General features: G+C 41.4%; 218 protein-coding genes, 5 tRNA genes and 3 pseudogenes (2 of these 226 cut by a window edge). 99 read left to right on the top strand and 127 right to left on the bottom strand.

Annotated features, from left to right (window positions below):
• Window positions 1-1,112, bottom strand: partial view of a DUF3336 domain-containing protein gene (locus tag FTU66_RS02240; RefSeq protein WP_096902519.1) — the 5' portion only. The gene continues 418 nt to the left of window position 1, outside the view; only the first 1,112 of its 1,530 coding nucleotides appear in the window; the start codon lies at window positions 1,110-1,112; its stop codon lies beyond the left edge, outside the window.
• Between the two features lie 185 nt (window positions 1,113-1,297).
• Between FTU66_RS02240 and FTU66_RS02235 the strand changes: the two genes are divergently transcribed.
• The gene (locus tag FTU66_RS02235; protein WP_096902520.1) at window positions 1,298-2,170 is read left to right on the top strand and encodes an ATP-binding protein; all 873 of its coding nucleotides are present in this window, start codon (window positions 1,298-1,300) and stop codon (window positions 2,168-2,170) included.
• 76 nt (window positions 2,171-2,246) lie between these two features.
• Here the strand turns inward: FTU66_RS02235 and FTU66_RS02230 are convergent, their stop codons facing one another.
• Entirely contained in the window at window positions 2,247-2,558 is a 312-nt protein-coding gene (locus tag FTU66_RS02230) for a hypothetical protein (protein ID WP_179988428.1), read from the bottom strand.
• A 358-nt stretch (window positions 2,559-2,916) separates the two neighbouring features.
• On the opposite strand from FTU66_RS02230, the gene FTU66_RS02225 reads away from it, so the two are divergent.
• Window positions 2,917-3,174: an EexN family lipoprotein gene (locus tag FTU66_RS02225; RefSeq protein WP_004971457.1), complete on the top strand. Its 258-nt coding sequence runs from the start codon at window positions 2,917-2,919 to the stop codon at window positions 3,172-3,174.
• A gap of 95 nt (window positions 3,175-3,269) precedes the next feature.
• On the opposite strand, the gene tsaD is transcribed toward FTU66_RS02225, so the two are convergent.
• A complete protein-coding gene (tsaD, locus tag FTU66_RS02220) occupies window positions 3,270-4,286 on the bottom strand; it encodes a tRNA (adenosine(37)-N6)-threonylcarbamoyltransferase complex transferase subunit TsaD (protein WP_004971458.1) in 1,017 nt (338 codons plus the stop codon).
• 146 nt (window positions 4,287-4,432) lie between these two features.
• On the opposite strand from tsaD, the gene rpsU reads away from it, so the two are divergent.
• Together rpsU and FTU66_RS02210 are read left to right on the top strand one after the other, a co-directional pair.
• Window positions 4,433-4,648, top strand: a complete 216-nt coding sequence (gene rpsU, locus FTU66_RS02215; protein WP_001136722.1) for a 30S ribosomal protein S21 — start codon at window positions 4,433-4,435, stop codon at window positions 4,646-4,648.
• 31 nt (window positions 4,649-4,679) lie between these two features.
• Window positions 4,680-5,126, top strand: coding sequence for a GatB/YqeY domain-containing protein (locus tag FTU66_RS02210; RefSeq protein ID WP_096902523.1), 447 nt, complete (start codon window positions 4,680-4,682; stop codon window positions 5,124-5,126).
• A 153-nt stretch (window positions 5,127-5,279) separates the two neighbouring features.
• Here the strand turns inward: FTU66_RS02210 and FTU66_RS02205 are convergent, their stop codons facing one another.
• The 14 genes from FTU66_RS02205 to FTU66_RS02140 form a co-directional block, all read right to left on the bottom strand.
• Window positions 5,280-5,642, bottom strand: coding sequence for a hypothetical protein (locus FTU66_RS02205; protein WP_004971462.1), 363 nt, complete (start codon window positions 5,640-5,642; stop codon window positions 5,280-5,282).
• A gap of 60 nt (window positions 5,643-5,702) precedes the next feature.
• A complete protein-coding gene (locus FTU66_RS02200) occupies window positions 5,703-6,077 on the bottom strand; it encodes a GFA family protein (protein WP_096902524.1) in 375 nt (124 codons plus the stop codon).
• Between the two features lie 48 nt (window positions 6,078-6,125).
• On the bottom strand, window positions 6,126-7,562 hold the full coding sequence (locus tag FTU66_RS02195; RefSeq protein WP_171324990.1) for a M48 family metalloprotease: 1,437 nt from the start codon (window positions 7,560-7,562) through the stop codon (window positions 6,126-6,128).
• Between the two features lie 105 nt (window positions 7,563-7,667).
• A complete protein-coding gene (locus FTU66_RS02190; RefSeq protein WP_179988427.1) occupies window positions 7,668-8,642 on the bottom strand; it encodes a D-glycerate dehydrogenase in 975 nt (324 codons plus the stop codon).
• A 63-nt stretch (window positions 8,643-8,705) separates the two neighbouring features.
• The gene (locus FTU66_RS02185; protein ID WP_225530187.1) at window positions 8,706-9,296 is read right to left on the bottom strand and encodes a hypothetical protein; all 591 of its coding nucleotides are present in this window, start codon (window positions 9,294-9,296) and stop codon (window positions 8,706-8,708) included.
• A gap of 230 nt (window positions 9,297-9,526) precedes the next feature.
• Window positions 9,527-11,416: a M48 family metalloprotease gene (locus FTU66_RS02180; RefSeq protein ID WP_179995362.1), complete on the bottom strand. Its 1,890-nt coding sequence runs from the start codon at window positions 11,414-11,416 to the stop codon at window positions 9,527-9,529.
• Between the two features lie 95 nt (window positions 11,417-11,511).
• Window positions 11,512-13,050 carry an amidophosphoribosyltransferase gene (gene purF, locus FTU66_RS02175; RefSeq protein WP_096902526.1) on the bottom strand — a complete coding sequence of 513 codons (1,539 nt, stop codon included), beginning with the start codon at window positions 13,048-13,050 and terminating at the stop codon, window positions 11,512-11,514.
• 25 nt (window positions 13,051-13,075) lie between these two features.
• A complete protein-coding gene (locus FTU66_RS02170) occupies window positions 13,076-13,657 on the bottom strand; it encodes a CvpA family protein (RefSeq protein ID WP_004971476.1) in 582 nt (193 codons plus the stop codon).
• 3 nt (window positions 13,658-13,660) lie between these two features.
• Window positions 13,661-14,662: a quinone-dependent dihydroorotate dehydrogenase gene (locus tag FTU66_RS02165; RefSeq protein ID WP_179989335.1), complete on the bottom strand. Its 1,002-nt coding sequence runs from the start codon at window positions 14,660-14,662 to the stop codon at window positions 13,661-13,663.
• Window positions 14,663-14,773: 111 nt separating this feature from the next.
• Window positions 14,774-15,253, bottom strand: coding sequence for a type II secretion system protein GspM (gene gspM / locus FTU66_RS02160; RefSeq protein ID WP_180112226.1), 480 nt, complete (start codon window positions 15,251-15,253; stop codon window positions 14,774-14,776).
• Window positions 15,253-16,392 carry a type II secretion system protein GspL gene (gene gspL, locus FTU66_RS02155; protein ID WP_179989334.1) on the bottom strand — a complete coding sequence of 380 codons (1,140 nt, stop codon included), beginning with the start codon at window positions 16,390-16,392 and terminating at the stop codon, window positions 15,253-15,255. The genes gspM and gspL overlap by 1 nt, the downstream gene beginning before the upstream one ends.
• A 46-nt stretch (window positions 16,393-16,438) precedes the next feature.
• Complete coding sequence (locus tag FTU66_RS02150) at window positions 16,439-16,894, bottom strand: histidine phosphatase family protein (RefSeq protein ID WP_179989753.1); 456 nt, start codon at window positions 16,892-16,894, stop codon at window positions 16,439-16,441.
• 154 nt (window positions 16,895-17,048) lie between these two features.
• Entirely contained in the window at window positions 17,049-18,122 is a 1,074-nt protein-coding gene (locus FTU66_RS02145) for an NAD(P)H-dependent glycerol-3-phosphate dehydrogenase (protein ID WP_180112225.1), read from the bottom strand.
• Window positions 18,123-18,148: 26 nt separating this feature from the next.
• On the bottom strand, window positions 18,149-18,724 hold the full coding sequence (locus tag FTU66_RS02140) for a nitroreductase (protein WP_131261340.1): 576 nt from the start codon (window positions 18,722-18,724) through the stop codon (window positions 18,149-18,151).
• Between the two features lie 380 nt (window positions 18,725-19,104).
• Here FTU66_RS02140 and FTU66_RS02135 point away from each other — a divergent pair, with 380 nt between their 5' ends.
• Window positions 19,105-19,482 carry a hypothetical protein gene (locus tag FTU66_RS02135; protein ID WP_004971490.1) on the top strand — a complete coding sequence of 126 codons (378 nt, stop codon included), beginning with the start codon at window positions 19,105-19,107 and terminating at the stop codon, window positions 19,480-19,482.
• A 109-nt stretch (window positions 19,483-19,591) separates the two neighbouring features.
• Here the strand turns inward: FTU66_RS02135 and rhlB are convergent, their stop codons facing one another.
• Both rhlB and FTU66_RS02125 read right to left on the bottom strand, forming a co-directional pair.
• Complete coding sequence (gene rhlB / locus FTU66_RS02130; protein ID WP_004971493.1) at window positions 19,592-20,743, bottom strand: ATP-dependent RNA helicase RhlB; 1,152 nt, start codon at window positions 20,741-20,743, stop codon at window positions 19,592-19,594.
• Between the two features lie 111 nt (window positions 20,744-20,854).
• A complete protein-coding gene (locus tag FTU66_RS02125) occupies window positions 20,855-21,067 on the bottom strand; it encodes a cold-shock protein (RefSeq protein ID WP_004648643.1) in 213 nt (70 codons plus the stop codon).
• 477 nt (window positions 21,068-21,544) lie between these two features.
• Here FTU66_RS02125 and FTU66_RS02120 point away from each other — a divergent pair, with 477 nt between their 5' ends.
• The 5 genes from FTU66_RS02120 (at window position 21,545) to FTU66_RS02100 (ending at window position 24,406) form a co-directional block, all read left to right on the top strand.
• A complete protein-coding gene (locus tag FTU66_RS02120; protein WP_154320852.1) occupies window positions 21,545-21,799 on the top strand; it encodes a sulfurtransferase TusA family protein in 255 nt (84 codons plus the stop codon).
• Between the two features lie 165 nt (window positions 21,800-21,964).
• On the top strand, window positions 21,965-22,834 hold the full coding sequence (rpoH, locus tag FTU66_RS02115) for an RNA polymerase sigma factor RpoH (RefSeq protein ID WP_004971496.1): 870 nt from the start codon (window positions 21,965-21,967) through the stop codon (window positions 22,832-22,834).
• A gap of 170 nt (window positions 22,835-23,004) precedes the next feature.
• On the top strand, window positions 23,005-23,370 hold the full coding sequence (locus FTU66_RS02110) for a DUF423 domain-containing protein (protein WP_131261341.1): 366 nt from the start codon (window positions 23,005-23,007) through the stop codon (window positions 23,368-23,370).
• A 42-nt stretch (window positions 23,371-23,412) separates the two neighbouring features.
• The gene (gene thiS / locus FTU66_RS02105) at window positions 23,413-23,610 is read left to right on the top strand and encodes a sulfur carrier protein ThiS (protein ID WP_004971499.1); all 198 of its coding nucleotides are present in this window, start codon (window positions 23,413-23,415) and stop codon (window positions 23,608-23,610) included.
• Window positions 23,611-23,623: 13 nt separating this feature from the next.
• Window positions 23,624-24,406, top strand: coding sequence for a thiazole synthase (locus FTU66_RS02100; protein ID WP_004971502.1), 783 nt, complete (start codon window positions 23,624-23,626; stop codon window positions 24,404-24,406).
• 99 nt (window positions 24,407-24,505) lie between these two features.
• On the opposite strand, the gene FTU66_RS02095 is transcribed toward FTU66_RS02100, so the two are convergent.
• Window positions 24,506-25,117: a glutathione binding-like protein gene (locus FTU66_RS02095; RefSeq protein ID WP_131261343.1), complete on the bottom strand. Its 612-nt coding sequence runs from the start codon at window positions 25,115-25,117 to the stop codon at window positions 24,506-24,508.
• A gap of 218 nt (window positions 25,118-25,335) precedes the next feature.
• Here FTU66_RS02095 and FTU66_RS02090 point away from each other — a divergent pair, with 218 nt between their 5' ends.
• Window positions 25,336-26,787: a SulP family inorganic anion transporter gene (locus FTU66_RS02090; protein ID WP_180112224.1), complete on the top strand. Its 1,452-nt coding sequence runs from the start codon at window positions 25,336-25,338 to the stop codon at window positions 26,785-26,787.
• Window positions 26,788-26,972: 185 nt separating this feature from the next.
• On the top strand, window positions 26,973-27,689 hold the full coding sequence (gene trmB / locus FTU66_RS02085; protein ID WP_004971514.1) for a tRNA (guanosine(46)-N7)-methyltransferase TrmB: 717 nt from the start codon (window positions 26,973-26,975) through the stop codon (window positions 27,687-27,689).
• Window positions 27,690-27,759: 70 nt separating this feature from the next.
• On the opposite strand, the gene FTU66_RS02080 is transcribed toward trmB, so the two are convergent.
• From FTU66_RS02080 to FTU66_RS02055, 6 genes are all read right to left on the bottom strand, one after another.
• Window positions 27,760-28,536, bottom strand: a complete 777-nt coding sequence (locus FTU66_RS02080; RefSeq protein WP_180112223.1) for a Rossmann-like and DUF2520 domain-containing protein — start codon at window positions 28,534-28,536, stop codon at window positions 27,760-27,762.
• A gap of 104 nt (window positions 28,537-28,640) precedes the next feature.
• Window positions 28,641-29,438, bottom strand: coding sequence for a thioesterase family protein (locus tag FTU66_RS02075; RefSeq protein ID WP_104851802.1), 798 nt, complete (start codon window positions 29,436-29,438; stop codon window positions 28,641-28,643).
• 82 nt (window positions 29,439-29,520) lie between these two features.
• On the bottom strand, window positions 29,521-30,207 hold the full coding sequence (locus FTU66_RS02070; RefSeq protein ID WP_004971520.1) for a class I SAM-dependent methyltransferase: 687 nt from the start codon (window positions 30,205-30,207) through the stop codon (window positions 29,521-29,523).
• A 60-nt stretch (window positions 30,208-30,267) separates the two neighbouring features.
• Window positions 30,268-31,260: a biotin synthase BioB gene (gene bioB, locus FTU66_RS02065; RefSeq protein WP_180112222.1), complete on the bottom strand. Its 993-nt coding sequence runs from the start codon at window positions 31,258-31,260 to the stop codon at window positions 30,268-30,270.
• Between the two features lie 191 nt (window positions 31,261-31,451).
• The gene (locus FTU66_RS02060) at window positions 31,452-33,140 is read right to left on the bottom strand and encodes an AMP-binding protein (protein WP_096901051.1); all 1,689 of its coding nucleotides are present in this window, start codon (window positions 33,138-33,140) and stop codon (window positions 31,452-31,454) included.
• A gap of 83 nt (window positions 33,141-33,223) precedes the next feature.
• On the bottom strand, window positions 33,224-33,850 hold the full coding sequence (locus FTU66_RS02055) for a TetR/AcrR family transcriptional regulator (protein ID WP_004971526.1): 627 nt from the start codon (window positions 33,848-33,850) through the stop codon (window positions 33,224-33,226).
• 148 nt (window positions 33,851-33,998) lie between these two features.
• Between FTU66_RS02055 and FTU66_RS02050 the strand changes: the two genes are divergently transcribed.
• The 7 genes from FTU66_RS02050 to FTU66_RS02020 all read left to right on the top strand — a co-directional run bounded on the left by FTU66_RS02050 (window position 33,999) and on the right by FTU66_RS02020 (window position 41,970).
• On the top strand, window positions 33,999-35,171 hold the full coding sequence (locus FTU66_RS02050; RefSeq protein ID WP_004971528.1) for an isovaleryl-CoA dehydrogenase: 1,173 nt from the start codon (window positions 33,999-34,001) through the stop codon (window positions 35,169-35,171).
• Window positions 35,172-35,204: 33 nt separating this feature from the next.
• Window positions 35,205-36,806: a carboxyl transferase domain-containing protein gene (locus tag FTU66_RS02045; protein WP_131261348.1), complete on the top strand. Its 1,602-nt coding sequence runs from the start codon at window positions 35,205-35,207 to the stop codon at window positions 36,804-36,806.
• Window positions 36,807-36,817: 11 nt separating this feature from the next.
• The gene (locus FTU66_RS02040) at window positions 36,818-37,615 is read left to right on the top strand and encodes an enoyl-CoA hydratase/isomerase family protein (RefSeq protein ID WP_131261349.1); all 798 of its coding nucleotides are present in this window, start codon (window positions 36,818-36,820) and stop codon (window positions 37,613-37,615) included.
• Between the two features lie 15 nt (window positions 37,616-37,630).
• A complete protein-coding gene (locus FTU66_RS02035; protein WP_180112221.1) occupies window positions 37,631-39,625 on the top strand; it encodes an acetyl/propionyl/methylcrotonyl-CoA carboxylase subunit alpha in 1,995 nt (664 codons plus the stop codon).
• A complete protein-coding gene (locus tag FTU66_RS02030; RefSeq protein ID WP_178318497.1) occupies window positions 39,622-40,524 on the top strand; it encodes a hydroxymethylglutaryl-CoA lyase in 903 nt (300 codons plus the stop codon). The genes FTU66_RS02035 and FTU66_RS02030 overlap by 4 nt, the downstream gene beginning before the upstream one ends.
• A gap of 99 nt (window positions 40,525-40,623) precedes the next feature.
• Window positions 40,624-41,328, top strand: coding sequence for a CoA transferase subunit A (locus FTU66_RS02025; protein ID WP_004971542.1), 705 nt, complete (start codon window positions 40,624-40,626; stop codon window positions 41,326-41,328).
• A gap of 3 nt (window positions 41,329-41,331) precedes the next feature.
• Complete coding sequence (locus FTU66_RS02020) at window positions 41,332-41,970, top strand: CoA transferase subunit B (protein WP_004971544.1); 639 nt, start codon at window positions 41,332-41,334, stop codon at window positions 41,968-41,970.
• A 277-nt stretch (window positions 41,971-42,247) separates the two neighbouring features.
• On the opposite strand, the gene FTU66_RS02015 is transcribed toward FTU66_RS02020, so the two are convergent.
• The 4 genes from FTU66_RS02015 to FTU66_RS02000 all read right to left on the bottom strand — a co-directional run bounded on the left by FTU66_RS02015 (window position 42,248) and on the right by FTU66_RS02000 (window position 46,912).
• Window positions 42,248-43,732: an OmpA family protein gene (locus FTU66_RS02015; protein ID WP_178318494.1), complete on the bottom strand. Its 1,485-nt coding sequence runs from the start codon at window positions 43,730-43,732 to the stop codon at window positions 42,248-42,250.
• Between the two features lie 231 nt (window positions 43,733-43,963).
• Window positions 43,964-45,199: a dihydroorotase gene (locus FTU66_RS02010; RefSeq protein ID WP_004971548.1), complete on the bottom strand. Its 1,236-nt coding sequence runs from the start codon at window positions 45,197-45,199 to the stop codon at window positions 43,964-43,966.
• A 10-nt stretch (window positions 45,200-45,209) separates the two neighbouring features.
• A complete protein-coding gene (locus tag FTU66_RS02005; protein ID WP_004971550.1) occupies window positions 45,210-46,226 on the bottom strand; it encodes an aspartate carbamoyltransferase catalytic subunit in 1,017 nt (338 codons plus the stop codon).
• A 305-nt stretch (window positions 46,227-46,531) separates the two neighbouring features.
• Entirely contained in the window at window positions 46,532-46,912 is a 381-nt protein-coding gene (locus tag FTU66_RS02000) for a hypothetical protein (RefSeq protein ID WP_179991197.1), read from the bottom strand.
• Window positions 46,913-47,239: 327 nt separating this feature from the next.
• Between FTU66_RS02000 and rlmKL the strand changes: the two genes are divergently transcribed.
• Window positions 47,240-49,444: a bifunctional 23S rRNA (guanine(2069)-N(7))-methyltransferase RlmK/23S rRNA (guanine(2445)-N(2))-methyltransferase RlmL gene (rlmKL, locus tag FTU66_RS01995; protein WP_004971555.1), complete on the top strand. Its 2,205-nt coding sequence runs from the start codon at window positions 47,240-47,242 to the stop codon at window positions 49,442-49,444.
• A 73-nt stretch (window positions 49,445-49,517) separates the two neighbouring features.
• Here rlmKL and FTU66_RS01990 read toward each other — a convergent pair whose 3' ends face one another.
• The 3 genes from FTU66_RS01990 to FTU66_RS01980 form a co-directional block, all read right to left on the bottom strand.
• Window positions 49,518-50,801, bottom strand: coding sequence for a DUF945 family protein (locus tag FTU66_RS01990; protein WP_180112220.1), 1,284 nt, complete (start codon window positions 50,799-50,801; stop codon window positions 49,518-49,520).
• A gap of 227 nt (window positions 50,802-51,028) precedes the next feature.
• Entirely contained in the window at window positions 51,029-53,608 is a 2,580-nt protein-coding gene (gene clpB / locus FTU66_RS01985; protein WP_004971561.1) for an ATP-dependent chaperone ClpB, read from the bottom strand.
• Window positions 53,609-53,919: 311 nt separating this feature from the next.
• Window positions 53,920-54,342, bottom strand: a complete 423-nt coding sequence (locus FTU66_RS01980) for an OsmC family protein (RefSeq protein WP_004971563.1) — start codon at window positions 54,340-54,342, stop codon at window positions 53,920-53,922.
• 148 nt (window positions 54,343-54,490) lie between these two features.
• Between FTU66_RS01980 and crp the strand changes: the two genes are divergently transcribed.
• Window positions 54,491-55,195, top strand: coding sequence for a cAMP-activated global transcriptional regulator CRP (gene crp, locus FTU66_RS01975; RefSeq protein WP_004971566.1), 705 nt, complete (start codon window positions 54,491-54,493; stop codon window positions 55,193-55,195).
• 204 nt (window positions 55,196-55,399) lie between these two features.
• Window positions 55,400-56,449 carry an NADP(H)-dependent aldo-keto reductase gene (locus FTU66_RS01970; protein ID WP_179989325.1) on the top strand — a complete coding sequence of 350 codons (1,050 nt, stop codon included), beginning with the start codon at window positions 55,400-55,402 and terminating at the stop codon, window positions 56,447-56,449.
• Between the two features lie 169 nt (window positions 56,450-56,618).
• Here FTU66_RS01970 and FTU66_RS01965 read toward each other — a convergent pair whose 3' ends face one another.
• From FTU66_RS01965 to FTU66_RS01940, 6 genes are all read right to left on the bottom strand, one after another.
• The gene (locus tag FTU66_RS01965) at window positions 56,619-57,401 is read right to left on the bottom strand and encodes a M48 family metallopeptidase (protein ID WP_004971571.1); all 783 of its coding nucleotides are present in this window, start codon (window positions 57,399-57,401) and stop codon (window positions 56,619-56,621) included.
• A 156-nt stretch (window positions 57,402-57,557) separates the two neighbouring features.
• Entirely contained in the window at window positions 57,558-57,866 is a 309-nt protein-coding gene (locus FTU66_RS01960) for a hypothetical protein (protein WP_004971573.1), read from the bottom strand.
• Window positions 57,867-58,100: 234 nt separating this feature from the next.
• Window positions 58,101-59,420 (bottom strand): adenylosuccinate synthase, encoded by a 1,320-nt coding sequence (locus FTU66_RS01955; RefSeq protein WP_004971574.1) that lies wholly within the window; start codon window positions 59,418-59,420, stop codon window positions 58,101-58,103.
• Window positions 59,421-59,489: 69 nt separating this feature from the next.
• On the bottom strand, window positions 59,490-60,656 hold the full coding sequence (locus FTU66_RS01950; RefSeq protein WP_180112219.1) for an ATP phosphoribosyltransferase regulatory subunit: 1,167 nt from the start codon (window positions 60,654-60,656) through the stop codon (window positions 59,490-59,492).
• 165 nt (window positions 60,657-60,821) lie between these two features.
• Window positions 60,822-61,136 carry a hypothetical protein gene (locus tag FTU66_RS01945; RefSeq protein ID WP_004971580.1) on the bottom strand — a complete coding sequence of 105 codons (315 nt, stop codon included), beginning with the start codon at window positions 61,134-61,136 and terminating at the stop codon, window positions 60,822-60,824.
• 135 nt (window positions 61,137-61,271) lie between these two features.
• Complete coding sequence (locus FTU66_RS01940) at window positions 61,272-62,306, bottom strand: type I glyceraldehyde-3-phosphate dehydrogenase (RefSeq protein ID WP_096901062.1); 1,035 nt, start codon at window positions 62,304-62,306, stop codon at window positions 61,272-61,274.
• Between the two features lie 450 nt (window positions 62,307-62,756).
• Here FTU66_RS01940 and alaS point away from each other — a divergent pair, with 450 nt between their 5' ends.
• The 3 genes from alaS to csrA all read left to right on the top strand — a co-directional run bounded on the left by alaS (window position 62,757) and on the right by csrA (window position 67,301).
• Entirely contained in the window at window positions 62,757-65,450 is a 2,694-nt protein-coding gene (gene alaS, locus FTU66_RS01935; RefSeq protein ID WP_179995345.1) for an alanine--tRNA ligase, read from the top strand.
• 65 nt (window positions 65,451-65,515) lie between these two features.
• Window positions 65,516-66,796 carry an aspartate kinase gene (locus FTU66_RS01930; protein WP_004971586.1) on the top strand — a complete coding sequence of 427 codons (1,281 nt, stop codon included), beginning with the start codon at window positions 65,516-65,518 and terminating at the stop codon, window positions 66,794-66,796.
• Window positions 66,797-67,046: 250 nt separating this feature from the next.
• Window positions 67,047-67,301 (top strand): carbon storage regulator CsrA, encoded by a 255-nt coding sequence (gene csrA / locus FTU66_RS01925; protein WP_004971589.1) that lies wholly within the window; start codon window positions 67,047-67,049, stop codon window positions 67,299-67,301.
• A 138-nt stretch (window positions 67,302-67,439) separates the two neighbouring features.
• Here the strand turns inward: csrA and rnhB are convergent, their stop codons facing one another.
• Together rnhB and FTU66_RS01915 are read right to left on the bottom strand one after the other, a co-directional pair.
• Window positions 67,440-68,024 (bottom strand): ribonuclease HII, encoded by a 585-nt coding sequence (rnhB, locus tag FTU66_RS01920; RefSeq protein ID WP_306669747.1) that lies wholly within the window; start codon window positions 68,022-68,024, stop codon window positions 67,440-67,442.
• An 89-nt stretch (window positions 68,025-68,113) separates the two neighbouring features.
• Window positions 68,114-68,500: a hypothetical protein gene (locus FTU66_RS01915; protein ID WP_004971594.1), complete on the bottom strand. Its 387-nt coding sequence runs from the start codon at window positions 68,498-68,500 to the stop codon at window positions 68,114-68,116.
• 382 nt (window positions 68,501-68,882) lie between these two features.
• Between FTU66_RS01915 and FTU66_RS01910 the strand changes: the two are divergent.
• Window positions 68,883-69,318 (top strand): annotated as a pseudogene (locus FTU66_RS01910) (cytochrome b).
• A gap of 105 nt (window positions 69,319-69,423) precedes the next feature.
• Here FTU66_RS01910 and FTU66_RS01905 read toward each other — a convergent pair.
• The 11 genes and pseudogenes from FTU66_RS01905 to efp all read right to left on the bottom strand — a co-directional run bounded on the left by FTU66_RS01905 (window position 69,424) and on the right by efp (window position 80,750).
• A complete protein-coding gene (locus tag FTU66_RS01905) occupies window positions 69,424-70,425 on the bottom strand; it encodes an adenosine deaminase (protein WP_180112218.1) in 1,002 nt (333 codons plus the stop codon).
• A gap of 99 nt (window positions 70,426-70,524) precedes the next feature.
• On the bottom strand, window positions 70,525-71,847 hold the full coding sequence (locus tag FTU66_RS01900; RefSeq protein WP_096901065.1) for an NCS2 family permease: 1,323 nt from the start codon (window positions 71,845-71,847) through the stop codon (window positions 70,525-70,527).
• 418 nt (window positions 71,848-72,265) lie between these two features.
• A complete protein-coding gene (locus tag FTU66_RS01895) occupies window positions 72,266-72,445 on the bottom strand; it encodes a hypothetical protein (protein WP_004971601.1) in 180 nt (59 codons plus the stop codon).
• A gap of 116 nt (window positions 72,446-72,561) precedes the next feature.
• Window positions 72,562-73,098 (bottom strand): annotated as a pseudogene (locus FTU66_RS01890) (ABC transporter permease); the annotation flags it as partial.
• A 225-nt stretch (window positions 73,099-73,323) separates the two neighbouring features.
• Window positions 73,324-73,400: transfer RNA gene (locus FTU66_RS01885), tRNA-Val, on the bottom strand.
• Window positions 73,401-73,432: 32 nt separating this feature from the next.
• Complete coding sequence (locus FTU66_RS01880) at window positions 73,433-75,460, bottom strand: DUF3488 and transglutaminase-like domain-containing protein (protein WP_179989321.1); 2,028 nt, start codon at window positions 75,458-75,460, stop codon at window positions 73,433-73,435.
• A 5-nt stretch (window positions 75,461-75,465) separates the two neighbouring features.
• Window positions 75,466-76,374, bottom strand: a complete 909-nt coding sequence (locus FTU66_RS01875) for a DUF58 domain-containing protein (RefSeq protein WP_154320866.1) — start codon at window positions 76,372-76,374, stop codon at window positions 75,466-75,468.
• Between the two features lie 7 nt (window positions 76,375-76,381).
• Window positions 76,382-77,341, bottom strand: coding sequence for an AAA family ATPase (locus FTU66_RS01870; protein ID WP_180112254.1), 960 nt, complete (start codon window positions 77,339-77,341; stop codon window positions 76,382-76,384).
• Window positions 77,342-77,498: 157 nt separating this feature from the next.
• Window positions 77,499-77,804, bottom strand: a complete 306-nt coding sequence (locus FTU66_RS01865) for a YbdD/YjiX family protein (protein WP_004971610.1) — start codon at window positions 77,802-77,804, stop codon at window positions 77,499-77,501.
• Window positions 77,805-77,814: 10 nt separating this feature from the next.
• A complete protein-coding gene (locus FTU66_RS01860; protein WP_004971612.1) occupies window positions 77,815-79,914 on the bottom strand; it encodes a carbon starvation CstA family protein in 2,100 nt (699 codons plus the stop codon).
• Between the two features lie 266 nt (window positions 79,915-80,180).
• Entirely contained in the window at window positions 80,181-80,750 is a 570-nt protein-coding gene (gene efp, locus FTU66_RS01855; RefSeq protein ID WP_004971615.1) for an elongation factor P, read from the bottom strand.
• 312 nt (window positions 80,751-81,062) lie between these two features.
• Here efp and epmB point away from each other — a divergent pair, with 312 nt between their 5' ends.
• From epmB to FTU66_RS01840, 3 genes are read left to right on the top strand one after another with little or no spacing between them, the layout of a single operon-like run.
• Window positions 81,063-82,079 carry an EF-P beta-lysylation protein EpmB gene (gene epmB / locus FTU66_RS01850; RefSeq protein WP_180059827.1) on the top strand — a complete coding sequence of 339 codons (1,017 nt, stop codon included), beginning with the start codon at window positions 81,063-81,065 and terminating at the stop codon, window positions 82,077-82,079.
• Window positions 82,080-82,093: 14 nt separating this feature from the next.
• Window positions 82,094-83,839 carry a GTPase gene (locus FTU66_RS01845; RefSeq protein WP_180112217.1) on the top strand — a complete coding sequence of 582 codons (1,746 nt, stop codon included), beginning with the start codon at window positions 82,094-82,096 and terminating at the stop codon, window positions 83,837-83,839.
• A complete protein-coding gene (locus FTU66_RS01840) occupies window positions 83,821-85,944 on the top strand; it encodes an EAL domain-containing protein (RefSeq protein ID WP_180112216.1) in 2,124 nt (707 codons plus the stop codon). Before FTU66_RS01845 ends, FTU66_RS01840 begins: the two co-directional genes overlap by 19 nt.
• Window positions 85,945-86,030: 86 nt before the next feature.
• Here the strand turns inward: FTU66_RS01840 and rpmE are convergent, their stop codons facing one another.
• The 4 genes from rpmE to FTU66_RS01820 form a co-directional block, all read right to left on the bottom strand.
• A complete protein-coding gene (gene rpmE, locus FTU66_RS01835) occupies window positions 86,031-86,255 on the bottom strand; it encodes a 50S ribosomal protein L31 (protein ID WP_004971624.1) in 225 nt (74 codons plus the stop codon).
• A 203-nt stretch (window positions 86,256-86,458) separates the two neighbouring features.
• Window positions 86,459-87,457: a bile acid:sodium symporter family protein gene (locus FTU66_RS01830; RefSeq protein WP_171062555.1), complete on the bottom strand. Its 999-nt coding sequence runs from the start codon at window positions 87,455-87,457 to the stop codon at window positions 86,459-86,461.
• Between the two features lie 190 nt (window positions 87,458-87,647).
• Window positions 87,648-88,049, bottom strand: a complete 402-nt coding sequence (gloA, locus tag FTU66_RS01825; RefSeq protein WP_004971627.1) for a lactoylglutathione lyase — start codon at window positions 88,047-88,049, stop codon at window positions 87,648-87,650.
• Window position 88,050: 1 nt separating this feature from the next.
• The gene (locus tag FTU66_RS01820) at window positions 88,051-90,249 is read right to left on the bottom strand and encodes an MFS transporter (protein ID WP_004971628.1); all 2,199 of its coding nucleotides are present in this window, start codon (window positions 90,247-90,249) and stop codon (window positions 88,051-88,053) included.
• 194 nt (window positions 90,250-90,443) lie between these two features.
• Here FTU66_RS01820 and FTU66_RS01815 point away from each other — a divergent pair, with 194 nt between their 5' ends.
• A complete protein-coding gene (locus FTU66_RS01815) occupies window positions 90,444-93,137 on the top strand; it encodes an ATP-binding protein (protein ID WP_180112215.1) in 2,694 nt (897 codons plus the stop codon).
• Window positions 93,138-93,260: 123 nt separating this feature from the next.
• Here FTU66_RS01815 and grxD read toward each other — a convergent pair whose 3' ends face one another.
• Window positions 93,261-93,602 (bottom strand): Grx4 family monothiol glutaredoxin, encoded by a 342-nt coding sequence (gene grxD / locus FTU66_RS01810; protein ID WP_019837647.1) that lies wholly within the window; start codon window positions 93,600-93,602, stop codon window positions 93,261-93,263.
• 161 nt (window positions 93,603-93,763) lie between these two features.
• Here grxD and FTU66_RS01805 point away from each other — a divergent pair, with 161 nt between their 5' ends.
• Window positions 93,764-94,975 carry an aspartate aminotransferase family protein gene (locus FTU66_RS01805; RefSeq protein WP_131261143.1) on the top strand — a complete coding sequence of 404 codons (1,212 nt, stop codon included), beginning with the start codon at window positions 93,764-93,766 and terminating at the stop codon, window positions 94,973-94,975.
• Between the two features lie 82 nt (window positions 94,976-95,057).
• On the opposite strand, the gene FTU66_RS01800 is transcribed toward FTU66_RS01805, so the two are convergent.
• From FTU66_RS01800 to surE, 3 genes are all read right to left on the bottom strand, one after another.
• Window positions 95,058-95,987: a LysR family transcriptional regulator gene (locus FTU66_RS01800; RefSeq protein ID WP_131261144.1), complete on the bottom strand. Its 930-nt coding sequence runs from the start codon at window positions 95,985-95,987 to the stop codon at window positions 95,058-95,060.
• A 95-nt stretch (window positions 95,988-96,082) separates the two neighbouring features.
• Window positions 96,083-96,910, bottom strand: coding sequence for a peptidoglycan DD-metalloendopeptidase family protein (locus FTU66_RS01795; RefSeq protein WP_096901076.1), 828 nt, complete (start codon window positions 96,908-96,910; stop codon window positions 96,083-96,085).
• 106 nt (window positions 96,911-97,016) lie between these two features.
• Complete coding sequence (gene surE, locus FTU66_RS01790) at window positions 97,017-97,793, bottom strand: 5'/3'-nucleotidase SurE (protein ID WP_096901077.1); 777 nt, start codon at window positions 97,791-97,793, stop codon at window positions 97,017-97,019.
• Between the two features lie 211 nt (window positions 97,794-98,004).
• On the opposite strand from surE, the gene FTU66_RS01785 reads away from it, so the two are divergent.
• The 4 genes from FTU66_RS01785 to FTU66_RS01770 all read left to right on the top strand — a co-directional run bounded on the left by FTU66_RS01785 (window position 98,005) and on the right by FTU66_RS01770 (window position 100,989).
• Window positions 98,005-98,376 carry an MCR_0457 family protein gene (locus tag FTU66_RS01785; protein ID WP_026438310.1) on the top strand — a complete coding sequence of 124 codons (372 nt, stop codon included), beginning with the start codon at window positions 98,005-98,007 and terminating at the stop codon, window positions 98,374-98,376.
• Between the two features lie 317 nt (window positions 98,377-98,693).
• Window positions 98,694-99,086 (top strand): MCR_0457 family protein, encoded by a 393-nt coding sequence (locus tag FTU66_RS01780; RefSeq protein ID WP_004971644.1) that lies wholly within the window; start codon window positions 98,694-98,696, stop codon window positions 99,084-99,086.
• A gap of 117 nt (window positions 99,087-99,203) precedes the next feature.
• Entirely contained in the window at window positions 99,204-100,352 is a 1,149-nt protein-coding gene (dacC, locus tag FTU66_RS01775; RefSeq protein WP_004971646.1) for a D-alanyl-D-alanine carboxypeptidase PBP5/6, read from the top strand.
• 106 nt (window positions 100,353-100,458) lie between these two features.
• Entirely contained in the window at window positions 100,459-100,989 is a 531-nt protein-coding gene (locus FTU66_RS01770; protein ID WP_004971648.1) for a gamma carbonic anhydrase family protein, read from the top strand.
• 42 nt (window positions 100,990-101,031) lie between these two features.
• Here the strand turns inward: FTU66_RS01770 and FTU66_RS01765 are convergent, their stop codons facing one another.
• Window positions 101,032-101,238 carry a DNA-binding protein gene (locus FTU66_RS01765; protein ID WP_104851773.1) on the bottom strand — a complete coding sequence of 69 codons (207 nt, stop codon included), beginning with the start codon at window positions 101,236-101,238 and terminating at the stop codon, window positions 101,032-101,034.
• Between the two features lie 133 nt (window positions 101,239-101,371).
• Here FTU66_RS01765 and FTU66_RS01760 point away from each other — a divergent pair, with 133 nt between their 5' ends.
• From FTU66_RS01760 to FTU66_RS01740, 5 genes are all read left to right on the top strand, one after another.
• The gene (locus tag FTU66_RS01760; protein ID WP_180072263.1) at window positions 101,372-101,857 is read left to right on the top strand and encodes an NUDIX hydrolase; all 486 of its coding nucleotides are present in this window, start codon (window positions 101,372-101,374) and stop codon (window positions 101,855-101,857) included.
• Window positions 101,858-101,861: 4 nt separating this feature from the next.
• Entirely contained in the window at window positions 101,862-102,995 is a 1,134-nt protein-coding gene (gene mnmA, locus FTU66_RS01755; RefSeq protein WP_104851771.1) for a tRNA 2-thiouridine(34) synthase MnmA, read from the top strand.
• 12 nt (window positions 102,996-103,007) lie between these two features.
• On the top strand, window positions 103,008-103,739 hold the full coding sequence (gene hflD, locus FTU66_RS01750) for a high frequency lysogenization protein HflD (protein WP_004971659.1): 732 nt from the start codon (window positions 103,008-103,010) through the stop codon (window positions 103,737-103,739).
• Between the two features lie 55 nt (window positions 103,740-103,794).
• A complete protein-coding gene (purB, locus tag FTU66_RS01745) occupies window positions 103,795-105,183 on the top strand; it encodes an adenylosuccinate lyase (protein WP_019837658.1) in 1,389 nt (462 codons plus the stop codon).
• Between the two features lie 91 nt (window positions 105,184-105,274).
• The gene (locus FTU66_RS01740) at window positions 105,275-105,895 is read left to right on the top strand and encodes a DUF2238 domain-containing protein (protein ID WP_004971662.1); all 621 of its coding nucleotides are present in this window, start codon (window positions 105,275-105,277) and stop codon (window positions 105,893-105,895) included.
• Window positions 105,896-105,925: 30 nt separating this feature from the next.
• Here the strand turns inward: FTU66_RS01740 and FTU66_RS01735 are convergent, their stop codons facing one another.
• The 8 genes from FTU66_RS01735 to FTU66_RS01700 form a co-directional block, all read right to left on the bottom strand.
• The gene (locus FTU66_RS01735; RefSeq protein WP_004971665.1) at window positions 105,926-106,552 is read right to left on the bottom strand and encodes a cytochrome b/b6 domain-containing protein; all 627 of its coding nucleotides are present in this window, start codon (window positions 106,550-106,552) and stop codon (window positions 105,926-105,928) included.
• A 172-nt stretch (window positions 106,553-106,724) separates the two neighbouring features.
• Window positions 106,725-107,687, bottom strand: coding sequence for a protease SohB (sohB, locus tag FTU66_RS01730; RefSeq protein WP_180112214.1), 963 nt, complete (start codon window positions 107,685-107,687; stop codon window positions 106,725-106,727).
• Between the two features lie 217 nt (window positions 107,688-107,904).
• Window positions 107,905-108,831, bottom strand: coding sequence for a phosphate ABC transporter ATP-binding protein PstB (gene pstB / locus FTU66_RS01725; protein ID WP_096901086.1), 927 nt, complete (start codon window positions 108,829-108,831; stop codon window positions 107,905-107,907).
• Window positions 108,832-108,844: 13 nt separating this feature from the next.
• Window positions 108,845-110,233 (bottom strand): phosphate ABC transporter permease PstA, encoded by a 1,389-nt coding sequence (gene pstA / locus FTU66_RS01720; RefSeq protein ID WP_168418179.1) that lies wholly within the window; start codon window positions 110,231-110,233, stop codon window positions 108,845-108,847.
• Window positions 110,233-111,612 (bottom strand): phosphate ABC transporter permease subunit PstC, encoded by a 1,380-nt coding sequence (gene pstC / locus FTU66_RS01715; protein WP_019837665.1) that lies wholly within the window; start codon window positions 111,610-111,612, stop codon window positions 110,233-110,235. Before pstC ends, pstA begins: the two co-directional genes overlap by 1 nt.
• A gap of 99 nt (window positions 111,613-111,711) precedes the next feature.
• Window positions 111,712-112,737 (bottom strand): substrate-binding domain-containing protein, encoded by a 1,026-nt coding sequence (locus tag FTU66_RS01710; protein ID WP_168418178.1) that lies wholly within the window; start codon window positions 112,735-112,737, stop codon window positions 111,712-111,714.
• A gap of 483 nt (window positions 112,738-113,220) precedes the next feature.
• Complete coding sequence (locus FTU66_RS01705) at window positions 113,221-114,753, bottom strand: aspartate aminotransferase family protein (protein WP_168418177.1); 1,533 nt, start codon at window positions 114,751-114,753, stop codon at window positions 113,221-113,223.
• Window positions 114,754-114,757: 4 nt separating this feature from the next.
• Complete coding sequence (locus tag FTU66_RS01700) at window positions 114,758-116,131, bottom strand: diaminobutyrate--2-oxoglutarate transaminase (protein WP_180112213.1); 1,374 nt, start codon at window positions 116,129-116,131, stop codon at window positions 114,758-114,760.
• Window positions 116,132-116,625: 494 nt separating this feature from the next.
• Here FTU66_RS01700 and FTU66_RS01695 point away from each other — a divergent pair, with 494 nt between their 5' ends.
• The gene (locus tag FTU66_RS01695; RefSeq protein ID WP_096901090.1) at window positions 116,626-117,330 is read left to right on the top strand and encodes an SIMPL domain-containing protein; all 705 of its coding nucleotides are present in this window, start codon (window positions 116,626-116,628) and stop codon (window positions 117,328-117,330) included.
• Window positions 117,331-117,431: 101 nt separating this feature from the next.
• On the opposite strand, the gene proB is transcribed toward FTU66_RS01695, so the two are convergent.
• Together proB and cgtA are read right to left on the bottom strand one after the other, a co-directional pair.
• Window positions 117,432-118,565, bottom strand: a complete 1,134-nt coding sequence (gene proB / locus FTU66_RS01690) for a glutamate 5-kinase (RefSeq protein WP_096901091.1) — start codon at window positions 118,563-118,565, stop codon at window positions 117,432-117,434.
• A 27-nt stretch (window positions 118,566-118,592) separates the two neighbouring features.
• Window positions 118,593-119,807 carry an Obg family GTPase CgtA gene (gene cgtA / locus FTU66_RS01685; RefSeq protein WP_168418173.1) on the bottom strand — a complete coding sequence of 405 codons (1,215 nt, stop codon included), beginning with the start codon at window positions 119,805-119,807 and terminating at the stop codon, window positions 118,593-118,595.
• A gap of 217 nt (window positions 119,808-120,024) precedes the next feature.
• Here cgtA and FTU66_RS01680 point away from each other — a divergent pair, with 217 nt between their 5' ends.
• A complete protein-coding gene (locus FTU66_RS01680; RefSeq protein WP_180112212.1) occupies window positions 120,025-121,215 on the top strand; it encodes an MFS transporter in 1,191 nt (396 codons plus the stop codon).
• Window positions 121,216-121,279: 64 nt separating this feature from the next.
• Here the strand turns inward: FTU66_RS01680 and FTU66_RS01675 are convergent, their stop codons facing one another.
• The 5 genes from FTU66_RS01675 to uvrB form a co-directional block, all read right to left on the bottom strand.
• Window positions 121,280-121,642 carry a helix-turn-helix domain-containing protein gene (locus FTU66_RS01675; protein ID WP_004971692.1) on the bottom strand — a complete coding sequence of 121 codons (363 nt, stop codon included), beginning with the start codon at window positions 121,640-121,642 and terminating at the stop codon, window positions 121,280-121,282.
• Window positions 121,643-121,859: 217 nt separating this feature from the next.
• A complete protein-coding gene (locus FTU66_RS01670; RefSeq protein WP_180112211.1) occupies window positions 121,860-123,317 on the bottom strand; it encodes a glyceraldehyde-3-phosphate dehydrogenase in 1,458 nt (485 codons plus the stop codon).
• A gap of 348 nt (window positions 123,318-123,665) precedes the next feature.
• The gene (gene rarD, locus FTU66_RS01665; protein ID WP_180112210.1) at window positions 123,666-124,589 is read right to left on the bottom strand and encodes an EamA family transporter RarD; all 924 of its coding nucleotides are present in this window, start codon (window positions 124,587-124,589) and stop codon (window positions 123,666-123,668) included.
• Between the two features lie 261 nt (window positions 124,590-124,850).
• A complete protein-coding gene (locus tag FTU66_RS01660) occupies window positions 124,851-125,459 on the bottom strand; it encodes a lipocalin family protein (RefSeq protein ID WP_168525707.1) in 609 nt (202 codons plus the stop codon).
• A 165-nt stretch (window positions 125,460-125,624) separates the two neighbouring features.
• On the bottom strand, window positions 125,625-127,652 hold the full coding sequence (gene uvrB, locus FTU66_RS01655; protein WP_180112209.1) for an excinuclease ABC subunit UvrB: 2,028 nt from the start codon (window positions 127,650-127,652) through the stop codon (window positions 125,625-125,627).
• 252 nt (window positions 127,653-127,904) lie between these two features.
• Between uvrB and FTU66_RS01650 the strand changes: the two genes are divergently transcribed.
• Entirely contained in the window at window positions 127,905-128,693 is a 789-nt protein-coding gene (locus FTU66_RS01650; protein ID WP_004971705.1) for a hypothetical protein, read from the top strand.
• Between the two features lie 57 nt (window positions 128,694-128,750).
• Here the strand turns inward: FTU66_RS01650 and FTU66_RS01645 are convergent, their stop codons facing one another.
• Window positions 128,751-128,930 carry a hypothetical protein gene (locus tag FTU66_RS01645; RefSeq protein ID WP_004971707.1) on the bottom strand — a complete coding sequence of 60 codons (180 nt, stop codon included), beginning with the start codon at window positions 128,928-128,930 and terminating at the stop codon, window positions 128,751-128,753.
• A gap of 218 nt (window positions 128,931-129,148) precedes the next feature.
• On the opposite strand from FTU66_RS01645, the gene FTU66_RS01640 reads away from it, so the two are divergent.
• Window positions 129,149-130,384 (top strand): pyridoxal phosphate-dependent aminotransferase, encoded by a 1,236-nt coding sequence (locus FTU66_RS01640; protein WP_004971708.1) that lies wholly within the window; start codon window positions 129,149-129,151, stop codon window positions 130,382-130,384.
• A 196-nt stretch (window positions 130,385-130,580) separates the two neighbouring features.
• Here the strand turns inward: FTU66_RS01640 and FTU66_RS01635 are convergent, their stop codons facing one another.
• Together FTU66_RS01635 and FTU66_RS01630 are read right to left on the bottom strand one after the other, a co-directional pair.
• Window positions 130,581-131,408, bottom strand: coding sequence for a DMT family transporter (locus FTU66_RS01635; protein WP_180112208.1), 828 nt, complete (start codon window positions 131,406-131,408; stop codon window positions 130,581-130,583).
• A 139-nt stretch (window positions 131,409-131,547) separates the two neighbouring features.
• The gene (locus tag FTU66_RS01630) at window positions 131,548-132,006 is read right to left on the bottom strand and encodes a hypothetical protein (protein WP_180112207.1); all 459 of its coding nucleotides are present in this window, start codon (window positions 132,004-132,006) and stop codon (window positions 131,548-131,550) included.
• A 250-nt stretch (window positions 132,007-132,256) separates the two neighbouring features.
• Here FTU66_RS01630 and FTU66_RS01625 point away from each other — a divergent pair.
• Window positions 132,257-132,332: transfer RNA gene (locus tag FTU66_RS01625), tRNA-Asn, on the top strand.
• A 282-nt stretch (window positions 132,333-132,614) separates the two neighbouring features.
• On the opposite strand, the gene FTU66_RS01620 is transcribed toward FTU66_RS01625, so the two are convergent.
• The 11 genes from FTU66_RS01620 to FTU66_RS01570 form a co-directional block, all read right to left on the bottom strand.
• Window positions 132,615-133,268, bottom strand: a complete 654-nt coding sequence (locus tag FTU66_RS01620; RefSeq protein WP_004971715.1) for a tRNA-(ms[2]io[6]A)-hydroxylase — start codon at window positions 133,266-133,268, stop codon at window positions 132,615-132,617.
• Between the two features lie 39 nt (window positions 133,269-133,307).
• On the bottom strand, window positions 133,308-134,033 hold the full coding sequence (gene pdxJ / locus FTU66_RS01615) for a pyridoxine 5'-phosphate synthase (protein WP_179993901.1): 726 nt from the start codon (window positions 134,031-134,033) through the stop codon (window positions 133,308-133,310).
• Between the two features lie 11 nt (window positions 134,034-134,044).
• Window positions 134,045-134,758 carry a DNA repair protein RecO gene (gene recO, locus FTU66_RS01610; RefSeq protein WP_178865723.1) on the bottom strand — a complete coding sequence of 238 codons (714 nt, stop codon included), beginning with the start codon at window positions 134,756-134,758 and terminating at the stop codon, window positions 134,045-134,047.
• An 8-nt stretch (window positions 134,759-134,766) separates the two neighbouring features.
• On the bottom strand, window positions 134,767-134,967 hold the full coding sequence (locus FTU66_RS01605; protein ID WP_019837686.1) for an NF038104 family lipoprotein: 201 nt from the start codon (window positions 134,965-134,967) through the stop codon (window positions 134,767-134,769).
• Window positions 134,968-134,989: 22 nt separating this feature from the next.
• A complete protein-coding gene (gene era / locus FTU66_RS01600) occupies window positions 134,990-136,018 on the bottom strand; it encodes a GTPase Era (RefSeq protein ID WP_004971721.1) in 1,029 nt (342 codons plus the stop codon).
• Entirely contained in the window at window positions 136,015-136,716 is a 702-nt protein-coding gene (gene rnc / locus FTU66_RS01595) for a ribonuclease III (RefSeq protein WP_004971722.1), read from the bottom strand. Before rnc ends, era begins: the two co-directional genes overlap by 4 nt.
• The gene (locus FTU66_RS01590) at window positions 136,688-137,059 is read right to left on the bottom strand and encodes a DUF4845 domain-containing protein (RefSeq protein WP_004971723.1); all 372 of its coding nucleotides are present in this window, start codon (window positions 137,057-137,059) and stop codon (window positions 136,688-136,690) included. The genes rnc and FTU66_RS01590 overlap by 29 nt, the downstream gene beginning before the upstream one ends.
• A gap of 24 nt (window positions 137,060-137,083) precedes the next feature.
• Window positions 137,084-137,911 carry a signal peptidase I gene (gene lepB, locus FTU66_RS01585; RefSeq protein ID WP_004971724.1) on the bottom strand — a complete coding sequence of 276 codons (828 nt, stop codon included), beginning with the start codon at window positions 137,909-137,911 and terminating at the stop codon, window positions 137,084-137,086.
• A 21-nt stretch (window positions 137,912-137,932) separates the two neighbouring features.
• A complete protein-coding gene (lepA, locus tag FTU66_RS01580) occupies window positions 137,933-139,750 on the bottom strand; it encodes a translation elongation factor 4 (protein WP_180112206.1) in 1,818 nt (605 codons plus the stop codon).
• A gap of 309 nt (window positions 139,751-140,059) precedes the next feature.
• A complete protein-coding gene (locus tag FTU66_RS01575) occupies window positions 140,060-140,515 on the bottom strand; it encodes a thioesterase family protein (RefSeq protein WP_004971726.1) in 456 nt (151 codons plus the stop codon).
• 167 nt (window positions 140,516-140,682) lie between these two features.
• Window positions 140,683-142,065, bottom strand: a complete 1,383-nt coding sequence (locus FTU66_RS01570; protein WP_180112205.1) for a Do family serine endopeptidase — start codon at window positions 142,063-142,065, stop codon at window positions 140,683-140,685.
• Window positions 142,066-142,396: 331 nt separating this feature from the next.
• On the opposite strand from FTU66_RS01570, the gene nadB reads away from it, so the two are divergent.
• A complete protein-coding gene (nadB, locus tag FTU66_RS01565) occupies window positions 142,397-144,031 on the top strand; it encodes an L-aspartate oxidase (protein WP_180112204.1) in 1,635 nt (544 codons plus the stop codon).
• A gap of 178 nt (window positions 144,032-144,209) precedes the next feature.
• Here the strand turns inward: nadB and mtlD are convergent, their stop codons facing one another.
• From mtlD to pabC, 5 genes are all read right to left on the bottom strand, one after another.
• Window positions 144,210-146,339 carry a bifunctional mannitol-1-phosphate dehydrogenase/phosphatase gene (gene mtlD, locus FTU66_RS01560; protein WP_180112203.1) on the bottom strand — a complete coding sequence of 710 codons (2,130 nt, stop codon included), beginning with the start codon at window positions 146,337-146,339 and terminating at the stop codon, window positions 144,210-144,212.
• A gap of 194 nt (window positions 146,340-146,533) precedes the next feature.
• Entirely contained in the window at window positions 146,534-146,944 is a 411-nt protein-coding gene (locus FTU66_RS01555; RefSeq protein ID WP_004971730.1) for a PaaI family thioesterase, read from the bottom strand.
• A 114-nt stretch (window positions 146,945-147,058) separates the two neighbouring features.
• Window positions 147,059-147,667 carry a dTMP kinase gene (gene tmk, locus FTU66_RS01550; RefSeq protein ID WP_180112202.1) on the bottom strand — a complete coding sequence of 203 codons (609 nt, stop codon included), beginning with the start codon at window positions 147,665-147,667 and terminating at the stop codon, window positions 147,059-147,061.
• 2 nt (window positions 147,668-147,669) lie between these two features.
• The gene (gene mltG / locus FTU66_RS01545) at window positions 147,670-148,734 is read right to left on the bottom strand and encodes an endolytic transglycosylase MltG (RefSeq protein ID WP_004971735.1); all 1,065 of its coding nucleotides are present in this window, start codon (window positions 148,732-148,734) and stop codon (window positions 147,670-147,672) included.
• Entirely contained in the window at window positions 148,727-149,560 is an 834-nt protein-coding gene (pabC, locus tag FTU66_RS01540) for an aminodeoxychorismate lyase (RefSeq protein ID WP_019837698.1), read from the bottom strand. Before pabC ends, mltG begins: the two co-directional genes overlap by 8 nt.
• A 160-nt stretch (window positions 149,561-149,720) precedes the next feature.
• Between pabC and FTU66_RS01535 the strand changes: the two genes are divergently transcribed.
• The 7 genes from FTU66_RS01535 (at window position 149,721) to FTU66_RS01505 (ending at window position 156,897) form a co-directional block, all read left to right on the top strand.
• Window positions 149,721-150,728: a sulfate ABC transporter substrate-binding protein gene (locus FTU66_RS01535; protein WP_180096189.1), complete on the top strand. Its 1,008-nt coding sequence runs from the start codon at window positions 149,721-149,723 to the stop codon at window positions 150,726-150,728.
• Window positions 150,729-151,047: 319 nt separating this feature from the next.
• Window positions 151,048-151,653, top strand: a complete 606-nt coding sequence (locus tag FTU66_RS01530) for an alpha/beta hydrolase (protein ID WP_178865643.1) — start codon at window positions 151,048-151,050, stop codon at window positions 151,651-151,653.
• Between the two features lie 87 nt (window positions 151,654-151,740).
• Window positions 151,741-152,574: a sulfate ABC transporter permease subunit CysT gene (gene cysT / locus FTU66_RS01525; protein WP_004971748.1), complete on the top strand. Its 834-nt coding sequence runs from the start codon at window positions 151,741-151,743 to the stop codon at window positions 152,572-152,574.
• The gene (gene cysW, locus FTU66_RS01520; RefSeq protein ID WP_104851751.1) at window positions 152,571-153,464 is read left to right on the top strand and encodes a sulfate ABC transporter permease subunit CysW; all 894 of its coding nucleotides are present in this window, start codon (window positions 152,571-152,573) and stop codon (window positions 153,462-153,464) included. The genes cysT and cysW overlap by 4 nt, the downstream gene beginning before the upstream one ends.
• Window positions 153,465-153,475: 11 nt before the next feature.
• Window positions 153,476-154,537 carry a sulfate/molybdate ABC transporter ATP-binding protein gene (locus tag FTU66_RS01515; RefSeq protein ID WP_180112201.1) on the top strand — a complete coding sequence of 354 codons (1,062 nt, stop codon included), beginning with the start codon at window positions 153,476-153,478 and terminating at the stop codon, window positions 154,535-154,537.
• Between the two features lie 52 nt (window positions 154,538-154,589).
• Window positions 154,590-155,513, top strand: coding sequence for a CysB family HTH-type transcriptional regulator (locus FTU66_RS01510; protein ID WP_096901109.1), 924 nt, complete (start codon window positions 154,590-154,592; stop codon window positions 155,511-155,513).
• A gap of 187 nt (window positions 155,514-155,700) precedes the next feature.
• Window positions 155,701-156,897: an outer membrane protein transport protein gene (locus FTU66_RS01505; RefSeq protein ID WP_179989037.1), complete on the top strand. Its 1,197-nt coding sequence runs from the start codon at window positions 155,701-155,703 to the stop codon at window positions 156,895-156,897.
• A 55-nt stretch (window positions 156,898-156,952) separates the two neighbouring features.
• On the opposite strand, the gene carO is transcribed toward FTU66_RS01505, so the two are convergent.
• Window positions 156,953-157,699: an ornithine uptake porin CarO gene (carO, locus tag FTU66_RS01500; protein ID WP_179989038.1), complete on the bottom strand. Its 747-nt coding sequence runs from the start codon at window positions 157,697-157,699 to the stop codon at window positions 156,953-156,955.
• 299 nt (window positions 157,700-157,998) lie between these two features.
• On the opposite strand from carO, the gene dapD reads away from it, so the two are divergent.
• From dapD to FTU66_RS01475, 5 genes are all read left to right on the top strand, one after another.
• Window positions 157,999-158,820 (top strand): 2,3,4,5-tetrahydropyridine-2,6-dicarboxylate N-succinyltransferase, encoded by an 822-nt coding sequence (gene dapD / locus FTU66_RS01495; RefSeq protein WP_004971762.1) that lies wholly within the window; start codon window positions 157,999-158,001, stop codon window positions 158,818-158,820.
• Between the two features lie 80 nt (window positions 158,821-158,900).
• Window positions 158,901-159,611 (top strand): 7-carboxy-7-deazaguanine synthase QueE, encoded by a 711-nt coding sequence (gene queE, locus FTU66_RS01490; RefSeq protein ID WP_136144777.1) that lies wholly within the window; start codon window positions 158,901-158,903, stop codon window positions 159,609-159,611.
• An 89-nt stretch (window positions 159,612-159,700) separates the two neighbouring features.
• Window positions 159,701-160,372: a 7-cyano-7-deazaguanine synthase QueC gene (gene queC, locus FTU66_RS01485; RefSeq protein ID WP_136144778.1), complete on the top strand. Its 672-nt coding sequence runs from the start codon at window positions 159,701-159,703 to the stop codon at window positions 160,370-160,372.
• A 13-nt stretch (window positions 160,373-160,385) separates the two neighbouring features.
• Window positions 160,386-160,790, top strand: a complete 405-nt coding sequence (locus FTU66_RS01480; protein ID WP_004971768.1) for a hypothetical protein — start codon at window positions 160,386-160,388, stop codon at window positions 160,788-160,790.
• A gap of 70 nt (window positions 160,791-160,860) precedes the next feature.
• Window positions 160,861-161,319, top strand: a complete 459-nt coding sequence (locus tag FTU66_RS01475) for a peroxiredoxin (protein WP_096901114.1) — start codon at window positions 160,861-160,863, stop codon at window positions 161,317-161,319.
• A 67-nt stretch (window positions 161,320-161,386) separates the two neighbouring features.
• Here the strand turns inward: FTU66_RS01475 and FTU66_RS01470 are convergent, their stop codons facing one another.
• Window positions 161,387-161,959: a nicotinate-nicotinamide nucleotide adenylyltransferase gene (locus tag FTU66_RS01470; protein ID WP_180112200.1), complete on the bottom strand. Its 573-nt coding sequence runs from the start codon at window positions 161,957-161,959 to the stop codon at window positions 161,387-161,389.
• Between the two features lie 411 nt (window positions 161,960-162,370).
• On the opposite strand from FTU66_RS01470, the gene FTU66_RS01465 reads away from it, so the two are divergent.
• Window positions 162,371-163,171 (top strand): enoyl-CoA hydratase-related protein, encoded by an 801-nt coding sequence (locus FTU66_RS01465; protein ID WP_096901116.1) that lies wholly within the window; start codon window positions 162,371-162,373, stop codon window positions 163,169-163,171.
• A gap of 150 nt (window positions 163,172-163,321) precedes the next feature.
• A complete protein-coding gene (locus FTU66_RS01460; RefSeq protein ID WP_179996171.1) occupies window positions 163,322-164,098 on the top strand; it encodes a nitroreductase family protein in 777 nt (258 codons plus the stop codon).
• 540 nt (window positions 164,099-164,638) lie between these two features.
• Here FTU66_RS01460 and FTU66_RS01455 read toward each other — a convergent pair.
• On the bottom strand, window positions 164,639-164,956 hold the full coding sequence (locus FTU66_RS01455; protein WP_104851742.1) for a YqfO family protein: 318 nt from the start codon (window positions 164,954-164,956) through the stop codon (window positions 164,639-164,641).
• 261 nt (window positions 164,957-165,217) lie between these two features.
• On the opposite strand from FTU66_RS01455, the gene FTU66_RS01450 reads away from it, so the two are divergent.
• The 3 genes from FTU66_RS01450 (at window position 165,218) to ruvB (ending at window position 168,540) form a co-directional block, all read left to right on the top strand.
• The gene (locus FTU66_RS01450) at window positions 165,218-166,558 is read left to right on the top strand and encodes a deoxyguanosinetriphosphate triphosphohydrolase (protein ID WP_167845892.1); all 1,341 of its coding nucleotides are present in this window, start codon (window positions 165,218-165,220) and stop codon (window positions 166,556-166,558) included.
• 129 nt (window positions 166,559-166,687) lie between these two features.
• Window positions 166,688-167,290, top strand: a complete 603-nt coding sequence (gene ruvA, locus FTU66_RS01445; protein WP_178865673.1) for a Holliday junction branch migration protein RuvA — start codon at window positions 166,688-166,690, stop codon at window positions 167,288-167,290.
• A gap of 242 nt (window positions 167,291-167,532) precedes the next feature.
• Window positions 167,533-168,540: a Holliday junction branch migration DNA helicase RuvB gene (gene ruvB / locus FTU66_RS01440; protein WP_004971787.1), complete on the top strand. Its 1,008-nt coding sequence runs from the start codon at window positions 167,533-167,535 to the stop codon at window positions 168,538-168,540.
• Window positions 168,541-168,622: 82 nt separating this feature from the next.
• Here ruvB and FTU66_RS01435 read toward each other — a convergent pair whose 3' ends face one another.
• Window positions 168,623-169,201 carry a hypothetical protein gene (locus tag FTU66_RS01435; RefSeq protein ID WP_180112199.1) on the bottom strand — a complete coding sequence of 193 codons (579 nt, stop codon included), beginning with the start codon at window positions 169,199-169,201 and terminating at the stop codon, window positions 168,623-168,625.
• Between the two features lie 228 nt (window positions 169,202-169,429).
• On the opposite strand from FTU66_RS01435, the gene ybgC reads away from it, so the two are divergent.
• From ybgC to pal, 6 genes are all read left to right on the top strand, one after another.
• Window positions 169,430-169,837 (top strand): tol-pal system-associated acyl-CoA thioesterase, encoded by a 408-nt coding sequence (gene ybgC / locus FTU66_RS01430; RefSeq protein ID WP_004971791.1) that lies wholly within the window; start codon window positions 169,430-169,432, stop codon window positions 169,835-169,837.
• Window positions 169,838-169,864: 27 nt separating this feature from the next.
• Window positions 169,865-170,563 (top strand): protein TolQ, encoded by a 699-nt coding sequence (gene tolQ / locus FTU66_RS01425; RefSeq protein WP_179989288.1) that lies wholly within the window; start codon window positions 169,865-169,867, stop codon window positions 170,561-170,563.
• Window positions 170,563-171,012: a protein TolR gene (tolR, locus tag FTU66_RS01420; RefSeq protein ID WP_070154130.1), complete on the top strand. Its 450-nt coding sequence runs from the start codon at window positions 170,563-170,565 to the stop codon at window positions 171,010-171,012. The genes tolQ and tolR overlap by 1 nt, the downstream gene beginning before the upstream one ends.
• A 3-nt stretch (window positions 171,013-171,015) precedes the next feature.
• The gene (gene tolA, locus FTU66_RS01415; protein WP_104851738.1) at window positions 171,016-172,245 is read left to right on the top strand and encodes a cell envelope integrity protein TolA; all 1,230 of its coding nucleotides are present in this window, start codon (window positions 171,016-171,018) and stop codon (window positions 172,243-172,245) included.
• Window positions 172,246-172,438: 193 nt separating this feature from the next.
• Window positions 172,439-173,722, top strand: a complete 1,284-nt coding sequence (gene tolB, locus FTU66_RS01410; RefSeq protein ID WP_026438303.1) for a Tol-Pal system beta propeller repeat protein TolB — start codon at window positions 172,439-172,441, stop codon at window positions 173,720-173,722.
• Window positions 173,723-173,793: 71 nt separating this feature from the next.
• Window positions 173,794-174,363: a peptidoglycan-associated lipoprotein Pal gene (gene pal, locus FTU66_RS01405; protein WP_131261174.1), complete on the top strand. Its 570-nt coding sequence runs from the start codon at window positions 173,794-173,796 to the stop codon at window positions 174,361-174,363.
• A gap of 156 nt (window positions 174,364-174,519) precedes the next feature.
• Here the strand turns inward: pal and FTU66_RS01400 are convergent, their stop codons facing one another.
• Window positions 174,520-174,705: an NF038105 family protein gene (locus FTU66_RS01400; protein ID WP_004971800.1), complete on the bottom strand. Its 186-nt coding sequence runs from the start codon at window positions 174,703-174,705 to the stop codon at window positions 174,520-174,522.
• Window positions 174,706-174,882: 177 nt separating this feature from the next.
• On the opposite strand from FTU66_RS01400, the gene FTU66_RS01395 reads away from it, so the two are divergent.
• From FTU66_RS01395 to FTU66_RS01375, 5 genes are all read left to right on the top strand, one after another.
• Window positions 174,883-175,857 (top strand): class 1 fructose-bisphosphatase, encoded by a 975-nt coding sequence (locus tag FTU66_RS01395; RefSeq protein WP_004971801.1) that lies wholly within the window; start codon window positions 174,883-174,885, stop codon window positions 175,855-175,857.
• Between the two features lie 50 nt (window positions 175,858-175,907).
• Window positions 175,908-176,684 carry an RNA methyltransferase gene (locus FTU66_RS01390; RefSeq protein WP_004971802.1) on the top strand — a complete coding sequence of 259 codons (777 nt, stop codon included), beginning with the start codon at window positions 175,908-175,910 and terminating at the stop codon, window positions 176,682-176,684.
• Between the two features lie 156 nt (window positions 176,685-176,840).
• Complete coding sequence (locus FTU66_RS01385) at window positions 176,841-177,455, top strand: RNA polymerase sigma factor (RefSeq protein ID WP_004971803.1); 615 nt, start codon at window positions 176,841-176,843, stop codon at window positions 177,453-177,455.
• Window positions 177,452-177,772 carry a hypothetical protein gene (locus FTU66_RS01380; RefSeq protein WP_180112198.1) on the top strand — a complete coding sequence of 107 codons (321 nt, stop codon included), beginning with the start codon at window positions 177,452-177,454 and terminating at the stop codon, window positions 177,770-177,772. The genes FTU66_RS01385 and FTU66_RS01380 overlap by 4 nt, the downstream gene beginning before the upstream one ends.
• The gene (locus tag FTU66_RS01375) at window positions 177,762-178,163 is read left to right on the top strand and encodes a DUF3106 domain-containing protein (RefSeq protein ID WP_004971806.1); all 402 of its coding nucleotides are present in this window, start codon (window positions 177,762-177,764) and stop codon (window positions 178,161-178,163) included. Before FTU66_RS01380 ends, FTU66_RS01375 begins: the two co-directional genes overlap by 11 nt.
• 100 nt (window positions 178,164-178,263) lie before the next feature.
• Here FTU66_RS01375 and FTU66_RS01370 read toward each other — a convergent pair whose 3' ends face one another.
• The 4 genes from FTU66_RS01370 to cxpE all read right to left on the bottom strand — a co-directional run bounded on the left by FTU66_RS01370 (window position 178,264) and on the right by cxpE (window position 184,615).
• Complete coding sequence (locus FTU66_RS01370; RefSeq protein ID WP_225530188.1) at window positions 178,264-180,678, bottom strand: CSLREA domain-containing protein; 2,415 nt, start codon at window positions 180,676-180,678, stop codon at window positions 178,264-178,266.
• A 57-nt stretch (window positions 180,679-180,735) separates the two neighbouring features.
• Window positions 180,736-182,553 (bottom strand): rhombotarget A, encoded by a 1,818-nt coding sequence (rbtA, locus tag FTU66_RS01365; RefSeq protein WP_180112197.1) that lies wholly within the window; start codon window positions 182,551-182,553, stop codon window positions 180,736-180,738.
• A 122-nt stretch (window positions 182,554-182,675) separates the two neighbouring features.
• Complete coding sequence (gene hda, locus FTU66_RS01360; RefSeq protein WP_004971812.1) at window positions 182,676-183,380, bottom strand: DnaA regulatory inactivator Hda; 705 nt, start codon at window positions 183,378-183,380, stop codon at window positions 182,676-182,678.
• Window positions 183,381-183,394: 14 nt separating this feature from the next.
• Entirely contained in the window at window positions 183,395-184,615 is a 1,221-nt protein-coding gene (gene cxpE / locus FTU66_RS01355; RefSeq protein WP_104851731.1) for a chloramphenicol efflux transporter CxpE, read from the bottom strand.
• 134 nt (window positions 184,616-184,749) lie between these two features.
• Between cxpE and purM the strand changes: the two genes are divergently transcribed.
• Window positions 184,750-185,820 (top strand): phosphoribosylformylglycinamidine cyclo-ligase, encoded by a 1,071-nt coding sequence (gene purM / locus FTU66_RS01350; protein ID WP_104853216.1) that lies wholly within the window; start codon window positions 184,750-184,752, stop codon window positions 185,818-185,820.
• 10 nt (window positions 185,821-185,830) lie between these two features.
• Window positions 185,831-186,460, top strand: a complete 630-nt coding sequence (purN, locus tag FTU66_RS01345; RefSeq protein ID WP_104853305.1) for a phosphoribosylglycinamide formyltransferase — start codon at window positions 185,831-185,833, stop codon at window positions 186,458-186,460.
• A gap of 89 nt (window positions 186,461-186,549) precedes the next feature.
• Here the strand turns inward: purN and FTU66_RS01340 are convergent, their stop codons facing one another.
• Window positions 186,550-187,368 (bottom strand): alpha/beta fold hydrolase, encoded by an 819-nt coding sequence (locus FTU66_RS01340; protein ID WP_004971819.1) that lies wholly within the window; start codon window positions 187,366-187,368, stop codon window positions 186,550-186,552.
• Complete coding sequence (gene sppA / locus FTU66_RS01335; protein WP_004971820.1) at window positions 187,365-188,387, bottom strand: signal peptide peptidase SppA; 1,023 nt, start codon at window positions 188,385-188,387, stop codon at window positions 187,365-187,367. Before sppA ends, FTU66_RS01340 begins: the two co-directional genes overlap by 4 nt.
• A gap of 127 nt (window positions 188,388-188,514) precedes the next feature.
• Between sppA and FTU66_RS01330 the strand changes: the two genes are divergently transcribed.
• The gene (locus tag FTU66_RS01330; RefSeq protein WP_180112196.1) at window positions 188,515-189,504 is read left to right on the top strand and encodes a lysophospholipid acyltransferase family protein; all 990 of its coding nucleotides are present in this window, start codon (window positions 188,515-188,517) and stop codon (window positions 189,502-189,504) included.
• Here the strand turns inward: FTU66_RS01330 and FTU66_RS01325 are convergent.
• Window positions 189,461-191,896, bottom strand: a complete 2,436-nt coding sequence (locus FTU66_RS01325) for a DNA internalization-related competence protein ComEC/Rec2 (RefSeq protein ID WP_180112195.1) — start codon at window positions 191,894-191,896, stop codon at window positions 189,461-189,463. The genes FTU66_RS01330 and FTU66_RS01325 overlap by 44 nt on opposite strands.
• Between FTU66_RS01325 and FTU66_RS01320 the strand changes: the two genes are divergently transcribed.
• On the top strand, window positions 191,805-192,032 hold the full coding sequence (locus tag FTU66_RS01320; RefSeq protein ID WP_180112130.1) for a hypothetical protein: 228 nt from the start codon (window positions 191,805-191,807) through the stop codon (window positions 192,030-192,032). The two genes, FTU66_RS01325 and FTU66_RS01320, sit on opposite strands and share 92 nt — an antisense overlap.
• On the opposite strand, the gene lolD is transcribed toward FTU66_RS01320, so the two are convergent.
• Window positions 192,029-192,712, bottom strand: coding sequence for a lipoprotein-releasing ABC transporter ATP-binding protein LolD (lolD, locus tag FTU66_RS01315; protein WP_104853214.1), 684 nt, complete (start codon window positions 192,710-192,712; stop codon window positions 192,029-192,031). The genes FTU66_RS01320 and lolD overlap by 4 nt on opposite strands.
• Window positions 192,705-193,940, bottom strand: a complete 1,236-nt coding sequence (locus FTU66_RS01310; protein ID WP_004971828.1) for a lipoprotein-releasing ABC transporter permease subunit — start codon at window positions 193,938-193,940, stop codon at window positions 192,705-192,707. The genes lolD and FTU66_RS01310 overlap by 8 nt, the downstream gene beginning before the upstream one ends.
• A gap of 25 nt (window positions 193,941-193,965) precedes the next feature.
• On the opposite strand from FTU66_RS01310, the gene FTU66_RS01305 reads away from it, so the two are divergent.
• Window positions 193,966-194,529 carry a PilZ domain-containing protein gene (locus FTU66_RS01305; RefSeq protein WP_004971830.1) on the top strand — a complete coding sequence of 188 codons (564 nt, stop codon included), beginning with the start codon at window positions 193,966-193,968 and terminating at the stop codon, window positions 194,527-194,529.
• 76 nt (window positions 194,530-194,605) lie between these two features.
• Here FTU66_RS01305 and FTU66_RS01300 read toward each other — a convergent pair whose 3' ends face one another.
• Together FTU66_RS01300 and FTU66_RS01295 are read right to left on the bottom strand one after the other, a co-directional pair.
• Complete coding sequence (locus tag FTU66_RS01300; RefSeq protein WP_104853213.1) at window positions 194,606-195,517, bottom strand: DMT family transporter; 912 nt, start codon at window positions 195,515-195,517, stop codon at window positions 194,606-194,608.
• 12 nt (window positions 195,518-195,529) lie between these two features.
• A complete protein-coding gene (locus tag FTU66_RS01295) occupies window positions 195,530-195,997 on the bottom strand; it encodes a YaiI/YqxD family protein (RefSeq protein ID WP_004971836.1) in 468 nt (155 codons plus the stop codon).
• A gap of 239 nt (window positions 195,998-196,236) precedes the next feature.
• Between FTU66_RS01295 and FTU66_RS01290 the strand changes: the two genes are divergently transcribed.
• Together FTU66_RS01290 and FTU66_RS01285 are read left to right on the top strand one after the other, a co-directional pair.
• Complete coding sequence (locus FTU66_RS01290; protein WP_019837949.1) at window positions 196,237-197,169, top strand: hypothetical protein; 933 nt, start codon at window positions 196,237-196,239, stop codon at window positions 197,167-197,169.
• A gap of 489 nt (window positions 197,170-197,658) precedes the next feature.
• Complete coding sequence (locus FTU66_RS01285; RefSeq protein ID WP_004971840.1) at window positions 197,659-197,799, top strand: hypothetical protein; 141 nt, start codon at window positions 197,659-197,661, stop codon at window positions 197,797-197,799.
• Between the two features lie 95 nt (window positions 197,800-197,894).
• Here FTU66_RS01285 and serC read toward each other — a convergent pair whose 3' ends face one another.
• Window positions 197,895-198,974 (bottom strand): 3-phosphoserine/phosphohydroxythreonine transaminase, encoded by a 1,080-nt coding sequence (serC, locus tag FTU66_RS01280; RefSeq protein WP_180112194.1) that lies wholly within the window; start codon window positions 198,972-198,974, stop codon window positions 197,895-197,897.
• A gap of 255 nt (window positions 198,975-199,229) precedes the next feature.
• Here serC and FTU66_RS01275 point away from each other — a divergent pair, with 255 nt between their 5' ends.
• The 7 genes from FTU66_RS01275 (at window position 199,230) to FTU66_RS01245 (ending at window position 206,296) form a co-directional block, all read left to right on the top strand.
• Complete coding sequence (locus FTU66_RS01275; RefSeq protein WP_180008359.1) at window positions 199,230-199,673, top strand: hypothetical protein; 444 nt, start codon at window positions 199,230-199,232, stop codon at window positions 199,671-199,673.
• Between the two features lie 255 nt (window positions 199,674-199,928).
• The gene (locus tag FTU66_RS01270) at window positions 199,929-200,243 is read left to right on the top strand and encodes a hypothetical protein (RefSeq protein ID WP_180112193.1); all 315 of its coding nucleotides are present in this window, start codon (window positions 199,929-199,931) and stop codon (window positions 200,241-200,243) included.
• A protein-coding gene (locus tag FTU66_RS01265) for an IS5 family transposase (protein ID WP_180112192.1) occupies window positions 200,233-201,046 on the top strand; the annotation gives its coding sequence in 2 pieces (ribosomal slippage) (window positions 200,233-200,619 and window positions 200,621-201,046; 813 coding nt in all). Before FTU66_RS01270 ends, FTU66_RS01265 begins: the two co-directional genes overlap by 11 nt.
• Window positions 201,047-201,445: 399 nt before the next feature.
• Window positions 201,446-202,927 carry a TolC family protein gene (locus FTU66_RS01260; protein WP_168370507.1) on the top strand — a complete coding sequence of 494 codons (1,482 nt, stop codon included), beginning with the start codon at window positions 201,446-201,448 and terminating at the stop codon, window positions 202,925-202,927.
• Window positions 202,928-202,938: 11 nt separating this feature from the next.
• Window positions 202,939-204,069, top strand: coding sequence for an HlyD family secretion protein (locus FTU66_RS01255; protein WP_180064437.1), 1,131 nt, complete (start codon window positions 202,939-202,941; stop codon window positions 204,067-204,069).
• Window positions 204,069-205,199 carry an ABC transporter permease gene (locus tag FTU66_RS01250; protein ID WP_004971855.1) on the top strand — a complete coding sequence of 377 codons (1,131 nt, stop codon included), beginning with the start codon at window positions 204,069-204,071 and terminating at the stop codon, window positions 205,197-205,199. Before FTU66_RS01255 ends, FTU66_RS01250 begins: the two co-directional genes overlap by 1 nt.
• Window positions 205,196-206,296 carry an ABC transporter permease gene (locus tag FTU66_RS01245; protein ID WP_096901141.1) on the top strand — a complete coding sequence of 367 codons (1,101 nt, stop codon included), beginning with the start codon at window positions 205,196-205,198 and terminating at the stop codon, window positions 206,294-206,296. The genes FTU66_RS01250 and FTU66_RS01245 overlap by 4 nt, the downstream gene beginning before the upstream one ends.
• Window positions 206,297-206,323: 27 nt before the next feature.
• Here FTU66_RS01245 and FTU66_RS01240 read toward each other — a convergent pair whose 3' ends face one another.
• The 10 genes from FTU66_RS01240 to FTU66_RS01195 all read right to left on the bottom strand — a co-directional run bounded on the left by FTU66_RS01240 (window position 206,324) and on the right by FTU66_RS01195 (window position 217,136).
• Window positions 206,324-206,749, bottom strand: a complete 426-nt coding sequence (locus tag FTU66_RS01240; RefSeq protein WP_096901142.1) for a DUF3887 domain-containing protein — start codon at window positions 206,747-206,749, stop codon at window positions 206,324-206,326.
• Between the two features lie 68 nt (window positions 206,750-206,817).
• Window positions 206,818-209,793, bottom strand: coding sequence for a DNA gyrase subunit A (gyrA, locus tag FTU66_RS01235; protein ID WP_180112191.1), 2,976 nt, complete (start codon window positions 209,791-209,793; stop codon window positions 206,818-206,820).
• Window positions 209,794-210,196: 403 nt separating this feature from the next.
• A complete protein-coding gene (locus FTU66_RS01230; RefSeq protein ID WP_131261593.1) occupies window positions 210,197-211,129 on the bottom strand; it encodes an electron transfer flavoprotein subunit alpha/FixB family protein in 933 nt (310 codons plus the stop codon).
• A gap of 18 nt (window positions 211,130-211,147) precedes the next feature.
• The gene (locus tag FTU66_RS01225; protein ID WP_096901145.1) at window positions 211,148-211,897 is read right to left on the bottom strand and encodes an electron transfer flavoprotein subunit beta/FixA family protein; all 750 of its coding nucleotides are present in this window, start codon (window positions 211,895-211,897) and stop codon (window positions 211,148-211,150) included.
• Window positions 211,898-212,443: 546 nt separating this feature from the next.
• Window positions 212,444-212,815: a hypothetical protein gene (locus tag FTU66_RS01220; protein ID WP_180112190.1), complete on the bottom strand. Its 372-nt coding sequence runs from the start codon at window positions 212,813-212,815 to the stop codon at window positions 212,444-212,446.
• A gap of 282 nt (window positions 212,816-213,097) precedes the next feature.
• Window positions 213,098-214,012: a site-specific tyrosine recombinase/integron integrase gene (gene xerA / locus FTU66_RS01215; RefSeq protein WP_004971874.1), complete on the bottom strand. Its 915-nt coding sequence runs from the start codon at window positions 214,010-214,012 to the stop codon at window positions 213,098-213,100.
• Window positions 214,012-214,638 (bottom strand): alpha/beta fold hydrolase, encoded by a 627-nt coding sequence (locus FTU66_RS01210; RefSeq protein WP_180112189.1) that lies wholly within the window; start codon window positions 214,636-214,638, stop codon window positions 214,012-214,014. Before FTU66_RS01210 ends, xerA begins: the two co-directional genes overlap by 1 nt.
• Before the next feature lie 131 nt (window positions 214,639-214,769).
• Window positions 214,770-215,615, bottom strand: a complete 846-nt coding sequence (dapF, locus tag FTU66_RS01205) for a diaminopimelate epimerase (protein ID WP_168417746.1) — start codon at window positions 215,613-215,615, stop codon at window positions 214,770-214,772.
• A gap of 12 nt (window positions 215,616-215,627) precedes the next feature.
• Window positions 215,628-216,872, bottom strand: a complete 1,245-nt coding sequence (gene lysA, locus FTU66_RS01200; RefSeq protein WP_180112188.1) for a diaminopimelate decarboxylase — start codon at window positions 216,870-216,872, stop codon at window positions 215,628-215,630.
• Between the two features lie 24 nt (window positions 216,873-216,896).
• Window positions 216,897-217,136, bottom strand: a complete 240-nt coding sequence (locus FTU66_RS01195; protein WP_180112187.1) for a lipoprotein — start codon at window positions 217,134-217,136, stop codon at window positions 216,897-216,899.
• Between the two features lie 363 nt (window positions 217,137-217,499).
• Here FTU66_RS01195 and FTU66_RS01190 point away from each other — a divergent pair, with 363 nt between their 5' ends.
• The 3 genes from FTU66_RS01190 to FTU66_RS01180 all read left to right on the top strand — a co-directional run bounded on the left by FTU66_RS01190 (window position 217,500) and on the right by FTU66_RS01180 (window position 221,505).
• Window positions 217,500-218,855 carry a sodium:alanine symporter family protein gene (locus tag FTU66_RS01190; protein WP_180112186.1) on the top strand — a complete coding sequence of 452 codons (1,356 nt, stop codon included), beginning with the start codon at window positions 217,500-217,502 and terminating at the stop codon, window positions 218,853-218,855.
• 156 nt (window positions 218,856-219,011) lie between these two features.
• Entirely contained in the window at window positions 219,012-220,403 is a 1,392-nt protein-coding gene (gene radA / locus FTU66_RS01185) for a DNA repair protein RadA (protein WP_104853204.1), read from the top strand.
• Window positions 220,404-220,518: 115 nt separating this feature from the next.
• Complete coding sequence (locus tag FTU66_RS01180) at window positions 220,519-221,505, top strand: Tim44 domain-containing protein (RefSeq protein ID WP_180112185.1); 987 nt, start codon at window positions 220,519-220,521, stop codon at window positions 221,503-221,505.
• Between the two features lie 392 nt (window positions 221,506-221,897).
• Here the strand turns inward: FTU66_RS01180 and FTU66_RS01175 are convergent, their stop codons facing one another.
• Window positions 221,898-223,076, bottom strand: coding sequence for a trypsin-like peptidase domain-containing protein (locus tag FTU66_RS01175; protein ID WP_180112184.1), 1,179 nt, complete (start codon window positions 223,074-223,076; stop codon window positions 221,898-221,900).
• A 167-nt stretch (window positions 223,077-223,243) separates the two neighbouring features.
• Here FTU66_RS01175 and FTU66_RS01170 point away from each other — a divergent pair, with 167 nt between their 5' ends.
• The 7 genes from FTU66_RS01170 to FTU66_RS01140 all read left to right on the top strand — a co-directional run bounded on the left by FTU66_RS01170 (window position 223,244) and on the right by FTU66_RS01140 (window position 226,349).
• A complete protein-coding gene (locus FTU66_RS01170; RefSeq protein ID WP_004971895.1) occupies window positions 223,244-224,002 on the top strand; it encodes a Nif3-like dinuclear metal center hexameric protein in 759 nt (252 codons plus the stop codon).
• A 181-nt stretch (window positions 224,003-224,183) separates the two neighbouring features.
• Complete coding sequence (locus tag FTU66_RS01165; RefSeq protein ID WP_026438302.1) at window positions 224,184-224,810, top strand: superoxide dismutase; 627 nt, start codon at window positions 224,184-224,186, stop codon at window positions 224,808-224,810.
• Window positions 224,811-224,956: 146 nt separating this feature from the next.
• Window positions 224,957-225,032 (top strand) — tRNA-Asn (locus FTU66_RS01160).
• Between the two features lie 6 nt (window positions 225,033-225,038).
• A tRNA-Asn gene (locus tag FTU66_RS01155) sits at window positions 225,039-225,114 on the top strand.
• A 217-nt stretch (window positions 225,115-225,331) separates the two neighbouring features.
• Window positions 225,332-225,634 (top strand): hypothetical protein, encoded by a 303-nt coding sequence (locus tag FTU66_RS01150; RefSeq protein WP_180112183.1) that lies wholly within the window; start codon window positions 225,332-225,334, stop codon window positions 225,632-225,634.
• A 117-nt stretch (window positions 225,635-225,751) separates the two neighbouring features.
• Window positions 225,752-225,827: transfer RNA gene (locus FTU66_RS01145), tRNA-Asn, on the top strand.
• A gap of 78 nt (window positions 225,828-225,905) precedes the next feature.
• Window positions 225,906-226,349 carry a DUF2726 domain-containing protein gene (locus tag FTU66_RS01140; protein WP_180112182.1) on the top strand — a complete coding sequence of 148 codons (444 nt, stop codon included), beginning with the start codon at window positions 225,906-225,908 and terminating at the stop codon, window positions 226,347-226,349.
• Between the two features lie 16 nt (window positions 226,350-226,365).
• On the opposite strand, the gene FTU66_RS01135 is transcribed toward FTU66_RS01140, so the two are convergent.
• Together FTU66_RS01135 and FTU66_RS01130 are read right to left on the bottom strand one after the other, a co-directional pair.
• Window positions 226,366-226,623 carry a hypothetical protein gene (locus FTU66_RS01135; protein WP_096900950.1) on the bottom strand — a complete coding sequence of 86 codons (258 nt, stop codon included), beginning with the start codon at window positions 226,621-226,623 and terminating at the stop codon, window positions 226,366-226,368.
• 196 nt (window positions 226,624-226,819) lie between these two features.
• Window positions 226,820-228,538, bottom strand: a complete 1,719-nt coding sequence (locus tag FTU66_RS01130; protein ID WP_180112181.1) for an FAD-dependent monooxygenase — start codon at window positions 228,536-228,538, stop codon at window positions 226,820-226,822.
• Window positions 228,539-228,789: 251 nt separating this feature from the next.
• Here FTU66_RS01130 and FTU66_RS01125 point away from each other — a divergent pair.
• A pseudogene (locus FTU66_RS01125) lies at window positions 228,790-229,661 on the top strand (LysR family transcriptional regulator).
• A gap of 107 nt (window positions 229,662-229,768) precedes the next feature.
• Here the strand turns inward: FTU66_RS01125 and ubiA are convergent.
• The gene (ubiA, locus tag FTU66_RS01120; protein ID WP_178318581.1) at window positions 229,769-230,647 is read right to left on the bottom strand and encodes a 4-hydroxybenzoate octaprenyltransferase; all 879 of its coding nucleotides are present in this window, start codon (window positions 230,645-230,647) and stop codon (window positions 229,769-229,771) included.
• A 14-nt stretch (window positions 230,648-230,661) separates the two neighbouring features.
• Window positions 230,662-230,686, bottom strand: the end of a protein-coding gene (locus tag FTU66_RS01115) for a chorismate lyase (protein WP_131261596.1). The gene runs 464 nt beyond the window's last position; 25 of the gene's 489 nt are visible here — the last part of the coding sequence; its start codon lies off the right edge, out of view — the gene reads right to left on this strand; the stop codon is at window positions 230,662-230,664.

Below are 230,686 nucleotides of genomic sequence, written 5' to 3'. Positions count from 1 at the left end.
TTAATATCATCCTGCATAAAAGGCACTACATGTGGATTGACCTGACTGGCGATGGTGTAGTTAATATTATACAAACGTGCCATTTTTTCCTGTGGGAAATCGCTACGCACACTGCCATCCACCCAACGGGTTTTACCCATATATGGAGTGTGTTCGCCATCATAACGCTTGTTGGTTAAACGTACTGGTGGAAATAAAATTGGCACAGCACACGAGGCCAACACCGCACTCCAAACCAACAAATCTGGCGCAGTGAAGCTGTTCATAATGCGTGAGTCTTGCGATGCATCATAAGGCGCAACCGCCACATTAATATGCAAACCTGATTTTTGAAAAGCTTCTTCAAACGTGGTATCGCCCAAGTTTTTGATCAGGAATTTTTTTAAATAATGCACATCGGCAATTCCACCATTGCCTTTAAGAATTTCGCGCATTTGTCTAAACTGAAATGCTTCGTGGAAAAATGACTCACCACCCAAAATATGCTGTACTTCTTCAGGTTTTGCGATGCCTAGCATTGCAGTCATTATTGCACCCGCGCTCGAACCCGACAGCACTTTAGGCATTAAATCCTGTTCAAGTAAGGCCTTACAAACACCAGTATGAAACAAACCTAGCGTTGCCCCACCAGAGAACATCAAGGCAGGTTGTCCGTATGCAGTTTGGCATTGCTGAAAAAACTCTATTTTTTCTACTTTGGTTAAAGCCTGACATTCATCTGAAGCGACAAAAGCCAAACTTTTACTGACTTCATCCACATAATCTTCAATAATTTTTTTAGTACCCACATAGGTTGCAGTAAACAACATCGGATGGGCAATATTGGCGATGTCAAAAGTTAAACCTTCACGCAAAATATAAATTAAATCGTGACTGCGTTCGGTGGTGCGATAACGGCGTAATAAATTTAAACGATGCGAGATAATTTCCGCATCAAAATATGGCGAACTGTTGTCATATTTCCATTCTTGCGCACCAGTTTCTTCATCTATACGAATGGCAATACTTTTCCATTCTTCATACGATTCGGCATTTTGAATTTGGCGCTTGAGTTTTTTTATGCGATAGGCTTGATGCGGATTAACATCTTCGGTGAAATCTTTAAATAACATAGCATTCCTCAATCCGTTGGTTTATTCGCAGCACTACGCTTGCCTATGCCTACTATACACAACAATATCTAAAAAATTGTAATACGCGTCAATGACTCGATTCACACTTTGATTGTCAAATCTAGGTCAATTGCGCTAGTCTTAAAGTGTAGCAATCTGATCTGCATTTTTTAAGCTGAATTATCATGGCAAACCTAGATTTACCCGACAACATCTTATTATCACTTTCTCATGTACTCCAACAACTACAGCAAAGTTTACCTGCTTTAAAACAAGAAACCGACTTTTCCGCCATCGCATTCAAATGGCAAGATCGACAATTGATAGCGATTCAACAACCAAGAAAAATTGATTTAGATGATTTAAAAGGCATCGAAAAGCAAAAAGAAAAAGTCATTCAAAACACCTTGCAGTTTTTAAATGGCTTACCTGCCAATGATGTGTTACTTACAGGCTCACGCGGTACGGGAAAATCATCTATTGTACGTGCCCTATTGACCGAGTATGCCAATCAAGGATTACGTTTAATTGAAATTGAACGCGATGATTTGTCTGAATTGCCAGAAATTCAAAAAATCATTCAGCATCGTCCTGAAAAATTTATTGTCTACTGTGATGATTTAGCTTTTAACGCAGAAGATGAAAATTATCGTAGTTTAAAAAGTGTTTTAGATGGTTCATTACAATCAGGTTCCAGTAATTTTATTATTTATGCAACCAGTAACAGACGTCATCTATTACCTGAATTTATGCATGAAAATACACCTGTCACTCGTGTAGATGTACCGCAATATACTGAGTTGCATCCTCAAGAAGCAATTGAAGAGAAAATTTCACTGTCTGATCGCTTTGGTCTATGGCTGTCGTTTTATCCAATGGATCAAAATCTATATTTAGAAATTGTGGAGCATTATTTACACAAAGCCGAAATGCCAATGACTGCCGAAGTACGTGCAGAAGCATTAAGATGGTGTCAGGCACGTGGACAGCGTTCAGGGCGTGCTGCCTATCAATTTTCTAAACACTGGATTGGCTCGCAGCAACTTAAAGCACTTTAAATATTTTAATGGGTTGTTTGCATATAGAAGATAGTCAGCAACCCACTCTATTTAAACGCGCTAAATGACTGAGCGACTACTGACCTTGTTCTGCAGCAATCCGTGCCAATGTGTCTTTATAAAATTCTTCGCCATGCGCCTGCATTTCTGCCACAGTCGGCTCTCCTACATATACTTCTTGCGGTACTCTCGCTTCAGGTGTGATAGCCGAAGGATGAGTTGCTACAGTAGTCAAACGAGTCGGTACTTCGACCTGTTGGGCTGTCACTGAACTCGGCTGATTTTCTGTACTATTTATATTTTGCTGTATTGACTCAGCCCCTTCGCAAGCGGTCAATACCATCATCCCCATCACACAAATAATGCAAAATGTATTTTTAAATCGCATGTTTATCTCAATTGGTTTTATATTAAATATCTACCAAAAATCATAGTTTAAAGTTGAAAACACAACAATTGGACAGGATTCACAGATTTAAATACTGCTGTCAGCTACTTTATGGATTTCTATAAATTGTAGGATGAGTGCACAAAAAAAATAAAGAAGTTCTATTTGAAACCAATACGTGAAATAAAGTTTGGGATAGAATATGACTATAAAATTTCAGAAAAATTATTAAAAAATATTTATATTGCAATTATTTAATTTTACTTAATAAGATCAACTTTAGTCCATTGTATTATTTTATGAACCCATTATTCGCTTAAGATGCAATCTCTTTAAAACAAACAACGGTTAAAAAATAATGTTTAAATTTAAAAATTTGTTAATTACAGTAAGTTTAATTACAACGCTTACAGCATGTACACAAGTGAAAACGCAAGAGTATTATGCCGAGAACTTAGATGAAGCTAAAAAAGTTTTGCAGAAGTGCGAAGAAATGGCCAATCAAGGTAAATCACTAGAAGGTAAAAAATTAGAAAACTGTACAAATGCAGGGAATGCTGTGATGCAAGGCATGATGAAAGATCTTACCAAAGGTTTAATGGACGCAGTTCGCTAAGTCTTAAGTATTCGTTTCTAATATTAATGTAAAAATTTAGCATATAAAGTCAGAGGCAGATTATTGCCTCTGATTGATTTTATGCTACGAACAACTTAACCCGCAGTTGGATTGGTAAGCTCCGTCATTGGCCAACGTGGTGTAGTCGTAACCGATAAACCATCTTGCTGCCCTGCTTTTAAACGCTGATAGCCCGCAAAAGCAATCATTGCACCATTGTCGGTGCACAATGCAGGTTCTGCATAATAAACCGTTGCACGAATTTTAGCTAAATCTGCTTCTAAACGCTCACGTAACCGAGTATTTGCACTCACCCCACCCGCGATCACCAAGCGTTTTAAACCTGTTTGTTTTAAAGCTTTTACCGATTTTTTCACCAAAGTATCAACAATCGCTTCTTGGAAACTTGCCGCAATATCGGCATCACGGTTTTCATCACCTAACTTTTTCATTTGTACTGAAACCGCAGTTTTTAAACCGCTAAATGAAAATTCTAAGCCTTGGTGCAACATTGGACGTGGAAATTCAAAAGCTTTGGCATCGCCTTGTTCAGCTAGTTTGGCGATATTTGGCCCACCCGGATACGGTAAACCCATCATTTTGGCAACTTTGTCAAAAGCCTCGCCTGCAGCATCATCAATCGACTCGCCTAACAATTCATATTGGCCAATGCCATAAGCTGCCATGAGCTGTGTATGTCCACCCGAAACCAATAAAGCGACAAACGGAAATTCTGGCGGTGTCGCAGACAATAATGGTGCAAGCATGTGCCCTTCCATGTGATGCACCCCAATTGCAGGTTTATTTAAGGCAAAAGCTAAAGTTCGTCCAAATAATGCGCCTGTCATGAGTGCGCCCATTAGCCCCGGCCCACGGGTATAAGCCACTGCATCAATTTCAGATTTTTTGACTTGGCTCTGCTCAAGCAATTGATTGATTAAAGGAATAAGTTTGCGCACATGGTCACGTGAAGCCAGTTCGGGTACCACACCACCATACTCTGCATGCAATTTAATTTGGCTATACAGTACTTGCCCGCGCAAACCTAACTCGCTGTCATACAGTGCAAGTCCTGTTTCATCACAAGATGTTTCTAAGCCTAAAACGATCATTAAATTGCCTATAACCTGTATCAATTCTATTGCGAAACCTATTATAGACTTGTGATATGAGATGTAAATGAGTAAAATACTGACCTTCACTTGTGATCGTGGGCAATTTCGCCCAGATCTTATCCATAACTTAATGAGGATTCTTCATGCCACAAGTTAAATTGAAAGAAGGCGAACCAGTAGACGTAGCTATCCGTCGTTTCAAACGTTCTTGCGAAAAAGCAGGTGTTTTAGCTGACGTACGTAAGCGTGAATTCTACGAAAAACCAACTCAAGAACGTAAGCGCAAAAAAGCTGCTGCTGTTAAACGCTACCAAAAGAAATTGGCGCGTGAATCAGTACGTACTACTCGCCTTTACTAATTAATTTGTGATTGCCTGTCTGGATTAAATGATGACGACTTTGAAAAACCAAATTACTGACGTTTTGAAAGCGACAATGCGCGCCAAAGAAATGGATAAGTTAACGGTAATTCGTAGTCTACAGGCGGCAATTAAGCAAATCGAAGTCGATGAGCGCAAAGAGCTTGACGATGCTCAGGTTCTTGCGGTCATTGAAAAGCAAATTAAACAACGTAAAGAATCGGTTAAAGCCTTTGAAGGCGCTGGCCGAGAAGATTTAGCTAGTAAGGAACAAGCCGAAATTGAGGTGTTATCTCAGTTTCTACCAGAAGCTATGACTGAGGAAGAACTTGATTCCATGATTGCGCAAACCATTGAAGCGCAACAAGCTACTAGCATGAAAGATATGGGTAAGGTGATGAACTCTCTGCGTCCGCTCATAGCCGGGCGCGCCGATCCTGCTCAAGTATCTGCCAAAATTAAAGCCAAATTAAGCTAATTAGCTCACCCCAAATTTGTTCTTCTCCGAACACTGATTTAAATGTCAGATTAAGCCCGCTTTAATCTTTCTATCTAATGCTATTAAGTAAAATGCTAAACCTAGGATGAGATAGATTATCTATTCACCCTTAGACACTTCTGCTTTAACTTTTTACTTTAAATCGCAGTTCACTTGATATTTTTTCAGTAATTGCATTTCTTTAGATGTGCTGACCTGCTGAATCACGTCCTGTTTATTAATATTCTGATAACGACGATCCAAATAGGCACGGTTTTCATCTGCTGCCTGATATAAACGATCAACATAACGACTAACAATGCCGCAAAACTGCTGCTGTTGCTGCGGATTAAAACCCTGCTGTTGTGGGTTTAAGCCTCGTAAAAACTGTCGGGTATCTTGTTTATATTGCGCATTAATTTCTTCAACAGCCAACACATACTGCTCTGCACTCGCAGCATAGACATTTTGCAAGGTCATCCCCAAAGTAAGGCATAAATAAATATATTTTTTCATTTTCAAGTCAGGGTCGTTTCAACTCAAGTTCTATTTTAGCATTGTATATTCGGTGAATAACTATTCACACGACTCAATTGCCAAAAAGTTGGGTTTGTATTGCGCAAATGCTTGCTCACATGGTTCGGGAACTTTGCCTTGAGTCACTGTCCCTAAGCGTAAGCGAATAATATCGGGTAAATCTAGCCGATAAGAATAAATCGGGCTGCCACACTCCTGACAAAATACCCGTGCTTTATTGGGACTATGAAAATATTCTTTTAGATATTTTAAGCCACGCACCACTTCAAAATGTTCGCGTGCCACTGGACTATTCCATCCCATAATACCGCCTTGCGCACGACGGCAATGCTGGCAAAAACATAATATTGTTTTTTCAATTTCGGCATGGTAACGGTAATACACCGCACCACATAAACATTGTCCCTCAATCATTCTTAAACTCCTTTTCTTTATTGTTATGCCACCGTATGTACGCCCGACTTATATTTTTAACTGTCGTTCTCTTTGCATTTCAGTCACACGGTTTTTTATATTTGCCGACATCGCCTGATTGTCTTTGGCTAAACGCTGCGCGTGCAGTAATGATTTAATTGCCTCTTCTTCCCAACCTGACCAATACTGTACTTCTGCACGATACCGTAACACATTTACCGTGCGTAATGCAGAGCTTCGGTCTATATTTGCCGCTTGCTGCATTAAATTCCATGCCGATAAATCACGTGGATTTTTTTGCAAGAAATCCTTCAAAATACTTTCTGCTTGCGTAGTTTGATTTTGACGAATCAAAACCTCGGCCCATTTATAATTCAGCGCACGATTTTCAGGCATAATTCGCGCAGGTGAACCAATTGTTTTGAGCGCTAAATCAATTTTATTTTGCCCTAAATAAATGTCAGTTTGAATAAGTGTCAATAAATTATGTAAACGATTGTGACTTTTGGCCTGATCTATACTTTGTTGCGCCAAAACAAAATCGCCTTGCTGGCTATAAAAATAAGCCAAAGCCAAATTCGCCGCAAAATGGTTACGGGTTGCAAATGCTTTAAGCTGCTGTTCTGTCGCCTGCTGCGAAACCACCAAACTATATAACTTTAAAATCTCAAAGTCTTCATCACGCAGCGAGGTTGGCACTGGTGGCAATTGATTGGCACGTAAACGCGCCTCACTCATCCGCTCTGTGGTTAAGGGATGGGTAAACCAAAAGTCAGGTAAGAAGCTCACTCGACTCGTAGTACGGTGCATCACCTCAAAAAAGTCTGCCATGCTTTGTGGGTTATAGCCTGCGCTATACATATATTGCATGCCAATACGGTCTGCTTCACGTTCCTGATTACGGCTATAAGTCAATTGCTGATCCATTAAAGCGGCTTGAGAACCCATCATCACCGCTGCGCCTGCATCACCATCGGCTTGTGAGGCAACCAATGCCCCAACCACAACCCCAGCGAGTGCCAACAAACCCTGTCCTTTAAATGCCTCTTGAGAGCGACTGTAATGACGTTGCGACACATGCGCAATTTCATGCGCCATCACGCCCGCAACTTCATCCATATTACGGGCAGAATTAATAAGACCTGTGTTTAACGCAAATAAACCACCCGGCACAGCAAAAGCATTAATTTGTGGATCATTGATAATGAGTAGCCCAATGGGTTGCCCCAATTGAGTTTGGCTGAGTAGATGCGAAAACGTATTGATTAATTGATCTTCCAGCCACGGGTTTTGCGTGACAGGCATTTTACGCTGCACTTCCCGATAGACTTTTTCACCAATACTGCGTTCTTTTTGCTGATCAATTAATCCCACACCACTGCCTATTTCAGGCACATTAAATTGTGGTGTGGTGGTTAGATTGGCACTTTGGGTTGTCGCAATACTGGCAAAACTCAAACCGCAGATCAGTAATAGATGTTTCAATGGATGATCTCAAATACATATTTTGCATAATGATTCACTATAACATTGAAAAATGAACGCATTTGCAATGATGTGTTATCAATTTTTACCAAATCATCTTTAACTTTAAGACGTATAACAAGCAGGATTAACAACATATTGCGGGCGACGTCCTTCCAGCGCATCAACTAAATTTTTATAGGCTAAGTTTGCCATTTGTCGACGAGTTGCTGCAGTTGCTGAACCAATGTGCGGCAAAGTCACGACATTATCTAACTCAAATAATGGTGATTCTTGCAGTGGTTCTTTGTCATAGACATCCAAAGCTGCGGCAAAAATTTTGCCTGCTTCTAAGGTCTGAATAAGTGCCTGCTCATCAATGACTGAACCACGCGAAATATTGACCAAAATTGCATGAGACGGCATTAAATCAAGTTCACGCTGACCAATTAAGGCTTTAGAGTCTGCATTTAAATCGACTGCCAGTACCACAAAATCAGACTGTTGCAGCAATTCATCCAGACTTAAATATTCTGCATTAAATGCCTTCGCCACTTCCATTTTTTCACGACGATTGTGGTACACCACATTCATATTAAAACCATGAAATGCACGCCGTGCGATAGCCGCACCAATATGCCCCAAACCTACAATACCAATGGTTTTACCATAAATATCCTGTCCAAACTGTGCTGCACCCACGGTACGTTTCCATTGCCCTTGTTTAGTCCACCGATCTAAATATGGCACTTGTCGTGCTGCACTCATCAATAAAGTAAAGGCTAAATCTGCTGTGGTTTCAGTCAAGACATGCGGTGTATGGCAAAGACTAATCTTTTGTTGAGTTAAATAATCTACATCATAGTTGTCGTAACCGACACTTACACTCGAAATCACTTTGAGTTTAGTCGCAGTATGCAAGTTGCTTTGATTAAGCAAGCGCCCTGCACCAATCATGCCATCCGCATCTTGCACATGCTCAAGCAACTGTTGATTCACGTCACCCAACTTCGGGCTGACCTGCACCACCTGATAATCTTGCTCTAGCTTACTTAAAATTTCTGCATCAATTTGACTAAACACTACCACTTTTTTACGCATGATTATCCCTGTTTCGTGTCTACAATTGCTTGTATATGTAGAGTTTTAAATATCTGAATTGACTTAGGCTTTAGGCTGTAACGATGTGATTTGTATCGCATCCCACAGACTTTTTTTCAACAGCGGTTGATCTAACATCTCTTGCAAGCTGGCTAAATGCAAACATTGTTCAGATTTAAAATGTGGTAATTGACCTAAAATCAGCATGTTTTTATCTGTGCTCAAGACATCAACAAAACCTTGCACATAATTTTCTACCCCGATGCCGTCTTGTAATACTTCTAAAGCAAAAGGCCATTGCAATACGTGATATTCGGCCTGTAGCGCATGTTGAATATTACGCCACAATTGTTGCTGTTCCTGACTCAAGGTAGTGCTTTCTACCAAAATGACACAATGTGGCAACTGCAAAGCTTCAATACTAAATGCTTCAATTTGCAGCATGACACGCGCTTCAGGAACAACTTCTGGCGCGGCCGCTTCAACTGTCGTATGTTGCGGAGATGGTTCTTGCTTAGGCTTTTCGTGAATAATCGGCTGTTGTTGTTTTAATTGTTGAGGTACTGCAGCAGGAACAATAATTTCGCTGTGTATTTCAGGTGCAGCTTGGTCGCGCCAAACCGATGATTGTGGCAAAGTTTGAGACACAGCCATTCTGGAAACCCAAATATCGATTCCCAAACTGGCTAAAATGTCACGCTGATGCCCCATCATGTTTATCATCACCCATCTAACTTTTCGCTGCACGTATTTATCACAGAACAACATGCAAGATAGCACCTATTCTACCTAGAAAGGCTGCACAATGCTGTGCTTTCTTTCACCCAATCTGACCTATTCGTATTTTTTCAAAATCTGCTTTAAACACACCTAGTCAATCAGTGTCACACAATCATCAAACTGTTTTGTTTTTGCATTTGCTCGACAATTTCTTCGGTTTTAAAACCTAAACGCCAATAGAGCAACTCCAAAACATCCAATTCATCTTGGGTGATAATACGGTCATTCCACAAACAAATTTCAGCAATGCCTAACACCATCAGTCGATCACGCAGCAGCAAACCTGCCATATCATTTAAAATTTCTGATAAATCAATCGGTTCATCTGAAATTTCTTCATAATCAATCAATTCATCTGCAGTTAAAACACGTTCTAAAATACGTTCACGTACATCTAACTGATTAACACTATTAATTTGCTGCACATGCAATAAAGCATCGATTAAACGTACAATTTGCGGTTTAACTTCGTGTAACGCTGCAGGTGTATGTAAAGGCAGTAAGTTTAATTCAAACTTGATTCGTTCAAGCAGCAAAGCATCTAACAAACCAATTTCACCATCTTCCTGAATGATTTTTGCCAATTTGGTTAAAAACTGCCGTGCGATACTCAGCGGCATACCACCAATATTTTTACATGCTTCATGGAAAATCGAGATATGTACTCGCCCATCCAAATTTAATAAAGCATCTACAATTGCACGGCTGACTTCTGCTTCAGCAGGAATAAATTCACGATATTGGCGAATCATTAAAATAGCAACAATCACCTCACGCGAACCCGTTGCCGTTTGTAAGGCACGCTGAATCAACTCTGGGCGCGGCATGTTATTACGAATTTCAGGCTTGAGGGGCTTAATTGCATCATTAATTGCAAAGCTAATTGGCGATAAGCGCAGCAAAGGCAAAGGTTGTGGTGAACTCCACGGCGCATAATATTCAGCATTCATTTCTTCTAACGAGCGAAATAGGCTAAACAAAGGCTGATTGCGTAAACGCTTCAAATTTTCTAGCTGTAAGTCTTGTACCAAGGTTGGATCAAGCTCAAAAATACGGGCTTCAATACTTGGATGAATATTCATCCAGCTTTGCGGACTGAGCGAGTTAGCAAAGCACATGTGGGAAATAGATTCTGAATATTCACTATGAATTTGCGACCCTGCATGATGCACATAAATTCGCAGCAAAGTTTGAATATTGGCATTATTTTGAATCAAACGTTTGGTTTTTAAATCATTTTTAAAGGTACGTCCGCTTAGACTAATATATTTAATTAAGCGGGTAATCAACACGCCCAAGCTACCAAACAACCAGATACCACCACCTACAGCAACAAAAAAAGTCGCTAACTTATGTGGCGGTGCATCACGATGTTGTCCAAAGCCAAGTTTGGCGATGCTACTGCCCCACTTACTAAACGTGGTTAGGCTACTGTAGAGGATTTTAAGCTTGGTATTATCAATGGTTTCACCACTTAAAATATGGTTAAACTCATGGCTGAGTAGTCCATAAAGCTCTTGCTCATCCAAGTTTTGCAAAGCACCCCAAGTCAAAATAATCACAATATCTTTATGACTAAAGCCTGCAGTGAGGGCATTTACCCCAATTTCATCGGGCAATACATATACAGTAGGCGCTGGGATTTGAAAGGTATCGGCCAATTGTTCGGTCAGTTTAAGTGCGGTACTTTCTTCTGGGGTACTTTCGAACTGGGTTAAACGACGCGCACCCAATTGTTTTGCCAAAGAATGACCACCTGAGCGAAAAACGTAAAATTCCAAAATGACGGATACTGTCATAATCAGCACCAAGACCGTAATCCAGTATGGGCTTAGACTGTGCCAATAGATGGATTGGCTTGAATCGACATAATAGACCAACAGACCCAAAACTGTGTTTAAGATAAACAGGGTCAAAGCGACTGCAACCAAACATAAAATTGCAGACCAAATCATATTTTTGTTTTTAATCAAGTAACTACTCACAGACCTCAATGTAAACATCCTGAATTACATTGTATTTGAGCCACCATCATAAATGAAAAAAGCGGGAATTTCCCGCTTTTCTCACTGAGCTGATCAGAAAAAAATTAACTCTCTTTTACACCAGTTAAGTCTACTGACGCGGCATCAATATTGACATCAATATAACCATCTTTGCCTTTTTTAGCCAAGTCGTTGCGCTTTTGCTCAAGATCATTCAGATAAGCTTCGTCAATTCCGCCAGCTACATACACGCCATCAAATACTGAACAATCGAATTCAGTTAAATGCGGTACTTTATGGGTACGAACGGCTTGTTTTAAATCTTCTAAATCTTGGAAAATTAAACGGTCTGCACCAATAATTTCACGAATTTCTTCGACATTACGGTTAGACGCGATTAATTCATCTTTGGCTGGCATATCAATACCATACACGTTTGGATATTTCACCATTGGCGCTGCAGAAGCAAAGAATACTTTTTTCGCCCCAGCATCACGTGCCATTTGAATAATTTCGTTACAGGTCGTACCACGGACAATCGAGTCATCCACCAACAGTACATTTTTGCCTTTAAACTCAAGCTCTACAGGGTTCAGTTTTTGGCGCACTGATTTTTTACGCAATTGCTGACCTGGCATAATAAAGGTACGTCCGATATAGCGGTTTTTCATAAAACCTTCACGGAATTTAACCCCTAAAGTATTTGCCAATTCTAAAGCTGATGTACGTGATGTATCTGGAATTGGAATAACGACATCAATATCGTGTTGCTCGCCCCACTCTTGGGTAATTTTATGCGCCAGTTTTTCACCCATTTTCAAACGCGCTTTATACACTGAAATACCATCAATGGTCGCATCTGGACGAGCAAAATATACATATTCAAAAATACATGGGCGATATTCAGGTTTAGCGGCACATTGCTGGGTAAATAATTCACCTGCGTCATTAATAAAGATCGCTTCACCCGGCGCAATATCACGTTCAACTTTAAAGCCAAGTGCAGTAATTGCCACAGATTCTGATGCAATAATATATTCCATGCCCTGTTCAGTTTCACGTGAACCGTAAATCAATGGACGGATACCATTTGGATCACGGAAGCCAACCAAGCCTTGACCTGTAATCATAGCAACAACGCCATAAGCACCCTTACAACGCTCATGCACACGGCTGATCACATGAAAAATATCTTCTGAAGTTGGGTTTAATTTGCCACGTTTTTGCAATTCATGTGCAAATACGTTCAATAACACTTCTGAGTCAGAATCGGTGTTCATGTGACGTAAATCTGTTTTAAACAGATCTTCGTGAATTTCTTCGGCATTGGTCAAATTACCATTGTGTGCCAAAGTAATCCCGTACGGCGAGTTCACATAAAATGGCTGCGCTTCAGCACTGCTTGATGAACCTGCAGTTGGATAACGCACATGCCCAATACCATAATTACCTTGCAACGCACGCATGTGACGCGTATGGAATACATCACGCACCATACCGTTATCTTTACGCAAGAACAAACGCCCATTGTGGCAAGTTACGATCCCAGCTGCATCCTGTCCACGATGTTGTAACATCGTTAATGCATCAAACAACATTTGGTTAACAGGTGATTTACCAGCTATACCAACAACTCCACACATAGCAACCTCGCAGACCAGCTAGGGATTAATAAAAAGGATTATTCGTTGAGCCATCTGCGCCAGAGCGATTTTCTTTTGCGTCAGATGCGATGTCGGAAGATGGCGCGGCATCTTTCGACTTGATGTGCTGTAAAGCCTCATTGGCAGCGTCTTTGGAGAGTTCTGTTGCCCACGGTGCATACGGCAATAAAGTTTGTACAAATTTAGACTGTTTCCAATAAGGCGAGCTTTCGACCCAAGGACCAATGCCTTGAATGGTAATAAGGACAATGAGTAAGCCTTTCAAGGTACCAAATGCACCGCCTGCCAAACGATTTAATGGGCCAAGCTTCAAGCTCTTTAAAACACCATTTAAAACAGCGGTTACAATCCAGGTCAGTACCACAATTACCAAGACAATAAATGCAAAGGCTGCAATTTTTTGTACCACAGGATCGCTACTGAGTGCTGTCATCGAAGGTGCTAGGACAACTGCATATTTTGCCGCAACAATTAGGGCAAAAATCCATCCTACCAAGTTCGCAAAGGCTTTAATAAATCCTTGTCGCAAACCGTTCAACCCTCCAATAAGCAAGAGAATCAGAATAACGATATCAATGGTATTCATAAGTTATAAGGCGTTCACACAATCTTGAACCAGCTCAGGACCTGCATAGATTAAACCACTATACACCTGAACCAAGCTTGCACCTGCATTTTTTTTGGCAACCGCTTGTTCGCCCGACAAAATGCCACCGACACCAATTAAAGGAATTTCACCTTTCAGTGCTGCTGAAAATGCTGCCAAACATGCAGTACTTTTTTCAAACACAGGCGCGCCCGATAAACCACCAGCTTCATCGCCATGCGGCAAGTTTTCTACGCCTTCACGCGACAAAGTGGTATTGGTCACAATCAGGCCATCAATTTTGAATTGCAATAATTGTTTGGCAATAAACTGAATATCTTCAGGGTCTAGATCTGGAGCAACTTTTAATACCAACGGCACATAATGTTGATGTTCTTCGGCTAACTCCAACTGACGCTGTTTGAGGGTTTGCAATAACTCAGTCAGCGCATCACCACTTTGCAAACTGCGCAAGTTTTTGGTATTCGGTGATGAAATGTTTACGGTGATATAAGAGGCATAGTTATAGACTTTTTCTAAACAAATCAGATAATCATCTACTGCATTTTCAACTGGCGTATCGGCATTTTTACCAATATTAATCCCCAAAATGCCTTTAAATTTTGCCGCTTTGACGTTTTCAATCAGCTGATCGACCCCATCATTATTAAAACCCATACGGTTAATAATGGCTTTGGCCTGCGGAATGCGGAATAAACGTGGATGCGGATTGCCCACTTGAGGACGTGGCGTAATGGTACCAATTTCAATAAACCCAAAGCCTAAACCAGCCAAGGCATCAATATACGCACCATTTTTGTCTAGACCTGCTGCCAAACCTACTGGATTAGGGAATTCAATTCCCATACACGTCACAGGTTTCGCTACAGTCTTTTGACGCATCAAGCCCATTTTATGGCTCGATTTCAATAGTGATAGTGTCAGCTCATGTGCACGCTCTGGTGCTAAAGAAAATAACAACGGGCGGGCTAGAGAATACAACATATCTGCAAAAGTCTACTGCTTTCTAAGTCGCCATATTATAGGCTTAGCCCAGTCAAAACGCTATGCTTGACATGGGTTTATTTTCCGAGTTTCGGACTTTATTTTTAACCTTTACTGGACTGTCGCTGTTAATTTAATCTGCCCTGCTTCAGAAATTAATTCCATTTTTTCGATACTTAAACCCATTTGCGCCAATTGGGTTAAAAAATTTGCCAACACAGCATAATTGGCATGACTCGCCACAAGTTGCATCTTGTCACCACTTTGCTGCGAAGCAACCGATAAACCCTGTTGCTGAGCCACACGCTGAATTTTATCGGCTGCACTGAGTTGTGCATCATTGGCAGGTTTCATGGTGACTGCATGACTTTGCATCACCACCACCAAATCTTTAAGGTCATTTACCCGTTTTTGCTGTTTTTCGGCTGCGGCATGCATATACCACAACGCAGAACCCACAGCAGCAACGATCACAAAGATTGTGGTAAATACCACCAAAACACGTTCACGTGTATTTAAACGATCTAGATAATCTTGTATCAGTTCAATACGTTGATCGAACCAAGTTGACATTTTTTCCATGGCTTTCATTATTGTATTTTCACCAATCCTACTGCACCTGACGCGCTCGGCTGAATATTACCCAGCTCGACCTTAAAACCCTGCTGATTCAATTGCTGAGTGAGCGCTTGTAAGGTCGCTGCCGAGTTGGCATTCAATTCCATGTTCAACATATTGGCATCAAAACTCACACGATTGGCCACAATTTGATTTTGCATCAACACAGGGCCAACACGACTGAGCAATTGCAGCGCTTGAGTATCTGCATTTTTACTCATGCGTACCTGACTTTCAAACTGGCTTTGAATATTTTGTTCGGTAATACGACTATTTGCACCAAACCAATATTGATATTGTTCTATGGCTTGAACCGCTGTTTGATCTGCTACTTTTTTAAGTTTGCTCCAACGCAGTGCATCATAGCTAAACTGTACAATTAAAATCCCAAGAAATACTGCTGCACAGGCTTTCCAATAACCTGAAACACCCGTGTCTTGCTTGGATTTTGGCAGCATATTGAATGGATGCTGTTTGGCTTTCACTAATGCAGGTACTACATAATGAAAGCTTTCTAATTGTTCTTGTGTTGCAAATGCTTCAATACTTTGCATTTGTTCTGCACTAAAGTTGGTGATTTTATAGTTTCGTTCTGCAGTTTGATAATCTAGATAAAGTGCCAGATCATCAACTGAATAACCTAAAAATTCACTTTCACGTACCAACAAGCGTCCGCAAATATTTCCAATCACCGTTTGCCCTGGTTCAGGTTGCGGCAAAATTAAAAAATCAGGTAACAATGCACTGATTTTAACTGGCAACAAACTTAATACATGCAAATAGGTTTCAATACTATGCTTGGCAACTCCCAGCACGGTTATTTGCTCAGGTGGCTGAAAATGATGAACCACCTGCATCGCATCAATTGGCAATACGGTATATTCTTCTAATAAATACTTCACGCCATCGGTACCCAATTGTTTATATTGAGCTTTAGGCAAAGTTTGTTGCATGATTTGCACATCACGGCTTGGGAAAAACACCACAGCATCTTTTCCTTGAAAAGCCTGCAATGCCTGAATCAAGGCATCAAGACTATCTGCCTCTGTCCAGTATTCCCCATTTGACCATTGCCAAACCCCATTGGCTTCTGGCATCCATAAATACAGCATTATTATCGTTCTACCGTTGAATTATATTTAACTTTATACATTTATTTTATGCGTTTGGAATAAAACTTTTGATTTGGGTTGAAAGCCCCGCAGCAATTACTGCCTGCTCATAAATCCGTGCTTCTGCCAAATGATAGGGATGGAATGATTCTGAAGTCAAAATCTCTGCCATGTGCGCCACTACATTCATGTGACACACCACTGCAATTGACTCATACGGCAATTGTGACAACCATTCCACAGCAACTTTTGCATCATCTTCAGGTTTAATGGTATTGCAGACCACCACAGGCACATCTTTAAAATATTGCTGCAAATGTGCCAAAGTTTCTTGTGCACGCAGTAAAGGACTGACTACAAACACATCGGGCTGAATGATATTTTTTACATAATCTGCCGTTTCTTGTGCTTGTATATGACCACGCTCAGTCAATGGACGCTGATGATCATTGCCCATAATCGCAGGAGCGGCTTCACCATGACGAACAAGAGTCAGTTGCATAGAATTTCCTTATAGGATGATACACATTAAGTTGTGTCAATTTAACTCAAATTATGCGCTCAGTATAACCTGAGAATATGACAATTCAGTTCACCAAACTGTCATATTCCACGCAAGTTTTTACCTACTGTGGCGCAGTTTTATGGATGTAAAACTAAACTTGATGATGCGGCAAGACAAATTCCACATCACTGCGATGTCCATTTTTCATTAAAGACAGTGCAATATTCATAGGCGGCGCACCTTCAAAAATCACTTCATAAAGCGCACAAGTGATTGGCATATACACATCTAATTCATTCGAGCGCGCCCGCACTTGTACAATGGTATTAATGCCTTCGGCTGTTTGCCCCAATTCTTCTGTGGCTTGTTCCAAAGTTTTACCTTTACCCAGTGCATAACCCACTTGATAGTTACGACTCAATGGACTGCTACATGTTGCAAACAAGTCACCGACACCAGACAACCCTAAGAAGGTCAATGGATTTGCACCAAGCTTAACCGCAAAACGACTCATTTCTGCCAATGCACGGGTTAAAATCATACTCTTGGTATTTTCACCCACGTTATAAGCGGCTGCCATGCCCATCGCCACAGCATAAATATTTTTTAGCGCACCGCCTAATTCCACACCATTCACATCATCGCTGGCAAAAACACGGAATAACGCACTGTGTAAAGCTTGCTGCACCGCATAACGCACCAATTCAGAATGACTGGCAATAACCGTACCTGCAGGCTGCCCCGCCACAATTTCTTTGGCAAGGTTCGGGCCAGACAATACACCATACGGCACTTCTAGCAATTCTTCACGGATAATATCGCTCATAAAACTAAAGGTTTTGGCTTCAATACCCTTGGTTAAAGACACCACTGCTTGTGCGCTAATAAAAGGTTTAATTTGGCGCAACACATCACGGAAAGAATGACTTGGAATAGCCACTAAAATAATGTCACGGTCACGAACTGCAGTTTCCAAATCTGAAACGGCTCTTAAACCCTGCTCCAACTGAAAATCTGGCAAATAACGTCGATTAATATGCGTTTCATTAATTTCTTTGGCAGTCGCTTCATCACGAATCCAAATCATCGTGTCGCAGCCATTACGCACTGCTGTATTGGCCATTGCTGTACCAAAACTGCCACCACCTAGCACTGTAATGCGTAACGCAGTTTTTCGATCTATTGCAACAGGTTCAACCAAATCGGCAAAATTTAACTCTGACATTATTGTTATATCCTAAAAATAAAGACTTATGCGTTCCAATAACGAACATAAGCTTGCGTATTCAACTCAGCGCGTGCAGGAATGGCTTTAGCCGCTGTTCCCACATAAATAATGCCTGAAATTAAATCATCTGCATTTAAGTTTAAAGCTTGTTTCAGCAAGTTCGACTCAACGACTGCCCCACTACGCCACATACTGGCAAAGCCCTGCGCCTGCAAAGACAGTAAAAAGTTCTGTACCGCAGCGCCTGTACTTAAAGTCTGCTCAAAACGTGGCACTTTTGGATGATCCTGAAATTGCGTTAACGCCAACACTAAAAGTGGCGCACGAAATGGATGCTGTTTCACTCGCTCCAACTGAACCGCATCGGTTTCGCCCATGTCTGCCAAGGCTTGAGAAAGTAACTCACCAAATGCTGCACGTTGCTCGGCAGTAATCACCACAAAGCGCGTAGGTTTTAAACGATGATGATCTGGTGCGGTTAAAGCTGCCTGAAAAGCCATTTCTAGCTGCTCAGTATTTGGTGCAGGTTCAACTAACTGCCCCGTAGACTGACGTTGATGAATATTTTGATGAACGATTTCTACCGCTGTATCCGTCATTGACTTATATAACTATTTCAAAAAGCTCGGTTAAGATTAGCATAAACTCAAAAAATTGCGCTATTTCCGTATGCTTATTTGCAAGATTCTGATTAGGGTCTATATGTCTGCACTTTTAAGATGAACCTGCTCAGCACATCTAAACAATGATGCTTTGACGCATTCATCTATAGTTTAAGAGCATGAAAATACATTATGGATTGGGTTTGATGTGTATAAATGAATGACGAATTATCAACACAGCCTATACAGTGTCTACATCTAAAACCATCCAGATTATGTTCAACTAGATCAAATTGTTATTTTCAATCTCTACACATTTGAATTGAAATATCATCAACAAACAATACGCGCTACAGCGTTTTAGCCCCGAGGTAGATATGAAAAAAATAGTCGCCTTTTCTAGCCTTGCCGTTTTTGCACTTTTAACCGCATGTGCCACCACGCCAAATAATTCTCTTGCCATTCAAAAAGAAAACAACCTATATGAAGTCACAGGTTTAGGTAAAAGTAATATTATTGCCAAAAATAATGCAATTACAGCTGCCAATAAAACCTGTGGTACTCGTGCCGCTCCAGTCTTGGTTGATGAAAAAACATCTTATAACGGCGCACTCAAAGGTGTAGTCGATGAGCAAACGGGACAAATGATTCAGGCGGCAGCAACTGTTTTAGGTACAATTGCGGGACGTAATACTGATATTGCCCGTGATGATGATTATCAAACTGTGCTGACCTTTAGATGTCAGGCAAAGTAAATTATTACAGCACGACATAAGAAGCAAATACAAAAAAGTCGCTCCACTGAGAGCGACTTTTAAACTAAGAACAGCAGGATTTAAACTAAAAAATAGCTTAAATGAGTAATTAGCAATAACCATCTAAACGTGTTAATGGCAATTTTTGACCAATGGCTTTTTCAATTTCTGGTAAATAGAACGCATCATCTTCCGACAAGAAGCTAATACTCACACCACGTGTACCTGCACGACCTGTACGACCAATACGGTGCACATAATCATCTGACTGTTCAGGCAAAGTGAAATTCACCACATGCGAAACACCATCGACATGAATACCACGCCCTGCAACGTCTGTTGCAATCATGATGTTATGTTTGCCATTTTTAAACTGATCCAGCATTTTTAAGCGTTTGTCTTGGGCAATTTCACCTGACAACATCACCACTTTATAGCCATCACGCTTTAAATGATCATAAAGCTTACGCACCTGATCACGCCGATTGGCAAAAATCATGACTTTTTCAATCGGCTCATCACGTAAAATTTCTTCAAGCAATTTGTATTTATCGGTTTTGGCAACCATATATACCCGTTGCTCAACATCGGCATTGGTTTTCTTTTCAGGTTCAATTTCGACTGTAACAGGTTCAAATAACCACTGTTGAGCCAAGTTCAACACATCATAACTAAAAGTTGCCGAGAACATTAACGTCTGACGCTGTTCCTTACGCGGTGAATAACGCACAATACGTTTTACCGATGGAATAAAGCCCATATCCAGCAAGCGGTCTGCTTCATCAATCACTAAAAACTCAATCTGATCTAGCCAAACTTCTTTTTGTTCTACAAAATCAATCAAGCGCCCTGGTGTCGCAACAATAATATCGACAAAGTTTTTATTGAGTTGTGACTTTTGCTTATCAAAGTCTACACCACCCAACAAAGTCACCACATTTAAGTCGGTAAATTTGGTTAAGTCTTTTGCATCACTTTCGATTTGCAAAGCCAATTCACGCGTAGGCGCTAAAACCAATGCACGTGGTTCACCACGATAACGCTGCCCTTGAATTGGGTTATTCAATAAATCGTTGATCACACTAATTAAAAAGGCAGCAGTTTTTCCTGTACCTGTTTGCGCACGACCAATGGCATCATGTCCAGCCAAAGTAAATTTTAAAACCTTTTGCTGAATTGGCGTCATTTCCTTGAAACCCAAAGCATCAATAGCCTGTTTCAATTGCGGATGTAAATTTAAGGTTTCAAAACCAGATGACATAAATATGTGCTCGAACTTATACAGACAAAAAACTGACCTATTATAAACAGAAATACAAATAAAAAACGCCCCAATCAGGATTGGAGCGTTTTTTTTAGAATAATCGAGTGATTAGTCTAATGGCTGTACTTCTTCAGCTTGGAAGCCTTTTTGGCCTTTTACTACGCTGAATTCAACACGTTGGCCGTCACGAAGTGAACGGTGGCCGTCACCTTGGATCGCACGGAAGTGAACGAATACATCGTCGCCGCCATTGCGTTGGATAAAGCCAAAGCCTTTAGTGTCGTTGAACCATTTAACTACGCCTTGTTCACGAGCTGTCATAAGTTAATCCTCATTGATTAAAAAGAAGGACCACCCGGTGTTGCAAACAGCAGAGCAAACAAAGTTTAAAAATATTTTTATTTCTAAGCTTGTAATCATTCTGTATAACTATTAACAAAATCCCGGTTACATCCATTTGTAATAGGGCGACAAACAACGATTGTCTATCTAAAATCCTAAATACGCATCGAGCTTAACACGGCTTTATGACAATTAATAGATTTTTTTTGATTTATCTTGTTCAGTTTGAAACGAGTTGAACAAATAGAAAATTTTTATTTCTGTTAAGTGACTTAGCACAATTTTGATCTATAAATTTTATTGCAAATATCTCGCAAAATAAGCCAATTCTCTTGCCCTTATGCGCAGTAAGCCGCGCAATGAATAGCCCCGATGCTTCAGATGAAATTTATTTGGGATTTGTGAGCGAATTTGCTAGTATGATCATTCTGTTTTTTAAGGCGAATTTTTACTTCAATGCTGTGTGATGCTGAACAACCTATCATAGTGATTGATGCCATGGGACAACCTTGTCCTATGCCTTTATTGATGCTGAAACGTGCCCTTAAACATTCAGATTCTGCACGGTTTTTATTGAAGTCATCTGATCCGCACAGCCAGCAAGATGTGGCGCGTTATTGTCAGTTACATCAATATAGCTGTGAAGCAAGTCAGATTTCGGCAACAGAGTTTCATTATGTGATTGATGTTGCCAAGCCAAAAGCATCGTAATAAGCGTATCTGTTTGATTGTTCATTTGTTTTAATGACTTAATATTCGCCGCTTATTGCTATAAAGATTTACATATCTACACCAATTTTACTTATTTAAGTAGAATATTGGCATTAAGATAAAGACATCGGTTATTTTACCTACCTAATCCTATAAGGAGATCTCATGAGTGACAGCAGCAATCAGTTGATGCCCCTGTCATTATCTGCACCAGGGGTAAACCTCGGGGCTTATATTAGTACTGTTAACCAAATTCCTATTTTAACGGCTGAACAAGAAAAAGAGTTAGCCGAGCGTTATTATTACGATCAAGATTTAGACGCGGCCAAAATGTTGGTCATGTCGCATTTACGTTTTGTGGTGCATATTGCACGAAGTTATGCGGGCTATGGTTTACCGCAGGGCGATTTAATTCAGGAAGGCAACTTGGGCTTAATGAAAGCCGTGAAACGCTTTGACCCGAATATGGGCGTGCGTTTGGTGTCATTTGCCGTGCACTGGATTAAAGCTGAAATTCACGAATATGTGATTCGTAACTGGCGTATTGTTAAAATTGCCACCACCAAGGCGCAGCGTAAATTGTTCTTTAATTTGCGTAGCCTCAAAAAATCTAGCAAAAAACTGACGCTCGAAGAAGCACAATCTATTGCCAATGACTTAAATGTGACTGCAGAACAAGTCTTGGAAATGGAAGGTCGTTTAACCGCTTATGATGCGGCTTTTGAAGCACAAGGCGATGATGACGATGAAGGTTCAACTTATGTTGCACCTGCATTGTATTTGGAAGATAACCGTTACGACCCTGCACGTTTAGTCGAAAACGAAGACTACGAAGAACAAAGCACTTCTGCCCTACATGAAGCTATGGAACAGTTGGATGATCGTTCACGTAATATTTTGCAGCGTCGCTGGTTAGATGATGATAAATCGACCCTGCATGAATTGGCAGCAGAATATAATGTTTCGGCAGAACGTATTCGTCAGCTCGAAAAAAATGCCATGGAAAAAATTAAAGTGGCGATGTCATCAAACTAAACTGACATTCTCCAAATTGATGCAGACACATCGAAAAATAAAATTGGGCAAACTGCCCTTTTTTATTGTCTTTAATTGGTACAGCTACATACAGGCAGGCAAATCTCAGATTTTCCCGCCCCTAAAAATGTGCTAAGGTTAAGCGCAAAATTAAATAGGTCAATTTGCGTATGTGGATTGCAATTTCTGCCCTGAATTTAGCTATAGCAGTCATGCTCGGTGCATTTGGTGCACATGGCTTAAAGGCCCGTGCAACTGAAGCGCAATTGCTTTGGTGGCAAACTGCAACAGATTATTTTTTCTATCATGCCCTTGGACTTTTAGCATTGGGCATATTGGCCAAAGTAATTCCACAACTTCCTATTAAAGCCAGTTTTATTCTGATTCAACTGGGTATTTTATTTTTCTGCGGTTCACTGTATATCATGGCATTGGATTTAGCCCGTGGCTTGGGCATGATTACCCCAATTGGTGGAGCACTCATGATTGCAGGCTGGCTAAGCTTAGCGTGGCAAGCCATGAAATATGCCAAATAAAGCTCAATTATATTTTGTAATTTTGAAGATGGATTCTCGGTCATGCAAATTTATCTGAATGGCGAAGCACAACAGACCACTCACACGACCCTGTTACAACTGATTCAGGCATTAGATTTAGAAGGCAAACGTTTTGCTGTGGAGCAAAACGAAAAAATTATTGCCAAAAGCAAACTTGCCGAAACCCCTATTTGCGATCAAGACCGCATTGAAATTATTCATGCCGTTGGTGGCGGCTAAACTCGGAGCACCCATGCAAGATACCTTTAAAATCGGTTCACGTACCTTTAATTCACGTTTATTGGTGGGTACGGGCAAATACAAAGATTTAACCGAAACAGATTTGGCGATTCAAGCCAGTGGCGCAGAAATTGTTACGGTTGCCATTCGTCGTGTAAACATTGGGCAACATCCAGATCAGCCAAACTTACTTTCCGTAATTCCACCAGAAAAATACACCATTTTGCCAAATACAGCAGGCTGTTTTGATGCCAACAGTGCCGTGCGCACCTGCATGTTGGCGCGTGAATTGCTAGATGGTCACAACCTCGTCAAACTAGAAGTTTTGGGCGATGAAAAAACCCTCTACCCAAATATCACCGAAACTTTAAAAGCTGCGCGCACGCTAATTGACGATGGTTTTGAGATCATGGTCTACACTTCCGATGACCCGATTGTGGCGCAAGAATTGGAAAGTATGGGCTGCGTGGCAATTATGCCATTAGGTAGTTTAATTGGTTCAGGCTTAGGTATTCTTAACCCGCATACCATTTCGATTATTAAAGAAAATGCCAAAGTACCTGTATTGGTAGATGCAGGTGTGGGTACTGCCAGTGATGCTGCGATTGCAATGGAATTAGGTTGCGATGGTGTGCTGATGAATACTGCAATTGCAGCAGCACAAAACCCAGTGCTAATGGCATCTGCGATGCGTAAAGCAGTAGAAGCAGGACGTGAAGCTTATTTGGCAGGACGTATGCCACGTAAGCGTATGGCGAATGCCAGCTCACCTGAAACGGGTTATTTCTTTAAATAATCATTAGGGTCTTTTCCAAGTCCGACAACTCAAATAAAAAGACGTTAAGTGTTAACTCAACGTCTTTTTTATTATCTGATTCTGGCAAGTAAAAGCCGATTAAGGAATCAAGCCTTCATCACGCATAGCAATTTGTACCGACTGACGCGCAGCAACTTTATTACGGATTTCAACCACATGGCTATACGGAGTTAAATCATGCTCAATATAGTTTGACCAATTAGTGATAACAAACAAATACGCATCGGCTGGACCAAAGTTATCATCCACCAAATATTCATGGTCTGATGATGCAATCGCTTGATCAATATAAGTCAACAAGCGATCAATTTCTGCATAGGCTTTTTCTTTGGCTTCTGCATCTAAAGGCGCGCCAAAAAATACTGAGTAAGCGTCATGTAATTCAGAGTTTAAATAACCCAACCATTCCAATACTTTAGCACGACCTAAACCAGATGGCGGAATTAAATCCTGTTTAGGGTCTTGCTGCGCTAAAAATGGCAATAGCGCTACGTTTTCCGTCAAAATTAAACCTGGGTTAATTTCTAAAGCAGGTACATAACCTTTAGGGTTAATTTCATAATAATCGGCACCCTTTTCTGTTTTATGGGTTTTTAAATCTACACGCTCAATATCAAAATCGACATTCACTTCATTTAAAATAATATGTGCTGCCAAAGAGCATGCGCCAGGTGAATAATAAAGCTTCATATTTGATCCTTGTTATATAACTATCTCTGTTGTAAATCGCTTGTCACAAACTTGCAAGTGATTGAACCTATAAATTGCAAAAAAGCGTAAATGTCTTAAAAAGCCCTTACGCTTTGACTATCCTGCAAAAGACAGGCTTTTTCAAGTCTGTTTTGCCTGCTTTTTTATCTCTAGATGTTTTAACATACAGCCCTTTAAAGTTTCATGAAATTGAGATTGTGATTAGCCTGAAAAAAGAAGAATGGTTTTCCAATATCCGCACCGATGTTTTGGCAGGTTTAGTGGTGGGTTTGGCATTAATTCCTGAATCAATTGCCTTTTCGGCTATAGCAGGCGTCGATCCGCAAGTCGGCTTATATGCATCGTTCTGTATTGCGGTCACGATTGCTTTTTTTGGTGGGCGTACTGCCATGATTTCTGCCGCGACAGGCGCTATGGCATTACTGATGATTACCCTCGTCAAAGAACATGGTTTGCAATATTTATTGGCTGCAACAGTACTCACAGGGCTGATTCAGGTTGTGGCAGGTTATTTTAAAGTTGCCAAACTGATGCGTTTTGTTTCGCAATCGGTGGTTTATGGCTTTGTAAATGCTTTGGCGATTTTAATTTTTGTGGCGCAACTGCCTGAATTATCGAAAATGGATAGCTTAGGCTATTTATTTGTAGGATTAGGTTTAGCGGTAGTCTATCTGTTTCCATACATTCCTAAAATTGGTAAAAGCATTCCCTCGCCTTTGGTCTGCATTATTGTGCTGAGTGTGGTTGCTTTATTACTTGGTGCAGATATGCGTACCGTAAGCGATTTGGGACAATTTCCCGACACGCTGCCTATTTTTCTAGTGCCTGACATTCCACTGAATTTTGAAACTTTATTTATTATTTTTCCTTATGCCATGACCTTAGCCACAGTCGGTTTACTCGAAACCATGATGACCACTACGATTGTCAATGAAGCCACAGGCACAGAAGGTGACCGACATCAGGAATGTCGTGGTCAGGGTTATGCCAATATTGTTAGTGGCTTTATGGGCGGTATGGCAGGCTGTGCCATGATTGGGCAATCTATTATCAACGTCAGTTCTGGGGCGCGTACACGGCTATCTACACTTACAGCAGGCGTATTTTTGCTGTGCTTGGTGGTTTTTCTCAAAGATTGGTTGGCATATATTCCTATAGCAGCCTTGGTTGCGATTATGATTATGGTGTCATTCACGACTTTTAACTGGGATTCCATCCGTAATTTTAAAAAGCATCCGAAACAAAGCAATATAGTCATGTTAGCTGTGGTGATTGTGGTGTTAGCTACCCATAACCTTGCTTTGGGTGTTTTTGTTGGCGTACTGCTTTCTGCTTTATTTTTGGTGAATAAACTGGAAAGTGAAGTTAAAGTCAGCTCATTTTTATTAGGCGAACATACCCGCCAATATGTGATTTCAGGGCAAATTTTCTTTAGCAGTTCAGAAAAGTTTTATCAGTTTTTTGATTTTTCAGAAGATATTAGCAATGTCACCATCGACTTAACGCATGCACATATTTGGGATATTACCTCTGTAAATATGCTGAATAGCGTGGTGAACAAATTTAAAGCCCAACAAATTAAAGTGCATATTATTGGATTGAATGAGGCCAGTCATACCTTAATTGATCAATACAGTACCCATTCGTAATTATTGTATTAAAATACCGTTGATGATGTTAAATGCTGAATCTTAATGATTCGGCATTTTTTATGCTCAAAAGATGCAGATGTATCGCAATCTTGCACGGCGCTGCGAAAAACAGCGAAAAAATTTGACTTCAATGGCTCAGGACTTAAAATACCGCATTCGAATTTATTAGATTTGCCAAAATTATGTCGAACGATCAATTAGACCAGCACGTTGTCGAGCTGGACAACCTCAACGAGCATCGTGAAATTGTAACGTTCATGCGCCGTTCTTCACCATTGAATACGTCACAACGTAGCGCCTTGGAACAATACGGCGACTTAATTTTGGAATATCCTGTTGGCGATTTACGTCAACATTTTGAACACCCTGAACGCCCGCTTACAGTAGAAATTGGTTTTGGGATGGGGCGTTCTTTGGTACTTATGGCGCAGGCCAATCCTGAACGTAACTTTGTCGGGATTGAAGTCCATATTCCAGGGATTGCACAGTGCGTTTATGAAGCAGGTACAGCAGGTTTAAGCAACTTACGTGTCTTAGATGCAGATGCCATTCAAGTGCTACGTGAAATGCCAGACAATAGCATTGATACGGTACAGTTATATTTCCCAGACCCATGGCAGAAAAAACGTCACTTCAAACGCCGTTTTGTTGCTCATGAACGCATGGAGTTGGTAGAGCAAAAATTAGTGTTAGGCGGTACGTTCCATGCAGCAACCGACTGGGAACCATATGCAGAATGGATGCTAGATGTATTAGACAACCGTCCACGTTTAGAAAACTTGGCGGGCAAAGGCAATAGCTACCCTCGTCCTGAATGGCGTCCACAAACTAAGTTTGAACGTCGCGGAATTGAAGCAGGTCATAAGATTAATGATTTTATCTTCAAGAAAATTAACTAATTTCTGCTAGAAAAGAATGCTTCCACTGGGAAGCATTTTTTATGTGAACTCGTTTTATCTCATCAAATGGCTAAGATTGATGCCGCTTTAAAATCTGTTGACTCATCATCGCATAAACTTTGGCAAGTTCATGTTGCTGCCCTACTGCCAATAAGTCCTGATGCATTTTTAAAATATTGTGATCGCCCCGCATGGCAGGCCCTGTTTGCATTTGACGCGGATCATTTTGGGTTGCTTTATGCGCAGTTTCCAAAATAAGAGGATACAGCAAACTAAAATCTACTTGCTGAGCATCGACCACTTGCTTAGCCATGTCATAACAATAATTACTAAAATTACAGGCAAATACCGCAGCCAAATGCAAACTCAAACGCTGTGCTGAAGTATAGGCATAAACCCTTTTGCTTAGGCTATTTGCCAAAGTCATTAAAAGCTGTTGATCTTCAGCAAATGCAGCTTCTATAAATAAAGGCGTTTCTGACCAATCAATTTCACGCTCTAAACTAAAGGTTTGTAAGGGATAAAATACCCCTGAACGCGCATGATGCTGTTGCAATACATCTAATTTAGTACTGCCTGAGGTATGCACAATCAACACATGATTTAAATCACGATGAACTTCCTGAATCACCTGTGCAATGCCCTGATCACTCACTGCAATAATCACTAAATCTAGATCTGAATGAAGTTTTTCTACTTCAGCAATCGCTTCTGCGCCAACCTGCGCAGCCAAATGCTGCGCCTTGTCCAGACTACGGCTATAAATTTGCACAATTTGATGCTGTGCGTTTAAAACATGAGCCAAATGATGTGCAACGCGCCCTGCACCAATCAAACTAATTCGCATAATATTTTCAGATAAAATAAGATGAAATAATCTGCACACAGCATGCCAATAAAAAAAGGACGAAGCAATTCGTCCTGATGTTTTTTGTTTGATATTGAATAGATTTAGAATTGACGCAAAGTTAAAATCTGCTCACTACGTCCAAATGGCCCTTGAGTATCATGCAAAACTGCACTCGTTAAGCCAATACCATCTTCACCATATTGTTGTGTTACTTCCAAGCCTAGCCATTCGCCTTGCGGTAAACGGTGTAAATGCATTTGCAAATCTAAATTTGGAAAACCCCAACCCGCATTCGGGTCTAAACGTGGCACTACGCCATTGGCGGTATCCACCATCCCCAATAAACGCACAAAACTAGATGTGCTTTGATTTTCAACCATATCCAATTGGTTTCTTAACCAAACGATGCCCTTACCTGCACGACGATCTAAATGCGCACGGGTTTCAATGCTTTGAATATAGCCGCCCGGCCAACAACGCATGCCATCCCAATCGGGCAAATATTCAGGGTTTTCTATCGGTAAATCTTCCAATCCTGCAATTGCGCGTGTATCTGAGGTTTTCATTTTCCATGCACGCGCCACAATACAGGTTTTTCCTTCAGCACACATTTCCGCTTCAATCAGCTCAATGGTTTTACCCGGTCGAATCATACGGGTGGTGATACTAAATTCACCAAAGGCAATTAAGCCAAAAATATCTAAACCGACCCGACCAATTCGCATATCATCACGCGGCATAAATTGCTCAAGTTCTGCACACAAAATACCCGTTGCAGGTGCCATGTGTTGTTCATGCGGATTCCACGCGCCTTGTGCATGAATGTTGCAACGATAGTGCGCAGTACAGCCACCATCGGCATGTTGTTCACGTTTGAGTAAAGTGTAATATGCTGACATTTTTTCTCTTTCCCTGATCTAACTTTTCTTGTGCGGATACTTTTACTACAAAGATTACTGACTAAATAATGTTATTTATCAACTATTTCTCTGCAAAAAAACCATAATAATTCATAAGTTGACAATATGTTTTACACTGACGAAAACCCACTTGAGTAAGCAATGCTGCCTGCGCATCTGCCATAATTAAATGAAAATCATCGGCCAGTCGTGCAAGCATTTTTTCCGCTTGAGTCGTAGTTAAACCACAATCCAAAGCCAAATTCTGCATCCAGCGCAGTTCTATATTTTCAGTCTGCTGCATCAGATCATAGCTTAATAAAATCGCTGTAGGTTTTAATGTTTGGTAAATATCTTGAAAAAATAATGTTTTTTCTGCGACTGGCACAAAATGCGCCACCAAAATCGCCAATGCCGCATCAAACTGCAAATTTTCAACCTGCGCTTGTTGGGCAAATTGGTGGGTATCTGCCTGTATAAAACGTACTCGCTCATGCCCTGCCACAGACTGAATGTTTTTTTCTGCCTGCTGTAACATGCTTAAAGATGGGTCGATGGCCGTAAATTGCCACTGTGGATGTTGCTGCAGTAAATACTGCAACTCATAGCCTGTGCCACACCCCACCACTAAAACTTGTGCTGTTTCGGGCAAATGACTACTTAAAATTGCATTGATGTGTTGATGTACCAATTCATATCCAGGAATGAGTTTCCGAATATGACTGTCATAGCCTGCAACCACAGTTGCACTGTGAAAATCTTTTGCCATATCACATGATTCTTCTTTAATTTACTGACATTAAATATCTGAGTCTTTTTCAAGATCTGCTTAAGCCACAGCCATTGCATCTACCGACAATTCCGAAACGGTTGGCTTGGCACGTTCAGGCACTAAGCCTAATTTTTGGAACAATTGTTTGTCTTTGCCTTCGCCTGCGTTTGGTGTGGTCAAAAGCTTTTCACCTGAGAATAACGAGTTCGCACCTGCCATAAATGCCAACGCCTGATCTGAATCGGATAACGATTCACGCCCTGCAGATAAACGAATATAGCTGTTTGGCATGATAATACGTGCAACTGCAATGGTACGAATCCACTCAATCACATCCAGTTTTTCTACTTCAGCCAATGGTGTACCTTCAATCGGAACTAACATATTGATCGGCACAGATTCAGGATGTAACGGTAAAGTCGCTAATTCATGTAATAAACCAATACGGTCTTGGGTATCTTCACCTAAACCGACAATACCGCCACTACATACTTTCATACCTGTTTGACGCACAATATCCAAAGTGTTTAAGCGATCATCAAAACAGCGGGTACTAATCACATTAGGATAATACTCACGCGATGTGTCTAGGTTATGGTTGTAATAATCTAAGCCTGCATCTTTTAAGCGTTCTGCCTGCGATTGGTTTAACATCCCTAAAGTCATGCAAGTTTCTAAGCCCAGAGCTTTGACTTCACGCACCATTTCCAGAACATAGGGCATATCGCGTTCATGCGGATTACGCCAAGCAGCGCCCATACAAAAACGTGAAGAGCCTGAGGCTAATGCTTCTTTGGCTTCCTGAATGACTTTATCAACTGCAATACGTTTTTCAGCTTCAAGCTGTGAATCATAATGCGCAGATTGCGAGCAATATTTACAGTCTTCAGGGCATTTGCCTGTTTTAATAGACAATAAGGTACTGACTTGTACGGTATTGGCAGCAAAATGTTGGCGATGCACACGCTGTGCTTCAAAGACTAAATCCATAAAAGGTTGTTCATATAACTGCTGAATTTCTTCTCGAGTCCAATCATTGCGTACGGTCATTATTTTCATCCTTGATTATCACGCATCATGCTTAAACTTGTGCCATCTTTTATTAAGCCGAGCATGCGATATATTTTTAGTGTGATTATTCCTGTATAGAGTATCCCTTTATCTCTGCGTGAGAAATAAAGGGTGTGTGCTGACAAAATTAAAAGGTCGATCTTGCAGCAGTAAATAGCTGAAATAATGTCTTAAGCAATTTCCTTTAAATTTAATTCTTCACGCATAAATTCACGTAATTTAAATTTCTGTGCCTTGCCTGAAGCGGTCATTGGAAATTCACTAAAGAAGCGCACATAACGTGGGACTTTATTGTGTGAAATGTGTTCTGCACAGTATTGGCGAATTGCCTCTTCGGTACATTCATGGTGTTCATGCAAAATAATACAGGCACATAGTTCTTCACCATAACGATGATCTGGCACGCCAATTACTTGCACATCGCAGACCGCATCGTGAGTATATAAGAAATCTTCAATTTCTTTCGGGAACAGGTTTTCACCGCCACGAATCACCACATCTTTAATGCGACCTTTGATTTTTACAAAGCCTTCATCATCCATTTCTGCAATGTCGCCTGTGTGCATCCAACGTGCAACATCAATGACTTCTTGGGTTTTGTCATGTTCATCCCAGTAACCCAGCATGACTGAATAACCACGCACACACAATTCTCCTAACTGTCCGCGCGGCACGACTTTGCCTTCTTCATCGACAATTTTTACTTCCAGATGTGGATGTACACGCCCCACCGTACTGACTCGACGTTCCACCGAATCTTCAGTCGAACTTTGTGCGCTCACAGGCGCTGTTTCGGTCATGCCATAACAAATGGTGATTTGCGCCATGTGCATACGGTCGATGACGCGTTGCATAATTTCTTGCGGACACGGACTGCCTGCCATGATGCCTGTACGCAAGCTAGATAAATCAAATTCATCAAACTGTTCATGCTCTAAAATGGCAATAAACATGGTCGGTACGCCGTAAGCAGCTGTACATTTTTCTTGCTGAATGGCTTTTAAGGTATCGAGCGGGTTAAACACTGCCGATGGATAGACCATGGTTGAACCATGTGTGATACAAGCTAAATTACCCATCACCATACCAAAGCAGTGAAACAGCGGCACGGAAATACAAACACGGTCTTGTGGACTTAAATGAATTGCTTCTCCTACAAAGTAACCATTATTTAAAATGTTGTTGTGGGTCAGCATAGTGCCTTTCGGATTGCCCGTCGTGCCTGAGGTAAATTGAATATTAATGGTTTCATCGAACTGCAACTCACTAGCAATGTGTTGCAGTTTTTTCAGCATGTGTGTGGTTGGAGCTGTCAATAAATCCTGAAAACGATGCATTCCTGTATGTGCTTGATCATCAATTTTAATCACATGCTTTAAATGCGGTAAACGCTTGGCGTTGAGGACTTTATTGTCTGCCTGACACAGCTCTGGGGCAATTTTCGTTAAGATGTCCTGATAGTTGGTACTTTTAAACTGCGATGCAATTACCAAACCTTTACAGGAAACTTTGTTGAGCACAAATTCCAGTTCATTGCTTTTATAGGCTGGGTTTAAATTCACCAAAATCACCCCTGCCTTAAAGGCTGCGAATTGAGTGATCGTCCATTCCACACAATTCGGAGACCAAATGGCAAGGCGGTCACCTTTTTTAAAACCGAGTTTTAACAAACTACAGGCAAAGGCATTGACCTGTTGCTGTAGTTGCTTATAGGTCAGACGCACATTTTGATGCACGCTTACCAAAGCATCCTGATCTGCATATTGCTGGCAAGCCTGATCAAACTTTTCACCAATGGTCATGCCTAACAAAGGCTGATTACTGGTGCCATAGGCATAACTTAACCGTACTTGTGTCATTGAATCGATCTCCTTGATTCTTTGTAATTCTGTTTTCCATTATGACGACGATCACTTTTTGCCTGTTTTGTGCGTTGTTTTTACTACCCTCCCTGCTGTTTTCGCACTGCATTTACACAAAAGTCGGCAATTTGTTTGACAAAGTAATCTTTATAATTTTGATCAAACATCACATTGCGAGACGGGTTTAAAGGTTCAATCACTACAAAGGTCATGGAGCCAACCACACCTAAAGCAGCAGTGTTCAAATCTTCAAAATCAAACTCACCATTGACTTTTCCTTCAGCCAAAATTTCCTTGATGCTCTGTTTGATCAGTTGTTTACTGCGAAAACGCTCATGTTCCATTTCTGGGTCTACAGGCTCGAACATTAACGAATACGCCAATTGAGGGCTGTTCATCGCACGCTTCACAAAAGTGGTGACAGATTTTTGCAATTTTTGTTTTGCACTTAAATCTGACTTCGCAATGTGGTCCAAAATTTCGACCTCACGACGAATCGCATCCGATAAAACTTCAATCAAAATCTGACTTTTATTTTCAAAGTAGCGATACACCAAACCTGTAGATACGCCTGCGCGTTCTGCAATGGCTTGGATAGACGCTTCTTTAAAGCCCCCATGAGCAATAAGTTCACGAGCAGAATCTAAAATCGCCATGCGATTTTGTTCCATACGTTCCTGCATCAATGATGATCTTTTATAACTCATATCTTATTCTCAACCAGATAAAATGAATTGTAAATCATTTTGTGAATTTTAGTTCACTTTTTTAAATTTTCGATGTATGTTAGAACCTAAGCACAACAACAATGCTTGTTTTAGGGACAACAAATATAACCACAGGATGGATGAACACATGATTTTACAAAGCTTAGACTTCGGCTTAGATGAAACCTTAATCGCCCTGCGCGATTCAATCGCTGCTTTTTGTGCAAAGGAAATTGCACCCATTGCTCAACAGGTTGATCGTGATAACGAATTCCCTGCCCAGCTTTGGAAAAAATTTGGCGATATGGGCTTACTTGGCTTAACCGTGAGTGAAGAATACGGCGGCACTAACTTAGGCTATTTAGCTCACATCATTGCCATGCAAGAAATTTCTCGTGCATCAGCATCCATTGGTTTGTCTTACGGTGCTCATTCTAACCTATGTGTGAACCAAATTAAGCGAAATGGGACAGAAGAACAGAAGCAACGCTATTTACCAAAACTGATTTCAGGCGATTACGTCGGCGCTTTGGCAATGTCTGAACCAAATGCAGGCTCAGACGTGGTTAGCATGAAACTGAAAGCTGAAGATAAAGGCGATCATTACTTGCTCAACGGCTCAAAAATGTGGATTACCAATGGCGGTGATGCCGATGTTTTGGTGGTGTATGCCAAAACTGACTTACAGGCAGGCGCCAAAGGTATGACTGCTTTCTTAATTGAAAAAACCATGTCAGGTTTTAGCCACGGCAGCCATTTAGACAAACTCGGGATGCGCGGCTCAAATACCTATCCATTGTTCTTTGACAATGTTGAAGTACCAAAAGAAAACGTCTTGGGCGGTGTGGGCAATGGTACAAAAGTACTAATGAGTGGACTGGACTATGAACGTGCAGTTTTAAGTGCAGGGCCGCTAGGCATTATGGATGCCTGCATGGATACCGTGATTCCTTATATTCATGAGCGTAAACAGTTTGGTCAGGCATTGGGTGAATTCCAGCTTATGCAAGGCAAAATTGCCGATATGTATTCGACTTGGTTGGCATGTAAAGCACTGGTCTATGCCGTTGGCGCAGAATGTGACAAAGCTGAACACAGCCGTAGTTTACGTAAAGATGCAGCCAGTGCCATTTTATACGCTGCCGAAAAAGCCACATGGATGGCAGGTGAAACCATTCAAACCTTGGGCGGTAATGGCTATATCAATGAGTTCTCTGCAGGACGTTTATGGCGTGATGCCAAACTCTATGAAATTGGTGCGGGTACTTCAGAAATTCGCCGTATGTTGATTGGCCGTGAATTGTTTAACGAAACTGCCTAAAAATAAATCACAAGAATAGACAAGGATGTTGGCATGAATCAATTACAGAGCAAAATTAATATTCGCAGCGACGAGTTTAAAAACAACCAAGCTGCGATGCAAAGCCTAGTCGATGACCTCAGAGAAAAAGTCCAAAAAATTGCTTTGGGTGGTGGCGAAACTGCACGCCAAAAACATTTAGACCGTGGCAAATTACTGCCACGTGAACGGATTGACCACCTGATCGATCCGGGTACTGCATTTATTGAAATTGGTCAGTTGGCCGCTTATCAGGTCTATCAGGATGATGTCCCTGCTGCGGGTGTAGTGGCGGGTGTCGGTCAAGTGAATGGCGTGACCTGCATGATCATTGCCAACGATGCCACAGTAAAAGGTGGAACGTACTATCCACTGACTGTGAAAAAGCATTTACGCGCACAGGAAATTGCCGAACAGAATCACCTGACTTGTATTTATTTGGTCGATTCTGGCGGTGCATATTTGCCGCTACAAGATGAAGTCTTTCCAGACCGTGATCATTTCGGACGCATTTTCTATAACCAAGCGCGTATGTCGAGCATGGGCATTGCCCAAATTGCCGTTGTGATGGGAAGTTGTACCGCAGGCGGTGCGTATGTCCCTGCCATGTCAGATGAAACCATCATTGTGCGTAATCAGGGGACAATTTTCTTGGGCGGCCCACCGCTGGTTAAAGCCGCAACAGGTGAAGTGGTTAGCAGCGAAGACTTGGGTGGTGGCGATGTACACACTCGCCTTTCAGGTGTAGCCGATCATTTGGCAGAAAATGATGAACATGCCTTGGCAATTGCCCGCAACATCGTTGCCAATTTAAATAAAAAGCCAAACCCGCAGCCTGAGCATATAGAAGCACCATTATTCGATGCCTCTGAACTGTATGGCATTGTTCCGACTGACGCGCGTAAACCGTTTGATGTACGTGAAGTGATTGCCCGTATTGTCGATGGTTCACGTTTTGATGAATTTAAAGCGCGCTTTGGCACCACATTAATTACAGGTTTTGCCAAACTATATGGTATGCCTGTCGGGATTATTGCCAACAACGGTATTTTATTTTCCGAGTCGGCACAAAAAGGCGCACACTTTATTGAACTATGCACCCAACGCAACATTCCCCTGTTATTTATTCAAAATATCACAGGCTTCATGGTTGGACGCCAATATGAAAATGAAGGCATTGCCAAAAATGGTGCCAAACTGGTGATGGCGGTTGCCACAGCCAATGTGCCTAAACTGACTTTGGTGATTGGCGGTTCTTTTGGTGCAGGTAACTACGGGATGTGTGGTCGTGCTTATTCACCACGTTTTATGTGGACATGGCCAAACTCACGTATTTCAGTGATGGGTGGCGAACAAGCATCGAGCGTATTGTCTACCTTAAAGCGTGATCAGATTGAAGCCAAAGGTGGTAGCTGGTCTGCAGAAGAAGAAGATCAGTTCAAACAGCCAATTCGTGAACAATACGAACGTCAGGGTCATCCATATTATGCGTCTGCACGCTTATGGGATGATGGTGTGATTGATCCAGCACAGTCGCGTGAAGTTTTGGCATTAAGTTTAGCTGCTGCCCTCAATGCACCCATCCAACCGACCAAATTTGGCGTGTTCCGCATGTAAGAGGTGACAAAATGGATTATCAGTTTTTACAGCTCGAACAGAACAACCAAGTGGCTACGGTTTGGATTAATCGTGCGGAATTGCATAACGCTTTCAATACAGAGGTGATTGAAGAATTACACGCCTGCTTTCAGACACTGAATAGCCGTGATGATATTCGAGTGGTGATTTTGGCAGGACGCGGCAAAAGCTTTTCTGCAGGTGCAGATTTGAACTGGATGAAACAGGCAGGTCAAGCTTCTACAGCAGAAAATCAAGCCGATGCCCTAAAACTGGCAAAAATGCTGCAAAGTTTAGCGACGTTAAAACAACCGACTATTGCCCGTGTGCATGGTATTGCCTTTGGTGGTGGTATGGGTTTGGCAGCTGCCTGTGATATTTGCGTTGCCAGCACCGATGCCAAGTTTGCGACCTCTGAAGTACGTTTAGGTTTAGCACCATCTACCATTAGCCCTTACGTCATTCGTGCGATTGGCGCACGTCAGGCATCACGTTACTTTTTAACGGCAGAGCGTATTTCTGCAGAACAGGCACAGCAAATTGGTTTAGCGCATGAAGTCACTTCAGCCGAAGACTTAGACAGCAAAATTGATGAAATTGTGCAAGCCTTATTGCTTGGTGGCCCAGAAGCGCAACATGCTTCTAAACAACTGATTCAGATGGTTAATCATCAAGTTTTGACCGAAGATTTACTCCAACAAACTGCACAGCATATTGCACATGTTCGCCAAGGAACTGAGGCGAAAAATGGCTTAAATGCTTTTTTAAATAAACAAAGCCCGGCTTGGATCAAGACCACGGCAGAATAAAAGAAGGATCGCACGATGTTTGAAAAGATTTTAATTGCCAACCGTGGTGAAATTGCCTGCCGTGTAATTCGTACCGCAAAAAAACTTGGGATTGCGACTGTCGCGGTGTATTCAGATGCCGATGCGCAATCACAACACGTTAAACTGGCAGACGAAGCCATTTATATTGGTGAATCGCCTGCGGCACAAAGTTATTTGCAAGTTGAACGTATTATTCAGGCAGCCAAAAGCACAGGTGCACAAGCGATTCACCCGGGTTATGGTTTCTTATCTGAAAATGACCAATTCGCACTTGCCTGTAAAGACAACAATATTGTTTTTATTGGCCCGCCAGTTGAAGCCATTTTGGCGATGGGTCTAAAAGCAACCTCTAAAGCCTTGATGGAAAAAGCAGGTGTGCCACTAACTCCGGGCTACCACGGCAGCAATCAAGATGCGGCATTTTTAAAGCAACAAGCCGACAGCATTGGTTATCCTGTGCTCATTAAAGCCAGTGCAGGCGGTGGCGGTAAAGGCATGCGTTTAGTAGAACGCAGTGAAGACTTTCTCAGCTCACTCGCTTCATGTAAAAGTGAAGCACGTTCTAGCTTTGGTAATGAAGATGTGCTGATTGAACGCTATGTGATTCAACCACGTCATATTGAAGTACAGGTTTTTGGCGATACTCACGGCAACTACGTGCATTTGTTTGAACGTGATTGCTCGGTACAACGTCGCCACCAAAAAGTGCTTGAAGAAGCACCTGCACCAAAAATGCCAGAAGATAAACTCGAAACTATGCGCCAAGCCGCAATTGATGCCGCACGTGCTGTAAATTACGTGGGCGCAGGTACGGTAGAGTTTATTGTCGAGCAAGACGGTACTGCTTATTTCATGGAAATGAATACCCGCTTGCAGGTCGAACACCCCGTCACAGAAATGATTACAGGGCAAGACTTGGTTGAGTGGCAATTGCGAGTTGCTTTTGGTGAGCCATTGCCAAAACAGCAACATGAATTGCAAATTCATGGTCATGCCCTTGAAGCGCGTGTGTATGCCGAAGAACCAGAAAAAGGCTTTATTCCTGCCATTGGTCAAATCAGCTATCTGCATTATCCAGAGCAAAATGATGCCGTACGTGTCGATAGCGGGATTATCGAAGGTGATGAAATCAGCACCTACTACGACCCAATGATTGCCAAACTGATTGTTTGGGGTAAAAACCGTGAAGCAGCATTAACGCAAATGCACCATGCTTTAGGTCAGTTCCACGTCGATGGTTTAGGCAACAACATTGCATTCTTGGATCGTTTGGTGCTGTGTGATTCCTTTAAACATGCCAATTTGGATACAGGGCTTATTCAACGTGAGGAAGCATTTTTACTTAACGCAAAACCTGAAGTCGCTACAGAAACTGTCGTTGCAGCTGCGTTAATTGATGTACTTTCTCGTATTCAAAACAACAAAGCGGCAAACAACGCGGTTTGGCAAAAAGACCACTTCTGGCGCTTAAATCAGCAAAGCGCCCACACAGTGCAATTACAGTGCAATGACCAAACACTCAAAATCCAGTTAAAACCATGCACTTCTGGTTTTGAGGCTCACTACAATGGGCAAACGCTGAGCGTTCAAGGCGAGCTTTTGGATGCACATCGTCTACAGGTTTGTATCAATGGTCAGCAGCAAAAACTGGCATTTAACCAACATGCGCAAGGCATCACCCTGTTCCAAAACGGTCAGCGTCATGTGTTTAGCTATGTACAAGCAAACATTAACAGCGATGATCAACAAGACAATGCCAACAATCTGACTGCACCAATGCCGGGTGTAATCACCCAAGTTTTGGTGGCAGCCAATGCCCGTGTGAAAAAAGATGATGTACTGATGACACTGGAAGCCATGAAAATTGAATATTCAATTCGTGCGCCTTTCGATGGCATTGTGGCAAGTTCGTACTTTCAAGCGGGCGATCAGGTCAAAGCAGGCGATGAACTGGTTGAATTTGAAGCCTTGACGGAGGAAGTTGCATGACTGAATTTGTCAAAATTGTAGAGGTTGGCCCACGAGATGGTCTGCAAAATGAGAAAACGCCACTCACTTTGGCAGACCGTAAAAACCTGATTTTGGATTTAATGCAAACAGGTTTAAGCAGCATTGAGGTCGGTTCTTGCGTATCGGCCAAATGGGTACCGCAAATGGCAGACAGCGATGTGCTGTTTGCCAGCCTGCCACAAAACCCAAACATTCAATTCAGTTTACTGACCCCAAACTCAAAAGGTTTTGAGTCGGCTTTGGCGGTGGGTTGCAAAGAAGTTGCCGTGTTTACCGCCGCTTCTGAAAGCTTTACCCGAAAAAATATCAACTGTTCAATTGAAGAAAGTTTGGAAAAATTTAGCGATGTCATGCGTCAAGCCAAAGCGCACAACATTCGCGTGCGTGGTTATGTATCTTGTATGGTGGACTGTCCTTATGAAGGCGCAATTGACCCGAAACAAGTCGCAAAAGTCACACAGCAATTATTGGACATGGGCTGCTATGAAGTGTCTTTGGGTGAAACCATTGGTACAGCAACCCCTGACCGTGTGCAAAAAGTCTGGGATGCATGTTTGGCAGAGGTCGATGCCAAAGTTTTAGCAGGTCATTTTCACAATACTTACGGCATGGCGATTGCCAATATTTATCAGTCGCTCTTGCAAGGCATTCGTGTATTTGATTCATCTATTGCTGGTTTGGGTGGCTGTCCGTATGCCAAAGGTGCATCGGGCAATGTGTCTACCGAAGACTTGTACTATTTACTGTCCAAGATGGGTTTTGAAACAGGTGTGCGGTTAGAACCGCTGATGACAGCTAGTCGTAACATCAGCAATGTCTTACAGCGCAATAATCCATCTCACTATGCCAATGCCTACTGGCAAAAGGTTTGTGCTTAAAACCTATTTCATCCTCAATAGCATTGGAACATAAGCAATAAGGATGGCAACAACACAACATGGCAAGTGAATGCCGTGCAGAGAATAAAGAGGTGACAAATGTCCAATAAAGTATATGACAGCGCACAAGCTGCATTAAATGGCGTGGTTCAAGATGGGCATACCTTGGCGGTGGGTGGTTTTGGTTTATGCGGTATTCCTGAAGCCTTGATTGCTGCGTTAAAAGATACAGGTGTGAAACAGCTGACTTGTATTTCCAACAACGCAGGGGTCGATGGTTTTGGTTTAGGCTTATTGCTTGAAACCAAACAAATCAAAAAAATGATTTCATCTTATGTCGGCGAAAATAAAGAATTTGAACGCCAGTTTTTAAGCGGTGAATTGGAAGTTGAACTCACCCCGCAAGGCACACTGGCAGAAAAACTACGCGCAGGCGGTGCAGGTATTCCTGCATTTTTCACCCCAACAGGTGTAGGCACTGTCATTGCAGAAGGCAAAGAAGTCCGTGAATTTAACGGCAAAGATTATATTTTAGAAGAATCTTTGACTGCAGATGTCGCTTTGGTCAAAGCCTACAAAGCAGATAAAGCGGGTAATCTTATTTTCCGTAAAACAGCACAAAACTTTAATCCTGTTTGTGCTATGGCAGGCAAAATCACCATTGCCGAAGTTGAACAAATCGTTGAAATTGGCGATTTAGACCCCGACGAAATCCACTTAGCTGGTATTTATGTGAACCGCATTGTCCTCAATGCAAGCCCAGAAAAACGGATTGAACAAATGACTTTAAAGGCGGAGGCTTAAGACATGGCTTGGACGCGTAATCAAATGGCGCAGCGCGCTGCACAAGAATTAGAAGATGGTTTTTATGTCAATTTAGGCATTGGCTTACCCACACTGGTCGCCAATTATATTCCTGAACATATCAATGTCTGGTTACAGTCCGAAAATGGCTTGCTTGGCATTGGTGAGTTCCCAACTGCCGAAACTGTAGATGCCGACCTGATCAATGCAGGTAAACAAACTGTGACAGCGCGTAAAGGTGCGGCTTTTTTCTCTAGCGCAGATTCCTTTGCCATGATTCGTGGCGGGCATGTCAATATCGCTATTTTAGGGGCAATGGAAGTTTCTGAACAAGGCGATCTTGCCAACTGGATGATTCCCGGCAAGAAAGTTAAAGGTATGGGCGGTGCAATGGATTTGGTTGCAGGCGTACAAAAAGTTGTAGTGCTGATGGAACATTGTGCCAAAGATGGTACGCCTAAAATTGTATCGCAGTGCAGTTTGCCACTCACAGGTAAAGCGGTGGTGCATCGTATCATTACCGACTTAGGCGTGCTTGATATTACTCCACAAGGCGTAAAGTTGATTGAACTTGCACCCGATGTCAGTTTTGATGAAATTCAAAAAGTCACAGGTGTTGCCTTACAAAAAGTCGCAGCTTGATGAATTTATCTCGAGTGAATAACCCTCTCCTTTGCAAGTTTTGATGCACTGCTTTAAAACTTAATACAAGGGAGAGGGTTTGTTTTGACTTTCATACTTTCCCACTCAACTTATTCAATCTACTCAACAAATCACTAATTTATAAAACTATTCCTCAAACCAAAGAGCATCCAAAAATTACTTTCAATTTCGATATTTGCACAATACTTCGGGATTGATCCACAATAAAAAAGCCTTCACTTTGCAAAGTGAAGGCTTACAAGAAAATAGACCTATTTTAAGATTGAGGCGCCTTTTGCTCTACCACGCCAGCATCTTCCACACTACGCACCGTGCCTGTATCTACATTCAAGACTTCAAACTCAATACGGCGGTTTTTAAATTGACCTTCTGGCGTTGCATTTGCCGCAATCGGCTGCTCTGAACCAAAACCAATGGCTTGCAATTGACCCGGATTTACACCACGTGATACTAAATAATCGACCACTGCTTGCGCACGTTGTTGTGACAAAGTTTTGTTGGCATTGGCATCACCTACGGCATCGGTATGCCCTTTCACGGTTAATTGCACTTGTGGCGCGCGCTGCATCAATACCGCAGCCTGATCTAAAATAGACTTATTGGCTGCTGGAATTTCAGTCGATGCAGAATCAAAATTAATGATTTGCATATTGAGTGCCGTCGCAATATCCAAAGCTTGAATATTGTCAGGATTAATTGCAGCCAAAGCCTGCTCGGCATTGCTAATACTGCTGGTTACAGCCTGATTCACATCGGTTACTGTAGTTTCTGCAGGTTGCTGAGTCACTACAGTCATGTTTTTAGCCAATGGACGAATTTGACTGGCTAAACGCTCTGCATCGGCAGGGTTCGCGGCTTGAATAGACAGTTGATTACCCACCCAGTTTAAATTGACATTCGGTACACCTTTCAGCATTTTTAAAACGCTTGGAATCACGTCCTGATCAATAAATTCCGAATGATAGTTGGCAAAATTTTCTGCACCACAACCTGTTGGATGATTGAAAATTTGCTTCACTTCATTCTGCAGAATTTCCATATAGCTTGGATTATTCAGCAAAATTTGACAGGTCACCAAATTACCATCACTGCCTGTACTGACTTGCAACATTGCAGCCTGATTCGCTGCCACTTGGGTCTGTGTGGTTGCAGGCGCTTGGTTGCGGTCACTACATGCACGGAATAAAAATGCCAATAAACCAATTAAAATAATTAAAGCTAAAATTGGCAATAACCACGAACGGCGTTCTTCTACGGGCTCAGTCACAATGACTTCAGGTGCTTGATGTACGGTTTGGCCCGCAGCATTATTTACCCCCAAAGCAGCCAATAATGCTGTTGCCCACTGCGGTAAAGCCGCCTGAATTGAATCTAAATTGTTTTGCAGTAAATGCTGAATGGCAACTGGGTCAGATGAACCTGCCTGATTTTCCAAAAAGTTTAAACTTGGTGCAATTGAACGATTCAGGGTGTTTTCAATTTCGGTTTGCGGTGCTGTGCCGCTGACCAAATCTAAAAACTGCTGTTTTAAAGATAGATTTGAACCAAATACATCGCCCACACGTGGATTCAGTTGTCGCAGCAGATTGTCAATCAGTTCAGGTCGTGAATTTAAAATAGACAATAAAATGGGATAAAAACTATTTAATGCCTGATTTTTTTCAAGCAAATGCTGGGTTTCCCCTTCCAATACAATGGATGACACACTTTGTTTGAGCAAGTCTATAAAATCTGTTTGCATATATATGTCCTCTTTTTTGTCTTTGTTTTCAAGTTGTTTTTTAGTGTATATGCTTAAAATTTAAACAAATGTAATAAATTGTGGTGTTTTGATTTTGTTGTGAAATTTGAGTCAACGGAATGTAGAGTCTCTTCTTCGATTTTCTATTTGGGGATTGTTAAAATTCAATAAAAAAGCCAGCCGAAGCTGACTCTTATTTAAACTTGAAAATAAAATATCAATCAGAGCATATTAAGCAGTAAAGACGCGTACTGCTTTGCCTTTTACAACTTGATTAATCAAAGGCGTATTTTTGCCTTGTGACACAATCGTTTCTTTGTTCAGTGTCCATTCCACTTCTGGATCAACCAAGACCCAACCCGCTTCCTGTTCCCAACGACTTTGCATTTTTGCCACACGCGCAGGTGCAAGTGTCACTTTTTCTACCCATTCCAATGGACTGAACAGACCTTCCTGAATCAGTTGAATCCCAAATGGAATATAAGTATCAAATGCAGTAAAACCTGACAAAGTATCTGCAAATGGTGCCATTTTTGCAGAGCTATTTAACGGCTCATGATGAGTACAAATCGCATCAATCACACCATCTTTTACACCTTGACGCAGTAATGCTTTGTCTTGCTCTGAGCGCAGTGGCGGACGTACATGCGCTAACGAGTTAAAACCATCAATAATTTGATCGGTTAAATGCAGTTGATGCATCGCCACATCGCAAGTGACAGGCAAACCTTTGGCTTTAGCTTGTTGAATCAATTCAACTGATGCACCACAAGACAATAAGCCAAAATGCGCACGTACACCTGTGGCTTCAATCATCAGCAAATATTTGGCAATCGCTACGGTTTCTGCCAAAGTTGGAATCATAGGCAAGCCCTGACGCGATGCAATAAAACCTTCATGCACACAGCCATCTTTAGCAATTTGCGGTTCTTCGGCATAGAACACCACGGTCATGTCCAAACCTGCAGCATATTCCAGTGTGCGAATCACGACATCATCATCTTCAAAAGGTGCATTGGCATTGGACACTGCACTACAGCCGCCTTTTTTCAGTCCCGCCATATTGGCAGGCTGCTTGCCGTTTAAACCTTGAGTTTGTGCACCAATCACTTCTAAATAAATGCCACCATCCAACATGGCTTTTTCGACCAAACCATGAATGAGTGCACCGTTGTCTTGCACGATTGGTTTAGAATCGGGTGGCGTAAATAAGTGCAGAATTCCGTTTTCACGTGCGGCCTTGCCTTCAGATTTGAGCGTGCCATGTTGTTGCTGACCAGGTTCACGTAAACGTGCGCATAAATCGACCATAGTTGGCATGAGCCATTGACCTTGGGCATCTATGCTTTCGCTAATATCTGCACTTTCTGCAACCAACTTGCCATTTTCAAGATATACCGTTTGTACGCGGTCAATTTGCTGGATTGGGTCAAGCACACGTACATTTTCAATTTTTACAATCGCCATGACTTTTTCCTTATACCGCAATCGCGTCAATCAAACCTTGTTCTTGCAATTGACCTTGCATCGCCAAGGCCAATACCGCCATACGTACCGCAATACCGTTGGTTACTTGATTTAAAATCACCGATTGAGGCCCATCGGCAATGCTTGAATCAATTTCGACACCACGGTTCATTGGACCAGGATGCATCACAATACAGTTTGGTTTTGCAAGCGCCAAACGCTCTTTGTTTAAACCGTACATTTTGTAGAATTCGGCTTGTGAGGCAAGTGCTGGCGAATCAATACGTTCATTTTGAATACGCAGGGTGATAATCACGTCGCAATCTTTAATGCCTTCTTCCATTTTGTTAAATAAACGCACGCCTGCGCCATATTCATCAAAACCGTAGGGCAACAAGGTGTTCGGTGCAATCACGCGAATGTCTTTACAGCCCAGTGTTTGCAAGGCAGCCACATCGGAACGCGCCACGCGTGAATGTTTGATATCACCAATAATCGCAACACTTAATTCTTCATAAGGTCGTTGGGTTTCACGGCGAATGGTCAGCATATCCAACATCGCTTGCGTTGGATGTGCATGACGGCCATCACCCGCATTAATAATGGCAACCTTTGGGCAAACCGTTTTAGCAATAAAATGTGCTGCACCTGAAGATGAATGACGCACCACAAAAATGTCAGCAGCCATCGCCTCTAAGTTCCACAAAGTGTCACGCAAAGTTTCACCTTTAGAGGTACTTGAACGGGCAATATCAATATTGAGTACATTGGCAGAAAGACGCTTGGCTGCGGCTTCAAATGTGGTGCGGGTACGAGTAGAGTTTTCGAAGAACAAATTCATCACCGTGCGCCCTTCGAGCAAATTATTGGTGATCAGTTGGTTTTGTTCATTGAAAAAGGACTGTGCTGTGTCCAGAATTTGGGTGAGGGTTTCTTTGGAAAGACCTTCGATGGTTAAAAAGTGTTTTAAATGCCCATCTTTATTCAATTGAATCTGGCTCGGAGTATGCAATGCCGCCAAATGCATGAGAGATTCCTTATACGTTAAGTTAACGCATTATACAGAAATTGATTTGGCAAAGCAGTGTAACTTGGCGTGATTTAGTCAAAAGAAACTTATGATTTTAAAAATTAAGTCATGCAGACTCATCTACACTTTCTTTCATGCTTAATACTCTACAAAGCGATGTGAAAGGATGGCATTTATATTTAACTGCTCTGCTAGCCAATCATCTTGATATGGGCTTGATGAACATCTGGTGGGTCAATCTTCGCCTACAACTGCCTACGCAACCTTCAGGCTATGTAGGCATAGTCTGTACAATTCACCGTTTAACGCAATGCCCCTATATAATGATGGGACACCTGCGCCCGATAAATTTCTTCAGCTGTAGGTTCAGTCAAGTCATCTATATTTTCTACTGCATCTAATTGCTGCGCTTCAGTCTGTGGCGACGTTATTTCTGCATCAGCATCCATTAAGTTAGCCAATATACTGTTTAAGCGCAGCGCATAACGGCACAATTCCTCATCGTGTGTAGCGAGCGCCAATTGCAGCACAGCACGTGCATAGTCTGAATTTTCAACCAGATACATGACATCAATCACACGTCCACTGACCCGTCTTAATCGCGTATAAATTAAAGTGGCAACTGAAAAAATCTCGTTATTTGCTGTTAAAGCCTGTGCCGTGTTTAAAGTAGCCGTGGTCATTTAAATATTCCCCTTATCGCTTCATTGTTGTTTTGCAGTATTTGATGCTCATCTGCAAAATGTTCACCATCACAACAATGTATGAGCAAAATACATACCAATCATGTGAATATTCAGGTTTTTATTTTTCCGCAATACAATCACTCAAAATTTTTTAGAGATGTCATTACATCCTCATTGCCTTTTTAGAAAAAAACAGTAAAAAATGCCCTGAAGCTCTTCAAACCTAGACCTTTAAAATTCTGCACGATTCACGCTAAATCACTAAGTTTTCTAGCACAAAATACGTTAAAATAGCCGATTGCTGAATTGCTTTTGGAAATTTTCATGAATTCGAAACCCCGTCTTTCTACATATTGGGTCACCTGTGCAGATGGACTTGAAACCTTACTTCAAGAAGAAATGCAAGGTTTAGGTATTCAAAATATCGAACGTTTACCGGGTCGTTTAATTTTCAAAGGCACACTCGAAAATGCCTACCGTGTCTGCATGTGGTCACGTCTGGCTTCTCGGGTACTCACCCCTATTCATACCCATGAAATTGAATTCAGTCACGATGCGCGCGATGTTGCCGAAGAGCTCTATGAAGGTGCGCTTAGCTTTGACTGGTCACTGATTTTTGCACCACAAAGTACGTTTGCAGTGCGTTTGCATATCGAACGTGACATCAAAGTAAATAGCCAGTTTGCGACTTTACGCGTTAAAGATGGCGTAGTGGATTCATTTATGGATGCTGTTGGCAAACGCCCAAGCATCGACATCAAACAGCCTGAAATTACCTTATACGTGTTGGCAGGTAAAAAAGAACATACATACTGCCTAGATTTATCTGGCGATTCACTGCATAAACGCGGCTATCGTCGTTTTATGACCGATGCCCCAATTAAAGAAAACCTTGCCGCAGCGATTCTGCAAAAAGGTCAATTACAACAAATTCAACCCGACATTATTTTAGACCCAATGTGTGGTTCGGGTACGTTTATTATTGAAGCATTGATGATGCTGACTGACCGTGCACCGGGTTTGGTACGTCGTTTCGGTTTTAACGGTTGGCAAGGTCACGACCATGAATTATGGATGAGCATTAAAGCAGAAGCGGCTGAACGCCATCAAACTGCATTACAACAACCATTGCCAAAATTTTATGCTTTCGATGCCGACTGGGAAGCAGTCAAAGCCACCAAGCAAAATATTATTGCAGCAGGTTTTGAAAGTCTGCTCGATCAGATTCAAATTGAAGAACGTACTTTGGCTGACTGGCCCGACTTTCAAGCCGAAGGTAAAAAGGCCTTTATTGTAACCAACCCACCTTATGGTGAGCGTTTGGGCGATAAAGCCTCGAACCGTGCCTTATATTTGGGTCTGTCTGCCCTCTTGCAAAAGCATTTCCCAAATCAAAAAGCAGCCGTCATTGCAGCCCAAGTTGAACAAGCCGATGTGTTGGCTTTCAATGACCCGCAAATTTTACGTTTGATGAACGGTAAACTGCCAATTTATGTCCGTTTTGGTACGATCAAACCTGCAACATTCGCACGCCCATTCTTAGCAGATTGGCAACCGCAACAGTTTGAACCCATTGAAGGCGCAGAAGATTTCACCAACCGTTTGCAAAAAAACATGCAGAGCCTGAAAAAATGGGCGGTGAAAGAAAATGTGCATTGCCTGCGTTTATACGATGCAGACTTACCTGACTTTAATGTCGCAGTCGATTTATACGGCGACCGTTTGCACGTGCAGGAATATGCGCCGCCGAAAAAAATTGATCCTGAAAAAGCCAAAAAGCGTTTTAACCTTGCCTTACAAGCCATTCGCGCTGTCACAGGTTTAGGGCGCGATGCGGTATTTATTAAAACCCGTGCCCGTCAGGAAGGTAAAAACCAGTACACCAAACAAAGTACCGCCTCGAAGCGTTTTATTGTGCAGGAAGGTCAGGCTAAAATTTTGGTTAACCTCACCGACTACCTAGATACAGGCTTGTTCCTTGACCATCGTCAAATGCGTTTACGTATTGCCAAAGAAGCACGTGGCAAGCACTTCCTGAATTTATACAGTTATACCTCAACTGCAAGTTTACATGCCGCGCTTGGCGGTGCAGCAAGTACCACCAGCGTCGATTTATCCAATACTTATTTGAATTGGTCTAAAGAAAACTTTGTATTGAATGGTTTAACGGTAGACCATGCCGATGAACAACATCAATTCTTTGCCAGTGATTGTTTTGAATGGCTCAAAGAAGGTCATGAACAATATGATCTGATCTTTATTGACCCACCAACTTTCTCAAACTCTAAAAAGTTCTACGGAACATTTGACGTACAACGCGACCACGTTTCTTTAATTAAGCGTGCCATGAACCGCTTAACCACAGGCGGAACGCTGTACTTCTCCAACAACTACCGTGGTTTTGAAATGGATGAAGAAATTGAAGCCATGTTTGATGTGCAGGAAATTAGCCATGAAACCATTGGGCAAGATTTCAAACGCAACACCAAAATCCACCGTGCTTGGAAAATTCAGCACCCGCCTGTTTAAATAAACGATATGGCAATACAACAAAGCCTGTTCATTTGAACAGGCTTTGTTTTATCGTAGATCAGTATCTAGATTATTGACCAGTTAAAAACTTCTTTTCACCATATTGATAATGCATCGACAGTTTAAATTCATCACCATCACGTTGAATTTGCTGATTGCTTTGCATCGCACTGAGTATCTGTTCCAACTCTTGATCAGACATGCTTTTACCTGCAGCATTCATATAATTATTCATAATGGTTTTGACCACTTGCTTGTTAAAACTCACATCGGTTTGCATTTCCAATAAACTTGGGAACATTTTCGCTAAGCCTTCTACAGTGGTTTGATGCCCTGGCATCACTTTACCAACCAAATCTGCCCGAATACTGCCTGTGCCTAATTTCAACTGATTCTTCTTGGATTCGAACTGAAAGCCCTCATTAATCACAGCCAACAAGGCTTGTTGAACTTCTTTCTCAAAGTTTTCCGCTTCTAGGCATGAGTTGTTTTGTTTTTGCACAATATCAAGAAACGTCTGCATTTTACTGCGCTGCAAGTTTTTAACATCCCAATTCACTTGCAGGTCTTGCATGGCAGGCACATTATTTAAACCTAACTCGGCAATTTTAAATTTCGATTGAATATCTACCGTGCGCTCATGCAGTTGAGTATCCATACGCCAACTGAAGTCTTTCATTTTGCCTGAACCCACTGCTTTTGGGTCTTGACGCTGCATTTCTGCAATACTGAATTGGAAATAGCCCGGCTCTAAAGACTGCACATTCAAAGCCTGATTGGTTTTAAACTGCATGCCTTTTACTTGAAGATGTCCAAATTGATCCAGCACCGTCAATTGAGGCACATCAAAACTCATATTTACAATTTTCTGCTGCCCCTGACTTTGTTTCGCCTGAAACTCAATCTGCATAGGAGAAAATTTAGCTTCAAGTCCTGCTTCTTTTTTCTCTATAGCAGGTATGCTCAATTTCGTGGTCGATACACCCAACCAATTCACTTGCGTTGTCACATTTAGAGGCTGCTGAAAGAACTCGGAAAATTGTCCCTGCCCTTGTTCCAGATTCATTTTAGAATCAATTTGGTAACCTTTCCATGTCCGCTGAATTTGATCTTGTCCGTGAAACACCAGTTTTTCTTTAGCATTACATGGGTCAGGTACAAAGCTCGCATTCCATTTTGCAGAGCCTTGTAAAGCGCCCATCTTATAATCTGTATATTGCACATTCATATTCGGTGCAGGTTTTAAACTTTGCTGATAATGCGCATTTAAACTTTTATCGGCATACAAATTACCCGCAGCGACAGCCCCCGCCAACACCACGAGCCCCATTCCACCCCATACTATTTTTGACATAGATTCTGCTCAGAATTTATCTATTCTTATTGAAAAAAAATTATAATTAATTTAAACAAAAAAAGATAATTGTTCTGCAAATAAATCACTTAAATATAATATTCATCACAAAATATTAAAAATAGCTGTCATTTTTTACCAAAAATTTTACTTATGTGACCTAAATTGTCAGTCATAAAAAACCCAGCCGAAGCTGGGTTTCTTAAAAGTTGCTTACACATAGCCAATTAGCTGAGTTTCATTTTTTCAAACAGCAAATGACCATTTTCAGCTTTAATTAAAATCGTATCACCTGCAACAAAGTCACCTGCGAGGATTTTTTGCGCCAATGTGTTTTCCACTTGTTGCTGAATTGCACGTTTCAATGGACGCGCACCGTAGACTGGGTCAAAACCTGCTTCAATCAATTGATCAAATGCAGTATCGTCTATCGACAAGCTCAAGTCGCGTTCGCTTAAACGCGCACGTAAACGATCCAATTGAATATCGGCAATGCCACGAATTTGTGCTTTTTCCAGTGAATGGAACACCACCAACTCATCAATACGGTTAATAAACTCAGGGCGGAAATGTTGTGAAACTGCGGCCATGACCACGGTACGCACTTCTTCACGTGTTGGATTGTCACCCAATTCACGTACTTCGTGTGAACCCAAGTTAGAAGTCATCACAATTACAGTGTTCTTAAAGTCCACCACGCGACCTTGCGAGTCGGTTAGGCGTCCATCATCCAACACCTGCAACAAGATGTTAAATACGTCTGGATGGGCTTTTTCCACCTCATCAAACAGCACCACACTGTACGGTTTACGACGTACTGCTTCGGTTAATACACCACCTTCTTCATAACCGACATAGCCTGGAGGCGCACCGACCAAACGGCTGACCGAGTGTTTTTCCATAAATTCAGACATATCAATCCGAATCATGGCGTCATCGCTGTCAAACAAGAAGTTCGCTAACGCTTTGGTCAATTCTGTTTTACCTACCCCTGTTGGGCCAAGGAACAGGAACGAACCACTTGGACGGTTAGGATCAGACAAACCTGCGCGTGAACGACGTACCGCATTCGACACCGCCACCACAGCTTCATCTTGCCCCACCACACGGTTATGCAAGAAATCTTCCATGTGTAGCAGTTTTTCACGTTCACCCTGCAGCATTTTCGATACAGGAATGCCCGTTGCAGCACTCACGACTTCAGCAATTTCATTGTCCGTAACTTTGTTACGCAATAATTTTGGTTCTTCTTTCTCTTCAACCAACTCATCTTGTGCCAGTTGTTTTTCCAACTCAGGAATCACACCGTATTGTAAACGTGACATTTCCGCCAAGTCATTTTCACGCTGCGCTTTTTGCAATGCCATACGTGCCTGATCAAGCTGAGTCTGAATTTGCTTAGTGCCTTCAACCAAGGTTTTTTCCGCTTTCCAAACTTCTTCCAAATCATTGTATTCATTCTGAACTTCAATAATTTGTTTTTCCAGATGTGCAACTTCAGCACGGCTGCCTGCATCTTCATCTTTCTTCACGGCTTCAAGTTGCAGTTTTAATTGAATTAAACGGCGCTCTAATTTATCTAAGGCTTCAGGCTTAGAATCTAGCTCCATTTTAATCCGTGACGCTGCCTCATCCACCAAATCAATTGCCTTGTCGGGAAGTTGACGGTCAGTGATATAACGGTGCGACATTTTAGCGGCGGCAATAATCGCCGAATCTAAAATTTTCACCCCGTGGTGCACTTCGTAGCGTTCTTTCAGACCTCGTAAAATTGCAATGGTGTCTTCTACACTTGGCTCATCGACCAATACTTTTTGGAAACGACGCTCTAAAGCCGCATCTTTTTCAATATATTGACGATACTCATCTAAAGTAGTGGCACCGACGCAGCGCAATTCGCCACGCGCCAATGCAGGTTTCAGCATATTGCCTGCATCCATGGCACCGTCGCCTTTACCTGCACCCACAAGTGTGTGTAATTCATCAATAAATAAGATGACTTCACCTTCTTGTTTCGCCAAGTCTTTTAAGACCGCTTTTAGGCGTTCTTCAAACTCACCGCGATATTTCGCACCTGCCAACAATGAGCCCAAATCTAAAGATAAAACACGTTTACCTTTTAAGCTTTCTGGCACTTCACCATTCACAATACGCTGAGCCAAACCTTCAACAATCGCAGTTTTACCCACACCAGGTTCACCAATGAGTACTGGGTTGTTTTTGGTACGGCGTGACAACACCTGAACGGTACGGCGAATTTCATCATCACGACCAATTACAGGGTCTAGCTTGCCCGCCAACGCACGTTCGGTTAAATCGATGGTATATTTATTGAGTGAGTCACGTTGATCTTCGTGATTATTGCTCATGACTTTTTCATCCCCTCTAATTTTGTCAATCACGCTACGCAAACTATCTGAGGTCACGCCTACACTGTTCAGTAGTGTTTTGGTCGCGCCCACTTCGGTCAAACCCAGCATCAACCAATCGGTTGACAAGAACTCATCACCTGCTTTTTGGGCAAAACTGTCAGCCAAATTCAAGGCTTTAACCGCATCTGGACTTAAGTTGATATCGCCTGTTGGATTGGCCAAAGTCGGTGCATCGGCAATCGCTTGCTGTAATTTGCTTTGCAAATCACGTAGGTTTGCGCCTGCTTGTTGTAATAAACTGACATTGGAAGCTTCTTCGAGCAAAGTCGCCAATAAGTGAATGCCTTCAATGGCAGTATGATCTTTCCCTATCGCAAGAGATTGGGCATCGGATAAAGCTTGCTGTAGTCGGTTGGTAAACTTTTCAAAACGCATTCTTGTTATTCCTCACAACAAATTGTGTACTTGATGGATATATGGGAACGCAGGCGTAAATTTCAATTAAATTTTTTATATATTTTTCAAAATCTTAATTAAAATTAACAGATAGATTTCAGTAATAATATTGGACTGATTAAAGTAAATTTCAAGTTTAGTCTGGTAATTTTTTATTTTAGTTGAGTCATTGACATACACTTGCATATCAATCAATTAAAGGCTTTTGATTGTTATTTATGCCATTTGAAATATTTAGTTACAATGATTGGCAAAATATACCAACCATTGTATGACCTATCAGTCAAAGCTTAATCTTGTTCAATAATTTCAAAATCATGGCTAATTTCGACGCCACCATCAGATAGCATTTTACTTGCAGAACAGTACTTTTCTGCTGAAAGTTCAACCGCCTTCGCAACCTGCTTTTCCTTGACAGCCTTGCCTTTGACCACAAAATGCAAATGAATTTTGGTGAACACGGCAGGGATGCTATCGGCACGTTCTGCTTTTAACTGACATTCAACATGCGTCACTTCTTGGCGTGATTTCTTTAAAATAGTCACAATATCGAATGAAGCACAACCACCAAGTCCCATTAAGATTAACTCCATAGGACGTGGACCACGGTTTTCACCGCCATATTCTGCAGATCCATCCATCACCACAGAATGACCACTTTCCGATTTGGCTTCAAAAGCAACGTTCTCTAACCACTGAACACTTGTTTGCATTGCAACTACCTAAAAAAAACTATAAATTGACACGGGTATTTGTACACTAACATAACTTGAGTTGATAAGGAATTTCATCTCTACTGTGTGACAAGTTCAGACTAGGTCTTGTGCGATCTATTATTTATCCATTTTCGGAACCGTTAGCATGACTTCAAACTTTTCACAGCTGAGCACTGATGCATTGTCCCCTGGACAACTGCCTGACTCAGTCAAAGCATTATTAAAACGTGCATACATCAACCGTTATCCAAAACGGACAACTATTGTTGATGCGGGGACTGAATCTAAATCGTTATATTTGATTTTAAAAGGTTCAGTATCAATTATTCTTCGCGAAGATGATGATCGCGAAATTGTTGTGGCATATTTGAATCCAGGCGACTTTTTTGGGGAAATGGGTCTGTTTGAATCGAATCCACAACGTACTGCAGAAGTTCGTACTCGTGATGTCTGTGAAATTGCAGAAATTACTTATGAAAACTTCCACGAACTCAGCAAACAATATCCTGACTTAAGCTATGCCGTTTTTGCACAGCTGGTACGTCGTTTAAAAAATACTACACGTAAGGTAACTGACCTTGCCTTTATAGATGTGTCTGGTCGTATTGCACGTTGCTTGATTGATCTTTCTGCGCAACCAGAAGCCATGATTTTGCCAAACGGTCGTCAAATTCGTATTACACGCCAAGAAATTGGTCGTATTGTCGGCTGTTCACGTGAAATGGTCGGGCGTGTTCTAAAAACACTTGAAGAACAAGGCATGATTGAAACTGATGGTAAAGCCATTCTGATTTTTGATGCTTCTTTGGAGCAAAATGAATCCACTGATGGCAACTTTGATGACGAGTAAACCATCCACATGCTAAGCAAAAAGCAAATCTTCGGATTTGCTTTTTTATTGCCTGTATATAACTTATAGCCATTTTCAACTATAAAAATATAATTCTTACGACCATTACAAAGCATCAGCAATTTTAACTGCCACAAGCGGCTCAAAATGGTTTAGCCTCTTAGGACATGACTTCATAAAGACAATGTTAAGCGAGATGCTAAGATGCAATTTAGACCTTTGGCAAAAACAGGCATTCTAGTTCCAGAAATCTGTTTAGGCACCATGACATTTGGTGAACAAAATACCCAGCAAGAAGCCTTTCAACAACTCGATTATGCGCTAGAACGAGGCTTATATTTTTGGGATACCGCAGAAATGTATCCCGTACCACCAAAAGTAGAAACTCAAGGTGCAACTGAAACTATTATTGGCAATTGGTTACAACAACGTGGCGGACGTGACAAATTGTTTTTAGCCTCTAAAATTGCAGGCCCTTCGCAAGGCGGCAGTCATATTCGAGATGGCAAAACCCGCTTTAACGCAGAGGATATTCATTCTGCACTGGATGGCAATTTAAAACGCCTGCAAACCGACTATATCGACTTATACCAACTGCACTGGCCACAACGCCCAACCAACTTTTTTGGCAAACTTGGTTATGGCAACCAAGAAGCACAAAATACGCAAGAAGTAACCGACCTTGCTGAAACCTTAACCGCGTTGCAACAAGAAATTCAAAAAGGACGGATTCGCTATATAGGTCTGTCGAATGAAACCCCGTGGGGCACCATGAAGTTTTTACACTTGGCAGAACAATTAGGATTAAGTAAATTTGTCAGCGTACAAAATCCGTATAACCTGCTGAATCGTACTTATGAAATTGGTATGTCTGAAATTGCCCATTATGAAGGTGTTGGACTACTCGCCTACTCACCTTTGGCTTTTGGTTATTTAACTGGTAAATTCCGTCATGGCGCACGCCCTGCCAATGCACGTGTCACGCTATATTCACGTTTTAGCCGTTACAGTAATCCACAAAGCGAATGGGCAACCGAGCAATACGCCCAACTTGCAGAACAACACGGCTTGAGTTTGACGCAACTGGCGCTGGCATTTATCAAGCAGCAATTTTTTGTGACAAGTACCATTATTGGCGCGACCAATATGGCGCAACTCAAAGAAAATATTGATGCCTTTGACATCACCTTATCAGATGAAATTTTACAAGGCATTGAAGCCATTCATCGTCAACAACCCAATCCAGCGCCCTAATTTTATTTTAAGCACTGCTTTAAAATGAAATTAAAAATATGAACTCAGCAATAACTCATCATTTTTATGCTGTTTAAAGTCAAAAAGTCTTCATAAAAAAAGATGCGCATAAAACCATGCGCATCTTTTTTGTGTTTTATCTTAACCAGTTGAACTGGCTGATGTCATCTTAACGACGACTTTGGTTATATAGCGCTTGTGCTGCTGGCAAGTTTTTACGCATTGCTTCAATACGCTGACTGTTCGATGGGTGAGTCGATAAGAAGGACGCACCGCCGCCACCTTCAAGCTTGTTCATTTTTTCCCAAAGGGTAATTGCAGCTTGTGGGTTATAACCTGCACGCGCCATCAGCATTAAACCACCCTGATCGGCACGACTTTCCAAATTACGTGAATATGGCAAGCCAATCCCAATTTGGGTACCCAATTGCGCTGCTGCTGCACCCAATTGACCAACGTTATTGCCTGCCGCACTTAAACCTACGTTCAAGGCAATATTGGTTAAAGCCTGTGCACCAATTTTACTTTTCGCGTGTTCTTCTAAAGCATGCACCATTTCATGCCCCATAATTGCGGCAATTTCAGCATCAGTTAAATTCAGTTTATTCACAATACCAGTGTAGAACACCACTTTACCACCAGGTGCGACAAAAGCATTGACTTGATCAGACTTAAGTACCGCCAATTGCCACTGGAAAGGCTGACCTGTTTGGTTCATTTGATTGGCATGTGGAATCAAACGCTGAAACACAGTATTGATACGTTTATACGTGGTGGAGCTTGTGTCTAACTGATTTTTATTGCGTGCGTCTTGCACCATTTCATTATAGCTTTTGGTTGCAGTTGCATTTAAGGTCGCAGTATCTGCACCCGCCATGTCTGCAACAGTCGTACACCCTGAAACTGTGATTGCGCCTGCGGCACATAAACTTAACATCAGTTTTTTGTTCATTATAATAATCTCCGCCTTGCGAGCTATCTTCATACCAATCAATTATATGAAATCAATTCAAGGCTTTAAATCTATAATCACTTCATAAACATATCATTTATGTAAACAACGCCTAAGCTGTGTACAGATTGTATGTCTGAGCGATCAATCACTACCCTAGTAAAGAAATTGATAACACAACCAAAATACTAAACAGAAAACATTTAAACCCAAGTAAATTTTAGACACTACTTCTACTTTTTCTTCCATTTCTGGATTTTTGCGTTTGTAGAGTAGGTAAGCATTTTGAATCAGAATCAGTGGCACCAAAATACAGGCAAAAATAACGCTTAAACCAATAAATGCCTGATACATAATATTCGGATCATGCTTTTGCGATAAAATCAGCATCATGGCAATGGTCGGTGCGCCGCCCATCGCAAACAATAAAGAATAAAAAATCGTACTGGTAATATTTTTATGCATCCTGCATAACCTTAATTAAATTTAATTTTCTAAAGCCATTGTAACAAGCCACCCTGCTCTGCACAGCGCCAGTCATCTGCAACTTTAGTCTTGAAAAAACAACTCACTCAGCATCATCTATAATGTTTCCAAAAATGAGTCGCTATTGAAACTGAAACAACAGCAATAAAAAGCCCCATCATTTAGACAGGGCTGAATACATCATCAGAGCTTAAATGCTATGCTAACAACGACTTAAGCATCAAATGGATGACGTAATACGATAGTTTCTGCGCGGTCTGGACCTGTAGAAATAATGTCGATTGGACATTCAATTAACTGCTCAAGACGTTTGATGTAGTTCACTGCATTTTCAGGCAATTGTTCTACACTGGTCGCGCCCACAGTTGATTCAGACCAACCTGGCATTGTTTCATAAATTGGCTTTAAGTTTTCGTATGCAAGCGCATCAGAAGAACCTACACAACCTGAATCGGTATTTTCATAACCTACGCAGATTTTGATTTCTTCTAAACCGTCCAATACGTCTAACTTGGTCAAGCAGATACCAGACAGTGAGTTTACATCGACTGAACGACGTAAAATTTCGGCATCAAACCAACCACAACGACGTTGACGACCTGTAGAAGCACCGAACTCGTGACCCACAGTACCTAAGTGTTTACCAATCGCATCACCTACGTCATTTGCTGCGTCATACACCAACTCAGTTGGGAATGGGCCTGCACCTACACGTGTGGTATAAGCTTTGGTAATCCCTAAAACGTAGTCTAAATGTAATGGACCTAAGCCTGAACCAGAGCTTACACCGCCCGCAGTTGTATTCGATGAAGTCACATACGGATAAGTACCGTGGTCAACATCAAGTAATGAACCTTGCGCACCTTCAAACATAATGTTGTCACCGTTTTTACGGTAATTATGAATTTCAGTCGTTACATCAACCACTAATGGTGCAATCACTTCACGCCATTGGTCACATAGCGCTAAAACTTCATCTAACTGAACTGCTTCAACACCGTAGTATTGTGTCAATTGGAAGTTGTGATAGTCCAATAATTCAGTCAATTGAGCGCGTAGTGCTTCACCGCCACGAACCAAGTCAGCAACACGAATCGCACGACGTGCAACCTTGTCTTCATAAGCTGGGCCAATACCACGACCTGTTGTACCAATTTTGGCATTACCACGTTTTTTCTCACGTGCTTGGTCAAGTGCAATGTGGTTCGGCAAAATAAGCGGACAGTTTGGTGAAATACGTAAACGCTCTTTCACTGGCACGCCTTCTTGTTCCAAAATACCCATTTCTTTAATGAGTGCTTCAGGAGAAAGTACTACACCATTACCAATTAAGCACAGTACGTTTTCACGTAAAATACCTGATGGAATGAGGTGTAATACAGTTTTCTTACCACCAACCACGAGAGTATGGCCTGCGTTGTGTCCGCCTTGATAACGAACGACTGCCGCCGCCTGATCTGTGAGCAGGTCGACGATCTTACCTTTACCTTCGTCGCCCCATTGGGTACCAAGTACCACAACATTCTTGCCCATAATAGCCTCATTACATCATGCTGTTAAAATTGAAAACCAAGACCTGTAACATGAAACATGCCTTGGCGATTAAATTTTTTCGACTGTCCACTCACCATTTGCAAGAACCAATTGGTGCGTTGCGTATGGAACCGAGTTTAAATCATCATTACCCAACAATTGAATTACACTAAAGCCTTGCGCACGTGTGTTTTGGATAGCCGCGATTAAATCAGGTTGTGAGCCTTTAGGCGCAACAACAACAGACGATGATTCAAAACGACCTGCACTTAATACAAACAAGTCACAAGAGAAACCTGTTGCAGGGCGCGCACGTCCGAAATGCTGACCAATGCCATCATAACGACCGCCTTGTGCCAATGGTGCAGCACGATTTGGCGCATACACTGCATACATTAAACCTGTGTGATAGTGATAAGAACGCAGCTCAACCACATCAATACCAATATGCAAGTTTGGCCAACGTGCCTGAATTTCAGCTTGTGTTGCTTTCACGGCTTCAAACGCTTGCTTAAATTCGGTATTTTCCAACACATCAGCACTTAAATGAGCCTGCAAAGCAGTTAAATCACTGGCATAGCGACCTAAAGCATAAAAATCTGAACCGAAATTTAAATCTTGGGTAAATTCTGCCAATTCAGGCAATGCTTTACGCTGATATAAATCTGACAATTGACGTTCAGTGGCTTTGCTTAATTCTGCTTGTTTAACCAAGCTACGGAACAAGCCGACATGACCCAAGTCTAAATGCACACCTTCTGCCAAACCTGCCTCTTTTAGCAAGCTGAGCATCAGATCAACCATTTCTACATCGGCATCAATGCTGTCTGAACCAAATAACTCTGCACCCAATTGCAATGGTGCACGTGTGGTATTAAAACCTTGTGGTTTGGTATGTAAAACCGTACCTGCATAGCAGTAACGTGCAATGCCATCTACAGGATGTACATGCGCATCAATACGCGCCACTTGTGGTGTCATATCGGCACGAACACCCAGCAAACGACCTGAAAGTTGGTCGATCACTTTAAATGTGGCAAGGTCTAAATCTTGATTCGATTCTGAAAGAGAAGATAGAGATTCAATGTATTCTATGAATGGCGTGTACACCAACTGATAACCTCGAGATGCGAGGAAATACAGTGACTTACGACGCAAGCTTTCAATCACTTGCGCTTGTTCTGGTAATACATCAGCTACACCATCAGGTAATAACCATGTCTCTGAAATGGGCATGTTGTAAACCTAAATTCTTGTTTGCGCGGAACGAATCCGCATAAAAAAATCGGGAGCACACCCGATTTCTCCTAGTTTAGCATGATACTTTTGCTCATGCACCTGACTTTTTCTGAAATATGCGGTAAAAAAATATGAATACACCACATCTTTCAAAGCCATCATTTAAAAGTCCTGATTTGATTTCACCGCCTTTGCCAATAAACTGACCAACTCAGCATTTTGCATTTCAAGCTGTGCGGTTTTTTGCACGGTTTTATCTAGCGCATCTTGCTGAACCTGCATCTTTTTAGCCAAATCTTGCATAATCTCCAACGTCTTTTTTAGATGCTCTTCTAAATGTAATACTTTTTGCTCGACTTGCTGTTGATGCTGCACGTCGCTGCTGCTGTCTGCCTGATTTTTAAATTGCAACCAAATCAGAAAAATGACAGCAAGTGCCAGCAAAAAAATAAATCCCCACAATAAAATAATCATCATGCCACTACTCTATTCAAATTTTCTATGCAAACTTTGTTATATCAATCAGTGAATTAACTGTGAATACGAATTATAAAATCTTTCATCACTATTACATGCTTTTTACACTTTGTATATGTCTTAAAAAGTAGCCGCTTACACCGCCCGTTGACTAAAAGATTCACACAAATCTAGTAAACGGTTGGCATAACCCCACTCGTTGTCATACCACGCAAAAACTTTGGCTTGATGACCCACGACCATGGTTTGACTTAAATCGACAATTAAAGAATAAGGTGAATGGTTAAAGTCGCTCGATACCAAAGGCTCATCGGTCACTTGCATAATTTCGGCATAATCATGCGCTGCCGAAGCACACAACACCTGATTCAATTTGTGCACCGTAATTGGTGACTGAGAAATAAAAGTTAAATCAATAGCTGCAACATTAATGGTCGGTACACGAATCGAGTAACCATCAATCCGATCTGCCATTTTTGGCATGACTTGTTTTAATGCACCCAAGGCAGATGAAGTTGTAGGAATAATATTTTGCCCTGATGCACGCGCACGACGTAAATCACGGTGTGCTTGATCCAATACAGTTTGATCGGCTGTGACTGCATGAATTTCAGTCATTAATGCGGTATCAATTCCGAAAGCATCATCAATGATTTTAACTAATGGTACTAAAGCCTGCGTGGTACAAGATACGCTGGAAATAATTTGGTCGGTACTTTTGACTTCGTGATGATTGACACCATAAACAATCGCAGCATCTACAGTATCGAATGGTGCAGCACCAATAATTACACGTTTGGCGCCCGCAGTAATATGCTGCGTTGCCGCCTCGCGGGAACGGAACAACCCTGTACATTCCAATACCACATCAACATTTAAGGCTTGCCACGGTAATTGCGCAGGTTGAGCCTGATTCAACACCTGAACTTTTAATTGCGCCAAACCTGCAGAAATATTCAAAAAAATCTGTTCATTTTCGAGGCTAATTTCCACCTGTCCTTTAAAACGACCATGGGTACTGTCATATTTAAATAAATGAACCAAGGTTTCTACATCGGCAATGTCATTTATGGCGACGATTTCAAAATGAAAGTCTTTGGGATTTTCAAACCAAGCCCGCAGCACATTGCGCCCGATTCTACCAAAGCCATTGATTGCCACTCGTTGCATGACTGATCCTTTCATAATGAAATCAAAATTTAAGCACAGACTATGTTAATAGATTTTGAGGCCTTACTGAAAAAAATCAGATCAATTCTGGGATTTTTCACTTAATTTGCTGATTAATTCGGCAAACTCAAAATACCCATCTAACAATTTCAGCTTGTGGTTGATTAGTTTGACACTCTCGCCTACGCACAAACATTCAACAACAGCTCATCATGCCCCACTTTCGTCAGCAATTTTCCATCATCCTCTATTCAAAAGATTTATTCTGCGCACAGCAACAGAGATTGATTCAGAATTGTCATCAATTCACGCTAAAATGATTGGTGATAATGGCTTTTTCCGTTATAATTTGGCGTTTTTAAAATTTTAAGCCTGCATGACAGCAAAAGAATTATTTTTGTCAGACTGTCATGCGTTTAGCCCAATCGGAAATTATGGAGTGACTTGGTTGTGAGTACTCGTTTTATGACATCAGCTGAAATTCGTGAAGCATTTTTGCGTTACTTTGAATCGCAAGGGCATACACGTGTCGCATCGAGTTCTCTAGTACCCGCCAATGACCCAACCCTGTTATTTACCAATGCAGGTATGAACCAGTTTAAAGACTGTTTTCTTGGGCTGGAAAAACGTGATTATGTACGTGCTGTATCGTCACAAAAATGTGTGCGTGCAGGCGGTAAACATAACGATTTAGACAATGTGGGTTATACCGCACGTCACCATACTTTCTTTGAAATGTTAGGTAACTTCTCGTTTGGTGATTATTTCAAACGTGATGCAATTAAATTTGCTTGGGAATTTTTAACCAGTGAACAATGGTTAGCGCTACCAAAAGACCGTTTATATGCCACGGTTTACCACACCGATGATGAAGCATTTGACATCTGGAACAAAGAAATTGGTTTAGATGCTTCTCGTATTATCCGTATTGGCGATAACAAAGGCGGCCAATATGCTTCAGACAACTTCTGGGCAATGGGTGATACAGGTCCTTGCGGTCCGTGTTCTGAAATTTTCTATGATCATGGCGATCATATCTGGGGTGGCTTACCAGGCACACCTGAAGAAGATGGCGACCGTTTCATTGAAATTTGGAACAACGTATTCATGCAGTTCAACCGCACTGCAGATGGTGTATTACACCCGCTTCCAGCACCTTCTGTAGATACAGGTATGGGCTTGGAGCGTATTTCTGCAGTATTGCAACATGTGAATTCAAACTACGAAATTGACCTGTTCCAGCACTTACTCAAAAATGCAGCACAGATTATTGGTTTAGACACGACTGCTCTTGAAGTAACTGCACAGCAAACTGGCAAGCCTGTAGACTACCCTGCTTCACTCAAAGTAGTTGCTGACCACGCTCGTTCTTGCTGCTTCCTAATTGCCGATGGCGTGAATCCATCGAATGAAGGTCGTGGTTATGTATTGCGTCGTATTATTCGTCGTGCAGTACGTCACGGCAACAAGCTTGGCGCAACAGGTTCATTCTTCCACAAAATGCTTCAGCCTTTAATTGAGGTGATGGGTCAGGCCTATCCTGAACTTGCAGCACAACAAGCGCGTATTGAAGCGCAACTTCTAAAAGAAGAAGAACAATTTGCCAAAACGCTTGAGCAAGGTTTGAAATTGCTTGAGGGTGAATTGGCACAGCTTAAAGGCTCAGTCATTCCTGGTGAAGTAGTATTTAAACTATATGACACTTATGGCTTCCCAACAGATTTAACAGCAGACATTGCACGTGAGCGCGACTTGACCATTGACGAAGCAGGCTTTGAAGTTGAAATGGCAGCGCAACGTCAACGTGCACGCGATGCAGGTAAATTTGCAGTTGACTACAACTCAATTGTAAAAGTTGAAGGTGAAACTCAATTTGATGGCTATGACTCAACAACTGGTCAGGGTCAAATTGTGGCTATTTATAAAGATGGCGAACAAGTCGATGAAGTAGTTGAAGGCGATGAAGCTTTAATCGTACTCAATCAAACCCCGTTCTATGCAGAAAGCGGTGGTCAGATTGGTGATACAGGTCTATTCAAAAACGAAACAGGTATTTTTGAAGTTCAAGACACCAAAAAATCTGGCGGTGCTTTTGTTCATCAAGGTATTGTTACCATGGGCAGTTTAAAAGCTGCGCAAGCGGTGGAAGCGATTGTAAAAGCAGACATCCGCGAAGCTACTGCACGCAACCACTCTGCAACACACTTATTGCACGCTGCCCTACGTCAAGTTTTAGGTGCACACGTACAGCAAAAAGGTTCGTTGGTTGCTTCTGATATTTTACGTTTTGACTTTGCCAATGACCAACCTGTGTCATTTGAACAATTGCAAGAAATTGAGCGTTTGGTAAATGCAGAAGTCATTGCCAATACCGCAGTTTCTACTGAATTACTGGATATTGAAGCAGCCAAAGCCAAAGGCGCAATGATGCTATTTGGTGAAAAGTATGGCGATGAAGTTCGCGTACTTTCTATGGGTTCAATCATTGAAGATAAAAACTTCTCCATTGAACTTTGTGGCGGTATTCACGTGAAACGTACAGGTGATATTGGTCTGTTCAAAATCATCTCTGAAGGTGGTGTTGCAGCTGGTGTACGTCGTATTGAAGCAATTACAGGCAGCAAAGCCGTTGAAGCCGTTCAAAAAACTGAACGCGATATCAACAGCATCAATGCTTTGTTGAAAGCACAAAAAGACCAAACTTTAGAAAAAGTGAATACATTGGTCGATACAGCATCTAGCCTTCAAAAGCAGATTGAACAGCTCAATCAAAAATTAGCGCACTTCCAAGCAGCTGAACTTTTAAGTCAAGTACAAGAACTTGCTGGACGTACCACGCTCATTACCACTGTACAAAATATGGATGCAAAATCACTGCGTAATTTGCACGACGGTGTAAAATCCAAACTCGACCAAGCAGTGATTGTACTTGCAGGTGTAGAAGGCGATAAAGTCAGCTTAATCGCTTCTGTTGCACCAGACTTTACTGCTACGATTAAAGCAGGAGACATCATCAAACACTTGGCTACAGAACTAGGTGGTAAAGGTGGTGGTAAACCTGATTTGGCACAAGGTGGCGCGCCACTTAACGAGAACTTTGCAACGGTGATGGCAGGTTTAACTGCTTGGCTTGCGGCAAAATAATCTCACTTTTTGTGTAACTGACCCTGAGCAGGTAAATTCGGGGTCATGGCTTATATGGAACAACTATGGCACTAATCGTTCAAAAATATGGCGGTACCTCAATGGGTACTCCCGAGCGCATTTTAAATGTTGCTCGTCGTGTGAAGCGCTGGCATGATCATGGCCACAAAGTAGTGGTTGTCGTTTCTGCCATGAGTGGCGAAACCAATCGCCTACTCGCTCTCGCGAAAGCCATTACCGAAACCCCTGATCCGCGTGAATTAGACCAAATGGTGTCTACAGGCGAACAGGTGACGATTTCGATGTTAGCGATGGCGCTGAATTCTATTGGCGTTGCAGCAAAATCACTAACTGGTCGCCAAGTTGGTATTCAAACTGACAGCGCATTTACCAAAGCACGTATTGAAGCGATTAATACTGACGTGTTAACTGAAAACCTAGACGCAGGCCGTGTGATTGTGGTTGCTGGTTTCCAAGGGTTTGATGCTGAAGGTAACACCACGACTTTAGGTCGTGGCGGTTCTGATACTTCTGGCGTTGCACTTGCTGCTGCATTGAAAGCCGATGAATGTCAAATTTATACTGACGTAGATGGCGTTTACACCACAGACCCACGCGTTGCACCAAAAGCCAAAAAAGTAGATCGTATTTCTTTTGAAGAAATGCTAGAAATGGCTTCTTTAGGTTCTAAAGTATTGCAAATTCGTGCGGTTGAATTTGCAGGTAAATACCAAGTACCTTTACGTGTATTATCAAGTTTTGATAATGACAATGATGGCGCATTCGACGAAGATTTTAAACAAAATGTCGGCACACTCATTACTACTGAATTGGAAGACAACATGGAACAACCTATCATCTCAGGTATCGCGTTTAACCGTGACGAAGCAAAATTAACTATTTTAGGTGTGCCTGATGAGCCAGGTATTGCATCTAAAATCTTGTCACCTATTGGCGCTGCCAATGTTGAAGTTGACATGATCATCCAAAACGTAGAAGAAGATGGTACTACCGACTTTACTTTTACTGTAAACCGTGGCGAACTTGCCAAAGCAAAATCAATTCTTGAAGCAACTGCCAAAGAAATTGGTGCACGTGAAGTCGCTACACGTGGTGACATCGTGAAAGTATCTATCGTTGGTGTAGGTATGCGTTCACATGCAGGTGTTGCAAGCAAAATGTTTACTGCCCTTGCAGATGAAGGCATTAACATTCTCATGATTTCTACTTCTGAAATTAAAATTTCAGTCATTATTGAAGAAAACTATTTAGAGCTTGCAGTACGTACTTTACACACTGTATTTGGTCTAGATCGTGAAAGCGGTGAGTCTAGCGCACGCGCTTAATACGCCCCTGTCAGAAAATGTAATTGTCTGACAAATTTTGCGAAAAAGTACAAAAAAATAGAGCCACTATAGTTTTTTTTATAGTGGCTCTGTTATATTGAGCAACATGCTTTCATAAATTTTGGCAGCGCTGTATCTTATAAAATAAATAATGATACGTTCCGTTAAAATTTACTGGTTTTTATTTGGTTGTGACTTTTAAATTGCTTTAAAAATCAATGCAGGTTTAGCATTTTGCAAGGAGATAAACATGCTGATTCTGACCCGACGTGTCGGAGAAACATTAATGATTGGGGACCAAGTCAGCGTGACTGTGCTTGGTGTCAAAGGTAACCAAGTTCGTATTGGTGTAAATGCCCCGAAAGAAGTATCGGTTCATCGTGAAGAAATCTATCAACGTATTCAACACGAACGTGCCATGCACGAGCATTTGCAACACTTAGATCAAGATTATCAACCTTCATTTGAAGAAGATAACTACTCGCAAAATGACTTTAATCGTTAAACGATTAAGGTAATTGAATATAAAGCGGCTCATTTGCCGCTTTAAATTTTTCTGCTGAATGCTTTTTAAAAACTTGCCCTGATTCAAATCATGTAAAAGCTATTTTACAGGCAACTCAGCACAAGTTTTGCATGAAAATTACTGTGAGTTTTCCATTAACTCTAAAGCCTTACGCACAGGTGCAAAACTACGTCGATGTGCCGCAATTACACCATGCTGTGCAATGGCGTCAAAATGTGCTTTGGTTGGATAACCTTTGTGTTTAGCAAAACCAAATTGTGGAAATGCTTGATCAAGCAATACCATTTCACGGTCACGCGCCACTTTAGCTAAAATACTAGCTGCTGAAATTTCTGCATGCAATGCATCACCCCCAACAACTGCGTCACAAGACATCGCTAAACCTTGTGGAATTTTATTGCCATCGACTAAGACATGTTCAGGTTGAATAGACAAGGCTTCCACCGCACGGCGCATCGCCAATAAAGATGCTTGCAAAATATTCAGCTCATCAATTTCGGCTGCAGAGGCTTCTGCAATTGCCCAAGCCAAAGCCTTTTCCTGAATTTCAACAAACAACTTTTCACGTTTTTTTTCAGTCAGCTTTTTAGAGTCATTCAAACCTTCAATCGGGTTATTCGGATCTAAAATAACTGCCGCAGCGACAACAGAACCCACTAAAGGCCCACGTCCTGCTTCATCTACACCTGCAATTTTCATCATCTTTTTCCAGAAAAATAGGCTGAAATCTTCAGCCTATCTTACGATGCGAATCAACACGCACCATCTTTAATTTTACAGAATCAGTAAACTTATCTTACTGCTTCTGCCACACATGCATTAATGGTTCTTGATACTGCATTGCTCACAATCGTTGCACGTGCAGCAGGGTCAATTGCTGCAGTGGCTAAATCTACTGCAGTCACGTTTTGTGGTGCTTTTTCACTGACACAACCACAAATTTCCGCTTGAACATTTTGCTTTTGCGTTGGTGTCATAACACGTGTCGCAGTGTGCCATGCAGGAATGTTATTTAATTCAGTCACGCACTTGGCATTAATTGCAATTTTAATAGCCGCCATACCCAATTGTTGAGTTGCTGTCGGTGCAGTTGTCGTTCCTGTAGTAGTACCTGTAGTTGTGGTACATGCAGATAAAACCAAAGCGATAGGTGCCAATACAGCGAGTAGTTTTTTCATGGATATTTCCTGTATTTAATATTCAAGTCATTTGGGTGAAACAATGCCGCTATTGTGCCTAAACTTGTTTGGCGAAGGAATAGCTTTTTGCAATTTCTACATTCAAGTGCTTAGGCTAGAGGCTGTTGATAATTCTTCTATGTTTGCGACATGAGAGATATATCTCGCAACGTTTTTTAGCCGATATAAAGCATGAGGCAGGAAATTAGTCATTCTAAATGACTGACTCATAACGCAATAGCAGCAAAAAATATGCTCGTTCCCTCAAGAACGCTATTTTTTTGCAGCGTCGCAGATTTTCAACACTCCGTTGCAGGTGGATACTTTTTTCGCTACATGCTGTTGTTTAGCATGCAAGCACACTATTCGCCTGAAATACAACATGAACAGTTCCACTTCATATTACACCCGTACCGCACAAGTTTTACATTGGCTCATGGCGATTATTTTTATTGGTGATTCGCTTATTTTGGCGTTACACCCACCCTGCGCCACAACTGCCTGACAGCATGTCACCGTTGATGAAAACACTAGCGCATTTAGGACATCTAGGTCTGTATTTTATGCTGATTGCGATTCCAATCACGGGCTGTTTGTTTAGCTGGAGCGTGGGTAAACCTGTGCCTGTGTTGTATTTATTTGAAATTCCAGCCTTGGTGGATAAGAACTCCGAACTATTAGCAATTGTTAAACCTGTGCATACTTATTTGTCATGGTTTGCAGGGGCAATGGTGGTTGGGCATATGCTTGCAGCACTTAAACATCACTTTATAGATAAAGACGATGTATTGCGTAGTATGACGCAACAAGGTAAATAATTTTTAAAGCTTGAGTTTAAAGCGATTCAAATCGTTCTCCCACAAAAAAGCAGCTTAAATTAAGCTGCTTTTTTGTAGTCTAAGCTAATCTAAATTCAGTTTAACTCATCCCAATGCTTGAATTTGCTCAATCCATTTTTGCTTTTCTTCAGCCGAAATAAATGAAGCTTCAAAAGAATTAACCGCCAATTGTTTTAATTCAGCATTGCTTAAATCTAAAGCTTGGCTAATAGCAACAAAGTTATCATTCATATAACCACCAAAATAAGATGGATCATCTGAATTAACTGTCACTTTAACACCCTGCTGCAATAAACGGCGGATGTTGTGCTGTGCCATATCATCCACTACGCATAGCTTTAAATTACTCAATGGACAGACCGTGAGCGGCATTTTCTCTGCAATTAGACGTTGCATTAATACAGGATCTTCTTCAGAACGCACACCATGATCAATACGGTTTACTTTCAGTAAATCTAATGCTTCCCAAACATATTCGGCTGGCCCTTCTTCGCCTGCATGTGCCACGACTAAAAAGCCTGCTTCACGTGCTTTGGCAAAGACACGTTCAAACTTTGAAGGTGGATGTCCAACTTCGCTTGAGTCCAAACCCACTGCGATAATTTGATCTTTATAAGGCAAAGCCTGTTGAAGTGTGGCAAATGCTGCATCTTCGCTTAAATGACGCAAGAAACACATAATTAAATTTGAACTGATGCCTAATTTTGTTTGCGCATCATCACAAGCACGTTGTAAGCCATTAATCACGGTTGCAAATGCCACACCACGCTCGGTATGGGTTTGCGGATCAAAAAACATTTCGGTATGTACCACACGGTCTTCAACACATTTTTCAAAATATGCCCAAGCCAAATCGTAAAAATCTTGCTCATGCACCAACACTTGTGCGCCTGCATAATAAATATCTAAAAAAGACTGCAAGTTATGAAAGTTATATGCTTGTTTGACTTCTTCTACGGACTCATAAGGGATGTCTATTTGGTTGCGCTGCGCAATGGCAAACATCAATTCAGGTTCAAAAGTACCTTCAATATGCACATGCAATTCTGCTTTAGGTAATGCACAGATTAGCTCAAGTTGATTCATGTTCTGTCCTTTTTGCTATTTTATGGGAGAATATTAAAAAATTGATCAAAATAAAAAAGGGTGCAAACTGAGTTTACACCCCTTTTCAGTTTAAGAATATTAACCGCCAAACATGGCAAATTTTAATGCCCAAAGTGCAGCAATAATCCACACCATATAAGGTACAGACTTGGCTTTGCCAGTGAGTAGTTTAATCAGCGCATAGCTAATAAAGCCCATAGCGATGCCATCGGCAATAGAATAAGTAAATGGCATGAACACGACTGTTAAGAATGCAGGCACGGCTTCGGTGATGTCATCCCAATCAATATGCACAATGCCTTGAATCATCAACACACCCACAAATAACAAGGCAGGTGCAGTCGCAAAACCTGGTACCGATTGCGCAAGTGGTGCCAAGAACAAACAGGCAATAAACAACAAGCCAACAATCACTGCGGTTAAGCCTGTACGACCACCCGCTGCAACACCTGCAGATGATTCAATATACGGCGTTGTTGAAGATGTACCCAATGCCGCACCTGCAACAATTGCAGAAGAATCGGCAAAAAGTGCTTTTTTCAAACGGGGTAATTTACCATCTTGCAACAAGCCTGCACGGTGTGAAACACCCACTAAAGTACCTGTAGAGTCGAATAAATCGACTAAGAAAAATACGAAAATTACGCCAATTAAACTTGCTGTAAATAGACCTTCAAAGTCCATTTGCATAAAAGTAGGTGCAATAGATGGAATTTCACCAACCACACCTTTAAATTCGCTTAAACCTAAAGCTGTTGAAATAGCAGTCAGCACCAAAATACTGATGATAATTGCACCACGTACTTTAAAGTGATGCATTACTACAACCATTAAAAAGCCAAGTAGCGCTAACAGTACTGATGGTTGTTTTAAGTCACCCAAGCCCACCAAAGTCGCAGGATTATCAACAATAACACCTGCATTTTTTAGGGCGATTAAAGCTAGGAATAAACCAATACCACCGCCAATGGCTAGTTTTAATGACATGGGAATGGCATTAACAATGGCTTCACGGATTTTAAACATGCTAATGGCAATGAAAATAATCCCTGATACAAAAACTGCAGCCAAAGCCGTTTGCCAAGGCACACCCATGCCTAAACACACCGAGTAAGTGAAATAGGCGTTTAGCCCCATGCCTGGTGCGAGTGCGATTGGGTAATTGGCAACAATTCCCATCACCAAGCAGCCAATAGCTGCGGCTAAACAGGTGGCGACAAAGACAGCTCCATGATCCATTCCTGTTTCAGATAAAATCATCGGATTGACAATAATGATGTAACACATGGTTAAGAATGTGGTTACACCCGCCAAAATCTCGGTACGGAATGTGGTCTTGTTTTCGCTTAATTTGAATAAGCGCTCAAGCATTCCCGCTGAGGATGGATTAGGAGTCGTCATGACCTAGCCCCTGTAAATAAACTGAATTTGCAGCATGACGCAATTTTAAGTCAGCACTTAAAAGCCTGTGTCAGTTGCGGCAATGGATTTGCCCAATGAGCATGTAAAATTACATGAAAAAGATAAACTTAATTCACAATCAAGCATTTGATTTTATCAAAATCAAAAATTCGGAATGCTAAATAAAAAAGCCGCATAAATTTTATGCAGCTTTGTTCATCTTTTTTTTACTTCAGTCACTCTCAAAAGTAATGCCTTTGAGTTGTGATGAAGCAGTTTCAATTGGCAAATTATACCATAGGGATTTTTTAAAAATTCTAGTTTTTTGAATTAAAGATAAAATTTTACGATAAAGTGAAGCACACAAAAGTGTGATGAATAAAGCAATTACCACACATTATGTTAGAAATTTCTACGCTTATTCTGTGACTTGCAAAATCTGTGGTGTAGCCGCTTCTGTTTTTTCTAGCGATAAATTTGCAGATTCAGTCAAAACTCGGTTCAGTTCTGCCTGCTTTCGCGTTTCCTCTTCCAAGTAAACGAGATAACCTAATAAAACGACCAACACCACCAAAACTGGCACAAGAATGTGTTTCATGTCATTTACTTTTATTGAACAATTTTCATACATATTAGCAAAAATTATGCGCGGTGTAACTCTTAATACGCCCCAGTCAAAATTTGTGCTTCAGCGATCAAACTCAATCTATTACATTAAGCCATTGTATGAATGGTATTTTTAAAACGTTTCCAAGATACATAGAAAAATGTTGTTGCAATTGCGATTAACCATAGAAAGGAAGGCCAGACCACATCCAATCCTGCATTTCGGTATAAAATTGCTTGCGCCAATGTTACAAAATGCATTGTCGTTGCAATCAACATGATATTTTGAATAATTTCTGGCATGCTTTCTCGTGGTGTACTTGCCCCAGACAACATTTGCAAGGGAATCAGAATAAGCATCATCAGCAAACCGAATTGCGGCATCGATTTAGACACGGTTGCCATATATATACCCATTGAGGTTGTTGCAAATAAGGTCAGCAAGGCTCCAAAGAAAAATAACAGCAAACTTCCTTCTATGGGTACCTGTAATGCCCCCTGCACCACTACTTTTAAGCCTAAAAAAGCTGCTAAAAGCACCACAAGGCTCATCGATAAAACCTTTGCCAGCATAATTTCAAAAACCGTGACTAGCATAACCGTTAAATGCTTAATGGTGCCATGTTCTCGCTCACGAATCAGTGCACAAATGAAATGTGGAAAGAGGCTTCAAAGCTCTAGTGCAAAATAAAAACCAATTAGTGCAAAATAAGCCGAAAACTTACATGTGTACACCACTGTGTACATATTTTTAAACTATAAGCGAATTTATGTATCTTTAAGAAAAGCAATAAAAAAGCCCTAAATCGTTATAATTCAGAGCTTTATTACTTATATGAAGTTATGTAACAACATATAATTTTAATGTATTGGTAGGCATATCCAGACTCGAACTGGAGACCTCTACGATGTCAACGTAGCGCTCTAACCAACTGAGCTATACGCCTAAAGTGCTTCGCATCATATTCAGTTTTGATTTTTAAGACAAGTCCTTTCTGTGTTTTTTCAACACATCCGAGCAAGTTTTAAGCAAATCAAAAAACACCTGCTCTGAAACACGGTCATGTTCAGGCGCATAAGAATATTGTTGATAGCACACGCCTAAACGCTTAAATGCCTCTTGTTCATTTGCATCTACCTGCGCTGCTAAACGCTGCATCCACACACTCACTGTTTCTGCATCCTGTTTTTGCAACTGAGCGGGCAATCTTTTAGAAAATTTGTCTAAGGCACGATTTATGCGAGAACCTTGCTGACGTTTTTTCCAAAAAATCCAGCCAAAATACCCTGCTAAGATCATGAGAATACTTGAAACCAACACCGCTGCCAAAGCATAGTTTGAGTGCAGCCCTAAGCGTCCAAACCAGTGACGCTGTGACTCGGCATCATAACCCACGACCTTGCTTTGCCATTGATAACTTGCATAATCACTCCACACCCGTAAAGAACGAATAAAATTAGAATGTTGGTATTGCCACATTTGTGTGTCAGCACCCAAAACGGCCCGATCATCTGCCATTAGGTTTTGCATACCATCATCTATACGTTGAGGTGCAATGATGGCTGTCGGGTCTATGCGTACCCATTGTTGATTGAGCAACACTTCTGTCCAAGCATGTGCATCTTGCTGTCGTACTTCCCAGCTTTGTCCATCGGGTGCAAGTTCCCCACCCTGATAGCCCACGACTACACGCGCTGGAATCCCGACATAACGCATCAATAAGGCAAAACTTGAGGCATAATGTTCACAAAAACCTTGCTTACTCTGAAACAAGAATTCATCGACTCGGTTTTGTCCGAGCATTCCAGGTTTTAAGGTATAACTAAAGCCATTATTGCGATACCACTGCAATACATTCTGCACGTAGCGTTCAGGTTGTTGCTGACTTTGAGCAAACATCTGCAGGGCAAATTGCTGAGCTTTTGGGTCAGATTGCGTCTGTACCTGAACATTTAAACGCTGGCTAAAGCGTCGATAACGCTCGTTCTGTGCATCATCCCCTTGAATACGTGCAGATTCCCCAACCCACTGCAAAGCAATCGGTTGAATCCGACCATTTTGACGCTGTGGCACCATACTCCAATCACGGCGTAATACATAACCGTGTTGATTCGGTACAGATTTTTCCAGCGCCATAATCCACTGTGCACGTGGGTCTGCTGCAATATATTGATACTGAAAATCGACTTGCTCTGGCTGTAATTGTGCTGCCTGAACGGGTTGTTGATTGCTAAAATTGCTTGTCCATGTGCGACCATCATATTGATCAAGTACCATCGCCCGCCAATATAGTTTTGAACGTGGCGGCAGTTGCTGCATATTCCCCACAATACGAAATGCCAAAGCAGAAGATTGTGATAATTCGGCAATATCGCCCGGTGACATCGTGTCACTAATACCTGTCACGCCTTTGGCATCAGGAATAGGTACATGCCACAATGGCGGTAAACGTGGAAAGAATAAAAACAATAATAAAAAGAATGGCAAAGCGTATGCGATAAACTTGGCGACATTTTTAAGGTCATGCTTTGCATCTTGCCTGCTCGAATGACGCGACGCATAATCTGAAAATGCACTTTTTTGAATCCGATATAACCCAATTAAACAACTGATTAAACATAGAATGACCAACACGGTCATCCACATGCTCTGGCTGTATAAAAATGAACTGGCGCTCACAAAAAGCGCAAAATTAAATAAAATAATCAGGTCGCGCTGAGTATGACTTTCTAAAGCTTTGGCAAACAAAAAGGTGCTTAATAAGGCAACCCCTGCCTCTACACCAATCAGGCTTTTATAACTCAAATAAATGCTGGCTAAGGCACAACAGGTCAATCCATAAGTCCAAACTTTAGAAATACGCGCTGTCTTGTTTTTATAGTGAAGATACAACAGCAACAACATGAGTCCGAAAATGACACTCAATGCCACAGGGCTAAACAGCATGTGAGCAGCCAAAATTAAGATCAGGCTAAGCAGAATAGATTGCTGAATCGAATTGTGCATTATCATCAAGCCTGTGCCAAAAGAATTTTTGCCTGTTTCAACTGCCGCTCGCCTACGCCTTTTTCAAGGGTCGCATGCGGCAAAAACATCGCATAATTCAACTGTTGTTGTTCACATTGTTCAACTAAGCCCATCATCAAACTTAGTTTTTCTTCGTGGGTCGGTGCAGGCATGTGTTCATAGTGAATGTCGATACTCTGTTGATCCTGATATTGTTCAAAAACTTTCACATATAAGCCCTGACCGCGTGCCGCTTGCTTCCACGACACGGCTTGTAAGGAATCGCCCAATTGAAAATCACGCAGCTCACGAAACTCGTCTAAATCGGGTTGAAAGCTGTGTTGATGCTGTTTATTCTCTGCGCTATACATGGCGGCTTTGGGTGCCACCCACGCGGTACGTGACAAATTCAAATAAGTCCACGCACGTACCAAGCCAAAAGGATAAACCGAATAAATGTGTAAATAAGGATAATGAAACTGCCCACGTTGCGCTGCAAAAAATGTCAACACATACTGCTGCTGAGTGTCTTGAATAAGAACCTTTTCTAATTGATGATCGGCTTTAATCCATAAATAGCGTGCCTGCGCGACCTCTTGTTTGAAATGCAATTGTAATTGCAATACTTCACCTACTTGCCCAACTTCGGTGGTCACAATTTCAATCTCTAATTCATGCAGCTGCTTAAAGGTCAAATAAAAACTGATACATAAAATGGCACTGATCAAAAAGCAAAAGCCTAAAATCAGGTTATTGCCATAATTCACGCCTGCAATAAACGTGATCAAAATCAGCACTAAATACAGATAGCCCTGTTGGTAAATAAAAACCAAAATATCTTTTTGTTTTAAGGCCTTGTGTCGATCAAATTTAAAACGTGTCTTGATCCAGTTTTGCCATGCCTGCTTAAACATGCGTGTACTAACTCACTTTAACCTGTTGCATCACATACAAAGTTTCTGCCTCACTCAATCCAATACGATGTGCAGCAACTGCCACAAATACCGCTTGAATATCATCGGCAGTGACAAAACTACGTTGCTCAATTAGAGCATGTGCTTGTGCTGCTTTTTTCAATGCCAAAACACCACGGGTAGATAATCCGTGACGCACTTTACGGGTTTCTGTGGCTAAGTCGAGTAAGTAATCTAGCGCGGTATCTGACACATAAATTTCCGTGACCAATTGCTGTAAATTTAAAATTTCTGTTTCAGTAAAAATATGGGCCAAACTGGCAATCAGCGCATGTCTGGAGTTTTGTTGCAGCAACATTTTTTCAGCAAAACGCGATGGATAACCCAAAGACAGACGCATTAAAAAACGATCAAGCTGTGATTCTGGCAGCGCATAAGTACCACTTTGAAACAGTGGATTTTGTGTGGCAATCACCCAAAAAGGTTGCGGCAAGCTATAACGCACACCATCCACCGTAACCGCGCCTTCTTCCATCGCTTCCAACAAGGCACTTTGGGTTTTAGGCGAACAACGGTTAATTTCATCTGCCAATAAAATTTGGGTAAAAATAGGGCCTTGCTTAAACTCAAATTGATGTTCTTTTTGATTAAACATATTCACGCCAATCACATCACTGGCCAGCATGTCATTGGTAAACTGAATACGCTGAAATTGCAGACCCGCCAAGTGCGATAAGGCACTCGATAAAGTCGTTTTACCTAATCCGGGTAAATCTTCAAAAAGCACATGCCCGCCCGCCAACAAACAACTTAACGCCAATTTGGTCTGCTGTTCTTTATCTAAAATAATGGTATTAATTTCAGTCAAAAAAGCCTGAATTTTTCCAGCATAAGATTCAATCTGTGCATTGAGCTGTTGCTGCGCTTGCGTCAGTTGTTGTTTTTGAACTTTTTCTGTACCCCAAATCACAGTAAATCCCCTTATCCCCAATAAAAAACGGCGCATGTTTAAACATACACCGTTTTGCTAAATTTCCAAAGAAATCCTCGAGATATTCTAAACTGCCTAAAAAAGTAAGTTTTAAACAGCTCGTATCTCTATACGTTTCCATCGTGATACGGGATTAACACGGACACTTTTTCAAACCACCTTTTGCCGATGGATAACGCGCATCGACACAGTAGCGATAAAAAGTCTTCGGATCCATGGCTTCTAAATCTGGATGATGCTTACGCATGTGTTCCAAATAATTCTGATAATCGGGTACACCGACCATTAAACGAAAACTTTGTTGCAAACGCTGCCATAAAGTAGCGATACGCGACCAGTTTTTCGGATTCAGAATCAAATCCTTTTGCGACATGATGGTCATTTTAATGATGTTGTAAATCACCGTTTTACTCTGTTGGGCAAATTTAAGCTTAATCATGTGCTCACTCCTAATGACCACTATTCGGCTGAATCGTTTCAGGATCACGATAAATCGCTTCAGCTTCATGTACAGTTGGTGTTGGACTTGCCAAGGCACGACGAATCACCCCAATGGCAGCGAACAACATCACAAATGCCACAATCATAAAGAAACCACATAACACGGCATTAATTTGATTGGACATGACAATGGTTTGCATTTCAGTCACTGTTTTTGCAGGTGCTAAAATTTCATTGCGTTGAATTGCAGCATTGAAACGATCTGCTTGCGCCAAGAAACCAATTTTGGGATTGTCGTGGAAAATCTTTTGCCAACCTGCAGTCATTGAAGTAATGAACAAGAAAACTGTAGGGATAATCGTCACCCAAACATATTTTTCTTTTTTCATTTTAAACAGAATCACTGTACCTAAAATGAGCGCCATCGCTGCCAAAATTTGGTTACCAATACCAAATAGAGGCCATAAGCTATTAATACCGCCTAAAGGATCGACCACGCCTTGATAGACGAAGAAGCCCCAACCAGCCACCGCAACTGCTGTGCCAAGCAAGTTACCAAAGAAGTTATGTGAGTTTTTCACTGCAGGAATAACAATACCTACAGTATCTTGCACCATAAAACGGCAAGCACGTGTGCCTGCATCTACTGCAGTTAAAATAAATAAGGCTTCAAATAAAATGGCAAAGTGATACCAGAATGCCATCATTGAGCGGTTATTAAAAATCTCGGTGATGATATGTGCCATACCAATTGCAAACGTTGGCGCACCACCCGTACGTGACAGAATCGAGCTTTCACCGACTTCTTTTGCCAAAATGGTTAAAGCCTCAGGAGTCACTACAAAGCCTAAATTTCGTACCGCTTCTGCTGCACTTTCCACCGTTGTACCTAAAACTGCAGTGGGTGCATTAATGGCAAAGTACACGCCTGGGTCTAGCACCGTGGCACAAATCATTGCCATGATTGCCACGAAAGACTCCATCAACATGCCGCCATAACCAATCATCCGAATGTCTTTTTCGTTATTGACCAGTTTTGGCGTCGTACCTGAAGACACTAAGGCGTGGAAACCTGAAATCGCACCGCAGGCAATGGTAATAAATAAGAATGGGAACAATGAACCCGCAAATACTGGCCCTGTACCATCAATAAAATGGGTCACCGCAGGCATCTTCATTTCAGGCATTGCAAACACAATCCCGACAGCCAAACCCGCTATAACACCAATTTTTAAGAACGTCGATAAATAATCACGTGGCGCCAATAACAACCACACTGGCAAAACTGAAGCAATAAAACCGTAGGCAATTAAACACCACGTTAATTCTGTGCCACTTAAAGTAAATAAAGGCCCCCAGAATGGATGCTGTGCAACATTTTCACCATAAATAATACCCATCATCATCAGGACAAAACCAATAATGGAAACCTCAGCAATTTTCCCCGGACGAATAAAACGCATATAAATGCCCATGAAAATCGCAATTGGGATGGTGGCTGCAATACTAAATACGCCCCACGGACTATTGGTTAAAGCTTTCACGACAACCAAAGCGAGTACGGCAAGAATAATCACCATCACGCCCAGCGCACCCAGCATGACAATCACACCAGCAAATGAACCCAACTCTTGTTTTGCCATTTCTCCCAAAGAACGCCCATCACGACGTGTAGAAATAAACAAAACCAAAAAGTCTTGGACTGCACCTGCCAACACCACCCCGACTAAAAGCCAGATCGTGCCGGGTAAATAACCCATTTGTGCTGCAAGAATAGGCCCAACTAAAGGGCCTGCACCTGCAATCGCGGCAAAGTGGTGACCAAATAACACACTTTTATTGGTGGGCACATAATCTAAACCGTCAGCCAAACGATGTGCGGGCGTTAAGCGTCGCTCATTCAACTCAAATACTTTGGTGGCAATAAATAAACTGTAGAAGCGGTATGCAATGCTATAGACACAGACCGCAGCTAAAACTAACCAGACTGCATTGACGTGTTCGCCTCTACTGACTGCCAATATCCCAAAAGATACTGCACCCAATATAGCGACCAAAAGCCATATAATTTTTGAAGTCAGACCTGACTTCGGTTGAACTGTTTCCATGTCAATCTCTCTTCTTGTTACATTTTTTAAGCGTTACTTTTATTGTCGAGATGTAGCTTTATTTCCTAAATCCTTGGTTGATCCTGCTCCTTTTATTTTGATGTCTGCTGCCCTTACATCCATAGTGTGCGCTACCGTACACTTAAATGGAGCACCAACAGTTTCCTATACTTTTCACCTATTCTTTTACCACATAATCAAATCAACAAAAAAGGGGGATGACGCGAATCATCCCCCTCTTTTACTTATGATTTATCAATAAATCATTATGCGCGTTCTAGGTATTCACCTGTACGTGTATCTACACGAACGCTTTCTTCTTGCTGTACGAATAAAGGAACACGTACCACTGCACCTGTTTCTAATTTCGCTGGTTTACCGCCACCACCAGAAGTATCGCCACGTACACCCGGATCAGTTTCGACAATTTTTAATACCACGAAGTTTGGTGCGTTTACAGTTAAAGGCACACCGTTAAACAACATAATGGTACATTTTTCGTTTGAATCATCTTTTAACCATTTTGCAGCATCGCCCATTGCGGTTTTGTCAGCAGCAATTTGCTCAAAAGATACAGGATCCATGAAGTTCCACATTTCGCCATCGTTGTAGAGGTATTCCATTTCTACTTCTACAATGTCAGCTGCTTCTAGTGAATCACCAGACTTAAATGTTTTTTCTAAAACTTTACCAGAACGAAGGTTACGAAGTTTTACGCGGTTAAACGCTTGACCTTTACCTGGCTTTACATATTCATTTTCCATGATTGAACATGGGTTACCATCAAGCATAACCTTAAGGCCTGACTTGAAATCATTCGTAGAATAATAGGCCATGACTGGCACACTCCAAACTGACTAACTTAACTATTTATGTTACAAAGCAAATGACCAACGCAGCTTTGCGATGCTCGCCATCTTGCAACATCTTTTTTCATCGGACGTATTGTAAATGAGCAAGCCATAACGAAGCAATGAAAATCCACTACCGATCACCTCAAGATATCGGTAAAATCAGCTGTTTTGTAATGATTCTGATTCAAAGCGATTAATCATTCGCGGCATTCACGCTCAATGAACAAAGAATTCATCTACGCTAAATAGATGTGTACTTGGTTCCTTTCACCTCATATTTAAATCTTTTCTGGCATGATCAACTACCTGTACCAAGAACAAAACTGGCAATCTCAACTCAGTGACTTGATCACCGACCCACGCGAATTGTTAAATATTTTAGAGCTGTCTGAACAGCAGTTGCTGTCAGGTGCTTTACTGGCATCCAATCAGTTTAAATTGCGTATCCCGCGTGCATTTGTGGCCAAAATGCAAAAAGGCAATCCACTCGATCCTTTACTGTTACAGGTTCTGCCGCATCATTTAGAACTGGAAGATCATCCTGGATTTGTGACCGATCCTTTGGGTGAGGAACAAGCCAATCAACAACCTGGAGTCTTACACAAATATAAATCACGCTTTTTGCTGACCTTGACTGGTGCTTGCGCAGTACATTGTCGTTATTGTTTCCGCAGGCACTTTCCTTATCAGGAAAATCTGCCAAAAACTGAAGACTGGGACAATATCCGTAATTACATTGAAAGTCAGCCCGATATTAATGAAGTGATTTTAAGTGGTGGCGACCCGCTCACTTTGTCAAATCGTAAATTAAATATCTGGATTGAGCGATTGGCGTCTATTCCGCAAATAAAATTTTTGAGAATTCATTCACGAGTTCCGATTGTTATTCCCAACCGTGTCGATGAATCGCTGATTTCCTTACTAAAAAATAGTAGGCTGCGTATTATTCTAGTGGTACACTCGAACCACGCATCAGAATTAGATGACTTTACCTGTTCGCAACTTGCCAAGTTAGTCGAACAAAACATCACCGTTCTGAATCAAGCAGTCTTATTAAATGGGGTCAATAATTCTGCTCAGGTCTTGGTCGATTTAAGCTATCGTCTTTTTGATGCAGGGGTGATGCCTTACTATTTACACGTGTTAGATAAAGTAAAAGGAGCGCATCATTTTGATCTAATGCCATCTGACATTGATCATATTTATAAAGAGCTTTTAGCGAACTTGCCAGGCTATCTCGTTCCTAAACTCGTTAGGGAAATTGCGGGCGAAAAAAACAAGACACCGCTTTTTGGGGTTTCAACTTATTGAGTTAAATAACAACCATGAACATGAATACTTCAGATCTTTTTCAGGTTCCCAGCGAACTAAAGCTGGAGCAATTGAGTTTTTGTCAAAATACGGTTAAAAGCATTCAGGCATGGGCAGCGGATTTATCCATTTTACAATTGGGTGATTCTTCCCAAGCTCTATTTAATGCACTTTTAGAAATTTCAGAACTGAAATGTCAGGAAACATTACGTTTTGACTTAATTCAAGCTATTCATCCGACACTTGAAAATGTGCTTACCAGTCTGGAAAAGCATTTTTTCAACCAGGCTTTGATTAGTAATGACCGCAACGATCATATTATTGAACTCGCGCTGTTATTACGCAGTCATTTCGCCAAAGTCTATATTAATATTTCCCGACGTAGCCACCAACAACTCACCCAACAAAAATTTTCTTTATTTGCCTTTAATTTAAAAAAGAACTTACAAACTGCACGAGTTCTATCTAGCTATTATGCTTTACAACAATTAGCTCTACTGCGCTATCAACAACACATGCTTTATAGCCACGCCTTGCCAAATCAGTGGTTAATTGCACACCAACTTTTAGATACAGCCATTCAACAACATTATTATTTAAATAATATTAATCAGTTACAAGGCACACAACATCAACTGATTAATATTGCTCAAGCCTATGCACAGCTGATTTTATTGGAAATTTTCAATACCCATCAAATTCGACCTGCAGAAATTCAAGGCTTATATCTCTGTAGCTTTGATTGGGCAAAACTGATTCAAGTTTTACCCAAAGAAACGACGCTTTCACGTTATGTGGTCGATGCAAGCAAAGATCATCCACCTATTTACAATACGCACCAAAGCCAAGGTTTTCATGCCAATATTTTTATTGCAACTCAACCCCTACTCGATCATTTAAATGAAGTTCAAGGTCGTAAAGGTGAACATTTATCACGCAATGAAAAGCTATTCTTAACCCCTGCTTTGCATTTCCATTTGCACAATATTTTGACCAATACAGCAGAACGTGTGCATGAGCGTTATGAATATTCGGCACGGATTAAAATTTGCTTTGGTTTGACTGTGGCACATTTTTATCTGTCTAATGGTAAAAACTTCAATGAAACGCTGGCTTTGGGCGATAACTACCAATTCCAGAATGAAAGCCAGTTTATCAATGCCATGCATACCAACTCTACGGTAGATATTAGCGCTGTTAAAACCTTAGACCGTGAAGCCAAACAAATTTACAATGCCGATGTTTTAGATATTAGTGTCAATGGCTATCGTATTAAATGGACGGGTGAAACACCGAAAAACCTTAAAACAGGTGAATTTATTCTGGTTCAGGAAAATAGCCAAAGTCCGTGGCGTGGTGGTGTCATTCGCTGGATTAAACAATCTGCTGAAAAAAGCTTAGAACTTGGCTTGGAAATTTTAACCCAAGATATTTACCCTTGTGCTGTTTTTGTTAAAACAGATCGGCATACAGGACATTATCATCCAGCATTATTGGTACAAAGTACGCAGGTCAATGAAGTCAATACCTCATTGATTTTGCCAAGTCTGCAATTATTACGTGACAAACAAACCGTACAGCTACGTTTAGGTGAAGAAGAACTAAAAGTGTTCTTAATTAAGCCGTTATTGATTACCCAAAGCTTTATGCGCTTTGATTTTGAGTTGTTGAATGACCAACAACAGCCTTTACTTGATGGTTTTATTCAGAAACAAGTGAATGAAGTTAAAAATCACGATTTATGGGAAGCATTAAAGTGAGAAATCCATTATTGTCTAAAAAGCTCAAACGTACCGAAACACGTTTACTCATAATCGATGACAACCAAATACGTTTTAATCAAATTTGTGAACAACTCACTGCAAATGAGCACCGTGTTCAGGCTTATCTATTAGATGACATTAAAAACTTTGAAAAACAATTACATTTAACTTGGGATTTGGTGATCTTTGGTCGTGCTTATGACCTAAAAGTCGATCAGGCACTCACTTTAATTCGTGCATCACAGCAACCAAATTTACCGCTACTTTTGCTCAAACCAGACGATTACGATGCCACGCAATACACCAGTTATGTGCGCAAAGGCATCTATGACATTATCAATTTAGATTACCCCGAACGCTTCTATTTTGGCTTAATTCGCGCACTGTCTTTTAGTCGCTTACAGCAGTCACAAGAACAACTTATGACTGAACTGGAAAATGCACAATCACAAGCTCAGGCGTTGGTCGAAGACAGTAGCAAAGCAGTAGCCATTATTCAGGAAGGAATTCATGCACAAGCCAATGCTGAATATTTACAGCTATTTGGTTTAAAAAGTGAAGATGACCTTATTGGCTTGCCATTATTGGATTTATTGCAACCGCAAGATATTACAGATTTTAAATTCCGCTTTAAGAAAGTCAGTCAAGGACAATTTGAACACGGCCGTTTTGATATTCATAGCCAAAACCCGCTTCTGGCAAAACAAAACCCGCTCAAAATTGAATTTGTTGGAGCAGCTGACGACGCCATACAAATCACCATAGATATTGAAAATACGGCGCAAAATACTGTCCCTGCTCAAACGACAGCAGACAAAGCAGCGACAAAACCAAGCACCTACCAATTGGTAAATCGCACTTTAGCCAAACAGCCATCTAATGCCAATGCTTTGGTGGTGTTTTCTTTGGCGAACTGCCCTGAATCAATTTTCCAAGCCGACTGGCAAACCACAAAAAATTACTTTGCCAACATCCGAAACTTTTTAAAAGAACAGACCAATGTACCTTTATTTAATGTGAGTAATGGTTTAGTGGTTGGTTTGTTCCAAGCAGAATCGCCTGCAATTTTAGAATCGAAACTGATTGGCTTAAATTCACTCACGAAACCTCAATTACTTACGGTAGATCAACACAGCTACCCGCTTAATTTGCGTATTGGTTATGTGCCACTCACTCAAGACATTCAAAATGAAAGCAGTTTTGAGCAACTGATTAGTCAAGGTTTTGCCAACGCATTACCACAACCGCAAGAACAACATAACTCAGGTTTAGCCTTAGACTTGTCATTTGGTGAATCTAATTTAAATGTAATTGAATCTGCCGCAGCTGTACCACAATCGTATAGTGAATCTGCGATTATTGCAGCGATACGTCAAAGTCTTGATCGTGGTGAAATTCATCTGAAGTATCAACAACTTTATGATAAGCAAGACACCAATTTATATACCTATGAAGTAACTAGTGGCTTTATTTTCAATAGTGAATGGAAATCACTGACAGGCTTAATAGATTTGGCTGAAGACCCAGAATTATCCATTAAACTGGATCGTTGGATTTTGGTCGAAGCTTGTAAACAATTGCACAACTTCATCACCCAATATCCTGAAGCGAAGCTGATTATCAATTTAAACAAATTTGTTTTATTACAAGACCGCAGCTTCCCTGAGTTTGTGTCTAAACTGATAACGATTATTGGTAGCCGCCTCAGCCATCCATTAATTTTGCAATTCTCTGAAGAAGACATCAGCCAAAACTTAGGTGATGCGCAGAAACAAATCAGTTTATTACGTCAGCACGGCGCTGAAATTTCTCTGCGTGATTTTGGTCATTCGATTTATAGTGAATCTATCTTGAAACAAGTCGATATTCACTACTTGACCTTGCACAGTGCACTGACTGAAAAACTGGCTGCTGATGACTCGACGCAAGAATTACAGGAACAATTGAGCATTTATAGTGAAATTAAACCTGTAGAAGTGTTATTGCGTGACTTAAATGATATGAACCTGTTTGCGAATGCGTGGAATGTCGATGCGCGCTTTATTCAGGGTGATTATTTCCAGAAAAAACTCGATCATTTAATTGATGTGCAAGACCAATAAGGTCTTGTGCATTAGGGTCTATTTGTAGACCCTAAAATTTAAGGCACAAAAAAACGGGCAATTGCCCGTTTTTTTCGTACTGGATATTAACGTTTGATAGAACGTGACATACCAGCAAAACGTTGTTTGAACTTGTCGATACGACCGCCAGTGTCAACGTTCTTTTGCTTACCAGTGTAGAACGGGTGGCATGCAGAACATACGTCAAGATAAAGAGTTTCTTTACCAACTGCTGAACGAGTTTCGATTACGTTACCGCAAGAACAAGTTGCAACTAATTTTTCATATTTTGGGTGAATATCGGCGCGCATCGTCGATTACTCCTAAGATTTAAGAAGGCTTAAGCTGTCATCGCAATTGGTCACTCTCATTAAAAAAATGAGGACATGCTTTAAAAGCAGACCAACACCACAACAGACCATTCTTTTGGCCCACCGAGACGGATACCGTCAGAGCTAAGCACAACAAGTTGGGCAATATTATACGGAATAAAATATTTTAAAGCTAATTATTCTTAGGAATTTAATTCTTGCGGTTCGGTCGAATCGGGCTGCTTTTCGAGATAATTGGCTATCACACCGCACACCATCAACTGAATTTGATGGAAAATCATGATCGGTAAAACAATCATCCCCAACGGCTGCCCAATAAATAAAATTTGCGCCATCGGTACACCACTGGCTAAGGTTTTTTTGGAGCTACAAAAAAATGCGGCAATTTGGTCTTCACGTGCAAAACCCAACCATTGCGGCACAACCCACGCCAACCACATCACAAGGGTCAATAACACGGAACAAGCAATAATCAACAGCAATAAAGTCATACCACTAACTTGATGCCACAATCCTGCTACCACTGCCCCACTAAATGCACCATAAACCACCATCAAAATCGAACCCTGATCAAATACCTTGACCAGCTTTGGTAATTTCAACATCTGAGGAAAAACATAAGGACGTAATAACTGCCCCAAAATAAATGGCACCAATAACAATAAAGTAATTTGAATAATCGAATTTGTCGGGTCAAAACCGTGTTCAGACTGCCCTAAAATAAAGATGCCTACTAAAACTGGGGTAATAAACATCCCAATTAAATTAGAGAATGACGCACTGCAGACTGCGCTGGCAACATTGCCTTTTGCCACTGACGTAAAGGCAATTGAAGATTGCACGGTTGAAGGCAAAAAGCACATGAACAAAAAGCCCCAATACAGCTCCTGCCCGAGCATTGGCACTAGAATTGGCTTTGCCAGCAAACCTAAAATTGGGAATAACGCAAAGGTAAAAGTAAATACCAACGCATGCAATTTCCAATGCATCATGCCCTGAATGACAGCTTCACGTGATAATTTCGCCCCATGCAAAAAGAATAAGATTGCAATGGCAACTGTCGTAATCACACTAAAAACTTCGGCTGCTTGCCCTGACACAGGCACGACACTGGCGAGGATGACCATCACAAACAAAAGAATGGTAAAGCGATCCAATGCCAATAACTTCAACATAAACACATCCTGTATATTCTTTTACTGTTGCAAAAAAGCCCAGCAATTTTTACCTTTCGATAAAGGTATATTACTGAGCAATATTCAAAAAGCGAGCATTTTCAGGCGATGTTCAATATTTTCAAAATGAATACTGAACAACATTCAGTTTATTGCGCCATAAAGGTTTGGTTTTTACTGCTTCACTGATGAAGACTTAGTTATTACGTGCGTTCTGATCTTGCTGAATCAATTCAACTTTATAACCATCTGGGTCTTCAACAAAAGCAATGACAGTTACACCACCTTTCATTGGCCCTGCTTCACGTACCACATTGCCGCCGCGCGCTTTAATTTCTTCACATGCTTTGTAGGCATCGTCTACCGCAATTGCAATATGACCATAACCGTTGCCCAAATCATAGCTGTCTGTATCCCAGTTATGCGTCAACTCCAAAACGGTGTGATTTTCTTCATCGCCATAGCCTACAAAAGCAAGGGTAAAACGACCTTCTTCATAATCACGCTTACGCAGCAAAGTCATGCCTAAAACTTCTGTATAAAATTTTAATGATTGCTCTAAATTACCTACACGTAACATGGTATGCAGCATGCGCATGTCATTCATCCTTTTGTTCAATCGGTTTTGCTTGTATGTGTTGATGGTCACGTAACAATTTCGCCACCCACACCACTAAAATTAAAATAGGGATTCCAATTAATGTGGTCATGAGGAAAAAGTTTGGATAACCAATATTGGTCACTATAGTACCTGAATAACCACCTAAAATCTTAGGAGTCAAGGTCATGAGTGAGCTAAAAATTGCATATTGCACAGCAGTAAATGACACACTGGTTAAACTGGATAAAAATGCGATAAAAGCCGCGCCCGCTAAACCTGAAGCCAAGTTATCGACAATAATCGCAAAATATAACCATGCTGTGCTATATGGCTTAATCACCTTGCCCTGAATTTCAACCATATTGTTTGAAGATGATTGAACGATCGGCAAAGGTTGTATATCTACATCCAAAGCATTGCCTTCATGTGTGTTTAAATCGACCTGATAGGTTTGGCTGTGTTGTTGTACTGTTTGCTGTCTATTCAATAATACGGCTTGCAGTTGTTTACTTGGTGAGTCTGCCAAAAGCTGCCCTGCAATCGCTGCCGTAAAAATTCCTTGTGCATCTAGTTTTGCATCAAAATTTTGACCATCTAGCTGCAGTACAATTTTTTGCTGTTCGGTTAAGGCAGGCCCTGCATATTGCCCACGTACGACAATACTGTTGCTGGCTTCATTTTCGCTAATACGATTATCCGAAGTCAGTGGTAAAAACTGGAGTTGTGCAGTTTCAATCTCAGTTTGGTGCAAATACGGCATCGACACTAAACGTGACGGCGTATCGCCCGTTTGGTATTGCGCACGTACCTGAATTTCATCCTGTGTTGCTAAAACCTGACTAGGCACAGCCACTTTCCAATATCCAACTTCATCGGCCTGGGTTTGATATTGTTGCTGCCCCACAGAAACTTGCACATCGCTCAGTTGCTGTCCTGACTTCACCAGACCAATAAAAATAAGATTGGTGGATGATGCCAACACCGCGCCAACAAACATTAATTTCATAATGTTCATACGCTGTGCCAGTAAACCGCCCAAGAAGCCACCCACTAAACTGAAAATGACCCCATAAACCTTAACCGCTTCGGCAATTTGTTCTTTGCTAAAGTTCAAATCCTGATAGAACACATTGGAAATTACACCTGCAATAATGTCTGAAACTCGATAAAAACCAATCAAGAGTAATAACACCAGTGCCAGTTTCATGCCGTAGCGTTTAAAGAAATCTGCAACAGGATGCACCCATGTTTCAAATGCCATCTGTTTATTGACTGCGCCCAATTTGACCAAAATTGTGCCCATGCCTACAGCAGCCGCACCCGATGCAATAAAACGTAAAGCTTCTATAGAAAATAATAAAAATGCATCTTTGAGTTGGAATTGTTGTTTTAAGGCTTCGGTAAAATTACCCGAAAAGACGTAGCACAATACAAAACTGAATACCGCAACAAAAAACACCGTAACCAGACGAAAATAGTCGCGTCGTTGATAATGCTTGCTGACCCGATTCACTTGCGGCTCACGAATCACCAAAGTCGTGATAATGCCAATCAGCATCACCGCAGCCATCGCCAAATAGGTAATTTTCCATGCACTATAAATATAGTTGCCTTTGGCTGTACCTAACGAGGCTGCCAAAAATAAAGCACCTGCCCCTGCGACAATCATCCCAATGCGATAGCCCGCGTTATAGGTCGATGCCAACACGGTTTGCATTTGAGTTTCAGCCAATTCGATACGGTAAGCATCAATCACAATGTCTTGCGTGGCTGCAGAAAAGCCTAGTAATACTGCACCCAATGCCATTTGATATAAATGCGCCTGCCCCAAAGCTGGGTCAGAAAATGCCATGACTGCAATTGCACAGACTATTAAACATTGAGCAATGAGCAGCCATGCCCGACGTCGCCCTAGTTTTTTGGTTAAATAGGGTACGGGTAATTCATCAATCAATGGTGCCCAAACAAATTTAAAGGAATAACCCAAGGCAGCCCAACTAAAGAAAGTGACCGCACTTTTGTCAATGCCTGCTTCGCCCAACCACAAAGATAGACTGGAAAAAATCAGTAAAATTGGAATACCTGCAGAGAAGCCCAAAAACAGCATAATCAGCGCACGACGGTCTAAAAATGCCGTAAATGCAGCTTTCCACCCTGTATTTTGTGCTGAAGTTTGCCCAGTCTGTTGTGTGGTCATTCGATTATTATTTTCTATCAAGTCAAATTGTTGTTATTCAATCGCGGAATAGCTTCTGTTTCAACAGTATTTATGAAATTATCCACAACAGCCTTGTCATTTTGTAGTAAAAATTACGGCTTAGCTTGAATTTTCCGCTTAAACCTGTATACCTTTAAACTTCTAACTGCAATATTTCGTTTTGGATTTCTACAGTGACCCAAAGACTTGATCAAATCACCCCATCAATGACAACCAACACAACAACAGCAGCGCAAGATGAACAACAACCGCTTCTCAGCTCTGCCTTTGAACAAAGCGAAATACAAACGACTTTAGAAAATACACGACTCAAAGCAACACAACTAACCCATATTCCAAATTACGATAACATTCCCGCTTCGACCCGACGCATTAAACCGCTGAATAATTTTTTAGGACAAGATCGGGCACGCGCTTCGGTGGAAGCAGGTATTTCCCTGCCATATTCTGGCTACAATATTTTTGCAGTGGGTACGGCGGGATTGGGCAAACGTACCATGGTCAAGCGTTTGCTGCAGCAACATGCCAAGAGCATGCCCACACCGAATGACTGGGTTTATGTCAATAATTTCAAACACCCGCGCCAACCGATTGCCTTGCAACTGCCTGCAGGTCAAGCGCCTAAATTTCAAAGTTTGTTACATCAAACTTGGCAAACTATTTTAAAGCAACTCGAACGTCGCTTTACCGCAGAAACCTATCACAACCGCATTGAAATGATTCGTCAGCAAGCGGGTGATGAACAGCAACAAGCCTTAATTGAGCTGACCAGTGAAGGTGAAGAACTCGATTTAAAACTGATTGCGCAGGAAGATGAACATTGCTTTGTACCCGTGCATCTGAAAAATGACAAAATGCAGGAAATGTCTAAGGAAGATATTAACGCCTTGGACAGCAAAACCCGTGCAGAAATTGCGTCCAATATTCGTTATATGAATAAAAAACTGGAGCGTTTGGGTTTGCATTTAGGCGATTTAGAAGATGACGCACGTGACAAAGTACAAGACCTGAACCGTGATATTGCCAAACAAGTGGTAATGCCACGCATTGATATTATTCAAAATAAATATCCTAGTGTCGAAGGTTTGACTGAATATTTACAATACTATGCCGAAGATATTATTAATAATGTCGAGTTTGTTTTAGAACAGGAAGAAGATGATTTCCGTCCTGGCACCTTTAGCCGTATTCCTGCGCGCTACCAAGCCAATATTATTGTGACGCACAAACCCAACAGCGGTGTACCTGTTATTTTTGAAGATTTTCCAACCCATTACAATTTATTGGGGCATGTAGAACAACTCACGCAAAACGGCACCATTACCACTGACTTCACCTTAATTCGTGCAGGTAGCTTACATAAAGCCAATGGCGGCTTTTTGATGCTCGAAGCAGAGCAGTTACTGGAACAGCCTTATGCATGGCAAGGACTGAAACGCGCTTTAAAATCGGGGCAATTGAAACTTTCATCTTTGGAACACATGCTAACTTTAACAGGCAGCATTTCCATTGAACCGCAAGCCATTCCACTAAATATTAAAGTGATTTTACTGGCAGAGCCTGAAATTTATTATGAAATTTTAGAGCTAGAACCCGAACTTGGCAGCGTGTTTAAAATCCGTGCCGACTTTACCGATACATTACAACGTAATGACGAAAACGAGCAGGCATATATGCAGCTGATTGCCGACTATGTGCAATCTGACAAATTATTACCATTTGACCGTTCTGCTTTGGCGGCTTTACTTACTGACTCAAGCCGTCAAGCTGAAGATCAAAGCTCACTCTCCTTACATGCCCTCACCTTGGGGGATTTAATTCGTGAATCGCATCACCATGCGGCACAGGCGGGCGATAAAACGGTTTCCGAACAGCATATCAATACCGCACTGGATCATCGCAAATATCGCTTAGGCTATTTAAGAGAACTGTACTGGCAAGATTTATCACGCGGTACGCAGTTAATAGAAACTCGCGGACATCGTTTGGGGCAAATTAATGCCCTGTCGGTCATTCACTATGCCGATGTCGAGTTTGGCTTACCTTCGCGCTTAACCGCCTCAGTCTATCAAGGCGGCGGCGATATTTTAGATATTGAACGCAGTGTTGAACTTGGCGGTTCTTTACATGCCAAAGGCGTGTTGTTGATGGCCAGTTTCCTCAAAGCACATTTTGGCCGTGAGCAAATTTTACATTTTTCTGCTGCCCTTGCCTTTGAGCAAAGTTATGGTCAGGTTGATGGTGACAGTGCAACAGTGGCAGAGCTTTCTGCTTTGATTTCTGCAATCAGCCAACTACCTATTGACCAATCTTGGGCCATTACAGGCTCCATGAACCAACTTGGTCAAGTACAGCCAATTGGTGGAGTGAATGCAAAAATTGAAGGTTTCTTTGATGCCTGCAAACTGCAAGGTTTAACTGGCAAGCAAGGCGTGATTATTCCACGTCAAAATATGCAGCACCTTATGTTGCGTAAAGATGTGATTGAAGCGGTAGAACAAGGTCAGTTCCACATTCACGCCATTGATACCATTGACCAAGCCTTAGAAATTTTAATGGCGCGTCCTGTGGGTAAACTCACTAAAAAAGGACGTTACAGTAAAGGTTCAATTTACGCTGCAGTGATGGAACAACTTGAGTATTGGCAAGCCATTGAAGATGGTGCTGAAATTGAAGAAGAGCCAAAGAAAAAGAAAAAGTCCAAGAAAGAAAAGGACAAAAAAGACCCAGAGAAAAAGGACAAAGCGCAAAAAGCCAAGAAAAAACAGAAATCGGCTGAACCATCTGATGCGGCAACTTCTGATGAAGTCACTGCTGAGTCGGCTGAAACTGCTGAACTTGCAACTAAAAGTACTGCGGTAAACTAAGTGCAGTGATTCAAATCAGCTATTCAAGTGAATTCCAGATATAAAAAAAGCGCCAAGGCGCTTTTTTTATATCAACTTTTTTGTATGGATGACTTTGGTCTAGTGTGACCCAAGTCCAATACTTTAAGCTTCAGGTGCTGGGCTGTATTGCTCAACTAAAGGCTTTAACTCACCTTTCTGGAACATATCCAACATAATATCGCTACCACCAATCAACTCACCGTTAATCCACAATTGTGGGAAAGTTGGCCAGTTGGCAATTTTTGGCAAAGTGGTACGAATATCCTGATTTTCTAAAATATTCACATAAGCAAAAGGACGACCAATTTGACTGAGTGCTTCTACTGCGCGCGCAGAAAAACCGCATTGTGGAAATTGTGGTGTGCCTTTCATGTAAAGAAGAACAGCATGTTTAGCAATTTGTTCACGAATTAACGCTTCGGTATCGCGTACTTGTTCAGTCATTGGTAAATCCTCAACTCATCTGTGTGGCATTATACCCAAAACCGAGCAAAACAGTACGTCTAAAGCAATAAATCCAATTTTATTTACAATTAGGCTTTTCATCTGCAGTAGATTTTGCTTATATAAGTTTTTCCCTCCAACCTAACAGATAAGAGTTAGTCATGAATAACATTACCCTTGCTCCTGTGCAAACTGATCAACCATCACATTTGATGCCTGTATTTGGCCGTCAGCCGATCAGCTTTGTCCGCGGTCGAGGTTCTTATCTTTATACTGAAGATGGCACAGAATATTTAGATGCACTTACAGGCATTGCCGTATGTGGTTTAGGTCACGCACACCCTGCAATTACCGAAGCCATTGCAGATCAGGCGGCTACCTTAATTCACACCAGTAACTTGTTTGAAGTGCCGTGGCAGACTGCTGCTGCACAAAAATTGGCGCAAGTTGCTGGCATGGAAGAAGTGTTTTTTTCAAACAGTGGCGCAGAGTCTAACGAAGGTGCAATTAAAATTGCACGTAAATTCGGTCATATGCAAGGCGTAGCCAATCCTAAAATTATTGTTGCAGATCACTCTTTCCACGGTCGTACTTTGGCTACCCTGTCTGCAACTGGCAATAAAAAAGTTCAGGAAGGTTTTGCACCTTTGGTTGAAGGCTTTATTCGTGTGCCTTTTGGTGATGTCGAAGCCATTGAAGAAGCTGCGATTCAGCATCCTGATATTGTGGCTATTTTAGTCGAGCCGATTCAGGGTGAAGGCGGTGTGAATACTGCACCACAAGGCTTTAGCTACCTAGAAGACATCCGCCGTATTTGTAATCAACACAACTGGCTGATGATGCTGGATGAAGTACAAACAGGAAATGGTCGTACAGGTAAATTCTTTGCTTATCAGCACACCAATATTGTGCCTGATGTATTGACTACAGCGAAAGGTTTGGGCAATGGCTTCCCAATTGGTGCAGTCATGACTCAAGGTCGTGGTGTGGGCGTTCTTACTGCTGGTAATCATGGCTCAACCTACAGTGGTACTGCGTTAGGTTCACGCGTGGTTTACACTGTTATTGACACCATCCAGAAAGAAAACTTGGTAGAAAATGCAGCAAAAATGGGTGGCTACATTGTGGAACAATTGCGTCAACAACTCGCAGACCAAAATGTAAGCGTGCGTGGTTTTGGCTTGATGATTGGTATTGAATTACCAAAACCATGTGCAGAGTTGGTCGATATTGCCCGCGATGAATACAAAATGATTATTAATGTAACTGCAGGTTCTGTAGTGCGTTTATTGCCAACATTAAATATTACTCAAGCCCAGGCAGATCAATTGATTGAACGCCTTGTAGCAATGATTAAAAAATTCTTGGCTTAAATAAATCCCTAACAAAAAGCCGCAGTTTGAACTGCGGCTTTTTGCTAAATAAATGGTCGATCAGTATATTATCAACATTCAATTAAGATGCTTCTTGAAACACTCGCCCACCCGGCAATTGAGAAAAATATTGTTTTAAGGCTTCCAAACAACGATGTACTTTCATCGGTTGTTGCTCATGTTTGGAAATGATTGCATACAAGGTAAATGCGGGTAATTTCCACTCAGGCAAAATTTCAACCAAACTGCCATTAAGCAAATCTTTTTGAATATCCAAATGCAAAATTCGCGCAAGCCCATGCCCTTGCATACACAAAGATTTAGACACCAACACATTATTGGTCGATAGACGCGAGCCCAACTCTACATCCACATTTTCAGCAGTGCTGATATGCTTAAAATTGAGTTGCTGAAAATTCTTCATAATGGTTAATGGAATTAACTCGTGATGTTTTAAATCTTCAGGACGTGAAATGGGCGCGGTTTGATTTAAATAACTAGGTGATGCGACTAAAACTTGGTCAATAAGTGCAATAGGAATCACATGCTGGTTTTGATCTTCAATTATTGGACTCATACGCAGCGCAATATCAATACGACCATCAATCAGGTCAATGTATTGATTGTCGGTTTCTAGATGTACAGACAAGCCACGATGGGCAGACAGCCAATGAGAAAGTGCGGGAATCACATGGTTCGCGGCTAATTCTGGAGTGGTGGCAATTCTTAAATCACCGACCAAATCATCTCTTAACTCATTAATGCGTATTTTACCACGCTCAGCAGCGGCGAGCATTTCTTGACAACTGTGGAAAAAAGCTTGTCCTGCTTCAGTCAAACTCAGTTTTCTAGTAGAACGATGCAGAAGCGTGACTTCCATATCTTGTTCTAGTGAACGGATTTGCTGACTGACGGCGCTGGTGGTGATCCCTAAATCACGTGCTGCACCGCTAAACGAGCTTTTTTCAACAACACAAGCAAATACACCCATTGCTCGAAGTTGATCTAACATAAATTCCCTCTGAAATTATAATCGTTGCCCTCATCTATCGATAAAAGCAACTTATTGTATTATACGGTGAAATTTATGCTTTGTATTCGTGATATTTAATTTATTGGTAAAACATTAGTTGGATTGATTGGCTTGCCATCTAGACGTACCTGAAACTCCAACATGGTACGTGTTGCACCAGAAGAACCCATTTCAGCAATCTTTTGACCCGCTGTGACATTTTGACCACTGCTCACATTCATCTTACTGTTATGTGCATAGGCGGTGATATAACCATCAATGTGCTTGATTAAAATCAAGTTCCCATATTCTTTTAATCCATCTGCAGCATAAACCACCTGCCCATCTGCTGCGGCATAAATTGGATCGCCCACATTGCCACCGTAACGAATTCCTTTGATATTACTTGCCAAATTAAACTGTGCAATCACAGCACCTTGTGATGGTTTCACCCAGCGCAATGTGCTGCTACGCACAGGTGTACTTGGTGTGGTTGAGCTAGTGGTCGTGGTTGTAGTCGATGTTACCGGTGCAGGTGTCACAGGTGTCGTTGGTAATGTGACTGTTTGACGTTGAATTGGTGCAGCCTGTGTTACAGGGCGAGTGCTTGTTGTACGTGGTGCATTGCCCGCTTTCAAACGAATCGACTGCCCGACATAAATACGATACGGCGGTGCAATATCATTCATTTCTGCAATGCTGAGATAGCTCAAACCATAACGTGCAGCGATACCACTTAAAGTATCACCTGAACGTACAGTATAAAAATTCGGCGCTGTTGCATAACGCGCAGAATTATTCACTTGAGGTTTAGAGGCACAACCACTCAACACGACGGTAGCCACAACAGCACTTGATAACACTAAGGTTTTCAACAATGCTGTTGGTGTGCTAAATAAACGATACTGAAACACCACAGGCATTCTTTCCTCTCTACAAATTCTAAATATTTTCTATTGCGCTAAGAGTAGCAAAAAAGTCCTTGTAATGAGGCTTACAAGCTACTTTTTCACAAAGTTATAACATTAGTTAGCCAATTTGGGAAAATTGACTGTGCAATGATTGCAAAACGTCATAATTGGTGGCATCCATCTGAATTGGTGTCACGCTGACATAGCCATTTGCTACCGCAAAAAAATCAGACTCAATTTCAGTTAAGCCTTTTTTCGGTGCAGCCACTGCCTCGCCCGACAAACCAATCCAATACACTTGACGCCCTCGTGGATCGACCTGACTAGTAATTGGCTTAGATTGGGTACGCTGTCCTTGATAGGTAATTTTTGTGCCCTGCAACACTGGCACATCTGGAATATTCACATTAAAAATATGTCGTGCAGGTAAACTTGGTAAACCTTGAGCAATAAAGTCATGTACCCACTGCGCTGCCTGCATATAATCTTGCGGATGCTGATAAGCACGTACATTATGCCCTGCAAGTGATACCGCAATCGCAGGCTGTTTCATCAAACGTCCTTCAAATGCCGCACCGACTGTGCCTGAGTACAGTACATCATCCCCTAGATTTGCACCGCTGTTAATGCCGCTGACCACCAAATCAAATTCGAAATCGAACAATCCATTCATCGACAAATAGACACAGTCTGCAGGTGTACCATTCACTGCCCAGACATCTTCAGCAATTTGCACAGGACGTAATGGTCGGTCTAAAGTCAGCGCACTCGAAAAACCACTGCGTTCACTTTCGGGTGCAACAATCACCACGCGACCCAAAGGTTTTAAGGCTTTCGCCAAAGCTTGGATACCAGGTGCAAACACGCCATCATCATTGGCTATCAAAATATTCACAGAAAAATCTCAGATAAAACAAATATAAAGGTTATATACTAAAATATAGCAACGTCGGTTCAATCTTAAACTTGTTTGTGCCTGATTCATGCCTAAGCACATTTAATAAGCACACGACAACAAAATGACTGATCAGCACATTTCATTGAAATATACAAAAGATTATATATATTTAGCGCTTAACATCCATCCAAAAATATATGTGATTCTCATGATTTTAGCTTTGTCATTTCGTCGTTTATTGGGTCTAGGTTTTGCTGCTGTATTAACGCAGTCTGTAATTGCAGAAGATTTGACTGCAGCAGAAGCCAATACGATTGTGAAAGAAGATGTTGCAGCGGCACAAGTCATGACTGAAATGTGCCCTGCACTGATTGGAAAAAATGCAAAATTAGATGCCAATATTCAAGCACTGATTCAAACTTATCTACAAGATTATTCAGAATCGAACATGACGCTTGCCAAACTACAAGCCGACGCAGAATATCAATCCGTTTTAGCTGAAGCGCGTGAAGCAGCAAAAGATACAGCCAAAGAAGAGCAAAAAGTAGTGTGTCAGGAAGCTTTAGAATTAGCACTTTAAATCACATGATTTAAATACTATTTTGAGCCTGTAAATAATTTTGCATACTCACCCTTTAAGGCAAACTTTCAAAGTTTGCCTTAAATTTTATGCTTAGTTTTTATATCTGGTATTTTTCCACTATTATTTTACGCTTTATATCAAGCCACTGATTTTCAAATTTCAGACTTTAATCTTCACTTTTTATACATGATTTGCGCTCAGATCACACAGCTTTAATACATTTTCACTCTTTCAATTCGCAAATAAATGATTCATCTTATAAGCACTTAAATGAATCGGTAGATTCAGTTCAAACAATATTTAAGGTACTTGATATGCAATTTTCTGGCTTAAAAAATTCACGTGCAGTTCATTTTTTTGGCGCAGTTGCGCTCAGTTTGGGTTTAAGTCAAGCCGCAATTGCGCAAGAAGAAAATATTGAAGTGACGCCATTACAACAAGTGACTCAGCAAGAATTAGCCGCTATTTATGTGTTATCTGAAGTTTGCCCTTCACTAGTCAAAGAACAAGATCAATTTCATCAGGGTTATACAAAACTTGCCCAAGAATATATGCCTAAAGAAAAAGACGCTGTTACTGCCTTAAGTAAACTCAGCAAACAAAAAAGCTTCCAGCCAATTTTAAAAGAAGCCCGTGCCGATGCCAAAGCTGCTGGAACAGCCAAAAACCAAGCAATTTGCCAAGAATTGACAGCATATAGCAGATAATACAATTTGGTTACAATACTTTTATCAATAAGCCGATTTCTCCCATAGAAGTCGGCTGAGCTTTGCCCTAAAATGCTAGCTCTTTTGTGCATACCTCAAGTATTGGAACCTCTTAGAATGACCCCAAAAAGCGCCCTTGCTGCATTATTACTATTACCAAGCTTTTCTTATGCAGCAACTGTCTTAGCTACACCACCAGAACTCAATAACAAATCATACGTTTTGATGGATTATGAGACGGGACAAATTTTAGCTTCAAAAAATGAAAACGAAAAACTCGCCCCTGCCTCAATGACCAAAATGATGACTAGTTTCATCATTGAACAAAAGTTATTAAAAGGCGAACTCACGGAAGATGAACAAGTCCGCATGAATGAGTCTGCATGGTGTCGTGGCAGCAGCACAGAATCATGTATGTATGTTCCTTTAAATGGCACAGCAACCGTACTTGAAATGCTACGCGGAATTATCGTGCAATCGGGCAACGATGCATCTAAAGCCATGGCAGAGCACATTGCAGGTAATGAAGGCACATTCGTTCACATGATGAATGAAGAAGCCAAACGTATTGGCATGAGCAATACCCAGTTTATGAACTCTACGGGTATGCCTGCTGAAGGTCACTTTTCTACCGCAAAAGATATGGCGACTTTAGCGCAGCACATCATCCATGACAGCTCAAAATACTACCCAATTTATTCTGAAAAAGAGTTTTCTTTTAATGGAATTAAACAAGGCAACCGTAATGCCCTGTTATATACCGACCCAAGCGTGGATGGTTTAAAAACAGGTCATACCAACGAAGCGGGTTACTGCTTAACCACTTCATCTAAACGTGGCCCAATGCGTTTAATTTCGGTGATTTTTGGTGCGCCAACCATGCAAGCTCGTGCAACTCAAACTCGTGAATTGTTAGCTTGGGGTTATGCAAACTACGAAACTGTACGTGTACAGCCTGCCAACCAAGTCTTAGCTAAAGCAAAAGTATGGTACGGTAAAAGCAAAGAAGCACAAATTGGTTTGCCAGAAAACTTTAACGTGACCATGCCAAAAGGCAAAGCCAACCAAATTAAAACTCAATTGGTGGTTCAACCTAAATTGACTGCTCCTTTGAAAAAAGGTCAAGTGATTGGTAAATATGTCGCAACCTTAGATGGTAAAGTGATTGCTGAAAAACCATTGGTGGCGTTGCAGGAAGTGGAAGAAGCGGGTTTCTTTGCACGTATGCTAGACCATATCAAACAATTCTTTAGCAACTTATTCTAAGATTCATAAGCTTAGACTAAAGCGCAAAGCACACATGCCCGCATGTGTGCTTTTTTATTTTATACTGTCCTCAATCCTAAATTTATAAGCTAAAGATTTGTCCATCATGAAAAAAAATGTGCGTGCTTATTTAGAGCAAACCCCAAAAATTGACGCTAGCTGCTATGTAGATGAATTGTCGGTGGTAATTGGTGATGTGCATTTGGCCGCAAATGTATCGGTTTGGCCATTTGCTGTGATTCGTGGTGATGTTAACCATATTCGGATTGGTCAAAATTCCAATGTACAAGATCATGCCATGCTGCATGTCAGCCATAAAAAAGCCGACAAACCTGAAGGTTCACCGCTGATTATTGGCGAAGATGTCACGGTTGGACATGGTGTGACCTTGCACGGCTGCACCATTGGCAATCGGGTGTTATTGGGCATCAACACAATTGTTTTGGATGATGTCATTATTGAAGATGATGTGATGATTGGCGCAGGGTCTTTAGTACCTCCGCGTAAGCGTTTGGAAAGTGGTTATTTGTACGTGGGTAGCCCTGTGCAAAAAGTTCGTCCTTTAACTGACAAGGAAAAAGAGTTTTTACCTTATTCTGCACGACACTATGTAAAAGTGGCGGGGAATTATCAATAATCCCCCCCTCAAAGTTCTTTTTGATTGTTGTAATTTGAGGGATTACACGTTCTGCACCGTTAATTTTAAACTCAGTGTATGAATGACATGATTAATCTTATCAAATCGAGAGGCTGAATCTTGACTTAGAGTTTTATACAAAGCTTTACGGTCAATATCTGCCTCTTTTTCTATTTGTGCAATAGCTTTGACTTTGGCAACAACACCTAGCGCAAATGAGATCACATCCAGCATCACCAAATGAATCAAAGAACAAAGTACCCCTCACATCTTCCCACAACTACACAAACCTACATTTACAGTTTTAAAGAAATCCCCTTTCAACATAGCCACATCCCCCTAAATTTTGTAGAATATGCGTTTTACCCCATGGTGCTTTTCAATGACCGCTTGGACTGCTCACGTTACTGTCGCCACCGTTATCGAAAAAAACGGAAAATTCCTGTTTGTTGAAGAACATACAGAAGGTGTGACGCATAGCGTGTTTAATCAGCCTGCAGGGCATGTTGAAGCGGGCGAAAGCTTAATTGAAGCTGCATTGCGTGAAACCATGGAGGAAACTGGGCATCAGGTCAAAATTAATGCTTTATTGGGTATTTATAGTTATACCCCGCCCATGTTTCCCGACCGCACCTATTACCGTTTCTGCTTTTTAGCCGAATCGCTGCAACATGATGTGCAAGCCCAGCTCGATCCAGACATTATCGGTACTGTGTGGATGTCTGCAGATGAACTGGCTGAATCTGCACGTGCCCGTAGTCCGTTGGTAATGAGAGCGGTTCAAGATGCGCTCAGTGGTCAGTCTTATCCTTTAGCGCTCATTTACGAGCACCAAAATTCTCCCCTAATTTCAAGTTTGGATGCCTAATCCTATGCAACAACGTGTCATCGTCGGTATGTCAGGTGGTGTAGATTCATCTGTTTCTGCTGCACTTCTACTTCAACAAGGTTATCAGGTTGAAGGGCTTTTCATGAAAAACTGGGAAGAAGATGACGGCACCGAATATTGCACTGCAATGGAAGATCTTGCCGATGCGCAAGCGGTGTGCGACAAACTAGGCATTAAGTTACACACCGCTAACTTTGCTATGGAATACTGGGATCGTGTTTTTGAGCATTTTCTTGCCGAATATGCCGCAGGACGCACGCCAAACCCAGATATTTTATGTAATAAAGAAATTAAGTTCCGTGCTTTTTTAGATCACGCCATGAATTTAGGTGCAGATTTTATTGCTACAGGCCACTACGCTCGTCGTGGTGAAACGCAGTACAACTCCAAAGGTGAAGCCTACGCTCCACTGTTACGTGGTTTAGATAAAAATAAAGATCAGACCTATTTCTTACATGCAGTGCATGGTCGTGAAATCAATAAAACCTTGTTCCCTGTGGGCGAAATTGAAAAGCCGCAAGTCCGAAAAATTGCCGAAGAACTAGATTTAGTCACTGCCAAGAAAAAAGACTCGACAGGGATTTGCTTTATTGGTGAACGTCGCTTTAATGATTTCTTAAAACAATATTTGCCTGCTCAAGCTGGAAAAATTGTTTTAGACGATGGCAAAGAGGTTGGTGAACATCACGGCTTAATGTACTATACGCTCGGTCAGCGTGGCGGGATTGGTATTGGCGGCTTAAAAGGTGTTGCTGAAGGTGCATGGTTTGTCCTGCATAAAGATATTGAAAACAATCGTTTAGTGATTGGTCAAGGTCATGAACATCCACTCATGCAAAGCACTATTTTATGGAGCGAAGCAATTGATTGGGTGGCAGGTGAACAAGAAATTCCAGCGTCAGGCTTCCGTTGTACTTGTCGCACTCGCTATCGCCAAGATGATCAGGACTGTGTAATTTTCAATGATGACAGCATGCCTGGCGGTGTACGTGTGGAATTTGATGAACCACAACGTGCAGTCACTCCTGGTCAAAGTGTCGTATTCTATTCAGGCGAAATGTGTTTAGGCGGTGGTGTGATTCACCATACCAATGCACCTAAACCCGATTTTATTTAAGGATTGTTTTGGATGACAGAGTTACCGTTTCAACAGTCACCAACTCTGAATGTTCGCCAAAATCGTGCCTTGGCGTTAGCGGGTGTGTTTCAAGCCACCCAGCTCACGCACATGACTGCACTCACAGGCAGACAAAGTATTGGTGAAAGCGGTAACTTTTATTTTGAGCAATTAATTAAAGCCAGTTTAAATATCCGTCCGAGTAGCAATCACAGTTCGCAAACTTTGGATTTTTTTAATCATTTGGCCGATATTTCTTTGGGTTTAAAAACGCTAGAAAGCAGCATCAACCAACCTTTTAATACTGCTCCTAAATCGCGTTTACCTAAACTATCCAATACCAAACTACCCATGTCGTATGCGATGGCACTCTTACAATTAGAAAAGAAAGTGTATAGCAATCCTAAATACGTCGAAATTATTGAGCAGTCACAGCAAAAAATCTTAAAACAACTTTCATTTTTTGATCATAACTATTTGCATCCCAGTATTATTGCCAATTTAGCCCAAACCTATGTCGATACTGCGGGACAAATTAACCCGCGCATTATGGTACGTGGCAATGCAGAAGCATTTAAGGATTCTGCACATACCAACCGAATTCGAGCTTCGCTTTTTACAGGCTTACAAATGGCACACCTTTGGCGTCAACTTGGTGGCAGTTCATGGGGCATGGTATTTAGCAAACGTAAATTATTACGTGATATTCAAGATCTGGCGCGTTTACAGTATCAGGTGGTTTAAACTATGCTGAACACGCTTTTGTTTTAGGTTTAATTCCAAAGTTTAAGGAATCGATATGAACGCTTTAACCGCACTTTCTCCATTAGATGGGCGCTATGCAAGCAAATGTGATGCTCTCCGCCCTTTCCTCTCTGAGTTTGGTTTAATCCATGCTCGTGTGACTGTTGAAGTGCGTTGGTTACAAGCGCTTGCCAATCGTCCTGAAATTACCGAAGTACCTGCTTTCAGTGCTGCAACGAATGCTGCATTAGATGCAATTGTTGCAGATTTCTCTGAAGATGATGCCAACCGCATTAAAGAAATTGAACGCACCACCAACCATGACGTAAAAGCAGTTGAATATTTCTTAAAAGAAAAAATTGCCAACATTGATGAGTTAAAAAATGCAGGTGAGTTCATTCACTTTGCTTGTACTTCAGAAGACATCAACAACTTGTCACATGCTTTAATGCTTAAAAATGGTCGTGAAGTATTGGTTGCAGCGATGCAGCAAATCATTGATTCGATTGTTGCATTGGCAGAAAAACACGCAGATCAACCAATGTTGTCACGTACTCACGGTCAAACTGCAAGCCCAACAACTTTGGGTAAAGAAATGGCAAACGTGGCATATCGTCTTGCACGTCAAATCAAACAGTTCAAGCAAGTTGAGCTTTTGGGCAAAATCAATGGTGCAGTAGGTAACTACAACGCTCACCTTTCTGCATACCCAGAAATCAACTGGCCTGCACATTCTCAAGCATTTGTAGAGTCTTTAGGTTTAAGCTTTAACCCATACACGACTCAAATTGAGCCACACGACTATATGGCAGAATTGTTTGATGCGCTACGTCGTTTCAACACCATTCTAATCGACTTCAACCGTGACGTTTGGGGCTACATCTCACTTGGTTTCTTCAAGCAAAAACTGAAAGAAGGTGAAGTTGGTTCTTCAACCATGCCGCACAAAGTAAACCCAATTGACTTTGAAAACTCTGAAGGTAACTTGGGTATCGCCAATGCAGTCTTGGCTCACTTAGGCGAAAAATTACCAATCTCTCGCTGGCAACGTGACTTAACTGACTCGACTGTATTGCGTAATATGGGTGTTGGTTTTGCACAAAGCTTGATCGCATTTGAAGCTTGCTCTAAAGGTATTGGCAAACTTGAATTGAACGCACAACGTATTCTTGAAGATTTAGACAATGCTCAAGAAGTATTGGCTGAGCCAATTCAAACTGTGATGCGTCGTTATAACATCGAAAAACCATACGAAAAATTAAAAGCTCTTACACGTGGTCAAGCTATGACACGTGACATGATGGTAGATTTCGTGAATGGTAATGAGTTGGAAGGCGTTCCTGCAGCAGATCGCGCACGTTTAGCGACAATGACGCCTGCAACTTACACAGGTAATGCAGCTGAACAAGCAAAACAAATTCAAGATTTAATTGCTAAAATCTAATTTGTAAAAGCATTCATCACAATACAAAAATGCGAAGCTTCGGCTTCGCATTTTTATTAGAATAAAACAAATCTTCCAACTTAAACATCACATGCAAAATCAATTCCGCATTCAACATTACTGTGCTTTAGGCTTGGTTATACTCGCCATGCTTGCTGCCAGTATTCAACCACTGGAATTTGAATCGTATCTACTGCATCAGGCAGGCACAGTTTTTATGCTCGCGGCTTTATTGATTGCGTTTAAAAAAGTAGGACTGAGTTTTTCTAGCTTTGTGCTGTATTTAATATTTTTACTGATTCATATTGTCGGAGCACATTATCTGTATTCTTATGTACCCTATAATGATTGGATTTTGCACAGCTTTGGCTTCAATTTAGATCAGAGCATGGGTTGGTCACGCAATATGTATGACCGTTTTGTGCATTTGGCTTATGGTATTTTGCTCTATCCTGTTTTATTGCGCTTGTTTGAAGTCTGGTTTCCAAAAAACAAACCTATCGTTTTATATCTTTTGGTCATTCAATTTATCATGGCAAGCAGTTTAATTTATGAATGGGTGGAATGGCTCATTGCGCTTGGCTTATCGCCAGAAGATGCTGAAAATTATAATGGTCAGCAAGGTGATATTTGGGATGCACACATGGATATGCTTTTAGCAACGATAGGAGCAATGCTGATGGGATGCTTCTACTTGATCAAGAAACCCTAACAGGATGCCTCTTTCGTACTAAATCCAAATTTATTGCCAATACCACCACCAGAAGCCAGCTAAACTTGCGACTGAAATCATCCAGATCAACACCGTTAATACTGCAGGTTTACCCGACCCCCAAAACATGGTTTTGGCAAGCCATTTTTTAAACAATACGCTGCTTAAAGTTAAGCTCGCTAAATGCACCAATACCGCAGCTAAGAATAAATTTGCTGCAAATTCATGTAGCTCTTTTAAAGTATGACTTTGGGTATAATCGGTGAAAAATCCAACCAACACAGTTAAAGGCAATGCCAACCAAATCAACAAAATACTGAATTGAAACGCACTGGAACTGCCTGACTTTAAAAACGGTAATGAAAAAAACTGCTGTGGCTGTTTCCAATCGCGTTTTACAAATTGTTGAATCATGCCTAAACGTTTAGAAATTCCTGTCGGCTGTGTGCTGTTCAACATACTCAACACCTGCCATACGATTCGTAAAGCTAAACTAATCCCCAACGTATAGCCAAAAGCCATATGTAACTGATGCCATTCTTCCGCATCACCTGTTAAGTAAGCCCCTGTAAAACTTAGCAGCATCACCACATGCAAAAAGCGAATCATTAAATCTGTAGATGTTGATTGCTTCGCGGGCACACTATTTGTTTGCATATTCAATCTATCAAGGTGGTTTTGTTCTTATCACAAAGATATAACATCAAGCTGAATTGAAAATTAAGATGCTTAAATCAAAGACCCTATATTTTTGAATAAAAGTGAATAAAAAAATTGCGCTCAATTGAGCGCAATTTTTAGATAAATTTTAGAAGTTAGATCATCACTATTACAGTTTAGGATCACGGATTTGCAACAAACTGCTGTTGGCTTTGCTTAGGCTATCAACCAGTTTATTCATCACTGCAGGAATCAAACTGTCTGCCATTTGTGCAGCTTGCAAACCCAGTTTTTCACCCAAAGTTGGCTTTTTACGGGTTTGAATCACATAAATATCATGCTGTGGCAACAAACTTAGTAAGTATTCATCTGAGGTTTGTAACTTATCTACCAAGTTTAAATCCAGTGCATCCTGACCATACCAATGCTCACCTGTTGCCACTTTTTCAACATTCAGTTGTGGACGGTATTTTTCGACAAAGTGTTTAAATAGTACATGAGTTTGTTGCAATTCTTCTTCAAACTTAGCCTTGCCTTCTTCGGTATTTTCACCAAACATGGTCACAGTGCGTTTGTATTGACCTGCTGTGTACATCTCAAAATCTATATTTTTTTCTTTGAGCAAGCGATTAAAGTTAGGCACTTGTGCCACTACGCCAATAGAACCCAAAATCGCAAATGGCGCTGACACAATTTCTGAACCAATACATGCCATCATATAGCCACCACTTGCCGCAACTTTATCGACACAAATGGTTAAATGGAATCCTGCATCGCGTAAACGTACCAATTGCGCAGCAGCAAGACCATAGCCATGTACCATACCACCTGGGCTTTCTAGACGCACCACCACACGGTCACGACCTGCTTTTGCTGTTGCCAAAACCAAAGTGATTTCTTCACGTAATTGCTCTACTGCAGATGCAGCAGTATCGCCTTTAAAGTCAAGTACATAAATTTTTTGATTGTTCTTTTTACGAGCACGTGCTTCACGTGCCATTTGTTGGCTAAGTTGCAACAACTCAAGTTTAGATGCCGTAGTTTGCGCAATTTTTTTTCGTTGGTCGTTAATTCGCGCATTTAAATGGCTAATACGAATTTCGGCAGGTAATTTAGGTAAATGAAATAACATAGATCCGCAATTCTCAATTTTATTTGTGCTTAGCTTAAGATGAGGGCTGAACTTAAAAATTCAATATCACCTTGTTGATTTGCTTAATTTAATCGATTTTAAATCTCATTACCGTTTAATTTGTGCAAAAGCAAAAATCATGCTAGGTACTAAACATTCGTCATAAAAAAACCGCAAATCGGTTTGATTTGCGGTCCTTTTATACAAATTTTGAAAATTAACCAAAACGACCTGTAATATACGCTTCTGTTAATTGATGGTCTGGCTGAGTAAATACTTTTTCAGTTGCATTCACTTCAATCAAATCACCCAAATGGAAGTATGCAGTACGGTCAGATACACGTGCTGCCTGTTGCATAGAGTGCGTTACAATTGCAATTGTATATTGAGTAGAAAGTTCAGAAATTAATTCTTCTACTTTTGCCGTTGCAATTGGGTCAAGTGCCGAACATGGTTCATCCATTAAAATTACTTCTGGACTTACCGCAATGGTACGTGCGATACAAAGACGTTGTTGCTGACCACCCGACAAACCAGTACCTGGTTGATTCAAACGGTCTTTCACTTCATCCCACAAACCAGCTTTACGCAAACTGTTTTCTACAATTTCTTCCAAATCGTATTTATCGCGCGCTAAACCATGCAGTTTAGGGCCATAGGCTACGTTTTCAAAAATTGATTTTGGAAATGGGTTTGGCTTTTGGAACACCATACCAACTTGCGCACGTAATAATACGACGTCAAGGTTAGGATCATAAATGTCTTGGTTATCCAACATCACTTTACCCGTTACACGACAGCTATCAATGGTGTCGTTCATACGGTTTAAAGTACGCAAGAAAGTAGATTTACCGCAACCAGATGGACCAATAAATGCAATCACTTCATTTTCATAGATATTTAAATCAATACCTTTGATTGCTTCAGATTCACCATAGTACACATGCACATCATTGGTACTTAATTTCACATTTGAAGACTTAGCTTCTTTTTTGCTAGACGCTTGTGTATCAAACTGTGAAACAAACGAAGTTGATGATTGCTTCTGTTCTACATCTGGAGATGTAAATTGGCTTTGCTGTGGATTCACTTGTTTATCCTGTTCTAAGGAATTTGGTTTTTCTGTGCTTGCTACAGTATTCATATTCTGCCCTCAATTACCAGCGTACTTCAAACTTCTTACGTAACCAGATTGCAAGGCTGTTCAAGCCAATCATTAACGCAAGCAATACGATAATGGCTGCAGCGGTACGTCCTTCAAAGAAGTTACGCAATTCATTACCCTGCCATAAGAAAATTTGCACAGGTAACGCAGTAGATTGATCAAATGGAGTTGCTGGTACACTGGCAACAAAGGCACTCATACCAATTAATAACAATGGTGCAGTTTCACCTAAAGCTTGTGCGACACCAATAATTGCACCCGTTAAAATACCCGGCAATGCAAGTGGGAGTACATGGTGGAACACAGTTTGTAAACGCGATGCGCCCAAACCTAAAGCTGCCTGACGAATAGACGGTGGCACTGCTTTTAACGATGCACGTGTGGTAATAATTACGGTTGGTAAAGTCATTAAACTTAACACTAAACCACCCACCAACGGTGCAGACAATGGTAAGTGCATCCAACCAATAAAGATGGCAGCACCTAACAAACCGAACACAATAGAAGGTACAGCAGCCAAGTTGTTAATGTTCACTTCAATAATATCAGTAATGGCATTTTTTGGCGCAAATTCTTCTAAGTAAATTGCCGATGCCACACCAATTGGAATCGAAATAAAGATCACAATTAGCATCATGAATAAAGAACCCATGAATGCACCCGCCAAACCAGATGTTGCAGGAGAACTACGTGAGTCTGGGCTAACAAAAATGTTGGTATTGAATGTACTTTCAATAATGCCTTGTGACTCTAACTTGTCTGCCAATTGACGTACTTCAGGGCTTAACTGTTGCTGCTCATCTGGCAGGCTACGGTCAATATTACCTTCTAACCATACATCTACGTTAGCATCTGCAAGTACTTTAACATCTTTGGTTTGACCAATCAGTGATGGATCAGCCAACACCATGTCACGTACACGGTACGCTTCAGAACTGGTATATAAATAGCCAAGATCATCACGCTGTGCTTCTAGCGCTTTATCTTTAGCAATAATGCCGTTCACAATGAGGGCATCCCAATCTACCATGCCCATTTCAGTTTGCCACGCAATCATACGTTCTTCGTATTGGGCTGGTGACTCACCTGCAATTGCTTTCGGTTTTGGACCTACATTCACAACTGCTGGATCGAAATAAATTGGAAGGCTCATGCTGCTTTGCCAAAATGCTGGCAAGCCTTTGGCCAAAATACTGCCAAAAAGCAACACGACAAAGAATAAACCTGCGATAACTGCCGACAGCCCCATAATACGGAAAGTTTTTTCCTTACGATGGCGCTTACCCAATGAACTGGCGATAGTCTTTTTACGTTGTTCACGTAATTCGGCAGCAGCTTGTGGATCTAACTGATCCAAAGACGATGTATTTGAAGTACTCATTAGTCGTATTGCTCACGATATTTACGCACGATGTATAGTGCAACAATGTTCAAACCTAAGGTAATCACGAACAGGGTCAAGCCAAGTGCAAAAGCAACCAATGCTTGCGGACTTGCGAAATCTGTATCACCTGTTAATTGGTTGACAATCGTAATCGTAACCGTAGATACCGCCTCTAATGGGTTTGCGTGTAGTAAAGGACTATTACCTGCAGCTAACACCACAATCATGGTTTCACCAATCGCACGTGACGCAGCAAGTAAGAACGCACCAATCACCCCTGGTAATGCAGCTGGCATAACCACACGGCGAATGGTTTCAGATTTGGTTGCACCCAAGCCTAAAGAACCATCACGTAGCGCACGCGGCACTTGCGTAATAATGTCATCAGACAATGAAGATACAAATGGAATGATCATAATACCCATGACCAGACCTGCAGTTAATGCACTAGTGGCATTAATATCGAGTCCAATTAAGGCACCTGCAGTTTTTAAGAACGGACCAATGATCATCATGGCAAATACACCATATACAATCGTTGGAATACCCGCTAAAACTTCAATGGTTGGTTTTGCCCAAGCACGGAATTTAGGAGATGCATATTCTGCTAGATAAATTGCAATCATTAAGCCAATTGGTACTGCAACAAGTAAGGCAATACCACTGACCATTAAGGTACCCCACAGCAATGGCAATAAACCATAACTGCCGTCTGCACTACCCGATGTACTAAAACCTGGGTTCCAGACAGTACCAAAGAAGAAATCCAGTGGGCTAACGAAACTAAAGAATCGCATTGCTTCACTGAACATAGACATCACAATACCGACTGTAGTCAGAATCGCGACACCAGAACATAATGCCAAAGAAATGTTGATGATTTTTTCAACTTGGTTACGTGCGCGGAATTGTTGTGAAACACGTTTCTTTGCCCACACCAGACCAAATAAAGCCGCACAAATAACAACCGCAAGTTTAGCGTATGAACCAATCGTTGCTACTTTAGACAATTGCTCTGCTGCTGCAATTTCATAAGCAGCTGGTGTATCACTTACACCAAAACCAGAAGCAATCGCTTGTACACGATCAACCAAAACACTGGTACTTGCAGGATCTAGACCAGCAGCAATGTGCGCAGGCACATTATTTAACACCACTTGCTCTAGAATACTTGGTTCAACCAAGTTCCAAACAATCAAAATTAAAAAAGCAGGGATACCACACCATAATGCTACCAACGCGCCATAATATCCTGGGCGTGAATGTAACATTGCAGAGTTATTTCCCTTACCTGCTAGGTTACGGCTCTTGCTTAACCCGATTTGATAGGCTATGGCGATAATGGCCAATAACACACCTATGAGTAGCAGATTCATGTATTCTCCACTGTTTTTTCAATTTCGTTTTTGAAAAAACATTTCTTAGCAAAAAGCCGATGGCAGGTTGTTCCCTGCCATCAGCTGTTTTAACTCAAATTACTTAACCGCTTTACCAGCTTTGAAGTTAGCAAGAACTTGTGCACGCTCTTTGTCAGACATAGAAATTAAGCCTGCTTTGTCTAACTTAGAACCTTTACCAGATACTTTTTTGCTCAAGAAGTATTCAGTAAACTCTGGTAAGCCTTTGATTGATTTAAGGTGCTCACCTTTCACGTAGAAGAACAATGGACGTGATACAGGGTAAGAACCATTTAAGATTGTGTTTTCAGACGGTGCTACGTTGTTTACAGTTGCAACACGTAAACGGTCACGGTTTTGGTCATAGAAGCCTAAACCAAATACACCTACTGCGCTTGGAGAAGTTTTCAAGCGAGCCAATGTTTCTGTGTAGTCACCCGCAATTTCAATTACACGACCATCTTTACGGAAAGATGTACATGCTTTTTTCTTCGCATCTTTGTCTAAAGCTTTAATTGCTGAGTAAGCTTCACAGCCTGCATCAACCATTTTTTCTTGGAACACTTCACGTGTACCGTGGTTAGATGCTGGAATAACTAAAGTGATAGGCTCATTTGGAAGTGTTTTGTCAATTTGGTTCCAACGTGTATATGGGTTAGCAACCATTTTACCTTTAGATGGTAATTCAGCTGCAATAGCTGCAAACACGTGGTAAGGCTTTAATTTATAAGCTGCTTTGTTTGCATTTGATGCAAATACAATACCGTCGTAACCAATTTTAATTTCTAAAACTTGGTTAACGCCTGCTTTTTTACAAGCTGCTAATTCTGAATCTTTAATTTTACGAGAAGAGTTCGCGATGTCGATTGTGTTATCACCTACACCGTTACAGAACTGCTTCAAACCACCTGAAGAACCGCCTGAACCAACAACTGGAGTTTTGAATTGTGGGAAAGTATTACCAAATTCTTCTGCTACAATACTTGCGTATGGTAGAACGGTTGAAGAACCCGCGATTTGGATGGTGTCACGAGCTGCGTTTGCAGTTGTTGTTACAGCTGCTGCAGATACGGCTAAAGCAATGGCGATGTTTGTAAAGCGCATTCTGTTCTCTCTCAATGTATGCAAGTTCGGAGTACGTCACTTGTTATTAAGTTTTGTACTTATTTCGATAACTGCATTGTGGTTTTATAATATGACAGCCATGTTACAACTTTGTTACGCTTTGGTTATATTTGCCTTTTCTGCATTGATTTATTTTAATTTCCTTAAAAATCAATATGTAATAAAATATTATTGTGCTCATTTTTTTCTTAAATTTATTTTTAAAATGTAATAATTCATGCCAATGTCATCTTTTTTCATGAATTTTTCTGCAATATTTGCTGTTTTATTCATCAATTTTAATTATTTTCTATTACAAATACGCCTAAAACTGTTGAAAATTCTACGATTAACTCTTTTATTACACTCAAATTAACAAAACATTTTTAGCATCGTTATACGCTCGCTAAACAATAGGCGCAAAAAAAGCCACCGGAGTGACTTTTTTTGCTGTATTTGATCAGAATTGCTGTAATTCAGCCATTAGTCAATTGCTGGTGTATATGTACCCGCAGCAATTGCATCTTTAATACGTTCTGCTTCAGTCAAGACTAAACCAAGTAAGTTTTTCACGTTGTCTAATGTTGCAACAGGGCTTAACGTCGTCATTTTCAATGATTGGATATTGCCTACTTTCGTTACACCAATATTGGCCTCACCACGCGCAAATAATTCATCTGCTACGTTTTGGTTTAGGCTATCTAAGAACTCTGCAGGGTAACCCTCAGGCACTACACGGAACAATACAGAAGCAAACTGAGGCTCAACCAATAACTCTAAACCTGCCGTTGCTTTAATATAATCAGCAACATCACGAGTTAAGGTTACACCATGGTCAATCATTGAACCGTAAAGCTCTTCACCTAAAGCTTCAATAGTCATCCAAAGCTTCAATGCATCAAAACGACGTGTCGTTTGTAATGACTTAGACACAAGGTTTGGTACACCATGTTCTTCATCATACGCAGAGTTCAAATATTCTGCTTCATAGTGCATGAAACGATAGTTCGCTTCATCTTTCAGCAAGAACGCACCGCACGAAATTGTTTGGAAATAATGCTTATGGAAATCCAGTGTTACAGAGTCTGATAACTCAATACCATCAAGCATGTCACGATGACTGTTAGAAAGAATTAATGCCCCACCCCAAGCCGCGTCAATGTGCATCCACGCGCCATATTGATTGGTGATGTCACGAATCTTTCTAAGTGGATCAATCGCACCAGCATCGGTTGTACCCGCAGTTGCAACCACACAGGCAACAATCTTACCTTCTGCTTTTAAATGTGCCATGGTTTGCTCAAGTGCAACCACATCCATTTGTGCATTTTCATTCACAGGTACAGTAACAACCGACTGGAAGCCCATACCCATCATCGCCATGTTCTTTTGCACAGAGAAGTGTGCATTTTCAGAACAAATGACTTTTACGTTGCGCATTGCATCGCTTGGTACACCATCACGCTGAACAGACCACGGATTACCGTTTTCATCTTTCCAGTTTTTCGCAATACAAGCGTCACGTGCCAACAACACACCCATTAGGTTGGACTGTGTACCACCTGATGTGAACACACCTGCCTGACCTGCGCCATAGCCAACTTTTTGACGTAACCAGTCAATTAGCTGTACTTCCATCAATGAACCTGCAGGGCTTTGATCCCATGAATCCATAGATTGGTTGGTTGCATTAATTAACACTTCTGCAATTTGGCTTGCCACCATGGTTGGGCAATGCAAATGTGCCAAAGAATGTGGATGATGAACTTTTAAACTTTTGTTTAAGAAAAGCTCTACCATGCGTTCCAATGACTTTTGTACACCTAAACCCTGTTTAGACGGCTGGAAAGCAATCGCTTCACGCAATTCTTTAATGCTACCGCCCGTGTACATTTTGTCATTTTGCAACCATGCCGCGACTGCTTGAGTCGCTTGTTCCATTGCTGCACTGTAGTCAGCAATGGATTGAGCATCATTGCAGAGTAACGCTTTACGATGTTCTGCAAAATCTACCATAAACTTATGCGCCTCGAACTGCGACTAACGCTTCAGCAACTGCTTTCTTGAAGCGAGCGATGACTTCTACACACTCTTCTTGAGTAATGATTAGTGGGCAAAGTAAACGGATTACCGTACCACCACGACCACCTTTCTCAAGCAACAATTTGTTGTCAAAACATGCAGCTTGAACAGCAGCAGCCAATTGAGAATCTGCTGGATAAGCACCTAAACGGTCTTTTTCTTGGCGTTCATCTACAATTTCGATACCAATCATTAAACCGCGACCACGCACGTTACCAATACATGGGAATTCAACAGCTAATTTTTTCAATTCAGCTTGTAAGAACTCACCACGCTCTTGCGCGTTTTGTGCAAGGTTTTGTTCTTTAATGGTTTTAAGCACCACAAGACCAGTACCCATTGCCAATTGGTTACCACGGAAAGTACCCGTGTGACCTGCAGGCTGCCATGCGTCAAACTTACGTTTAATAGCAAGTACAGCTAATGGCAAGCCACCACCAACAGCTTTAGACATAACAATCACGTCTGGCTCAATACCTGCATGTTCAAATGCAAACATTTTGCCTGAACGTGCAAAGCCCGCTTGTACTTCGTCTAGAATTAAAACGATGTTGTGCTTTTCAGTCACTTCACGGATTTTCTTCAACCATTTTACTGGTGCAGTCACAACACCGCCTTCACCCTGAATTGCTTCAAGAATTACAGCTGCAGGCTTAGTGACACCGCTTTCTACATCTTCAATAAAGTTTTCAAAATAATACGTTAACGCATCTACACCCGCTTCGCCACCAATGCCAAGTGGGCAACGGTATTCATGCGGATACGGCATAAATTGAACACCAGGCATTAAACCATTTACTGCATTTTTTGCAGACAGGTTACCTGTCATGGCCAATGAGCCATGTGTCATACCATGATAGCCACCTGAGAAACTAATAACTGAGCTACGACCTGTGTAGGTTTTTGCCAGTTTAATTGCAGCCTCAGTGCCATCTGCACCTGTAGGACCACAGAATTGTAAGCAGTACTCTTCTTGGCCGCCAGGCATGTGTGAAAGCAACGCTTCAGTAAAAGCATCTTTCAAAGGTGTCGTTAAATCTAGGGTGTGTAATGGCAAACCACTCGCTAAAGTGTCTTGGATGCTTTGAACCACCTCAGGATGGTTATGGCCCAATGCCAAGGTTCCTGCCCCAGCCAAACAATCTAGGTACTCAGTACCTTCAACATCGGTAACCCAACAACCCAGTGCTTTCGCTATCGCTAACGGTAATTTACGAGGATAACTACGCACATTCGATTCCATCTGACTTTGGCGAGTCAAGTAGTATTCGTTTGTGGAATGGTTGGCAGGGTTTACAGAAGTAACGCTCATATCGAATTACCATCTCTGATATGGGTTGAAAGAAATAAGTCTGGTGACTTGCGGTCTTTTGACTCGGTGCTTTTTTGATCTAGCGAGATAGAGTTTTGTTCTTCAAGACTAGGAAGCGGGATAATACCTAATTTTTCTAGAAAATAAACAGGTTTAACCCAAATATTGCCTAATTTCATCGAAAAAACATATCTTGCAGATGATTCGATTGAATTATCATCTTACATTGTGACAAAGGAAAGAAAATTTAACTCTTTCCACTTCCTTTATACGTTTTTTTGCACAATCTCTCAAGTCATGCAGCATTTATTTTCAAAATAGTATAGATCATTATTTTTATTGAATTTTATAAATGCTTTTTTGCTGCAATTTTTAACGCATATTTTACAAAGCCACCACAAATTCAACTAAAAATCCTCACAAAGCAAAGTTACTATTTAAATCAATTCAAACGCTTTTCATAAATCCTGATCCCCTGAATAATAGGTCAAAATATGCGCTTACTTTCTCTCGCTGCTACCCTGTTGGCTGTTGGTGCTGCAAGCACTGCTTTTGCCCAACAAAATGAATCTTTAAATTACAATATCGTCAATGTTCAAGCCGAAGCTACACGCGAAGTTTCAAATGATCAAATGCACGCTGTGTTATATATTGAAAAAAGTCACAAACAGCCTGCTGAACTTGCATCACAAATTAACCAGTTAATGAGCCAAGCCATTGCAACTGCACGTAAGTATCCACAAGTGAAAGTTGAAACGGGCTCACAAACCACCTATCCAATTTACGACAATGACAGTCGTAAGTTAAAAGAATGGCGCGGTCGTGCAGAGGTACGGGTACAAAGTACCGATTTTAAAGCAGCAAGCCAATTGGTGAGCGAGCTACAACAAAACTTTCAGACCCAATCTATTAATTTTAGCGTGTCTGATGCACAACGTAAAAAAGTTGAAAATGAGTTGATGGTCGAAGCATCTAAAAACTTTCAACAACGTGCGCAAATGTTAAGTCAGGCTTGGAATAAATCGGGCTATAACTTGGTAAACTTGAACCTAAACACCAATTCTTATTTCCCGCAGCCTGTTATGCGCGCAAGCATGGCAAAATTTGCAGTCGCAGAAACGGCTGTAGCTGATCAAGATATGGCAGCAGGTGAATCTAAAATTACAGTCAATGCAAATGGAACGATTCAGTTTAAATAAACTTGAAGCATGACATGAATTGCTTAAGTAATAAAAAACCGCTTGGATATTCCAAGCGGTTTTTTTTGATAACTTCAATTGAATGATAACTTACAGCATCATCAATAAATCGCCATGTGATTGCGGTGAATCATCTCCAACGAACGTGCCTCGCCTAACACCTGATGCACTTTGTCAGAAGCCAAGCCTTTGACCAAATCTGCAGAACGTGAACTAAAATTAACACGTCCCACAGCGACACGATGACCTTGTGTATCTACACACTCCACCACATCGCCACGTTCAAAATGCCCTTCTACCGCTTTTACACCCACAGGCAATAAACTGCGATGATTTTCTTTAATGGCTTTGACTGCGCCATCATCAATCACCAAACGTCCTGCCGTTTGTAAATGTGCCGCCAACCACTGTTGATGCGCTGCAATACGGTCATTGTCAGTAATGAACAGTGTACCCAACATTTCGCCCGCCATTAAACGCGCAAGCACATTGTCACTTTCACCACTGGCAATTAAAGTTGGACAACCCGATTTAGCCGCCAAACGCGCTGCACGGACTTTGGTCAGCATGCCACCGCGCCCAAACTTGCCGCCACCACCCGCCATATCAAACAGACTTTCATCCAAAGCACGTACAGTATGGAACAGTTTTGCGTTTGGATTAGAACGTGGGTCGGAGTCAAACATGCCTTGCTGATCGGTCAAAATAATCAACAAATCTGCATGTACCTGCCCTGCCACCATCGCAGCCAAAGTGTCGTTATCACCAAAGCGAATTTCGTCAGTAGACACTGTGTCATTTTCATTAATGACAGGAATCACCCGCCATTCAATCAGGTTTTGCAAAGCATCACATGAGTTTAAATAGCGACGACGATCTGCCAGATCATCATGCGTTAAAAGTACTTGTGCCGTTTGAATTTGGTGTTTTTCCAGCACACTTGACCAAGTCTGAATTAGTCCCATTTGACCAATGGCAGCGCATGCCTGAAGACTGGGTAGATCAGTGGGTCGATGCTCTAGTTTCATTCGCACCATACCTTCAGCCACAGCTCCCGATGACACCAAAATAATTTCGTGTCCTGCATTGTGTAGATCTGCAATTTGTCCCGCCCAATGCGAGATCGCATCTAAATCTAAACCTTGCCCATTGGCTGTGAGTAAAGATGATCCGATTTTAACAACGATTCGTTTACAACCCTTGAGCTGACGTTGCCCATCTACCACTTCTATCATCTTGTCCTCAGTCACTTTTTGTAGCGCTTAGCGTACGTAGTACACTTCTACATCGCCATCTTCACCATCATCGTCTTCGTCGTCATCGCCCAACATACCTGCAAGACGTTGCTGACGGCGCATCTCACGATACGCTTCTTTCGCGGCAATGGTTTGTTCTCGTGTTTCAGCTTCTAGCTGATCACGGAATGCTTTCATTTCTGCAGCATAGTCAGGATCCTCAACTTCACGTTCGCGTTGTTGCTCAATTTGATCCATCAGGTAATAAACCACTTGCTGAGTACCTTCAGACATTAAGCCTGAAGTTTTAAATACAGGGCCGTCCCACTGCAATTCTTCCAGAATGTGTTTACACCACTCTTCGCGTGAATCTTCAGGAATTTGATCCAGTTTATTTAACACCAACACCATTGGCAATTTAGCCAAAGTCGGAGAGAATTTTTTCAATTCTTCCATAATGGCTTTGGCATTATACGCTGGGTCAGAGCCATCAATAGGCTGAACATCTACAATGTGTAGCAAAATACGGGTACGTGCCAAGTGTTTCAAAAAACGAATACCAAGGCCTGCACCTTCAGCCGCACCTTCAATTAGCCCTGGAATATCGGCCATCACAAAAGAACGATGACGGTCTGCATCTACCACACCCAAGTTTGGCACCATGGTGGTAAATGGATAGTCGGCTACTTTTGGTTTTGCCGCAGAAACAGCACGAATGAACGTTGACTTACCCGCATTTGGCATACCCAATAAGCCAACATCCGCAAGTACTTTCAACTCCAGACGAATTTCACGGAACTCACCTTTGGTACCATGCGTAAATTTACGCGGGGTACGGTTGGTCGATGATTTAAAGTGCGTATTCCCTAAACCACCATCTCCACCTTGTGCAACCAATACTTTCTGACCACTTTCGACTAAGTCTGCAATGATGTCGCCAGAGTCGGTATCTACAATGGTCGTTCCCACTGGTACTGTCAATACAACAGATTCACCGCCACGACCAGCACAGTTTGCGCCAGAACCATTTTTACCACGTTCAGCGCGAAATTTACGGGTATAACGATAATCTACAAGGGTGCTTGCGTTGTCGTCGGCTTGCACATAAATACTGCCGCCACGTCCACCATCACCACCATCTGGTCCACCAAATGGTACGAATTTTTCTCGGCGAAAACTGGCTACGCCATTGCCACCGTCGCCAGCCTCTACGGTAATGACTGCTTCATCAACAAAGCGCATCTTGCCAATCCTCTAAAACTTTAAAAGCCGTATATTCTGCCATATTTTAGAAAATTTCTCGAATTATATTTATGCAATCGTATCAACTCAGGCTTTTTATATCAGGAACGTCAAAATCACTGATTTATTTTAACAATCATGTGATCGTTTTTTCTTATTTCTCCTTCTTAGGTTAAATTCTTATAGTGCATCCGCCCTTTTTGTTTTACTTGCATTTATGTCTGACTCTGCAACCACAACAACTGCTTTATCTCCTCAATTTAGTTTACTGATGGCAACAGCATGTGGTTTATGTGCAGGCTCTGCTTATTTTAACCAACCGCTGATTTATTCAATTGAAAAAAGTTTAGGCATCAGCACCAGCCAAGCAGGTTTTGCAGTAGTACTTGCACAAATCGGCTATGGTTTAGGATTAATGTTACTTGTGCCTTTGGGCGATTTACTCAATAAAAGAAAATTGATTGTGAGTTTGATGGTCTTTGCAGCACTCTCACAAATTTTACTGTCCTTTAGCAGCAATTTAACCATGCTGTATTTCTTTACGGTATGTGCCACATTTGGTGCGATTTCCGCACAGGTTTTAATTCCTTTTGCATCAAGCATTAGTCCACCCGAATCGAGTGCTGCCATTGTAGGCAAACTGATGAGTGGTTTGGTGATGGGTATTATTTTATCGCGCACCTTTGCTGGTTTTGTTTCGACCTTTTGGTCTTGGGAAGGTGTTTATTTAAGTAGCGGCATAATCACCCTACTGTTTGCAGGGCTGATGTGGAAAAAGCTACCTTCTACAACTGCCAATAAAAATTTGACCGTGGTAGCTATTTATCGTTCTCTAATACAATTGGCCACCACCCAGCCACATTTAATTCGCAGAGCCTGCGCAGGTGCTTTAGGCTTTGCCATTTTATCTTTAGTTTTCACTTCCATGACTTTTGTCTTGGCCAATCCACCTTATCATTTTAGTGATTTTCAAATCGGGCTTTTTGGCTTATTGGGTGTAATAGGCATTTTTTCTTCAAGCTGGTCAGGTAAAACGGTGGGCAAAGGCCGCGAAAATTTCGTCGCAATGCTCTGTATCAGTTTGATGTTGTTTTCTTGCATTCCACTCTTTTTTGCACAGCAGAATATTATGGCTTATGCAGTGGGCGTATTGATGAGTTATTTTGGCCTCACTGCATTTCACGTACTGAATCAGAACTTGGTGTATCGAATTGATGCCACCGCACGCTCACGCATTAATGCCGTATATATGACCATTTATTTTTCGGGTGCGGCACTTGGTTCTCTGACGGCGGTCTACGCATGGCAGCACTGGGGGTGGATGGGCTGTGTTGTCAGTATTTTGGTATTTGCCATCGGGATTTTGCTGATTGATCGTTATGATTTTTCACATCGACGCACTATTTAATCATCCAGAATGTGCTTTGGAGTAGGAACATCTACAGCAACTTCCCTAAAAGATGAGTAATCCATTAGTGAGAAGATTGCTGTGAAGTTTCAGGCAAATGCTGTTCTAAATACTCAATCAGTTGATTCACTCTTGCTGCAATTTGTGAGCCTTCAAAAGTGAGTTGATATTCCACTTTAGGCGGCACCGTTGGGTAAACTGTACGTAAAATTAACCCATCTTGCTCAAGAGTTTTCAGGGTTTGCGCCAGCATTTTTTCACTCACCCCTTCAATGCGCTGTCTTAGCTCACTAAAGCGGTGCAAACCTTCGCTTAAACAATGCAACACCAACATTGACCATTTATTGGCTAAATGTTCTAAACGAATCCGTGATGGACAATCTTTAGCAAGGACTTGCCCGAGTAAGTGACTGGTTGCATATTGCATAACGGTATCCTTCTGTTATTTCTATTGTTCAGGCTTTGAAAGCTTGAAAGCAAAATCAAATCTACTTACTTTTTAGCATAGACTTTATTTTGGTAAGTTTAGGATAGCGTATTAGGTGGAAATTTCAACACTCATCCTTATATTTAAGAATGAAATAAATGCAAAAAAAAGAGCTTCATTTGAAGCTCTTTTTGATTTTAAATTCTGTATCTACAAATTATGCATTTGTTTCAGCAGGAACTTTAGGATAGCTTACGCCGCCCATTTGTTCAGCAATACGCAATACTTGGCAGCTATAACCCACTTCGTTGTCATACCAAACGTAAGCAGTTAAACGGTTGCCTGAAGTAATGGTTGCTTGCGCATCAAATACACCTGCAGTACGCGAACCAATGAAGTCACTTGAAACCACTTCAGTCGAGTTGGTATAACCAATTTGACCTTGAAGATTAGAGTGAATTGAAATTTGACGAATGTATTCGTTCACTTCTTCGCGATCTACTTCTTTCTCAAGCGTTAAGTTCAAGATTGCAAGTGATACGTTTGGCGTTGGAACACGTACAGAGTTACCTGTTAATTTACCTTGTAATGCAGGCAATGCTTTCGCCACTGCTTTTGCTGCACCTGTTTCGGTAATAACCATGTTCAATGTTGCTGCGCGACCACGACGATCAGCCTTGTGATAGTTATCAATCAAGTTTTGGTCGTTAGTGAATGAGTGAACAGTTTCAACGTGACCATTCACAACAGTGTATTTGTCATGCAACACTTTTAAAGTTGGTGTGATTGCATTCGTTGTACAGCTTGCTGCAGAAATAATGGTATCTTCATCAAGAATGTCAGCTTGGTTTACGCCGTAAACCACGTTCTTCATGTCGCCTTTACCTGGTGCAGTTAAAATTACGCGTGCAGCACCTGGGCATTGAAGGTGTTGAGCAAGACCTTCTGCATCACGCCATTTACCTGTGTTGTCAATGACTAAAGCATTGTTGATGCCGTAAGCTGTGTAATCTACTTCAGATGGGTTAGATGCATAGATCACTTTGATGAAGTTACCATTTGCGATAATGGCTTCATTTTCTTCATCTACAGAAATAGTGCCTGCAAATGGACCGTGAATAGAGTCACGACGTAGCAAAGACGCACGTTTTTCTAAATCACCGTCAGATGATTTACGCACAACAATAGCTTTAAGGTTTAAGCCTCGGCCAAGACCTGATTGACCAATGATTAAACGTGCAAGAATACGACCGATACGACCAAAACCGTAAAGAACAACATCTTTGCTTTCTACTGTTGTTGGGTTACCTGCTAAAGATTTCACAGCGTCTGCAACAAATGCATCTACATCGCCGCCTTTTTCTTTATATTCAACAGCAAGTTTACCCAAGTCAACTTCTGCTGAACCAATGTTCTCTACTTTGGTTAAAGCTTCAAGAATTGGGAATGTGTGAACAACTGAAAGTTCTACATCCATCATACGAGTACTACGGTGTGCTTTCAAAATTTGAATCACAGAACGGTTAACTAAAGAACGACCAAATACTGAAACCATGATATTTTTTTCACGGTACAACTGACCGAGTAAAGCAATCATACGTTCCGCGATTTCTTCACGGTTTTTCCAGCGACCTTGGTGCTCTGCGTGTAGGGCGATGATAGTCTCTTTGCTCACAGATACGTCCTCTAATTAATTGTATATCTAGGCATGAATTTCAAAACCCGATAATTGTAATGGAATTGTCGTCAAGATTGAATCAAAAGCTGGCATTGACCCGACTATTTTCTTATATATTCACTATAAATTCATAAAATAGTTGTAATTATTTTTGTGATTTTACTTTTTTCATTCAATGTTCAATTTTTCAGGCCAAAAACTTGGCAGGTATATTTAAGCTTCATCTGCTTTTTCTATACCTTAAATTCAAAAAAGATCATTTTTTCAAACTAAGATGTATCGGCAAACCTTTAAACCATCTTCTTTGTATTTCTACAGAAGTATGCCAATAGATTTTTAAGATATTTATCGCTCTGATTGCTGCTCTATCTTCTGCTGTAAATCTTGCTGATTCTGTTTTTGCTTTCTTAAATGCAAACAACCTTCCATTACCAGCAACGCCACCGCCAACCAAATTGGAATATAGGTCAGCCATTCCCCTGCTTCTATTCGCTCACCCAATAACATTGAGGCAAAAGCCAACAGCACAGGTTCTAAATAACTCAATAAGCCAAAAATCACAAAAGGCAAATAACGACTGGCCAAAATATAACTACCCAGCCCTAATGCACTTAAAAAACCCAGTCCCAATACCGCCCAAATTAAATGTGTAAAATTTGCAATGACTTGCACACTGTCACTATAGACAAAGGCCAAATATAGCGAAATAGGAATCACGAGCAGCAAATCCCACCAAAAACCACCCAAGTGATCGGTTTGAAAGACACGACGTAAAAAGAAATATAAAGGATAGGCAAAAGCGACATATAAGGTTTCCCACGCCACACTGCCAATCCGCCAAATTTCGTGACTGACACCCAACACCGCCAAGGCAACTGCTGCCATTTGCCAAGTAGATAATTTTTCTTTATAGAGCACGCAACCGACCAAGACCATCACCAAGGGTAATAAGAAATACCCGAGAGATACTTGTAGACCTCGCCCGTTAATAGGTCCCCATAGAAATAGCCATAATTGCGTGGTGCATAAAAAAGAACTGGCAAGCAACCACAACAGTAAAAGTGGTTGTTGTTTAATGCGTGAAAAAATAGCGAAAATATGCTTAAAATCTCCCGACCACCACATAAATACGGTCAGGAATGGCAAGGTTGCCAACATACGCCACGCAAACGTTTCTTCGCTGTCTAAAGGCTTTAAGAGTTGGGTATAAAAGTACAACAGTCCAAAAGTGACCGATGCCAAAACCGATAATGCTACACCTTTATACATCTACCCACTCCTGCCCAAGTGTGCATTATACCGATATTGTAATGACAGCATATTGACTGCTTAAAATTTTGCAAAGAAGTGCATAATTTTTCTACATTTTTAATAGAATTATTTTACTGCATGTTCAAATCTAAGATTTTTTTCACACATAAAAAACCACGCAGTCTGTGCGTGGTCCATCCATCTTTAAATTATTAAGCTCGCTATTTAACTGAGCAGGTTATCATGCTTTTAGCTATGGCTTAGCTCTTCTATTTCACTTTATTCTTCAGCTGACTTTTTCTTTGGTGTATGTTGGGTATAAATCACATCCCCCAAATCATAGCCCAATGATTTAGCATAATTCAGATATTCCGTAACCACAGCCTGATCGGGCTGCGCGGTGCGCGACAGTACCCATAAATATTTACGGCGTGGCTCACCTACCAATACCGTTTGGTAATCTTCATCAAGTTTTAATACCCAATAATCACCGCGTCCTACAGGTAACCAGCGTACAACTTCAGGTAAAAAGCTGACTTTAAGTTTGCTGTTAAAAGGCGCATTTTGCACAAAAGCTTCACCCAATGCGCGCATTTGTTTGCCATCTTTTCCAGTACAACGGTTATCGACCTGCACATTGCCATTTTCATTTAAGGTATAGGCTGCGGTTACATTGGAAGCACATTTATTCTGAAAATAGAGAGGTTTTCTCGCCACTTCATACCAAACGCCCAAATACTTATCTAACTCAACTTTTTCAACCGTTTTCATGGGCTCATTGGTTTTGGAATAGGCCAAAGTGGCTGCACCTAAACCTATTAGTACCGCTCCACCTAGGGCAATTTTGGCGAGTCGTGCACCTGCAAACGGGAGTTTTTTAGCAGTCATACAATACCTCTAAGCTCTAATTTTAAAGTCAATTTCATTTATCTTCTTCAAAATAACCGCAAGCTTTTCAATTTACTGTATGGATATGTAAATATTGAAACTCAAATTTACATGCACGTAGTTGGACGCATAAAGCATTTACAATAATAAGGTAAAGCTGAAGATTTAGCCCGATTGCAGCATTTGTGCTTTTAAACGCAGAATTTCATCTCTTAAACGTGCCGCCTGTTCAAATTGCAATTCTTTAGAGGCTTTTAGCATCTCTTTTTCAAGCTTAGCAATGTGTTTTGCATACAGTTTAGGATCGGCCAAAATATGCTGTTCATCGGCACTCAAAGCACGGGTTTGTGCATTGATTTTTTCATCGACCTGTTCATCATTCAGCACTTCGCCCGTATCAATTTCTTTAATGACCTGACGCACGGCACTGCGAGGTGTAATACCGTGTAAGGTATTAAATTCAATCTGTTTAGCACGACGACGGTCTGTTTCATCTATGGCTTTTTGCATAGAGTCCGTAATGCGGTCTGCATATAAAATTGCTTTGCCTTTTAAGTTACGTGCTGCACGTCCAATAGTTTGAATCAATGAACGTTCCGAGCGTAAAAAACCTTCTTTATCGGCATCTAAAATAGCCACTAAAGAGACTTCTGGCATATCCAGACCTTCACGCAACAAGTTAATGCCAACCAGTACATCATGCACACCTGTACGCAATTCGTGAATAATTTTAACCCGCTCCACGGTATCAATATCTGAGTGTAAATAAGCCACTTGAATACCGTATTCTTTTAAATACGAGGTCAAATCTTCAGCCATGCGTTTGGTTAAAGTGGTGACCAACACCCGCTCATTCAATTCTTTACGCAAATTGATTTCAGACAGCACATCATCCACCTGCGTTAACACAGGACGAATTTCAATTTCTGGGTCAATCAATCCTGTTGGACGCACCACTTGCTCTACAATTTGTTGCGATTTTTCCAACTCATATTGTGCAGGTGTAGCGCTCACATAAATTGTGGATGGGACGATGCGCTCCCATTCTTCAAATTTCATTGGACGGTTGTCTAACGCACTAGGTAAACGGAAACCATAATTCACCAAGTTTTCTTTACGTGATCGGTCACCTTTATACATCGCGCCAATTTGCGGAACGGTCACGTGCGATTCATCAATAATCAGCAAGGCATCATCAGGTACATAATCAAACAAAGTGGGCGGTGCTTCGCCTGCAGGTCGTCCAGACAAATGTCGTGAATAGTTTTCGATGCCGTTGGTATAGCCCAATTGCTGCATCATTTCTAAATCATAGCGGGTACGTTGTTCTATGCGCTGCGCTTCTAGCAATTTGTCATGTTCGCGAAAAAACACCAAACGCTCTTTTAGTTCTTCTTTAATGGTACCAATCGCACGTTCCAAATTATCCTTAGGCGTAACATAGTGACTTTTAGGATAAATAGTCACGCGCGGCACTTTACGCACCAATTTGCCTGTTAATGGATCAAACCAACGAATCGAATCGACTTCATCATCAAATAATTCTATGCGAATAGCATGCTGATCAGATTCAGCAGGGAAAATATCTAAAATTTCACCACGAATACGGTAAGTACCGCGCAAAAACTCTAGCTCATTACGGCTATATTGCATTTCCACCAAACGACGGATCAAATCATCACGATTCACCCGATCACCTTGCACCACATGCAGCAACATGCTCATATAAGCATTGGGGTCACCCAAACCGTAAATTGCAGATACCGATGCGACAATAATGGCATCACGACGCTCTAGCAAAGCACGTGTGGCCGAGAGTCGCATTTGGTCAATATGATCATTAATAGCCGCATCTTTTTCAATAAAAGTATCGGAAGATGGTACATAGGCTTCAGGCTGATAATAGTCATAATAACTGACAAAATATTCGACTGCGTTGTTCGGAAAGAACGCTTTAAACTCACCATACAACTGCGCTGCCAGCGTTTTGTTATGTGCCATGACAATGGTCGGACGCTGTGTTCTGGCAATCACATTGGCCATGGTATAAGTCTTACCTGAGCCTGTAACCCCAAGTAATAGCTGATCATGATAGCCCTGTTCTATCCCTTGAACCAATTTTTCAATGGCTTGTGGTTGGTCACCCGCAGGTTGATAGTTGGTGACTAAATCGAAAGGTTGCTTATCACTCACAAATGCAGCTCTCAGGTTTGATGCGACCTAATATTTTAGCAGATTTGCCTACACTCAGGACATCCGAATATGTTGTGGCGATGTTGCGTAGCTACAAAGCCATTGCTCGGTTTTAATTCTGTAGTGGACGCTGTTAGAACGAAGATGTGCTACGACTAAATTGAGCACGGGGAAACTGCTTTAAGACTTGACCCACTGGCTATTCAAAGGCAACATGAAATTTCAGGACGACAACCATAAAAGCACACATTCATGACTTACCAATATCACGACGAATCAATTATCAAAAGCCTCCCTGAAGATACTGTTTTCGTATTTGGCAGTAACATGGCAGGACAACATGCAGGTGGTGCAGCACGAACAGCCAAAGAATTTTTTGGTGCCGTTGAAGGCGTCGGGCGCGGTTGGGCAGGACAAAGTTTTGCCATTCCAACCATGAATGAACATTTACAACAAATGCCACTATCGCAAATTCAGCACTATGTGGATGACTTTAAAATCTATGCCAAAAACCATCCTAAAATGAAGTATTTTTTAACTTCAATTGGTTGTGGTATTGCAGGTTATACGGTTGAAGAAATTGCCCCTATGTTTAAAGGCATTGCCCATAATGTGATTTTTCCTGCGTCGTTTCGTCCTTTTGTCGAAAAAGCATTGCCTAAACTAACGCAAAAATTACTACACACCATTTACCGTGATTCTGTGATTTTTACCCCTGCCACCGATGAATTAATTGAAGTCTTGGCATTGAGCGATAATGAAAAAGCCTTGGCTAAAATCATATTGAATACACAAATGTACCCAACTGACAGCAATGGGCGTGATCGGGTCTTTGAAATTCAGGATATTTTGCACAACTTAAATGGTAAGGTATTCGAGTTCCAAAATAATTCAGAAGGCCCAATGCTATTTGGCGCAGCGATTTTGGCTTTATTGGAATTGTATAATATCAACGAGCAAGATTTTAGCGATGTATGGCATGGCGTACGTGAAATCTCGCCGCCAAAACCTGCCAACAAAGCGCGTAAGCATGTTCGTTAATTTCAATACTTTTAAATCCCCATCAATAAAAAATGCCACGTAATTGTGGCATTTTTTTTAGCGCTTACCCATCGAACGACGAGTACCACGTGGCGGTGGCCAAGTCTTATCGGCATATTGCTCAGGTTTAGGACGCACTGAATTATGTACCGCCTGATCATTATCCTGCGCTGTATTTGGCATTGGGAATGGGAGATTCACCAATGGTTTTTTTGAAGTAGGCTGCTGCTTACTCATGACCATTACTCTTATAAAATTTGGACTATTTTAAAGTTTTTTGCCGCCCGATGCGAGAAACTTCCACCTCACAGCAGTTTTAATCACGATTTCATAGGAAATTGGTCTAATTTGGTGATTTTTTATTAATTTGATGCAATTTTAAACGACGCAGACATCGAATTTAAGCTAAGATAATATGCTTTTTATTTTTTTATCCCTATAAGAAGGAATATGCCGTGGACGTACGTCTCTCTGATCGTGTCAATGCCATCAAACCGTCCCCAACACTTGCAGTAACCAATAAAGCCGCTGAACTTAAAGCTGCGGGTCATAACGTTATTGGTTTGGGTGCAGGTGAACCGGATTTCGATACACCACAACACATCAAAGATGCAGCTATTGCAGCAATTAATAACGGTTTTACAAAATATACTGCTGTTGACGGTACGCCTGGTCTTAAAAAAGCCATTATCGCAAAATTAAAACGTGACAATAATCTTGACTACCAAGCGAACCAAATTTTGGTTTCTTGTGGTGGTAAGCAATCATTCTTTAACTTGGCGTTGGCTTTGTTAAACAAGGGTGATGAAGTGATTATCCCTGCACCGTTCTGGGTAAGCTATCCAGATATGGTGATTATTGCTGAAGGCGTGCCAGTTATTGTGGAATGTGGTGAAGAACAACGTTTCAAAATCACGCCTGAACAATTAGAAGCTGCGATCACTGACAAAACACGTTTAGTGGTGTTAAACAGCCCATCTAACCCTACAGGTATGATCTACACTAAAGCTGAATTAGAAGCTTTGGCTGCTGTACTACGCAAATACCCTGAAGTATTCATTGCATCTGACGATATGTACGAACCAATCCGTTGGGATGATGAGTTCTATAACATCGCGACAGTTGCACCAGACCTTTATGACCGCACAATCGTGTTAAACGGTGTGTCTAAAGCTTATGCAATGACTGGCTGGCGTATTGGCTATGCAGCGGGCCCTGCTAAACTAATTGGTGCGATGAAGAAAATTCAATCTCAATCGACTTCTAACCCAACTTCTATTTCGCAAGTTGCTGCAGAAGCTGCATTGAACGGCCCACAAGACGTACTTGAGCCAATGGTTGAAGCATTCAAACGCCGTCATGACTTAGTTGTAAATGGCTTGAATGACATCAAAGGTATTTCTTGCTTACCTGCAGATGGCGCGTTCTATGCGTATGCAAACATCAAACCATTAATTCGTGCGAAAGGCTTAAAATCTTGCACAGAATTCTCTGCTTGGTTATTGGAAGAAACTGGTGTTGCCGTTGTTCCTGGTGATGCGTTCGGTTTAGGTGGTTTCATGCGTATTTCTTATGCAACTGCAGACGAAGTACTTGTAGATGCGCTTGCACGTATCAAAAAAGCTGCTGAATCAATTGAAGGTGTAGATGAAGCGATTGCTTCAATCGAAGCTGAAAAAGCTGCAAAATAATCTAAACCTGTTTAGATGAACAAAACCCACGATTGAATCGTGGGTTTTTGTTTTTAATTGCGTTTTTTCACTCACTATTTTCCCTTCTTTCTGAGGAGAGAGATCACAAACAACGCTTTAAAAAAGCCTCACAATCATTTCTTGATAGATATAAGAAATTCAATAAAAGACCATACCCGCTGCAATCTAAACGGTTTTATACACGTGGTTTAGTTAAAATCACCATCAAAATACCACATAACACAATCAAGGTTGCCACGACCATCAACAGGGTGAGTTGTTCGCCTAGAAAAATTACACCGCCTAAAATCGCCAAACACGGCACAGAAAGTTGCACAGTACTTGCGGTAATGTGATCAATTTTTTTTACAATGCTGTACCACAACACATACGCTCCAGCCGAAGCCAATGCACCCGACAAGACCGCCAAAACCACCCCCTGCCAAGTGATAAAACTTTCGGGTAAATACCAAAGAAAAAATACAGCAACAAGCGGAGTCGCCAGAATGAAATTAGACAGAGTATTAGTTAAAGCATGCTGCATCGTCTTTGCAGCAATACTGTAAAAACCCCATGCAATACCTGCCAGTAACATCATCAATGCATATTTGAACGTTGGCGTACTGGCTTCAGGCAATAGCAACAAACCCATCCCTAATATAGCACAACCTAACCCGACCCAGCGCGGCAAAGTCATACGCTCACCATGCAAAATCGCATAACTGATCATGGTGATTTGCACTGCGCCAAATAGAATCAATGCGCCTATGCCTGCGTCTATATGCAAATATGCTAACGAAAAACCGAGCAGATATACAGCAAGGCTGAGTGCAGATTTCCATTGGAATTGAATTGGTTGTTGAACCTGCAAAACAGCATAGAACAGTCCTAAGCACACTGCTCCACTGCCAACCCTGAGCAAACTAAAACTCATAGGGTCAATTTGCTGTTCAGCCAATGCCAAACGACACAGCAAGGAATTTGCAGCAAATGCGAGCATGGCAATGCATATTTTAATCCACACGGCTGAATATCCTTTTCAAGCTGTTCGCAAATCTTTATCGCAGTTTAGAACACTATTTTAGTGCAAGTCATTTCGCTCAATTCAATACAAATCTATTTGGCTGAAATGATAAATCATCTTAGATTAAATACTATTTAGATTAGATACTGTTTTTCAATGCTGCGATCAACTCTGATTTAGACACTACAGGTTGAGTTGTCGCTTTATATTCACATAAATAGCGAAAAGCAGAGTCTAATTCTACACGCAATTGTTTTTGTTCAGACACAGACCACACGCGTGAACGGTTGCTCCCCGAAAGCGCACTACCCGCCAGTTGGTACAAATATAAATCATGATCACGCTGTAATGGTTTTTTGGTGCCGTTGTCTGGATGGTCTGAAAGCAATTGGCAGGATGATTGAATGAGCCATTTTTCACTAAACCACAATTGCAATAAATCGCCCAAATACAAATCTTGAGGTGCTAAAGGCCAGACATGAATATATGCGCCTTCTACAGCAATGTAGTATTGTTCAGGCGTAGACAAGATAGAAAGATAATGTTCTTGATAATAAGAAAATTGAGAAAAAATGTCAGAAATGCTGAGCGTATTCATTCGCTTACTCCGATTTAGCCATTTTAGTGCTGGCAAGTTGGGTTAAATCCACACTGTTTAAGATGCTACTTAAACGCTTTGTTCTGTCACTCAGACTAACAACCGATTTTGTGTAACGCAAGTCTTGTGGGTGATTTTTTAATAAAATTTTGTTTTTTGTTCAAATAAAAAGCATATAAAGTCAAAATGAAAGAAACATGACAATTTATGCTTGACCCTTGCTTAAATCTGCTTATAATCGCATTCAGATTCTCCCATAGCTCAGTCGGTAGAGCGACGGACTGTTAATCCGCAGGTCCCTGGTTCGAGCCCAGGTGGGAGAGCCAAATTCTAAAAAGCCCAAGCATAACGACTTGGGTTTTTTATTGCCTAAAATTTATGGATGATGTGGTCTGTAAATAACCAAGCAGCGATTCATGCCTTAATCGTTCAAAAAGATGAATGTAACTGTTTTGGGCAATTCAGCTTAATGTAATTCCTAATCTTAGCCTTGATCATTTCTAAGTGACTTAGGCAACAATCCACAATCAAAATACCTAAGCAATAACTTGATTGATAAAAAAAACGGAACCGAAGTTCCGTTTTCTATCTTAGATCATCTACAAGTTTTAAGCGGCTTGCACAGGCACACCACTATGAAAACGGAACAGATCATCTGGACTTAAAATAAGATTCTTTTCCACTTCACGTATATGCTGAATTCGCCCCTGAATATCTTCTTCAGGGTTTTTCAGTTTTGCTGTTTTTGCTACATCCAAAGCCAGTGCCAAATAATCTTCATAATGCCGTGATTCTGATTTCAGTAAATAACGGTAATACTTACCTAATTCTTCATCTACCAATGGCGCAAGCGCATAAAACCGCTCGCATGAACGTGCTTCTACAAAGGCACCTATCACCAAAACATCAATTAGTGCTTCAGGTTCATAGGTACGGATTTCTTTACGTAAACCGCCTGCATAACGCCCTGCACTTAAACCCTGCCACATTTGCCCACGCTTTGCCATGAACTCTAGCACCTGCTCATAATGCAGCATTTCTTCGCGTACCAACTGTGCCAGTTTGACCTGCAAATCGGTAAAAAAGCTGTAACGAAACATCAGATTCATGGCTGTGCCTGCTGCTTTTTTCTCACAGTTGGCATGATCTTGCATCAAAATATCTAAATTATTTAATGCTTCATTCAACCATTCTTTAGGTGTTTCACAGCCTAAAAATGCTATTACAGGCTGCATCAATTCATCATAATTTATGCTGGACATAACGTTTCAAATTTTATCTTTCAATTTCAAATATACAGATTAACGCGCTGCATCAATCGCGGCTTTCATGCGTTTAACAGCCTGCTCCAATCCGACAAATACAGCATCACCAATTAAAGCATGACCAATATTTAACTCATGGATGTGTGGAATTGCGGCAATTGCACCTACATTATCCAAGTTCAAGCCATGCCCTGCATTAATCACTAAGCCACGGCTAGCTGCATATTCTACGCCCTGAACAATACGGGTCAATTCAGCTTGCTGTGCAGCTTCATTTTCTGCATTGGCATACGCGCCTGTATGGATTTCAATGGTCGGTGCACCACATGCAACGGCCGCATCAATTTGTGCAAGATCTGCATCAATAAACAGTGACACATCACAGCCAATTGCTGTTAATTCCTGAGTAGCGGCCTTAACTACTGCAAAATTGCCTACTACATCCAAACCACCTTCAGTGGTTACTTCTTCACGGCGCTCAGGTACCAAACATACATGCTGTGGACGAATTTCCTTGGCAAACTCGATCATTTCTTCGGTGACTGCCATTTCCAAATTCATGCGGGTTTTCAACAACGGACGCATACGACGCACGTCATCATCCTGAATATGACGACGATCTTCACGCAAATGCAAAGTAATCCCCTCTGCACCCGCCTGTTCACAAACTAATGCGGCCTTCACAGGGTCTGGATAGTTCGTGCCACGCGCTTGTCTTAAAGTTGCCACATGGTCAATATTGACACCGAGTAAAGCCATAATAGGTTCCTACATTACGCTTGGGTTTGAGAATTCTGAATCCACAATTGGCGACTTTTTAAAGGTCGATCACCCAACAGTGAACTAATCATTTGTCGATACAGCCGAGACAGTAATTGTAACTGCTCTGGGTTAAAATCCCTACCTTTTTCATAGTCGCACATACTGAGGATCTGTGTACCGACTAAGTTAGCCCGTGATGCTTGTGCGGTAGGGATAAAACCATCATTCAGTTGAAAATGATAATGTAGATTGGGCTGAATTGGCTCTTGGTTCGCATCGACTGAAAAATCAATCGCATAGCCTAATTCTTCCAATAATGCATGTTCAAACTGACGCAAAATTTGTCTTAAGAATAGATTGGGATTTTCTTGACTAGATAAGTGTTGTAAATGCGCCAAAGTCTGGTGATATTGCACAAAAGTTTCTGGCATTTCCACTTCGGCAGAACATAAGCGCAGCACGATTTCATTTAAATAAAAGCCTGAAAAAAATGCATCACCAAAGAAGAAAACCGGTTGATTGACAATTTCCAGCTTGGTGAAATTTTTAAGGTCTGATTTTCCCGAAGCTTGTATGCGAATCGGTTGATATTGTGGCGGTGGCATTTGTCTTAAAATACCATCAACCCGCCCATGTTCGCGGGTAAACAAGTGCACAATATGGCTACGTTCGCGGTATTTTCGATGATGGATTAAATAACCATGCAAGATTTCATTACGCATGATAGCGTCAATTAATCCTGTTCTTTAGAGGATTCTTGTTTGGATTTTTCTTCGTCATCACCATCTGGAATGACAGCACCAACTACAGCAGCAGTGCCTTTCACCACACCCTTTGTAGTTTTGTAGGCAACTTTTACGGGAACTGTCACAACTTTGTGAATACAACCTTGCAAGACAAACATACATGCCACAATGGCCAACACTTTCATCATCACAGTTCCCTTTTCGTCAAACTTAGATATCGCTATATCCTAAGCTTTTTAATGCACGTTCATCATCAGACCAACCACCTTTGACTTTCACCCAAAGCGTCAGCATGATTTTTTGCTCGAACATTTTTTCCATGTCGACCCGTGCATCCATACCAATTTTTTTCAGCTTCGCGCCTTTTTCACCAATCACAATGGCTTTTTGACCAGAGCGATCTACAAAAATAGTGGCATCAATATAGGTACATGGTGCTTTCATACGACCCGTTTTTTCATTTAAAACCGCATCTTCAGTTTTAAATGATTCGATTTGCACGGTTAAATCGTAAGGCAGTTCTTCGCCCAATTGGCGCATGATCTTTTCACGGATAATTTCAGATGCCAAGAAACGTTCTGAACGGTCTGTGATTTGATCTAGCGAATACAACGGTGGCTGGAATGGCAAATAGCGTTCAATCGTGTCACGCAAATGATCTAGGTTCGCGCCGCGCAATGCCGATACAGGTACAATTTCGGCAAAGTTCATTAACTTGGCACGTTCTTGAATAATCGGCAAAGCCTGATTTTTATTCTCAAAAGTGTCGAGTTTGTTAATCACCAGAATCACTGGCATTTCTGCATTTTTCAGCTTTTCTAGGACTAACTCATCATTTTGCGTCCATTTTTGTGCATCCACCACAAACAAAACCAAGTTCACATCACGCAAAGCAGATGATGCAGCACGGTTCATCATTTTGTTGATGGCACGGACTTCTTTTTTATGCATCCCTGGTGTGTCTACAAACACAGCCTGAGATTTTTCACGTGAATCAATTCCCACAATTTTGTGACGTGTGGTTTGCGGTTTACGTGAAGTAATGGATAGTTTTTGACCCAATAAGTGGTTCATGAGGGTCGATTTACCCACATTCGGGCGACCAACAATCGCAACAAAACCACTGCGGAAATCAGATGGAATTTCAGTTCCCTGACCGCTAAAGAATTGGTTAATTAGGTCATTGGCGTCGTTATTCGACTCGTGATCAGCATCTACGTGATCGGAATGGATGGTCATTCAGACTTTTGCTCCAAGAATTTTAAAATATCTGCCGCAACTGCCTGCTCGGCAAAGCGACGGCTTGAACCTTCACCCTTCATTACAGGTAAGCTATCGACTCGGCATTCCACAATGAAATGCTGATTCGGTGCATCGCCCTGAATATCTACAACCTCGTAAACCGGGAGAGGTTTTTTACGTGCTTGTAAATACTCTTGTAAGCGTGATTTAGGGTCTTTGAGTTGATCAGTTGGCTCAATATGATCTAAATAAGGGCTGTACCATTTTAGCACAATCGTTTGCAGCAAATTCAAATCACCGCTATCGACATAAATAGCGCCAATAATCGCTTCTACGGTATCTGCCAGTATAGACTCACGATGATGACCGCCAGATTTCAATTCTCCCGTACTGAGAATTAAATTTTGGCTGAGCTTTAAATCATTGGCAATTTTGCCTAAGGCTTCCTGACGTACCAGTGTTGCCCGCATGCGCGTTAAACGCCCTTCATTTTCATGTGGATAAGCCACATATAAATAATTGGCAACAATCATTCCCAATAACGAATCGCCTAGAAATTCCAGACGTTCGTAATTGTGTTTATGACTCACCGAGCGGTGAGTCAAAGCCAGTTTAAGCAATTCAGGTTGCTTAAACTGATAACCGATTCGGCTGGCTAGACGGGTCTCATTTAGCTTGGACTGAGCTTTGATCAAAACTTTTCTCGAACTTCATTACAATATCAATATTCAATAAGAAAGGTTTTCTTATTTCATATTCTTTTTTCACTTCTAAACCATCTACGTTGGTCACTTGAGCTACATCTGCAAATTTAATATCGCGAATGTTGTTCATGCTTAAACGCTTGTCCATTTCACCAATAAACTTTTGTGGTGATAGGTTTTTTGGCCCATTCAACAATTGCTCTTCAATTTGATTGTCCAACATTCGATCATCGAAATATGGTCCCCAAACCGCAATTGCCACTTTTGCCATAAATGCAAAACCAATAATTGCAATTAAAATTGCAATATAGGATGCCCCTTGTTGATGACGCATTTTTTATTTTCCTAATCTGCTGTATTAATCAATTTTGCCGTTACGACTAAATGACGGCAAATTAAACCCAGGCTCTTTATGCATCCACACATAGAATGCACGACCTGTTAGGTTTTCCTCTGGTACAAAACCCCAAAAACGACTGTCAGCACTTTGATCGCGGTTATCCCCCATCGCGAAGTAATGACCTTCAGGTACTTTGACTTCCCAATATAAACCATTTTCTGCTGAATATTTACCATTGTCTACATAGTTCAGGAATGGTGCCTGACGCGCCACGTTTACACCTTCAAGCTCGCGCATGGTAAATGTATGCGCCCCTAAAGTTTCCTGATGGTAAATTGAAGTAGGTGTATCTAGACTGTCTTTTTCACGGCTAAACTGGATTGGGGTTTTCGTTACTTTCTCGCCATTAATGCTCAGCTGACCATGATCATAAACAATATGATCGCCTGGTAAACCGACAATACGCTTAATATAACTAATGCTTGGTTGTGGTGGATAACGGAACACCGCAACTTCGCCACGCTCAGGCGAACCCACATCTATAATTTTGCTGTTAATAATTGGCAAACGCACACCATATTCAAACTTGTTCACCAAAATAAAATCGCCCGTTTCTAAGGTTGGCACCATAGAATCTGACGGAATATTAAATGGTTCATACAGGAATGAACGCAGTACCATCACCACTGCCAAAACAGGCCAAAAATCATAAGCCCATGTGATAATGAAGTTTTCATTGCCTCGCCCTTTCGTTGCTCTTTGCTTAAATACAAATTTATCGAGCAGCCACACCGCAATAAAAAATAATGTGGCAGGAACGAGAATCAAATTAAAATCAAAATCCATGGGTTTATTATCCTTATAATTTTAGCGTTCGACTTTAAGTACAGCTAAGAAAGCTTCTTGCGGGATTTCAACACTTCCCACTTGCTTCATACGTTTCTTACCTTCTTTTTGCTTGGCAAGTAGTTTCTTCTTACGAGAAACGTCACCGCCATAACACTTCGCAAGTACGTTTTTACGCATCGCTTTCACGGTTGAACGCGCAATAATTTGCGCACCAATCGCAGCCTGAATAGCCACATCAAACATTTGACGCGGAATCAAGTCTTTCATTTTTTCAACCAAGGCAATACCACGGTGACGTGCATCTTGACGGTGGCAAATCATCGCTAAGGCATCGACTTTTTCACCGTTAATCAGTACATCGACTTTAACCAAAGATGAGCTTTCAAAACGGACAAAGTTATAATCTAACGATGCAAAACCACGTGAACATGACTTCAATTTATCAAAGAAGTCCATCACGACTTCTGCCATCGGAATTTCAAAAGTAATGGACACTTGGTTACCCAAGAATTTCATGTCTTTTTGCACACCACGACGCTCAATACATAGGGTCATGACGTTACCCAAGTATTCTTGCGGCACTAAAATATGACATTCCGCAATCGGTTCACGTAAATCTTCTACAGTTGAACCATCAGGCATTTTAGATGGACTGTCGATATACACCGTTTCGCCATTTTTCATCACGGCTTCATAAATAACCGTTGGTGCCGATGAAATTAGGTCTAAATCGTACTCACGCTCTAAACGCTCTTGTACGATTTCCATGTGCAACATGCCCAAGAAACCACAACGGAAACCAAAGCCTAAAGCATCTGAACTTTCAGGTTCAAAGAACAAAGCTGAGTCGTTAATTTGTAGTTTGTGCAAGGCTTCACGGAACGGTTCAAAGTCGCTGGCATCAATTGGGAATAAACCTGCATAAACCTGCGGCTTAACTTTTTTAAAGCCTGGTAAGGTTTCTACTTCTGGTGTAGTTGCGAGTGTGATGGTATCACCCACTGGCGCACCAAAAATATCTTTAATACCCGCAATAATAAAGCCAACTTCACCTGCTTCCAAAATACCTGTTTCGGTATGTTTTGGATTAAAAATACCAACTGAGGTAATAATGTGCGTTTGACCTGTCGATTTCATCAACATTTTATCGCCTTTACGCACGCGACCTTGCTTGATACGTACCAGCGACACAACGCCCAAATAGTTATCAAACCATGAGTCAATAATTAAGGCTTGCAATGGCGCATCACGATCACCTTGTGGTGCAGGAATGACATTCACCAAGGTTTCTAATACATTGTCGATGCCTAAACCTGTTTTAGCCGAACAGGTGGGTGCATCTTGCGCTTCGATACCAATAATTTCTTCAATTTCATGAATCACGCGCTCAGGTTCTGCCTGCGGTAAATCAATTTTATTCAGTACAGGTAAAACTTCTAAGCCTTGCTCAATTGCGGTATAGCAGTTTGCAACTGACTGTGCTTCTACACCTTGAGCAGCATCAACCACCAATAGCGCACCTTCACAAGCTGCCAAAGAACGTGATACTTCATAGGAAAAGTCAACGTGTCCTGGGGTGTCAATGAAGTTTAACTGGTATTCCTGACCATTTGGATGGTTGTAGTATAAAGTCACTGAGGTGGCTTTAATGGTAATCCCACGCTCACGCTCAAGCTCCATAGAATCCAACACCTGAGCTTGCATCTCACGATCTTGTAAACCACCACAGGTTTGAATGAAACGATCTGCTAGAGTCGATTTACCATGGTCAATATGGGCAATGATCGAAAAGTTACGGATGTTTTTAATATCAACAGTTTTTTTAGCTTGCGCCATGGGTTACCTTGAAAAATAACACGCTCTGCACCTCAAAATTCATGCAGAGCAAAAGCCGAATAGAAATTGCGAAGGATTATAGCAGATGGATTTTTCAATGTATCCATAATAATGACTTCCTTTTGCAGCCTCACGCGTTTTTCTTTTTATTCAAGAGTTTTAGGCTTTTTATGCAGAGATGTGTGTCGTAATTAAAGTGAGAATTGAAGAATACTTCATGCTATTTGAAACAGGTGAATACCCTCTTTAACAACATCGACAGCAATAACATGCAGCAACTTTCAATGACGCTACACTTGGTGCTTCAACTCATCTTAATGAATCATACTCACTAAAATCCAACGGATTCACATCAGCAGCAAGGGGTTGATAGGCTTGCGTAAATGTCGGTGACATGCGTTTTGGACGACCTGTAGCAATTTCCACACAAGCCCATTGTGTATTGCCCATAAACAGCAGACTTTTATCTTGAGGGCGATAAAACGCATATTGGCGGAATGAATACAACGCATTCAAATCACTTAACCATGTACGCAAAATCAGCTCCTCACCTTCGAGTGCCGCTTTACGATATTGCACATGATGTTCCACCGCCACCATCGCATGTTTTAGTTTTAAGTATTCCAGCACCCCTAAACCTAATGTTTCGATATGTGCCGATGCTACATCCTGCATCCACTGCACATACACCACATTATTTACATGCCCTAAAATATCAATATGTTCTGGCTGTACGGTGATTTTTAAATCAAATATGCTGCTCATGTCATCCTTTTAACTAAAACGGCGATGTCGGTCTAGTCTAACAAAAATACCGAGTTACATAAAAAAAGTCGCTCCAGTTCAAGAGCGACTTTCTTAAAATAAGTGACTATCTAAAGTTTAGCAATATGCTAAATTTAGTTAGATTTACGATTTTATGCCACTTCAACTTATTGAATACGCATCCCAATAATGGCACGTTGCCCTTGACGAATAATCACGACCCGAGCAACTGAACCTTTTTTCAGGGTAGATACCGTTTCAACAAACTGGTTGGCATTTTGAATTGGCGTATTATTCAGTTGTACCACCACATCGCCTGGCATAATACGCGCCTGAGCTGCTGAACCACCACGACGCACTTCCTGAATGAGCACACCACCTTTAATATCTAACTGGCCTTGTTCTGCAACAGTTAAGTCACGAATAGACACACCTAAAACAGGGCCTTTAGCAGCAGTTTCAGGGTTGTTTTTTGCAGGCGTATCATCAGGTGCTGTGCTGACTGTAGCGGTAATATTACGGCGTTTGTCATCACGTAATACTTCAAGCTGAATACTCTGATTTGGCACTGAACGGTTTAAATAGTTCAACAATTCCGAAGTTCTAGAAATTGGCGTACCATTATATTTAAGAATGACATCACCCGCACGTAAGCCTGCACGTGCAGCAGGTGAATTTGGTGCAACTTGAGTAATCAATGACCCTTCTGGTTTGCTCAGTTTATAAGATTCAGCCAAATTACGGTCAATATCTTGCAAACTCACCCCTAAATAAGAACGAGTCACTTTACCGTTACGCTTTAACTGATCGGCAACATCCATGGCAACATCAATAGGAATGGAGAATGACAAGCCCATATAACCACCCGTACCACTAAAAATACGGGAGTTCACGCCGACCACTTCACCGCGCTGGTTAAATAGTGGCCCGCCTGAGTTACCTGGGTTAAGCGCCACATCGGTCTGAATAAATGGCACTGAAGTTTCACCCATCATATTACGCATTTTGGCACTCACGATTCCTGCCGATGCAGAATAGTCAAAGCCAAATGGTGAACCAATCGCAAGTACAGGCTCACCTACACGTAATTGATCGACATTGCCTGTACGCAGTTCTGGATAACTGCTGCCCTGCACTTTTAATAACGCGACATCGGTACGTTCATCACTACCCACGACAGTTGCATCAAGTTCACGGCGGTCATTCAGTACAATGGTAACTTTAGAAGCATCTTCAACAACGTGGTGATTGGTTAAAAGGTATCCATCTTTACTGATAAAAAAGGCACTGCCGTAACCTGTTTTTTCTTGTGGAATTTGCTGTTGAGGAATAATCACTTGATTGCCAAAAAAACGGCGTAAAATTTCTGGAACTTGTTGTTGTAAGAGTTCTTCCTGACTCATTTTTTTGACAACATTGACACTCACCACCGCAGGACTAACCTGCTCAACCAAATTAGAAAAGTCTACTGGTGGTGCTGCTTGAGTCTGCACAGTTGCCATAGTAAAAACAGCCGCATATAAACCTTTTTTTAAGTTGCGATTTTTCATAAATAGCATTCACTCAATAATAATTATGACTTTGAACTCACCTTATTTAGCACAAAATAATAGGCTTTTGCGTAATAAAATGTTGAATCTTTTTCAATTACGGTTTGGCAGGCACTGTGGAGGATAGCTGAGATAGCATCTTATATTTGACCCATCAAAAATGATGCGCCAAAGTGCTATAAATGAAAAGCGTGGAATCGAATCACAATAAAAGTGGGATATTCCATAAAAGTTGCCAGTTTATTCTTTTTTTTCATTATTCAAATCCACTTCGCACTTGCCTTTTTCTGTAAAAAGGGGTGTCATTATCCAACTTTTTTCAAATTAGCTGATGGACATGCCTAATTTAAACACAACACATCAATTTGATGTGATTATTGTGGGAAGTGGTGGTGCAGGTTTGAGTTTAGCGCTCTCATTACCCCAGCATTTCAATATTGCCGTTTTGGCGAAATCTACCCTTACTGAAGCCAGCACTTTCTATGCGCAAGGCGGTGTCGCGGCAGTTCTTGATGAAACAGATTCAATTGAACAACACATAGATGACACTATGATTGCAGGTGCGCATTTATGTGAAATGGATGCCGTCAAGCAAACCGTAGAAGGCGGCAAACCTTCGGTAGATTTTCTGCTGAAACAAGGTGTGCAATTTACTTTAGATGAACAAGAACAGTTGCACTTAACCCGTGAAGGCGGTCACTCACAGCGACGTATCATTCACGCTGCCGATGCAACGGGGCGCGCAATTTCGACCACTTTGGTACAACGTGCCCAAGAACAGCAAAACATCACCATTTTTGAAAATTATATTGCGATTGACTTAATTACCTCGCAAAAATTAGGTTTAAATGAAAGCAATCGCGCTTTGGGCTTATATGCATTAGATGAAAAAACACAAAAAGTGCATAGCTTCCTTGCGCCATTTACCGCACTTGCCTGCGGTGGTGCAATGAAAGCCTATCTATATACATCTAACCCAGACATTGCTACAGGTGATGGTATGGCGATGGCATACCGTGCAGGTTGTCGTGTGGCAAATATGGAATTTAACCAATTCCATCCGACCTGTTTGTACCATCCTCAAGCACGTTCGTTTTTAATTACTGAAGCCATGCGTGGTGAAGGTGCATATTTGCGTTTACCCGATGGTGAGCGTTTTATGCTGCGTTTTGATGAGCGTGCAGAGTTGGCACCACGTGACATTGTCGCACGTGCAATTGACTATGAAATCAAACGCTTAGGTATTCGCCATGTGTGGTTAGACATCACTCATAAACCTGCAGAATTTGTAAAGGAACACTTCCCAACGCTGTATGCACGTTTACTGGAATTAGGTATTGATATCACCACTGATATGATTCCTGTTGTACCTGCTGCCCACTACACTTGTGGCGGAGTAATGGTGGATGAACATAGCCAAACCGATATTTCTGGTTTATACGCGATTGGTGAAACGTCTTATACAGGTTTGCATGGCGCTAACCGCATGGCAAGTAACTCTCTTTTAGAATGTTTTGTATATGGAATGGCAGCGGCCAAACATATTGAAGCACATCACACTACAGATTATTGCTCACCTGAAGTTCCTGCTTGGGATGATTCGCAAGTGACGAACCCTGACGAAGATGTGGTGATTTTACAAAACTGGGATGAGCTACGTGCAACCATGTGGAACTATGTCGGCATTGTACGCACCACTAAGCGTTTAGAGCGTGCCTTACACCGTATTGAAATGCTAAAACGTGAAATCACCGAGTATTATCAGGACTATCAAGTCAGTAAAAACTTGATTGAGCTGCGTAATTTGGTTCTGGTTTCTGAAATGATTGTGCGCTGTGCCATGCAACGCAAAGAATCGCGTGGTTTACACTTCACGCTAGATTATCCTGAACTCGCACCTGAATTGCGTAAGACTGTGCTTATTCCACCAAATTTCCAAGTGGAAACCCCATTGGTGAATGAGTGATCTGATTGCTTGTTACACAACAGCATTTGCATAAAAGTATCTGTGAATAAAGTGCATTTGAATTCTAATGCAAGAAAGCACCGAATCGTGTTCCATAACACGATTCGGTATTTTATCATTTTGAATATGATGACGTTAACTTACTAAACCTCCCCCCAAGAATTCATCAAGTTGATTTTTAGATTACGGCTGCAACTTGAGTACCATCTTGAATAAATGCTTCTAAGCGAACTTGACCAGCCAATAGTTGCTGTAATTGGTGGCTAATTATGTACTGCAATTGCTGCCGTGTTTGTTCGTCTATAGGCGCATTTTGCAATTGTTTTGACAAATGCTGTAATGCTGCTTGAGCCCCCAACTGCTGCATTTTAATTGCATACAGATAGCCCAACACCACTCCTTTCTGCACATAATTTGCAGCTAAATCATGCTGCAGATGATAAATCAAAGCACCCATCACCCGTTCATTGGCTGAGAGTTTACGCAAAGGGTCACGTGCCACACGCTGACACGGGTCTTTATAGGCATGTTCACATGAGTCCAGAAAGCTCTGTGCCAGATGCTTTAAGTTTTGCTGACGATGCGGCAACTGTGCAGCTAATCCCAACGCTACTTGTGCCGAAACAGCGCGGGTAAAATCTGCAACCAATGGGTCTGCCATTGCGACACCAATACTGTTATGCCCTATTAAACTGGATAACCAAGCCATCATGGCATGTACACCATTCCATAAACGATTTTTAATGAGTTGGATTTCGGCAATATCATCTACCAAAATCATTTGACGCATGTGTTGCAATAATGGACTGGCATTTTCCACATAAATAGGCATGTCACTTTCAGCATGAAATAAAATTAAATCCATACTTTGCAAAATGTGACTGGGCTGAAAATTGCGTCTTAAATCTTCTACATATAAGGTGGCTTGACGCTCTTGCTCAGGCTGCAATCGAGTATTGTCTTCAATTTCAATTGGCTCTGCTTCGTCATCCAACTGAAATTGCTTAAAAATATTATACTTGATGCGTAATTGGCGATATAAGTTTTGATCGCTTAATTTAGAGACCATTCTATTTACGACAGTATCGCAAAAATAATGCTGCGCCATAATTTTGGCTGCCGTATCGGGATCCAACAACGCCTCTAACGCCTGATGAATATGCGTCATCAAGAGCTGTTTTGCCCCAACTTTATTTAAAATTACCAAAATAGTTAAAGGCTGATGGAGTTCAACTTGCGCTATAAAACGGGCATATAAGCCCTGCGCAATTACTTTAGCCTCTTGCTGTAAAGCATGTTCAGGCAAACATAATGCAATTAGGCTCGACTCCACATACATTTGCTGCATCTGCTGCAAGTTCTCCGCATCAATGATGTGCATATTTTCAATTCGTTCATCATAAGAACATTGTCCATAACGAATTGAATACGTTCCAAAGGCGTTTACTGCAGAACGATATAAGGTATTCCGTGTAGAAGCATAAATACGTTTAGGACGGGTATAGCCATCCCAGTGCGATAAAATTTGGGCCAAATAGCCCCCACCTATTGCACCAAAACCATGAATCCCCACACTCAACTGATTTAAAGTTTGCGGGAAGGCCTCTTGTAAACTCGGCATTTCCAATACAGGAATAACTTGATTTAAGTCATCTAAATAAGCTTGCATACTTGCGTAATAATGCTGCGTGAGTGACAACATATTAGCATTAGGTTTTTTTATATCCCGAAATAGTATGGTTATGCCACCCGCTGCATGTGCAGATTTGATTCCATTTTCAGAATCTTCCAGCATGAAACATTCGCTGGGTTCTAGATTAATTTTTTGTGCGGCTGTTATAAAAATTTCAGGATGTGGCTTGCCCTGTTGCACCTCATCGCCACAAACTAATACATCAAAAAACTTATAGACATTGGCATTAATCAAATATTCTTCGGCAATGGCACGACGACTAGACGTAGCAACCGCCATTCTCAAGCCAGACTTTCGTAACCGCTCTAATACCTGCAACAAACCTTTTTTAATGGGCACACCAAAATTGCGCACACTTTCTAGTTCTAGTTCATCAGCACGCTGACGGATCTCACGGTAAGGAATGTCTGCACCATATTCTGCTTGCGCCAGTTGTTCAGCGCTCTTTGCACTCAAACCCAAACATTGCATGAGGTATACGTCTGAAAATTCAACGCCAATGAGCTCCTGAGATGCCTGCTTCAATGTTTGAAACCGTAATCGTTCAGTATCAAACATTGTTCCATCCATATCAAAGATTGCTCCATGAACAATATTGTTCTTAAATTTAAGCATTTAGCTCCCTTGTTTTATCACTTACGGGTTGCTAGCTTAGACAAAAACAGATTTGATCTATATGAAAAACCTAAAATGAAATATTTGTGATTATTTTTTAACCAATCAAACCCTGATTTTCATGTGGTATGTGTACATATGTAACCACATGGTAAATATAAGTAACTAAAATTAAGATAAAGCTGACTTTATTCTCAGCCAATCTGTGGAATCGAATACGTCCCTGTGACATGCGCCACGGCGTCATCTACACCTTCGGAATATACCCAAACCTCACCGACCACGAGGTTTTTCCCTACTTTCATTAAGCGACATTCACCACGTAAATTACGCCCTGCTGCGGGCTTGCGTAAAAAGTTGATGTTTAAATTACTGGTCACCGCCAAAGCCACCAAACCCAACTCCCCTAAAATGGCGATATAAAGTGCATAGTCTGCAACAGTCATCATAGTCGGCCCTGATACCGTACCACCTGGGCGTAAATCACGTTCATCGATGTGATAATTCACCAATGCCCCACGTGGCGTGATGGACACAATTTCACATTTTTCCAGACTTTGCGGAAACTCTACTTTTAAAAATTCAATAATTTCTTCTTTGGTCATACTTACTATTCGCTATTTTTTTAAAAAATCTTCTAAAGCGTTTCCACTATAGAAGATTTTTCCATTCAATCAAATGTCTAACTACAACCCAATGGCTTGTTATACCTTTGTTTGTTATGTCTTAGCTTGCAAATAGTGCATCGCCTGTGCAAATACTTGATCGGGGCTTTGTGTTGCATCTAAGCGCTTCACTCGCTCAGGGTGTCGCTCCCACAAAGTTTGATAGCCACCTCTTACTTTCTCAAAGAAAGTTGCTTTCTCTTGTTCAAAACGATCAAGTTCACCACGTGCCCGTGCACGGGTCATACCCAGTTCAATCGGTGCATCCAGCCAGAAAGTTAAGTCAGGCATACGTGCCACAAAGTTATTATTTAAAGTCTGCAACTTGCTTTCACTCAAACCACGTCCTGCACACTGATAAGCAAAACTCGCATCACTAAAACGGTCACACAGTACAGTTTTTCCTGCAGCCAACGCAGGTAAAATCACCCGATCTAAATGCTGTGCACGCGCTGCATACATCAACAATAACTCAGTGTCTGAACACATTTTTTCTTCATGGTTGACCTCGAGCAACAAAGCACGAATTTGCTCTGCCATAGGGGTTCCACCCGGTTCACGGGTTAAAACCACCGACTGACCTTGTGCAGTAAAATAATCATGAATACGGCGAATAAGTGTAGTTTTGCCTACCCCTTCAGTACCTTCAAAACTGATAAACATGCTTATTCCCCTGATTTTTTCGTGCGTAGTACGTTTAAATATTCCTGTACGGCACGGTTATGATCTTGCAAATTGGTGCTAAATTTATGCCCACCGTTACCTGTCGCGACAAAATAAATATTGTCAGATTGGTCTGGATGCATCGCCGCTTCAATGGCTTTTTGACTTGGCAAAGCAATTGGTGTTGGCGTTAAGCCACTCATGGTATAGGTGTTGTATGGCGTTGGAGTGCGTAAATCCTGACGGGTGATATTGCCCTGATAACGGTCACCCATACCATAAATCACGGTTGGGTCAGTCTGTAAACGCATCCCCAGTTTTAAACGACGTACAAACACACCCGAAACCTGCTCTAATTCAGCATCAACATTGGTTTCTTTTTCAATAATAGATGCCATGATTAAAGCTTCATATTTATTTTTATAGGGCAAATCTGCTGCACGATTATTCCAAGCATCATCCAATGATTTCATTTGACGCTGATATAAATCGGTTAATATTTTACGGTCAGTTTCACCTTTGGCAAAGAAATAAGTATTCGGCGCAAATAAACCTTCGGGATGTGTAAAAGGAATATTTAAAGCTTTTAGCATTTGATCATACGGCAAATGCGACACTTCTTTGGTGACCAACTCATCTTTCTTTAACGCATCAATCAATTGTTTAAAAGTCGTGCCTTCGATCACCAAAATACGGTTCATTTGTGCATTTTCAGCATTGGCGATCATTTCCATAACCTGACGCACACTCATGCCCTGACGAACTTCATACACGCCTTTTTTCATGCTGTCGTGAATCATCACTCGTTGATAGAGCTTTAAAACAATTGGAAAATTCACATGATCTTGTTCTGCCAAACGATCAATAAAGCGTGAATAGGTATCACCATCATTAATTGCCAATAATTGTTTTTTGCCTTCAATAGGATAATCTTTAAATAAGCTTGACCATAAGATCATGCCAATGACCAAAAACAGTCCGAGTACAAAAATAAGCGCACCCTGAATAGCACGCTTAGACCATATAGGTTTGGTTTTCTTTTTAGATTTTGATGGACGCTTAGACATAAGAATGAATCTGATTCAGTTGAAGTTGCTTAAATAGTTCCACACACGGCTGCACATCTAAAACCTGCTGCCCTAAATGGCTGACAATTTTCATGGGCGTTAAGGCATTACAGAAAAACAGACTTTGAATCTGCGCAATTTCCGAAACATGAACATCACGCTGTTCACAATGCAAATTCTGTTGTTGCATGCGCGATAAAATTTCTGCCCGCATGACACCGTGCACGCCATTATAACCAAGTTGCGGGGTAATCCATGTATTGTTTATACGAATGAAACAATTACTACTCACACCTTCAACCACACTGCCCTGTACATCAGTAACCAAAGCTTCTGTCCAGCCTTTTTGATCGGCTTCTTGTTTGAGCAATACCTGTTCAAGTCGGTTTAGACTTTTCAGCCCAACTAAATTCGGCATGCTTAGTCCAATCGCTTGTGCCAAGATGCCACTTTGAATGATGTCATAATGATATGCCGTATCTAAAGCCGCTTGTACTTGTGGATAGAAAAACACCCAAACATCGGCAGGATGATCAGGCAAGCTGTAGCCACGCTGCCCCACACCACGACTTAAAACAATCTTCAAAGTACCATTTAACTCGCCATGCGCCTGCTTTAAAAGTGTCAGCGTTTCAGTGATTAACTCAAGATTGGCATTTAAAGAAAGTTGGCGATTGGCATATTGCAAACGCGCCAAATGGCGGTCAAATAATTCAATTTGATTTTGGCGAAAACGTGCAGTGCTAAAGCATCCATCACCATAATGAAACGCGCGATCTAACACATGAATCTGCTCGGTAGGCTTGGCATTTTTATAACACTGCATGGAAGAAGTACTCGTTATTTATCTCTAAATATAGAAAACAATGAAGAAATTTATATTTATCATTTACTGATATTCACCGCATTTTAAATTATTTTTTCAGCAAATAGACTACCGATATGCTTGCCTCATTCAACAACAGATTTAATACCTGAGGTCAAACATGAACTTTACAAAACTGAAAATTGGACTACTGGCGGCAGTACTTTCGGCAACAACCTTGAGCGTTTCTGCAAAAGACTTTCTGAATGTTTCCTACGATCCAACCCGTGAATTATACGATAACTTTAACAAAGATTTTGGTGCGTACTGGAAAAAAGCCACCGGGCAAAACATTAACTTTAAACAATCACATGGCGGTTCGGGCAAACAGGCACGTGCGGTGATTGATGGTCTAGGTGCCGATGTCGTGACTTTGGCACTGGCTGCCGATATTGATGAAATTGCTAAACGCGGTCTATTACCTAAAGACTGGCAAAAGAAATTTCCGCACAACTCGACCCCTTATACATCCACAATTGTATTTTTAGTGCATAAAGGCAACCCGAAAGGTATTCGAGATTGGGGCGATTTGGTCAAACCTGGTGTGGAAATCATTACTCCAAATCCAAAAACATCTGGCGGTGCACGCTGGAACTATTTGGCAGCGTGGGCATGGGCAAAACATCAACCTGCGGGCAATGATGCTAAAGCGCAAGAGTTTGTTCGCCAAATTTATAAACAAACCAAAGTATTGGATTCAGGCGCACGTGGCTCAACCACCACTTTTGCAGAACGTGGCATTGGTGATGTTTTGTTAGCTTGGGAAAATGAAGCCTATTTAGCCGTGCGTGAACAACCGGGTAAATTTGAGATCATCACGCCTTCTCTATCTATTTTGGCTGAACCGCCTGTGGCGATTGTAGAGAAAAATGTGCAAAAAGATGGCAATCAACACTTAGCCAAAGCCTATTTAAACTATCTCTATTCGCCTGCGGGTCAAAACATTGCTGCGAAGAATTATTACCGACCACGTAATGCTACGGTGTTGGCACAATATAAGTCGCAATTTAAACCATTGAAGTTGGTGACTATTGATCAAGAGTTTGGTGGATGGAGCAAAGTTCAGAAGCAACACTTTGAAAATGATGGCATTTTCGATCAGATTGTCAAAGCCAACCAAACCAAATAATACTCCGAAAGGTAAATCATACCAAAGCGCTAGCTGAAAACACCCAAATTGAAAAATGCGGGTATTTTCACAAACGCATTTTTACCTGATTCACATATATCTCTTTTATTCATATAAAATTCATTTTTAATTATTTTTTTTGCATAGAAACTCTCGTTATCCTTGTTGCAGATTATTTAAAACATGAATTTTACAGCATTATCTTACTGAGTTTTGAATCCAAGTGATCACAGCCAAAGCTGAAAATGATGGGTTCAATTCATATTCAAGCGTTATTCAGATCATTATTTCAGGCTGAAATATGCGAAGGAGCATCGACATGATTCATACCGTAATTGTTCCAGGTGTAGGTGGCAGTGAATATGCGCACTGGCAATCTTGGTTACAACGACAACTCATGTCTTGCTCGCGTGTACAACAGTCAGACTGGAATAGCCCAATTTTACAGAACTGGGTTGCTGAATTTGTCAAAACAGTTGCCCCGATTCAGGACGACATTCAAATTGTGGCGCACAGTTTTGGTTGTCTGACCACAGTGGCAGCATTGGCGCAGCACCCTGAACTGCAGGCGAAAATAAAAAATGTGGTTTTGGTTGCACCTGCTAACCCTGCCCGTTTTGGTGAATCTGGTTTTGCACAACACAGCCAAAGCAATTATTCGGCTTATTTTCAGCAACTTAAATTGGCTGTACCGACACGCTTATTGATCAGTGAAAATGACCCGTGGCTAAGTTTTGCAGATGCACAGGCACTTGCCCAAGCATGGCAATTAACACCGATTAATTTAGGACAAGTGGGTCATATTAATGTTGCATCAGGCTTTGGGGCATTTCCTGAAATTTATGATTATTTGATTGCAGAAAATATGCAATCACATATCAGTATTTCTGATAACAACAAGTATTTATTCAAATTTGCAATTTAATCTTCGCAAATTATGCTTGTGCCGAATTTATCTTTTACTTTTATCTGTTTGTTTTCAAACACTCATTCTCTCTTTTGAGGAGTCATCATGTCGCAGCGATCCAAAGTGCTGCCAGGATTTGGTCTTTCTCTAGGCTTTACCCTAGCGTATTTATCCTTAATTGTTCTTATTCCCTTATCGGCTGTATTTATTAAATCGCTGGGTATCGGTTGGGATGGTTTATGGGAAATTTTAAGTTCAGAACGTATCCAAAAATCTTTGCAACTCAGTTTTAGCGCTGCGCTCATTGCAGCCTTTATTAATGTCGTCTTCGGCTTATTATTGGCATGGTGTTTGGTACGATACAGCTTTCCGGGCAAACGTATTATAGATTCTTTGGTCGATTTACCTTTTGCATTGCCTACTGCAGTTGCGGGTATTGCCCTGACTTCTTTATACGCACCGACTGGCTGGATTGGACAATATTTAGAACCATTAGGCATTAAAGTCGCGTATACCCCTATCGGGATTACCCTTGCCCTGATTTTTATTGGTATTCCATTTGTTGTGCGTACCGTGCAACCCGTACTCAGTGACTTAGAAACCGAGTTGGAAGAAGCAGCATCTGCGCTAGGGGCTAACCGCTTTCAAATTGTCACCAAAGTGATTTTCCCTATTTTATTGCCTGCACTGATTACAGGTTTTGCCCTCGCATTTGCGCGTGGCGTGGGTGAATATGGCTCGGTGATTTTCATTGCAGGTAACCAACCATTTAAAACTGAAATTGCACCCTTAATGATTATTTCTCGTTTAGAAGAATATGACTACGCAGGTGCAACCACAATTGCTGTGGTGATGTTGCTGATTTCTTTTGTCATGCTGTTCTTAATTAACTTATTACAAGCATGGGCAAGTCGTCGCACAGGGAGAACTGCACGATGAGTTTAAATACCAACAGCAATGCTTTGGCTGAAAAACTACAATCACGCGATGCAACACGTGAACCGACTTGGGTACGCTATACCCTGATTGCAATTGCCTTCATTTTCTTCTTAAGCTGTCTGATTTTGCCGCTGATTTTGGTTTTTGTCGAAGCGTTTAAACAAGGCATTGGTGTCTATGCCCAAGCATTGGTGCATCCTGACACTTTATCAGCAGTGAAATTAACCTTACTCACTGCAGCCATTGCCGTGCCTTTAAACGTGATATTTGGTATTGCCGCAGCGTGGTCAGTGGCGAAATTCAATTTCCGTGGTAAGTCGATTCTCACCACCTTAATTGATATGCCTTTTTCAGTTTCTCCTGTCATTGCAGGTTTAATGCTAGTCCTGATTTTTGGTACACAAGGTTGGATGGGCGGCTGGTTGATGGAACACGACATCAAAGTTTTATATGCCGTACCTGCAATTGTGATTGCCACCATCTTCATTACTGTACCTTTTGTGGCGCGTGAATTGATTCCTTTAATGGAAGCGCAAGGCACAGAGGAAGAAGAAGCTGCGATTGTATTAGGTGCATCGGGTTGGCAGACCTTCTGGAAAGTCACTTTGCCAAATATAAAATGGGGTTTAATTTACGGCGTGATTCTGTGTAATGCCCGCGCAATGGGTGAGTTTGGCGCGGTATCTGTGGTATCGGGGCATATTCGCGGAGAAACCAACACCCTACCGCTGCACGTCGAAATTCTCTATAACGAATATACCTTTAGTGCTGCGTTTGCGGTGTCCTCTCTCTTGGCACTTCTCGCGATTGTGACCCTGATTTTAAAAACTTGGGTTGAAATTCGCCAAGAAAAGCAAAACCAACGCAATGAAGATTCAACTGTTTCTTAAGGAATGACCGCATGAGTATTCAAGTTAAAAATATTGAAAAAAATTTTGGTGCATTCCATGCACTTAAAGACATCTCCCTCGATTTTCCAGATGGTCAATTGGTAGCACTGCTTGGGCCTTCAGGCTGTGGTAAAACCACCTTGTTGCGTATTATTGCGGGTTTAGAATCGGCAGATCGTGGCCAAGTGATTTTAGAAGGTCAGGACGCAACCGATGTGCATGTCCGTGAACGTCAGGTTGGTTTTGTATTCCAGCACTATGCCTTGTTCCGCCACATGACTGTATTTGACAACGTGGCTTTTGGTTTACGTGTACGTCCTCGTTCAACCCGACCTTCAGAAGCTGAAATTAAAAAACGTGTTACCCGTTTATTAGATTTGGTTCAACTTGGCTTTTTAGCTGACCGCTACCCTGCTCAGCTATCTGGCGGTCAACGTCAGCGTATTGCTTTAGCACGTGCCCTAGCGGTTGAACCACGTGTATTACTACTCGATGAACCTTTTGGCGCACTGGATGCCAAAGTACGTAAAGAATTACGTCGCTGGTTAAGAACCCTGCATGATGAGCTACACATCACGTCTATTTTCGTGACCCATGATCAAGAAGAAGCACTAGAAGTTGCAGACCAGATTATTGTTATGAACAAAGGCAATGTTGAGCAGATTGGCTCACCACGTGAAGTGTATGAAAAACCTGCCACACCGTTTGTATTTGACTTCTTAGGTCAAGCCAACCGTTTTGAAGGACAACATCATCAAGGGGTTGTGCAAATTGGTGAAGATCGCGTACAACTTCTCAATCAACCAAATGCACCACAAGGCAAAGTGATTGCATTTGCGCGTCCAGATGAGTTGCATATTCATGCCCAACCACAGGAAAATACCATTCAAGCGACCTTCTTACGTGAGGTTTGGATTGCTGGTAAAGTAGTTGCAGAATTGCAAGATCGCCAAGGGAATTTAATTGAAATTGCACTCACTGCAGATGAAGCGAAACTGCACCAATTCCGCCCAAATCAAACGGTTTGGTTAAGTGTAACCACTTTACATTTATTTGAAAATCAAGTCGCATAAGGACATCAAGATGGAGCCTAACCCGCTCCATCCTTTTTAGGGTTGCACCACTATGAATTTCCAACAACTTAGAATTATTAGAGAAACCGTTCGGCAAAACTTTAATTTAACCGAAGCGTCTGCAGCACTATACACCTCTCAATCGGGCGTGAGTAAGCACATTAAAGACCTTGAAGATGAGCTTGGTGTGCAGCTTTTTGTGCGCAAAGGCAAACGTCTACTAGGTTTAACCGAGCCAGGACAAGCTTTGCTGAGTATTGTCGAACGCATGTTGGTTGATGCAGATAACATTAAACGCCTTGCCGATGACTTTAATAAAGTCGATGAAGGCACGCTCACCATTGCGACTACACATACCCAAGCGCGTTATGTGCTGCCGCCTATTGTGAATTTGTTTAAAAAAGAATTCCCTAAAGTACATTTGATTTTGCAACAAGCCAGCCCTGTTGAAATTGCCGAAATGCTGCTACAAGGTGAAGCCGATATTGGTATTGCAACCGAATCTCTAACCACTGAAGAGAACTTGGCAAGTGTGCCTTATTATGACTGGCGCCACAGCATTATTACCCCGCAAGATCATCCTTTAGCCAGTAAAACTGAGATTAGCCTGACCGATTTGGCAGAATATCCAATCATCACTTATCACGGCGGCTTTACGGGACGTTCTAAAATTGACAAAGCATTTACCGATGCAGGAATTGATGTCAATATCGTTATGTCTGCACTTGATGCCGATGTTATTAAGACCTATGTTGAATTGGGCATGGGCGTAGGCGTGGTAAACAATGTGGCATACGATGCAGAACGCGATTACCGTCTAAAACAAATCCAGACCGATATTTTTGGGGTAAACACCACATGGATTGCGGTTCGCAAAGGACATTTACTACGTGGCTATGGCTATGAGTTTATTTCTTTATGTGCACCAAATGCCGATATTAAAGCTTTAAAACGTATCGCCTATCCTGAAGAATAAAACAATAATGCATAAGAGAGCCCAGGCTCTCTTTTAGTTCTCTGGCAAAATTCTTGCTGATCTAAATGCCTAGAAATAATCAAAATAATGATTTTAATTTATCAGAAACATGAATAAAATATAATCAACAATAAAAAGCGTAATTTGATTTTAAACACAATTCTATAATTTAGACCAAGGACGTAACATGAAATTTCACATTTTTGTTGGATTGCTGTGTGTCCTGCCACTAGGTTATGCCTCTGCTGCCGCTTTAGAACGCAGCGGTCAATCGGTACATGCATTATTTGAAAAAGGAAATTATGCGGAAGTCGCTTTGCTACACGTGGATACCAATATTTCAGGTCAGGTACAGCATCAACAAAATATTGCCGAATTAGGCGTTCAAGATTTTTCAACAGGCAATTTAGTCAATAATCAACACTTCATCCAAGCTGCATTAAAATTACAACCACATCCACAAATTTCTGTGGCGTTATTATTTGACCAACCTTATTTTGTTGATGTGGATTATCACTATAGTCCTATTCTTTCAGGTGAACCCTTACCTATAGAAAATGCAGATATTAAGTTTGACTCAAGAAATATTACAGCACTCATTGGCTATCAACCCACACAACATTGGAACCTCTTTACAGGTCTGAGTTACCAGTCATTTTCAGGTGATCTGAAAATTGGTACACAAGTTGACTATACCTTTTTTGATTATCACGTACATTTTCCAAAAGACCATGCGTGGGGTTGGTTGGCAGGTGTAAGCTACCAAATTCCTGAATATGCATTTAATACAGCAATTACCTATCGCTCTAAAATCAAGCACAGTACCAATGCAAGCGAAAGTATTTGGGGATTTCCTTTAGAGATTGCACCACAACAAGCAACTGAAATTCAGACACCTGAATCGGTGAATTTAGATTTTCACACAGGTTTACCTGCACAAAATTTTCTGTATGGATCATTGCGATGGGTCAATTGGCAATATTTTAAAATTCAACCCACTCAATTTGCAGCAATTCTGCAATCTGAAGGACTAGGTAATCAGTTCAACCTGATTGATTATCAAAAGAATCAATGGTCTACGCGTTTGGGTTTTGCCCATCAATGGTCACCCAAGTGGATCACTGCGGTGGAAGGATTATGGGATTCTGGTGCAGGTAATCCTGCCTCAAGTTTAAACCCTGTAGATGGTTATGTTGGTGTTGGTACGGGCGCAGTTTATCACTTTAACCCCAAAACGTTTATGATTGCAGGTCTGCATTATTTGCACTTTACCAAGCCAGACACGGTACAACCACAGTCATTGATCACTCAAATTTCAAGTTTTTCTTCACTCGAACAACGTGAGGCTTGGGTTTATCACTTGAAATTAGCACATCGCTTTTAAGACACAAAAAACGAGCCGAAGCTCGTTTTTTTGGTTTAGCTCAAGCTAATAGATATTACCAATGATAACTTACACCTAGTTTCGCTACTGGCATCCATTCGTATTTGTCATCATTGGCAATTTTTCGCTCTTCAGCACGTAAGGCATCTTGGAAGTCTTGACCGCCAGTCAAAGCATCACCACTACCTGTTAAAGATACTTTTGGATTACCTGTATAATATGCACCAACCTCACCAAACACGCCCCAGTTATTGTTAATCTTTGGAGCAAAACCTAAACCTAAGTAAGGTGCGATGTCATTTTTATATTCCATATGACCTTTAATATCGACACCATTGCCATTTTGATCAGCGATAAAGTTAGTATTATTTACTTTAAAGGCCTCACCTGGTTGAACACGACGCTCAAGACCATAATCATTGTCTAAATAAGCTACACCCGCAGCTACATAAACACCTTGTGCCCAACGGTTAGCACTTGCACCCCATGGACGAAGTTCAGCATTTAAATAAACGTTGTTGTTATCCATATCTAGGTCGTATTCAGAACCATCAATTTTGACATCATCCGACCAAGAAATATCACCACCGTTATAACCCAGTGCTAAACCCACATACGGGTTTGCAGTCCAAAGCAATGCACCACCATAACCAGTTGTACCTACTTCAGCACGTACACCTGTTGGAATTAATTGGTTACGATCAAACGCATAGCCATCTTTTACCACAGCTGTATCTGCCATTGCAGAACCTGCAACTGCTGCCAATACCGAAGCGGCTAAAATTGTATGTAAAGTTTTCATTGTGTTTCTCCTCAAACTAAAACTTTTTGAATTTTCATTCGTGTTTGTCATGAGAAAACTATAGAGCATGTTGCGGTCAGCTTTTATGCAAAATTTACCCCGTTTTTGTTATTTTTTGATACAAATTTATTCTTATTGTTTATTGCAAAAGCATTTATTTTCAAAACTTCAACAATTTAGCGCGCAACTTAACTTGTTTATCTTACTAAGGATAAATTCCAATCTGTTCCAATTTTTATCTATTCCTCACTCAATATAGTGTAAAATCTTTGGAAAATTCTTTTCTGGTAAGAACATCGATGTCTCAGCTTTCAACAATCATTGAACAAGCATTTGAAGACCGCGCTAATTTCAGCGCTGCAGATTGTCCCGCTGAAATTCGTCAGGCAGTTGAACAAGCAATTGCAGGTTTAGATAACGGCACATTACGCGTTGCTGAAAAAATTAATGGTGAGTGGATCGTTCACCAATGGTTAAAAAAGGCAGTTTTGTTATCTTTTAAACTCAATGATAACAAGCCAATTGAATCTTGCGATTTGCGTTTCTACGACAAAGTAGACACGAAATTTACAGGTTGGACTGACGAGCAATTCAAACAAGCAGGTGTGCGTGTTGTACCGCCAGCAGTTGCACGTAAAGGTTCATTCCAAGCCAAAAATGTGGTGTTAATGCCATCTTATGTCAATATTGGCGCTTATGTAGATGAAGGCACCATGGTTGATACATGGGCAACTGTAGGTTCATGTGCACAAATTGGTAAAAACGTGCATTTATCGGGTGGTGTAGGTATTGGTGGTGTACTTGAGCCACTTCAAGCAAACCCAACTATTATTGAAGACAACTGCTTCATTGGCGCACGTTCTGAAATTGTTGAAGGCGTGATTGTGGAAGAAGGTTCTGTCATTTCTATGGGCGTTTATATTGGTCAATCGACTAAAATTTATGACCGTGAAACTGGCGAAATCCATTATGGTCGTGTACCTGCAGGTTCGGTGGTAGTTTCTGGCAACCTGCCTTCTAAATGTGGCACTTATAGCTTGTATGCTGCTATCATTGTGAAGAAAGTAGATGCGAAAACCCGTGCAAAAACCAGTTTGAACGACTTATTACGCGAAGACTAAACTTTTTTTAGTTTTCTCCATCTCTACGGCCAGCAATGACCGTAGGGATTTTTGTTTTTTTACATACTGTGATGAATTTTATGAATACCCTCCGATCTTCCGCTATTCCTGTTTCTGATCCGTCTGCGGGTTTACGCATTACGGAGATTTTCTATTCGTTGCAGGGCGAAGCCAATACATCGGGCTTGCCAACCGTGTTTATTCGTTTAACGGGTTGTCCATTGCGTTGCCATTACTGTGATACCACTTATTCTTTTGAAGGTGGCGAACGTCAATCTTTAGATGACATCATCCAAACCACGCTAGAATTTAAAACACCGTATGTATGTGTGACGGGCGGTGAACCTCTGGCTCAACCGAATGCACTGCCACTCATGCAACGCTTGGCAGATTTAGGTTGTGAAGTGTCTTTGGAAACCAGTGGAGCTTTAGATATTTCTAAAGTGGATAACCGTGTGTCGAAGGTGCTGGATTTAAAAACCCCTGCATCGGGTGAAATGTCACGCAACTTATTATCAAATTTAGATTTTTTAAACCCACATGATCAAATCAAATTTGTGATTTGCAATCATGACGATTATCTTTGGGCGAAGCAGCAAGTTGAGCAATATCAGTTGCATAAAAAAGTCGATACAGTGTGGTTCTCCCCTGCATTTGCTGTCGAAAAAGGTGCAGTCGCCTTGCCACAACTTGCACGTGATTTGGCACAGTGGATTTTAGCCGACCATCTCCCTGTTCGTTTCCAATTGCAATTACATAAATTGCTTTGGAATGATGAAACAGGTCGTTAATCTCCTCACGAATCCCCATTCGTATTGACGTCAATCTTCACACTTTTGCTCAAGTTCTATCGCTATATTTTAAAATTTGGAGTTCAATTATGCGCCCTCGTGCCATTGTATTGTTATCTGGTGGATTAGACTCAACCACGTGTTTGGCATGGGCACAAGCGCGTTATGAATGTATTGCACTTAGTTTTATGTATGGTCAACGCTCGACTACAGAGCTAGATGCTGCACGTGCCTTGACTAAAAATGCAGGCATTGAGCATCGTGTGATTAATATTGATTTAGGCAACTTGGGCGGTTCTGCCCTGACCGATCACAGCATTGAAGTACCTGATCATGAGCAAGAAGGTATTCCTGTGACCTATGTGCCTGCGCGTAATACCATCTTCCTATCTTATGCCTTAGCTGCAGCAGAAGTATTTGATGCAGAAGCAATTGTGATTGGTATTAATGCGGTAGATTATTCAGGCTACCCTGACTGCCGCCCTGAATTTATAGATGCTTTTGCCAATATGGCACGTCTGGCCACCAAAGTAGGTGTAGAAGGCAAACCGCTAAAATTTGAAACACCATTGTTACATTTATCCAAAGCAAATATTATTCGCTTAGGTATTGAACATGGCGTAGACTATAGTCAAACGGTTTCTTGCTACCAAGCAGATGACCAAGGACGTGCTTGTGGTAAATGTGACAGCTGTCGCTTACGCAAACAAGGTTTTGCCGATGCCGGTGTTGCAGACCCAACGCGTTATATACCGTCATAACAAGGTAAAGTGTATGAAAAATTTAAAATCAAACATTATAGTTTCTGCGATTATGTCTGTTGCTGCATTATTCGCAACAACGACACACGCAAATAATGACAAGTTGCAACAAGCATATAAAAGCACCAATGTAAAAGCAGCTTTAATTAATGTTTGTAAAGAAGAAACTGCAAAAGGCAAAAAACTGACTACAGCTGAAGTAAGCAAATATTGTACTTGTGCAGTAGAAGCAGATGGTAAATTAACCAACGCTCAAAAATGGGAAATTCAAAGCGCAATTAACCAGAAAAAGAGCCCTGCGACTTTAGCTTTTGTACAAAAGCAAAATAAAGATTTGCAAACTTGTTTTGGTCCTCAGCTTACAGGTAAATTAAAAACCTTAACTGAAGAAGCAATGAAAGCGGCTGAGAAAAAATAATTTTTCTTAACAATTTCAACTAGCCACTTTATGTGGCTAGTTTTTTATGTGCATGATTTTGGAGAAAAATATGAGCACGACAATTCAATTACCAAATCAAGCTTTTCCTGCAACCACAGGCGAAGTCAATTTAACCGAACTTGGTACAGATTGGTTAGTGGTGTATTTTTACCCGAAAGATTCTACCCCTGGCTGCACCACACAAGCTGTCGATTTTACTGCGCTAAAGCCACAATTTGATGCGCTTAATACCACCATCATTGGCATTTCGCGCGACTCAGTCAAAGCCCATCAAAACTTTACCGAAAAACAATCTTTAGGCATCAACTTGATTAGCGATAAAGAAGAAGTATTGTGTCAGTTGTTTGATGTGATTAAAGAAAAAAATATGTATGGCAAAAAAGTTATGGGCATTGAACGCTCTACTTTTATTTTCCATCAAGGTCAATTACTGAAAGAATATCGTAAAGTCAAAGCTGCAGGACATGCAGAACAAGTCTTGGCTGACTTAACTGCTTTACAGGCTTAATTTTCTGCTTTAAAAAATTATGGATGATTGACATATTGTCAATCATCCATTGCTCTCTAAAAATTCATTATTCCAGCAAATTGCTGCTGTCCTGTTGTTGATATTTTTCTTGTAACTGTTGATAAATAGCTGTGCTTTGAAATGCTTTTAAGAAATCAATTGTGCCTTGCGGGAAAAAATTAGGCTGTATTTCCCCACGATAATAAGCCTCACGTGCAGGCGTAGCAGACATGGCATCTTGCAAGCTGTCTAATTCTACCATCTCCCATTCAGGGAAAAACTTTAAATAATAAGACGAGTCATCTTTAAAATGCCCAATTAAACCAACACGATCTTGCGGTTGAATCAATTCACCGACTAAAGATTTGACTAGTTTTTGCCATTTTTCATCATTGTAGACATCTACGACATGCACAAACTTAATCCGTTCTTGCATCTCAGGTGAAAAGTTAGACAAAATCATCTGCTCACGTTCTTTGGCTAAAAACGGATTTTTTAAATTGCGCTCATTTTGTGCAGAACCTAATGCCAAAATCACATAATGACTACGTGCTAACGCAATTTGAATGGTTTGCAAATGCGCCAAATGAAATGGCTGAAAGCGGCCAATGAAAACCAAATAATCAAACGTATATTGCATAATAAATACGCCAATCCTAATTTTGATAACAACATGATGCTATCTGATACGCGGAAATGTCATCCACAACCTGCGTGGTATCAACTCATTATTGTTTTTGCAAGATAATAAATCAAAAACAATAATTGGGCAGGTTTCGTGGATGACAAATGGTTTTGCCTACTTTTGCCAAAACAAAAGTAGGTCGAACCGAAGGTTAATCCTAAAATAGAATTAATAGACGTTAAGATTCCGCCTTGCTTATTCATTTTTTAAATGAACAACCCCAAATTCTAAATAAATTTCACATTGAATTAGGAACGCAAATCTCATCATTCACTAACTTTTTATGAACTCATGAGTTGTGCCAGCGCTGCGAATTTGCGACATAATGAGCCATAAATTCAAACCAATCAAAGCAAGGATAGTACGATGACACTGAGCTGTATTCAACAACCTCACCCACATTTGAATGCGAATTTAGACAATGGCGTACTGACTTTAGCCATCAACCGACCAGAAGCAAAAAACGCGCTGTATGGTGAATTATATTTGTGGATTGCACAAGCCTTAGATGAAGCAGATCAGTCCAACGCAGTACGTTGTGTAATTTTACGTGGCACAGATGCAGATTTTAGTGCTGGCAATGACATGCAAGACTTTATGAAGTCTGCTGCACTTAAAGGACAACTACCTGCTGCCGAAGGCCCTCCATTCATCTTATTAAAATCTGCAGCTAAGTTTTCTAAACCGCTGATTGCAGCTGTACGTGGGGTGGCAATTGGCATTGGTGTCACAATTCTATTACATGCAGATTTGGTATATAGCGACAATACTGCCCTATTCCAAATTCCATTTGTGAGCTTGGGCTTATCGCCTGAAGGTGCATCAAGCAAACTTCTAGTAGAACAAGCAGGCTATCACAAGGCGGCTGAACTGTTGCTAACTGCACAAAAATTCAATAGCGAAACGGCATTATCGGCAAATTTAGTTAATAGCATTGAAACCGATGTCTATGCAACGGCGCAACAAAAAGCAGCACAATTGGCAGCTTTACCATTGGCATCACTTAAACAATCTAAAGCCCTCATGAAACATAATGTCAATGAAATTGTGGCGTGGATTGACCATGAAGCAGAGATTTTTATGCAACGTGTCGGCTCAGCAGAAATGATGGAAGCGGTGCAGGCCTTTATGCAAAAACGTAAACCTGATTTCAGCCAATTTAATTAAGCGCTGTTTAGCTGAAATGTACTTACACCCATTTCAAGTGAACTAGATGTTTTAAAACCACATTCATTTTGGCTGAATGTGGTTTTTTCTTTATTCGCCCCCATATTCTGCAATGTGCTGTCAATCATTAAAAAATTGAGAAAAATTGTAATGTCTAATCCAAATCCAACCGATGTTAAAGCTGAAAAAAAAGAACGTTATTTTGAACCTGCACCACAAGATATTGATGTAGAAAACTTTAAAAAAGTCATTCAAAGCCGTCGTTCGGTGCGTAAATTTACCGACAAAGCCATTCCTGCAGAAGTATTGGATGATTGTTTAGATATGGCTTTATTGGCTCCAAACTCATCTAATTTACAACCGTGGACTTTTGTCGTGGTGCAAAATCCTGCCAAGAAAAAACAACTGGTTAAAGCCTGCTTAGGACAACTCGCTGCTCGTACTGCAGCAGAGCTAATCGTGTGTATTGCACGTACAGACCGTGTTGATGAAATGGCAAAAAAGAATATCAGCGAGTTCCCTTTTCCTGAAGCACCTGCTGCAGTCAAAAAATATTACAAGTTTATTCCTTATAACTACATGACTGGCTATTTAAACGCAGTAGGTAACTTTAAGAAAGTCGCTTTCAAAATTGCACGTAGTTTAGATAAACAATTACCTGTAACTGCGTTTAACCCTGCAGATGCCAAACTTTGGGCAAGTAAAACTACAGCACTCGCCTGTGAAAATATGGTCTTAGCCCTTCGCGCACACGGTTTTGATAGCTGTATGATGGAAGGTTTTGATGAGCCGATGGTACGCAAACTCTTAAAACTGAATGATCAACAATTTCCAGTGATGGTGATTGCTGCAGGTGAACGTGCCGAAGATGGTGTCTTTTTCCCGCAATACCGTTTTGACCGTGACCTATTTATTCAGAAAGTCTAGGGGCTGTTAACATTTCATAAATGGCTTGCGCTGTAGGCTAAAACTGAGCAGATTAGGCATGAAACGCAAGGAATAGCGAGACTATTGCCAAGTTTCATAACGTAATCTGAGAAAGTTTTAGCCACATGAGCAAGAACAAAGCGCTGCTTTGTTTGCTGCGCAAGGGGACGAGCATATTTTTTGCTGCTATTGCGTTATGAGTCAGTCATTTAGAATAACTAAATTTCCTGCCCCATGCCTTATAGCAGCTAAAAAACCTTGCGAGATATATCTCTCACGTCGCAAACATAGATGAAGTGTCAACAGACCCTAATATTTCAACTGTATTTTTAAAACCTAGCCACATTTTGACTCGTGATAAGGCGACAAGGATGTCGCCCGTTAGACTGTGGTACAGGACGTACCATCAGTCTAACAGAGGGCTTTTGTTACTTTTCGCCCGTGAAAAGTAAAATCTATCTACGCAACTTATATTTGCCCCAATCCATATATGAGTGATCGTACAATTCTATTTTTCTTTAAAAATTGGTATTTAAGTCTTTAAAAATTAATATCTAAAAGTTGCATAAACTCAAAGGCAGGCTCTTCGTAAGGATGGCTTGCCTTGAGCGCTTTTGCGACTGCCTGAGCATTTTGCTCAGGTACAATGGTTTCCACGCGCCATTCGGCAACGTGTTCCAAAGCATCTAACTCACCAATAAACGGATTTGCTCCTTTGACAGGCTTAAATTGCCCTGTGCCTAAAACCTGCCATGCACAATGTTCATAATTGCCAATTCCACCTGCACCCGCTGCAAAAACCGCCAGTTTAGTTTCTTCAAGATGAGATTCAGGCACATAGTAAATCAGTTTGAGCATATTTAAACTTCGCTATCCATTTCACAATTAATTAGAAATTAGCATAAAAAATTGGGCATCGTTGCTATTTTGGCAACCTATACGCATCATCCAATCCTCAATTTATACAATTCCCAAAAAATTTAAAGTACGCTTCGCCACAAACTTATCCCCCATTTTGTATGATTTTAGATTTAAAAAGACAAGCCATGTCGCACGCCCCTAGAGCTTTTGTCATTTTTTTGGCATGATGCAAAACAAGCACATAGTGAATAATGATAAATGACTCAAATGCGTTGGTTAGAACTGCTTTCCACAGTTCGAATTGGTAGTAAAAAACAAAGTACAGAACAGGCGCGCAGCCCTTTTCATAAAGATTATGACCGTATTATTTTTTCGCAAAGTTTTAGACAGCTAAACCGTAAAACCCAAGTCCATCCACTGACTCAACACGATGGCATTCACACTCGCCTAACCCATTCTTTAGAAGTGTCTTGTATTGGACGTTCATTGGGAATGTTGGCTGCAGAAAAAATTAAAGATCACTTGCCTATGTGGATTTCCCCTGCCGATGTCGGTGCGATTATTCAAGCTGCTTGCTTGGCACATGATATTGGTAATCCACCTTTCGGGCATGCAGGCGAATATGCCATTCGTGAATGGTTTGATGATGCTTCACACGGCAATTTCCTCGCCAAACTCAGCGATGAAGAAGAAGCTGATGTCCGTCAGTTTGAAGGCAATGCACAAGGTTTACGGCTACTCACCAAAATTGACTATCATCCAAATGATGGCGGCATGCGTTTAACCTATGCCACTTTAGGCGCTTATTTAAAATATCCATGGCTCTCCAAAACCATTGCCGAACAAGGCAACCGCCCTGCCAATCAACGTGATAAATTTGGTTGTTACCAAGCTGAAAAAGAAATTCTCAAACAAATTGCAGAACAACTTGGACTGATTCAATTGGGCGATTATCACTATTGTCGTCATCCACTGACATATTTATTGGAGGCAGCGGATGATATTTGCTATGCCTTAATTGATTTGGAAGATGGCATTATTTTAAACATGCTCAGCTATGAAGAAGTTGAACCGATCTTTTTAAACTTGATTGGTGACTACAGTATTCCTGCAGAACTAGCGATGGCACGTACCACATGGCAACAAAAAATTGCCGCTTTGCGTGGTCGGGTCATGAAGCGTTTAGTCGATGAAGTCACCACAGCGTTTGCCAAACACCATTTTGAAATCCTAATGGGACAACTTAAAGGCAGCCTTTTACAGTATTGCTCAGCAGATATTGAAATTGGTATTAATCGCGCCAAAGACTTAGCGCGTGAGAAAATTTTCGAGCATCCGCAAAAAGCTGGATTGGAAATTATTGCGCATCAAAGTTTACAAAATATTTTGGATGCGTTTATTCCGCTCACCACACCCCATAAAACCCTAAGTTTTAAAGAGCAGCGTTTAATGTCCATCTTGCAACGCTCAGGGGCAGATTTTGCGCATAATCACTATGACAATATTATGCAAGTCTTGGATATTATCTCTAAGTTTTCAGATCACCAAGCCTATAACTTATCGCAAGAATTACAAGGCAATAAGGTCGGCTTGCTGTAATGAATAATTTGCATATCAATACTTGTATATAAATAGTAGTAGGATTTAAGCGCAGATTTTGCCTTTTGTGAAAATGCGCTCTACTATGCGAACAGCAACTTATTTTAAATTAATCAGTGAATCACAAATATGATCGGATGTCTTATTGGCGAAGTATTGGCTTTAGAAGCACCAACCGTGTTGCTGAATGTGAATGGTGTGGGCTATGAAATTGACACGCCACTCACCACATTTTGCCAATTACAAAAAGGGCAGAAAATTACCCTGTGGACGCATTTAGCTGTGCGTGAAGATGCTCAATTGTTATATGGCTTTTTAGAAGCCCAAGAAAAAACCATTTTCCGTACTTTACTCAAAGTCAATGGTGTCGGCCCGAAAATGGCGCTAGGTATTTTATCAACCTTGAGTGTCGAATTACTGATTCACACCGTAGAACATGAAGACATTAACACCCTGATTAAAGTACCGGGGGTGGGCAAAAAAACCGCTGAACGCCTGATGATTGAATTACGTGATCGCTTTAAAGCCATGTCCAACGAAGTGAGCAGCAGCAATTCCACTGTGACCCAAATTCAGTTTACAGGCAATTCTGCTGTTGCCGAAGCCGAAGCCGCTTTACAATCTTTAGGTTATAAACCTGCCGAAGCACAAAAACTGATTAATGCAGTTAAGGCCGATTTTACCGAAGCCAGTGATATTATCCGTGCAGCATTAAAGTCGATGAATAAATAAAAGATGCCAACAAACCTAGCGTAAGTTCATCTTTCCAATATTGGATACATGACTGGCGACATGGATGTCGCCCGTTGAGTTGGGGTATAGGGATATACCCTCAACTCAACATAAGATTTTTGTTACTTTTGATCTTTCAAAAGTAAAATCATGCCTTCGCAAAGGCATTTAAACGCAACTCATACTTTGAGGCTGTGCATGCAGCATCAAAATGCCCAGCTCAAGAGATTAGTTAACACGATATGCAAGACCGTCTAATCAGTGGTTCTGAAAAACCCGAAGATCAAATTGATCGCGCCATTCGCCCCACTTCACTCGATGACTATATTGGGCAACCTGTAGTGCGTGAACAAATGGAAATTTTCATTGGTGCAGCCCGTGGACGCGCAGAAGCATTGGACCACACCCTGATTTTTGGACCACCAGGTTTAGGCAAAACCACACTCGCCAATATTATTGCCCGTGAAATGGGCGGCAATCTTAAATCCACTTCAGGGCCTGTCTTGGAACGCGCAGGTGATTTAGCCGCCATGCTGACCAATCTTGAAGAAGGCGATGTGTTATTTATTGATGAAATCCATCGTCTTTCACCTGTGATTGAAGAGATTTTGTATCCAGCGATGGAAGATTATCAACTGGACATCATGATTGGTGAAGGGCCTGCAGCACGCTCCATTAAACTGGACTTGCCACCATTTACCCTTGTCGCCGCTACCACACGTGCAGGCTTACTCACCTCACCGTTACGTGACCGTTTTGGTATTGTGCAGCGTTTGGAATTTTATTCGGTTGAAGATTTGACCCATATTGTCAAACGCTCGGCGAGTTTAATGGATGTGCCAATGACCGATGCAGGAGCCAATGAAGTCGCTCGTCGTTCACGTGGTACACCACGTATTGCCAACCGATTATTGCGTCGCGTTCGTGACTATGCGCAGGTCAAAGGCACAGGTGAAGTCACGCAAGAGATGGCACAACGTGCGCTAGATATGCTGAATGTCGATAAAGATGGTTTAGATACCTTAGACCGTCGTTATTTATCAATGTTATTAGAGCGTTTTGATGGTGGGCCTGCAGGTGTGGAAGCTTTGGCCGCTGCTATGGCTGAAGACTCTGGCACTTTGGAAGATGTAATTGAACCATACCTAATTCAACAAGGTTATGTAATGCGAACCGCTCGCGGGCGTATTGCCACCAATATGGCGTATTTACAATTTGGGATGACACCGCCAGAGCCAAAAGAAAAATAGCTCAAAGGAAAAAATAGCTTGAAGGGAGCTATCTCCCTTTAAGTTATTAAATATTTAGGTCAATTGGGTCTGTAGATAGACCCTAATTTTCGATGACACGCACATCTTCAACAAGCATTAATTCACACGCGCCCGCCCCTGTATCATGACGGCTTAAAGAACTGCGCCACTGCCACCCATCTGCGGCAGTAACTTCAACCAATTTACCTTTCAAATAAATCAAATCATCTTCATCAATCTGTTTTAACTGTGTCGCAATCGCGGGTGTGGCAGGAATTAAATGCGTATTGGCGCTCAAACTTGCAATCTCTTGCACAGGAATCGGTGGTGCTTGTTCATAACGCCAATGATACCAACGGTTGCTTTGACGAATAGACAACTGTTTATACACTTCAGGCTTGGCCATTTCGCCCCATCCCAAAGCAAAATCGATAGGGCTAAGTTCGGCTTCACGTCCAAAATTATAATTTTCACGTGACAATACCCGAAACTCACCTTCATAGGTTTCCAAAGCTTGAATGGTATAGTCTTTAAATTGATGCACTTGCTGCGATGACTGATAGGTTGTGCTATCCGCAATTCCTCCATCTGGCTGGAACAGCGTCATCCACAACAAATACAATATGGCAATTACCACAAAAAATTTAACTAAACGGCTCATGTGCTGCTCATTGGGGTGGATCATCTGCATGTATCAGGCAGGCAGCTAATTTTAACTTAAAAGCATGTTTGAAATCTTGTGCCATTGGACGAAGCGTTGAGAATGATAAACTGCCACGCTATACACAGCTTGACTTATAGCCCCGATTCACGTCAATTTCACAGACACGGCGTAAGCTATAAGTATTGCTTATCAAACAACTTTGCAACATTGAAGCGGAACATCATCATGGCGAATAAATTTGAATTTAAAATTCGTATCTATATGGAAGATACTGATGCAGGCGGCATTGTTTACCACGCCAACCATATTCGCTTTATGGAACGTACCCGTACCGAATGGCTTCGTGCATCGGGTGTTGATCATTATTGGCATCAACAAGATTACAACTTTGTCGTGCATAAAATTAACGTGAAATATTCACGTCCAATCTTAATGGATGACCTAATTACTGTTACAGCAAGTGTAGTTTCGTGTAAAGCGTCATCATTTGTATTGCAACAAAATATTTATCGTGGTGAAATCATGCTTGCATCTGGCGAGGTTGAATTGGCCTGTCTTGGTTCAGATATGAAACCACGTCGTCTGCCAGATGAAATTCGTAGCCTTATTCTGAAAGAATTAGGACAAGATTAAAAAAATGAATTGGCACATGTAGTAACTATGGCAACACAACTCGAATCATCTCTTCAAGTATCAGATCTTATTTTACAAGCAAGTCCTGTTGTTCAGCTGGTAATGCTCTCGCTGCTTTTAGCATCATTATACAGTTGGTATCTGATTGCCAAGTTACACATGAGCTATAAAAAAGCACAGGCAGATGATCAGCATTTCCAAAAAATCTTCTGGTCTGGTGCAGAATTAAATACGCTTTACAACAACGCACAGCTCAATTCAAAACGTGTCGGTTTGGAAGATATTTTCTATCAAGGCTTAGGTGAGTTTTTAAAACTCAAAAAGCGCCAAGCGCCTGCTCCACAAACCATTGAAGGCACAGAACGTATTTTACGTGTCGGTTTAAGCCGCGACCAAGCTCAACTTGAACAAGGCTTAGGTGCATTAGCCAGCATTGGTTCGGTTGCGCCATACGTTGGTTTATTTGGTACCGTCTGGGGCATTATGAATGCCTTTATTGGACTGGCAGATGTCGATCAAGTCACATTGGCAACAGTCGCACCAGGGATTGCCGAAGCCCTCATTGCCACAGCCATTGGTTTATTTGCCGCCATTCCTGCGGTACTTGCCTTTAACCATTACACCGCCAAAGGCGAAGCGATTTATTCTGATCGTGCTTTATTTGCCGAAGAAATGGTGGCTTTATTACAACGTCAATCTTTAGGCAATACTAAGGATCACGACTAATGGCCATTCAACGCTCAGGACGCTTCGAGCGCATTAAGAAACCACTCAAAAGTGACATGAATGTAGTGCCCTATATTGATGTCATGTTGGTGTTATTGGTGATTTTTATGGTTACTGCACCGATGATTACCAGTGGGATTCAAGTCGATTTACCTCAAGCCAATGGTAATCCAATTGAATCGAAAGATGCCCCTGCTTTGGTGACTTTAAATAAAGATGGGCAATATTTTTTAGAATACAAAGAACACAAAGCCGAACCTTTGGAATTAGCCCAACTGAAACAAATTTTGACCGATGCTCAAATTCAAGCCAAAGCTGAAAACAAAGAGTTTCAGGTTGTTATTCGCGGTCATAATACACGCCCTTATGGTGATGTGATTGCGTTAATGTCTGACTTACAAGATGCGGGTTTAACCCAAGTTGGATTGCTGACCGAGCCTTTAAAGTAATTTATGAAAGATTTTAAAAAGCCACCTTTTCAACAAAAAGCCATCGCGATTGGGTTCACCGTAGGTGTCCACCTTATCGCAGTGGTTGGCTTGCTTTATTTGGGCATGAGTAAAGCACCTGAGCCGCCTAAACCCATTAAAACGGTATTAATAAAACCAGAAGATTTAAAACCCTTATTAGAAACTGAATCTGCTGAAACCACACATGAAAATGTAGCAGAGCAAATTACTCAAACAGCCGAGCCTGCTCTTGAACCTGCCCCTGTCATTCCAACACCTGCAGCGGCTCCTACGCCACCCGCTCCTCAAGTTGATACACAAAAAACTGCACAAGCAGCAGAGGCTCAAGCACGTGCAGAACGACAAGCTGCTGAAGCCAAACAAATTGCAGAGCGACAAAAACTAGAAGCTGAACGCTTAAAAGCTCAACAAGCACGCGCCGAAGAACGTGCTCAACGAGAAGCTGACGCCAAAGCAAAAGCTCAAGCCGATGCCAAAGCACGTGCTGAAGCAGATGCTGTACGTCGTAAAGAAGCCGAAGCCCTGAAAAAAGCAGAAGCGGCAGAAAGACGTCAACTCGAAGCCAATGCAGCAGCAAAACGCAAAGCTGAAGCAGATGCAAAAGCCAAGGCAGATGCTGAGGCAAAACGTAAAGCTGACGCAGATGCAAAAGCCAAAGCTGATGCAAAACGTAAAGCTGACGCAGATGCAAAAACCAAAGCAGATGCCGATGCAAAACGTAAAGCTGCAGCAGATGCAAAAGCCAAAGCTGATGCCGACGCAAAACGTAAAGCTGCTGCAGATGCAAAAGCCAAAGCTGATGCCGAAGCAAAACGTAAGGCTGACGCAGATGCAAAAGCCAAAGCTGATGCCGAAGCGAAGGCACGTGCCGATACTGAAGCCAAAGCTTCAGCTGCCAAACAAGCTGCAGAAGAAGCTGCTCAGAAAAAGGCTGAAGTACGACGCATTGCATCCACTGCTAAACGCGATTTCGAAAATAAAATCAGACGAGCGTGGGATACCCCAGCTGGTTCTTCGGGTCAACGTGCAACTGCCCGCGTGACTTTAAGTGACAGTGGCGCAGTTCAGTCTGTCGTGGTTAATTCTAGCGACCCTGACATGAAAGCCAGTGTAGAAGCTGCTGTTCGTGCTGCCGCACCTTATCCGATGCCATCAGACCCAGATGCACGACGCGAAGCACGTAGCTTCACCTCTACCTTTACAGCGCAATAAGTTACCAGTTAGCCGAATAACATCTATTTGGCTAACTCCTTCTCAAAATATTTACGAGTATAAATAAATTTAAATTTTCACAGTGTTATAACAGTTTTATTATAAATTCATGCTTTCATTCCTACCAAAGCATGCCATTATGTACCACAATTACATCCAAAAAAGTTATGTTGATTTGAGAAAATAGCGAATGATGGAAACAACGCGTAAACACCTACTTTGTCTTGCTATTTTAACTGCGCTTAGCCCAGTTTTAAGCACACAATCTTTTGCACAACTGCATTTAGAAATTGCCAAAGCACCAGAAGAAGCACCTAAAATTGCCATTGTGCCGTTTGGCAATGATCAAAGTATTTATCCTATTGTAGAAAACGATTTAAACCGTTCAGGCAAATTCACCAGTTCATCTAAAAACCTTGCTGCAACTGCAAGCATGAACAATCCAAATGCAGCTGCATGGCAAGCCGCAGGTGTACCTTATGTGGTGACAGGAAATGTCAAAGCCACTGCAGAAGGCGGTTATGAAGTTCATTACCAACTTTATGATGTGCAAAAACAGCAATACTTATTGAATGAATTATTGAGCGTGCCTGCATCACGCGTGCGTTCTGCTGCACACATGATCAGTGATGCCATTTATGAAGCACTCACGGGCATTAAAGGTGACTTTAGCGGACGCATTGCCTATGTACTGCGCAATCCTGCAACGCCTGAGCAACGCTATACGCTGCAAATTGCCGATACTGATGGTGAACAGCCTAAAACTATTTTGACTTCGCGTGATCCTATTTTATCGCCTGCGTGGACACCAGATGCCAAAAAAATTGCCTATGTGTCGTTTGAAACCAAGCGTCCTGCTATTTATGTGCAAGACTTGGCGACAGGTCAGCGTGAAAAATTAGCCAGTTTCCGTGGTTTAAATGGTGCTCCAAGCTTCTCACCAGATGGTCAAAGCATGTTGTTTACCGCATCCATGCATGGCAATCCAGAAATTTATCAAATGAATTTAAGCACCCGTGAACTGCGACGCATGACCAATGACAGTGCGATTGATACCGAAGCACGTTATGCACCAGATGGTAAATCATTTATTTACACTTCAGATCGTGGTGGTTCCGCACAAATTTATCGTTATGACTTTGCCACAGGCAGCAGCAAACGCCTAACCTTCCGCGGTGCATTTAACGCACGTGGTACGCTCAGTGCCGACGGTCGTAAACTGGCATTGGTACATCGTCCAAGTGGCAGTAACTACAAAGTCGCAATTCAAGACATCAACACCAATATCACCAATATTTTAACCCCAACCAGTTTGGATGAGTCGCCAAGCTTCTCACCAAATGGGCAAATGGTAGTGTACGCGACACGCGAAGGTGCTCGTGGCTTATTATCGATTATGTCTTTAGATGGTCGCTTCCGCATGAACTTACCTAGTGAACAAGGTGAAGTGCGTGAACCTGCGTGGGCACCAAAATAATGAGTACCCGCAAAGTAAATACGTTTTCAGTTCTGTTTTAAAACCAAAAATCAAGCTTCATGGAGATGAGGATGAACGCAGTTAAATTATTGGTACTCCCTGTTTTGGCATCGGCTTTAGTGATGACAGGTTGTGCAAACCGCAAACCAACGACTGACTTACAAGCAGGTCAAACACCAAGTGGCGCAACCACAGTCAACACCCAAGGTTTGAGTGAAGATGCAGCTTTAAATGCACAAAACCTTGCAGGTGCATCTGCTAAAGGTGTAACCGAAGCCAACAAAGCTTTCTTAGCAAAGCGCGTGGTGCATTTTGACTACGACAGCAGCGAATTATCTAATGATGATTACCAGACTCTACAAGCACATGCACAGTTTTTAATGGCCAATGCCAATTCTAAAGTGGCACTTACAGGTCATACCGATGAGCGTGGTACACGTGAATACAACATGGCATTGGGCGAGCGTCGTGCCAAAGCAGTTGAAAGTTTCTTAATCACCAGCGGCGTTAACGCAGGTCAGCTTGAAGCAGTGAGCTATGGTAAAGAAATGCCAGTCAACCCTGGACATGATGAAAATGCATGGAAAGAAAACCGTCGCGTAGAAATTAACTACGAAGCTGTTCCACCATTATTGAAATAATAATTTGCTGTTTGGGAAAAACTCGTTTAGAACGTGTTTCCCCAATACGAAAAAAGCGCTCTTTATTACAAGGGCGCTTTTTTATGACATAAAAAACTGGGCAAACGAATATTTTAAAAACTAACAGATAAGTGCAGAAATACAGCTTTGCTTCAGTTATTCCGACTCGGCATCAGCTTTTGCAGTTTGCATAGATTCAATCAAATCATGCTTGTTAAACTTTTTATATTCAGGTTTAGACTCGTAATCTTTCCAAGCGGCTTTCATCTTGTCCTCAGAAATATCGTCTAAACTAATCCCTTCGCTTGGCGTTGGAGTCGCATCAAACTTTAACGTTGTCATATCTGTGCTCCTATCTCAAATTAAATCCTTCACATCAACATAGCACTTTCTGCAGGACTTGCAAGGGTAAAATCACAGCAAATAGTCGAGTTTAATTTTTCTTTTAACGCGTTCTCATCTAAACTATTGCAGCATATTGTTATCCTCATTTTTGCAGTCATTCGGAGTTTTCCAGTCATGTCATACCGCACCCTTTCCCAATTTCTACAACAACAAACTGGAAATTTAACACCCGAACTTGCTCAAGTGATTGAAACTATAGCCAATACTTGCAAAACAATTGACCAAACATTACAAAAAGGTGCATTGGCGGGCGTATTAGGCAGTGCACAAAATGAAAACGTACAAGGCGAAGAACAAAAGAAATTAGATGTTATTTCAAATGATTATTTAATTGAAGCGTTACAAAAACATCCTAATGTGGGTGGTTTGGCGTCGGAAGAATTAGACGAATTCACTCCTGCTCAGGAAAATGGTCAATATTTAGTTTTATTTGACCCACTGGATGGTTCAAGCAACATCGACATCAATATGTGTGTGGGTACCATTTTCTCAATTTTACCTGCAAAAAATGCCGTGACCCAAGCTGCAGACTTTATGCAAGCAGGTACACAACAAGTTGCTGCAGGTTATGTCCTGTATGGCCCATCTACCATGATGGCGCTCACTGTTGGTGCAGGCGTGGTATTCTTTACCTTTGACCCAGAAAGCCAAGAGTTTTTGGTGACTGCAGACAACATTCAAGTTGCTGCCGATACAAAAGAATACGCGATCAATGCTTCAAACCAACGCCATTGGGAAGCACCTGTAAAACGCTATATTGATGAGCTTTTGGCTGGTAAAACTGGGCCACGCGAAAAAGACTTTAACATGCGTTGGGTTGCATGTATGGTAGGCGATATTCACCGTATCCTTTGCCGTAGCGGGGTTTTCATGTATCCATACGACTTAAAAGACCCGAAAAAAGCAGGTCGTTTACGTTTAATGTATGAAGCCAATCCAATGAGTATGCTCATGGAACAAGCAGGCGGTGCGGCAACCACAGGTCGTGTGCGTATTTTAGACATCCAACCCACAGACCTACATCAACGTGTGCCTGTCATCATTGGCTCAAAAAATGAAGTCGATTTGGTCAGCAGCTACCATCAATAATTTTTAACAACAGCAGTCGGCCATTCGCTGACTGCTGTGGATTTTATCGCATGCCTACGATTTTTTTAGAATCAAAAGATAACCCGAAAATTAAACACTTACGTGGTTTAATTGAACAAAATAACTATCGCAAAAAACAGGGACAAACGGTACTTGAAGGTACACATTTGTGTCTGGCGTGGTTACATGAAAATAAAAAAATCAATTCGATTTTTACCACCGAACATGCACTAAGCCATCCTGACTATGAGCGTATTTTGGCTAAATACACAGGCGTGGTCTTTGTCATTGGCGAATCTTTATATAAAGATTTAAGCACTTTAGGCACTTCCCTTGCCTGTTTAGCCATTGTCGACGTGCCAAGTTCAAGCCAAGCTTTAGACTTTAAAGCAGACACACTGATTTTAGAAAATGTGCAAGATCCGGGTAATGTCGGCACCTTATTGCGCTCTGCAGCAGCAGCAGGTATTGAACAAATTATTTGTACCAAAGGTTCTGCCTCACTTTGGTCGCCACGGGTGTTACGTGCAGGCATGGGCGCACACTTTAGCTTGCATACCTTTGAAAATATTGAACTCGAAGATGTCTTAGCACAATTTCAGATTCCTGTATATGTGACCAGTTCACACCATGCAGAAAGTCTCTATTCCAAAAATCTGCGTAAGGCTTGCGTCTGGATTCTAGGCAATGAAGGTCAAGGTGTGTCCGATTATGCCTTACAGCATGCAGAAGCGGTAAGTATTCCACAACCAGGTGGACAGGAATCTTTGAATGTGGCAATTGCAGGCTCAATCTGTTTCTTTGAAATGGTACGCCAACGTCTGTAAATGGTTAATTTATTTTAAAAAGACTAGCCCTGCAAAAAAAATAGATTAGACTGAAAATAATAACTTGCAATGTCAACCAAACCATTGTTTTTAGCGTTATAAAAATATGATGTTAAAAATAATGGTGGGTATCCAATGACAGGATTTTCCATCTCTATGGATTTAAACCCGAAGTCGTCACACTCGGAAAATTTGAGTGCTCTTAAGAGTACGGCTGAGCAACGTCTGAAGAATTTCATGCAAGACGTAACGGGGCGTGCCTTAGTGATGATGGAAAGTGCAACGCAAGGACAGCACGGCATTGCTATGGATTTGGTGCAAGAAGCCTTTATTTCCTTGCATAAATCTTATGCTGACAAAGCCACAGAGGAATGGTATCCCCTGTTTTACACCATTTTAAATAACAAATTACAAGATTGGCGTCGTAAAGAAGCTCGCCGCGCTCAACCGTTTTCATGGTTCAAAAAAATCAGTTTAGATGATGACGATGTTGAACAACTTGATATTGTCGATGAGCAAGCACTCAATCCTGCAGAGTTTTTAGATCAAGCTGTGACTGTAGAAGAAATTCAGGCAGCAATTGCGGGGCTTCCTGTGCGGCAACAACAAGCTTTTATGTTACGTGCTTGGGAAGGTTTTGATACGCAAACCACCGCACAAATTATGAACTGCACTGAAGGCAGTGTAAAAACGCATTATCACCGTGCTATTCAAGCTTTACGCAACAGTTTGGCACATATGAATCCGTATCTGGGAGGATCATCAGAATGAAACAAGATGATTTCTTAAAACAAGTGACATCTAAACTTGATGGATTGGCTCGCCACCATCAAGACAAAGCCGCGGTCATGAATCATGTCTTGGACAATATTCAAGACAAGAAAACATCGCGCTATGGGCTTTGGAAAATGTCAGGTTTTGCATTGGCTGCGGCAATTGCAGGTTTTGTGGTCTTGCCAAATTCAATTGAAATGACCACACAGCCGCAGAATCAAGCTGTATCTGTTCCTAAACTTTCTCCACAAATGGTGGAAGATTTAGAAATGTTAATGGTGTTGGGTGAGGACAAAGTTCCACATGGCAGCTAAACGAATTGTGATTGCGTGTTGTGCGCTCAGTTTTTTACAAACCAGTTTTGCAGGGTTTGAGCGTTTTTGGATTTTTTCCAAAGATGCAGATACGCAAATTTCAGAAACCTGGGAAACTCTTTCTGAAGAAGAACAATTGGCCTTAATTAAGCGCTATCAAAACTTAAAAGAAATTCCTGCAGAAAAAAGCGTAGCTTTACAGCAGCGGATGGATTGGTTTACTCAACTGCCTGATAGCGAAAAACAAAAAATGCGTGAAACTTGGCAAAAAATGAGCACGCAAGAACGTCGTGAATTAGGACAACGCTTGCAACAAGCAACACCTGAACAACGACCTTTAATTCGTCAGGAATACATTCTTAAATATCAGCAGCCTGCAATGAGTCACTAATTTTATCTGTTCATGGATAATAGAAAGTACTTGAAGTCACCAATAACAAAAGCCTCATCGTGTAAAACAGATGAGGCTTTTGCAATAAAGAGTCGGTAGATTACGATTTTCTTGGACGTTGACGATAGAACGCCAATCCGATTAAACCAAACATACCCCAGAAACCTAAGCTTCCCCCACCGCCACCACTGGCTTCATAATTGGTATTTTTCGCTGTATTTTCTAAAGTAATGGTCGCTTCAGGCGATAATTCCAGTTCATGATCGAAAATCGTGTATTTCAGCTCATAATCAAATGGGCTAAAGCTATTTCGTACTTGAACCTGAATATTGCCACCATAACAAATTTCACGTGCATAATCCCCAGGACAAGGTGCTTGACGATCTGCCGTAAGTACCACACCTGAAGGTACTTGTGTAAAACGAATTGCCAGTTCTTGTCCTGTACTATCTTTATAGAATGCAGGCTTATTGGTATTTTCTTTCAAAGTGCTGATAGAACCATCGCCTGCATCGCTATCATTCAGCAATGGATTAAAACTCACTTTGAGGTCTGTACCATATTCAAGTCGTACACGATCATCTTTTGCAATTGGGGCAATATTGCTAAATTTACCTTCAAGTAAGCCCGAAGAATGCAAATTACTGTCCAATTTTGAGGTAATGGTGTATTTACAATACGCTGAATCGGTTGCTTCTGTGACTTTATCATTCAGTCGATACATCACAATCCGTTGCAACTGTGCATCCCATTCACATTTGAATAGTGGATCTTGGGTCAATTTATCGGTACTAAATGTGGTACCTGAACCCGAAATTGCACCAATCCCCAATACTTCAGTGCTAATGCTAAAGTTGTCAGAATTAAGCTGTCTTAACTGAACAAATTTCCCATCTGCAGTTGGTTCATCTTGCTTTAATGCCATCGCAAATGGATCAACATAAATGGCACGATATTGCTGCTTAGCTTTGGTATTCGCCAACAAATCCTGCATCGTTTTCAAATCAGTACGCGATTGAGAAACGACCGAAGATGCAGCATCTTTACTTTGATCTATCGCAGACTGAATACGGTCAATTTGTTGCTGATAATTGGCAAATAAACTTTCATAAGAGACATTACGCAAGCTTTGAATATCGGCTGCATTTAAGCGCATCACTTCTACAGAGCCAATTTCACAGGTATTTTTTGCATCAGGATTTAAAGTTAAAGTTGCATTACTCACCCGCGCTAAACCACGTTGTTCATAATCACTACACCCCATGCTGTTTACATCAATCAAATCTTTCGCAGGGTCTGAACCAAGTTTTGGATAATACAACGGCAGGAATAAATTATAAGCAGATGGTTCTTGCAAGGGCTGCAATACTTGATCAAAGCTAAGCCCTGTCAAATCCAAATTTTTAGCACCATCATAAGAACTATTTGCTGTTTCAGGCAAATCACACTCGCCTTGCTCTGTCGCTGATCCCATTGCGAATAAGGCATTGCGAATTGTGTTGATGTTGCGCGCCTGCTCTAAGCTCGCAGGGAATGCATAACGACAAGATTTACCTTGGTTAAAGGCCAACATATTAAAAGAGAGGACAATACGTGGATAATTGTCATAAAACAAAGTACTCAATGCTTTATTTTCAACAATGGTATTACTTTGCAAATACACCTGTGACAAAGTGCTAAGCGGATGATTTTCTGCATTACTTAAGTTAAAGATATGACCTTTGCTGGTATCAGCTTGGTTTTGTGCAATCGTACTGGCAGTCAACGCAAGATCTGGTTGGCCGCAAAGATCAAAAGTACTAAGACTATTTGCAGCACCATTTTTCACAATACTGCTGCGGTCAATTTTCACCATAGAGCGTGTATTGACCAAGTTAGCACTACAATCCATTGCCAACACACTGCCTACTTTGGCTTGGTTCGCATGGATATAAGCATTCTCTAAATTGACTTGACGCTCCGCTTGATGAGCAACAACGTAAATTGCACCACCTTGTTCTGCATGCGAATTTTGAATTTCGACATTGTTCGCAGCTAGTGGGCCTGCCACAAATAATGCACCACCTTTGCCTGCATCTACAGGGTTCGCATTACCACCACCATTGGCATCCCCATTTTTTAGAATGACATCGTATAGCGCCACGCTGGCTTGGGTATCTGAAGTATTGATAATACGGCTATTGCCCTGTGCATTAATACTGGTTTTTAACGGTGCAATTGAAGGATAACGATGGGTAATCGGATCTACTTGGTTATAGTCGACTGCTGTCGCCCCATAAATACGCACCATAGATTGTGGGCGTAATTCTGAGTTTAAGATATATTCCCCAGCCTGCAACTGAATCATATCGGTTGCACCACGGTTGGTATTGCCTGCACTACATCCACCGAACGCAATATTCTGCTTGGCCGCAACTAACGCTTCACGTAATGAACATTTGCTTAAGTCTTCACCATTTTGATCTTCAAAGGTCGTGACCTGAATCACACGATTATCTGCTGCCATAAGCGACATAGCAGACAGCACCATTATCCCTAATAGTGTTTTTTTATTATTTTTCATATTCATCCTTTATGCTTTTCTACGGCGTAAACCCAACAAACCCAATAAAGTCATTAATCCGTAAGCGCTCCATGCACCACCAGAAACTTTTATTTTATCGCTTTCCATACGATTTTCATGTTCTTGAATAACTTGGACTTTCACTTCCATATAAGGTGTTGTGCTGTTAAAGCGTGTGGTGCTGGTAACTAATTTAATTTTAAAGACATCTGCACCATGCCAAGCAGAATCTGGGGTATATACCAAATTCCCCAACTCATCTACGGTCAATTTTCCTTTAGAACGTGTATCGAGTTGCTCAATTTGCACACAACCTGCTTGCCATGCTTGGCCTGTCGGATTGTTTGGATAGACTTGATCACAAAATTCTTTAGGCACCAAATCACTATCACCCAACAAATCACTCACCGACATTTTAGCAATTTGACCCGCCAAAATATCTTGACCTATAAGCCCCATAGTTTCAGGAACCATCACCTCTATTGCACCACGGTCACATAAGGTAATATCTGACTGACGGTTTTTACCGCGCTGATCTGAAGCAGCACAACCGACTACCGTATTATCTCCCAGTTGTAATTGCCCACGATTTAACACCACAGAATCTTTCAGGCTGTTATAACTGAGCAATACGCGTGGGCGCATAAAGCCCAAGAATGAGTTCTCAGGAACTTGATATGGACAAAAGAGTGCCGTTTTATCTTGACTGAGAGTTTGACATGCACCTTCAAGCATATTACCTGCAAGCACCGAATTCGCAGTCCATAGCGTATTTGGATAGTTGCTATCGCCTGCTCCACAGCCTGCACCAACTAAATTATTTTGCAATCTTGTTGCATCTGAACCTGCTTGCACACAGTTTGCTGCAGTATTCACACTCACAGGATGTGGATTGCCTAAAATCACACTATTGGCAATATAGGCTTTACCCAAAGGTGCGTTGAGATACACACCACGGCTGTTACCAATCAAGCTAATGCTATTGACACCAATATCATCCAGCACATTCATGACATAGCCTTCATTTGCAGTAAAAGTACTGCTCACGATCATATTCCCCATACTAGGAAAGGCTTTGATTTCTTCATCTGCCAAACTTGCTGCAGAATAGAGATTGGCTGAAGCAACTGATATGGTTTTGTTGCCTTTAAATACTGAAGTTGTAATCACAAAGCGTGGGAATTGCGTATAAATGACGCCACCTTCCTGCGCTTGGTTAGCTTCAAGCAAGCTATTTTTGATCTCAATAAAACCTGCAGGGATCTTCTCGTCAGTCATTTGTGCGAGGTTATAAATTGCCCCACCTTGATTGGCTACACCCTGACTCAGTTTCACATAGTCTAAAATTAAATGTTCATTATTATAAATCAGACCACCTTGTTGCTGACGACAGCGTTCCTCACCGCAGCCCTGTAAAGTTAATTCTTTTAAAGAAACTTTTAAGAAACGATCCTTGCTATCTTCAATGTGGAAAATTCGCTCATTGCCGCGCATCTGAATCGTGGCATTATTCAAACCTGGGGCAGTTTTATCATTCAGACTACTGTCATAGGTGGTTTTAATTTCAAGGTTTTCTGTAATTTTAAGTTGAGTATCAATTTGATAGACGGCTTTCTTTTCTAATAAAATCACACTTGAGGCATTTTTGCCGCCACAGCCCAAATAGCCTTCTTCAGGCATGCCTAAATTAATATACTCAATGGCTTCACGCAAAGAACATTGTTGATCATCTGCTTTGGTGTCAGCAGTGGTGGTGACAATGATATTACTACTATATGCATGACCTGCGATAAACAGCATACCAATGCCGATGCTCTGCTTGAGCATAAGCGTACTCCTTGTAATTTTCTTTGTTTTTTTTCTTCTTTAGTTGCAAATTCCCTGCAACTTCGAATTATTTTCCGAATAATTTGGCATAGCTTGCGCAAATTCTCAAGTAATTTTAATTTTTACCGATATTCGTCAATTAAAGCATAAATCTGACGCAGGTTTGCGCCACTTAATTTCGTTTTCTCTCCTTTAAGTAATTGCACCAACTGTTCAAGGCTTTGCAGCAAAATCGAGGTCTGCTGTGGGCCATGTAACAATAAGTAATCAATAATTTGTGGGTCGATGATAATCCCGCGACGCTCTAACACGGAACTCACTAAAGCTTGTCGGTCTGCATACAAACTGCCTGAAGGCACTTTAACACTCACTGCCTGCGTCAAACGTGATTGCAAATCGGGCAATTCAAGCTTTAATTCAATCGGTGCAAAACGTGATGAAAACACCAACTGACCACCAACCTCATTGCTGTAATTGATTAAGTGAAACACCGCACGTTGCCAATGTGGTACACCACTAATCGCTTCAATATCGTCTAAAGCAACCAAATCATAACGGTCTAAAGAGGTAATTGCTTCTGTTGGGGCATCCAATAATTCAAGTAAGGATACTTTAATAGCTGATTTGCCAATTTCTAAATAGGAATCGCAAATTGCAGACAATAAATGACTTTTGCCTGTGCCCGCACCACCATAGACATAAAAGCGATTGACCAATCCTGCATGAAGCTGTCGAACTGCATCAATCACATGCCCCCAACCCGGACCAGAAAAATCACTGATCCGTGCATCTAATTGAGGCTCGATATCTAACTGCAGTTGACGCATAGAATTGTAATCACCTAGGAGTTTTGCTGATCTGAGGGCTTTATCTTACTTGATTTTTCAGTCTGTTGCAGTGAATTTGCTGACTGAGGATCAAGCTCAATATCAATATGAACTTGTGCTGTATCAATGCTGATGTCACCCGATGCACCATCTTCCGACACCACCACAGGTTGCCCATACAAATAACTTTTTTCGTAAAAATCACGTAAATGACGCAGTAAAACCACAATCACTGCTGCTACTGGTAAAGCAATCAACATCCCCATGAATCCAGCCAGTTGTGCACCTGCTAAAACAGCAAACACCACCGCGACTGGCGAAAGCCCGATTTTATCACCCAATAAAAACGGTTGTAGAATATAGCCTTCCACCGCCTGTCCAATCATAAAGACCACAAGGACTAAAACCAATTGCATCCAGTCAATGCCAAATTGCAGGAAAGTGGCAATAATGGCTGCAACAATGCCTACAGCGAAACCTAAATACGGAATAATACTGGCAAGTCCCGCTACCATCCCAATAATCAAGCCGACTTCTAAACCAATCAGTTGTAGCCCTGTAGCATAAACGACGCCCAACAAGATCATCACCAAAAACTGACCTTTAACGAAAGCACCTAGAACACTGTGACATTCTTGTACCACAGCCAACGTGCTTTGCTCATAAGGACGCGGAATTAAGCGACGCAGGCTGTCGAGCATACGCTGCCAGTCGAGTAGGAAATAGAAAGCAATAATTGGAATCAGCACCACGGTGCCGCCAATTTGAATAAAATTCAGACCAGACTGTGCGACACGCAATAACATGGCTTGAATACTATCGGCGCTATAATTGGTTTGCACATAATCCATGACGATGCTGCTCATGTGCGAGGTATCAATTTCCATTTCTTCAATATTGAAAGTGGATGATACCCACGGCAAGAAGGTCGAATTGATCCAGTTAATACCGACAGGAATACTGTCACGCGCAATCATCAACTGCTTCCAAACCAAAGGAATGATGTACCAAACTGCCAAAGTCAGCGCGATGCCAATCCCAATAAAAACCAAACTGATAGATAGCCAACGTGGCAAACCGACTTTGCAAAATTGTTCAACCAATGGGCTAAATAAATAAGCCATGAAAAATGCAACAACAAAAGGAATGACAACCGGTTTTAATAAGTACAGCACCCAAAGGAGCAGCACTATCCCAGACAGGATAAAAATGCGACGCAAGGTACGATCGACCATAGAAATTCGCCTTTTTTCAGTTTATTCGTTATAGAAGTTAAAATATTTGAATAAAGATAGCATTTTAGCGCATAAATAACATAAGAGTTTCGTATATTCAGGTATAATCGCCCCGCGAATGCGGAGACTTCATTATGAGCAACTCAACTTCTAACCCAACCACTGGTTTAAGCTATAAAGATGCTGGTGTCGATATTGAAGCGGGCGACGCGTTAGTCGATCGTATCAAATCTGTCGCTAAGCGCACGACTCGTCCTGAAGTGATGGGTGGATTAGGCGGCTTTGGCGCACTTTGTAAAATTCCGAAAGGTTATGAAGAACCTGTGCTCGTATCTGGCACAGATGGTGTAGGAACTAAATTACGTTTAGCGTTGAACCTAAACCGCCATGACACAATTGGTCAAGATTTGGTGGCAATGTGTGTAAATGACTTGCTGGTGTGCGGTGCTGAACCTTTATTCTTCTTAGACTACTATGCAACAGGTCACTTAAATGTAGACGTTGCAGCCAATGTTGTTACAGGAATTGGTAAAGGCTGTGAGCTTGCAGGCTGTGCGCTTGTAGGTGGTGAAACTGCTGAAATGCCAGGCATGTATGAAGGTGAAGATTACGATCTTGCAGGCTTCTGTGTGGGCGTGGTTGAGCAAAGCAAAATTATTGATGGCTCTAAAGTAAAAGCTGGTGACGTTCTGATTGGTGTCGCTTCTTCAGGTGCACACTCAAACGGTTACTCTTTACTTCGTAAAATTTTAGACGTAAAAAATGTTGATTTAACTCAACTGGTTGATGGTCGTCCACTGGCTGACGTTGCCATGGAACCAACACGCATTTATGTCAAATCAATGCTTGAACTGTGCAAACAAGTTGATGTGCATGCTATGGCGCACATTACGGGTGGCGGTTTACCAGGTAACTTACCACGTGTATTGCCAAATGGTGCGCAAGCAGTGATTGACGAATCATCTTGGGAATGGCCAGAACTGTTCAAATTGTTACAACGTGAAGGCGGTGTAGAACAGTTTGAAATGTATCGCACCTTTAACTGTGGTGTAGGTATGGTTGTTGTTGTAGATGCCAACGATGCAGACAAAACAGTTGAACTTCTCAACAGCCTTGGCGAAAAAGCTTGGGTGATGGGTCATATTCAAGACAACGCCGAATCCGTTGAAGGCGCAGATGAAAAAATTCGCGTAATTTTTGCGTGATTTGACTCAGATGATCAAAATAGCTGTCCTCGTTTCAGGCAGCGGAAGTAACTTACAAGCCCTGATAGATGCCAATCTTTCAGGGCAAATTGTTGGGGTTATTTCCAATAAGCCTGATGCTTATGCTTTACAACGCGCTCAACAAGCAGGGATTCAAACTGCAGTGATTGAGCACAAACAATATCCGAGTCGTGAATTATTTGATGATGTCATGCATCAACAATTACTTGCATGGGATGTTGATTTGGTGGTGCTTGCGGGCTTTATGCGTATTTTAAGTGCCAAATTTGTGCACGCTTGGGAAGGTAAAATGCTCAACATTCATCCTTCACTCTTGCCGCATTATAAAGGCATGCACACCCATCAACGTGTACTCAATACAGGCGATACTTTACATGGTTGTACCGTGCATTATGTCACTGCTGAATTAGATGCAGGTCAAGCACTGGCACAAGGTGTGTTGCAAGTAAACATCCACGATGATGCCGAAAGCTTGGCGAACCGTGTGCATGTGTTGGAGCATTTGATTTATCCGCAAGTGGTTGAATGGATTTGTAACGGAACCATTCAGCACACTGCGCAAGGTGTGATGTATCGCCAACAACTGATACAACAACCTGTGCAGTTTTGCAATTTTTAAATATTCTTTAAGTATGTAGCTTTTGATATATACGAAAAAACGCCTGTTGATCAGGCGTTTTTTATGGTTCGTATTTGGTTCAGACTGAATTAAACAGAAGCAGCTTTACTCTGCTGTGCTTGAATCAAATCTTTAATCAACTGCACCGTCGCTTCAGGTTTTTCTAAAGGGAACATATGTCCACCTTCAACCACCTGATAAGCAATGTTGAATTTCTTGGCGGTAATTTGTGGGAAACCTGCTTTTAAGAACGGCCCTTTTTTTGCAATCACCAATTCTGTCGGCACTTGCAGTTTTGCTTGCGGTAACCACCACAGTGATGGATTGGTTCTAAAAATATTGACCTCGTCCATTTTTGGAATGGTCAATTGTACCCCGCCTCGTACATGGTCATCAGTCAAAGCATGCTCGATATAAGCCTGAAAACAGTCGGCATCAAAATCTTGATAAAAACCTTTCGGACGCAATAAGTCTGCTGCTTGCTCACGACTTTCCCAATGATCACGACGGCGCAAAGACAAAGATGCAGGCGACAGTTGATCTACTGCTTTAAGCTTAAACATTTTGGCAAAATGTAAAAACACCGATGCTTTACCCATAATTAAAGGTGGATCAAGCATGATCACTTGTTCAAATAATTCAGGGCGTTGTAAAGAGGCTTGAAACGACAACACTGCACCTAAAGAATGCCCCAACGCAATCACTTTACGTCCCTGAGCTTGACGTACAACACTGTCAATCACTTGTTGGGTTAAGCTTTGCCAATGATTATCAATCGGATAACGCTTATCTGGCCCCAACAAAGGGACGTAAATCACATCGTAATCATCTTTAAGTAAATCAAACAGTTTTTGATAAACCTTCGATGGCACGCCATTGGCATGCGCAAAATGAATCAGTGGTTTCATTGTAATTTCGCGTTTTGCTCAGTCTGAATATGTTGAGATAAAGAAGTGGCAAAGCCCTCTCCCACTGCTGCACCCATACGACCCAACACAGAGTCTAAAGGACTGTGTTCAATGGTATAGTTCACTGTTTTATCTAGGTTTAAATCACGCTTCAGGCTATTTAAACTGCCAATCTTATCGGCAATGCCTAAAGTCACGGCTTGCTCACCTGTCCAAAACAGACCTGAGAAAATCGCAGGATCTTGTGATTTCAGTTTCGCGCCGCGTCCATCTTTCACTGCTTGAATAAAGTGGCCATGCACATTATCTAATACGGCTTGCACATGTTTTTTCTGTTCAGGATCAACAGGTTGTGTCATCGACAATAAGGCTTTATTTTCACCTGAGGTCATAGTACGATCTTCCACACCCATCTTCTGCATTAAACCGCTCAGCCCATAATTTGGCATAATCACGCCAATTGAACCCACCAAACTTGATGGATTGACAATAATTTCATCTGCAGCGGAAGCAATGTAATACGCACCTGAAGCGCCAGTATCGCCAATCACGGCATAGAGTTTTTTCCCTTGATGCTGTTTTTTCAGATATTGAATTTCTTGCCAGATTTCATCTGACTGCACAGGTGAACCACCCGGAGAATTAATATTTAGCACCACCGCCTGACTGTTGCTGTTTTCATAGGCTTTTTTCAGTGACTTGATGGTGTCATTGCTGTTCACACTTTGCTTATCAGATGCAATTGTGCCAACAATATCCACCACCGCGATATGTGGACTCGCTGCCGATGGATTCGTGGTCGTGGTACTGCACCCTTTGCCCATTATCACCAACAGTAAAAATATATAAGCAAAAGTTAAAAACTTAAAGAAAATCCCCCAACGACGTGCACGACGTTGTTCTTCAACTGAAGCTAAAACAGCTTTTTCTAATAGTTTCCACTCATTGCCTGTGGGCTGCTGTGCTTGTGGAGATATTTGTTGTGATTCATTTTGTGGTTTTGGTGGCCAATCGGACATGAAACAATCCAAAAAATAGTAAATTTGCTCCATTATATACACGGAATTGGCAAAAACTGTCTAAAGCCTGTATTTTCTCCTATAATATTTTACATCTTTATCCTTTCTATCAATTGATGCTGTCGTTATGACCGAACCTGCACCGACAACGGCTTTATCGCGCCTGCTTAATTTTGTCAGTCGACAACCTTTAACTGTTGCGCGTCTTTTTGCAAAATCTTTAGCTTTTTTGGTCAATACTCTGCGTTTGAGTAAGACCTCTCAAACCATTGAGCTTAATCTACAAATAGCACTTCCTGAGCTGAGTTCACAGCAACGCCAACAAATTACCCGACAAGCAATTCGTAACGAATTGACGTCTTATTTTGAGTTTTTTCATATTTGGGGATCAAGCAATCAAAAAAATATTCAAAGAATTCATCAGGTATATGGTTTAGAACTATTACAAGAAGCACTGGCTGCGCAAAAGGGTTTGGTCTTGATTGTGCCGCATTTTGGTACTTGGGAAATTATGAATGCGTGGGTCGCTCAATTTACGCAAATGACCATCATGTATAAACCTGTCAAAAACCCTGCGGCAGATGACTTTGTTCGTCAGGCACGTAGCCGTGAACAGGCGAATTTAGTTCCAACCGATGAGTCTGGCGTACGTCAAATTTTTAAAGCACTTAAACAAGGCGGAACCACTGTCATTTTGCCAGACCATACCCCAAATGTAGGTGGTGAGATGATTCCTTTTTTTGGTATTCCGTTGGAATCGAGTAATTTAAGCGCCAAACTGATTCAGAAAACCAAAGCAAAGGCCTTGTTCTTATATGCGTTAAGAAATACAGATCAAGGCTTTGATATGTATATCGAAGCGGTAGATGAACACATATATCAGTGTGATGCCAATGCAGGAACAGCGATCATTCACAATGCCATCGAAAACTTGATCCGTCGTTATCCTGCGCATTATCACTGGAGTTATAAACGCTACAAAGCCCATCCAGATTTACGCGGGGTTTATCACAAGCCTGCGCATGAAGCCTTGGCTGATGTTCAAGCTGTGCGCATGCAAGCTCAGAATCAAGTTAACGCTGCAGCCACAACTTCTGTTGCCGATACGGCTGTATAAGCATGCGTTGTGGCGCATCTAAATAAAAACGTAAACTTCCATGCTGAGCCGTATACATGAATGGAATATTCAGATCGACCAAACGTTGCTCAACGATAGGGCTAGGATGCCCATAACGATTGTCAAAACCTGCCGATGCCACAGCCAGTTTAGGCCGAAAATGTGCTAAAAAATCATAAGCAGAGCTGTGTTTACTGCCATGATGCCCCAAAATTAACACATCTACTTTTAAATCAGGATATTCCTGCAACAATTGATATTCAGTTGCCCAACCTGCATCGCCCATCACTAAAAAATGCTGATATGGCTGTGCGGATGGCACTGAAATATACAACACACATGACAACTCATTTTGTTGCTGTGCGGCATAAGGTAATTGACTCGGTTTAGGAGATAAAACTTGTATCTGTACCTGATGTGGTAAAGACCACTGTTGCCCTTGCTGACACAAATTAAACTTGCTATTTACTGCCACATCTACGGTCTGATTGGCAAAGACATGCTGAATATTGACTTCATTTTGCAAATGAGGAAATGCACCACTATGGTCTTGGTCTAAATGACTTAAAACCACCAAGTCCAGTTGTTTAATACCATGCACCGCTAAAAATGGACGTAAAATTTGCTGTCCAATACTAAACTTACTTTCATCATAAGAACCGCCCACATCAATCATCATGTTGTAATGACCTGAACGTAAAAATAAAGCTTGTCCCTGCCCCACATCGAGTACTGTTAATTCAAATGGTTGTCGTTGGCTATCGACTATAATCAGTGGAACAAAACATAAGATTACCCAAGTTTTAGGCAATACCGATTGTGGTAAAAATAGCAGAAATAAGCCTAAACATAGACAGACATACACCGCTGCAGACATCGACAAAGTATGCAACTGTGGTGCAAAAATGGTTTCCATCCCCTGAAAAATCAAGCTTAATAAAGCTACAACCAGATCATTCAATTGGAACAGCATTGAAGCCAAGGGTTCAAAAATAAAAAAGCAAATTCCCGCCAAAATATCTAAAGGCACAATCAGCATACCAATCAATGGAATTGCAATAATATTGCTCAGCGGTGCAATCCACGCCACTTGTTTAAAAAACACAATCACCAAAGGAAATAAGGCAATAAAAATTTTCCATTGCGATTCGATTAAAATTTTGCTGGCATGTTTCAATTGCTGCCAACGATTCAGCTCTATACGTGGTTGCGCACTCAAACTCTGATAAATACGCAGTAGAATAAAACAGGCCCCGTAAGACAGCCAAAAAGCAGCAGACAGTACACTTAAAGGATCAAACCATAATAATAAGGCAGCACTATAAATCAGCAAGGCAAAGCCTTGAAGCTTCTGCTTCAGCACTAACATTACTGTCACTAGACTGCACATCAGCAAGGTTCTTAATGCAGGAATTTCAAAACCGACAAAGGCGGTGTACAGCAATACACAACTTAAAAATGGCAACATGAGCAAGTATTGTTTAGGCATCCACAAATACCAATGCGGACGGTAATACCTAATCAGCTGACGTAATGCCCAACATAGCATGCCTGCAAAAATCAGCACATGTGGCCCTGAAATAGCCAATAAGTGGCTAATTCCAAAACGCTGAAACTGTGCTTCAGTTTCTGCATCTAATAGGCTTTTATCTCCTGTGAGTAATGCAAGAATTAAACCTTGATGATGCAAAGGTTGCTGCTGAATAAACAGTCGAATTTGATAACGCTGCTGTTCAATCCATAATCGAAATTTTGCCCATAGCGTCTGTTGGGCACGCCAATGTTGTGTAAACCCCATGGCATAAATTTGTTCAGCCGAGATAGGCTGAATCTGCTCAACCCGAAAACCACTCATAATATTTTGCTGTAAATACCACCGCTCTACATCAAATGCACCTGCTGTGGCATAACTATGCGCAGGGCGAATTTTTCCACTTAATTTGTAATAGTGTCCAAGTTCTAAATTTTGCTCTTGATCTACCTGAGTTTGTGCTAAAGTTGCTAACCATGTCACTGTTTGAGGATGTCGGTTTAACACCTCAACCCTTTGTGAAATGCTGTTGTCATTTAGCTGATTTAACTGTCTGACATAAACCACGACTTCAGCAAATTCAGGTTGTAGTTCACGCCATTGCAAACGCTGCTGCATCTGCGTATCCGCATAGATCAAACCGAAAACAAGACTCAAAACACCTGCCACTCCTACATTCAAACATTTCCAATAGATTGAAGATAAGCGAGCTTGCAACAAGTATTGCACAACGATACTGCATAAAATCAGTAAAACCATTGCGCTGGGCATGGAAGTCAATGAATGTATTGGAAAAGAAGAAGAACGTATTCCGACACAGGCGATCCCAATCACCCAAGCTAGTCCCATCAATTGCAGCATGAATATTAAACTTATTATTTTTATTGGCATGCATCATAAAGCCCACCGAAGTGGGCTTCAACAAAACAATCTTATTCCAGCAATTACTGTTTTAAACGCAATCGCTTTTGAGTGGCTTTACGAGCTATGCCCCTAAGCATCTACCCAAACACCATCTTGCATGTGCAAAATGGTATCGGCAGATTTTGCCAGTTCTTCATCATGGGTCACAATCAGCATCGCCATGTTAAATTCACTGCGTAATTCACGCAGCAATTCAAAAATTTTAACTGCAGTTTTGCGGTCTAAGTTTCCAGTAGGCTCATCGGCAAGCATGAGTGCGGGTTTCGCCACCAACGCACGTGCCAATGCAACACGCTGACGTTCCCCTCCAGAAAGCTCACCCGGTTTGTGGGTTAAACGATGCGACAAACCGACACGCTCAAGCAGATACTCTGCCTGTGCCTTCACCTCTTTATAGTTCGTGCCTGCGCGTAACATTAACGGCATCGCCACATTTTCAAGCGCACTAAACTCAGGCAGCAAGTGATGAAATTGATAAACAAAACCGAGGTATTGATTACGCAAATAACCGCGCTCAGCTTCGCCTAAATTGTCAAAACGCTGACCATTTAAAAATACTTCGCCTGTACTTGGTCGGTCTAAGCCACCTAAAACATGCAATAAGGTACTTTTACCCGAACCACTCGCCCCAACAATAGACATAAATTGCCCCTGCTGAACTTGTAAATCTAGACCACGAATCACTTCAACAGTGGTTTTGCCATCGGTAAAGTGTTTAGAAACTTGTTTGGCTTCCAGAACAATCTTACTCATAACGCAATGCCTCTGCTGGTTGAATTTTCGCGGCACGTAATGCAGGGTAAATCGTCGCCAAGAAACTTAAAATTAATGACAAGCTCACAATCACCACCACATCTTGCCATCTTAAATATGAAGGTAAGTAGTTGATAAAGTAGGCATCAAATAAGTTTAGCCCTAATACATTATTCAACCATGCAATAAAGCCACTGATACTGGACGCGAAAATAATCCCCAAGATTGCACCTGAAACCGTGCCAATAACCCCAATGACCGTACCTTGCACCATAAAAATTTTGGTAATCGTGCTTGGTGATGCACCCAAAGTTCTTAAAATCGCAATATCCGATTTTTTATCGGTCACGACCATCACCAAAGACGACACGATATTAAATGCAGCCACCAAAACAATTAGGAATAACAATAGGCTCACCATTGCCTTTTCCATTTGAATGGCGCTAAACAAGTTGCCGTGAGTATAAGTCCAGTCCGAAGCATAAAAATTGGCAGGTAGCTCTTGCACAATATCTCGAGATACTTGTGGTGCAGCAAAAATATCATCCAGTTTTAAACGTACACCTTGCGCACCATCGGGTAAACGCAGCAAAGTCGAAGCATCATTCAGGGCGATATATCCCATCATCGAATCGACTTCTGCACCAATACTAAAAATACCGACCACTTTGAAGCGTTTAAAACGCGGTACAACCCCTGCAGGTGATGGCGTCGCTTCAGGTAAAACCAAGGTAATGCTGTCGTTTAAACCCAAACCCAAGGCATCGGTCATTTGTTTGCCCAAAACAATACCGAACTCACCCTTTTGCAGATTATCGATACTGCCTGCAACCATGTGGTTTTGAATGATGGATACTTTCTTTTCGTATTCGGGTTCAATTCCCGTGACCATAATGCCCGACACTTGCCCTTGTGCGGTCAACATGCCTTGCAATTGCGTGAATGGTGCAGCACCAACAACATGCTTATGTTGCTCAACTTTCGTTGCAAGTTCTGGCCAATTTGTTAAAATTTGTGTTGATGAAACAGTGGCTTGAGGTATCATGCCCAAGACACGATTTTTTAATTCGCGATCAAAACCATTCATCACCGAAAGTACGGTAATGAGGACGGCAACACCCAAAGTTAGACCGATCATCGAAACTAAGGCAATAAAAGAAATAAAGTGGTTACTGCGCCGAGCGCGCGTATATCTCAACCCTATATATAGCGAGATTGGTTTAAACATACCATCAAGTCCGAGGTAATACATTATGGAAAATTTACAGCATCAAAGCGTCGCGTCTGAACGTCGTGTCATGTCACGAATTGATGCTGCCCTGAGAATCAATTACCAGATCATTTCTGACGATGTTGCGCTGAACGACCCTTACGATGCTAATTTTGTTTTACCGCGTTATTTTCTACTACTCGCAGAATTAGATCAATTTGATCATGCATTAAACTACGAATTAGAACAATTAACTGAAAAAGATCAACAAATTGCTCGAATCTTATCCTTATTCAACCAAAAATTAAACCTTATTACAGGGTCTTTATACGATGCAATTGTACAAAGCATGTTACCCATCCCTGAACAGGTCAATTTTTCAGAAAGTGGTTTCAGTTTTTATAGTGAACGTGAATTAAACACGGGCAGTTATATTCATGTCACGCTCAGCCATCCTGAAAACTTTTTCCATATAGCCGCAACCGCGCAAGTGGTTTACAGCCGTGAAGAAGAAAATGGACAATATCGTACTGGGGCGTATTTTATTACTCTACACCCTCAAGATCGCGTCAAACTTGCAGAAGCCGTTGCTTTAAAACAAGCATAATCTAAGAAATAAAATAAATCATTTCTGCATGTTCGCGTATATAAAATCACGTGGATAACGCCATCTTTGCATATCGTTAGGATGGTGTTTTGATTTTCTGAGCCAATGCCCGACTTGCTTTAAGATCACGATAAAAATACAGCACTAAGCCTGACAATAAAACCAAAGCGCCCACAAATACCATGACCGATAAAGCTTCTTGATTGAGTAAAGCACCAATCAACAAAGCAATCATTGGCGTCATGACGGTGGTTAAAGATAAGGTGGTCGCCTGAATATTCTGCACCAATTTAAAATAACAGAACATTGCAATCAAAGAAGCCATGATCACGGTATAAAGTAAAGCTGCGATAGATTTAAGACTCGGCAAACTAGTCGGTACATATTGCCAAATAAACGGCACAATACATAAAGCCGCAATGGTTGATACCAAAATCGAGCCAGTTGCCTGTGCTACAGGTTCAACTTGCGCATTAACTTTTTTCACCCAGAAAATAGACATGGTGTAGGTCAATACACTAAACAGCATTAAAACAATACCCAGAGGATGCACATGCTGTGTTTCGCCGCCAAAGCAGATGATGCCAAGCCCTAAAATGGACACTGTCATTCCGATCCATTGAATACGTGCCAAATGCAACTGAAACACAAAACGACCAATCAAACCTGCTATGATGGGGGTCAGACCAAACATCAGGGCGATAATGCCTGAGCTTAAATAAGCGGTGGCAATGTAGGTGAAAATTTGTGAACCGATCAGACTAAACGAACCTGCCAAATAACTATGCCACGCTTGTAGATGATGTGGAAATTTCACTTTTAACAGCAGCAATAAAATAATAGCTAAGGGCAAAGCAATGAAAAAACGTAGCACCAAAGCCCAAAGCATGTGTAAATCTGACACACTCCAGACAATTGCCAAAGGCGTTGTTGCCCAAATGAAAACCAATAAGGCATAGGTCATCATAATATTGGTTTTAGAAGGCATGCGTGACTCGTATTAAGCAGTTTTACGTTTTTGCTTTTGGATGGTTTGATCTAGACTACTTGAAAACTCACGTTTATCACGTTCTGAAATAGGTGCTGGCCCACCTGTTTGTACGCCTGCACCACGCAAAGTATCCATAAAATCACGCAAATGCAGACGCGCTTTCACATTGGCAACAGTATAAATTTCACCACGTGGATGAATCGCTATTCCGCCCTTTTCAATCACTTGTGCCGCTAGTGGAATATCCTGCGTGATCACAATGTCGTGTTCCTTCATGCGATCTACAATTTCCTGATCGGCGGCATCGGCACCATGCATCACTTGAATAGAGTTAATCCGTACCGAAGGCGTAATCCCGACCGATTGATTGGCAACAAAAGTGACTTCAAGTTGGTAACGATCTGAAGCACGTAAAATGACTTCTCTTAGAATTTTAGGTAATGCATCTGCATCAACCCAAAGTTTAAATGGCAGCACTGTGCAACCCTGATAATAATATGCGACTAGTGTATCAAACTCATTACATTGCAGTATGTTTAAAATGCTCAGAATTGCATGCTAAAGTGTAGATGGATGTGATTTTGTTTCTGCTGCATCGCTGTCCACAATCTGTACAAATGCAGTGGCATTACATGAAATTTCAGCCAAAGACTTGAAAAATCGAAATAACCCTCGATCTAAGAGTAAAGAAAAGAACCCAACATCTCAAAGTGCCTATGAACAATCAAAATAGACCAGAAATCATCCGCATTGAAGATCAGAACTTCGGCAGCCATGTTGAACATTGGAATTTACTCACGGATGAACCCTGCACCGAAGTTCCAAAATGGTTAGGACTGGCTCTAGATGCACCAATTATGCCAATGGGTTTATGCCGCCAAGAAGCAGAAATGGATCAAAGCACATGGCTGATTCAAGGCCCAAGCAAAGAGGCAATTCAATTGACACAAGTGATTGCGGTTGAAAATAACAAACCACAAGCTGTAAAAACGGCTTTCCCTTGCTTTGAAAGTCCTTACAAAGTTGAAGCTAAAATTGAACGTATCATTAGCTGCAAATCTAACACTCAAGCGGTGCTTCGACTCAATTTAGGCAACAACAGTATTGTCTATGCTTTTGACAGTTTATACAGCGTCAACCATCAACAATACCAAAAAGATCAAACCTACTGGGTGCATTTAAACGCATGGGCGTATGAACTTGAAGCTGTTGCTGAAGGCGAACAATTGGTGGTCGATGATCCTGCGTCAATTAAACACCATCGTGCGCTGAATGATATTTTAGCAGCCAATGATGGTGTTGCACCTGCCAATCTGCAAGAACAAATTGACGCATGGCAACCTAAGTCCGAAGATGACAAAGCACCTGTAACGGTGGATTTTTCTAAAATGGTCGCATATTTATATGGCGAAAATATCGGTCAGGAAGATGAAGCTTGGTTTCAGGGCAATGTTGTTGGTAAAACCAGTTTTGAATTCATGAATCAAGCCTATACTGTTTATGATGTCACTCTAATTCATGATGAAAATCAGCCTGCGATTTTAATTCGTCTTGCAACTAAAAATCCTGCGCACCAAAACTTTGAAATTGGACAATACATTCGTGGCAATATTTGGATTCAAGCCAATATTCACAATATAAAACAGTAGTTTATTAAAAATAAACCTCAAAGTAGCTGTCTAAATAATAAATTCATATTCATCATCCCCCCATCCTCGCCTTCTCCTCAGGGAGAAGGAACTTTCAATACTTATTTCACTGATAGCTTATAATCAATTTTTGATTGTTAAAAGCGTGCTATTGATAGTATGAATATATTGATGCTTATTTAAGCATTTTAAATTCAAAAAAACGCAGTTATCCACAGCTTTAAATTTATTATAAATTCAAAATCAGCCATATTTTAAATCGAATATGTGGATAAGTTATTTTAAAACCCAAACATCTGCACCAAGCACCGTAGATAATCTGAAAGCCTTGAGTGGTGCGGATTTTAAAAATCAACACAGAATTAATTCATTATTGGCAGATATTATATTTAAAATAAAATTAGTACTTTATTTAATCAATTTTTTATGCTAAAAATATAGCCGTATTTAAATATTTAACGATAAATAGATCATCGGAAAATAATATCTATGAAAATCGTGCAAGAAGAAAACTTACAGCATGTAGAACATCAACTTGAGCAACGCTATCAGCTCGACCCGATGTCTTGCCTATTTTTTGCATTAGGCATGCTGCTCTCCGCCTACGGCTTACACTATTTTGTGTTCTGAGTTTCACTCATCAACAAGCCTCTATGACTTTTCACCTATTTCTATAAAAAAAACCCAGCTAATTCAGCTGGGTTTTTGCTTTTTACTACTATCAATTAACTGTGACGTTTTGCAAAGTCATCCATAAAGTTAACCAAAGCTTGTACGCCATCTAATGGCACTGCATTATAAATACTTGCGCGCATACCACCTACAGAACGGTGACCTGCCAAGTTCAACAAACGGTTTTCTTCAGCTTCTTGCAAGAATTGTTTTTCCAGTGCGGCATCAGCCAAAGTAAACGGAACGTTCATAATTGAACGGTTTGCGCTATAAATTGGATTCGCGTAGAAATCGCTTGAATCGATATAACCGTATAATAATTTCGCTTTTTCTAGGTTAGCTTGATGAATCGCATCTACACCACCGTTTTGCAATAACCACTCAAACACTAAACCAGACAAATACCATGCATAAGTTGCAGGTGTATTCACCATGGAATCATTTTTTGCCTGTGCTGAATATTTCAAAATGCTTGGAATTTCAGGCTTGGCTTGATCAAGCAAATCTTCACGTACAATCACAATGGTTAAACCTGCTGGGCCAATATTTTTTTGCGCACCTGCATAAATCAGACCAAATTTAGATACATCTAAAGGTGCAGATAAAATGCTTGATGAGAAATCACATACCAACGGTTTGTCTGTTTCTGGAATATTGGCAAACTGCAAACCACCAATTGTTTCGTTATCTGCATAATGCACATAGGCAGCATCGGCAGATAAGTTCCATTGGCTTTGTTCGCTAATGGCATGCTTACCTTCAATCTGAATACCCGCTTCAACGACATGAATATCGCCATAGCGCTGCGCTTCTTTTAAGGCTTTTTCAGACCAAATACCCGTGTGGATATAATCTGCCTTGTTGTTTTTACCCAACAAATTCAATGGAATCGCAGAGAATTGTAGCGATGCACCACCCTGCAAGAACAATACTTTGTAGTTCTCAGGAATATTCATGAGTTTGCGCAGGTCTGCTTCCGCTTTTTCAGCCATGGCAACATAGTCGGCACTACGGTGGCTCATTTCCATGATCGAAAGACCTTTGCCATGCCAGTCAAGCATTTCAGCTTGAGCTTTTTCAAGTACGGCAGTCGGTAATGCTGCAGGACCAGCACAGAAGTTGTACGCGCGCATGATTTTTCCTTTCAGAGTGAAACACAATAAAATGATGGCATTTAACCATATCTGGCAGGGTCTTGCACAAAATTATTTCAATCTATGAGCCAAGATAGAGTCAAAAAATCAATGTAGATTCGAGGGATAAATTTACTAAATCAAAAAAAGAGGTTGAAATGTGTGCGACAATATCTGTCGCAAATTGATCAAAAAAACCACCCACTACTCCTAATTAAATGATATTTTAAATAAATATTAAAGGGGAAATAAACAATGACAACATTCTTCAATCACTTTAAGGTAGATAAAAATTTACTTGAAGTTGACTTCTTTGACCCTAATCTGGAAACAGATACTCGCTTATACATTGATAGTTATTATTTAACTCGTTGTGAGAACATACATTCCAAGTCTGCTCTGACTACTCAGCAAAATTTTATGAAATGTTTAATGGAAGCTCTTAAAGAAAAAGATGAAATTAAAGCAAGAAAATTATGCTCCCATTTTCCTGAGCCCAAATATACTGGCATTGGTGCAACTAAAGAAGGAGTAAATGGCAAAGGATCACACGATATTAAAGTTGAATATATACTCACATGCTTAAAGTCTTCTCAGGCAGCTCAGACAGGCTTATTAGAAGATCTTGAAGAATTAATATTAGTTGCAGATGGTATAGGTCCAGACACTATTTCAGATATAACGACTAGGGTCTGTTGACATTTCATAAATGGCTTGCGCTGTAGGCTAAAACTGAGCAGATCAGGCATGAAACGCAAGGAATAGCGAGATTATTGCTAAGTTTCATAACACAATCTGAGAAAGTTTTAGCCACAGCCTTTCAGGGCGAGCATATTTTTTGCTGCTATTGCGTTATGTGCCAGTCATTTAAAATGACTAAATTTCCTGTCCCATGCCTTATAGCAGCTAAAAAACCTTGCGAGATATATCTCTCATGCCGCAAACATAGACGAATTGTCAACAAACCCTAATATTTGCTTTAAACATTTTGCAGAATATACATTAGAACAATGTGAGAAATTAGGTATAGAAACGACTGAAACAAAAGAGGCTATTCATTTCTTTTGTGCAATCGATAACGAATGGAAAAAATCAAAATTTTCACTTCCTCACGCTCCTTGGGGGCCTAATAAAGTTGTTGGACCTGTAATTTTGTTACCTCAAAATATCTTGGAATCTATGATTAGCTATAAAACTAATTATTTTTTCACTAATATTAGACCTCTTGCGAAAGTAAAAAATTGTTTATACTCATCTCATGAAAAATGAAAATTTAACAAGATTTAATGATGAAGAATTTAAACGACTTGTTGGAGTTCCTCGTCCATTATTCTTAAAAATGGTATCAGTGTTACAACATGCTGAACTTGCCAAGAAAAAATCTGGAAGACCTCATTCGTTGTGTTTAGAGGATCAATTGTTGTTAACTTTAAATTACTTACGCTGTTATAGAACTCAAATTGAGTTATCCGCCGACTATAACCTAGCTGAAAGTAATGTGAATCGTACGATTCAGAAAGTTGAAAATGCTCTGATTCAATCACGGATTTTCGCATTGCCGAAAAGGAATCAAAAGTTTAATGAGGGGGATTATGTAATCGTTGATGTTACTGAGTCACAGATTGAGCGTCCCAAAAAAACAAAGAAAATTCTATAGTGGTAAAAAGAAGAAACATACGCTAAAAACACAGGTCATTTTTAACCCCCAATTAAAGCAAATTGTAAGTATACAGATTGAAGATGGCAGAAAACACGATCTGAACATTGCGCGTAAGCATTTGAAGGAGATGATTATTTATCCTTATATCATAGCAGATTTAGCCTATAAAGGATTTCATCAGATTAAGAGTAAGTTACTCATTCTAATCAAGAAACCTAACAATTTATCATTACCCCAAATAGCAAAACAGATCAACCAAGAAATCAGTCGGCGTAGGATCACAATTGAACATATCAACGGCAAACTTAAACATTTTCGGATATTAACAGAACGCCATAGAAATAGACGGAAACGATTTGGTCTAAGAATGAATTTAATTGCTGGAATGGTGAATTGGATGCTCTTAAATTAACTTTCGCAAGAGATCTATTGCCACCCCTTTATTTAAAGAAGAAGTTTTACGTAGAGATGCTTCAGCAAGCTTTATTTATTCTTTAAAATCTGGCGAGAAAAGAGTGAATGTAAAAAAATGCGAGAGCAACATCCTGAATTTCGAGGGGGGAAAAAGCAATATGGATGAATTAATCGCAAAAAATCAAAGACTTTTAAAAGAATATATAGAGAAAAAGTAGCTAAAAAACGCTATTTAAAAAGAAAAGGTAAAAAAAGAAGATTAGAGGACGCATAAGCGTGCTTTTTATAGACAAATGTACAAGAAACAATACTATAACTTTACACTAGTTCTATCTGCGAACCTTTGATTTATACTAGCGGGATAACATTACCAGCTTTAAATCAGTTTAGCGACTTTATGAACTTAAAGAAAAATAAAAGACAGCTTGTCTGGGGTTTAAATCTGCTTGCATCTATGATGTATGGCAGCTTTGCTCATGCACAGAGCATCAGCTTTCAGGATGCTGAACGTCAGTTGTTGCAAAATTCTTATAGCAGCCAAGCCTATCAAAGTCTGGAACAGGCTTCAAAACTTGAAGCTGAAGCAGTAAAAGGCGTAGGTCTGCCACGTGTCGACCTGAATGTTCGTGCTTATGCCTTTCACAGTGAAGTCGATATTCCATTAAAGCAATTTAAAAATAATCTGGAGAATTCACTCTCTCAAGGCGTGAATGGCCGGCTTAATGAGTGGGAGGCCAGTAATGGCGTGGATCTACCTGCAGGTATTACCGATCCACTGCGTGATGGACTTAACAATACTATTCATAGCGGAGTTGGTCTGATTCCGGATACGTCTAATGTCATCCTTGAAGATCAGGTGATTCGCCCCACTGTTTCCGTGATTATGCCAATATATACTGGAGGCCTCACCCGTAGTGCCAAAGAAATTGCCAATATTCAGGTCGGTCGTAGTCAGCTCAGCAACAAACAGCAGCAAGATACGCAGCGTTTTGAACTGATTCAAAGTTATTTTAATGTGCAGCTCCAAAAGCAATTGCATGCAGCTGCGCTGTTTAATCTGAATGCCATGCAGCAGCATTATCGCAATGCCTTAAAAATGGAACAGCAAGGTTTTATCAGTAAAGGCCAGCGTATGCAATTTGAAGTGGCACGTAATAATGCCGAGCGCAGCCAGCAAAATACGCAGGCCAATTTGAATGCTGCGCTGTTCCAGCTGAATAATCTGCTTCAGGAAAGTAGCATCACTGAGCTTTCGACGCCTTTATTTGTCAATAAAACCGAGCCACAGGCCTTAAATCATCTGCTAAAAACTTTTAGTCAGAACTCTGCGCTGATTCAAAAAATGCAGCTGGATACTCAATTAGCTCAAGCCAATGTCAAAGCCCAGCAAGCAGCTAAAAAACCGAATGTTTTTGCTTTTGGCGAATATAGTCTGGATCAAAATGAAAACTGGATTGTCGGAGTTGCCGCACGCTATAACCTGTTTTCTGGGATCGATAAAAACAAAAATATTCAGGCTGCCGAACTCAAACGCTCTGCCACAGAACTGCTCACTGCACGCACCCAGCAGGAAATTGAAAATCTGATTTATAAATCTTATAGCGAAGCACTCAGCGCACAGCAAAGTGATGCACTTCTGGCACAAAATTTGAAAGCCGCACAGGAAAATTTACGCATCCAAGAATTGTCCTTTAAAGAAGATATGGGCACCGCCATACAGGTCATCGATGCACAAAATATGCTGAGCGGACTACGAGCCGAAACTGCCTTGAATGCTTACAAATATGTGATGTCACTGGCCACACTATTACAAAGCCATGGCTCGATTGCAGAATTTCCGAACTACATCCAACATACCAACACTCACTATATTCGCTAATGGAGCCGAACATGAACGAAGATCAAAAACCCAATGATCCTGTGAATGAAGCGGCTTCATCCAGCGATACAGAAAAATCGCCTGCGCAACAGGTAGAAACAAAAACTGAAATAGAAAACAACGCGACGACTTCGACCGAGCAACAACAAGCTCCTGAAATCGCTAAAAAGAAAAAATATTTATTGCTGGCCCTGATTCCAGTTCTGCTGGCAGTCATCGCATTTGGATTATGGAAAAGCTACCAACCGGCTCCGCTTGAATTGCAGGGTCGTGTAGAAGCTGAAACAGTTCAGGTGGCGACCAAAGTGCCAAGCCGTATTGAAGAAATTTATGTAGAAGAAGGTCAGCGAGTCAAAAAAGGCGATGTGCTGGTGCGCTTAAACAGCCCGGAAATTCAGGCCAAAAAACAGCAAGCCGCAGCGGCTTTACAATCTGCGCTGGCCTTACAATCGACTGCTGAACGTGGCTCGCAAGAAGAAAATATCGCCAGCCTGTATGCCAACTGGCAATCGCTGAAAGCACAGCAAAATTTAGCCAAAGTTTCTTATGAGCGTGGTGCAAATTTATTTAAGGAAGGTGTGATTTCACGCCAGCGCCGTGATGAATTGTATGCAGCCAGTCAATCAGCGGCACAAATGACAGAAGCAGCGTATCAGCAATACGCACGTGCCAAACGTGGCAGCACCTCGCAGCAAAAGAGTTCTGCCGATGCACAAGTAGATATTGCCCAGGCTGCGCTGGATGAAGCCAATGCATTAGAGGCAGAAACCCAATTAGTAGCACCTGTAAACGGAACGGTGTCTAAAACCTATGGCAAAGTCTCGGAGCTGGTAGCCACCGCAGTCCCTGTGGTCAGCCTGATTGAAGATCAAATGTGGGTGAGCCTGAATATTCGTGAAGACCAATATGCCCCGTTTCAGAAAATGAGCAGTATTGAAGGTTATATTCCCGCCCTAGATAAAACCGCCACTTTTAAAATCAAGCAGATCAGTGCTGAAGGTGAATTTGCCACCATTAAGACCACACGCCAAACCGGCGGTTATGATGTGCGAAGTTTTAAGCTGCATCTTGTGCCCACACCAGCAATTTCTGAACTGAAAGTCGGGATGAGCGTGTTATTTAAACTGAAAGAGACCCGATAATGTGGACGGGTATATGGCGCGAACTGCGCTATCTGCTCAGCGAAAAATGGGATCTGTGTCTGGTCACGCTGGCACCTGCACTGGTGATTATTTTATTCAGCAGCATGTTTGCTCAAGGGAAATCGGATCATTTACCGATTGCGATTATTGATCAAGACCAGAGTGCGCTGAGTCAAAGCATTTATCAACATGTGGCGCTGAATCATACTCTTAAAATTGCTACGGTGTCGGAACAAACAGCTGAAATTGAGCGCCTGTTAAATCAAAATAAAATTTGGGGTTATATCCATATTCCAAGCGGTGCCGAGCAACGTCTGGTTCGTGCCCAGGATGCTGACATCAGTATTGCTTTTAACCAGAGTTATTTCAGTATTGGAAATACCATTTCCTCGGCCATGCTGGTCAGTACCCTACAAGCACTCGCTGAATTTAGCGGACAGCAATATCTGGGCAACCGACTCCCCTCTCTCGAAGCACCGTCACCGCATATTAAAATATCTCCGCTGTATAATCCGCAGCTGAATTATGAATTCTATCTGGAACCCTATGTCATTCCGGCAATTCTGCATTTACTGCTGTGTTGTTGTGTGGCATTTTCCGTCGGTCAGGAACTGAAGCGGCAGACCTTAACAAGCTGGATTAGCAACTCATCCATCTGGATGGCATTGCTGTCTAAGAACCTGATCTATGTGGCTATTTTTAGTCTATGGACCTGGATCTGGATGTTCTGGCTGATTGAAATTCGCGGCTGGTTTGTTGCCGGCTCGCTCGCTCTGATTCTATCGGCACAATTTCTGCTATATAGCGCTTATGCATTTTTAAGCAGTGCAGTGGTTCTGGCAACCAAAGATTTAAGTAAATCTTTTGGCATCATTGCGGTCTATGGTGGTTCATCTTTAAGTTTTGCCGGTGTGACTTTACCTTTAAATAATGCGCCCCTATTCACCCAGTTCTGGTCCAATATTATTCCGTTTACGCCCTATGCCAAATTACAAACTGAACAATGGGTGATTGGTAGTCCATTGCATATTTCACTGCAAGCTGGATTCATGCTGCTGATCTATGCCCTAGTTTACGCTCTGCTGGCTTATCTGTTTCTTAAAAAAATAGTTAAAGGAGCAGTCCAATGAAATCCCTCTGGTTTTACTATCTGCAAAGCTTTAAGGATATTGTCAGTCACGGCACGATCTTTACCACGCTTATTCTATCCGTCTTGTTTTACAGCTTTTTTTATCCAACCGCTTATCAGGCACAGCAGGCTGAAGCCTTACCGATTATTATTGTCGATGAAGAACAAAGTAACTTAAGCACCCGTATTATTGGTCAAGTGGCACAAAGCCCCAATGTGGAGATTGAGGCGATTACCGGCAATTTTTCCGAGGCCAAACAATGGGTGGAATCACAAAAAGCCGATGGTATTTTACTTCTGCCGGACAATTTATCGCAAAGCTTAAGGCATGGTGAAACAGGTGGCATTGGCCTGTATTTAAGTACAGCCAACTTTTTAGTAACCAAACAAATTGGTCTGGGCTTAGCCACATCAGTTGAGCAAACTTTGGCAGATTATACTGAACGCTTTGGCAAGGTCTCGGATTTTTCACCTGCCCTTTCTGTGCATCAAATTCCTTTATTTAATCCGCTGTCCGGCTATGGCAGCTATGTCTTTCCTGCGGTTGCACCTTTAATTATCCACCAAACCATTCTTTTGGGTTTGAGTATGCTGATTTTGGTATATCGGGAAAGAAAAATAGAATTAAACACAAATGCATTGATTGGGATGTGTTTAGCGGTCTTCACCATTGGTTGTCTGGGATGTTTCTATTTATTCGGCTTTAGCTTCTGGCTATTTGATTATCCGCGCGGTGGCAACCTGCTCGGGATGCTGCTGGCTGTTGCGGTTTTTATCTACACGATAATTGGCATGACCTGCTTATTTGCTAGTTTTCTGGATCTGCCGGAACGTGCGGGGCATGTCATTGTATTCACTTCTATTCCACTGTTCTTTTTATCTGGTGCGGCCTGGCCGCATGCTGCCATGCCCACCTGGATGCAAGTCGTTGGCGAAATCCTGCCCTCTACCCAAATTGTGCAGATGTTTATTCAACTCAATCAGATGGGTGTGCCTACAACACTGATCTTGCCTAAATTGCTCTATCTTGGAATGATCGGTAGCTTGTGCTTTTTTTTGGCTTATCGACGTTTAATTTCTGGTCATCAAAGCAGATAGAGCATTATAGCAATGCTCCTATTCCACTTATTTACCCGATTCGCCAAAGACTTGAATATTGAAATTACGAATCTTGTTGCTACCATTCGGCTTGTCAAAACTAACATCATACTGAACCAGATTTTCCGGATAGGCAATTTCATAGCTGACCTTATATTGCCCAAGCTGATTGGTTGCTTCTTCAATCTCTTTGGTCATTAAAGTCTTAGACTTGTATTCACCTTGAGGAATTGAACGTGAAAAGCGTTTCATCAGCTTTTCATTGTCCTTAAACTGGGTTTGCAACTGCGGCTCTAACTGATCCAAAAACTCGTCATACTTCCCATCACGCAAATCCTCATAGGCTAGCTGTGCCGCCTTTTCCTGTTCAGGACTCGGATCTGGAATATTGTCCATTGAATTACAGCCACTCAATGCAACCGCTGCTGCCAACAACATTAATTTGGTTTTCATCGCTTACCCTTATGCAGTCAACGTTTATAAAAAAGGACGCCGAAGCGCCCTTTTTATCAGTAAAAAACCTATTCTTCTACTGAATTTTCACCGTCTTTTTCCACTTGCTCAGTTTCAGCAACTGCATCCGTTTCAGCCACTAAAGATTCTGCACCTTCAATCGCTTCAACAAACTCGTCTTCTTCAACAGCTTCAATCGCTTCTACACCCACCAGTGTTTCGTTTTCACCCAAGCGGATTAAACGTACACCTTGTGCATTACGACCTGTTTGCGCCACTTCAGAAGCGCGAGTACGCACTAATGTACCGCCATCAGAAATCAGCATCAGTTCTTTGCTTTCATCAATAGCAACTGCACCGACCAATTCACCATTACGTTCAGAGGTCTTAATGGCAATCACACCTTTACCACCACGTTTTTTGGTTGGGAAGTCGTCTACAGGTGTACGCTTACCATAACCATTCGCCGAAGCACACAAAACTTCGCCTGTTTCTGGTACTACGACTAGCGATACGATACGGCTGATGAGTGCTGAATATGAACTGTCTTCATCATCGCCATCGACTTCTACATCTTCGACATCTTCAACTTGTGCTGAACCGAAGCTGACACGCATACCACGTACGCCTTTGGCCGCACGACCCATTGAACGTACATCGGTTTCAGCAAAACGAATCGCTTTACCTTCATTGGAGAACAACATAATTTGCTGTTCGCCATCGGTAATTGCAACACCAATTAAAGTGTCTTCTTCATTCAATTCAATGGCACGTAAACCATTCGAACGTACGTTACTGAATTGTTCCAATTCAACACGTTTCACTGTACCTGATGCCGTTGCCATAAAGACATAAAAGTTTTTACGCAAGGCTTCTGCTTGTGATGCAAATTCTGCAATGATCTCATCGTCTAAATCGGTTGCAGAAAGCTCTACACCCAATTGTTTCAATTGCACACGCAATGCATCAGATAAATCATCACCATCTGCTAATTCAGCAAAGGCAGCTTCTAATTCTGCATAATGTGCAGCAATGATTGCGTTGGTTTGTATATGTGTAGCATTGGCTTTTACATAGCTACGGAAGTCTGCCAAACGCTCGGTAAATTTCTTCGGTGCATCAATGACAGGTAAAATCGCGGTGATGGTTTCATTGGCATCTAATGGCAATAAGTTCACCATTGGACGACCTTTCGCACCACGCGATGCCTGTGGCACTTCAAACACTTTCAGACGGTACACTTTACCCACATCGGTAAAGCACAGCACCGTTGCATGGTTAGATGTCACGATTAAATGCTGCACATAATCATCTTCTTTCATCGACGTTGCAGATTTACCACGACCACCACGACGCTGCGCTGCGTAATCTGATAATGGTTGAGTTTTTGCATAACCTGTTTGTGATACTGTCAGTACCACTTGTTCTTCTGGGATTAAATCTTCACGCGAGAAATCAATGCGAGATTCTACAATTTCAGTACGACGTGCATCGCCATATTGCTGTAAAACTTGCGCCAACTCTTCACGAATCACGCCCATCAACAAATTAAAGTCATTCAAAATTGCAGTTAATTCAGCAATTTGTGCCAAAATTTCAGAATATTCTGCATGTAACTTGTCTTGTTCTAGACCTGTTAAACGATGCAAACGTAATTCTAAAATTGCGGTCACTTGCGCAGGTGATAAACGATAGACCTGACCATCTAAACCAAACGGGCGGTTAGGGTCTTCGCCTTCAATTTCATCTGGACGTACAGAAACTGAACCTGCTTTTTCCAATAACGCAACTACACCACCTGCTGCCCACTCGCCTGCCTGTAAACGCTCACGCGCTTCGGCTGGGTTGGCAGAAGATTTAATCGTTTCGATGATGGCATCAATATTGGCCAACGCAACGGTTAAGCCTTCTAAGATGTGTCCACGTTCACGCGCTTTACGCAACTCGAACATGGTACGGCGGGTCACTACTTCTTGGCGGTGACGAATAAATGCCGCAATAATATCTTTCAGGTTCATCAATTTTGGCTGACCATTGTCTAGGCAGACCATGTTGATGCTGAATGAGTTTTCTAACTGCGTATTTAAGAACAGGTTATTCACAATCACTTCAGCGTTTTCACCACGCTTCAGATCAATTGCAATACGCATCCCTTCTTTATCAGACTCATCACGTAATTCTGAAATACCTTCGAGTTTCTTCTCTTTCACCAGTTCAGCAATACGCTCAATGGTTTTGGCTTTGTTGACCTGATAAGGGATTTCAGTAAAGACGATGGTGGTACGACCAGATTTTTGATCTTCTTCAAAATGGTACTTACCACGAATATGCAAACGGCCTTTACCTGTACGGTAAGCATCAACAATGCCTGATTTACCGTAAATAATACCGCCTGTAGGGAAGTCTGGACCTGTGATATGTTCCATCAACCCTTCAATTGAAATATTTGGGTTGTCTGCATAAGCCAAACATGCATGCACCACTTCAGTCATGTTGTGCGGTGCCATATTGGTCGCCATACCTACAGCAATACCTGCAGCACCATTGACCAATAGGTTTGGAATACGAGTAGGCATCACTTGAGGAATACGCTCAGAGCCGTCGTAGTTATCTTCCCAATCGACAGTGTCCTTTTCTAAATCGGCCAACAGTTCATGAGTAAGTTTGCGCATACGGACTTCGGTATAACGCATGGCTGCGGCACTATCGCCATCAATCGAACCGAAGTTACCCTGACCATCGACCAATTGATAACGCAAACTGAAATCTTGCGCCATACGAACAATTGTTTCGTAAACTGCAAAATCACCGTGAGGGTGATATTTACCGATGACGTCACCGACTACACGGGCAGACTTTTTGTAAGCTTTGTTGTAGTCATTGCCCAATTCGTGCATTGCGAATAGCACACGACGATGCACAGGTTTTAGACCATCTCGTACATCTGGCAGCGCACGTGACACAATCACGCTCATCGCATAGTCTAAATACGAGTGCTTGAGTTCATCCTCAATGGCAATCGGTCTAATTTCCGATACGCTCATGCATACTCCTTATTCTGCAAACAAATTTTGCTTGCATTTTATATGTCGTAAAACTTGCAAATGATTAGCCTGAAATGCAGGCTAAAAATAAAAACTAGCGAAAAATTATAGCATATACGCCTGTGTTTTTGTGCTTCAGAGATGATCTTAATCTTGTTAATTTACTTAAATTTAACGGTGATTTTTTAGGCAAAAAAATATTCACACCCAAGAAACAAAAGTGCGTCATATTTTTAAGAGTCACGTCAAAATATCTTCAACATATACTTGCTCGATATGTACCCACATATACGCTAAGTTCACATAATGTACTTAAAACCAATCACTGCATCTAAATTAAAAAAGACAATAAAAAACGCCCCTATGCTATTCACATAGAGGCGTTTTTGACTGTGTTCAGTAATTAGATTTTAGATACTAACTCTGGAACAACAGTGTTCAAATCACCCACTAACCAGTAGTCTGCTACTGCATTAATTGGTGCTTCTTCGTCTTTGTTGATTGCAACAATCACTTTAGAGTCTTTCATACCTGCCAAGTGCTGAATCGCACCAGAGATACCCACAGCGATGTACAAATCAGGTGCAACAATTTTACCTGTTTGACCTACTTGCATGTCGTTTGGTACGAAGCCAGCATCTACTGCTGCACGTGAAGCACCTTGTGCTGCACCAAGTTTATCCGCTAATGGATCAAGCACTTTGTGATAGTTCTCACCAGAACCTACACCACGACCACCTGAAACCACAATACGCGCTGCTGTTAACTCTGGACGCTCTGATTTCACAATTTCTTCAGATACGAACTTAGAAATACCCGCATCACCTTGTGAAGCAGCAGCTTCAACTGCTGCTGAACCACCTTCTGCAGCAACAGGGTCAAATGCTGTACCACGTACAGTACCCACCACAATCGCTTCTGAAGATTCTACAGTCGCAATTGCGTTACCTGCATAAATTGGACGTTTGAATGTCTTTGCAGAATCTACAGCGACGATGTCTGTGATCATGCTAACGTCAAGAAGTGCAGCCGCACGCGGTAAAATGTTTTTACCTGTTGTTGTAGAGGCAGCAAGGATATGGCTATAACCTTTGCCTAATTCTGCAACAAGTTTTGCTACGTTTTCAGCCAATTGGTTTGCATAAGCCGCATCGTCAGCAAGTAATACTTTGCTTACGCCTGCAACTTTAGCTGCTTGGTCTGCAACTGCTTGTGCACCAGAACCCGCAACCAATACAGTGATATCACCACCGATTTTTTGAGCTGCAGCAACAACGTTTAATGTTGCACCATTTAGTGCTTTATTGTCGTGCTCAGCGATAACTAAAATACTCATGATTTTTATCCTTCTGTATTAGATCACTTTCGCTTCGTTTTTCAATTTTTCTACAAGCTCATCTACAGATTTCACTTGTACGCCCGCTTTACGCTCAGCAGGTGCTTCAACTTTTACAGTTTTCAGCTTAGTACCTGTTGCAACGCCATAATCTGCAGGAGATTTGGTGTCTAGCGGTTTTTTACGTGCTTTCATGATGTTTGGAAGTGCCGCATAACGTGGCTCATTCAAACGTAAGTCAGTGGTGATGATTGCAGGAAGTGCAAGCTCAACAGTTTGTAAACCACCGTCAATTTCACGTGTTACCTGAACTTTGTCGCCATCTACTTTTACTTCTGAAGCAAAAGTACCCTGACCTGCACCAAGTAAAGCGCCTAGCATTTGACCAACTTGGTTAGAGTCGTCATCAATAGCTTGCTTACCCAATAAAATAAGTTGTGGTTGTTCTTGTTCAACAACACCTTTTAAGATTTTAGCCACTTCAAGTGCACCAATCTCATCGGCTGTTTCAACCAAAATACCACGGTCTGCACCAAGCGCCATTGCAGAACGAATTTGTTCCTGCGCTTCTTTAGGACCAATGGATACCACTACGATTTCTGAAACAGTTCCTTTTTCTTTTAAACGAACCGCTTCTTCCACTGCGATTTCACAGAATGGGTTAATTGACATCTTAACGTTAGTTAGGTCAACTCCACTATTATCCGGCTTAACGCGAACTTTAACGTTGGCATCTACCACACGTTTTACAGCAACAAGAGCCTTCATGTAATCCTCGGCTGTTTTAGCAAAAGTAAATATTGAGAAAAGTTAATAATAACTCTTCGCTTTAAATTTTTTAGGTGTCCTATCTTGCTATGTGATCGGCATTTCGGTCAAGTCAGAATTGTCTAAACAAGGCTAAAAATGCCGAAAATTAACTGAACGATGCGTTCATACTTTTTTATTTCTAAAAATTAACAAACCAAGCGACGATTATATAAGCAATTTTAAGCTTTGATTTATATTATGTTTTTTATTTATTTCCCTCATCAACAAGATTGATTGAAATGCAATTCAAATTGAGTTCCGCCTACAATTTAAGCAAAGTTCCTTACATAAAACCCCATAATCTGACTGTCATTAAAGATAGAAAACTTTATTTTTTGCAGTATTTTTTCAGATATAAATGCTCTTTTAAAATGTGACTGCTGGTTCACAAAACTGTATTCAGCAGTTTATTGGGTATGAAATAAACAATCTGTTTTATTTTGATGGATATTTATGCGCTTTCACCACGCCACCTCCCAGATAAAGGACATAAAAAAACTCAGCTTAAACTTGCTGAGTTTCTAAAAAGTCACGGTGGATATGACTTAAATCTATCAATTCATAGGCCTGTAAATTAAAAATTTCCCAAACTGCAATAAAATCTTCTTTTACATCTATTTTACTGCTTGCATTTGGGCGTGCTTGCCACTGCTGATCTGAAATCCATAAATAGCTTTGTTGCGTTTGCGGATGAATCGCCTGCATTTTACCTTCAGCATTAATACCCTGCACCAAACAATCGGCAGCTAGTTCTTGCTCGATCATCGGCAAGCTTATTTCGACAAAATGTTTCACTTGACGCAAGCCATAACCTGCAAAAATTTCTTTTTGGCTTGGGCTTAATTGTTCATATTTTTCTTGAAGATTCGAAATCATGGTTTTGCCTATCATTTGATATCCAAAGTGTTATGCAGTGGAACAAAAAATAATGTCATCCATGTCTATTATTCGTGTGACCCACTCTTTCTGCTTCTTTATACTGCATAACGCACTTTTTTATTATTCTACAATAGTTGCAATGACATCTTGGTGAAAGCACTTTTACTTAAAGTATTAAGTACAGCACAAAGGCTTTACAACTGACTGTGAGAAAAATATTTGCAGTATGAAATAGCTATATTTTAACTTGCAAAAATAATGCCGACTTTAGGTAAAGCTTTACTTTTTACTCGCACGTGGATGTGCCTGATCATAAACTCGCGCTAACTGATCAAAATCGACATGGGTATAAATTTGCGTGGTGCTTAAATTGCTATGCCCAAGCATTTCTTGGACTGCACGTATATCCCCACTATTCGACAGCATGTGACTTGCAAAACAATGTCGCAATAAGTGCGGATGCAAATCGACATTAACGCCCGCACGCTGCGCCTGAAACTTCACCCGATTTTCAATTTGGCGTGCTTTTAAAGGTTCACCTTTTTGAGTAATAAACAATGCTGCATCGGGTACAAAATCGCCCTGCCATAAAGGGTAAATCTGCAGCCATTGCATCACCGCATCTTTGGCTTTGCGACCAAAAGGCACTATACGGGTTTTATTGCCTTTACCCGTAATGCGCAGCAATTGACGGTTAAAATCTAAATCGCGGATACGTAAACTTTGTACCTCTGCTAGGCGCAAACCACTCGAATAGAGCAATTCTAAAATCGCTTTATCGCGTCGCCACATTTGTTGTTGTACTTCAGTTTCAGGTTCAGGCTGATCCAAAATTTGATGAATCGTTTCAATATCAATCAAACCCGGCAAAGGTCGTGGCTGACGTTTTAGCTGAAAATTATCAATTGGATTAAATTGTAAATACTGCCCTTGCTCGGCCCATTTCATAAACTGACGAATCGCTGACAACATGCGCTGTAAACTGCTGCTATTTAACTGTTGCTGTTCTACTTTTTGCGCTAAATAATGGCGCAAATCTGCAGCCTCTACATCATATAAGGCAAGTTGTTGTTGCTCACAAAAGCTAAAAAAATCGTTTAAATCGCGTGCGTAGGCTTTTAACGTATGCGGTGACTGCTGTTGTATTTCTCGTTCTTTGAGCCACATCTTTAATAGTTGCTGCGGATCGTACATTACTTAGGCTCCAATTGAGCGCCTAAATCCAACTGAGATAAATAAGCAGAGATATATTTGGCCGCCTGATCTGCGTGTTCTTCTATAAACAAATGATCACCGCCTTGAACAATTTTTAGCTCAGCTTGTGGGAGTTGTTGCTGCAAAAACTCACCTACCGCGATTGGACTAATAAGGTCTTGATCACCCCACAACAATAAGACTGGAATTTGAATCTTACACAGTTCAGCCGTGTAATTGGCCTTTGCTCCCACAAACCAGTCTGGATAATTCAAATATTGATTTTGATAAGCCTGTCGCCAATCTTCAAGCTGAAAACTACTCAAATCTATGCCACCTGATGTCGCAGCCAATACCAATCCTTTAATTTTTTCTGGATATTGCAACGCTGCAGCGACAGCAAAAATACCGCCCATCGACTGTGCAATTAAAACGCTATCAGCTGGAATCTGATTTAGCACATAAGTCTGTAGACTATCAAAATCATGTACAAATGGATGTGCAGGCTGATATCCAAATTCTGGATAAGCCACAATGTTTGCATTTGACTGAGGCAGTTTTTCAATTAGAGGATGAAAAAATGCGGTATTGCCTGAAGCGCCTGGTAAAAAGATCAATTGCGGCATATAGCGTTGTAAATTTTTAGAATAACTTTTAATACAGCATACCCGAACAGTACTGCAAGATACAAAAAAAGCACTATTATAAAATAGTGCTTTTCAGCAGATTTATGACGCATGCCTATTCGAGTACGTCATCAACCTTGAAAATAACTTAAATCTAAACGGCCATGGTAGACGTTTGCGGTTGGGCCTGTCATCCACACCACATCTCCCTCACGCCATTCAATTTGCAACTTACCACCAGCCAGTTCAATTTCAACTGAATTAGCCAATAAGCCACGACGCATACCTGACACTGCTGCCGCACAGGCGCCTGTACCACAAGCCAAAGTTTCCCCTACGCCACGCTCAAAAACACGTAAACGGGCATGTTTTTCGTCAATAATTTGCATAAAACCTGCATTGACACGCTGCGGGAAACGCTCGTGTGATTCCACTTGTGGGCCAATCCCTGCAACATCTGCAGTCAGAACATCAGGCACAATGGTCACAGCATGTGGGTTGCCCATATTCACCACATCAATGGTCAAAGCAGCACCCTCTTTTAAAGCGATGTCATATAAATTATCTGGTTCATCGGCAATAAAAGGAATTTCTTGCGGTAAGAATTTAGGGTAGCCCATATTCACCCGCACCCAACCATTTTGACCAAGTTCAGGTTCTACAATACCCGCTTTGGTCTGCACCTTGATTTTGGTCTTAGTAGTTAACTGACGTTCATGCACAAAACGGGCAAAACAACGCACACCATTGCCACACTGCTCCACTTCAGAGCCATCGGCATTGAAAATGCGATATTTAAAATCCACATTCGGCAAATCAGGTGGTTCCACAATCAGCAATTGATCAAAACCAATGCCAAAGTGGCGGTCTGCAAGGCGCTGAATCGTCAGTGCATCCAAATACGCCCGCTGACTGATGAGATCAACCACCATGAAATCATTGCCCAAACCATGCATTTTGGTAAATTCTAATAACATCTCGAATTCCCCTTATGGCAATAAACGCTCTCTTTCCCACAAAGATTCAATGCTTTCACGTTCACGAATTAAGTGTGCCTGATCTGCATCGACCATCACTTCGGCCGCACGACCACGAGTGTTGTAGTTAGAGCTCATCACAAAACCGTATGCACCCGCACCCATCACGGCCAAAATGTCATTTTCAGCAATCGCCAATTCACGGTCTTTACCCAAGAAATCGCCTGTTTCACAGATTGCACCCACCACATCCCATGCTTTGCTTTCAACATCGGTACGTGGAGTCACTGGCTGAATATCCATCCACGCTTCATACAATGCAGGGCGGATTAAGTCATTCATTGCCGCATCAATAATCGCAAAATTACGATGTGTGGTCGGTTTCAATAAATCAACCTTAGTCAGCAATACTCCCGCATTGGCAGAAATACTACGGCCTGGCTCCATATACACTTTAAGACCTAACTTTTCTAAAGCTGGGCGCAAAGCATTGGCATATTCTTCAACGCTTGGTGGTGTTTCATCTTTATAGGTCACACCCAAACCACCACCAATATCAATGTGTTTCAGTTGAATACCCATTTCTTTTAGGGTATCAATCATCACAATGACACGATCCAAAGCATCCACAAAAGGTTGTGTTTCGGTCAATTGTGAACCGATGTGACAGTCAATGCCGACAATATCCAAGTTTGGCAAAGACGCTGCATATTCATAGGTGCTGTACACAGAATCTGACGGAATCCCGAATTTATTTTCTTTTAAACCTGTAGAAATATAAGGATGAGTTTTGGCATCTACATCTGGATTAACGCGTAATGAAATTGGCGCTTTCACATTCATTTGAGCCGCAACTTTTTGAATACGGTCTAATTCTGCATGTGATTCTACATTAAAGCAGGCAATGCCCACTTCTAGGGCTTTTTGAATATCAGCTTCAGTTTTACCTAAACCTGAAAATACAATTTTCGATGCATCACCTCCTGCTTTGAGCACACGCGCCAACTCACCGCCTGTCACAATATCAAAGCCTGCGCCCAATTTAGCCAATACATTCAATACCGCAATATTCGAGTTCGACTTTACCGCAAAACAAATTTGATGGTCGATAAAGTGAAAAGCACGATCCATATCTAAATAATGTTTTTCAAAAGTTGCTTTTGAATAAACATAAAGTGGCGTGCCAAATTGCTGTGCGAGTTGTTGTAGCGAACATTGCTCGGCATGCAAAACCCCTTGAATACGGGTAAAACTCATGAATGTATCCTTTTCTAGAAAGCGTTAAGGTGTAGTCGATGTAGATGTTGCAGGTGAAGCAAACTGCTGTTGTACAGGTGCTGCCTGCTCAGAAGCTTTTTCAGATGGTTTAACACTTTGTGGTGCATGATCTGGATATAACAAATATTTTGCTCGTTTGTCATAGTTTGGATCATTGGGAAGCTGTAATGCCCCAGACTGACCACAACCGACCAAAAGTACTGTTGTGAACACAACACTCGCGCAGCAAATGACTGTACGCATCTGACCACCTATAAAATATTTTCGATGAAGTATAACGTGATCACCGCTGTGACCAAAGTGCTAAAACACAGAGATTATCTTGAGCTTTGTAAAAATACCAGCAATCACAATATTTTTTCTACAGACATTTATTCACCCTGTACAGTCAGTATTATTGCGACTTATGACACAGATAAAGTGAATTATATTTCAAGGCATCAATTGTCAAAATCCAAAAACTATGCAAAAAATAGGGCGTGCTTTAAACCACGTTCTTTTAACAGGAAGTTTTAAAGACTGGCATATCACTTGCTTAATTTTTACAACTGTTCAATTACAGCCAATTTTAAGCATTTATAACACTGCGTTTATAAGAAGAAATTTATGCAAAATTTACAATCGATCATGGAAACCTTAAGCGGCTGGGTCTGGGGTCCATATATGCTCATTCTCATTGTGGGAACGGGTGTTTTCCTTACCTTCCGTTTATTGTTCTGGCAATTCCGCATGCTGCCTCTGGCTTTTAAACAAGTCTTTTGCAAACATGACAAAGCTGAAAAAGAACCTGGCGATATTTCACATTTCGCCTCACTGATGACCGCACTCTCTGCCACCATTGGTACAGGGAATATTGCGGGTGTCGCAACTGCCTGTGTACTCGGTGGCCCAGGCGCCGTTTTCTGGATGTGGATGACTGCGCTATTTGGTATGGCGACCAAATACGGTGAAGGTGTACTGGCAGTTAAATATCGAATTAAAAATGAAAAAGGGCAAATGTCAGGTGGCCCAATGTACTACATTGAACGCGGACTAAAATGGAAATGGTTGGCGATTATCTTTGCCTTTTTTGGCACAGTCGCCTCGTTTGGAATTGGTAGTTCAGTACAATCCAACACCGTAGCTTTAGCAGTTGAAATTAGCTTAGGTGTAGAAACTTGGATTACTGGCGTGGTAATTACCGTATTTTCTGCATTGGTGATTTTGGGCGGAATTAGCTCGATTTCCAAAGCATCTTCGGTGATTGTTCCGATTATGGCCATTCTGTATGTTACAGGCGGTTTAATTATTATCCTGAATAATTTACACCTTGTCGTGCCTGCATTTGAGCTAATTTTCCGTGATGCCTTTACTGGTGAAGCAGTTGCGGGCGGTGCAATTGGTGCAGTAATTCGTTACGGGGTTGCACGTGGCGTATTCTCCAACGAAGCAGGGATGGGTTCTGCCCCAATTGCTGCTGCGGCTGCAAAAACCGACCACCCTGCGCGTCAAGGTTTAGTGTCTATGACAGGTACCTTCATTGATACCATTATTGTCTGTAGCATCACGGGGATTGTTTTGGTCATGGGCTTCATTATGGCAGGTAATAGCTTTGGTGGTGCAACAGGTGCTGTACTCACCACACAGGTTTTTGACCAGTTATTACCTGGTTTCGGTGGCTGGGTGGTAACTTTCGGCATCATCTTCTTTGCCTACTCCACTATTTTAGGTTGGAGCTATTATGGTGAAAAATGCTGTACTTATTTATTCGGCGAAAAATACGTGTTGATTTACCGCTTAATTTATATTGCTTCAGTGTTCATTGGCACCATCGCCACCCTAGATTTAGTCTGGTTATTTGCCGATACCTTTAATGGTTTAATGGCTGTACCAAACTTAATTGCCTTGTTGTTACTGTCTGGTGTGATTGCCAAAGAATCCAAAGACTTTATTGCGAAGCGCAAATCTGGCGAGTTGTATTAAATAAGCCCAATTCATTGAATTATTCCGTTCAAATCATAAATCATACAATCACCCACGTGGTTGTATGATTTTCCATGAAAAATCCAGATAACATTCATTTCGCGAACATTCCTCTGTATGCTGTAGTCAGTTTTTAATTGATGCAATGACTGGGTTATGGCAAAAGTAAAAAGTGTCTATCGCTGTGAACAATGTGGTGCAGATCATCCTAAATGGGCAGGTCAATGTTCAGAATGTGGGGAATGGAACTCACTTCATGAGGTCAGTATTGCCCCTGCGGTGACGCATCGTGCCCAACCTAAAATGGGCGGTGGCTATGCAGGACAAGCGGCCGCCATTACCACGCTTAATAAAGTGTCTGTATCGCACGAAACCCGTTTAACAACAGGCATTGGGGAATTTGACCGTGTTTTGGGTGGCGGTTTGGTTACGGGCTCTGTGGTACTGATTGGTGGAGATCCTGGTATCGGGAAATCGACCATTTTGCTACAAACTGCGACTCACATGGCGGCTGCCAATAACACCGCTTTATATATCACAGGTGAGGAATCTCTTTCGCAAGTGGCGTTACGCGCTCAACGCTTAGACTTACCCACCGATCAACTGAAAGTCATGGCAGAAACCTGTGTCGAACGGATTTGTGAAGTTTTGGCGCATGAACGCCCTGCGGTAGCCATTCTGGACTCGATTCAAACTTTATATACCGAAACGTTGCAGTCTGCTCCAGGTGGTGTTTCACAAATTCGTGAATCAGCTGCCTTGCTGACTCGTTTTGCTAAAAATAGTGGCACTGCGCTGTTTATTGTCGGTCATGTGACCAAAGAAGGGGCTTTAGCGGGGCCGCGCGTCCTTGAACACATGGTCGATTGCGTCTTGTATTTTGAAGGACAGTCAGACTCACGCTACCGTATGATTCGAGCAGTCAAAAACCGTTTCGGTGCAGTGAATGAACTGGGCGTTTTTGGCATGACCGATAAAGGCTTACGCGAGGTTGCCAATCCATCTGCGATATTTTTGAGCCGTTATGATGAGGCAATTCCAGGTTCTATTGTCATGATTAGCCGCGAAGGAACGCGACCACTTTTAGTTGAAGTACAAGCTTTGGTGGATGATGCACATGGTCAGCCTAGACGTGTGGCTTTAGGTCTGGAACAAAACCGTCTGAATATGCTATTGGCGGTGATGCATCGGCATGGCGGCGTACAAACTTCAGGGCAAGATGTGTATGTGAATGTGGTCGGCGGCTTAAAAATTACCGAAACAGGTTCAGACCTTGCTGTACTACTTGCCTGTGCTTCTAGCTTGCGTGGCAAAGCCCTGCCACAACAATTGGCAGTATTTGGTGAGGTCGGTTTATCGGGTGAAATCCGCCCAGTACCAAATGGTCAGGAACGCTTAAAAGAAGCTATTAAACACGGATTTAAATATATTATTGTGCCGCGTGGCAATGCCCCACAAAAAGCCATTGCAGGTGTGCAAATTATTGCGGTGGCGCGTTTGCATGAAGCCTTAACTGAAGCCATGAATTTAAGTGAAAACTTAGGTTAAATCCTTGGATGATATTTTTTCAGTTTCAAGAAAAAATATCATATTTATATTGAAATTCGCAGCAAATGCCTGCATAAATACACAGCTTAACTTTATTTTAATATAGGAAAATTTGATGGAAGTTCGACAGCGTGGTTTGATCGCAGCAATGCTCACAGCGACTTTATTGGTAGCTCCGTTAGCAGCAGAAGCAAAACGTGCAGGTGGCGGTAAAAGCCATGGCATGAGTCGTTCGGCTGCTCCAACTCAGTCTTACCAACAACCTCGTCAAACAACGCCAGCACAACAACCAACAACTGCACCAGCACAGCAAAAATCTGGTCCAGGCGTAGGTGGTATGGTTGCTGCAGGTGTTGCAGGTGCGGCAATTGGTGCGGTTGCTGCCAATGCCTTGGCCGATGATCAAGCTGCAAGTGCTGCCGAAGCGCAAGAGGAAAAAGGCGGTATTCCAAGCTGGATTTGGATTTTACTCGCTGCTGCTGTTGCCTTCTTCATTTTCCGTAAGATGGGCGCAAAAAAAAAACTAACGCCTAATCCGTATGCGCCAAATAGCGGTGCCAATCAGGCACCGTTTGCGCAAACTCCAGCAAATGCTGCTCCGCGTAACGACTACACCAATATTTTTGGTCAGTCTGTAGGTGGTTCTGCAACTGCAACACAAGCTCCTTTTAGCCAAGCAGCAAATAACAATGCTCCTTTCGGCACAGCTTATACCAACAGTGGCAACCAATTGCCTGATGGTTCTGAGCCTGCCGCTTTCTTACGTGTTGCACGTCAGCGTTTTAACCATATTCAGTCTATGAATACGGCAAGCAATATTGCAGAAATTCAGCGTTATTTAACACCTGATTTATATCAGTCAATGTATCAAGATATTATGGCGAACCAAGACCAAGATGTAGCAGAGTTTTCTAACTTGAATGCAATGGTGGTCGATTCAGCAACTGAAAATGGTCAATATGTAGTGAGTGTACGCTTTACTGGTACGGTCAGCGAAGACCTGAACAGCCTACCGCAGCCATTTACAGAAATCTGGCACTTTGTAAAACCTGCAGGTTCAAACCAAGACTGGTTAGTGGCAGGTATTCAACAAGAGCAATAATTTCAAAATAATTTAAAACAGCGGTCTAGGCCGCTGTTTTTTATATCTATCTTTTATCAGACAGAGCTTCTATTCAAAAACTTCTTTGCAATTTTGCTCTCTCTTTTATTCTTATCCAGCATAAATTAAAGAAAAACCTAGTAGTTAAGAGAATGCAGCTTTGATACTGAATAAACATATTAAACAGGACTTCAATATCTTCTAGGTTCTGCTCTGGATTGAGGCAGGACAACATCTTGATATTTACTGATAAACCCATAAACTTAAATACGGCATCGCTTCGATTTATACAAAAGTGAATACATTTAGGCGATTACAGCAACTTCGGTCAGATTCCTGTCACACAAAAAAGCCCTGCTACTGGCAGGGCTTTTTTACGGATGATCAATACATTATTCAGGCAATGGAATAAATTGCTTATCGGTATTTTGAACTTTGCGCTCACCGACTGCGACTTCCAAATCTAAAGCTTCTTCACCACGTTCAACTGAAACAGTCACCGTCGTATGCGGTGCTTGTGCAGCAACATAATTAATTAAATGCGAGGTTGAAGTAATCGCTTCATCATTCACTTTTAAAATTTTGTCACCACGTTTTAAACCTGCTTCTGCTGCAGGGCCACCGCGCAGTACATCAGCAACCACTACACCGCCTTGTGCAGGTTCTAAAATGTTGTCTTGTTGCACAGGCAACAAACTAATACCTAACCAACCACGAACCACACGTCCATCTTTTAAAATCGAGTTTAAAACCTGCTGACAGACTTGTGCAGGAATTGCAAAGCCGATGCCCAATGAACCACCTGATTGCGAGAAAATTGCCGTATTTACCCCAATCAAATTCCCTGCCACATCAATCAATGCACCACCTGAGTTACCTGGATTAATTGCTGCATCGGTTTGAATGAAATCTTCATAGGTATTAATACCCAAGTCAGAACGTCCTGTCGCAGAAATAATCCCTTGAGTCACGGTTTGTCCCACACCAAATGGGTTACCAATCGCAAGTACGACATCGCCCACTTCATTGCCACTCAGTTTAAATGGCAATACAGGCAGTTTTTCTAGATCAATTTTAATGACCGCTAAGTCTGTGTCTGGGTCAGTTCCAACAACTTTTGCAACCGCACGGCGTCCATCGTGCAAAGCCACGACAATTTGTTCAGCCTGCGCGATCACATGATTATTCGTTAAAATATAACCATCTGGACGAACAATGACCCCAGACCCCAAACTGTTTTCATTTGGGCCTTGCTTAAATTGATCGGGTAACTGATTGCCAAAAAATTCACGAAATGCAGGGTCATTTAACAATGGATGATCCATTTGTTTCACTTTTTGTGTGGTAAAAATATTTACCACCGCAGGCGCTGCCACTTTAACCGCAGCGCTATACGACACCACCCCACCTGTCCGTGTTGTATCAATTAATGGTTCAACTTTCTCGGCAGGCATTGTGACCCCATCGGCAGCCACAGGCGCTTTCGGTTTTTGCAGTTGTTGCCAAGTCACAAAGCCAATAATAACCAGAATGAGTAACACCCAAGGTAACCAGGTAAAGGTCCGGCGCACGTTTTGTACCTCTAAGTAAATTTTTTTTGATGATTAAGTCATTGAATGAGCTATTGTAAAACGAAACACAAATAGAAACATAAAAAAGCCCAAGAGTTTTGTCTTGCTTTAGTTACAATACAAAATATGTTTTGATATTGGCTAAATATGAGCAATTTGAGAAAGTTATGGCGCAGCTAAAAGAAATTATTCAATGGTGTGATCAAACTTTAAATACACATGAATTTAAAGATTACGCGCCCAACGGTTTACAAATTGAAGGTAAGTCTGAAGTTCAAAAAATTTTATGTGCAGTGACTGCCTCTCAAGAGGCTATTGATGCTGCTATTGCCCAAAATGCAGACTTACTGTTAGTACATCATGGCTATTTTTGGAAAGGCGAACCTTACCCAATTACAGGCATGCGCGGTAAACGCATCAAAAGTTTAATCCAGCATGATATTTCTTTGGTGGGTTATCACTTACCGCTCGATTCACACCCAAGTCTAGGCAATAATGCTGCCATTGCTGAATGTTTGGCATTAGAAAATTTGCAAGCCCTAGACCCGAGTGAACGTCATCCTATTGGTAATATTGGTTTTTTAAAGCAAGCCATGAGCGCAACCGAATTTCGTGACTATCTCACAGCGCGTTTAGGCTTTAAAACCATTCATCTTCCTGCCGAAAAAAGTCAGATTCAAAAAGTAGGGTTCTGCACGGGTGCAGCACAAGATTTTATTGGCAAAGCGGCAGAACAAGGTTGTGATGCCTTTATTTCGGGCGAAGTCAGTGAACGCACCTATTATGAAGCCAAAGAACTAGGCGTGCATTATTATGCTTGCGGACATCACGCGACTGAGCGCTATGGTGTACAACGACTCGCAAAAGCTATTTCAGAACAGTTTAATATTGAGTATAGTTATTTTGAATTAAATAACCCAATTTAATACACCGTTTCACCCAACGATTTCACTCAAATGACATCTGTGTTTAACATAGTCTTTAGATGTATACATTCGAGTCTTATTCTGTATGGTTATTTATACCTAATGCGCAATTTGATCTCGAAATCTATTACAATAGAGCCACTTAATGTTAAAACCCAGCAAAATGCAAGGAATTGAAAACATGACAACCATTACTTTACCGGCTTTACCATACGGTTACGAAGATCTTGCTCCACACATCAGCAAAGAAACTTTAGAATTCCACCACGACAAACACCACAACACTTATGTTGTGAACCTGAACAACTTGATCGCGGGTACGGAGCTTGAAGGTAAAACTTTAGACGAAATCATCAAAGCAACTGCAGGCGATGCAGCTAAAGCTGGTGTATTCAACAACGCAGCGCAAGTTTGGAACCACACGTTCTACTGGAACTGTATGGCGAAAAACGGTGGTGGTAAAGCTACTGGTGCTTTGGCTGCTAAAATTGATGAAGCTTTCGGTTCTTACGAAAAATTTGCTGAAGAATTTGCTGCTGCTGCAACAACTCAATTCGGTTCAGGTTGGGCTTGGTTAGTAGCTGACGAAGTGAATGGCAAACTTTCTATTATGAAAACTTCAAATGCTGACACACCAATGGCGCACGGCAAAGTTGCAGTATTGACGATTGACGTTTGGGAACACGCTTACTACATCGACTTCCGTAATGCACGTCCTGTTTACATCAAAACTTTCTTAGAAAGCCTTGTAAACTGGGATTACGCAAATGCGAAATACGCAGGTCAAGATGCTGGTGTAGAAAAATAATTTCTATTTTTCTGTAGAAAAACTGCTCTTTATGGGCAGTTTTTTTATTTTTGCAGATGAAATGAATATTTATAAAGCAAACAATACATTTCTGATGATGAACGTGTTGACGACTTAAACTTTCATCCCTAAAATGCCCCACAGATTCTCCAATAGCTCAGTCGGTAGAGCGACGGACTGTTAATCCGCAGGTCCCTGGTTCGAGCCCAGGTTGGAGAGCCAATCTATTCTCCCATAGCTCAGTCGGTAGAGCGACGGACTGTTAATCCGCAGGTCCCTGGTTCGAGCCCAGGTGGGAGAGCCAAGATTCTAAAAATCCCACGCAGTATGACGTGGGATTTTTTTTTGCAATTTTTATTGTTTTTATAGTGGATATGATGTTCTAAACGAATGGAACAGGCCTCACTCTCCCCTTAAATCAAAATTAAAACCATACAGTGAAGATCGGGCTATCCCCTCTTGTGATGACTCTATTTTTTCGCTAACTTAGGTTCATCAACAACAATAAAACTTGAAAGCCCATGCAAGCGCCTTGGTTAAAATCCCTGATTTTTTGGACAATTCTGATTGTGGTGATTTTTGCAATTTTTCAATGTACGCAAAAATCTGAAAGCAATAAAACTGCTGCGACACTCATGTATGAACGTCTGTATCAATGCAGTCGTGATCTGAACGCACAACAACAAGCCACCTTAAAACAAATTCAAAGCCAAGTGAAAACAGAAATGACTCAGCTAGAGATGCTGCAATTAATTAACTTATGTCGTAAAACCAACCCACCACAGACACGCGAAGATTATATAAAAGCCATTCAAGCACTCTAAAAACTGCGTTGAAACAAAGCTAGATGATTATTTTTAAAGCAGTTAATCTATAATTACGGTTTTTTTTCAATTCCAGCTTGACCAAAAACAGATACCCACATAGAATGCGTGTCAGATTCTCCCATAGCTCAGTCGGTAGAGCGACGGACTGTTAATCCGCAGGTCCCTGGTTCGAGCCCAGGTGGGAGAGCCAAAATTCTTAAAAAACCCACGCATTATGACGTGGGTTTTTTATTCCTGCTGTTTAGGGTCTAACGACACCGCATCATCTATGTTTGAATCCAGTCAATCGACTTTCTTGCTTATTGGCAGCTTGGCTAGCCTTGCCCTGTTTATCTTAATTTTTAAGCAATTATTTTTCCCCAAGAAAAACTTTTATCCTAAACCGATGATGACTGCTTTTGAACGCAGAATGTTTATGCGTTTAAAACAAGCTTTTCCTGAGCATCACATCTTGGCGCAAGTGGCGTTTAGCGCATTAATCACCAACAACCACTATAAAATTCGTGCGCTGTTTAATCGTAAAGTGACTGATTTTGTGATCTTAAATGCAGAAATGCAGGTCATTGCAATTATAGAGTTAGATGACCATTCACATATTGGCAAAGAACAGGAAGATGCAGAACGGGATGCAATGTTTCACGAGGCAGGTTATCGCGTTGTCCGATACACCGAGATTCCAAGTATCAGACAACTACAATCAGATTTGAGTTGAAATCATCAACTCGATATTAAGGTGTAGCTTCTGAAGCAGCTTGTGTCTGACCCGCCTGCTTCGCTTGCTGTGCTGCAGCTTCACGCGCTTCAATACGCGCAATAATTTCTGCCTGCTGTTGTTTATATTTTTCCTGATTTTTGGCATCACTATTGACTGCTAAAAATGCCATGCTGACCAAAAAGATAGGAATCAACAAACCTAAGCTTGCCAAGATAATCATCTTTTTTAGACTTGGCTTTTTTTCAGGACTTTGCTGCTCAGACTGTGACATCATATATTCCTATTTCAAACGCATCAAAATGAAGCTCAATATATCAAAATCGAGTGTAGGCACAAAGTTTCTTGTGGCTTTTGCACGTTTATTCATCTACTACTTTCTTTGAATCAATCAATAGATAAAAAACCACAGCCTGCGTACAAGCTGTGGACAGTTCATAAACAAAGTATTGCTGAACAGTCAAAGCTGTCTATTTAATACATAATTGGATTTGCGACAAAACCTGTTTCAAACACGCCAAATGGTCAAAATCTGCAGATGGCGTGTCTTGCATCCGCCAAGCCACATAACCATCTGGGCGTACAAGCACTGCACCTGCATCGGCAATTTCAGACTTTTGCTGCCATGTTGCATACACATCTAGATGCTCATGCGCACCAATCTGAATCACATCTAAATAGGCCAAGTTGAGTTCTGCTGCAGCCGTTTTCCATGCTTTGCCTGACAAACCTGTCAGCAAGGTAAAACGACCTTTACCGACAATATCTAAAGTTGAATGTTTATGACCTTTGGCATCAATCAACCACGTATGTGGGACTTTTGCACCTGGGCGTGCAGTGGCTTGCAAGTACAATTGCGGGTCTTGTAAAAACGTTTCAGTGGTAGTTTCAGCAAGCATGGCATTAGATACATAACGCTGATTCAACTCCACTCCCTGCGCATTAAACTCATAATGTTTAATTGCCAGTGCCTGATACAATTTTTCCCGAATTTGGGCTGCTTCTGCGGTTTCTGCAAAAATAAGATCCAGCATTTCAGCTTGTGTGCTAACGCCATCATCAAAGCCAAAAACTTCTTTTAGATGTTTATAATCAAAGCGGGACTGGTTAGCACGCGCGACAATTTGCTTACCTACAGGCGCACGTTCATCACTGTATGATGCCAAGAGTTCAGGCGTTGCCCAACCTTTCACCGCATAAGCCAATTTCCAACCAAAATTGAAAGCATCTTGCATACAAGTATTAGAACCTAAACCACTCGAAGGTGGATGACGATGCACGGCATCTCCACCACAGAATACCCGTCCAACCGAATACTGGGTGGCCCCAGTTTGATTGACATACCAATAGGATACTTTTTCAATTTCAACTTCTTGGATTTCTTCGCCCACAAAGGCATTCAAACGTGCGCGAACTTGTGCTTCGGTTACCTCAGGCTCACCTTTGCTGATGTCAAAACCCCAGCCCATAATCCATTCATTCCAAGGTTGAATGGCACGTAACAAGCCCATGCCCAAGTCACCAAAACTGGCTTCAGGATTGACAATCCACTGTAAAATTGCAGGTCGATGCGCCACATATTTACTCAAGTCGGCTTTAAAAGTCACATAAACTGTACCCGCACGTGCCATTACACCTTCTAAAGGCAATTGCAATTCTTCAACCACTTTAGAACGCGCACCGTCCATCCCCACCAAATACTTGGCACGTAAACTAAATTCTGTATTCGTGATTTTATTCTGAAAAGTTGCGGTAACTCCATGTTCATCTTGGGTATGTGATAAATATTCGGTATTGAAATTATAAATTGCGCCACGCTCGGCTGCATTTTTTACCAATAATGTTTCCATTTTTGGCTGAATTAAATCGACAAAAGGACATGGACTGCCTTTGATATAATCACCGTGACGTTCATCACCTGTTCCCCAGCAACTCATACGTGCAATTTCTTCACCGACCAAACTGGTGGTAAGCAAACTTTCGCCCATTTGTTGCCACGGTGTTGCAATGGCTTTAACTTGTTCTTCGATACCTAAATCACGTAAAACTTCCATCGCCCGTTGATTGGTAATATGTGCACGCGGGCTATTGGCTAACCAGTTAAACTGGGTGAACAATTGTACTTTGATGCCATAATTCGCCAAAGCTAAGCCAAGGGTTGAACCCGCTGGCCCCGTACCAATTACCAAAACATCGGTATCGTAATGTGTCGACTTACTGGACTCCTTTCACTGCCAAATCTGTTGCAAACATCTTGCGCTGCAGTGTAATCCAGTCAAAAAGTGCGCCTATTTGTATGCGTATAAACTATAGATGGATTGGTTTTAGCACTAGTTTGGCTTTGTACTGAATTTTTTGACCGATATGCAGAATGCTGTATCGGCAAAACTGCTTTGGTTTACAATTGCGGTAGACAGATGCGGGTTGATAGGCAAAGCGAATGGAATTGAGGCATTTACGTTATTTTGCTGCAGTTGCAGAAGAACAAAGTTTCACCAAAGCAGCAGATAAACTCTTTACCGCGCAACCGTCTTTAAGCCAACAAATTAAAGATTTGGAAGAAGAAGTCGGTGTAAAATTACTGGATCGTTCTGCGCGACAAATTCAATTGACCGATGAAGGTCGTGCTTTTTTACCCTATGCCCTACAAGCCATTGAAAACTCAAAATTAGCCATTGCTTCAGCGCGTCAAGTTGCCCATCAAAAAACTATCAAATTCATATTGGTTTGTTGAATGTAGCGGAGCTAAAAGTTCTACCATTAATTTTGGAACGCTTAAAATGTGAAATTCCTGATTTGCAAATTCACATTCAAAGTCTGACTTGTTTGGAGCAAATTCAGCGTTTAAAAAATGCTGAACTCGATTTAACTTTTACCCGCTATGCAATTACACATGAAGATTTTGAAAACCTGCATATTTTGACCGAAAAGATTTATTTGGTGTCGGGGCAAAAGTCTGTGACGCATAAAACTTGCTTGAGTGTGCAAGATGTAATGCAACACAATTTAATTATGTGCGAACAAAATGCCTCGCCTGTTTTTTATGAGCACGTCACCCACGCCATTCCTGTGGAGCAGATGCCTACAGAACGCTTGCTTTGGGTAACCAATGTTTTGCAGCATATTAATTTAATTAATCTGGGCATGGGCTACAGCTTTGTGCCTGAATATTTATTACGCTTTTTAGCCGATCATGTGGTGATTTTAGATACCAATTTTGAAGTGCAAGCTTTAAATTTATATGCCAATTATCGTAAGCAAAATCAAAATCTGGCTTTGCAACTTATTACTCAGGAGTTAAAAAGGGTTTAGTCGCAAATGGTTTAACAAGAAAAATACGGCAAAAATATCTATAAAAAAAGCATCTGACCAGCAATATCATCAGATGCTTTGTTAGATTTTTTATTCAATGAAAGGGTTTACATTAAAGCCAATACAATTCCCACAAAAATAATCAGCCCTACCCAACGGTTATGACGAAATGCCCAAAAACAGCGTTGCGGGTCTTTATCTTTGGTTTTACTCCATTGGTATATAAAGTCTGCAACCACAACCAGTAATGCCGCTAAACCAAACGGAATCAGTAAATTTTCTAACCACAATGCCGTACCAATCAAAAGTACACTGCCCGCTTGCAACAATGAAATAATTTGAATGTCATAGCGACCAAATAAAATTGCGGTAGATTTCACCCCAATTTTCAAATCATATTCACGGTCTGTAATTGCATATTGAGTGTCATAAGCCACAGTCCACGCCAAATTGCCAAAATACAATAACCAACAAGTAAGATCAGGCGTTGCACCTACAGCGGTATAAGCCATAGGGATAGACCATGAAAATGCCGCTCCCAAGAACACTTGCGGTAAATGAGTGTAGCGTTTCATAAATGGATAAATAAACGCTAAAAATAATGCCCCAAATGACCAATAGAAAGTTTCAATTGGTAAAAATAACAACATGGCTGCGCTTAGTGCAACCAAACCTAAGAATACATAAATGGCTTCTTTGGCACTAATCACACCCGTGGCTAAAGGACGTGTTTTGGTACGCTCTACATGACCATCTACCTTACGGTCAGCAAAGTCATTAATGGCACAGCCTGCAGCGCGCATAAAAATTGTGCCCAGAATCATAGGGATTAATATCCCGATAGACGGCATGCCCTGATTAGCAATCCACAAGGCCCACATGGTTGGCCAAAACACCAGTTCTGTGCCAATCGGTTTATCGAAACGACACAAATAATAATATGCTTCTAAACGCTCACGCCACGTGATCTGCTGTGCCAATGCCATACCAATCTCGTATCTTAATGTTGTTGAATAAATTGCTCA

This window comes from Acinetobacter sp. YH12131 (genome assembly GCF_013418635.1).
Classification (GTDB): Bacteria; Pseudomonadota; Gammaproteobacteria; order Pseudomonadales; family Moraxellaceae; genus Acinetobacter; species Acinetobacter towneri.
Note: the sequence above shows the minus strand (reverse complement) of the source record. Positions and strands in the feature narration are given on the sequence as shown.

What these genes read in the sequence shown, in the direction of transcription:
- FTU66_RS02235 (WP_096902520.1), top strand. Translation starts at nt 1,298, where the DNA reads ATGGCAAACCTAGATTTACCCGACAACATCTTATTATCACTTTCTCAT.
- FTU66_RS02230 (WP_179988428.1), bottom strand. Translation starts at nt 2,558, where the DNA reads ATGCGATTTAAAAATACATTTTGCATTATTTGTGTGATGGGGATGATG.
- FTU66_RS02225 (WP_004971457.1), top strand. Translation starts at nt 2,917, where the DNA reads ATGTTTAAATTTAAAAATTTGTTAATTACAGTAAGTTTAATTACAACG.
- tsaD (WP_004971458.1), bottom strand. Translation starts at nt 4,286, where the DNA reads ATGATCGTTTTAGGCTTAGAAACATCTTGTGATGAAACAGGACTTGCA.
- rpsU (WP_001136722.1), top strand. Translation starts at nt 4,433, where the DNA reads ATGCCACAAGTTAAATTGAAAGAAGGCGAACCAGTAGACGTAGCTATC.
- FTU66_RS02210 (WP_096902523.1), top strand. Translation starts at nt 4,680, where the DNA reads ATGACGACTTTGAAAAACCAAATTACTGACGTTTTGAAAGCGACAATG.
- FTU66_RS02205 (WP_004971462.1), bottom strand. Translation starts at nt 5,642, where the DNA reads ATGAAAAAATATATTTATTTATGCCTTACTTTGGGGATGACCTTGCAA.
- FTU66_RS02200 (WP_096902524.1), bottom strand. Translation starts at nt 6,077, where the DNA reads ATGATTGAGGGACAATGTTTATGTGGTGCGGTGTATTACCGTTACCAT.
- FTU66_RS02190 (WP_179988427.1), bottom strand. Translation starts at nt 8,642, where the DNA reads ATGCGTAAAAAAGTGGTAGTGTTTAGTCAAATTGATGCAGAAATTTTA.
- FTU66_RS02185 (WP_225530187.1), bottom strand. Translation starts at nt 9,296, where the DNA reads ATGGCTGTGTCTCAAACTTTGCCACAATCATCGGTTTGGCGCGACCAA.
- purF (WP_096902526.1), bottom strand. Translation starts at nt 13,050, where the DNA reads ATGTGTGGAGTTGTTGGTATAGCTGGTAAATCACCTGTTAACCAAATG.
- FTU66_RS02170 (WP_004971476.1), bottom strand. Translation starts at nt 13,657, where the DNA reads ATGAATACCATTGATATCGTTATTCTGATTCTCTTGCTTATTGGAGGG.
- FTU66_RS02165 (WP_179989335.1), bottom strand. Translation starts at nt 14,662, where the DNA reads ATGTTGTATTCTCTAGCCCGCCCGTTGTTATTTTCTTTAGCACCAGAG.
- gspM (WP_180112226.1), bottom strand. Translation starts at nt 15,253, where the DNA reads ATGAAAGCCATGGAAAAAATGTCAACTTGGTTCGATCAACGTATTGAA.
- gspL (WP_179989334.1), bottom strand. Translation starts at nt 16,392, where the DNA reads ATGCTGTATTTATGGATGCCAGAAGCCAATGGGGTTTGGCAATGGTCA.
- FTU66_RS02150 (WP_179989753.1), bottom strand. Translation starts at nt 16,894, where the DNA reads ATGCAACTGACTCTTGTTCGTCATGGTGAAGCCGCTCCTGCGATTATG.
- FTU66_RS02145 (WP_180112225.1), bottom strand. Translation starts at nt 18,122, where the DNA reads ATGTCAGAGTTAAATTTTGCCGATTTGGTTGAACCTGTTGCAATAGAT.
- FTU66_RS02140 (WP_131261340.1), bottom strand. Translation starts at nt 18,724, where the DNA reads ATGACGGATACAGCGGTAGAAATCGTTCATCAAAATATTCATCAACGT.
- FTU66_RS02135 (WP_004971490.1), top strand. Translation starts at nt 19,105, where the DNA reads ATGAAAAAAATAGTCGCCTTTTCTAGCCTTGCCGTTTTTGCACTTTTA.
- rhlB (WP_004971493.1), bottom strand. Translation starts at nt 20,743, where the DNA reads ATGTCATCTGGTTTTGAAACCTTAAATTTACATCCGCAATTGAAACAG.
- FTU66_RS02125 (WP_004648643.1), bottom strand. Translation starts at nt 21,067, where the DNA reads ATGACAGCTCGTGAACAAGGCGTAGTTAAATGGTTCAACGACACTAAA.
- FTU66_RS02120 (WP_154320852.1), top strand. Translation starts at nt 21,545, where the DNA reads ATGCTGTGTGATGCTGAACAACCTATCATAGTGATTGATGCCATGGGA.
- rpoH (WP_004971496.1), top strand. Translation starts at nt 21,965, where the DNA reads ATGAGTGACAGCAGCAATCAGTTGATGCCCCTGTCATTATCTGCACCA.
- FTU66_RS02110 (WP_131261341.1), top strand. Translation starts at nt 23,005, where the DNA reads ATGTGGATTGCAATTTCTGCCCTGAATTTAGCTATAGCAGTCATGCTC.
- thiS (WP_004971499.1), top strand. Translation starts at nt 23,413, where the DNA reads ATGCAAATTTATCTGAATGGCGAAGCACAACAGACCACTCACACGACC.
- FTU66_RS02100 (WP_004971502.1), top strand. Translation starts at nt 23,624, where the DNA reads ATGCAAGATACCTTTAAAATCGGTTCACGTACCTTTAATTCACGTTTA.
- FTU66_RS02095 (WP_131261343.1), bottom strand. Translation starts at nt 25,117, where the DNA reads ATGAAGCTTTATTATTCACCTGGCGCATGCTCTTTGGCAGCACATATT.
- trmB (WP_004971514.1), top strand. Translation starts at nt 26,973, where the DNA reads ATGTCGAACGATCAATTAGACCAGCACGTTGTCGAGCTGGACAACCTC.
- FTU66_RS02080 (WP_180112223.1), bottom strand. Translation starts at nt 28,536, where the DNA reads ATGCGAATTAGTTTGATTGGTGCAGGGCGCGTTGCACATCATTTGGCT.
- FTU66_RS02075 (WP_104851802.1), bottom strand. Translation starts at nt 29,438, where the DNA reads ATGTCAGCATATTACACTTTACTCAAACGTGAACAACATGCCGATGGT.
- FTU66_RS02070 (WP_004971520.1), bottom strand. Translation starts at nt 30,207, where the DNA reads ATGGCAAAAGATTTTCACAGTGCAACTGTGGTTGCAGGCTATGACAGT.
- bioB (WP_180112222.1), bottom strand. Translation starts at nt 31,260, where the DNA reads ATGACCGTACGCAATGATTGGACTCGAGAAGAAATTCAGCAGTTATAT.
- FTU66_RS02060 (WP_096901051.1), bottom strand. Translation starts at nt 33,140, where the DNA reads ATGACACAAGTACGGTTAAGTTATGCCTATGGCACCAGTAATCAGCCT.
- FTU66_RS02055 (WP_004971526.1), bottom strand. Translation starts at nt 33,850, where the DNA reads ATGAGTTATAAAAGATCATCATTGATGCAGGAACGTATGGAACAAAAT.
- FTU66_RS02050 (WP_004971528.1), top strand. Translation starts at nt 33,999, where the DNA reads ATGATTTTACAAAGCTTAGACTTCGGCTTAGATGAAACCTTAATCGCC.
- FTU66_RS02045 (WP_131261348.1), top strand. Translation starts at nt 35,205, where the DNA reads ATGAATCAATTACAGAGCAAAATTAATATTCGCAGCGACGAGTTTAAA.
- FTU66_RS02040 (WP_131261349.1), top strand. Translation starts at nt 36,818, where the DNA reads ATGGATTATCAGTTTTTACAGCTCGAACAGAACAACCAAGTGGCTACG.
- FTU66_RS02035 (WP_180112221.1), top strand. Translation starts at nt 37,631, where the DNA reads ATGTTTGAAAAGATTTTAATTGCCAACCGTGGTGAAATTGCCTGCCGT.
- FTU66_RS02030 (WP_178318497.1), top strand. Translation starts at nt 39,622, where the DNA reads ATGACTGAATTTGTCAAAATTGTAGAGGTTGGCCCACGAGATGGTCTG.
- FTU66_RS02025 (WP_004971542.1), top strand. Translation starts at nt 40,624, where the DNA reads ATGTCCAATAAAGTATATGACAGCGCACAAGCTGCATTAAATGGCGTG.
- FTU66_RS02020 (WP_004971544.1), top strand. Translation starts at nt 41,332, where the DNA reads ATGGCTTGGACGCGTAATCAAATGGCGCAGCGCGCTGCACAAGAATTA.
- FTU66_RS02015 (WP_178318494.1), bottom strand. Translation starts at nt 43,732, where the DNA reads ATGCAAACAGATTTTATAGACTTGCTCAAACAAAGTGTGTCATCCATT.
- FTU66_RS02010 (WP_004971548.1), bottom strand. Translation starts at nt 45,199, where the DNA reads ATGGCGATTGTAAAAATTGAAAATGTACGTGTGCTTGACCCAATCCAG.
- FTU66_RS02005 (WP_004971550.1), bottom strand. Translation starts at nt 46,226, where the DNA reads ATGCATTTGGCGGCATTGCATACTCCGAGCCAGATTCAATTGAATAAA.
- FTU66_RS02000 (WP_179991197.1), bottom strand. Translation starts at nt 46,912, where the DNA reads ATGACCACGGCTACTTTAAACACGGCACAGGCTTTAACAGCAAATAAC.
- rlmKL (WP_004971555.1), top strand. Translation starts at nt 47,240, where the DNA reads ATGAATTCGAAACCCCGTCTTTCTACATATTGGGTCACCTGTGCAGAT.
- FTU66_RS01990 (WP_180112220.1), bottom strand. Translation starts at nt 50,801, where the DNA reads ATGTCAAAAATAGTATGGGGTGGAATGGGGCTCGTGGTGTTGGCGGGG.
- clpB (WP_004971561.1), bottom strand. Translation starts at nt 53,608, where the DNA reads ATGCGTTTTGAAAAGTTTACCAACCGACTACAGCAAGCTTTATCCGAT.
- FTU66_RS01980 (WP_004971563.1), bottom strand. Translation starts at nt 54,342, where the DNA reads ATGCAAACAAGTGTTCAGTGGTTAGAGAACGTTGCTTTTGAAGCCAAA.
- crp (WP_004971566.1), top strand. Translation starts at nt 54,491, where the DNA reads ATGACTTCAAACTTTTCACAGCTGAGCACTGATGCATTGTCCCCTGGA.
- FTU66_RS01970 (WP_179989325.1), top strand. Translation starts at nt 55,400, where the DNA reads ATGCAATTTAGACCTTTGGCAAAAACAGGCATTCTAGTTCCAGAAATC.
- FTU66_RS01965 (WP_004971571.1), bottom strand. Translation starts at nt 57,401, where the DNA reads ATGAACAAAAAACTGATGTTAAGTTTATGTGCCGCAGGCGCAATCACA.
- FTU66_RS01960 (WP_004971573.1), bottom strand. Translation starts at nt 57,866, where the DNA reads ATGCATAAAAATATTACCAGTACGATTTTTTATTCTTTATTGTTTGCG.
- FTU66_RS01955 (WP_004971574.1), bottom strand. Translation starts at nt 59,420, where the DNA reads ATGGGCAAGAATGTTGTGGTACTTGGTACCCAATGGGGCGACGAAGGT.
- FTU66_RS01950 (WP_180112219.1), bottom strand. Translation starts at nt 60,656, where the DNA reads ATGCCCATTTCAGAGACATGGTTATTACCTGATGGTGTAGCTGATGTA.
- FTU66_RS01945 (WP_004971580.1), bottom strand. Translation starts at nt 61,136, where the DNA reads ATGATGATTATTTTATTGTGGGGATTTATTTTTTTGCTGGCACTTGCT.
- FTU66_RS01940 (WP_096901062.1), bottom strand. Translation starts at nt 62,306, where the DNA reads ATGCAACGAGTGGCAATCAATGGCTTTGGTAGAATCGGGCGCAATGTG.
- FTU66_RS01930 (WP_004971586.1), top strand. Translation starts at nt 65,516, where the DNA reads ATGGCACTAATCGTTCAAAAATATGGCGGTACCTCAATGGGTACTCCC.
- csrA (WP_004971589.1), top strand. Translation starts at nt 67,047, where the DNA reads ATGCTGATTCTGACCCGACGTGTCGGAGAAACATTAATGATTGGGGAC.
- rnhB (WP_306669747.1), bottom strand. Translation starts at nt 68,024, where the DNA reads ATGATGAAAATTGCAGGTGTAGATGAAGCAGGACGTGGGCCTTTAGTG.
- FTU66_RS01915 (WP_004971594.1), bottom strand. Translation starts at nt 68,500, where the DNA reads ATGAAAAAACTACTCGCTGTATTGGCACCTATCGCTTTGGTTTTATCT.
- FTU66_RS01905 (WP_180112218.1), bottom strand. Translation starts at nt 70,425, where the DNA reads ATGAATCAACTTGAGCTAATCTGTGCATTACCTAAAGCAGAATTGCAT.
- FTU66_RS01900 (WP_096901065.1), bottom strand. Translation starts at nt 71,847, where the DNA reads ATGACGACTCCTAATCCATCCTCAGCGGGAATGCTTGAGCGCTTATTC.
- FTU66_RS01895 (WP_004971601.1), bottom strand. Translation starts at nt 72,445, where the DNA reads ATGAAACACATTCTTGTGCCAGTTTTGGTGGTGTTGGTCGTTTTATTA.
- FTU66_RS01880 (WP_179989321.1), bottom strand. Translation starts at nt 75,460, where the DNA reads ATGCACAATTCGATTCAGCAATCTATTCTGCTTAGCCTGATCTTAATT.
- FTU66_RS01875 (WP_154320866.1), bottom strand. Translation starts at nt 76,374, where the DNA reads ATGTTTAAGCAGGCATGGCAAAACTGGATCAAGACACGTTTTAAATTT.
- FTU66_RS01865 (WP_004971610.1), bottom strand. Translation starts at nt 77,804, where the DNA reads ATGATTAAGCTTAAATTTGCCCAACAGAGTAAAACGGTGATTTACAAC.
- FTU66_RS01860 (WP_004971612.1), bottom strand. Translation starts at nt 79,914, where the DNA reads ATGGAAACAGTTCAACCGAAGTCAGGTCTGACTTCAAAAATTATATGG.
- efp (WP_004971615.1), bottom strand. Translation starts at nt 80,750, where the DNA reads ATGGCCTATTATTCTACGAATGATTTCAAGTCAGGCCTTAAGGTTATG.
- epmB (WP_180059827.1), top strand. Translation starts at nt 81,063, where the DNA reads ATGATCAACTACCTGTACCAAGAACAAAACTGGCAATCTCAACTCAGT.
- FTU66_RS01845 (WP_180112217.1), top strand. Translation starts at nt 82,094, where the DNA reads ATGAACATGAATACTTCAGATCTTTTTCAGGTTCCCAGCGAACTAAAG.
- FTU66_RS01840 (WP_180112216.1), top strand. Translation starts at nt 83,821, where the DNA reads ATGGGAAGCATTAAAGTGAGAAATCCATTATTGTCTAAAAAGCTCAAA.
- rpmE (WP_004971624.1), bottom strand. Translation starts at nt 86,255, where the DNA reads ATGCGCGCCGATATTCACCCAAAATATGAAAAATTAGTTGCAACTTGT.
- gloA (WP_004971627.1), bottom strand. Translation starts at nt 88,049, where the DNA reads ATGCGCATGCTGCATACCATGTTACGTGTAGGTAATTTAGAGCAATCA.
- FTU66_RS01820 (WP_004971628.1), bottom strand. Translation starts at nt 90,249, where the DNA reads ATGACCACACAACAGACTGGGCAAACTTCAGCACAAAATACAGGGTGG.
- grxD (WP_019837647.1), bottom strand. Translation starts at nt 93,602, where the DNA reads ATGACTGAACAAGTACGCGATACCGAAGCGTTAATTCGTGAACAAATT.
- FTU66_RS01805 (WP_131261143.1), top strand. Translation starts at nt 93,764, where the DNA reads ATGAATAACATTACCCTTGCTCCTGTGCAAACTGATCAACCATCACAT.
- FTU66_RS01800 (WP_131261144.1), bottom strand. Translation starts at nt 95,987, where the DNA reads ATGTTAGATCAACTTCGAGCAATGGGTGTATTTGCTTGTGTTGTTGAA.
- FTU66_RS01795 (WP_096901076.1), bottom strand. Translation starts at nt 96,910, where the DNA reads ATGCCTGTGGTGTTTCAGTATCGTTTATTTAGCACACCAACAGCATTG.
- FTU66_RS01785 (WP_026438310.1), top strand. Translation starts at nt 98,005, where the DNA reads ATGATTTTAGCTTTGTCATTTCGTCGTTTATTGGGTCTAGGTTTTGCT.
- FTU66_RS01780 (WP_004971644.1), top strand. Translation starts at nt 98,694, where the DNA reads ATGCAATTTTCTGGCTTAAAAAATTCACGTGCAGTTCATTTTTTTGGC.
- dacC (WP_004971646.1), top strand. Translation starts at nt 99,204, where the DNA reads ATGACCCCAAAAAGCGCCCTTGCTGCATTATTACTATTACCAAGCTTT.
- FTU66_RS01770 (WP_004971648.1), top strand. Translation starts at nt 100,459, where the DNA reads ATGAAAAAAAATGTGCGTGCTTATTTAGAGCAAACCCCAAAAATTGAC.
- FTU66_RS01760 (WP_180072263.1), top strand. Translation starts at nt 101,372, where the DNA reads ATGACCGCTTGGACTGCTCACGTTACTGTCGCCACCGTTATCGAAAAA.
- mnmA (WP_104851771.1), top strand. Translation starts at nt 101,862, where the DNA reads ATGCAACAACGTGTCATCGTCGGTATGTCAGGTGGTGTAGATTCATCT.
- hflD (WP_004971659.1), top strand. Translation starts at nt 103,008, where the DNA reads ATGACAGAGTTACCGTTTCAACAGTCACCAACTCTGAATGTTCGCCAA.
- purB (WP_019837658.1), top strand. Translation starts at nt 103,795, where the DNA reads ATGAACGCTTTAACCGCACTTTCTCCATTAGATGGGCGCTATGCAAGC.
- FTU66_RS01740 (WP_004971662.1), top strand. Translation starts at nt 105,275, where the DNA reads ATGCAAAATCAATTCCGCATTCAACATTACTGTGCTTTAGGCTTGGTT.
- FTU66_RS01735 (WP_004971665.1), bottom strand. Translation starts at nt 106,552, where the DNA reads ATGCAAACAAATAGTGTGCCCGCGAAGCAATCAACATCTACAGATTTA.
- sohB (WP_180112214.1), bottom strand. Translation starts at nt 107,687, where the DNA reads ATGTTATTTCATTTACCTAAATTACCTGCCGAAATTCGTATTAGCCAT.
- pstB (WP_096901086.1), bottom strand. Translation starts at nt 108,831, where the DNA reads ATGAATACTGTAGCAAGCACAGAAAAACCAAATTCCTTAGAACAGGAT.
- pstA (WP_168418179.1), bottom strand. Translation starts at nt 110,233, where the DNA reads ATGAGTACTTCAAATACATCGTCTTTGGATCAGTTAGATCCACAAGCT.
- pstC (WP_019837665.1), bottom strand. Translation starts at nt 111,612, where the DNA reads ATGAATCTGCTACTCATAGGTGTGTTATTGGCCATTATCGCCATAGCC.
- FTU66_RS01710 (WP_168418178.1), bottom strand. Translation starts at nt 112,737, where the DNA reads ATGCGCTTTACAAACATCGCCATTGCTTTAGCCGTATCTGCAGCAGCT.
- FTU66_RS01705 (WP_168418177.1), bottom strand. Translation starts at nt 114,753, where the DNA reads ATGGTAGATTTTGCAGAACATCGTAAAGCGTTACTCTGCAATGATGCT.
- FTU66_RS01700 (WP_180112213.1), bottom strand. Translation starts at nt 116,131, where the DNA reads ATGAGCGTTACTTCTGTAAACCCTGCCAACCATTCCACAAACGAATAC.
- FTU66_RS01695 (WP_096901090.1), top strand. Translation starts at nt 116,626, where the DNA reads ATGCGCTTACTTTCTCTCGCTGCTACCCTGTTGGCTGTTGGTGCTGCA.
- proB (WP_096901091.1), bottom strand. Translation starts at nt 118,565, where the DNA reads ATGATAGAAGTGGTAGATGGGCAACGTCAGCTCAAGGGTTGTAAACGA.
- cgtA (WP_168418173.1), bottom strand. Translation starts at nt 119,807, where the DNA reads ATGCGCTTTGTTGATGAAGCAGTCATTACCGTAGAGGCTGGCGACGGT.
- FTU66_RS01680 (WP_180112212.1), top strand. Translation starts at nt 120,025, where the DNA reads ATGTCTGACTCTGCAACCACAACAACTGCTTTATCTCCTCAATTTAGT.
- FTU66_RS01675 (WP_004971692.1), bottom strand. Translation starts at nt 121,642, where the DNA reads ATGCAATATGCAACCAGTCACTTACTCGGGCAAGTCCTTGCTAAAGAT.
- rarD (WP_180112210.1), bottom strand. Translation starts at nt 124,589, where the DNA reads ATGTATAAAGGTGTAGCATTATCGGTTTTGGCATCGGTCACTTTTGGA.
- FTU66_RS01660 (WP_168525707.1), bottom strand. Translation starts at nt 125,459, where the DNA reads ATGACTGCTAAAAAACTCCCGTTTGCAGGTGCACGACTCGCCAAAATT.
- FTU66_RS01650 (WP_004971705.1), top strand. Translation starts at nt 127,905, where the DNA reads ATGACTTACCAATATCACGACGAATCAATTATCAAAAGCCTCCCTGAA.
- FTU66_RS01645 (WP_004971707.1), bottom strand. Translation starts at nt 128,930, where the DNA reads ATGAGTAAGCAGCAGCCTACTTCAAAAAAACCATTGGTGAATCTCCCA.
- FTU66_RS01630 (WP_180112207.1), bottom strand. Translation starts at nt 132,006, where the DNA reads ATGAATACGCTCAGCATTTCTGACATTTTTTCTCAATTTTCTTATTAT.
- FTU66_RS01620 (WP_004971715.1), bottom strand. Translation starts at nt 133,268, where the DNA reads ATGTCCAGCATAAATTATGATGAATTGATGCAGCCTGTAATAGCATTT.
- FTU66_RS01605 (WP_019837686.1), bottom strand. Translation starts at nt 134,967, where the DNA reads ATGATGAAAGTGTTGGCCATTGTGGCATGTATGTTTGTCTTGCAAGGT.
- era (WP_004971721.1), bottom strand. Translation starts at nt 136,018, where the DNA reads ATGACCATCCATTCCGATCACGTAGATGCTGATCACGAGTCGAATAAC.
- FTU66_RS01590 (WP_004971723.1), bottom strand. Translation starts at nt 137,059, where the DNA reads ATGCGTCATCAACAAGGGGCATCCTATATTGCAATTTTAATTGCAATT.
- lepB (WP_004971724.1), bottom strand. Translation starts at nt 137,911, where the DNA reads ATGGATTTTGATTTTAATTTGATTCTCGTTCCTGCCACATTATTTTTT.
- lepA (WP_180112206.1), bottom strand. Translation starts at nt 139,750, where the DNA reads ATGGCGCAAGCTAAAAAAACTGTTGATATTAAAAACATCCGTAACTTT.
- FTU66_RS01575 (WP_004971726.1), bottom strand. Translation starts at nt 140,515, where the DNA reads ATGAGCAGCATATTTGATTTAAAAATCACCGTACAGCCAGAACATATT.
- FTU66_RS01570 (WP_180112205.1), bottom strand. Translation starts at nt 142,065, where the DNA reads ATGAAAAATCGCAACTTAAAAAAAGGTTTATATGCGGCTGTTTTTACT.
- nadB (WP_180112204.1), top strand. Translation starts at nt 142,397, where the DNA reads ATGGACATGCCTAATTTAAACACAACACATCAATTTGATGTGATTATT.
- mtlD (WP_180112203.1), bottom strand. Translation starts at nt 146,339, where the DNA reads ATGCTTAAATTTAAGAACAATATTGTTCATGGAGCAATCTTTGATATG.
- FTU66_RS01555 (WP_004971730.1), bottom strand. Translation starts at nt 146,944, where the DNA reads ATGACCAAAGAAGAAATTATTGAATTTTTAAAAGTAGAGTTTCCGCAA.
- tmk (WP_180112202.1), bottom strand. Translation starts at nt 147,667, where the DNA reads ATGTTTATCAGTTTTGAAGGTACTGAAGGGGTAGGCAAAACTACACTT.
- mltG (WP_004971735.1), bottom strand. Translation starts at nt 148,734, where the DNA reads ATGTCTAAGCGTCCATCAAAATCTAAAAAGAAAACCAAACCTATATGG.
- pabC (WP_019837698.1), bottom strand. Translation starts at nt 149,560, where the DNA reads ATGCAGTGTTATAAAAATGCCAAGCCTACCGAGCAGATTCATGTGTTA.
- FTU66_RS01535 (WP_180096189.1), top strand. Translation starts at nt 149,721, where the DNA reads ATGAACTTTACAAAACTGAAAATTGGACTACTGGCGGCAGTACTTTCG.
- FTU66_RS01530 (WP_178865643.1), top strand. Translation starts at nt 151,048, where the DNA reads ATGATTCATACCGTAATTGTTCCAGGTGTAGGTGGCAGTGAATATGCG.
- cysT (WP_004971748.1), top strand. Translation starts at nt 151,741, where the DNA reads ATGTCGCAGCGATCCAAAGTGCTGCCAGGATTTGGTCTTTCTCTAGGC.
- cysW (WP_104851751.1), top strand. Translation starts at nt 152,571, where the DNA reads ATGAGTTTAAATACCAACAGCAATGCTTTGGCTGAAAAACTACAATCA.
- FTU66_RS01515 (WP_180112201.1), top strand. Translation starts at nt 153,476, where the DNA reads ATGAGTATTCAAGTTAAAAATATTGAAAAAAATTTTGGTGCATTCCAT.
- FTU66_RS01510 (WP_096901109.1), top strand. Translation starts at nt 154,590, where the DNA reads ATGAATTTCCAACAACTTAGAATTATTAGAGAAACCGTTCGGCAAAAC.
- FTU66_RS01505 (WP_179989037.1), top strand. Translation starts at nt 155,701, where the DNA reads ATGAAATTTCACATTTTTGTTGGATTGCTGTGTGTCCTGCCACTAGGT.
- carO (WP_179989038.1), bottom strand. Translation starts at nt 157,699, where the DNA reads ATGAAAACTTTACATACAATTTTAGCCGCTTCGGTATTGGCAGCAGTT.
- dapD (WP_004971762.1), top strand. Translation starts at nt 157,999, where the DNA reads ATGTCTCAGCTTTCAACAATCATTGAACAAGCATTTGAAGACCGCGCT.
- queE (WP_136144777.1), top strand. Translation starts at nt 158,901, where the DNA reads ATGAATACCCTCCGATCTTCCGCTATTCCTGTTTCTGATCCGTCTGCG.
- queC (WP_136144778.1), top strand. Translation starts at nt 159,701, where the DNA reads ATGCGCCCTCGTGCCATTGTATTGTTATCTGGTGGATTAGACTCAACC.
- FTU66_RS01480 (WP_004971768.1), top strand. Translation starts at nt 160,386, where the DNA reads ATGAAAAATTTAAAATCAAACATTATAGTTTCTGCGATTATGTCTGTT.
- FTU66_RS01475 (WP_096901114.1), top strand. Translation starts at nt 160,861, where the DNA reads ATGAGCACGACAATTCAATTACCAAATCAAGCTTTTCCTGCAACCACA.
- FTU66_RS01470 (WP_180112200.1), bottom strand. Translation starts at nt 161,959, where the DNA reads ATGCAATATACGTTTGATTATTTGGTTTTCATTGGCCGCTTTCAGCCA.
- FTU66_RS01465 (WP_096901116.1), top strand. Translation starts at nt 162,371, where the DNA reads ATGACACTGAGCTGTATTCAACAACCTCACCCACATTTGAATGCGAAT.
- FTU66_RS01460 (WP_179996171.1), top strand. Translation starts at nt 163,322, where the DNA reads ATGTCTAATCCAAATCCAACCGATGTTAAAGCTGAAAAAAAAGAACGT.
- FTU66_RS01455 (WP_104851742.1), bottom strand. Translation starts at nt 164,956, where the DNA reads ATGCTCAAACTGATTTACTATGTGCCTGAATCTCATCTTGAAGAAACT.
- FTU66_RS01450 (WP_167845892.1), top strand. Translation starts at nt 165,218, where the DNA reads ATGACTCAAATGCGTTGGTTAGAACTGCTTTCCACAGTTCGAATTGGT.
- ruvA (WP_178865673.1), top strand. Translation starts at nt 166,688, where the DNA reads ATGATCGGATGTCTTATTGGCGAAGTATTGGCTTTAGAAGCACCAACC.
- ruvB (WP_004971787.1), top strand. Translation starts at nt 167,533, where the DNA reads ATGCAAGACCGTCTAATCAGTGGTTCTGAAAAACCCGAAGATCAAATT.
- FTU66_RS01435 (WP_180112199.1), bottom strand. Translation starts at nt 169,201, where the DNA reads ATGAGCCGTTTAGTTAAATTTTTTGTGGTAATTGCCATATTGTATTTG.
- ybgC (WP_004971791.1), top strand. Translation starts at nt 169,430, where the DNA reads ATGGCGAATAAATTTGAATTTAAAATTCGTATCTATATGGAAGATACT.
- tolQ (WP_179989288.1), top strand. Translation starts at nt 169,865, where the DNA reads ATGGCAACACAACTCGAATCATCTCTTCAAGTATCAGATCTTATTTTA.
- tolR (WP_070154130.1), top strand. Translation starts at nt 170,563, where the DNA reads ATGGCCATTCAACGCTCAGGACGCTTCGAGCGCATTAAGAAACCACTC.
- tolA (WP_104851738.1), top strand. Translation starts at nt 171,016, where the DNA reads ATGAAAGATTTTAAAAAGCCACCTTTTCAACAAAAAGCCATCGCGATT.
- tolB (WP_026438303.1), top strand. Translation starts at nt 172,439, where the DNA reads ATGGAAACAACGCGTAAACACCTACTTTGTCTTGCTATTTTAACTGCG.
- pal (WP_131261174.1), top strand. Translation starts at nt 173,794, where the DNA reads ATGAACGCAGTTAAATTATTGGTACTCCCTGTTTTGGCATCGGCTTTA.
- FTU66_RS01400 (WP_004971800.1), bottom strand. Translation starts at nt 174,705, where the DNA reads ATGACAACGTTAAAGTTTGATGCGACTCCAACGCCAAGCGAAGGGATT.
- FTU66_RS01395 (WP_004971801.1), top strand. Translation starts at nt 174,883, where the DNA reads ATGTCATACCGCACCCTTTCCCAATTTCTACAACAACAAACTGGAAAT.
- FTU66_RS01390 (WP_004971802.1), top strand. Translation starts at nt 175,908, where the DNA reads ATGCCTACGATTTTTTTAGAATCAAAAGATAACCCGAAAATTAAACAC.
- FTU66_RS01385 (WP_004971803.1), top strand. Translation starts at nt 176,841, where the DNA reads ATGGATTTAAACCCGAAGTCGTCACACTCGGAAAATTTGAGTGCTCTT.
- FTU66_RS01380 (WP_180112198.1), top strand. Translation starts at nt 177,452, where the DNA reads ATGAAACAAGATGATTTCTTAAAACAAGTGACATCTAAACTTGATGGA.
- FTU66_RS01375 (WP_004971806.1), top strand. Translation starts at nt 177,762, where the DNA reads ATGGCAGCTAAACGAATTGTGATTGCGTGTTGTGCGCTCAGTTTTTTA.
- FTU66_RS01370 (WP_225530188.1), bottom strand. Translation starts at nt 180,678, where the DNA reads ATGTCGCTTATGGCAGCAGATAATCGTGTGATTCAGGTCACGACCTTT.
- rbtA (WP_180112197.1), bottom strand. Translation starts at nt 182,553, where the DNA reads ATGCTCAAGCAGAGCATCGGCATTGGTATGCTGTTTATCGCAGGTCAT.
- hda (WP_004971812.1), bottom strand. Translation starts at nt 183,380, where the DNA reads ATGCGTCAACTGCAGTTAGATATCGAGCCTCAATTAGATGCACGGATC.
- cxpE (WP_104851731.1), bottom strand. Translation starts at nt 184,615, where the DNA reads ATGGTCGATCGTACCTTGCGTCGCATTTTTATCCTGTCTGGGATAGTG.
- purM (WP_104853216.1), top strand. Translation starts at nt 184,750, where the DNA reads ATGAGCAACTCAACTTCTAACCCAACCACTGGTTTAAGCTATAAAGAT.
- purN (WP_104853305.1), top strand. Translation starts at nt 185,831, where the DNA reads ATGATCAAAATAGCTGTCCTCGTTTCAGGCAGCGGAAGTAACTTACAA.
- FTU66_RS01340 (WP_004971819.1), bottom strand. Translation starts at nt 187,368, where the DNA reads ATGAAACCACTGATTCATTTTGCGCATGCCAATGGCGTGCCATCGAAG.
- sppA (WP_004971820.1), bottom strand. Translation starts at nt 188,387, where the DNA reads ATGTCCGATTGGCCACCAAAACCACAAAATGAATCACAACAAATATCT.
- FTU66_RS01330 (WP_180112196.1), top strand. Translation starts at nt 188,515, where the DNA reads ATGACCGAACCTGCACCGACAACGGCTTTATCGCGCCTGCTTAATTTT.
- FTU66_RS01320 (WP_180112130.1), top strand. Translation starts at nt 191,805, where the DNA reads ATGGAAGTCAATGAATGTATTGGAAAAGAAGAAGAACGTATTCCGACA.
- FTU66_RS01325 (WP_180112195.1), bottom strand. Translation starts at nt 191,896, where the DNA reads ATGCTGCAATTGATGGGACTAGCTTGGGTGATTGGGATCGCCTGTGTC.
- lolD (WP_104853214.1), bottom strand. Translation starts at nt 192,712, where the DNA reads ATGAGTAAGATTGTTCTGGAAGCCAAACAAGTTTCTAAACACTTTACC.
- FTU66_RS01310 (WP_004971828.1), bottom strand. Translation starts at nt 193,940, where the DNA reads ATGTTTAAACCAATCTCGCTATATATAGGGTTGAGATATACGCGCGCT.
- FTU66_RS01305 (WP_004971830.1), top strand. Translation starts at nt 193,966, where the DNA reads ATGGAAAATTTACAGCATCAAAGCGTCGCGTCTGAACGTCGTGTCATG.
- FTU66_RS01300 (WP_104853213.1), bottom strand. Translation starts at nt 195,517, where the DNA reads ATGCCTTCTAAAACCAATATTATGATGACCTATGCCTTATTGGTTTTC.
- FTU66_RS01290 (WP_019837949.1), top strand. Translation starts at nt 196,237, where the DNA reads ATGAACAATCAAAATAGACCAGAAATCATCCGCATTGAAGATCAGAAC.
- FTU66_RS01285 (WP_004971840.1), top strand. Translation starts at nt 197,659, where the DNA reads ATGAAAATCGTGCAAGAAGAAAACTTACAGCATGTAGAACATCAACTT.
- serC (WP_180112194.1), bottom strand. Translation starts at nt 198,974, where the DNA reads ATGCGCGCGTACAACTTCTGTGCTGGTCCTGCAGCATTACCGACTGCC.
- FTU66_RS01275 (WP_180008359.1), top strand. Translation starts at nt 199,230, where the DNA reads ATGACAACATTCTTCAATCACTTTAAGGTAGATAAAAATTTACTTGAA.
- FTU66_RS01260 (WP_168370507.1), top strand. Translation starts at nt 201,446, where the DNA reads ATGAACTTAAAGAAAAATAAAAGACAGCTTGTCTGGGGTTTAAATCTG.
- FTU66_RS01255 (WP_180064437.1), top strand. Translation starts at nt 202,939, where the DNA reads ATGAACGAAGATCAAAAACCCAATGATCCTGTGAATGAAGCGGCTTCA.
- FTU66_RS01250 (WP_004971855.1), top strand. Translation starts at nt 204,069, where the DNA reads ATGTGGACGGGTATATGGCGCGAACTGCGCTATCTGCTCAGCGAAAAA.
- FTU66_RS01245 (WP_096901141.1), top strand. Translation starts at nt 205,196, where the DNA reads ATGAAATCCCTCTGGTTTTACTATCTGCAAAGCTTTAAGGATATTGTC.
- FTU66_RS01240 (WP_096901142.1), bottom strand. Translation starts at nt 206,749, where the DNA reads ATGAAAACCAAATTAATGTTGTTGGCAGCAGCGGTTGCATTGAGTGGC.
- gyrA (WP_180112191.1), bottom strand. Translation starts at nt 209,793, where the DNA reads ATGAGCGTATCGGAAATTAGACCGATTGCCATTGAGGATGAACTCAAG.
- FTU66_RS01230 (WP_131261593.1), bottom strand. Translation starts at nt 211,129, where the DNA reads ATGAGTATTTTAGTTATCGCTGAGCACGACAATAAAGCACTAAATGGT.
- FTU66_RS01225 (WP_096901145.1), bottom strand. Translation starts at nt 211,897, where the DNA reads ATGAAGGCTCTTGTTGCTGTAAAACGTGTGGTAGATGCCAACGTTAAA.
- FTU66_RS01220 (WP_180112190.1), bottom strand. Translation starts at nt 212,815, where the DNA reads ATGATTTCGAATCTTCAAGAAAAATATGAACAATTAAGCCCAAGCCAA.
- xerA (WP_004971874.1), bottom strand. Translation starts at nt 214,012, where the DNA reads ATGTACGATCCGCAGCAACTATTAAAGATGTGGCTCAAAGAACGAGAA.
- FTU66_RS01210 (WP_180112189.1), bottom strand. Translation starts at nt 214,638, where the DNA reads ATGCCGCAATTGATCTTTTTACCAGGCGCTTCAGGCAATACCGCATTT.
- dapF (WP_168417746.1), bottom strand. Translation starts at nt 215,615, where the DNA reads ATGTTATTAGAATTTACCAAAATGCATGGTTTGGGCAATGATTTCATG.
- lysA (WP_180112188.1), bottom strand. Translation starts at nt 216,872, where the DNA reads ATGAGTTTTACCCGTATTCAAGGGGTTTTGCATGCCGAGCAATGTTCG.
- FTU66_RS01195 (WP_180112187.1), bottom strand. Translation starts at nt 217,136, where the DNA reads ATGCGTACAGTCATTTGCTGCGCGAGTGTTGTGTTCACAACAGTACTT.
- FTU66_RS01190 (WP_180112186.1), top strand. Translation starts at nt 217,500, where the DNA reads ATGCAAAATTTACAATCGATCATGGAAACCTTAAGCGGCTGGGTCTGG.
- radA (WP_104853204.1), top strand. Translation starts at nt 219,012, where the DNA reads ATGGCAAAAGTAAAAAGTGTCTATCGCTGTGAACAATGTGGTGCAGAT.
- FTU66_RS01180 (WP_180112185.1), top strand. Translation starts at nt 220,519, where the DNA reads ATGGAAGTTCGACAGCGTGGTTTGATCGCAGCAATGCTCACAGCGACT.
- FTU66_RS01170 (WP_004971895.1), top strand. Translation starts at nt 223,244, where the DNA reads ATGGCGCAGCTAAAAGAAATTATTCAATGGTGTGATCAAACTTTAAAT.
- FTU66_RS01165 (WP_026438302.1), top strand. Translation starts at nt 224,184, where the DNA reads ATGACAACCATTACTTTACCGGCTTTACCATACGGTTACGAAGATCTT.
- FTU66_RS01150 (WP_180112183.1), top strand. Translation starts at nt 225,332, where the DNA reads ATGCAAGCGCCTTGGTTAAAATCCCTGATTTTTTGGACAATTCTGATT.
- FTU66_RS01140 (WP_180112182.1), top strand. Translation starts at nt 225,906, where the DNA reads ATGTTTGAATCCAGTCAATCGACTTTCTTGCTTATTGGCAGCTTGGCT.
- FTU66_RS01135 (WP_096900950.1), bottom strand. Translation starts at nt 226,623, where the DNA reads ATGTCACAGTCTGAGCAGCAAAGTCCTGAAAAAAAGCCAAGTCTAAAA.
- ubiA (WP_178318581.1), bottom strand. Translation starts at nt 230,647, where the DNA reads ATGGCATTGGCACAGCAGATCACGTGGCGTGAGCGTTTAGAAGCATAT.